This window comes from Rhizobium sp. CB3090 (assembly GCF_029714285.1).
GTDB lineage: Bacteria > Pseudomonadota > Alphaproteobacteria > Rhizobiales > Rhizobiaceae > Rhizobium.
In genome coordinates, this window is sequence record NZ_CP121664.1 from 287,488 (window position 1) to 518,173 (window position 230,686).

The 230,686-nt window shown below is 57.6% G+C and carries 174 protein-coding genes and 24 pseudogenes (2 of these 198 running past the window's edge); 115 read left to right on the forward strand and 83 right to left on the reverse strand.

The window, feature by feature from the left end; translation table 11 throughout:
* From QA646_RS28210 to QA646_RS28230, 5 genes are all read left to right on the forward strand, one after another.
* A protein-coding gene (locus QA646_RS28210; protein ID WP_283060581.1) for a LuxR family transcriptional regulator crosses the window boundary here: on the forward strand, window positions 1–669 show its 3' portion. The gene continues 318 nt to the left of window position 1, outside the view; the window shows 669 of its 987 coding nt (coding positions 319–987); its start codon lies off the left edge, out of view; the stop codon is at window positions 667–669.
* Between the two features lie 244 nt (window positions 670–913).
* A complete protein-coding gene (gene ectB / locus QA646_RS28215; protein ID WP_283060582.1) occupies window positions 914–2,188 on the forward strand; it encodes a diaminobutyrate--2-oxoglutarate transaminase in 1,275 nt (424 codons plus the stop codon).
* 790 nt (window positions 2,189–2,978) lie between these two features.
* A complete protein-coding gene (locus tag QA646_RS28220; protein WP_283060583.1) occupies window positions 2,979–3,872 on the forward strand; it encodes a MurR/RpiR family transcriptional regulator in 894 nt (297 codons plus the stop codon).
* Between the two features lie 611 nt (window positions 3,873–4,483).
* Window positions 4,484–5,608, forward strand: coding sequence for a lysine 2,3-aminomutase (locus QA646_RS28225; protein WP_283060584.1), 1,125 nt, complete (start codon window positions 4,484–4,486; stop codon window positions 5,606–5,608).
* A 468-nt stretch (window positions 5,609–6,076) separates the two neighbouring features.
* A complete protein-coding gene (locus tag QA646_RS28230) occupies window positions 6,077–7,333 on the forward strand; it encodes an acetyl-CoA carboxylase biotin carboxylase subunit family protein (RefSeq protein ID WP_283060585.1) in 1,257 nt (418 codons plus the stop codon).
* Between the two features lie 187 nt (window positions 7,334–7,520).
* Here QA646_RS28230 and QA646_RS28235 read toward each other — a convergent pair.
* The 4 genes and pseudogenes from QA646_RS28235 to QA646_RS28250 form a co-directional block, all read right to left on the reverse strand.
* Window positions 7,521–8,657 (reverse strand): annotated as a pseudogene (locus tag QA646_RS28235) (IS3 family transposase).
* Between the two features lie 268 nt (window positions 8,658–8,925).
* Entirely contained in the window at window positions 8,926–9,780 is an 855-nt protein-coding gene (gene proB / locus QA646_RS28240; RefSeq protein WP_283060586.1) for a glutamate 5-kinase, read from the reverse strand.
* A 154-nt stretch (window positions 9,781–9,934) separates the two neighbouring features.
* Window positions 9,935–11,224: an acetyl-CoA carboxylase biotin carboxylase subunit family protein gene (locus tag QA646_RS28245; protein ID WP_283060587.1), complete on the reverse strand. Its 1,290-nt coding sequence runs from the start codon at window positions 11,222–11,224 to the stop codon at window positions 9,935–9,937.
* A 296-nt stretch (window positions 11,225–11,520) separates the two neighbouring features.
* Window positions 11,521–12,060, reverse strand: coding sequence for a GNAT family N-acetyltransferase (locus QA646_RS28250; RefSeq protein WP_283060589.1), 540 nt, complete (start codon window positions 12,058–12,060; stop codon window positions 11,521–11,523).
* A gap of 891 nt (window positions 12,061–12,951) precedes the next feature.
* Here QA646_RS28250 and QA646_RS28255 point away from each other — a divergent pair.
* From QA646_RS28255 to QA646_RS28270, 4 genes are all read left to right on the forward strand, one after another.
* Window positions 12,952–14,082: a C45 family peptidase gene (locus tag QA646_RS28255; protein ID WP_283060590.1), complete on the forward strand. Its 1,131-nt coding sequence runs from the start codon at window positions 12,952–12,954 to the stop codon at window positions 14,080–14,082.
* A gap of 302 nt (window positions 14,083–14,384) precedes the next feature.
* A complete protein-coding gene (locus QA646_RS28260; protein WP_283060591.1) occupies window positions 14,385–14,867 on the forward strand; it encodes a hypothetical protein in 483 nt (160 codons plus the stop codon).
* A 304-nt stretch (window positions 14,868–15,171) separates the two neighbouring features.
* The gene (locus tag QA646_RS28265) at window positions 15,172–16,278 is read left to right on the forward strand and encodes an ABC transporter substrate-binding protein (protein ID WP_283060592.1); all 1,107 of its coding nucleotides are present in this window, start codon (window positions 15,172–15,174) and stop codon (window positions 16,276–16,278) included.
* A 236-nt stretch (window positions 16,279–16,514) separates the two neighbouring features.
* Entirely contained in the window at window positions 16,515–17,735 is a 1,221-nt protein-coding gene (locus tag QA646_RS28270; RefSeq protein WP_283060593.1) for a serine hydrolase, read from the forward strand.
* Between the two features lie 390 nt (window positions 17,736–18,125).
* Here the strand turns inward: QA646_RS28270 and QA646_RS28275 are convergent, their stop codons facing one another.
* Entirely contained in the window at window positions 18,126–19,316 is a 1,191-nt protein-coding gene (locus QA646_RS28275; protein ID WP_283060595.1) for a Xaa-Pro peptidase family protein, read from the reverse strand.
* 655 nt (window positions 19,317–19,971) lie between these two features.
* Between QA646_RS28275 and QA646_RS28280 the strand changes: the two genes are divergently transcribed.
* The 3 genes from QA646_RS28280 to QA646_RS28290 all read left to right on the forward strand — a co-directional run bounded on the left by QA646_RS28280 (window position 19,972) and on the right by QA646_RS28290 (window position 24,104).
* Window positions 19,972–21,075: an ABC transporter substrate-binding protein gene (locus QA646_RS28280; protein ID WP_283061030.1), complete on the forward strand. Its 1,104-nt coding sequence runs from the start codon at window positions 19,972–19,974 to the stop codon at window positions 21,073–21,075.
* 144 nt (window positions 21,076–21,219) lie between these two features.
* Window positions 21,220–22,314, forward strand: a complete 1,095-nt coding sequence (locus QA646_RS28285) for an ABC transporter ATP-binding protein (RefSeq protein WP_283060597.1) — start codon at window positions 21,220–21,222, stop codon at window positions 22,312–22,314.
* 17 nt (window positions 22,315–22,331) lie between these two features.
* Complete coding sequence (locus QA646_RS28290; protein ID WP_283060598.1) at window positions 22,332–24,104, forward strand: ABC transporter permease subunit; 1,773 nt, start codon at window positions 22,332–22,334, stop codon at window positions 24,102–24,104.
* Between the two features lie 368 nt (window positions 24,105–24,472).
* Here QA646_RS28290 and QA646_RS28295 read toward each other — a convergent pair whose 3' ends face one another.
* Window positions 24,473–25,357: a MurR/RpiR family transcriptional regulator gene (locus tag QA646_RS28295; protein WP_283060599.1), complete on the reverse strand. Its 885-nt coding sequence runs from the start codon at window positions 25,355–25,357 to the stop codon at window positions 24,473–24,475.
* Window positions 25,358–25,589: 232 nt separating this feature from the next.
* Here QA646_RS28295 and QA646_RS28300 point away from each other — a divergent pair, with 232 nt between their 5' ends.
* The 20 genes and pseudogenes from QA646_RS28300 to QA646_RS28395 all read left to right on the forward strand — a co-directional run bounded on the left by QA646_RS28300 (window position 25,590) and on the right by QA646_RS28395 (window position 46,566).
* Window positions 25,590–26,915 (forward strand): aspartate aminotransferase family protein, encoded by a 1,326-nt coding sequence (locus QA646_RS28300; RefSeq protein WP_283060600.1) that lies wholly within the window; start codon window positions 25,590–25,592, stop codon window positions 26,913–26,915.
* A gap of 14 nt (window positions 26,916–26,929) precedes the next feature.
* The gene (locus QA646_RS28305; RefSeq protein WP_283060601.1) at window positions 26,930–27,466 is read left to right on the forward strand and encodes a carboxymuconolactone decarboxylase family protein; all 537 of its coding nucleotides are present in this window, start codon (window positions 26,930–26,932) and stop codon (window positions 27,464–27,466) included.
* A gap of 254 nt (window positions 27,467–27,720) precedes the next feature.
* Window positions 27,721–28,560 (forward strand): transporter substrate-binding domain-containing protein, encoded by an 840-nt coding sequence (locus QA646_RS28310; protein ID WP_283060602.1) that lies wholly within the window; start codon window positions 27,721–27,723, stop codon window positions 28,558–28,560.
* Between the two features lie 59 nt (window positions 28,561–28,619).
* Window positions 28,620–29,594 carry an amino acid ABC transporter permease gene (locus tag QA646_RS28315; protein WP_283060603.1) on the forward strand — a complete coding sequence of 325 codons (975 nt, stop codon included), beginning with the start codon at window positions 28,620–28,622 and terminating at the stop codon, window positions 29,592–29,594.
* A gap of 68 nt (window positions 29,595–29,662) precedes the next feature.
* A complete protein-coding gene (locus tag QA646_RS28320; RefSeq protein WP_283060604.1) occupies window positions 29,663–30,406 on the forward strand; it encodes an amino acid ABC transporter ATP-binding protein in 744 nt (247 codons plus the stop codon).
* Between the two features lie 72 nt (window positions 30,407–30,478).
* The gene (locus QA646_RS28325; protein WP_283060605.1) at window positions 30,479–32,119 is read left to right on the forward strand and encodes a N,N-dimethylformamidase beta subunit family domain-containing protein; all 1,641 of its coding nucleotides are present in this window, start codon (window positions 30,479–30,481) and stop codon (window positions 32,117–32,119) included.
* Window positions 32,120–32,229: 110 nt separating this feature from the next.
* A complete protein-coding gene (locus QA646_RS28330) occupies window positions 32,230–33,408 on the forward strand; it encodes a Xaa-Pro peptidase family protein (protein WP_283060607.1) in 1,179 nt (392 codons plus the stop codon).
* 183 nt (window positions 33,409–33,591) lie between these two features.
* Window positions 33,592–34,059, forward strand: coding sequence for an Lrp/AsnC family transcriptional regulator (locus QA646_RS28335; protein WP_283060608.1), 468 nt, complete (start codon window positions 33,592–33,594; stop codon window positions 34,057–34,059).
* Between the two features lie 157 nt (window positions 34,060–34,216).
* Window positions 34,217–35,401 carry a M20 family metallopeptidase gene (locus tag QA646_RS28340; protein WP_283060609.1) on the forward strand — a complete coding sequence of 395 codons (1,185 nt, stop codon included), beginning with the start codon at window positions 34,217–34,219 and terminating at the stop codon, window positions 35,399–35,401.
* Between the two features lie 29 nt (window positions 35,402–35,430).
* Window positions 35,431–36,404, forward strand: a pseudogene (gene eutB / locus QA646_RS28345) (hydroxyectoine utilization dehydratase EutB).
* On the forward strand, window positions 36,401–37,240 hold the full coding sequence (locus QA646_RS28350) for an ornithine cyclodeaminase family protein (protein ID WP_283060610.1): 840 nt from the start codon (window positions 36,401–36,403) through the stop codon (window positions 37,238–37,240). Before eutB ends, QA646_RS28350 begins: the two are co-directional and overlap by 4 nt.
* Window positions 37,241–37,400: 160 nt before the next feature.
* Window positions 37,401–38,117 (forward strand): hypothetical protein, encoded by a 717-nt coding sequence (locus tag QA646_RS28355; protein ID WP_283060611.1) that lies wholly within the window; start codon window positions 37,401–37,403, stop codon window positions 38,115–38,117.
* Window positions 38,118–38,149: 32 nt separating this feature from the next.
* Entirely contained in the window at window positions 38,150–39,331 is a 1,182-nt protein-coding gene (locus QA646_RS28360) for a Xaa-Pro peptidase family protein (RefSeq protein ID WP_283060612.1), read from the forward strand.
* A gap of 523 nt (window positions 39,332–39,854) precedes the next feature.
* Window positions 39,855–41,258 carry an aspartate aminotransferase family protein gene (locus QA646_RS28365; protein WP_283060613.1) on the forward strand — a complete coding sequence of 468 codons (1,404 nt, stop codon included), beginning with the start codon at window positions 39,855–39,857 and terminating at the stop codon, window positions 41,256–41,258.
* 156 nt (window positions 41,259–41,414) lie between these two features.
* The gene (locus QA646_RS28370) at window positions 41,415–42,824 is read left to right on the forward strand and encodes an aldehyde dehydrogenase family protein (protein WP_283060615.1); all 1,410 of its coding nucleotides are present in this window, start codon (window positions 41,415–41,417) and stop codon (window positions 42,822–42,824) included.
* Window positions 42,825–42,929: 105 nt separating this feature from the next.
* A complete protein-coding gene (locus tag QA646_RS28375) occupies window positions 42,930–43,628 on the forward strand; it encodes a CoA transferase subunit A (protein WP_283060617.1) in 699 nt (232 codons plus the stop codon).
* Between the two features lie 17 nt (window positions 43,629–43,645).
* Window positions 43,646–44,275: a 3-oxoacid CoA-transferase subunit B gene (locus tag QA646_RS28380; protein WP_283060619.1), complete on the forward strand. Its 630-nt coding sequence runs from the start codon at window positions 43,646–43,648 to the stop codon at window positions 44,273–44,275.
* A 163-nt stretch (window positions 44,276–44,438) separates the two neighbouring features.
* A pseudogene (locus QA646_RS28385) lies at window positions 44,439–44,567 on the forward strand (acetyl-CoA C-acetyltransferase); the annotation flags it as partial.
* 14 nt (window positions 44,568–44,581) lie between these two features.
* Entirely contained in the window at window positions 44,582–45,079 is a 498-nt protein-coding gene (locus QA646_RS28390; RefSeq protein WP_283060621.1) for a UPF0262 family protein, read from the forward strand.
* Between the two features lie 131 nt (window positions 45,080–45,210).
* Window positions 45,211–46,566, forward strand: a complete 1,356-nt coding sequence (locus QA646_RS28395) for a Glu/Leu/Phe/Val dehydrogenase (RefSeq protein ID WP_283061031.1) — start codon at window positions 45,211–45,213, stop codon at window positions 46,564–46,566.
* Window positions 46,567–46,725: 159 nt separating this feature from the next.
* Here the strand turns inward: QA646_RS28395 and QA646_RS28400 are convergent.
* Together QA646_RS28400 and QA646_RS28405 are read right to left on the reverse strand one after the other, a co-directional pair.
* A pseudogene (locus QA646_RS28400) lies at window positions 46,726–48,200 on the reverse strand (NAD-dependent succinate-semialdehyde dehydrogenase).
* Window positions 48,201–48,612: 412 nt separating this feature from the next.
* Window positions 48,613–48,948, reverse strand: a pseudogene (locus tag QA646_RS28405) (citrate/2-methylcitrate synthase); the annotation flags it as partial.
* A 484-nt stretch (window positions 48,949–49,432) separates the two neighbouring features.
* On the opposite strand from QA646_RS28405, the gene QA646_RS28410 reads away from it, so the two are divergent.
* The 13 genes and pseudogenes from QA646_RS28410 (at window position 49,433) to QA646_RS28470 (ending at window position 63,888) form a co-directional block, all read left to right on the forward strand.
* A complete protein-coding gene (locus QA646_RS28410; protein ID WP_283060622.1) occupies window positions 49,433–51,076 on the forward strand; it encodes an MFS transporter in 1,644 nt (547 codons plus the stop codon).
* A 304-nt stretch (window positions 51,077–51,380) separates the two neighbouring features.
* Complete coding sequence (locus tag QA646_RS28415) at window positions 51,381–52,739, forward strand: DUF262 domain-containing protein (RefSeq protein ID WP_283060624.1); 1,359 nt, start codon at window positions 51,381–51,383, stop codon at window positions 52,737–52,739.
* Window positions 52,740–52,815: 76 nt separating this feature from the next.
* Window positions 52,816–53,286 (forward strand): transposase, encoded by a 471-nt coding sequence (locus QA646_RS28420; protein ID WP_283060625.1) that lies wholly within the window; start codon window positions 52,816–52,818, stop codon window positions 53,284–53,286.
* Window positions 53,283–53,639 (forward strand): IS66 family insertion sequence element accessory protein TnpB, encoded by a 357-nt coding sequence (gene tnpB / locus QA646_RS28425; RefSeq protein WP_283060626.1) that lies wholly within the window; start codon window positions 53,283–53,285, stop codon window positions 53,637–53,639. Before QA646_RS28420 ends, tnpB (QA646_RS28425) begins: the two co-directional genes overlap by 4 nt.
* A gap of 48 nt (window positions 53,640–53,687) precedes the next feature.
* A complete protein-coding gene (locus QA646_RS28430) occupies window positions 53,688–55,262 on the forward strand; it encodes an IS66 family transposase (protein WP_283060627.1) in 1,575 nt (524 codons plus the stop codon).
* On the forward strand, window positions 55,259–55,822 hold the full coding sequence (locus tag QA646_RS28435; protein WP_283060629.1) for a YecA family protein: 564 nt from the start codon (window positions 55,259–55,261) through the stop codon (window positions 55,820–55,822). The genes QA646_RS28430 and QA646_RS28435 overlap by 4 nt, the downstream gene beginning before the upstream one ends.
* 1,005 nt (window positions 55,823–56,827) lie before the next feature.
* Complete coding sequence (locus QA646_RS28440; RefSeq protein WP_283061032.1) at window positions 56,828–56,998, forward strand: entericidin; 171 nt, start codon at window positions 56,828–56,830, stop codon at window positions 56,996–56,998.
* A 1,214-nt stretch (window positions 56,999–58,212) separates the two neighbouring features.
* Window positions 58,213–59,619, forward strand: coding sequence for a His-Xaa-Ser system radical SAM maturase HxsB (gene hxsB / locus QA646_RS28445; RefSeq protein WP_283060630.1), 1,407 nt, complete (start codon window positions 58,213–58,215; stop codon window positions 59,617–59,619).
* Window positions 59,616–60,698: a His-Xaa-Ser system radical SAM maturase HxsC gene (gene hxsC / locus QA646_RS28450; protein ID WP_283060631.1), complete on the forward strand. Its 1,083-nt coding sequence runs from the start codon at window positions 59,616–59,618 to the stop codon at window positions 60,696–60,698. Before hxsB ends, hxsC begins: the two co-directional genes overlap by 4 nt.
* Window positions 60,695–61,321: a His-Xaa-Ser repeat protein HxsA gene (gene hxsA / locus QA646_RS28455; RefSeq protein ID WP_283060633.1), complete on the forward strand. Its 627-nt coding sequence runs from the start codon at window positions 60,695–60,697 to the stop codon at window positions 61,319–61,321. Before hxsC ends, hxsA begins: the two co-directional genes overlap by 4 nt.
* Before the next feature lie 12 nt (window positions 61,322–61,333).
* The gene (locus QA646_RS28460) at window positions 61,334–62,029 is read left to right on the forward strand and encodes a hypothetical protein (RefSeq protein WP_283060635.1); all 696 of its coding nucleotides are present in this window, start codon (window positions 61,334–61,336) and stop codon (window positions 62,027–62,029) included.
* Window positions 62,030–62,104: 75 nt separating this feature from the next.
* Window positions 62,105–63,305 (forward strand): annotated as a pseudogene (locus tag QA646_RS28465) (IS256 family transposase).
* Entirely contained in the window at window positions 63,268–63,888 is a 621-nt protein-coding gene (locus tag QA646_RS28470) for a hypothetical protein (RefSeq protein ID WP_283060636.1), read from the forward strand. Before QA646_RS28465 ends, QA646_RS28470 begins: the two are co-directional and overlap by 38 nt.
* 762 nt (window positions 63,889–64,650) lie before the next feature.
* Here QA646_RS28470 and QA646_RS28475 read toward each other — a convergent pair.
* Genes QA646_RS28475 through QA646_RS28485 form a run of 3 tightly spaced genes read right to left on the reverse strand, consistent with a single transcriptional unit; the run spans window position 64,651 to window position 68,005 of the window.
* Window positions 64,651–66,561, reverse strand: coding sequence for a protein kinase domain-containing protein (locus QA646_RS28475; protein ID WP_283060638.1), 1,911 nt, complete (start codon window positions 66,559–66,561; stop codon window positions 64,651–64,653).
* The gene (locus QA646_RS28480) at window positions 66,558–67,328 is read right to left on the reverse strand and encodes a PP2C family serine/threonine-protein phosphatase (RefSeq protein ID WP_283060639.1); all 771 of its coding nucleotides are present in this window, start codon (window positions 67,326–67,328) and stop codon (window positions 66,558–66,560) included. The genes QA646_RS28475 and QA646_RS28480 overlap by 4 nt, the downstream gene beginning before the upstream one ends.
* Window positions 67,325–68,005 (reverse strand): VWA domain-containing protein, encoded by a 681-nt coding sequence (locus QA646_RS28485; RefSeq protein WP_104825809.1) that lies wholly within the window; start codon window positions 68,003–68,005, stop codon window positions 67,325–67,327. Before QA646_RS28485 ends, QA646_RS28480 begins: the two co-directional genes overlap by 4 nt.
* A gap of 1,449 nt (window positions 68,006–69,454) precedes the next feature.
* Here QA646_RS28485 and QA646_RS28490 point away from each other — a divergent pair.
* A pseudogene (locus QA646_RS28490) lies at window positions 69,455–69,607 on the forward strand (helix-turn-helix domain-containing protein); the annotation flags it as partial.
* Between the two features lie 55 nt (window positions 69,608–69,662).
* Here QA646_RS28490 and istB read toward each other — a convergent pair.
* From istB to QA646_RS28505, 3 genes are all read right to left on the reverse strand, one after another.
* Complete coding sequence (gene istB, locus QA646_RS28495; RefSeq protein WP_283060640.1) at window positions 69,663–70,475, reverse strand: IS21-like element helper ATPase IstB; 813 nt, start codon at window positions 70,473–70,475, stop codon at window positions 69,663–69,665.
* Window positions 70,465–71,991 carry an IS21 family transposase gene (istA, locus tag QA646_RS28500; protein WP_260303847.1) on the reverse strand — a complete coding sequence of 509 codons (1,527 nt, stop codon included), beginning with the start codon at window positions 71,989–71,991 and terminating at the stop codon, window positions 70,465–70,467. Before istA ends, istB begins: the two co-directional genes overlap by 11 nt.
* 666 nt (window positions 71,992–72,657) lie before the next feature.
* Complete coding sequence (locus tag QA646_RS28505; protein ID WP_283060642.1) at window positions 72,658–73,629, reverse strand: 3'-5' exonuclease; 972 nt, start codon at window positions 73,627–73,629, stop codon at window positions 72,658–72,660.
* Window positions 73,630–74,422: 793 nt separating this feature from the next.
* On the opposite strand from QA646_RS28505, the gene QA646_RS28510 reads away from it, so the two are divergent.
* The 3 genes and pseudogenes from QA646_RS28510 to QA646_RS28520 all read left to right on the forward strand — a co-directional run bounded on the left by QA646_RS28510 (window position 74,423) and on the right by QA646_RS28520 (window position 76,839).
* The gene (locus QA646_RS28510; RefSeq protein WP_283060643.1) at window positions 74,423–75,691 is read left to right on the forward strand and encodes an MFS transporter; all 1,269 of its coding nucleotides are present in this window, start codon (window positions 74,423–74,425) and stop codon (window positions 75,689–75,691) included.
* 5 nt (window positions 75,692–75,696) lie between these two features.
* Window positions 75,697–76,478: pseudogene (locus tag QA646_RS28515) on the forward strand (isocitrate lyase/phosphoenolpyruvate mutase family protein); the annotation flags it as partial.
* A gap of 1 nt (window position 76,479) precedes the next feature.
* Window positions 76,480–76,839 (forward strand): hypothetical protein, encoded by a 360-nt coding sequence (locus QA646_RS28520; RefSeq protein ID WP_283060644.1) that lies wholly within the window; start codon window positions 76,480–76,482, stop codon window positions 76,837–76,839.
* A 32-nt stretch (window positions 76,840–76,871) separates the two neighbouring features.
* On the opposite strand, the gene QA646_RS28525 is transcribed toward QA646_RS28520, so the two are convergent.
* The 3 genes from QA646_RS28525 to QA646_RS28535 all read right to left on the reverse strand — a co-directional run bounded on the left by QA646_RS28525 (window position 76,872) and on the right by QA646_RS28535 (window position 78,832).
* Complete coding sequence (locus tag QA646_RS28525) at window positions 76,872–78,161, reverse strand: type II toxin-antitoxin system HipA family toxin (protein ID WP_283060645.1); 1,290 nt, start codon at window positions 78,159–78,161, stop codon at window positions 76,872–76,874.
* Window positions 78,161–78,508 carry a helix-turn-helix transcriptional regulator gene (locus tag QA646_RS28530; RefSeq protein WP_283060646.1) on the reverse strand — a complete coding sequence of 116 codons (348 nt, stop codon included), beginning with the start codon at window positions 78,506–78,508 and terminating at the stop codon, window positions 78,161–78,163. Before QA646_RS28530 ends, QA646_RS28525 begins: the two co-directional genes overlap by 1 nt.
* Before the next feature lie 171 nt (window positions 78,509–78,679).
* Window positions 78,680–78,832 (reverse strand): hypothetical protein, encoded by a 153-nt coding sequence (locus tag QA646_RS28535; RefSeq protein WP_283054409.1) that lies wholly within the window; start codon window positions 78,830–78,832, stop codon window positions 78,680–78,682.
* Window positions 78,833–79,253: 421 nt separating this feature from the next.
* Here QA646_RS28535 and QA646_RS28540 point away from each other — a divergent pair.
* Window positions 79,254–79,741, forward strand: a pseudogene (locus tag QA646_RS28540) (DDE-type integrase/transposase/recombinase); the annotation flags it as partial.
* Window positions 79,742–79,775: 34 nt separating this feature from the next.
* On the opposite strand, the gene QA646_RS28545 reads toward QA646_RS28540, so the two are convergent.
* A complete protein-coding gene (locus QA646_RS28545; RefSeq protein WP_283060647.1) occupies window positions 79,776–80,885 on the reverse strand; it encodes a radical SAM protein in 1,110 nt (369 codons plus the stop codon).
* Window positions 80,886–80,892: 7 nt separating this feature from the next.
* Window positions 80,893–81,153: a hypothetical protein gene (locus QA646_RS28550; RefSeq protein ID WP_283060649.1), complete on the reverse strand. Its 261-nt coding sequence runs from the start codon at window positions 81,151–81,153 to the stop codon at window positions 80,893–80,895.
* Between the two features lie 975 nt (window positions 81,154–82,128).
* Between QA646_RS28550 and QA646_RS28555 the strand changes: the two are divergent.
* A pseudogene (locus QA646_RS28555) lies at window positions 82,129–82,340 on the forward strand (ISL3 family transposase); the annotation flags it as partial.
* Between the two features lie 46 nt (window positions 82,341–82,386).
* Here QA646_RS28555 and QA646_RS28560 read toward each other — a convergent pair.
* Together QA646_RS28560 and QA646_RS28565 are read right to left on the reverse strand one after the other, a co-directional pair.
* A complete protein-coding gene (locus tag QA646_RS28560) occupies window positions 82,387–83,478 on the reverse strand; it encodes a sulfite exporter TauE/SafE family protein (protein WP_349254276.1) in 1,092 nt (363 codons plus the stop codon).
* 262 nt (window positions 83,479–83,740) lie between these two features.
* The gene (locus tag QA646_RS28565; RefSeq protein WP_283060650.1) at window positions 83,741–84,736 is read right to left on the reverse strand and encodes a helix-turn-helix transcriptional regulator; all 996 of its coding nucleotides are present in this window, start codon (window positions 84,734–84,736) and stop codon (window positions 83,741–83,743) included.
* A 460-nt stretch (window positions 84,737–85,196) separates the two neighbouring features.
* Between QA646_RS28565 and QA646_RS28570 the strand changes: the two are divergent.
* The 3 genes and pseudogenes from QA646_RS28570 to QA646_RS28580 all read left to right on the forward strand — a co-directional run.
* Window positions 85,197–85,344 (forward strand): annotated as a pseudogene (locus tag QA646_RS28570) (argininosuccinate synthase); the annotation flags it as partial.
* A gap of 825 nt (window positions 85,345–86,169) precedes the next feature.
* Window positions 86,170–86,424, forward strand: a complete 255-nt coding sequence (locus QA646_RS28575; protein ID WP_283060652.1) for a type II toxin-antitoxin system Phd/YefM family antitoxin — start codon at window positions 86,170–86,172, stop codon at window positions 86,422–86,424.
* Window positions 86,424–86,792 (forward strand): annotated as a pseudogene (locus tag QA646_RS28580) (type II toxin-antitoxin system VapC family toxin). Before QA646_RS28575 ends, QA646_RS28580 begins: the two are co-directional and overlap by 1 nt.
* A gap of 311 nt (window positions 86,793–87,103) precedes the next feature.
* Here QA646_RS28580 and QA646_RS28585 read toward each other — a convergent pair.
* Window positions 87,104–88,507, reverse strand: coding sequence for a PLP-dependent aminotransferase family protein (locus QA646_RS28585; protein ID WP_283060653.1), 1,404 nt, complete (start codon window positions 88,505–88,507; stop codon window positions 87,104–87,106).
* Here QA646_RS28585 and QA646_RS28590 point away from each other — a divergent pair.
* The 5 genes from QA646_RS28590 to QA646_RS28610 all read left to right on the forward strand — a co-directional run bounded on the left by QA646_RS28590 (window position 88,506) and on the right by QA646_RS28610 (window position 93,991).
* On the forward strand, window positions 88,506–89,765 hold the full coding sequence (locus tag QA646_RS28590; protein WP_283060654.1) for an MFS transporter: 1,260 nt from the start codon (window positions 88,506–88,508) through the stop codon (window positions 89,763–89,765). The genes QA646_RS28585 and QA646_RS28590 overlap by 2 nt on opposite strands.
* A gap of 84 nt (window positions 89,766–89,849) precedes the next feature.
* Window positions 89,850–91,094, forward strand: a complete 1,245-nt coding sequence (locus QA646_RS28595; RefSeq protein WP_283060656.1) for a SidA/IucD/PvdA family monooxygenase — start codon at window positions 89,850–89,852, stop codon at window positions 91,092–91,094.
* 175 nt (window positions 91,095–91,269) lie between these two features.
* Complete coding sequence (locus tag QA646_RS28600) at window positions 91,270–92,049, forward strand: phytanoyl-CoA dioxygenase family protein (protein WP_283060657.1); 780 nt, start codon at window positions 91,270–91,272, stop codon at window positions 92,047–92,049.
* A 21-nt stretch (window positions 92,050–92,070) separates the two neighbouring features.
* Window positions 92,071–92,400 (forward strand): cupin domain-containing protein, encoded by a 330-nt coding sequence (locus QA646_RS28605; RefSeq protein WP_283060659.1) that lies wholly within the window; start codon window positions 92,071–92,073, stop codon window positions 92,398–92,400.
* A 1-nt stretch (window position 92,401) separates the two neighbouring features.
* Complete coding sequence (locus QA646_RS28610; RefSeq protein WP_283060660.1) at window positions 92,402–93,991, forward strand: class I tRNA ligase family protein; 1,590 nt, start codon at window positions 92,402–92,404, stop codon at window positions 93,989–93,991.
* 367 nt (window positions 93,992–94,358) lie between these two features.
* Here the strand turns inward: QA646_RS28610 and QA646_RS28615 are convergent, their stop codons facing one another.
* Both QA646_RS28615 and QA646_RS28620 read right to left on the reverse strand, forming a co-directional pair.
* Window positions 94,359–94,781 carry a type II toxin-antitoxin system VapC family toxin gene (locus QA646_RS28615; protein ID WP_283060661.1) on the reverse strand — a complete coding sequence of 141 codons (423 nt, stop codon included), beginning with the start codon at window positions 94,779–94,781 and terminating at the stop codon, window positions 94,359–94,361.
* Window positions 94,778–95,032, reverse strand: coding sequence for a type II toxin-antitoxin system Phd/YefM family antitoxin (locus QA646_RS28620; protein WP_283060663.1), 255 nt, complete (start codon window positions 95,030–95,032; stop codon window positions 94,778–94,780). The genes QA646_RS28615 and QA646_RS28620 overlap by 4 nt, the downstream gene beginning before the upstream one ends.
* A 284-nt stretch (window positions 95,033–95,316) precedes the next feature.
* Between QA646_RS28620 and QA646_RS28625 the strand changes: the two genes are divergently transcribed.
* Window positions 95,317–95,925, forward strand: a complete 609-nt coding sequence (locus QA646_RS28625) for a DnaJ domain-containing protein (protein WP_283060664.1) — start codon at window positions 95,317–95,319, stop codon at window positions 95,923–95,925.
* 144 nt (window positions 95,926–96,069) lie between these two features.
* Here the strand turns inward: QA646_RS28625 and purU are convergent, their stop codons facing one another.
* The 8 genes from purU to QA646_RS28665 form a co-directional block, all read right to left on the reverse strand.
* A complete protein-coding gene (gene purU / locus QA646_RS28630) occupies window positions 96,070–96,954 on the reverse strand; it encodes a formyltetrahydrofolate deformylase (protein WP_283060666.1) in 885 nt (294 codons plus the stop codon).
* Window positions 96,955–97,047: 93 nt separating this feature from the next.
* Complete coding sequence (locus QA646_RS28635) at window positions 97,048–97,761, reverse strand: ABC transporter ATP-binding protein (RefSeq protein WP_283060668.1); 714 nt, start codon at window positions 97,759–97,761, stop codon at window positions 97,048–97,050.
* Window positions 97,754–98,503, reverse strand: a complete 750-nt coding sequence (locus QA646_RS28640; protein ID WP_283060670.1) for an ABC transporter ATP-binding protein — start codon at window positions 98,501–98,503, stop codon at window positions 97,754–97,756. Before QA646_RS28640 ends, QA646_RS28635 begins: the two co-directional genes overlap by 8 nt.
* Window positions 98,503–99,492, reverse strand: coding sequence for a branched-chain amino acid ABC transporter permease (locus QA646_RS28645; RefSeq protein ID WP_283060671.1), 990 nt, complete (start codon window positions 99,490–99,492; stop codon window positions 98,503–98,505). Before QA646_RS28645 ends, QA646_RS28640 begins: the two co-directional genes overlap by 1 nt.
* Entirely contained in the window at window positions 99,489–100,352 is an 864-nt protein-coding gene (locus tag QA646_RS28650; protein ID WP_283060672.1) for a branched-chain amino acid ABC transporter permease, read from the reverse strand. The genes QA646_RS28645 and QA646_RS28650 overlap by 4 nt, the downstream gene beginning before the upstream one ends.
* 65 nt (window positions 100,353–100,417) lie before the next feature.
* Entirely contained in the window at window positions 100,418–101,587 is a 1,170-nt protein-coding gene (locus QA646_RS28655; RefSeq protein ID WP_283060674.1) for an ABC transporter substrate-binding protein, read from the reverse strand.
* Between the two features lie 240 nt (window positions 101,588–101,827).
* Window positions 101,828–102,700, reverse strand: a complete 873-nt coding sequence (locus QA646_RS28660; protein WP_283060676.1) for a methylenetetrahydrofolate reductase — start codon at window positions 102,698–102,700, stop codon at window positions 101,828–101,830.
* A 107-nt stretch (window positions 102,701–102,807) separates the two neighbouring features.
* Window positions 102,808–104,223, reverse strand: coding sequence for an aminomethyl transferase family protein (locus QA646_RS28665; protein ID WP_283060677.1), 1,416 nt, complete (start codon window positions 104,221–104,223; stop codon window positions 102,808–102,810).
* A gap of 386 nt (window positions 104,224–104,609) precedes the next feature.
* Here QA646_RS28665 and QA646_RS28670 point away from each other — a divergent pair, with 386 nt between their 5' ends.
* Entirely contained in the window at window positions 104,610–105,023 is a 414-nt protein-coding gene (locus QA646_RS28670) for a MarR family transcriptional regulator (protein WP_283061034.1), read from the forward strand.
* 145 nt (window positions 105,024–105,168) lie between these two features.
* Here the strand turns inward: QA646_RS28670 and QA646_RS28675 are convergent, their stop codons facing one another.
* From QA646_RS28675 to QA646_RS28715, 9 genes are all read right to left on the reverse strand, one after another.
* Window positions 105,169–105,960, reverse strand: coding sequence for a YggS family pyridoxal phosphate-dependent enzyme (locus QA646_RS28675; protein ID WP_283060679.1), 792 nt, complete (start codon window positions 105,958–105,960; stop codon window positions 105,169–105,171).
* Between the two features lie 11 nt (window positions 105,961–105,971).
* Entirely contained in the window at window positions 105,972–106,628 is a 657-nt protein-coding gene (locus QA646_RS28680; protein WP_283061035.1) for a LysE family translocator, read from the reverse strand.
* A 147-nt stretch (window positions 106,629–106,775) separates the two neighbouring features.
* Entirely contained in the window at window positions 106,776–107,108 is a 333-nt protein-coding gene (locus tag QA646_RS28685) for a hypothetical protein (protein ID WP_283060680.1), read from the reverse strand.
* An 11-nt stretch (window positions 107,109–107,119) separates the two neighbouring features.
* Window positions 107,120–107,959: a dioxygenase gene (locus tag QA646_RS28690; RefSeq protein ID WP_283060682.1), complete on the reverse strand. Its 840-nt coding sequence runs from the start codon at window positions 107,957–107,959 to the stop codon at window positions 107,120–107,122.
* Between the two features lie 96 nt (window positions 107,960–108,055).
* Window positions 108,056–109,117 carry a maleylacetate reductase gene (locus QA646_RS28695; RefSeq protein ID WP_283060683.1) on the reverse strand — a complete coding sequence of 354 codons (1,062 nt, stop codon included), beginning with the start codon at window positions 109,115–109,117 and terminating at the stop codon, window positions 108,056–108,058.
* A 3-nt stretch (window positions 109,118–109,120) separates the two neighbouring features.
* A complete protein-coding gene (locus tag QA646_RS28700) occupies window positions 109,121–110,329 on the reverse strand; it encodes a flavin-dependent oxidoreductase (protein WP_283060684.1) in 1,209 nt (402 codons plus the stop codon).
* Entirely contained in the window at window positions 110,326–111,969 is a 1,644-nt protein-coding gene (gene mdlC, locus QA646_RS28705) for a benzoylformate decarboxylase (RefSeq protein ID WP_283060685.1), read from the reverse strand. The genes QA646_RS28700 and mdlC overlap by 4 nt, the downstream gene beginning before the upstream one ends.
* Window positions 111,970–112,006: 37 nt before the next feature.
* Complete coding sequence (locus QA646_RS28710) at window positions 112,007–113,455, reverse strand: aldehyde dehydrogenase (protein ID WP_283060686.1); 1,449 nt, start codon at window positions 113,453–113,455, stop codon at window positions 112,007–112,009.
* A 30-nt stretch (window positions 113,456–113,485) separates the two neighbouring features.
* The gene (locus QA646_RS28715) at window positions 113,486–114,820 is read right to left on the reverse strand and encodes an MFS transporter (RefSeq protein ID WP_283060687.1); all 1,335 of its coding nucleotides are present in this window, start codon (window positions 114,818–114,820) and stop codon (window positions 113,486–113,488) included.
* Window positions 114,821–115,239: 419 nt separating this feature from the next.
* Between QA646_RS28715 and QA646_RS28720 the strand changes: the two genes are divergently transcribed.
* Entirely contained in the window at window positions 115,240–116,127 is an 888-nt protein-coding gene (locus QA646_RS28720) for an AraC family transcriptional regulator (RefSeq protein ID WP_283060688.1), read from the forward strand.
* Between the two features lie 362 nt (window positions 116,128–116,489).
* On the opposite strand, the gene QA646_RS28725 is transcribed toward QA646_RS28720, so the two are convergent.
* From QA646_RS28725 to QA646_RS28745, 5 genes are all read right to left on the reverse strand, one after another.
* Complete coding sequence (locus QA646_RS28725; RefSeq protein ID WP_283060689.1) at window positions 116,490–118,688, reverse strand: glycoside hydrolase family 3 protein; 2,199 nt, start codon at window positions 118,686–118,688, stop codon at window positions 116,490–116,492.
* A 108-nt stretch (window positions 118,689–118,796) separates the two neighbouring features.
* Window positions 118,797–119,879, reverse strand: a complete 1,083-nt coding sequence (locus QA646_RS28730; protein ID WP_283060690.1) for an ABC transporter ATP-binding protein — start codon at window positions 119,877–119,879, stop codon at window positions 118,797–118,799.
* A 4-nt stretch (window positions 119,880–119,883) separates the two neighbouring features.
* Complete coding sequence (locus QA646_RS28735) at window positions 119,884–120,747, reverse strand: carbohydrate ABC transporter permease (protein ID WP_283060691.1); 864 nt, start codon at window positions 120,745–120,747, stop codon at window positions 119,884–119,886.
* Complete coding sequence (locus QA646_RS28740) at window positions 120,748–121,647, reverse strand: sugar ABC transporter permease (RefSeq protein WP_283060692.1); 900 nt, start codon at window positions 121,645–121,647, stop codon at window positions 120,748–120,750.
* A 51-nt stretch (window positions 121,648–121,698) separates the two neighbouring features.
* Complete coding sequence (locus QA646_RS28745; protein WP_283060693.1) at window positions 121,699–122,925, reverse strand: ABC transporter substrate-binding protein; 1,227 nt, start codon at window positions 122,923–122,925, stop codon at window positions 121,699–121,701.
* A 244-nt stretch (window positions 122,926–123,169) separates the two neighbouring features.
* On the opposite strand from QA646_RS28745, the gene QA646_RS28750 reads away from it, so the two are divergent.
* Window positions 123,170–124,147, forward strand: a complete 978-nt coding sequence (locus tag QA646_RS28750; protein ID WP_283060694.1) for a LacI family DNA-binding transcriptional regulator — start codon at window positions 123,170–123,172, stop codon at window positions 124,145–124,147.
* Window positions 124,148–124,664: 517 nt separating this feature from the next.
* On the opposite strand, the gene QA646_RS28755 is transcribed toward QA646_RS28750, so the two are convergent.
* Window positions 124,665–125,954, reverse strand: a complete 1,290-nt coding sequence (locus tag QA646_RS28755) for an MFS transporter (RefSeq protein WP_283061036.1) — start codon at window positions 125,952–125,954, stop codon at window positions 124,665–124,667.
* 136 nt (window positions 125,955–126,090) lie between these two features.
* Window positions 126,091–126,966 carry a dihydrodipicolinate synthase family protein gene (locus tag QA646_RS28760; protein ID WP_283060695.1) on the reverse strand — a complete coding sequence of 292 codons (876 nt, stop codon included), beginning with the start codon at window positions 126,964–126,966 and terminating at the stop codon, window positions 126,091–126,093.
* 213 nt (window positions 126,967–127,179) lie between these two features.
* Between QA646_RS28760 and QA646_RS28765 the strand changes: the two genes are divergently transcribed.
* The 6 genes from QA646_RS28765 (at window position 127,180) to moaA (ending at window position 134,841) form a co-directional block, all read left to right on the forward strand.
* Window positions 127,180–128,076, forward strand: a complete 897-nt coding sequence (locus tag QA646_RS28765; RefSeq protein ID WP_283060696.1) for a LysR family transcriptional regulator — start codon at window positions 127,180–127,182, stop codon at window positions 128,074–128,076.
* A 95-nt stretch (window positions 128,077–128,171) separates the two neighbouring features.
* Entirely contained in the window at window positions 128,172–129,707 is a 1,536-nt protein-coding gene (locus tag QA646_RS28770; RefSeq protein WP_283060697.1) for an aldehyde dehydrogenase family protein, read from the forward strand.
* 64 nt (window positions 129,708–129,771) lie between these two features.
* Complete coding sequence (locus QA646_RS28775) at window positions 129,772–130,077, forward strand: ferredoxin family protein (RefSeq protein ID WP_283060698.1); 306 nt, start codon at window positions 129,772–129,774, stop codon at window positions 130,075–130,077.
* A gap of 3 nt (window positions 130,078–130,080) precedes the next feature.
* Window positions 130,081–131,469, forward strand: coding sequence for an FAD/NAD(P)-binding protein (locus QA646_RS28780; RefSeq protein ID WP_283060699.1), 1,389 nt, complete (start codon window positions 130,081–130,083; stop codon window positions 131,467–131,469).
* Window positions 131,470–131,506: 37 nt separating this feature from the next.
* Window positions 131,507–133,687, forward strand: a complete 2,181-nt coding sequence (locus tag QA646_RS28785) for a molybdopterin-dependent oxidoreductase (RefSeq protein ID WP_283060700.1) — start codon at window positions 131,507–131,509, stop codon at window positions 133,685–133,687.
* A 98-nt stretch (window positions 133,688–133,785) separates the two neighbouring features.
* The gene (gene moaA / locus QA646_RS28790; protein ID WP_283060701.1) at window positions 133,786–134,841 is read left to right on the forward strand and encodes a GTP 3',8-cyclase MoaA; all 1,056 of its coding nucleotides are present in this window, start codon (window positions 133,786–133,788) and stop codon (window positions 134,839–134,841) included.
* A gap of 76 nt (window positions 134,842–134,917) precedes the next feature.
* Here moaA and QA646_RS28795 read toward each other — a convergent pair whose 3' ends face one another.
* Window positions 134,918–135,094, reverse strand: coding sequence for a hypothetical protein (locus tag QA646_RS28795; protein WP_283060703.1), 177 nt, complete (start codon window positions 135,092–135,094; stop codon window positions 134,918–134,920).
* 502 nt (window positions 135,095–135,596) lie between these two features.
* Between QA646_RS28795 and QA646_RS28800 the strand changes: the two genes are divergently transcribed.
* Complete coding sequence (locus tag QA646_RS28800; protein ID WP_283060704.1) at window positions 135,597–136,121, forward strand: DUF1097 domain-containing protein; 525 nt, start codon at window positions 135,597–135,599, stop codon at window positions 136,119–136,121.
* Between the two features lie 104 nt (window positions 136,122–136,225).
* On the opposite strand, the gene QA646_RS28805 is transcribed toward QA646_RS28800, so the two are convergent.
* Entirely contained in the window at window positions 136,226–136,753 is a 528-nt protein-coding gene (locus QA646_RS28805; protein ID WP_283060705.1) for an AAA family ATPase, read from the reverse strand.
* Between the two features lie 78 nt (window positions 136,754–136,831).
* Between QA646_RS28805 and QA646_RS28810 the strand changes: the two genes are divergently transcribed.
* The 6 genes and pseudogenes from QA646_RS28810 to QA646_RS28835 all read left to right on the forward strand — a co-directional run.
* Entirely contained in the window at window positions 136,832–136,987 is a 156-nt protein-coding gene (locus tag QA646_RS28810; RefSeq protein WP_283060706.1) for a hypothetical protein, read from the forward strand.
* 117 nt (window positions 136,988–137,104) lie between these two features.
* Window positions 137,105–138,835, forward strand: coding sequence for a GMC family oxidoreductase N-terminal domain-containing protein (locus tag QA646_RS28815; protein ID WP_283060707.1), 1,731 nt, complete (start codon window positions 137,105–137,107; stop codon window positions 138,833–138,835).
* 17 nt (window positions 138,836–138,852) lie between these two features.
* Window positions 138,853–140,325 (forward strand): aldehyde dehydrogenase family protein, encoded by a 1,473-nt coding sequence (locus QA646_RS28820; RefSeq protein WP_283060708.1) that lies wholly within the window; start codon window positions 138,853–138,855, stop codon window positions 140,323–140,325.
* A gap of 260 nt (window positions 140,326–140,585) precedes the next feature.
* Complete coding sequence (locus tag QA646_RS28825; RefSeq protein WP_283060709.1) at window positions 140,586–142,160, forward strand: Re/Si-specific NAD(P)(+) transhydrogenase subunit alpha; 1,575 nt, start codon at window positions 140,586–140,588, stop codon at window positions 142,158–142,160.
* 10 nt (window positions 142,161–142,170) lie between these two features.
* On the forward strand, window positions 142,171–143,610 hold the full coding sequence (locus QA646_RS28830) for an NAD(P)(+) transhydrogenase (Re/Si-specific) subunit beta (protein WP_283060710.1): 1,440 nt from the start codon (window positions 142,171–142,173) through the stop codon (window positions 143,608–143,610).
* Window positions 143,611–143,769: 159 nt separating this feature from the next.
* Window positions 143,770–144,177, forward strand: a pseudogene (locus QA646_RS28835) (ester cyclase); the annotation flags it as partial.
* 137 nt (window positions 144,178–144,314) lie between these two features.
* Here the strand turns inward: QA646_RS28835 and QA646_RS28840 are convergent.
* The 6 genes from QA646_RS28840 to QA646_RS28865 form a co-directional block, all read right to left on the reverse strand.
* Window positions 144,315–145,931, reverse strand: a complete 1,617-nt coding sequence (locus tag QA646_RS28840; RefSeq protein WP_283060711.1) for a GMC family oxidoreductase N-terminal domain-containing protein — start codon at window positions 145,929–145,931, stop codon at window positions 144,315–144,317.
* A gap of 135 nt (window positions 145,932–146,066) precedes the next feature.
* Entirely contained in the window at window positions 146,067–146,966 is a 900-nt protein-coding gene (locus QA646_RS28845) for a dihydrodipicolinate synthase family protein (RefSeq protein WP_283060712.1), read from the reverse strand.
* 17 nt (window positions 146,967–146,983) lie between these two features.
* Window positions 146,984–148,603, reverse strand: a complete 1,620-nt coding sequence (locus tag QA646_RS28850) for an ABC transporter ATP-binding protein (RefSeq protein WP_283060713.1) — start codon at window positions 148,601–148,603, stop codon at window positions 146,984–146,986.
* On the reverse strand, window positions 148,600–149,535 hold the full coding sequence (locus QA646_RS28855) for an ABC transporter permease (protein ID WP_283060714.1): 936 nt from the start codon (window positions 149,533–149,535) through the stop codon (window positions 148,600–148,602). The genes QA646_RS28850 and QA646_RS28855 overlap by 4 nt, the downstream gene beginning before the upstream one ends.
* A complete protein-coding gene (locus QA646_RS28860) occupies window positions 149,532–150,473 on the reverse strand; it encodes an ABC transporter permease (protein WP_283060715.1) in 942 nt (313 codons plus the stop codon). Before QA646_RS28860 ends, QA646_RS28855 begins: the two co-directional genes overlap by 4 nt.
* Before the next feature lie 48 nt (window positions 150,474–150,521).
* A complete protein-coding gene (locus QA646_RS28865; RefSeq protein WP_283060716.1) occupies window positions 150,522–152,135 on the reverse strand; it encodes an ABC transporter substrate-binding protein in 1,614 nt (537 codons plus the stop codon).
* A 545-nt stretch (window positions 152,136–152,680) separates the two neighbouring features.
* Here QA646_RS28865 and QA646_RS28870 point away from each other — a divergent pair.
* The 9 genes from QA646_RS28870 to QA646_RS28910 all read left to right on the forward strand — a co-directional run bounded on the left by QA646_RS28870 (window position 152,681) and on the right by QA646_RS28910 (window position 165,499).
* Window positions 152,681–154,117: an amidase gene (locus tag QA646_RS28870; protein WP_283060717.1), complete on the forward strand. Its 1,437-nt coding sequence runs from the start codon at window positions 152,681–152,683 to the stop codon at window positions 154,115–154,117.
* A gap of 36 nt (window positions 154,118–154,153) precedes the next feature.
* A complete protein-coding gene (locus QA646_RS28875) occupies window positions 154,154–155,377 on the forward strand; it encodes an FAD-dependent oxidoreductase (RefSeq protein WP_283060718.1) in 1,224 nt (407 codons plus the stop codon).
* Window positions 155,378–155,478: 101 nt separating this feature from the next.
* A complete protein-coding gene (locus QA646_RS28880; RefSeq protein WP_283060719.1) occupies window positions 155,479–157,008 on the forward strand; it encodes a PLP-dependent aminotransferase family protein in 1,530 nt (509 codons plus the stop codon).
* A 147-nt stretch (window positions 157,009–157,155) separates the two neighbouring features.
* Window positions 157,156–157,374: a rubredoxin gene (locus QA646_RS28885; RefSeq protein WP_283060720.1), complete on the forward strand. Its 219-nt coding sequence runs from the start codon at window positions 157,156–157,158 to the stop codon at window positions 157,372–157,374.
* Window positions 157,375–157,427: 53 nt separating this feature from the next.
* The gene (locus QA646_RS28890; RefSeq protein ID WP_283060721.1) at window positions 157,428–158,072 is read left to right on the forward strand and encodes an FMN-binding negative transcriptional regulator; all 645 of its coding nucleotides are present in this window, start codon (window positions 157,428–157,430) and stop codon (window positions 158,070–158,072) included.
* Between the two features lie 30 nt (window positions 158,073–158,102).
* Window positions 158,103–159,335, forward strand: a complete 1,233-nt coding sequence (locus QA646_RS28895) for an FAD-dependent oxidoreductase (protein ID WP_283060722.1) — start codon at window positions 158,103–158,105, stop codon at window positions 159,333–159,335.
* A gap of 182 nt (window positions 159,336–159,517) precedes the next feature.
* Window positions 159,518–160,489 (forward strand): AraC family transcriptional regulator, encoded by a 972-nt coding sequence (locus QA646_RS28900; protein WP_283060723.1) that lies wholly within the window; start codon window positions 159,518–159,520, stop codon window positions 160,487–160,489.
* Between the two features lie 910 nt (window positions 160,490–161,399).
* Window positions 161,400–163,409 carry a methyl-accepting chemotaxis protein gene (locus QA646_RS28905; protein ID WP_283060724.1) on the forward strand — a complete coding sequence of 670 codons (2,010 nt, stop codon included), beginning with the start codon at window positions 161,400–161,402 and terminating at the stop codon, window positions 163,407–163,409.
* Window positions 163,410–163,858: 449 nt separating this feature from the next.
* Window positions 163,859–165,499, forward strand: coding sequence for a diguanylate cyclase (locus QA646_RS28910; protein ID WP_283060726.1), 1,641 nt, complete (start codon window positions 163,859–163,861; stop codon window positions 165,497–165,499).
* A gap of 214 nt (window positions 165,500–165,713) precedes the next feature.
* Here QA646_RS28910 and QA646_RS28915 read toward each other — a convergent pair whose 3' ends face one another.
* Entirely contained in the window at window positions 165,714–167,174 is a 1,461-nt protein-coding gene (locus QA646_RS28915) for a methyl-accepting chemotaxis protein (RefSeq protein ID WP_283060727.1), read from the reverse strand.
* A gap of 780 nt (window positions 167,175–167,954) precedes the next feature.
* Here QA646_RS28915 and QA646_RS28920 point away from each other — a divergent pair.
* The gene (locus QA646_RS28920; protein WP_283060728.1) at window positions 167,955–169,217 is read left to right on the forward strand and encodes a TadE/TadG family type IV pilus assembly protein; all 1,263 of its coding nucleotides are present in this window, start codon (window positions 167,955–167,957) and stop codon (window positions 169,215–169,217) included.
* Window positions 169,218–169,603: 386 nt separating this feature from the next.
* A complete protein-coding gene (locus QA646_RS28925) occupies window positions 169,604–170,140 on the forward strand; it encodes a chemotaxis protein (protein WP_283060730.1) in 537 nt (178 codons plus the stop codon).
* Between the two features lie 70 nt (window positions 170,141–170,210).
* Here the strand turns inward: QA646_RS28925 and QA646_RS28930 are convergent, their stop codons facing one another.
* Window positions 170,211–172,334 carry an EAL domain-containing protein gene (locus QA646_RS28930; RefSeq protein ID WP_283060731.1) on the reverse strand — a complete coding sequence of 708 codons (2,124 nt, stop codon included), beginning with the start codon at window positions 172,332–172,334 and terminating at the stop codon, window positions 170,211–170,213.
* Window positions 172,335–173,308: 974 nt separating this feature from the next.
* Between QA646_RS28930 and QA646_RS28935 the strand changes: the two genes are divergently transcribed.
* The gene (locus QA646_RS28935) at window positions 173,309–175,333 is read left to right on the forward strand and encodes a methyl-accepting chemotaxis protein (protein ID WP_283060733.1); all 2,025 of its coding nucleotides are present in this window, start codon (window positions 173,309–173,311) and stop codon (window positions 175,331–175,333) included.
* A gap of 167 nt (window positions 175,334–175,500) precedes the next feature.
* On the opposite strand, the gene QA646_RS28940 is transcribed toward QA646_RS28935, so the two are convergent.
* Both QA646_RS28940 and QA646_RS28945 read right to left on the reverse strand, forming a co-directional pair.
* Window positions 175,501–176,136 (reverse strand): flavin reductase family protein, encoded by a 636-nt coding sequence (locus tag QA646_RS28940; protein ID WP_283060734.1) that lies wholly within the window; start codon window positions 176,134–176,136, stop codon window positions 175,501–175,503.
* Window positions 176,137–176,493: 357 nt separating this feature from the next.
* A pseudogene (locus tag QA646_RS28945) lies at window positions 176,494–177,242 on the reverse strand (sulfite exporter TauE/SafE family protein).
* 101 nt (window positions 177,243–177,343) lie between these two features.
* Here QA646_RS28945 and QA646_RS28950 point away from each other — a divergent pair.
* Window positions 177,344–177,691, forward strand: a pseudogene (locus QA646_RS28950) (transposase); the annotation flags it as partial.
* 223 nt (window positions 177,692–177,914) lie between these two features.
* Here the strand turns inward: QA646_RS28950 and QA646_RS28955 are convergent.
* Window positions 177,915–178,940, reverse strand: coding sequence for an IS110 family transposase (locus QA646_RS28955; protein WP_283061037.1), 1,026 nt, complete (start codon window positions 178,938–178,940; stop codon window positions 177,915–177,917).
* A gap of 438 nt (window positions 178,941–179,378) precedes the next feature.
* Window positions 179,379–180,414, reverse strand: a pseudogene (locus QA646_RS28960) (IS110 family transposase).
* Window positions 180,415–180,668: 254 nt separating this feature from the next.
* On the opposite strand from QA646_RS28960, the gene QA646_RS28965 reads away from it, so the two are divergent.
* From QA646_RS28965 to QA646_RS28975, 3 genes are read left to right on the forward strand one after another with little or no spacing between them, the layout of a single operon-like run.
* Window positions 180,669–180,959 (forward strand): hypothetical protein, encoded by a 291-nt coding sequence (locus QA646_RS28965; protein WP_283060735.1) that lies wholly within the window; start codon window positions 180,669–180,671, stop codon window positions 180,957–180,959.
* A gap of 30 nt (window positions 180,960–180,989) precedes the next feature.
* A complete protein-coding gene (locus QA646_RS28970; protein ID WP_283060736.1) occupies window positions 180,990–181,292 on the forward strand; it encodes a BrnT family toxin in 303 nt (100 codons plus the stop codon).
* A complete protein-coding gene (locus QA646_RS28975; protein WP_104826330.1) occupies window positions 181,276–181,554 on the forward strand; it encodes a BrnA antitoxin family protein in 279 nt (92 codons plus the stop codon). Before QA646_RS28970 ends, QA646_RS28975 begins: the two co-directional genes overlap by 17 nt.
* 247 nt (window positions 181,555–181,801) lie before the next feature.
* On the opposite strand, the pseudogene QA646_RS28980 reads toward QA646_RS28975, so the two are convergent.
* Window positions 181,802–182,117, reverse strand: a pseudogene (locus tag QA646_RS28980) (ISL3 family transposase); the annotation flags it as partial.
* 224 nt (window positions 182,118–182,341) lie between these two features.
* Between QA646_RS28980 and QA646_RS28985 the strand changes: the two are divergent.
* Window positions 182,342–183,075, forward strand: a pseudogene (locus tag QA646_RS28985) (IS6 family transposase); the annotation flags it as partial.
* Window positions 183,076–183,170: 95 nt separating this feature from the next.
* Here the strand turns inward: QA646_RS28985 and QA646_RS28990 are convergent.
* Entirely contained in the window at window positions 183,171–184,511 is a 1,341-nt protein-coding gene (locus QA646_RS28990) for a PLP-dependent aminotransferase family protein (protein ID WP_283060738.1), read from the reverse strand.
* Window positions 184,512–184,617: 106 nt separating this feature from the next.
* Between QA646_RS28990 and QA646_RS28995 the strand changes: the two genes are divergently transcribed.
* From QA646_RS28995 to QA646_RS29015, 5 genes are read left to right on the forward strand one after another with little or no spacing between them, the layout of a single operon-like run.
* Window positions 184,618–185,772, forward strand: coding sequence for a histidine decarboxylase (locus QA646_RS28995; RefSeq protein WP_283060739.1), 1,155 nt, complete (start codon window positions 184,618–184,620; stop codon window positions 185,770–185,772).
* A complete protein-coding gene (locus QA646_RS29000; RefSeq protein ID WP_283060741.1) occupies window positions 185,769–186,854 on the forward strand; it encodes a fatty acid desaturase in 1,086 nt (361 codons plus the stop codon). Before QA646_RS28995 ends, QA646_RS29000 begins: the two co-directional genes overlap by 4 nt.
* Window positions 186,855–186,896: 42 nt before the next feature.
* Window positions 186,897–188,243 (forward strand): O-acetylhomoserine aminocarboxypropyltransferase/cysteine synthase family protein, encoded by a 1,347-nt coding sequence (locus QA646_RS29005; protein ID WP_283060742.1) that lies wholly within the window; start codon window positions 186,897–186,899, stop codon window positions 188,241–188,243.
* Window positions 188,244–188,245: 2 nt separating this feature from the next.
* Entirely contained in the window at window positions 188,246–189,031 is a 786-nt protein-coding gene (locus tag QA646_RS29010; protein WP_283060743.1) for a gamma-glutamyl-gamma-aminobutyrate hydrolase family protein, read from the forward strand.
* Window positions 189,028–189,948 carry a DMT family transporter gene (locus QA646_RS29015; RefSeq protein ID WP_283060745.1) on the forward strand — a complete coding sequence of 307 codons (921 nt, stop codon included), beginning with the start codon at window positions 189,028–189,030 and terminating at the stop codon, window positions 189,946–189,948. The genes QA646_RS29010 and QA646_RS29015 overlap by 4 nt, the downstream gene beginning before the upstream one ends.
* Here QA646_RS29015 and QA646_RS29020 read toward each other — a convergent pair.
* The 3 genes from QA646_RS29020 to QA646_RS29030 all read right to left on the reverse strand — a co-directional run bounded on the left by QA646_RS29020 (window position 189,928) and on the right by QA646_RS29030 (window position 190,831).
* Window positions 189,928–190,419: a hypothetical protein gene (locus tag QA646_RS29020; RefSeq protein WP_283060746.1), complete on the reverse strand. Its 492-nt coding sequence runs from the start codon at window positions 190,417–190,419 to the stop codon at window positions 189,928–189,930. The genes QA646_RS29015 and QA646_RS29020 overlap by 21 nt on opposite strands.
* A 126-nt stretch (window positions 190,420–190,545) precedes the next feature.
* Complete coding sequence (locus QA646_RS29025) at window positions 190,546–190,704, reverse strand: hypothetical protein (protein ID WP_283060747.1); 159 nt, start codon at window positions 190,702–190,704, stop codon at window positions 190,546–190,548.
* On the reverse strand, window positions 190,697–190,831 hold the full coding sequence (locus QA646_RS29030; RefSeq protein ID WP_283060748.1) for a hypothetical protein: 135 nt from the start codon (window positions 190,829–190,831) through the stop codon (window positions 190,697–190,699). Before QA646_RS29030 ends, QA646_RS29025 begins: the two co-directional genes overlap by 8 nt.
* Before the next feature lie 602 nt (window positions 190,832–191,433).
* Between QA646_RS29030 and QA646_RS29035 the strand changes: the two are divergent.
* A pseudogene (locus QA646_RS29035) lies at window positions 191,434–191,623 on the forward strand (histidinol-phosphate aminotransferase); the annotation flags it as partial.
* Window positions 191,624–192,215: 592 nt separating this feature from the next.
* Window positions 192,216–193,244: an LLM class flavin-dependent oxidoreductase gene (locus QA646_RS29040; RefSeq protein ID WP_283060750.1), complete on the forward strand. Its 1,029-nt coding sequence runs from the start codon at window positions 192,216–192,218 to the stop codon at window positions 193,242–193,244.
* 167 nt (window positions 193,245–193,411) lie between these two features.
* Here the strand turns inward: QA646_RS29040 and QA646_RS29045 are convergent.
* Both QA646_RS29045 and QA646_RS29050 read right to left on the reverse strand, forming a co-directional pair.
* Window positions 193,412–193,636 (reverse strand): annotated as a pseudogene (locus tag QA646_RS29045) (IS1595 family transposase); the annotation flags it as partial.
* Between the two features lie 102 nt (window positions 193,637–193,738).
* Window positions 193,739–194,054 (reverse strand): annotated as a pseudogene (locus tag QA646_RS29050) (DDE-type integrase/transposase/recombinase); the annotation flags it as partial.
* A 115-nt stretch (window positions 194,055–194,169) separates the two neighbouring features.
* Here QA646_RS29050 and QA646_RS29055 point away from each other — a divergent pair.
* Window positions 194,170–194,460, forward strand: coding sequence for a transposase (locus tag QA646_RS29055; RefSeq protein WP_349254277.1), 291 nt, complete (start codon window positions 194,170–194,172; stop codon window positions 194,458–194,460).
* A 344-nt stretch (window positions 194,461–194,804) separates the two neighbouring features.
* Window positions 194,805–195,149, forward strand: a complete 345-nt coding sequence (locus QA646_RS29060) for a hypothetical protein (RefSeq protein WP_283060751.1) — start codon at window positions 194,805–194,807, stop codon at window positions 195,147–195,149.
* Between the two features lie 873 nt (window positions 195,150–196,022).
* On the opposite strand, the gene QA646_RS29065 is transcribed toward QA646_RS29060, so the two are convergent.
* The gene (locus QA646_RS29065) at window positions 196,023–196,313 is read right to left on the reverse strand and encodes a hypothetical protein (RefSeq protein ID WP_283060753.1); all 291 of its coding nucleotides are present in this window, start codon (window positions 196,311–196,313) and stop codon (window positions 196,023–196,025) included.
* Between the two features lie 540 nt (window positions 196,314–196,853).
* Complete coding sequence (locus tag QA646_RS29070) at window positions 196,854–197,453, reverse strand: phasin (RefSeq protein WP_283060754.1); 600 nt, start codon at window positions 197,451–197,453, stop codon at window positions 196,854–196,856.
* A 331-nt stretch (window positions 197,454–197,784) separates the two neighbouring features.
* Between QA646_RS29070 and QA646_RS29075 the strand changes: the two genes are divergently transcribed.
* Window positions 197,785–198,984 carry an IS256 family transposase gene (locus QA646_RS29075; RefSeq protein ID WP_283061027.1) on the forward strand — a complete coding sequence of 400 codons (1,200 nt, stop codon included), beginning with the start codon at window positions 197,785–197,787 and terminating at the stop codon, window positions 198,982–198,984.
* Window positions 198,985–199,175: 191 nt separating this feature from the next.
* On the opposite strand, the gene QA646_RS29080 is transcribed toward QA646_RS29075, so the two are convergent.
* Entirely contained in the window at window positions 199,176–199,580 is a 405-nt protein-coding gene (locus QA646_RS29080; RefSeq protein WP_283060756.1) for a DoxX family protein, read from the reverse strand.
* A gap of 537 nt (window positions 199,581–200,117) precedes the next feature.
* On the opposite strand from QA646_RS29080, the gene QA646_RS29085 reads away from it, so the two are divergent.
* The 4 genes and pseudogenes from QA646_RS29085 to QA646_RS29100 form a co-directional block, all read left to right on the forward strand.
* The gene (locus QA646_RS29085) at window positions 200,118–201,167 is read left to right on the forward strand and encodes a PHB depolymerase family esterase (protein ID WP_283060757.1); all 1,050 of its coding nucleotides are present in this window, start codon (window positions 200,118–200,120) and stop codon (window positions 201,165–201,167) included.
* A 281-nt stretch (window positions 201,168–201,448) separates the two neighbouring features.
* A complete protein-coding gene (locus QA646_RS29090) occupies window positions 201,449–201,892 on the forward strand; it encodes a transposase (protein WP_283054806.1) in 444 nt (147 codons plus the stop codon).
* On the forward strand, window positions 201,889–202,242 hold the full coding sequence (gene tnpB, locus QA646_RS29095) for an IS66 family insertion sequence element accessory protein TnpB (RefSeq protein ID WP_283054400.1): 354 nt from the start codon (window positions 201,889–201,891) through the stop codon (window positions 202,240–202,242). Before QA646_RS29090 ends, tnpB (QA646_RS29095) begins: the two co-directional genes overlap by 4 nt.
* Window positions 202,243–202,304: 62 nt before the next feature.
* A pseudogene (locus tag QA646_RS29100) lies at window positions 202,305–203,396 on the forward strand (IS66 family transposase); the annotation flags it as partial.
* A gap of 89 nt (window positions 203,397–203,485) precedes the next feature.
* On the opposite strand, the gene ltrA reads toward QA646_RS29100, so the two are convergent.
* Window positions 203,486–204,715, reverse strand: coding sequence for a group II intron reverse transcriptase/maturase (gene ltrA, locus QA646_RS29105; RefSeq protein WP_283060758.1), 1,230 nt, complete (start codon window positions 204,713–204,715; stop codon window positions 203,486–203,488).
* Between the two features lie 719 nt (window positions 204,716–205,434).
* Here ltrA and QA646_RS29110 point away from each other — a divergent pair.
* Both QA646_RS29110 and QA646_RS29115 read left to right on the forward strand, forming a co-directional pair.
* Window positions 205,435–205,994: pseudogene (locus tag QA646_RS29110) on the forward strand (transposase); the annotation flags it as partial.
* A gap of 417 nt (window positions 205,995–206,411) precedes the next feature.
* Entirely contained in the window at window positions 206,412–206,558 is a 147-nt protein-coding gene (locus tag QA646_RS29115) for a hypothetical protein (RefSeq protein ID WP_283060759.1), read from the forward strand.
* Between the two features lie 187 nt (window positions 206,559–206,745).
* Here the strand turns inward: QA646_RS29115 and QA646_RS29120 are convergent, their stop codons facing one another.
* Complete coding sequence (locus QA646_RS29120; RefSeq protein ID WP_283061038.1) at window positions 206,746–208,677, reverse strand: adenylate/guanylate cyclase domain-containing protein; 1,932 nt, start codon at window positions 208,675–208,677, stop codon at window positions 206,746–206,748.
* 340 nt (window positions 208,678–209,017) lie between these two features.
* On the opposite strand from QA646_RS29120, the gene QA646_RS29125 reads away from it, so the two are divergent.
* From QA646_RS29125 to QA646_RS29140, 4 genes are all read left to right on the forward strand, one after another.
* On the forward strand, window positions 209,018–209,893 hold the full coding sequence (locus tag QA646_RS29125) for a hypothetical protein (protein WP_283060760.1): 876 nt from the start codon (window positions 209,018–209,020) through the stop codon (window positions 209,891–209,893).
* A gap of 372 nt (window positions 209,894–210,265) precedes the next feature.
* Window positions 210,266–211,348 carry a helix-turn-helix domain-containing protein gene (locus tag QA646_RS29130; RefSeq protein ID WP_283060762.1) on the forward strand — a complete coding sequence of 361 codons (1,083 nt, stop codon included), beginning with the start codon at window positions 210,266–210,268 and terminating at the stop codon, window positions 211,346–211,348.
* A 948-nt stretch (window positions 211,349–212,296) separates the two neighbouring features.
* The gene (locus QA646_RS29135) at window positions 212,297–212,902 is read left to right on the forward strand and encodes a protein rhiA (protein WP_283060763.1); all 606 of its coding nucleotides are present in this window, start codon (window positions 212,297–212,299) and stop codon (window positions 212,900–212,902) included.
* A 286-nt stretch (window positions 212,903–213,188) separates the two neighbouring features.
* Window positions 213,189–213,728, forward strand: coding sequence for a hypothetical protein (locus QA646_RS29140; RefSeq protein WP_283060764.1), 540 nt, complete (start codon window positions 213,189–213,191; stop codon window positions 213,726–213,728).
* A gap of 94 nt (window positions 213,729–213,822) precedes the next feature.
* Here QA646_RS29140 and QA646_RS29145 read toward each other — a convergent pair whose 3' ends face one another.
* Window positions 213,823–215,169 carry a pitrilysin family protein gene (locus tag QA646_RS29145; RefSeq protein ID WP_283060766.1) on the reverse strand — a complete coding sequence of 449 codons (1,347 nt, stop codon included), beginning with the start codon at window positions 215,167–215,169 and terminating at the stop codon, window positions 213,823–213,825.
* A 7-nt stretch (window positions 215,170–215,176) separates the two neighbouring features.
* Window positions 215,177–216,546, reverse strand: a pseudogene (locus QA646_RS29150) (pitrilysin family protein).
* Window positions 216,547–217,892: 1,346 nt separating this feature from the next.
* Between QA646_RS29150 and QA646_RS29155 the strand changes: the two are divergent.
* Window positions 217,893–219,380: an efflux transporter outer membrane subunit gene (locus QA646_RS29155; RefSeq protein WP_283060768.1), complete on the forward strand. Its 1,488-nt coding sequence runs from the start codon at window positions 217,893–217,895 to the stop codon at window positions 219,378–219,380.
* A gap of 528 nt (window positions 219,381–219,908) precedes the next feature.
* Here the strand turns inward: QA646_RS29155 and QA646_RS29160 are convergent.
* From QA646_RS29160 to glmS, 4 genes are all read right to left on the reverse strand, one after another.
* Window positions 219,909–223,079, reverse strand: coding sequence for an efflux RND transporter permease subunit (locus QA646_RS29160; protein WP_283060769.1), 3,171 nt, complete (start codon window positions 223,077–223,079; stop codon window positions 219,909–219,911).
* Window positions 223,079–224,152 carry an efflux RND transporter periplasmic adaptor subunit gene (locus QA646_RS29165; protein ID WP_283060771.1) on the reverse strand — a complete coding sequence of 358 codons (1,074 nt, stop codon included), beginning with the start codon at window positions 224,150–224,152 and terminating at the stop codon, window positions 223,079–223,081. The genes QA646_RS29160 and QA646_RS29165 overlap by 1 nt, the downstream gene beginning before the upstream one ends.
* Window positions 224,153–224,579: 427 nt before the next feature.
* Complete coding sequence (msuE, locus tag QA646_RS29170) at window positions 224,580–225,110, reverse strand: FMN reductase (protein ID WP_283054493.1); 531 nt, start codon at window positions 225,108–225,110, stop codon at window positions 224,580–224,582.
* 71 nt (window positions 225,111–225,181) lie between these two features.
* Window positions 225,182–227,008 (reverse strand): glutamine--fructose-6-phosphate transaminase (isomerizing), encoded by a 1,827-nt coding sequence (gene glmS / locus QA646_RS29175; protein WP_283060772.1) that lies wholly within the window; start codon window positions 227,006–227,008, stop codon window positions 225,182–225,184.
* Between the two features lie 470 nt (window positions 227,009–227,478).
* On the opposite strand from glmS, the gene QA646_RS29180 reads away from it, so the two are divergent.
* Window positions 227,479–228,195, forward strand: a complete 717-nt coding sequence (locus QA646_RS29180) for a hypothetical protein (RefSeq protein ID WP_283060774.1) — start codon at window positions 227,479–227,481, stop codon at window positions 228,193–228,195.
* A 199-nt stretch (window positions 228,196–228,394) separates the two neighbouring features.
* Here the strand turns inward: QA646_RS29180 and QA646_RS29185 are convergent, their stop codons facing one another.
* The 3 genes from QA646_RS29185 to QA646_RS29195 form a co-directional block, all read right to left on the reverse strand.
* Entirely contained in the window at window positions 228,395–228,904 is a 510-nt protein-coding gene (locus tag QA646_RS29185; protein ID WP_283060775.1) for an Hsp20/alpha crystallin family protein, read from the reverse strand.
* 94 nt (window positions 228,905–228,998) lie between these two features.
* Window positions 228,999–229,460 carry an Hsp20 family protein gene (locus tag QA646_RS29190; protein ID WP_283060776.1) on the reverse strand — a complete coding sequence of 154 codons (462 nt, stop codon included), beginning with the start codon at window positions 229,458–229,460 and terminating at the stop codon, window positions 228,999–229,001.
* A 402-nt stretch (window positions 229,461–229,862) separates the two neighbouring features.
* On the reverse strand, window positions 229,863–230,686 hold the 3' portion of the coding sequence (locus tag QA646_RS29195; RefSeq protein ID WP_283060777.1) for a PHB depolymerase family esterase. It continues 262 nt past the right edge of the window; the window shows 824 of its 1,086 coding nt (coding positions 263–1,086); the start codon falls outside the window, past its right edge; the stop codon is at window positions 229,863–229,865.

Consider the following 230,686-nt stretch of genomic DNA (forward strand, 5'->3'; position numbering starts at 1 on the left):
TTTGAGCACTTATCAGCTTTCGCTCTGAATTTCGGCTGTACGTGGATAGCCTACGGTCCTCTTACAATCGAGCGCAAGGTTTTACAGCCGGTTCGACGCCCTTCACTTGAGATCCTGAACTATCCTGATGAATGGCAGAAGCGATGTCTCGAAATGGGTTATGATCGGAAAGCTCCCATTATCAAGGAAAGTCGAATGCGATCAGGCCCTATCCAGTGGAGAGAGGCATACGTTGGCCCTAGCACAACTCCAAACGAACGGCGTATCTTCGACGAGGCTGCAAGCTTTGGCGTAAGGTCAGGCATTACTATTCCCTTGCGCAGCTCGGCTGGAAGCTTCGCCATCATGAGCTTTGCCCAGCAAATTGAGCGTGAATACCACCACAGGGCAATCGCCTACTTACAACTTGCGGCGATACATTTCCATCTGAGACTTGCAAATGTCGCGGATTCGAATCCCATGGAGAAAGTGCCTGAGCTCTCGCTTAGGGAGAAAGAATGTATTCTCTGGGTAGCACGGGGAAAGTCGTCATGGGACATAGGAATTATTATGAATATATCCGAAAACACTGTTAATTTTCACATTAAAAACGTCATGCGAAAGTTGGACGCTGCCAGTAGAACGGTCGCGGCTATTAAGGCAATAAATCTGGGATTTATCGAGCTGTAGGAGGCGATTGTTCGTCTCTAGGCGGCAGTGCCGCCACTGCCGCAGCTCTGTTTTCCTGCGACAGGCCAATAATAAGCAAATAGGAACACTATCATTCTAGGTAGGAGCACAGTTAGCAATGGTCATATAGAGTTGCGGAAACTTTCCAAATTGACGCCGGATTTCGAGGCGTTGCTGAGATTTCGCGGTAATTGGCGTCAAGGGTACAGGCGCTGGGTCATGGCATCTGGTTGAGGAAATAATCGTGAGTAATGACCGCATTTCCAATTCCCTATTTGCTTTTGAAACCTTCGAATCGAACGTGCGATCCTATTCACGATCATTCCCCGTGGTGTTCACGAAAGCGGCAGGAGCCATCCTCGAAGACGAAAATGGTTGTGCGTTCATTGATTTTCTTTCCGGCGCGAGTGCCCTTAACTACGGTCACAACGATTCGTACATCCTAAGTGCTGCCGTGGAGTACCTGCAGTCAAATCGGGTTATCCATGCGTTAGACATGGCTACGTCGGCGAAAAGAGAGTTTATCGAGCTTTTTGACGAGCTGATTTTGCGCCCGCGTGGTCTTAGGTACAAATACCAGTTTGTGGGTCCCACTGGAGCCAACGCCGTCGAGGCAGCTTTGAAACTTGCACGCAAGGTCACTGGACGCCACAGCATCGTCTCATTCACCAACGGTTATCATGGGGTGAGCCTGGGCGCGCTTGCAGTAACTGGTAATCGATATTTCCGAGACGCGGCAGGTCTTCCTCCTTCCGGCGCGGTGTTCATGCCTTACGACGGCTATTGGGGCCCTGATCGGGATACTACGGAATATTTGGACAAAGTGCTTGCCGACCGTAGCAGTGGCGTCGATTTGCCCGCGGCCGTTATTCTTGAAACCGTTCAGGGTGAAGGCGGCATCAATCCTGCGAGCAGAAACTGGCTGCAGTCGCTCGAGCGGCTTTGCAGGAAGAATGGCATCCTGCTGATTATTGATGACATTCAGGCGGGCTGCGGACGAACTGGCGATTTTTTCAGCTTTGAGTTTGCGGACATTTCTCCAGACATCGTTCTTTTGTCGAAATCTCTCAGCGGTTGTGGGCTGCCGCTGTCACTCTTGCTGCTCAAACCCGAATTTGACGTCTGGCAACCAGGCGAACACAGCGGAACCTTTAGGGGCAACAATCTCGCACTCGTGACAGCGACCGCTGCTTTGCGAAAATACTGGACAAATGAAAACCTATCTAGAGAAGTTGTCGAAAAAGGATGCATTCTAAGAGAGCGCCTTCAGCAAGTCGCCCAAAGCAACCGAAATTCCAACATTGCCGTACGTGGAAGGGGCATGATGGTGGGGCTCGACTGCAGTACGGGCAAATTGGCGGCGCAAATCGTACGCAAAGCCTTTGAAGATGGGCTCGTAGTAGAGCGATGTGGCGCGGAAGATCACGTTATTAAGCTTCTTCCTCCATTGACAACTGAACGGCAGACCTTGGAGCGTGGCCTGGATATTCTGGAGAAATCCGTGCACTCAAGCGTGTAAAGCTATGCTTGGCTCTTGGAGGCATGGCAGAGCCAAAGCGATCAGGCGCCGGCATCGATTGTGGTTTGTGGGCACCGCGACTCGCGCGAACCGGCTCATCTACGGATCGCGCGGTCGCGGGCGTCTTGCAGGCGCTAACGCCTCGTAACCTGTTAGCGCTATAAAAAGTGCGACCCCCAAGCTTATTGGGTAACGAGGTCGCCTAAATGGGGCTAAGGCCCAGAACTATCTTTCTGAAAATCTGGCGATCACGTCGTTCCAATGGTCTCCGTCATCGCATTTGGAAATGCGGAGGTCTCCCAAGACGATGCTGAAAACCGGTCAATGGGAATTCAGATTTGTCGGATTCGCGACATGGAATGTTCGGCCCTGCGTGCGCCCCATCCTCACCTAAATAGTTGAACAGGGGAAATAGGCTCTTCTTTTGCCGATTCTGCGTAGATGGCACATCTTTTGCTTTCTCCATATTGCGAAGCAATGGATCGTCGATCTTAACGTCAACGACGAGTTTATGGTGGTGGGACGTAGAAGCCAGCATGTCGCACTCGAGTAACTCCATGTTCGGCGCCGTCTTGGTTCTCATGACGATATTGGTGCGCGCGGGTCGACACATGGCCTTATCTTCAAGAAAGATTCAATCAAACCGGCTTCCGGGAACGCTGCAGCGCGTGGATGAGCTAGCCAACACGGGCTGTTTGAGGCATCGGGAAAACGGAGACCTTAAAATCCATAGGCCAAGTAAAGGCTTTTGCCGCTTAAGCATTTGCCTAATAGACTTCAGGAAGTAAGAATGGATTTTCCCACCACAAGTCTCATAAAGAACCGCTATGAGCGATTTCCCCGGCAAATGAAGGTCGCTGCGCGTTGGTTGGTTGACCATCCGACAGAGGTCGCACTGCTGTCAATGAGGGAGCAGGCGCGCCGAGCAAGAGTGCCTCCGGCAACGTTAACGCGGCTTGCAAAACGCCTTGGCTTCGATGGCTTCGACAAATTGAAGGAGGTATTCGCGGATAGCGTTAGGGAACGGCCGGAATGCTTCGGTGGAAGTGGAGAGGAGTTGTTGGCACGAGGGAAGATCGGGGGAGATGGCGTCCTCATCTGCGATACAGTGAATGCTTTGCAGGGTCATCTAAGCAGGTTCGCGCAGCCGTCCGCGATTGCCGCGTTGGCGGCAGCAGCCGACCTCGTAGCGGAGGCGAAACAAATTTTTTGCATCGGCCGCCGTTCAAGCTTTCCCGTCGCTTATTTAATGCACCATGTTGGATCATTGCTTGGCTCTCCCACAACATTGATCGATGGGTTGGGCGGAGCCTCCGATGATGCGCTTAGGTCTGTCGGTCCAGAAGACATTTTGCTGGCGGTCACAGTCAGCCCTTACACCCGCTTCACAGTACAGGCAGCCGAGTTTGCCGTGTCGCGTGGTGCGAAACTCATCGCCCTGACGGACAGCGAACTGTCTCCAATCGCAAAAATTTCTCAAGTTGTGATCCGCGTTCGCACCGAAGTTCCTTCATTTATTCACACGATGACTCCGGCATTGGCCGCAGTAGAATGTCTCATGGAACTGGTCGCCGCGAGACGCGGGAGCTGCGCTCTTCAAGCTCTGGCTGACCATGAAGAACAACTTGTGGAATTCGACGCTTATGTCATGAAGAACGGCGTAGGCACGAATTCTCATGACTAATGAAGAGCCGGAAATTGATTGGTCGCTATCCGCTTGGCGCGACGTTTCGCCGGCGATTTCGACGAGCATCTCTCAGGAATCTGCACACCAAAAACAGTGTGTCGATGTTGGTCTTGCTAGCGTGAGGCGAGCCGATTGCCTTTGAGTGTCAATCCACTGCAAACATTGGCCCGTTTGTGGAAGGCGCCATTGAGTTGGACAGATCGTGATAAGGAATTGACCAACACTGCTGAGTTTTCAAAAGAGAGAGCCGGGCCAAGATGTCGCACCCAAAGGATCGAATTCACAAAAGAGCCCCATCCACGACGTTGCGAAGACCGACGACATCAACCAGGAGCACGAGGGTTGCCTAGCTGAACCTTTAGGCAAACATACCTTGAAGCTTCGAACGGCTCACATCATCGTTTACATTGCCCGTGTCAACTTAAGCGCATTTCTGTTCCGGCCCTGACAGACACTCTAAAGACGCAGATTCTGTCGACCCCTGCGTAACCACTTCACTTGGCGTCACTTTGCCGGCTTCATCTCATCGACGGTACGCGGATTGCATGGTCATAACAATGAAGCCGTTACGGCCATTGCGTCTCGCGTTCTTTAATTAGAGGCTCTAGATGAAGACCACCCGCACAATTCAAAGTAAGACGGATCCGCTCACCAGTTTGGGCCCACGGTTGTCGTCTAAGGTCATAAAGTTCGTTGAGGGCGCGCGTACAGTGACCCGGGGAGAGCTGGAAGCCAACAACATCACGCGTTATGGTGTTACAAGATTCTATCGTGAACAGATCATTAACAGTGATTATTACGATCAGCTGAAATTTATCGTGGAGCCCTCATTCAAAGAGTTCGACAATAATGGCAATTTGGATACCAGTGGTGAGCACGATAACACGGTTGTGCCCGGATTTCAGCACAAGTACTCTCAGACGGGACTGTTGTTGGCAACAGACCGTTGCGCTTCGTACTGCCGATATTGCTTTCGAAAACGCATTGTGGGTAAAGACTCAGATGAAATTGCAGCTGACTTAGGGCAAATTGCACAATACATTGAACGTCATCCTGAGATAACGAACGTACTGGTATCGGGAGGCGACCCATTCGTACTCAGCACCAGCAGGCTCCATGAGATTCTTGATCATCTCTTGCCGTTCCCGCATTTGAAGTCCATTCGTTTTGGCACAAAAGCGCTCGCGTACGCGCCCAAAAGGTTCGAGGATCCCACCTTGGTGACCTTATTCAAACGGATTCATGATGCAGGTAAGACTGCGCTCATCGTCACCCATTTTGATCACTTTGGTGAGATCTCAGCAGACGCTGAGCGCAACATCTGCCTCTTGCGTGCGCAAGGCGTTCAGTTTCTTAATCAGTCCGTGCTCCTGGCTAAGGTCAACGATGATCCCGCGATCTTGGCCGAGACCTTCGCCAGATGTCATCAGATTGGCGTCCGCCCCTACTATCTCTTCCAGGGTCGGCCGGTGAAAGGTGCGTCGCATTTTCAGGTTCCGCTGCGTCGGGGACTAGAGATTACGCGCGGGATTAACCAACGTCTCAGCGGCATCCAAAAGACATTCAAATATATCATGTCGCACTACACGGGAAAGATTGAGATTCTTGACGTTGGAGCCGATGGCCATGTGTACATGCGATATCATCAAAACAAGGCTCAGGAAAAGATTGGCAAGATATTTTCCCGCCGGTACCTTGAGGGCGCCTGTTGGCTGGACGATTTACCCGCTTAGATGGAAATGGCGCTGAATATTGATTTCATGCGCTGGACGAGCTAGGCCAAACGGCTGGCACTCACTGACCGTTCGGAAGGCAAAGTCAGACTTAGCATGAGCACGTGCTGCGTCTAGTGGCAGATCAGAGCGGATCGCACCGCTGAAAAGGACCGTCGCCATAGTTTCCACAGCCCGCGGCGACACGGTGCGGAGCGCGCAGATCTCTGTGCGTTGCGAAAGGGAGCGGCACCAGCAATGCTTGAGCTTCAAGCGCGATTTTGGAAATTTCAACCAAATCTGGCCTGCATTCGTTCCATCTTCCGAACTTCTCCCGTCCAAATAAGCGCTGCAGGTGCCCTTCCTAAAACTTTACACAATATTTGCAGAAGCAACTCCACCAACAATGATACGCTTGCCACCAAAGTTTATACATTGAAGGGAGGATCGTAATTGGCATTCGCCCTCGCACCGGTCGGAGTTACGCCAATGACAGAAAGAGCTCTCATTCTAATTGAAGGTAGCAGAGGTAATGGTCCTCTATATATGAAGGCAGCCGCGCGCCTTGGACTTTATCCCATTACGCTGTCGGCTGATCCAACTCAGTATAATTACCTTGCGGTGGAACACGGTGAGGCAATCCGTGCCGACACGGATAATCTAGACGCGATGATCGGCCAGTGTTCCCGATTGAGTGCGTCGTATGACATTGCTGGCATTACCGGCTTTGCAGGTCGCGATGAATCGGAATATTTGATAATAAGCAATCTTTGCCGCCATTTCGGTTTACCCGGCCCAAATCCTGTCTCCATTGAACAGTGCTACGACAAGTTCGCCCAACGGGAACTCCTCGCACAAGCCGGCGTTCCTGTACCTGCTTACCGCCTAGCGACAGGCGCGACTGACATTGAAAGCTCCGCTATAGAAATCGGTCTGCCAGTAATACTTAAGCCAGTTGTTGGCAGCGGCAGCAGCGGTGTTCGATTGTGCCGCAACCTCGCCGAGTTGACTGAACATACGGACTATCTGCTGGGCGGGAAACACGCCTGGCGGTCTTCGCCGAAGATATTGGTCGAAGAATTTGCACAAGGCCCATACTATAGCGTCGACACCATGGGAAATGAGATTATTGCAGTCGGTACCGCTGATTTTGGCCGCCCGCCCTATTTCATTGCTCGTGAGTACATTTTCCCGGCGCCCCTGACTGGCCGACAATATGATTGCGTCGCTGAGATTTCACTACGCTGCTTACGAGCGCTTGGGCTGGGCTGGGGGCCGGCGAACGTTGAATTGCGGTGGACAAAACGTGGCCCGGTCGCCATTGAAATCAATCCCCGTCTTCCGGGTTTGGCGACCCCTCGGCTGGTGCTACTCGCGTACGGCGTGGATCTTGTGACTGAGCACATCAAGCTTGTTATCGGCGAGAAATCGGATTTGCACATAACGCGTTCTCAGGTTGCCGGCGCGCGGTTCCTGGTACCTGACAGCAACGGCATTCTTGATTGGGTCGACGGTGATAAAAGGGCAGCGGCTGAACTGGGAGTCGCCGAAGTTGAATTGTACGTCAAGCCTAAGGCCGAAATCGTCAGAACGAGTGATTACCGAGACGCGATCGGGCATGTCATCGCCACCTCACCGCATCACACTCAGACCGAGACAATACTTGAGCGTGCCACAAGCTTAATAACTTGGTCTATTATTCCATTCGCGACCCCTGCCGAACAGGAACCTATCGGGAACCGATAACCTAATTATCCAGTTTTTGCCACCGGGCGTTGACAACGAGTGCAGAGAGAGATTGGCCTCGGTGGCCGCAGCTGGACATTCACAGAAGCTGGGGCGCAGGTCCGATCGCGCGGCCGTGATCTTCACAGAAGTGGCTCGGTTTGTCTGAACAGTTCCGGGCGTTTTGCTAAGTAGATTTCCGCCTCGATTATGCCGCCATCATCATTGGCGTCAGCGCGTTGAAGTAAGCCTGATCCGGTGTCTGCCGGTCAAGGGATGAATGTGGACGTCGGGTATTGTAAAAGGTCAGATAGCCGCCGATGCCAGCGCGGGCCTCGGACACAGTCTTGTAGGCATGGAGATAGACCTCCTCGTATTTGATCGACCGCCAGAGCCGCTCGACGAAGACGTTGTCGCAATGCACCCTTGCCATCCATCGAGACGGCGATCTCAGCCTTCTTCAGCACCGCCGTGAAGTCGATGGGGGTAAACTGCGATCCCTGGTCCGTGTTGAAGATGTCCGGCTTTCCGTACCGAGCAAGCGCTTTCTCGACTGCCTCTATACAGAAAGCCGTCTCCATCGTGATCGACAGCCGCCACGACAGAACCCGACGACTGAACCAATCGACGACAGCGCAGAGATAGACGAAGCCTCGCGCCATTGGGATGTAGCTGATGTCCATAGCCCAAACCTGATTGGGTCTGGTGACTGCCAGCTTGCGCAGAAGATACGGATAGACCTTGTGACCAGGTGCCGGTTTCGACGTGTTGGGACGACGGTAAATCGCCTCAATGCCCATCTTCTTCATCAGCGTCGCGACGTGAAGCCGCCCTGTCTGAAGCCCTTCCGCCTTCAAAAGCCCCTGCAACATCCGGCTTCCGGCAAACGGGTAATCGAGATGCAGTTCGTCGATCCGCCGCATCAGGGCCAGATCGCCGCCTGACACAGGACGCGGCGAATAATAGACGCTGCCACGACTGAAGCCGAGAAGCTTCGCCTGGCGGACGACCGACAGTTTGTGCTCGCGATTGATCATTTCTTTCCGCTCAGCAGTCCGGCTTTGCCGAGCGCACCGGATAAAAAATCATTCTCTAACGTCAGTTCACCAATCTTGGCATGCAGGGTTTTGACATCGACGGTCGGAGCCGCTGGTTCCGCTTTGGCGTCATCACCGAAAACGCCTGTCGCCCCCTCAAGGAGCTGGTCCTTCCACTGCTTGATCTGATTGCCATGCAGGTCGAACTGCTGGGACAATTCCACCAGCATCTGTTCGCCCCTAATGGCGGCAAGCGCCACCTTCGCCTTGAAAGCCGGGCTATGGTTCCGGCGCGGTCGTCTCGTCATGGTCTCTCCTGTTCCCGGCATCTAAGCCGAAGTCAGGCAGAAATCCACTTATCCGTGCTGTCCAAATTTCCCGAGCCAGCTCTTCACCCTCATTACGACATGCTGCCTCAAAGACGTCGAACCCGAAGGCATGGCCTTCTGTCGAAGCTGGCTGGACAGCTTGGCTCTTTCGAGCACAAAGGCGATCGCCGAACCTTCACGTTTTCGGAGAGCGCCCGCGCCTGAGAAGAGCTCGATAATGTCAATCATAAGCCACGGAGCACGAACGTTAAGCCTGCGACACATTGTCGGCACAGATGTCGCAATCAGCCCTATCGCTTGTGGATGGGACAAACCATGTTGATGGCCCTCCGTTCTCGATAGCGGAAAGCGGGTAGGACCTGGTGCCCTTCGCGATGATCATATTGCAACCGGCATTCATAGTGATCCTCGCTGCCATCAACTTCGTCAGCATGCCACCTGAACTATGGCGAGAGTGGGAATGAGTGGCCATGGCCTCTATCCGGGGAGTAATTCGTTGCACCTTTGTGATCAGACGGGCCGACGGGTTGTTGTGCGGATCTTCCGTGAAGAGGCCATCTATATTGGAAAGCAGGATAAGAATGTCGGCCTGCAACAACTCTGCGACATGTGCCGCTAGCTGATCATTGTCGCCAACACAGGTCTCGGTCGTTGCAGTCGTGTCGTTCTCATTGATGACGGGAAGGGCGCCAACTTGGAGGATTCGCCGAACCGTTGACCACATATTGATACGGCGATGTCGGTTGCGTAAATCTTCGCCGGTCAACAGCAACTGGCCGAGGCCAAACCCGAAACGTTTCAAGCTCCGTTCAAAGGCGAGCATGAGCCGAACCTGACCAATCGCAGCAGCCGCTTTTCGCTCCTCGTTTTTCAGTGGACTGTCCGAATCATTGAAGTGGTAAGATCCCGCTGCGACTGCACCCGACGTCACGATGATCACCTGCTGCCCACGCGCAAAAAATCGGACCACATCTTCTATCATCGTTTCCAGCCAAGGGCCACGAATGTGTCCGGTTTCTCCATCGGCAATCAGTGCAGAGCCAATCTTCACGACTATACGGTGAGCAGAAAGTAATTGCGCCGCGCTCGTCATTACCGTCATCAAATGTTGCTCCGTTCGAAATAAACCATATCTCTCCGATTTCTTCTGGCAAATTAACGACAAGCCGCTCGCAATTGCTCAAGATCGAAAATCGGCATCAGAGTCGATCAGCACCTTTCTTGCTCTTAATTGCATGAATATCGACAGTGACGATTTACCCCTTACCTCGAGATACTGAGCCTCTGGGGGAGTTTAACGACCCAGTTTGTTCATCTTGATCAAGGGTAGAAAATGGCGTGATCGACCAACCGATTTGCTCGACCGCGTGCTGAAGTATAGCCTTCGTCTGCGCAAAACTGGGTGAAATTGCGATCACATGTCCTATGCGGTCTCGGTAGTCACCTTTTCGAACGATCGGTGTCTTAGGTTTAACATACAATTTGACCTCTAAGACACCCGGCACGGCAGCCGCTCGACTGTCGCCATTGATCCAATCGAGGGTGCCATCACGATTAGGAAGTAGGAACCGCACGGCTGCAGTCTGCAGATAACTTCTGCGCAAGTCCGATTCCCCACCGGTAGCAAGTTTAATGTGCTCGGTGACAAGATCGACACCGTAAGCTAACTGAATCCGCCGAGGATACGTTCCACCCGCAATACGCGGATTGACTTCAATGACGACTGGGCCACGTTTTGTCCACCGCAATTCGATGTTCGTCGGCCCCCACCCAAGATGGAGAGCTTTCAGACAGCTTAGCGCCACATCGGAGATACGCTCGTGTTCGTCGTCAGTCAACGGGGCCGGAAAGATGCTCTCACGAAAGAGAAAATGTGGTGGAGGATCGAATTCAGCGGTACTAATCCCTATGACCTCATTTCCCATTGTGTCGGCTTCATAAAACGGGCCTTGTGCGAATTCTTCCACCAAGATCTTCGGTGAAGGCCGCCATGTGTGCTTGCCGCCCAACAGATTGGCCGTATGTTCGGCCAACTCATCGACGTTGCGGCACAGTCGGACACCGATGCTGCCGATTCCGCCGACCGCTGGCTTGACAACGACAGGCAGGCCAATTTCCGCGGCAGAGCTTTCAACCTCCGCCCCGTTCGTGGCCAAGCGATAAGCAGGTATCGGAACGCCGGCCTCTGCGAGGAGGCGACGTTGAGTGAATTTGTCGCAGCATCGTTCGATTGATACTGGGTTCGGTCCCGGCAAATTGAAATGCTTACAGAGCTTGCCGACCGTCGCATAGTCCTTCTCCTCGGCGCTGGTAATGCCAACAATTTCATAGGCCTCACGCAACCGGGAGCATTCGTGGATCAACGCATCAAGATTGTCTGTATCGACCTGGAGTGCTTCGACGCTTCCCATCGCAAGATAGTCGTACTGAGCTGGATCGGCCGACAGGGTAATTGGATGAAGGCCTACACTCTCGGCAGCTTGGACGTATTGCTGACCAGTACCGTGTCCGTTGCCTTCAACTAGGATGAGCGCTCTTCTTGCCATTGACTGCTGACCCTCCATTGCGTGATGTGCGGCGGCCCGAGTGTATCGGCATCAGGCTTGTCAGCCGCGTATGGCCTCAGACCTGCAGTGAACGTACCATTCTCAGCGAATTGGGGTCGTAAAGATCTTGTAAATTTTTAGCTGAATCTGGTGCCGTGTCTTGCAGCGTCCGCAAAAGGATGCAGCCGCTGAAGAGATGCGGACGGTTTCGATGCCAATCATACTATGGGAAACGCGTTACTCCGTTTTGGCGCGGGAAGCATTGTTCGGCTTAGTAATAGCGTTGCATGTTTCCTCTAGGCCTGATAATGAGCTTGAGAACAATAATCCTCTCGGGATACCTCATAGTATTGAAATAGTTTTCCATTGTCGAAACGATCGTCAACATAGTGCAGCCCAAACTTTTCTGCCGCCCGCTCTGCCCGGGTATTGCCGTGCGCAATGAAACCAATTACCTTTTCTTTAGTTGAATTTTGTAAGGCGTGCGTGATAGCAAAGCGCGCCGCCTCGGGTCCCAGGCCTCGTCCTGCGCCACTTTGGAAAAATGCATAAGCAAATTCAAGGTTAGCGGTATCCCCATACTCCAGCAGGCCACAGCGACCGATGAAAATCGGACTATCATTGACTTTTTCATAGACTATCCAGAAGCCGAAGCCGCTCTTGCTCCACTGAGCCAAGAACCGATCGATCCACTTGTGCACGTCCGCCCTGGTCTGTGGCACGTTGTTAAAGATGGCGTTTTGAACCAGGGGATCGTTGTGCAACTTGTACAATTCCGCCCCATGTTGCGATTTTAGAGGGGTTAGGATCAAACGTTTGGTCTGACATGCGGTCATCAACATTTTCCTGATCTGGCGAGGCTCCAGAGTGCTGCTTCAAATAGGATACCACGAACTACTCTTACCGGCCGAGAACGATGTTCGCCTCCGTAGAGGATCCCGCTCGCACCTGTTACCAGCCATCCTTTCGCCCACTCCAATCTGGAGCCCGATCGAGTCGATCAGCTGTCTTCCGCACTCTTACATATGGTGGTCGGCTAGGTTAAGTCGCAGAACATTCGATTCATGCACAGACGATGGAGACCAGCTTGTTGATCTACTGAATCTGCTTGTTTCACATTATTAGTCGGCACAGATGCACGCACCTGCCAAGATCGGTAGGGTTCGGCGGCTGCTTGTAACAAGGAGCTGTCAAAAGCTCACGCGAATATCAACAGGACTGGCATCGTACTCAACTTTTCGTGCGCATGAACGCCGTCCCTCGTATATAGGCTCCGTAAAAAGGAGAATGCCAGCCGAACCCGGTATAGCCGCGGAACAGCAGCGCGAAATTGCACGCGAAATCGTGTGCGGTTACAAACCAATGTCTTCCTATCAGCCAAAGTTCCTTTGTGACTGCTTTGCTAGCAAATGCGTGGGTGCAGGAGGATTCGCGCGGCGAAACGCGCTGGTCAACGATTTGTGCGTATGGCTGGGGGGAAATTGCGGCGGGCCGCGGAGGTGTTATTCGGCGATCGTGCAGACATCGTGTCTGAGGGCCGGCAGTGACTAAGAAGTTGCAACAAACTCTCTTTCCGAGGTAGCGGCCATCATCTCATCAAATTAGGTGGCGAGCAAGCGGACCGCGCGTCCGGCCATATACGTCGTCTGGATCTGAAATTGAAACAATTGACTCATATATGCTTCATATGTATCACATGATGCATATATGCGGCATAGAGCAGCGGCGTGGCAGCAAAAGTGGAGCCCACAAGTTCCGGGCGCGAGCGGTGTGCAGTCTACTCTGACAGTGACCAAAAATTAGAGGAACCAATGACGAAGAATCTCATTACTCGCGTGCGTGCAAAGGGCGACGCCTTCTCAATCGGTTGTGCGCTCGGAAAGGCCAATGCCACAAGCTTCCTTGAGTATCGGCTTGGCACGGAGCAATTTCGCGCTCTAGATGTTCGCTGGCGCGGATCGGAATATTTGAAGAATTTGGAAGCTGCAGCCCGCGCGGCATATCCACGCTACATGCGCGAAATCGAGGGGATTGCAGAAGGCGCCGGCAAGGATTTCGAGACCATCTTCCTATTGAATTGCCAGACCGACCTGCAAATTCCAGAAGCAACCTCTGCGGCAAAAGCTATTGCCGGAATGGGCTGCACGACTGTTCTAATACCAGCGGAAGGCAATGGGCCGGCGGTTATCGCCCACAACGAAGATGGGGAACCCGAATCTCTCGGTGCCAATTTCTGGGTGGAGATTGTGCCCAATGAGGGGCCGGCGTGGAGCAGCTTTATGACCGCGGGCATGCTCCCGGGCGGCACCTTCGGACTGAACGAGACCGGCCTCGTCCAGACGATCAACGAGATCACCCCGAACGACCAAAAACCTGGCGTGCCCCGGCAAATTCTTTGCCGCGCCATTCTTGATGCAAAAAGCCTGGAGGAAGCCGTCGGTATTTTGAAGCGCGGCGACCGCTCCTGCGGATTCCATCACACGCTCGGCGATGCCAAGGCCCGCAAGGTACTCTCTGTCGAAGCGCCGGCCTCCGGCTGCGTCGTTGTAGAGGTTGCTGTGCCACGAGCGCATGCCAACCATTTGCTATCCAGCGAGTTCAGTGAACTGAAGCAGACCATCGGTGCTTCCTCCCGCGACCGGCAAGCAGCGGCGGACCGTATGATTGCCGAAGGAGCGTTGGCGGGTGGAGCAGAAGCCGTGCTGTTCGATGAGACCACTCCAATTTTCAAAGATTGGAAAGACTCGCGGACGCTCGCAACGAGCATTTTCGAGCTTTTCCCAGACCGCATCGAGTGGCGGATTCATGCTGCTCGTGACGAGCGAGATGCACTAAGCGGAACGATGCGTGTCGTCTAATGCGGCCCTATGATCGCCGAGCGGAACTCTGGCTTCGTTCGGCGATCGGCGATTATGGGGAGTAAGAAAAGGCTGGGCATCTCTTACTGGCTTCGCTGCTACAGCCAACACCTCGGCATTGATTGTATCGGCTCTGCTCTGTTGGCTGGTCGCTAAAACTATCGGCGATGGAGGACGCGACGATCAAACCGCGCTCCTATCATTGGGCGTTCTCATCGAGGCCGACGGGCGAAAACTTGACAAATCAACCCGGCCGCCGGGGCGGATCATATGAAAATGCAAGGAACGATATGAGCTACCATGTGAGAGACGATCAATATAAACGGCTCGTCGCATTCCACGAGCAGGCAAGCCGCTTGTCGGATTCCGAAGCCCTAATGGCATTGGCAGAGAAGGCTTTCCAGGACGAATTTGGCCATAAGCTTTTTACCCTTCTCAAGGTTGATCGAGCCGCTGGCGTTTTGCGTCGCATATACTCGACCGACCTCAATTACAGTCCCGTCGGCGGAACGAAGCCCCTCGCAGATGACGAGTGGAGTAAGCGTGTCGGCACGGGTCGACACTTTCTGGGCAGAGACAGCGCGGACATGGAGCGCTACTTCCTCGATCATAAGACTTTGATTGAAATGGGCCTCCAAAGTGTGTTGAACACGGCCGTCATTTGGCGCAACGAGGTTATCGGCTGGATCAATCTATTGGATGCAGCTGAACATTATACAGTCGAAATGTGTGACCTTGCTGGTCTCTACAGCCAGTGCCTTGCACCCGCCTTTCTTAAGGAATGAATCAGGCGTCATTGTTGCGGAACGATGACTGGGCTTTTAAGCGATCGTCGAATGGCTCGGCCCCTAATCTCGAGCATGTTTCAATTGGACTTAACCTCGCAGGCGCAAGGTATGGCCGGCCAGAGCAAAGGCGTCGCGCCCTTTTCGTTTCGCTGCAATGCCGTAAGTAGGCCCCGCCGAGAAATATCCGGTTTCCTGCATCCCCGCTCAAAAACAGGCGGAAACCTGCATTGCATCAGCCATAGGCTGCATCAGGGGAGTCGCCTTGTGCCAATGAGCAAGGGCATCAACGGAGGGGAATGGAATGAGTTTTCTGATCAATCGCAGGCGCTTTATTCAGGCCACCTCGTCCGCGATCGTGGTTGGGGCACTGTCCTCGGCCTCCGGCGGTGCGCAGGCGAAGTCTGCAGGCGAACTGCGCATCACCATGAGCGGCGGGAGTTGGGCCGAAGCCATAATCAAGGCCTATGTGAAGCCGTTTGAGGAGGAAACTGGCGTCAAGGTCACGCCGATCATGCAAGATATTCCTGGTGCGCAGATTTCACTTATGGTGAAAACCAACAATGTGGCGGTTGACGTCCACAACGTCAGTGCGCCCGGAACCCTGAGTCTCGCCGCGGGCGGTTATTTAGAGAAGATTGACTACTCAAACTTCGATCAAAAGGAATTGAGCGCGGTCTTAGACTTTTGCAAAAATCCGTTCGGCTTCGGCAGCTATGTTTCTTCGCAACCGATGGTCTACAACACCAACAAGTTCCCATCCGGCAAGCCGCGGCCTACCAATTGGGCGGAATACTGGGATGTAAAGACTTTCCCCGGGAGCCGTTCGCTCAGAAGCGGCACTTATGGAACTGTAGGTCCTTGGGAGCAAGCTTTGCTCGCCGATGGCGTGGCCATGGACGCCCTTTACCCGATGGACATCGATCGAATTTTCGCCAGTCTGGACAAGATCAAACCTCACATCCGCAAGTGGTGGACGAACGGAGCAGAGATACTTCAGATCATGCGCGATGACGTGGCGGAGATAGTGCAAGCCCCTGATGCGCGAGCGATCTCCCTGATTGATAGTGGCGCGCCGTTCGAGATCAATCGAAACCAGGCAATGCTCGGCTGGGACTACTGGACGATCGTAAAGGGCAGCCCCAATCAGGAAGCAGCTCAGAAGTTCATCGCGTCGACTGTTCGCCCCGAGCGGCAGGTGGCTTTCGCGCAACTAGTCGCTCAATCGCCCAGCAACAGCAACGCCTATAAAATGATTCCGGAGCAAGCGGCGCGAAATCTCGCGACACACCCCGACTATAAAGCGACCAGCTTTCCCTTCAATGCGCAGTGGTACGCAGAGACGGGGTCGGACGGCATGACAAACATTCAGCGTTTGATCAACCGCTGGAACGAGTGGGTTCTTCGTTAAAATCTCCGAAAAGACGTCGTTACTTGATATCGCCAAGCAGGGCGTGGAGTTTTCTGCGGAACTCTGTCACTGACGGTGACCATTCGGGACTCGTTTCGCGCGTGCCAGAATGGTCCATCCGGCATCAACTGAGGCTGCTAAAACAGGCGCCGGCGACAAACGGTGACAAAGGTTCTTGCCGTTATTGTCGTGCGGCAATCCAGCACGCCCGCCGCAAAAAAATTGGAGCCTACAAAATGAACCAAGGTTGTAGCTCGACGAGCACTCCGCAAAATGACACCCTCTCAGCCTCACATAAATCCACCGCGGGGGAGCAGATCCTAGCCAACGGTGAGGTTGTCGCGGCAAATCTGTTTGATCCCTCGCCGGAAAACGAGGCAGCGACCCTTCGGAACATCGATAAACTGAAGGGGATCGGTACCCGAAGTATTCAAGCCGACTCTGGCAAGTCGAAGCCGCTTGAACGGAGCGCGAAGTCGCTCGGCGAAGTCCGCTTTACCGTCAAGCGCAAGGACCATGATCTCGACAGCTATTTTGCCGAGTATCCGATCGCGAGGATGTTGGTTCTCAAGGACGGAAGCGTTGCATATGAAAGATACGGCCTGGGGAACACCGAGGAAACCCGATGGACCTCAATGTCCATCGCCAAGTCGGTGACCTCCACGCTCATCGGTGCCGCAATAAAGGACGGGCTCATTCTGACCGTCCAGGATCCAGTGACGAAGTATCTCCCGGAGTTGAGGGACACTGTCTACAAGGAGAACACTCTCCAGCATCTCTTACAGATGAGCTCTGGTGTTAAGTGGGACGAATCGACCTACACCGTGAGCGGGGATTCCGAGATTTCCCGATATTTTGCACCATTCAATAGTGGGCGGAGCAACGCGATGATGGACCTCATGAAGTCCATAGTCCGGATCGCGGCGCCCGGTGTCAGAGGTAATTACAATACCGGTGACTACTTTTTGCTGGCGAAAATACTATCCCGAGTAACACATAAGACGACGAGTGATTACCTGTCTGAGAAGATCTGGAAACCGGCCGGGATGGAAAGAGACGGCTTCTGGCTCCTCGATGCGCCCGATGGGCAGGAACTTGGAGGGACAAGCGCAACGTTGCGCGATTTCGGGCGGCTCGGTCAATTTATTCTGGACGAAGCGCCCCGGATAGTGCCCGACGGCTGGTTCAACGAGGCGACTGCTCCTGCGTTCGCATTGGATGATGACCTCTACTATGGATATGGATGGAAGACGGGGCGTTCATCGGATTACAGTTCCCCGCACGCAATCCTGCCGTTTGGTCACGGCGGCCTCTACGGACAAAAGCTTCACATCGACCCGACAAGAAAAATGGTAATTGTTCAATGGGGTGCATTTCCGCCGGTAGCCCCCGATAATGATTCCACCACGCCCTGGAATGCCATCCGGGAGGCTATAACGCAGAAAATTGGCTGGTAGCATGCGCTCGTTCGCAATTGCCTCGCCGCGGTTGGCGCGTCAGCGCTCTCGCCTTGCGGTCCATCCAGCAGCTTGTTCGGGCGTAGGTCATCGTTTCCGAAGCACGGCGTCATTGATCGTTGGTTCCGGATGCCGCGCTAGACGCTGGAGGTTTTTTGCATCTTCAGCGGATCGGATATGAGCGGATCGGCGATTAACGACTACCTCAAGCGTCCGGTGCTGAGCGATCCAGCGAAAACGGCGACGCAAACATTCTTAATGGTCGCGTCACCGATCAGGTGGTACTTCAAAAGCCCGGAAGCCTTGACGGCCCATTTCCGTCCAAATGAGCCTTCGGCAGTTTGTTTCTCCTGGTTGTGTTACCGTTCACCTACCCATGAAAAATCGATGTTACAAAACGGTTTGGCTTTTTAGATCCTTGGGGGATCGTGTTAACACTTCGGGTGTCGCTCCGATAACCACCGTATCGTCCTGCCGGAAGCCGCCAAGTCCGTAAACATACAAACCAGGCTCGACAGAATAGACCTCGTTCTCGAGCAAGGGGCGGTGGTTAAACGACATGTCTTCAGGATATTCGTGACACATCAAGCCCATCCCGTGTCCGGTGCGGTGCATGATGTAGTCGCCAAAACCGGCTTTCTCGATCACGGCTTGTGCTGCCGAGTCGATCCCGGATACGGGCCTCCCGGCCACGGCCGCTTCAATCCCAGCTTCATTGGCAGCGAGGGCAACTTCGAAGAAGCGCTCCTGCTGGGAATCCGGCTTTCCGCAGAACCAAGTACGTTCATTCTCCACGACCACTCCGTTGATCCGGGGGATGATCAGATTGATCATCACGTGGCCTTTTTCGAGTGTCGCTCCCGATCGTTTTCCATCTCCATGCGGAGCCGCCGACGGTGGGCCAGAAATTGACCAGAGGTCGACCAATTGAACGTCCTGCGCTGGAAATCGTCGTGCTGCCTCCTGAGCAAACTCGACGCCCATCATCATATCCAATTCCATCAGAAGTCGTCCGGGGCGAATATTCTCCCGGTAGCGTTCCTGCAACCAATCGGTCAAGCCCGCTATTTCTCGCATGAGCGCGATTTCTTCCGGGTGCTTGACCAATCGACGCGCGCGAAGTTCTTGTGTCTTCGTCAGGAGGAGGACTTCGGGAAGCAGCGCAATTGCCTTCTGCAGCGGGCCACCACCTGCATCAGTACCAATACGAGCTTTTCCTAAGCCGGCAGCGCGCAGCTTCTCAGCGAGCATTTCCGGCCATTCGCGCACGAGGTACATCCGGTTGTTAAGACGCGGATGCTCCGCATAGAAACTTGCATCGGATACCCAAAGGCGCCCGCCTTCGTCTGCATATCGCCAATTGTTGGTCGATAGCTCGTTAAGGATCACGAAAGGCTCGCCGTTCCTCGGGATGACACACACAATGGGCCGCTCCCATGGGCTGATGTCCGTTTGAAAATTCGTCGTAAACTGGAAGAATTCCGTAGTAACGAATGCGAACGCATCCAGACGTTCGCGATCCATCAAGTCCAATAACATCTGGTGACGATATTGACGGACTTCAGTGCTCAAAAATGCCATCCAAAACCTCGTTTCATTGATTTAAGCCTTCCTCGGCGCGGTATTGCGCTGGGATCTGTTCAGACGCCAATCCTGATTAGAAATTTCTCACGCAGGAAGCGCCATCTACGACGATGAAACATATGAGTCACCCGGCTGTCAATGAATCATTTGGAGCAAATATCGCCCTGCGGCGCACCAGCGATTACAGCTCAACACAGGCTTTCCTTTGCAACTCATGACGTGAGCAAGCGCCCGAGAAAAGCCGGGTAAAAACCGTGGCATCAAAGTCCATCACGCATGCGGCTCAAGTGCGGCGCACTTAAGAACCGGTCTTTGGAAGGAACGATTAAATCGTTTAGGAGAGCACATCGGGCATAATACGCTTGGATCATATCTCTCAGTATAAAACATTTGTTGCAATAAAATTCGTATTGCGCTAGGCATTGCGGCCAGCCGGTAGGGTCCTTGTGGGCATGCCGCTGCCTGGGACTGGTCAGTCGGTTCTCGCCGCCTGGTTGGTGCAAGGGAGGAATAAAGTCAGCCGCATCGAACACAATCTCCGAGGGGTCAGACACAGGCTTCGGCAATGGAGGTTTGATCCCGGCGAGTGCATCACCATGAACCGAACAACCGAATCCCCTTGACGAGCAAGGGAATAACAGAGGGAACGAAAATGAGTTTTTTGATAAATCGCAGGCACTTCATGCAGGTCACATCCTCCGTGATCGCGATCGGTGCGATGTCTTCCGTTTCGGGTCGCGCCGGGGCGGCTTCCGCTGGTGAGTTGAAGGTCAACATGAGCGGCGGCAACTGGGGAAACGCAGTCATGAAGGCGTATGTCGAGCCTTTCGTGGCGGAGACAGGGGTTAAGGTTACCCCGGTTACGGCGGACTTCTCATCCACGCAGATCGCGATGATGGTCGACACGAAAAACGTTTCGGCTGACGTCGTGAACCTCGGTCAGACCAACGTCGACCCGCTGACTGCCAAAGGATATCTGGAGCCGGTCGACTATTCCTTGTGGAAGAAGGATGAACTGGAAGCAATTTCTGAATTCGCGAAACACACAAATGGATTTGCTTCCTACGTGTATTCCACAAACATGGTATACAACACCAAGAAGTTCCCAGCCGATAAGCCGCGACCTACCACTTGGGCGGAGTTCTGGGACGTGGAAAAATTCCCGGGCGTGCGCTCTCTCTTCACCGGCGAATATGGAAATGGCCCATGGGAGGAAGCGTTGCTGGCGGACGGCGTGCCTATGGACAAGCTATATCCGCTGGATGTCGACCGCGTCTTTGCCAGCCTCGACAAGATCAAGCCGCATATCCGTAAATGGTGGACCAGCGGTTCTGAAATTCTGCAGATCATGCGCGATAACGTCGCTGACGTTGTGCAGTCCTACGACGGTCGCGCACTTTCTCTGATCGACGAGGGTGCGCCCATCGAGATCAACCGCAATCAGGCGAAGCTGACGACGGACTTCTGGTGCATTCCCAAGGGCAGCCCAAACACCGAGAATGCCCAGAAATTCCTCGAGCTCACCGGCCGCGCCGATCGGCAGGCTGCGTTCGCGGAGTTGATCGGGCAAGGTCCGACGAACAAGAACGCCTACAAGACCATACCTGAAAAAATCGGACGAAAGCTTGCGTCGTATCCCGATTACACGGCCTCCAGCTTCGCTCTGAATGCAAAATGGTATGCGGAGACAGGCGCGGACGGCAAGTCGAACAAAGAGCTGATGGTCCAACGCTGGAACGAGTGGATCCTCCAGTAAGCCGTTCATCGAACTTCGATTGGTGGCGCCATCCAATCGCGGGAGCAGGACTATGCTCCACGTGAATAGCGCCACCTTATCTGACGACCTGACTTTTGAGAATGGTGCGCCCGACTGGCGCACTGTTCCTCCTGGAGTTTCGCAATGACCCTGAACCTGAAAAGTTATCTGCCTGCCGAGGATGAAGTATTGAAGAACCAGCCAGTCGCCACCCAGATAGAATTCTGTAATGTCACGAAAATGTATGGGGCCGTGGCTGCGGTTAAGGACATCTCGCTTTCCGTATCTCGCGGGGAGTTCCTGACCATTCTCGGCCCAAGCGGTTCGGGTAAAACCACAGCCTTGATGCTCCTTGCCGGCTTCACGGCGCCGACGAAAGGCGACATACTCATCGCCGGAAAATCAGTTTCTGAAGTCCCGTCTTACCGGCGCGACCAAGGCATCGTATTCCAGAGCTATGCCCTTTTCCCGCACCTCACGGTTCACCGCAATCTGGAGTTTCCGCTGGAGATGCGTGGCGTCAAGGCCGCTGACAGGGCGACGCGGGTCGGCCGAATGCTTGAACGTGTTCGCCTCGGCGAATTTGGCGGCCGTATGCCATCGCAATTGAGTGGTGGTCAGCAGCAGCGCGTGGCCGTTGCGCGCGCGCTGATTGCCGACCCGCCGATCCTGCTGCTCGACGAGCCGCTTGGCGCATTGGATCGAAATCTGCGCGAACAGATGCAGATTGAAATTAAGGAACTGCACCGGGAGTTTGGAAAGACGACAATTTGCGTGACCCATGATCAGGAAGAAGCCCTGACCTTGTCGGATCGCATTGTCGTTATGCGAGCCGGTCAAATCGAGCAGATCGATACGCCCGAGGCTCTCTACGATCGGCCGAAAACGCGCTTTGTTGCCAACTTCCTGGGCGAGGCAAATATTCTCGAAAACACCGAATTCAAAGTGGAATCCGACGCCGTGCCTTCTTCCGGCATGGTATCCATGTTGCGGCCCGAACGCATTTCGGTTGGCCGCCGTTCGGCGGCGAGACGCGCAGATGCGGATCAAAGGCAGGCAGTGTCCGGCACCGTTGAAGACATGATCTACGCCGGCCCCTTGAGAAAATACCGGGTACGTGTCGGAAACACTGTGCTGATCGCCCGCGAACATGTCGCCTCCGACCAGGAGGTCTTCCATCCCGGCGATGAGGTTCGTCTCGACTGGCTTCGCTCCGATATCCGCTTTGTCGCGGCGTAAGGTGGAGGGCCAGGCAAATGACGACGATTCAAAAACTGCGGTCAAAGCCGATTCTGCTTACGGTGCCGGCCTTCGGTCTGCTGTTTGCGGTATTCGGTATACCGATGATCCTTCTGTTCCTGACGAGCTTGAACGCGCCTGCGCTTTCTCTTGTGAATTATGAAGGATTCTTCGCCCAGCGATCCTTCGTCCTGATTCTGTTTCAAACGTTCAAGATCAGCTTTGTTGCCACGGCAATATGCCTGATCATTGGCTACCCGACTGCATTTCTCATTGCAAATGGGGGACGCGCACGGCCCATCCTGATGGTGCTGGTCTTCCTGCCTTGGCTGACAAGCGCTTTGGTGCGCACTTACGCATGGACGGTCGTCCTGGGCGACAGTGGATTGATCAATACCTTGTTGCTCAATGCGGGCATCATCGAGAGACCACTTTCGCTTATTTACAATCGTTTCGCTGTCTACGTCGGCATGGTGCACATCATGCTGCCGATGATGATCTTGCCGCTCATCAGCGTGATGATGGGGATAGACAAATCGTTGATGTCGGCTGCGCGCAGCATGGGTGCGAAGCCGCTCACAGCCTTCTTGCGCGTCTTCTTTCCGCTGAGTATCCCGGGCATTCGAAGTGGATGCATACTGGTGTTCGTCGTGTGCCTCGGCTTCTATATCACACCGCAAGCATTGGGCGGTCTAGGCGACACGATGTTGTCGACCCTCATCAACTCACAGCTTACAACCTCCTTAAACATCGGGCAGACAGCCGCCGCGGCTTTCATTCTGCTTGCGATGGCGGTCCTGGTTCTTTCGACGGCGGGCGTCAACCTCGCCGGCGCGCACGATCATTCAGGGCAAGCAGACAAGAAGCACCGTCCAAGCAGGCTGTCCTTTGCCGGCGCGGCGATCCGTCGTCTGAATGAACTTGCCATACCGTATCGAGCCCGCCGCTGGGCGGCCAAGCTCTACCAATCACAACGGGATACGTTTTGGTCGAAGATCCTCGGTGCAGTCTTCCTTACCCTCGTTATGATCTATCTGCTGGCACCGGGTCTGATCGTCATCGTGATATCCTTCAGTTCGGCAGAGTTTATCGAGTTTCCGCCAAGAGACGTTTCCCTGCGGTGGTACTACTCGTTCTTTGAAGATCCATCGTGGATCGGAGCTTTGTGGAACAGCTTCCAGTTCGGCGTGATCGTCGCCGCCGTGTCGACAGTCGTTGGTACATTGGCAGCTTTTGGGTTGAGCCGCTGCGCACCACGTCTTCGCTCGGGTCTGACCATGGTAATTCTGACGCCAATCACCTTCCCGATCATCGTAGTCGGCGTAGCCGTCTATCTCGGATTGGCGAGACTTGGCCTAGTGGGAACCAACACCGGAATTATCCTCGGCCAAACCATCGGCGCGATTGGTTATGTCGTTGTGGTCGTCTTGGCGACTCTGTCAGGGTTTGACCGAAGACTGGAGCAGGCGGCCATGAGCATGCGTGCCGGGCCTGTGCAGACCTTCCTACGAGTAACCTTGCCGTTGATCCGCTCCGGCATCATCGGCGGCGCGTTGTTCGCGTTTCTTGCGTCCTTCGATGAGGTCATCATTACGTCGTTTGTCAGCGGCTATTCGATCCCGACACTCCCTTTGAAGATGTTGGAGAACTTGAAGCAACAGATCGACCCAACGATTGCTGCAGTAGGGTCGTTGCTGACACTGCTACCAATCGTCTGGCTGGTCGCTCTCTACTTCACCCTTTGGCGGGGGCGGAGCAAATTGCAGACCGCGACCGTCGCCGCGACCTGAACTGTGGAACAGCGCCGGATCCCGAACAACCTCACTGCTTGCAATCGACTTGCCAATCCCAGACAGAACTGGGGCTGGCAATTTGATTCCGGTCAAATATGCGGTTGCGGCCAACCTCTTATGGGGAGAGGGATTTGGCGCCCCTGCTCGGACTTTCGAAACGTGGGTTGGCTGGGTGGAAGCCATTCGGAAGAACTGCTGCCGAACGATGTCGATCTCCATGCCTGGTTTTTCACCCGACAGGTGTAGCTCTGCAAGGCCGCTGGCTCTGGCCCGAACCCCCGGTGAACCTATTGTCGCGAGGGATCGCGATATCCCTATGCCTGCAGAGTCACTCTACCGTCCCGGCGGCCGGCGCGTCGGCGGACCTAGATCTTCCGTCGTGGAATGGAGGTGGCATAGGTGTTCATCGCCGAAAGATGGCGGTCGGCGCGCTTTAGTTCTTCCAGAGCCGCTGCGCGGTCATGACTGGCCAGCAAGCCGCACAGGACTTCTGACACTGCCAACGCCGGCGTCAGTGTATGAAAGAATGTTTGGCTCTCCGTCGGGAACAACACGATGTGCTCGGCGATCGTGACCAAAGGGGACACTTCGCTATCGGTAATCGCCAAAATGGGCATTCCTTTTTCGCGCGCAGCCTCTGCCAATTCAAGGGTTTGAAGGGAGTAGGGGTTTATAGAAATAGCCAAAAGGACGTCGTCGCTCGTCGCGCGAATGAGCGGATCGCCGCTTGTGCCAGCCGGACCATCCAAGTGAACCGTCTTTTCGCCAAGCAACGTCATGACGTAATGGAAATGCCAGGCGACGGAATGGCAGGAGCGCAGCCCAAGCACATAGATCCTTCGGGCCTTTGCCAGGTGTTCCGCCATTCTATTCAAATGTGCGATCGTATCGGGGTCGCACAGCCGATTAATCTGGGCCGAGAGACCCTGGAGCATTCGATAGGCCAGGCCCTCTCCGTTCATCGGTCCTTCGGTTCTCTGCAAAGCACGGGCGGCAAAACCGTCAGCGCTCACCCGAATGACGTCGGCATGATGCGCCCGGAAGTCTTCATAGCCTGAGAAGTCAAGAAACTTCGCCAACCGGGTCATCGTCGATGGCTGCACACCGGCATTGCGCGCGAGTTCGCGCATTGAAACGAGCGCTACTTCTTGAGGGTGCTCCAATATGTGCCGAGCCGCCTGCTGCAGCTGCTCGGACATTTCGTCGAATCGCTCGATAATTCGAGCGTGCAATGGGCCCTTTTGCAACATTTGCCTCACATTCGATATCATAATTCACCCGGACCATCCCTCTCGGGACTGAAAAAGTCAAACAATTGCAGGCCAACCCTCATCAAAGACGCTCACGAGTACGGATAAAGGGTTTGAAAACAAATGCGTCAAAACGTGATTTATAAAACAGTTGTTGCATATTTTGGCGAAACCTGCAAATCAATGGTTGGAAACGTCCGAGAGCCGGACGGATAAGCACCCGAGATCGCCAATGACCAAAATTCTCCATCGAACGATCGGAACAACTCTGCCAACCGCAGTAGCAGGGGAAGGCATCTACGTTATGGATAGCGACGGCCGGAGCTATCTGGATGGATCGGGTGGCGCAGCAGTCAGTTGCCTGGGGCACAACCATCCGGAAGTTCTTGACGCTATGAAGCTGCAGATGGGCCGCATCAGCTATGCTCACACGTCCTTTTTCACGACTGATGTCGCCGAGCGGCTTGCAGAGCAATTGATTGAACTCGCGCCGGACGGTCTCGATTATGTCTACCTCGTGTCTGGCGGTTCAGAAGCTGTCGAGGCCGCTCTCAAGATGGCGCGCCAGTATTTTGTAGAAATCGGCCAACCGCGACGACGCCACATCATCGCACGTCGGCAGAGTTATCACGGCAATACGATTGGTGCTTTGGCAACAGGCGGCAATGCTTGGCGCCGCGCCCAGTTCAAACCGATTTTGCCGGAAACACATCATGTTTCGCCTTGCTATGCCTACCGTGATCTACAAGTCGGCGAAACGCCCGAGGCCTATGCCGAGCGTCTTGCGGCAGAGTTGGAAGACAAGATTGTCGAGCTCGGACAGGATCAGGTCATGGCTTTCGTCGCCGAGCCGGTGGTCGGAGCGACGCTCGGCGCAGTCGGGCCGGTTGCCGACTATTTTAAGCGGGTTCGGCAGGTGTGCGACAAGTATGGCATCTTGCTGATCCTCGACGAAGTCATGTGCGGAATGGGGCGTACCGGCACAATCTTCGCAATGGAACAGGAAGGGATTGTCGCGGATCTTGTAACGATTGCCAAGGGCCTGGGCGGCGGCTTTCAACCGATCGGGGCGGTGTTGTTGTCCGAGAAGATCTACCGCGCGTTCGCCGATGGATCGGGTCTGTTCCAGCATGGGCATACCTATATCGGACATCCGATCGCGGCAGCGGCAGCCAGTAAGGTGGTTGAAATAATCACGCGTCCGGACATGATGGCAAACGTCATCAAGATGGGGGATCGTCTCCAAGCCGGGCTCGATGAGGCCCTTGGACAGTCGCCCTTTGTCGGCGACATCCGTGGTCGCGGTCTTTTCCGCGGCGTCGAGATCGTGGCGGACAAAGATACCAAGCAGCCGTTCGATCCAGCCCGCAAGATGCATTCCCGGATCAAGAAGGAAGCCATGCGCAGAGGCCTGATGTGCTACCCGATGGGAGGTACGATCGACGGCGCGCAGGGCGACCACGTGCTGCTGGCGCCGCCGTATATTATTCAACCCGATGAAATCGATTTGATTGTCGAACGGCTTTCCGACTCCATCCGCGCCGCTGTATCAGATTGAGGTTCCTTCCCGAAATGACGACACCGTCCTGTCCGCCCATCTCTGATGAAAACTGGCCCGCAGACATCGCCGATATGCAAACTGGTTTTGCCGGCGCGCTCAATGTCTATCGCACCATGGCTCATCATCCCGCCCTTCTGAGAGCATGGGCGCCGCTGCGGCAGCATATCGTCAAGGACAGCGCACTGGGCGCGGTCCGCTCCGAACTCGTGATCCTGCGCGCGGCGCATCGGATGGGTTCCGCATATGAGTGGGCCCATCATGTAAGCCGCGCTCGCGCTCTTGGCATTTCCGATGCGCGGATACGCGGTATGGCTGGAACCCCGGATGGAGACGATGGATTGATTGCCGGGGCCGTCGACGCGCTCTTTGACGAAGCACGCCTGCCTTCGCATATCGAGAGAGCGATTTCTGCTGCTTTCGGGCAGCAAGCCGTCTTCGACATCATGGCCACGGTCGGCTTCTATTCGGTGCTTGGCTACATTTTGATGACCTTCTACACCCCGATTGACCAAGGCGTTGCCGACGAGATGTCGAAGCACCCGCTTTAGAAAGCTCGCCCGCGACATTGCCGCTGTTTTCCGTCCTTTGGGCGGCAGGGAAGAAGCCTACGAAAGCGTGCAAATTGATGCGATACGTTTGTATCACGGATCATACTATAAAACATTTGTTGCAATGCGCGGGAGTTTGATGTACATGTGCTAATGGAATGCGAGCCGCCTAAAAGATGCGGTTTGCAAAGTTCCAATGATGAATCCGGACGCCAATAGCCGTGCTCATGACCAAAAAGAACGGGGAACATCGCATGAAAAAAACAATCGTAAACATCGCAACCAGTTTGTCGTTGGCTCTGGCCTCGGCCGCCTTTTCCGTCTCCGCCAATGCCGGCGAAGTCCTAGATCGGGTGCTTTCGAACAAGACCCTGACGGTCGCAGTCGGTACCGACTGGGGGCCGATCTCGCACTTGGACGAAAAGCACGAACTCGTTGGGTACGATATCGACGTCGCCAAGGGCATTGCAAAATACCTTGGCACGGGAACCACTTTCGTAACGCCCGGCTGGGATATCATTACAGGCGGCAAATGGCAGGGACGTTGGGACGTCGCCATGGGTCAAATGATACCGACAAAGGCACGGGCGGAAGTATTCGATTTCCCGGCACTCTATATCTGGGGGCCGAACGTCGCAGTCGTCCACAAGGACAGCAAGGCGACCAAGCTTTCCGACCTCGATGGGAAGGTGATCGGCGTTGCGTCCGGCACTGGCGCGGAGGCCTATGCCAATCAGAAGTTCCAGCCGGCCTGGGAAAACGCCAAGCCTGTCGAATATCCCTTCAAGGCGGGCCAGATAAAGACCTACACGAGTACCAATATTGCCTTCGATGATCTGCGTCTCGGCGACGGTGTGCGCATCGACGGAGTCCTCACTGACGAAACGATTGCGCGGGACGCGATCAAGGCTGGCTATCCCTTGAAAGTCCTGGAGCCTGCTCTGTTCTCCTCTCCGGCAGCCATCGCGATCCTACCTGGTGACAAGGACTTTCACGACAAGGTCGCGGCAGCCTTGAAAGAGATGAAGGCTGACGGCACGCTCTCGAAGCTTTCGATGAAGTGGTACGGCGTCGACTATACCGTCGAGAAGTAGGTCGGAAAAGCGTGAGCGGCCCAGGGATGCTTGGGCCGCAATAACGTGGAGGATTCCCCATGCTTTATCAGGATACTGTCGAATCCGAGGTGCTCGTCCATAAGCCTTGGTTTGTGGCGTCGATCTTCGCACTCGTACTCGCGTGTTTTTTCGCGTTCAATCTAACGGGCACCGCAATCGGCGATCTCATGCGGCCGGTCATTGGCGATCCAGCACAGAGCGGACTCTATGGCCGTTTTGCCATCGCCCTTGTGATCGCAGTTGTGTTCTGCCTGAACATCGTGCTGATCGGGTTTGCTTCGTTAGCCTTTCAGGTCGCAATCGTATGGTTTGAACTGCTGCTGCTGTTCCTCGCCTTCTTCAAGTCGTTTGGCCTGAGCATGCCGTTCATCTGGGAGAACTTGCCCTACCTGATCACGCAGGGCGTCGTGACGACGATTTATGTCTCGACGGTTTCGCTGATTTTTGCGTCGATTCTCGCGATCATCGCTGCAATTGCGAAGCTGTCGAGCAACGGATTCGCCTACGCTATTGCCAGTTTCTATACATCCTTCTTTCGCGGCCTGCCGCTCCTTATGCAGATCTATTTGATCTACCTCGGGCTGCCGCAGCTGGGCATCGTCCTCGATGCCGTTCCGTCCGGCATCCTGGCACTGTCGTTATGCGTTGGCGCCTATATGACGGAAATCTTCCGAGCGGGCATTCAAAGCATCGACCGTGGCCAATGGGAAGCATCCCGTTCGATCGGGTTCGGATTTGGCCTCACAATGCGCAGGATCATCTTGCCGCAGGCACTGCCCGTCATCATCCCACCGATGGGAAACACGTTCATCTCGATGCTGAAGGACAGCTCGCTCGTCTCTGTGCTCGGTGTGTGGGAGCTAACGTTCCTCGCCCGCACGATCGGTCAGCCTACCTTCCATCACATGGAAATGCTGATCACAGCGTCGCTGATCTATTGGATCATGTCGGCATGCCTCGAAGTCCTGCAAGCGCGCCTGGAGCGCCACTTTGCGAGGAGTAAAGTACGATGACCGCAAGCAACCTACTGCACGCGCAGCGACTTTTCCCTCAAGAATCCTCCAGTCAGAAGCAGGTGCCAATGAGTGCCGACAAGATCATCGAAGCGAAGAACGTCTCCAAGTGGTACGGCTCCTTCCAAGTCTTGTCCAATATCAACCTCATGGTCCGAAAGGGCGAGCGCATCGTCATCTGCGGCCCGTCAGGTTCCGGCAAATCGACGCTTATCCGCTGCTTCAACCGACTGGAGGCGCATCAGGAGGGCGAGATCACCGTCAACGGGATTCGGTTGCACAATAAAATGCGCAACGTGACCGAGGTTCGCAAGAATGTTGGCATGGTATTCCAACATTTCAACCTCTTCCCCCATATGACCGTCTTGATGAATTGCATGGCCGGCCCAATGTGGATCAAGGGTGTGCCGGAAGCCGAAGCCAGGAAGACCGCTCTAAAATTCCTTGAACGTGTGCGCATTCCCGAGCAGGCGAATAAATTCCCGGTACAGCTCTCCGGCGGGCAGCAGCAACGCGTCGCGATCGCTCGGTCATTGTGCATGGAGCCCGCCGTCATGCTGTTTGACGAACCCACCTCCGCGCTCGACCCTGAAATGGTGTCGGAGGTGCTTGAAACGATGACGGGCCTGGCGCGCGACGGCATGACGATGGTCTGCGTCACCCATGAAATGGGTTTTGCCCGGGCCGTGGCCGACCGCGTGATCTTCATGGATGCCGGTCGGATCGTCGAAGAAGCTGCACCGAACGACTTTTTCACGAACCCACAGCACGACAGAACCAAGCTGTTTCTCAGCCAGATCCTGAAACATTAAGGGCTCGGTTTATGCAACAACCAAGTGAGGCTGCTTCACGCTGGATTGGCCAAGGACACAGGACGTTTGTTGATGGCAAAATTACCGAATAGCTTTCCGGATTTCGGACTGACGCCCGAGGAGCGGCGTTTCGCGCAACGTCAGCATTTCTACGAGTTCGCGGGTATGGATGGCGCACGTGGCGAGATGTGGTGCTACAGCGACAAATTCTCCTACCGGCCGGGTGAAACGGTTCGCTTGCAGGTGAGTTCGACGGCGCCGTCATTCGCCGTCGAGGTCATGCGCGACGGCGGCTCCCGCGTAACATTTCTTGAACAGGCCGGCATCTCATCTCGATGGCAGGATACCCCCGAACAGTGCTCCGCCGAAGGCTGCGGATGGGAAACAGCCTATGAGTTCGAGATCGGCGTTGAGTGGCCGTCTGGCGGCTATCGCGTGAAGCTGACGGCCGAAGGGCGAGATGGCCGACCGATACATTGCTTTCACATCGTGATCGTGCTGCCGCAAACCGGCCGCAAACCCGGTCGAATCCTCCAGGTAGCGGCAACCGGGACATGGCTTGCCTACAATACGTGGGGCGGCTCGAACCATTATGACGGCATCACCGGTCCAAACGGCAACCTCTGGTCGCCCACCGTCTCCACTCAACGGCCGTGGGGACGCGGCTTCGTTGTTCTGCCGCCGAATGCGCCGCGCGTACCGCTGGAAATGATGATGCCTCCCAAGACAGTGCCGCGCCATCCTCACAAGGAATGGGCTTATGCGACCGGCCACTCGAAAAAATACGCCTCGGCCGGATGGGCGACCTACGACAGCCACTTCTTCCGTTTCGCCGAGCGTGCAGGATATGAGATTGATCTCGTCAGCCAGCACGAACTCCACTTCTCTCCCGATATTTTGTCCGACTATGCCTGTGTCGTCTTCGTCGGCCACGACGAATACTGGACCTGGGAAATGCGCGACGCTGTCGACGCCTATGTCGATCGGGGCGGTCGGGTGGCGCGTTTCGCAGGCAACTTCTGTTGGCAGACGAGGCTCGAGGACGACGGGCGGCGGCAGGTTTGCTACAAGGCGCGTGCCCGCGCAGAGGACCCGGTCTACAAGTCTGGCGACACCAGCCGGACGGCGACCCTGTGGGAGACGCCAGAGGTGGGCCGGCCGGAAGCGCATACCTTCGGCCTCAATTCCACCAAGGGTATCTATGCGGGATGGCTAGGCTGCGCACCGCGCGGGGCGAGGGGCTTCCCGATCTATCGGCCGGAGCATTGGGCCTTTGCCGACACCGGGCTTTTCTACGGCGATGTGCTTGGTGCCGAAAGCCACATCTTCGGCTACGAGGTGGACGGTCTCGACTATGAAATCCGTGACGGCCTGCCATACCCGACAGCGACGAGCAAAGCACCGGAAGGAACCGAGATTCTTGCGATCGGCATGGCGGCACAGATGGAATGGAGCGCCGATTTGGCGAGCGAAGACCTGCCGCTTGACGACCATGAGGTGCGCCAGACCGCGGAATTGCTGTTCGGCGAGGTAAACGCGAAAAATATCGAAAAGCTCAAGCGTGGCAATGGGATGATCGTCAATTTCAAGCGCGACAAGGGCGAGGTGTTCCATGCCGGGAGTTGCGAATGGGTTGCCGGGCTGCTGAGAAACGACCTTATGGTCGAGCAGGTGACCCGCAACGTGCTCGACCGGTACTTGGCGCCTCGATAGGTATGGCGCGGTGCTCCCTGAACTCCTTTCGAAAAGACCGCGCCTCGGCAGTTGCCGGAACGCTCCGACCAAACCCTCGCTATAGTCGAACGCCCTAAATGGAGAACAATGTGATCAAGGAATTGCACTTCGAGTCAGGCGAGTTTCAAGCTCGCCTGACAGCCGTCAAGGAGGAAATGGCAAAGAGAGGTATCGATGTCCTGCTCCTCTCGGAACCGCCGAACCAAAACTATCTTACCGGCTATAACGCGTATTCCTTTTATACCCCGCAGATGGTCATTGTTGCTCAGGACCACGCAGAGCCGATTTGGGTAGGGCGCTTCATGGACCGTGTTTCGGCCTCCATGACCACCTACCTGGCCGAGGATAACATTCGCGCCTATCCGGACACGTATGTGCAATCGGCAACGCTGTCGGCTTACGACTTTATGGCCGATATCGTAAAGGAACTTGGAGGCGAAAAGGCGCGTATCGGCGTCGAAATGGGGGGCTACTATTATCCTGCCCGCGGCCATGCCGATCTCACGCGCGCTTTGCCCAATGCCGAGTTCGTCGATGCCGACCTCCTTGTGGGCTGGATCCGGCTCGTCAAGAGCCCGGCAGAAGTGGCCATCATGCGGCAAGCCGGTCGGCTTGCGGACGTCGCCATGAAGCGGGTCATCGATACGGTGCAATCCGGCGTTCGTGAATGCGATATCGCGGCGGCGATCTACCACCAGCAGATTTCCGGGACGCCAGAGTTCGGCGGCGACTACCCTTGCTGCCCTCCCGATCTTTGCATTGGCGAGCGCTCCATCGCACCACATGCTGCCTGGACGGACGATCCCTTGCCGGAGTCCACCGTCGTCAACCTCGAGCTGAGCGGTTGCCGACATCGTTACCAGGTCAATCTGGCGCGCACGATTGTCGTCGGCCAGCCGTCAACTGCTTTCCTGAACCTCTCGGAAATTGCTGTCGAAGCCTTGAATGTCGGTCTCGAAGCCGTCCGACCTGGCCGCACCTGCTCGGAGGTCGACGCCGATTTCCGCAAGGCTCTCGCGCGTCACGGTATCGAGAAAGAGTCGCGCATCGGTTATCCGACCGGCATCGGGTTTCCGCCGGCCTCGGGTGAACGCACGGCAAGCATTCGCAAGGGCGACGAAACCGTGCTCAAGCCGGGCATGGTCTTCCACATGATGCCGGGCCTCTGGCTCGACAATGTCGGCATCACGATCACACAGAGCTTTGCGGTCTCGGACACTGGCTATGAGCTTCTGACGAAGACCTCGCGCAAACTATTCGTCAAGTAAAGATTGATTTCGGTGCATACTCATCTGTTTCCAACATGTCTTGTTCGCTTTCGAATTGGCAGGGCCAGTTCGGATGAGTTTCTGTGCCGGAGGTCAATGAACGACAGAAGCTTGCGGGGCGGTCTATGCCCCGCAGGCGTCAACGCGCTTTCCCAACACGGCGTCCACGTGGAGGGTTAGGCAATGGTGGAACTCGATCGCGCGGACATAGCGCTCCTCCAGGCAGTTCAAAAGAACAACCGACTGACCTCGGAGGAACTCGCGGCCGTCGTTCATCTCTCTCCAACGGCATGCCAACGACGCTTGAGGCGCTTGCGCAACGAGGGCGTCATTGAGGGCGACGTTTCGATCGTTTCACCCAAGGCAGTGGGGCGACATATCACCATGATCGTCATGGTGTCCCTCGAACGAGAAAGGGCCGACATCGTCGACCGTTTCAAAACGGCGATCCGCAATACCCGCGAAGTGATGATGGGTTTCTACGTCACTGGGGATGCCGACTTCATGCTCGTCGTTACCGCCAAAGACATGGAGGACTACGAACACTTCACGCGCCGGTTCTTCTATGAAAATGCGGATATCAAAGGCTTCAAGACGATGGTTGTGATGGATCGCCTCAAGGCGAGCTTCGCGATCCCTCTCGAGGCGTAGCAATGGTCGCTGCGACATATCTCGTTACGGAGCCAGGTCCGGTGCGGGTTCCGTGTTTTGCAGGAACCCTGCGCGATGTGCGTTCAAATCGACGAGTTCTGCCGCTCAGCCGCTGCTACCATTGACGCCAGACAACGATGAAAGACGTAAGATCACAATGAACACAACCACCAACAACTTGCTCTCCGAAGTCGAACGCAATGCCGTTGTCGAGATGAGACACGCCATGCATCGCGAGCCCGAGCTTTCCAACAACGAGTGGAAAACCCAGAAGCGGATTATCGAGACTTTGGCCGGCTTCGGCTTGACCGAGGTGACGACTTTCCACAAGACCGGTGTCTATCTCGATATCCAAGGTCTGGCACCCGGCGCAAATCGATCGATCGCGCTGCGTGGGGACATTGATGCCCTTCCCATTCAGGAAGCCCGTGACGACCTGCCTTACCGGTCGCAAGTTCCAGGCGTGATGCACGCGTGCGGCCACGACATGCACGGCTCAATTGCTCTAGGAATGGCCCTTGCTTTCCATCGCATGCGTGAAAATTTCTCCGGAAGACTGAGGGTCTTCTTTCAGCCGGCCGAAGAGGCAGAGCCGCTCGGCGGTAGGACCGTCGTCGACGAGAGGCTTCTCGACGGGTTTGATGCCGCAGTCGGATTTCATGTCCGCACCGACATTGCTGCGGGCTCATACGGCGCCCGTGCAGGCGCTGTGACGAAATCGGCAGATCAATTCTCGCTTGAATTTACCGGAACCATGGCACACGGCGCCAAACCGCATCTGGGCGTCGATGCAATTGCGATCGCCGGAGCCTTCATCAATGAAGTGCAGAAGGTCGTGTCTCGGGAAATGCCGGTCGACGATGGCGCTATCGTCACGATCGGGACCATTCGTGGTGGTGAAGCGACGAACATCATCTGCCCCTCGGTTACGATGACAGGCACGATCCGCACAAGCAGCCCCGAGCGAAGGAAGCTGTTGGTCCAGCGCGTTGGCGAAATCGCCGAAGGTGTCGCTGCGATGCACCGGGGGCGGGCGGAGTTCACCTCGCACGCAGGCGAGCCTCCTGTCGTCAACGACAGCGAAATGGTCGCGCTGTTTAAGCAGATCGTCGTGCAGACGGACGGTGAGGACCGATATGTCGAGGGCTCGGCGAGCTCCGGCAGCGACGACTTCGGTTTTTACTCGAGCCGCCTCCCATCCATCTATTTCTGGTTCGGCAGCAAGGAGCCCGGAAACGAGTCCGGCGTCCACACGCCGACCTTCGGTGTCTCTGACAATACGCTGATCCCGACAACGGAACTGGCCATCCGCTACTGCTGGGAGCTATTCCAAAGCGCGTGATGATTGATCTCGCGTAAGGGGTGACCGGAATGATCGATCTCAACGATATTGAAGATGCCCGAAAGCGCATCAAAAACCATATACTGACCACCCCGCTCACCCACTCGCCTTCGTTGTCGAGTATCTCCGGCGTTTCCGTTTATCTGAAACTGGAGCACCATCTGACCACGGGCAGTTTCAAGCTGCGCGGCGCCTTTAATGCGGTTCTCCAGCTATCTCAGGAAGAGCGGGCGCGGGGCGTTGTCGCCGCCTCGACCGGCAACCACGGACGCGCTCTTTCCTTCGCGGCGAAAGCTTGCGGGGTTAAGGCAACAATCTGCATGTCCAACCTTGCACCCGACAACAAGATCTCCGAAATCCGGCAGCTGGGTCCCGAGGTCCGCATTGTAGGAAAATCGCAAGACGATGCTCAGGAAGACGCCGAGAGATTGGTCGGCGAGGGAAGATGCCAGGTCCCACCGTTTTCATCCCGCAATCATCGCCGGCCAGGGAACGCCCGGACTGGATTGTCGAGGCGCTGCCAGAAGTGGCAACTGTGCTTATCCAACTGTCTGGTGGAGGATCAGCCTCGGGAGTTGCGGCAGCAGTCAAAAGCCTCCGACCTCAAGCTCGCGTCATTGGCCTTACAACGGATCGCGGCGGCGCGATGAAAGCCAGCCTTGATGCGGGACGTCCTGTCCAGGTTGAAGAAATCGAAAGTCTCGTGGACTCGCTCGGCGGGGGCATCTGGCTCTCCAACAAATGGACATTTTTTATGTGCCGCGAACTATTAGACGACGTTGTATTGTTGAGCGAACCCGAGATAGCGGCTGGCATTCGACATGCCTACGCGCAGGAGCGCGAGGTGGCGGAGGGCGCCGGGGCGATCGGGATCGCAGCCCTGCTGGCAAATAAAATCGACGGTCTGCATGGACCTGTTGTGACGGCACTGTCCGGCCGCAATATCGATATGAATTTGCATCACCGCATCGTCAGCAATGAGAATGACGGGTTGGCGTCATGAGATCGACGACTATTCTGACCGAACGGCAGCTAAGAAAGCTGGTGTCGTTGGATTTGGAAGCCATCGGTTGCGTGGACGAGGCATTTCAAACGCTAGCAACAAAAAAGGTCGTCATGCCGCCGATTCTGCTCTCCAGCAAAACGGGATTGGTTCAGGCGTTGTTGCTCGACAATGGCTATCTCACGGATATTCGCACCGCCGCAGCCGGCGCGGTAGCTGCAAGGCATCTCGCGCGCAAAGAGGCGACGGTGGCTGCCGTATTTGGTGCGGGGATGCAGGCGCGTCTGCAACTGCAGGCGCTCACGTTGGTTCGGTCGGTTCGCGAGGCCCGCGTTTGGGCGCGCGACAACTCCAGGGCCGAGAAGACGGCGGGACAATTGTCCCTGTTGGGTATCAGGGTGCCGGTCTGTCACAGCCGGGAAGAAGCCGTCGCCGGCGCACACGTGATCATCATCACAACGCCGGCCGATCACCCCATTCTTGAAGCCCATTGGCTCGAACCGGGACAGCACGTCACGGCCATGGGTTCGGATGCTGAATATAAGAACGAAATTGAGCCCCAGGCCATTGCCCGCGCCGACCTCTACGTCGCGGACAGCCTTTCTCAAACGCGTCTGCTGGGTGAGTTGCACCATGCAATAGCGGTTGGCGCGGTCGGTGAAGACCACTCTTTTCCAGAACTCGGCCAAATTGCTGCCGGTACGATCGCCGGACGGACCAACGATAACCAGATCACCATTGCCGATCTGACCGGAGCAGGGATCCAGGACACCGCCATTGCCAATCTCGCCTTTGCGAGGGCACTTGCCGCGAAAGCCGGAACCAGGATCGAGTGATCACGAGCGACAGGGGTTGGACATCACACGAGGGCGCCCACCGGAAGAGGCTTTGTAACGAGAATGCAAGGCGCAGCCCGCGTTCTCTTCATCAAGGTCAGAATTCAATTTGGGTTTATCTTAGAGCGGCGAATGCCGTTTAAACCAAGGAGCTTATTTCATGTCTTCGCAAAGCAGCCTCACTCTCGGAATTCTTGAGCTCGATGAAGGCCTGTCGCCCGACAGCCCAACTTTCCCTCCGCGCGAAGGATCGCTCTTGCACCCGGCGACTTTCAACCGGCCTGTGATTACAGACATGGTGGAAGGCGCTCTTGCGGAGATGATCATTCGCGGCTATGCCGCACTCGAAAGTGCCTGTGTAGGTGCCGCCAAGCGGCTCGTCGCCCGAGGTGCCGGCGTGATTACCGCTGACTGCGGTTTTTTCATCCGACACCAGCAAGCGATCGCAGCGGCAGTCAACGTGCCGGTCGTGACTTCCAGCCTGCTCCTCATTCCGGTTCTGCTGCGGCAACTGGCACCTCAGAAAAAACTTGCCGTTTTGACTGCCGACGCCCGACATTGCAGTGAAGACGTATTGGGTATCGAAAATCCTGCAGATCGCAAGCGCGTGGTCGTGGGAGGAATCGAAGGTGGAGTTTACGTGCGCAACGCTTTGGCTCGACCGTTCGTGCGCACGGACGTTGAGCAGATTGAGCGGGAGGTTGGTGAGCGCATTGCGCAACTTCGCGCAGACCATCCTGATATCGCAATAATACTCTTCGAGTGCACAGGCTTTCCTATCGTTGCAAATGCTCTTCGATCAAAGACAGGGCTGCCCATCTACGACATCACGGACCTATGCAGGCTGACGCTCGCCGCAGTTGCCGGCCGCGTGTGACATGTATTTCGACGTTCCGGGGAGGATCTGAGATGAACGACGAAATGTTACGGTTCGAATTGCCCGAATACAAAACGCGCCTCGAAAAGGCGCGTGGGGCCATGGAGAAGGCGGGCATCGACTTACTTGTCGTAACCGATCCAGCCAACATGGGCTGGCTGACGGGCTACGATGGCTGCTCCTATTACGTTCCCCAATGCGTCGTGGTGTCTAAGGATAGAGATCCGCTTTGGTTCGGCCGGCGCATGGACGCCAACGGTTGCCGCAGAACGGCTTATATCGGCGTAGATCGCATCAAATGGTACGGCGACGAATACGTTCAGTCCGACACTCTGCATGCAATGTCGGTCCTGGGACAGATCATTGTAGACGAGGGCCATGGCTCGGCGACGATCGGCGTCGAAAAGGATAGTAGCTGCCTGTCGGCTCGATCGTTTGAAGCGCTCTCCGCGTCGCTCCCCAATGCTAAATTCAAGATTGCAGACAGGCTGATCAACTGGCAGCGCCTGATCAAGTCGCCGCGAGAAATCGAGTACATGCGCGGCGCAGGCAAGATCGTCGAAGCGATGTATCAGCGTGTCGGTGAAGTACTGCGACCGGGCGTGAAGCAATCCGACGTGATCGCTGAACTCACTTATGTCGGCACCCGAGGCGTCGACGCCTACTGGGGTGATTATCCCGCCTGCGTCCCGAACCTTGGTGCAGGTGCAGATGCGTCCGCCCCGCACCTGACCTGGACTGACCGCCCGATACGGGCCGACGAAAGCATTTTCTTCGAGCTTGCCGGCGTTCACAAACGCTATCACTGCCCCCTGTCGCGGACCTACTACCTCGGGCGACCTACCCAGCAGATACTGGACGCTGAAAAAGCAGTTCTCGACGGCATGCAGGCGGGGCTCGAAAAAGCAGTGGCGGGGAATTGCTGCGAGGACATTGCGAAGGCTTATTCCGGAACTTTGGCGCGATGCGGTTTTGAGAAAACGAGTCGCTCGGGCTATCCGATCGGGATGGGGTACCCGCCGGCATGGGGCGAGAACTCGGCGAGCTTCCGGGAGGGGGACAAGACGGAGCTACGCCCGGGTATGACGTTCCATTTCATGTCCGGCCTTTGGTACGGCGACTGGGGCATCGAAATCACGGAAAGCATCCTGATTACCGATGCCCAAGTCGAATTTTTGTCCAACGTTCCCCGGAAATTGCTCGTCATCGAGTGACTAGCCCACCCAATTATTCGCAATCCCATTTCTCGAAAAACGGCGATGATCAGGAAACTCTTCGCCGACCGAGTCGAGGGGGCCCGACATGCGGCGCCTGACGAGCGCGACGTGCTAGCAGCAACGCTGTCTCGAGACCGTGATCGTTTTGACAAAGGTGGGCCGCGGTGCCCGAGATTGGAGTCCGATTTTACCTGAGGCAGGCCGGCAGGGACCCGGCTTCGCTCTACTCATGTTCCGGCAGTACGCGGTCGCTTCCACCCAGATTAGTCGGGCTGTACGAGGAAATCGGCAAAGCCCCTACAGATAACGAATTACTGCATAAAGCGGAAAAGATTGCAGAAACCCTGCGTCATCCGAAAGCGAAAGGGTGCGATTTAGCTCGCACTTGCAGGCAGTATCGTCTGAGCGGGTCGGCCAAGCGAAAGCTGACCTAAACTCGAGGTTTTGCAGCTCGCGCTCAATCTCACCAGTTCACAGATGGAAAATTCGCCGCCGAGAAGCGGCGGAGGAAGGGGTTAACATGACCATAAATATCAAAGACATAGCAGAGAAAGATCGCAACTCTGTCCTGCACCCTTTCACGCAGCTCAAGGATTTCGCCGCCGGCAAGCTTGGCGAGCCGACGATCGTCGAGACCGGCAAGGGGATCCGCATCCAGGATGTCCATGGCACCCAATTGATCGACGGTTTTGCCGGCCTCTATTGCGTCAATGTCGGCTATGGCCGTACCGAAATCGCCGAGGCGATTTCGCGCCAGGCGCATCGTCTGGCCTATTACCATTCCTACGCTGCGCACACGACCGATGAGCTTGCGGTCCTCTCCGATCGTCTCGTGAAGATGGCTCCGGGCAACATGAGCAAGGTGTTCTACGGTATGTCCGGCTCGGACGCCAACGAGACCCAGGCCAAGCTCGTCTGGTACTACAACAACCTGCGCGGCAAGCCGAAGAAGAAGAAGATCATCTCGCGCGAACGCGGCTATCACGGTTGCAGTGTTGTCTCTGGATCCATGACTGGGATGAGCTTCTATCACGACTATATGGATCTGCCGCTGCCGCAGATCGACCATACCGGTGTTCCGCACCACTATTGGGGCGCCAACCCAGGGGAGACCGAACGCGAATTCTCGGCCCGTCGTGCTGCTGAGCTCGACGAGATGATCGAGACGCTCGGTCCCGACAATGTCGGCGCCTTCATTGCTGAACCGGTGCTTGGTACCGGTGGCATCACGCCGCCCCCGGAAGGCTATTGGGAAGCGATCCAGGCGGTGCTCAAGAAGTACGACGTCCTTTTGATCGCAGACGAAGTGATAACCGGCTTCGGCCGCACCGGCTCGATGTTCGGCTCGCAGCACTACGGCATTGAACCCGACCTGATCACGGTCGCCAAGGGCCTGACCTCGGCCTACTTCCCGCTCTCTGCCTCAATCGTCGGTGAGAAGGTCTACAAGGTCATAGAAGAAGGGGCCGATAAGGTCGGCGCCTTCTCGCACGGATACACCTATTCCGGCCACCCGATTGGCGCGGCCGCCGCAAATGCGGTACTGGACATCGTCGAGAAGGAAAACCTGCCCGGCAACGCCCGCGAAGTCGGCGCCTATTTCCAGGCCCAGCTCAAGGAAAAGTTCGCACAGCTGCCGATCGTCGGTGAAGTGCGTGGCGTCGGCCTGATGGGCGCGATCGAATTCGTTGGCAACCGTGAGAACAAGACCCGTTTCGATCCATCGCTGAAGGTCGGTGCTCGCGTATCCAAGGCCGCCCGAGACCGCGGCCTGATCGCCCGAGCTATGCCGCATGGCGACATCCTCGGCTTTGCCCCGCCGCTCGTTACCACGAAGGCGGAGATCGACGAGATCGTCTCGATCGCCGAAAAGGCGGTGAGCTGCGTCATCGATGACCTCGTTCGCGACGGTCAGAAGATCTGACGGTAGGCGGTCGAAGGCTCGACCGCCATGCAAACTCCGTTCTCATTCGTCCGTCGTGCCGAGTGGACCACGGCGGCGGTCATGGGGTTGTGCATTGATCAACAAAGATAACCGCCGCACATGCCGGCGCATCATCAGGGAAGGGAAGCTGGCATCATGACCGCTGCCAAACTGCATATCACCTCCGGCTTGTCGCCTATATCGGTTTACAGTCCGTATGACGGGTCTCTTTTAGGGTCGATCGATCCGACGGACGCCAGCGAAATCGGCGAACTCGTCGCTCGCGCCAAACGCGGATCTGAGCTTTCTCGTGCCTTGCCGAGGCACCAGCGCGCGAGCATTCTTGAAGGTGTGGCTCAAATCGTCGAACGCCGTCGCGACACCTTCGCCGAAACCATCGTGCGCGAAGCCGGAAAGACGATCGTTCAGGCGCGCAAGGAAGTGCTTCGCTGCGTCAACACCTTGAAGCTGTCTGCCGAAGAGGCAAAGCGCAACGCCGGCGAAATCGTGCCGTTCGATGCCTATGTCGGATCGGAACAGCGCCAGGGCTGGTTCACGCGAGAGCCTCTAGGCATCATCACCGCCATTACCCCCTACAACGATCCGCTGAACCTGGTCGCCCATAAACTGGGTCCGGCGATCGCCGGCGGCAACGCGGTGTTGCTGAAGCCGTCGAACCTGACGCCATTTTCCGCGATCAACCTTGTCGAAGCCTTGGTGGAAGCGGGCTTGCCACGCGAGATCATTACCGTCGTTCACGGTGATAGAGAGATCGTGACGGCTCTCGTCTCTGCGCGGGATGCGCGTATGGTCTCTTTTACCGGCGGCTTTGCCACCGGAGAGGCAATCAGCCGCAAAGCTGGCCTCAAGAAACTGGCGATGGAGCTCGGCGGCAACGCCCCCGTCATCGTCATGAACGACTGCGACTTCGACAAGGCGGTTAAAGGATGCGTTTCCGGCGCCTTCTGGGCCGCGGGACAGAATTGCATCGGCGCGCAGCGTGTTCTTGTGCAGGCCGAGCTTTATGAGCGGTTCCGTGACGCGTTTATGGCCACGACGAAAAAGCTCCGGGCAGGCGATCCATCGCTCGAGGATACCGACGTCGGTCCGATGATCTCGAAGGAAGTGGCCGAGCGAACCGAAGCAGCGGTCAATGACGCCATTGCCGGTGGTGCAAAATTGCTCTGCGGGCACAAGCGCGAGGGGTCGCTTTATCACCCGACGGTGCTGGAAGGTACCCCGACAACCTGCCCCCTTTGGCACGAGGAAGTGTTCGCCCCTGTGGTCATGCTTGCACCGTTCGAGACGCTCGATGAGGCCATCGATCTGGCCAACGCGCCGGAATATAGCCTTCACGCCGGCATCTTCACCAGCAATCTGTCCGTGGCGCTGGAGGCGGCGAGCAGGATCGAGGCCGGTGGCGTGATGATCAATGACTCCTCGGACTATCGCTCCGACGCCATGCCGTTCGGTGGCTTCAAATACGGCGGCATGGGCCGAGAAGGCGTGCACTTCGCCTATGAAGAGATGACCCAGCCGAAGGTGGTTTGCATCAATCGAGGGTGATCGAGGTCGACCGCAGCGGTTCGGAACCGCTGCGGCGTTCGGAAACTAATGAACTGAATTTCGAGGCGCCTCGGCGTCGCGATCGACGAACCTGATGGGGGCAGTATGAACAAAATTTGCGAGAATCCGACGTTGGCGCTTGATGGCTTGCTGTTCGACGGCATGTTCATTGCGGCGGGTGGCTTCGGTCTTTGCGGTATTCCGGAACTGCTGATCGGTGCCATCCGTGAGGCGGGTACCAAGGATCTGACGATCGCCTCCAACAATTGCGGTGTTGACGACTTCGGTCTCGGCGTGCTGCTGAAGACGAAGCAGATCAAGAAGATGATCTCGTCCTATGTCGGCGAGAACGCCGAGTTCATGCGCCAGTACCTCAGCGGCGAACTGGACCTGGAGTTCAACCCGCAGGGAACGCTCGCCGAGCGGATGCGTGCCGGTGGCGCCGGCATTGCCGGGTTCTATACGAAGACCGGGGTCGGTACCGTCGTTGCCGAGGGCAAGGAGACGAAGTCCTTCAACGGCGAGGCATATGTTCTCGAGACCGGGATCGTCGCGGACCTCTCGATCGTCAAGGCATGGAAGTCGGACACATCGGGCAATCTCGTCTTCCGCAAGACCGCCCGCAACTTCAATCCGCCGGCCGCGACCTGCGGCAAGATCTGCGTCGCCGAAGTCGAGGAGATCGTACCGGTCGGCAGCCTCGATCCCGACCATATCCACGTGCCGGGAATCTACGTGCATCGTCTGATCCAGGGTCAGCATGAGAAACGCATCGAACAGCGCACAACGCGCGCGGTGGCTTGAAGGGCAGGGGAAGATACATGGCCTGGGACAGAAACCAAATGGCGGCTCGTGCGGCTCGCGAACTCGAAGATGGCACTTACGTCAATCTCGGCATCGGCATTCCGACGCTTGTCGCCAACTATATCCCCGAAGGCGTCCATGTGACGCTCCAGTCGGAGAACGGCCTGCTCGGCATCGGTCCCTTTCCGACCGAAAGCGAGATCGATGCCGATCTCATCAATGCAGGCAAGCAGACGGTGACGGCGCTGTCGCATTCGGCCTTCTTCGACTCCGCGCAGAGCTTTGCGATGATCCGCGGCGGCAAGATCGCTATGGCAATCCTCGGCGCCATGGAAGTGGCCGAGAACGGTGACCTCGCCAACTGGATGATCCCCGGCAAGCTCGTCAAGGGCATGGGCGGTGCGATGGATCTGGTTGCCGGCGTCAAGCGGGTGGTCGTCGTCATGGACCACACCAACAAGGCCGGCGAATCCAAGGTGCTGAATGCCTGCACCTTGCCGCTGACCGGAAAGAGCGTCGTCGATCGGATCATCACCAATCTTGGTGTGCTCGACGTCGTCGATGGCGGACTGAGGCTGGTCGAGCTTGCCGAGGGCGTGACAGACGGCGAGATCCGCAGCGCCACCGAGGCGACTATCGTCAACTAGGCCTGCGGCTTATTGCCGAGACGCTGGAGCCGGTCTCTGCCGGCTTCGCAAAACCATAGAGGAGACCACCATGAGCATCCCATCGATCGTCATCGCCAACGCGGCCCGCACGGCGGTCGGATCCTTCGACGGAGCTTTCGGTAATACGCCGGCGCGCGAACGCGGCGCTTCCGGTGTGCGCGTTCTCAATACGCTGCTCTTCGAGCTGAGGCGCCGCGGCGTTTCCAAGGGGCTGGCGACGCTCTGCATCGGCGGCGGCATTGATGTCGCCATGTGCGTGGAAGAGATGTGAGGGAGGACAGCGTCATGACCTCGGCCGAATACCGTCTCTGCGATGTATCGCTCGACCGATCGTTCCGTGGCCGGGATGCGAGAATTGAGCGGGAGCAGGCGCTCGCGGTCATCGACCTTTTGGAATGCAATACATTCATTCCGGTCGGTCACGACGGCGGCCCCTATCGTCTCAGGATCGAAGCCGTCGACGGGCGCCTGGCGTTTTATGTCGCTAATGATCAGGGCGAGCATGTCATCAGTCACTATCTGTCGCTCACGCCCTTCCGCCGGCTGCTTAGAGACTACGCCCGCATCTGCGAGAGCTACTACGACGCCATCCGCCACCCTGGACCTTCGCGGCTTGAGGCTATCGATATGGGCCGACGCGGCGTCCACAACGAGGCTGCCGAGCTGCTTCGAGCCCGGTTGTCAACGAAAGTGACCATCGACAACAACACCGCGCGCCGGCTGTTCACGCTGATTTACGCCCTGCTCGTGCGCAATGCCGACCATCGAGTTCTGTTGAGCTGAGACAGCTGTGGCCCCAACTGCCGACCAAGGAGGAACCCCAAGTGAATGCAATACCTCAACGCGAAGTACACCTCGGAGAAACGAGCTCCGCAGGCTTTCTGGATAGCGTTGACCAGAACTTCCGCCATGCGATGACGTTCCTTGATTTGCCGGAAGGGCTGTCGGAACGGATCATGCACTGCAACTCGACCTACACTGTTCGTTTCGGTGTTCGCCTGCGCGGCCGCATGTACAGTTTCATCGGCTGGCGATCGGTCCACAGCGAGCACTGCGAACCGGTGAAGGGCGGCATACGCTATGCATCGAATGCCGATGCTGAGGAGGTTGAAGCGCTGGCAGCGCTGATGACGCTCAAATGCTCGCTGGTCGATGTTCCATTCGGCGGCTCGAAGGGCGCCCTGAAGATCGACCCGCGCGAATGGACGCCCCAGGAGCTCGAGCGCATCACCCGCCGCTTCACCCAGGAGCTCAACAAACGCGGACTGATCGGTCCCGGCGTCAACGTGCCGGCGCCCGACATCGGCACGGGCGAGCGGGAAATGGCCTGGATGATGGATGAGTTTCGTCGCGCCAATCCGACCGATGTGATCGTTGCGCGCGCTTGCGTCACGGGCAAGCCGCTGTCGAAGGGCGGAATTGCCGGCCGGACGGAAGCAACGGGTAGGGGCGTTCAATTCGCCATCCAAAGCTATCTCCGCGATCCTCGAACCTCCGGATTGAACGGCAAGCGTGACCTGAAGGGTGCTGCGGTCATCGTTCAGGGGTTTGGCAACGTCGGTTACCATGCCGCAAAATTCCTGTCCGAAGAGGATGGTGCCCGGGTGACCGTCGTTGCAGAACGTGATGGTTATGTCGCCAGCGCCGACGGCCTGGTGATCGAGGCGCTGAAGCAGCATCAGATCAAAACGGGCAGCATCCTTGGCTTTGAAGGTGCCACATCGTTTCCCGGCAATATGGCGGGCATCGAGCAGCCATGCGCCGTTCTTATTCCAGCGGCGATGGAAAATGCCATCCATGCGGGGAATGCAGATTGCATCAAGGCAAATCTCGTCGTCGAAGCTGCCAACGGCCCGGTGACCTTCGAGGCTGACAAGGTTCTCCGCGCCCGTGGGATCACCATCCTTCCCGACCTTTACGTCAATGCCGGCGGCGTGGTCGTCAGCTACTTCGAGTGGGTGAAGAACCTGACGCATATTCCCTTCGGCCTGATGGAACGGCGCCGGCGCGAGCGGCGCAACCAGACGATCGCCACGGCACTCGAACGTATGACTGGCAAGGATTTTCCGGCGGACATGCTCGAGGAGTTTCTCGAAGGCGGGGGGGAAATCGATCTCGTCCGTTCTGGACTGGAAGACGTCATGCGCAGCACCTGGGGGCGCATCGCCGACCTGATGGAGCAGCAACCGGAACTCGGTGACTACCGAACCGCCGCCTATGTCGCATCTATCCGACAGATTGCCGACGCCTATGAAGCGATAGGTGTCTGACTACACGTAGGACAAGGGCTTCGCTTCCGCGATCAGTGGCTTGGGCTTTGAATTCGCTTCTTAAGCGACTTCGCTGCCGCCGAACATGTTCGACGGCAGCGTCTTTTTTCCGAGAGGCCGGTTTCAACATCGTCAAATCGCAGGAGGTCGTAACCCGCGTTAGAGGCCACCCAGGCAAAGGTACTTCATTTCAAGATAGTCCTCGAGGCCGTGGCGAGACCCTTCACGTCCAATGCCTGACTGCTTTATCCCTCCGAAGGGTGCAGCCTCCGACGACATGCGGCCGGTGTTGATGCCCACCATCCCGTATTCGAGCGCCTCGGCCACACGCCAGACCCGCTTGAGGTTCGAAGCGTAGAAATAGGCGGCGAGGCCGTAGATCGTATCATTGGCCTCTCGCACGACTTGCTCCGGGTCTTCGAAACGGATGATTGGCGCCAGAGGACCGAAAGTCTCTTCCTGGGCAATGCGCATTGAGCTGACGACATTTGTAATCACAGTCGGCTCGAAGAATGTTCCGGACGTGCCGATCCGGCGCCCACCACATCGCACTATTGCTCCTTTTTTTACAGCGTCATCGACATGCGCTTCGATCTTTGTCAGAGCATGATTGTCGATTAGAGGCCCGATCGCGGTGTCCAGTTCAAAACCGTCGCCAACGCGAAGTCTGCGCGCGTGCGCGGTGAACTTTTCAGCAAATTCGTCATAGACGCGTTTTTGGACGTACAGCCGATTGGCAGACACGCAGGTCTGGCCAGCATTGCGAAATTTGGCTTGGATCGCGCCATCGACGGCGGCGTCGATATCGGCGTCGTCGAAGACGATGAAAGGGGCATTCCCGCCGAGTTCGAAGCTGATGCGCTTGATCTGGTCGGAGCACTGGCGCATCAGCAACCGGCCGACTTCGGTCGATCCGGTGAAACTGATCTTTCGCACCTTGGAATTGGAACACAATTCACGACCGATAGCGTCACCCTCTGACGCATAGACCAGATTGAGAACGCCCTCCGGGAAACCAGCTGCACGCGCGAGGGCGAACATGGCCCCGGCAACGAGAGGCGTTTGCTCAGCTGGCTTCAAGACAACGGCGCAGCCAGCGGCAAGCGCCGGCGAAATCTTGCGCGCTACCATCGAGGCCGGGAAGTTCCAAGGGGTAATGGCGCCGACAACACCAATTGGTTGTTTGATCACCAGCATGCGTCTGTCATTGGAGGGGGCCGAAATAGTCTCGCCGTAAATGCGGTTAGCCTCTTCGGCGTACCATTGAAGATATGCCGCCGCGTGTAAGACTTCCGACTTCGCCTCTCCCAGTGGCTTTCCCATCTCGGCCGTCAAAATGACGGCAAGATCGTCGCTATGTTCAAGGATCAGCCGGTGCCAGTTCCACAGTATGTCCGAACGCTCCCGGGCGGTAAGTCCCGCCCAACGCGCTTGGGCAGCATGCGCCTTTCAATGGCGACGGAAACCTCTTCAGCGCTCATATCCGGCACTTCGGCCAGCAGATCACCGGTGGACGGGTTAAAGACCGCAAAGCGCTTCATGGATGCAGCCGCGTGCGTGCTGGGCTCGGAGGTTAGGTGGAGGAATTGCTCCGGATTTTTCAGATGCCTCGTTAATGCAGCAGTGAGCGTCATCCCCGTTTTTCCTCTTCCGATCGTCAACGTCTTTGGCCTTGTTCTTCTGAACGTTTATGCCGAACGGGTACGCCGGAGCAATGGTTGTTCATGATCGTTGCGGTGCAGGCGGCGGGCAGCTTGACTGAGGGCGATCAATGCCTTTGCACCTTTCGCCAACGCCTTCCACCGCCAGCAGGGGTAGGGGGTCTAGAGGGGGCAGCATAGATACGATTGACGTCCGCGAAGTCGCTGAGTTCAACGAGCAGAACGGTCGCTTTCAACGTCTTGGCATGCCGGCGCTAGGCGCCTTGGCAATTGAAGCAAGATTCGTCAGGCACATTGGGCCTGTTCGGCGGCTTTTGCATTCGGCACGCGCTAGATCGCGGCCCACCATTGGGCAGCCGGGCTTTCGTTGCGTCACGGATGTCGTTCAGCGCTTGGAAACCGGAACGTATTCGCGCTGCGGTTTGCCGGTATAGAGCTGGCGCGGGCGGCCGATACGCTGTTCCGGATCTTCGATCATCTGGTTCCACTGGGCGATCCAGCCGACGGTGCGGGCAAGCGCAAACTGCACCGTGAACATGGTCGTGGGGAAGCCGAGAGCCTTCAGCGTGATGCCGGAATAGAAGTCGACATTCGGGTAAAGCTTCTTCTCGATGAAATAGTCATCGGTCAGCGCGATACGCTCCAGTTCGATCGCGATGTCGAGCAGCGGATCGTCCTTGATGCCGAGTTCGCCGAGCACCTCGTGCGCCGTCTTCTGCAGTGTTGTACTGGCGCCAATTGAACGACTTCGGATTGGCGCCGCCGTTCAATCGGGGATCGTGGCATATCACTCCTAAATGACGCTCTCTTAGCCCAAGAGCTTCCCGCCAAGCAGCGTCGTCAAGCTATCGATTAATGCAGCTTTCCTGCATGGTGGTGCTTTGATACGCCGCCCTTTTACAAAACCGAACCGGTAATATGGCCCACACCATTGCCGGGTGAGCAACGGCAATACAAAGCAATCGCATAAAGAAAGATTTCGATGAAATGCTTCGAAAGGCTGCAGACTCTATTGTCGACGTCAGGCGAAGCCCTTTGTGCTGAAAAGGGGGCTGGATTCAGCAGTTCAACAGATAGATGCGGGGCTAAACTACAGCTGATGTGCAACCCGGATGCAACGGATAGACATCCTGAGCGCTGGGGTGAACCGCAACCAACTGGCCGACTATTGGTCGGCGTGATGGCTAACACGAGACAAATCGCGAATGTCGTCGAAAGATAGTACTGCATCATCAACGTTGTCGGCGCCGCTGACGAATCCTACGTTTCGCGCAATCTGGATCGCCAATCAGTTCTCCAGTCTCGGCTGGTTAATACAAGCGGTTGCGATCAGTTGGCTGATGGCAACTATCTCGACCTCGGATGTGATGGTTGCATTGGTCCAGGCCTCATCAACCTCACCTGCGTTCTTTCTGGCCATTTTCGTCGGTGCGATCGCTGACAACTTTAGTCGGCGTATGGTGATGATCATTGGCCGAAGCCTTATGATGGCCGCATCCGCCATGCTCACGCTTTCCATTTCTTTCGGCGTAACTGAGCCCTGGATCATTCTTGGTTTCAGCTTTCTGGCTGGCTGCGGCATTGCTCTCCACGATCCCGCCTGGCAGGCATCCGTCGGCGATATCGTCGAACGGCCCCACCTGCCGGCAGCGGTCACGCTTATTTCTGTCGGGTTCAATACCGTTCGCAGTGTCGGTCCCGCACTGGGAGGGATCGTCGTTGCCTCAGCGGGGCCTCTTTTTGCCTTTGGGATTGCGACATTTGGTTTTGCAGTTCCGCTGATCGCCCTGTGGCAAAATAAATGGAAAACGCTTTCCTCATCCTTGCCGCGTGAGGCGATGTTCACGGCTATCTATGATGGCTTGCGCTTCACCGCTATGTCGTCAGAAATCAAGGCTACCATCGCCCGAGGCGCGTTGTTCGGTTTGGCAAGCACGTCCGTCTTGGCGCTACTGCCACTGGTAGCCCGCGATCAGTTGCATACCGATGCAGTCGGATTTGGCGTTCTCATGGGTGGTTTCGGGGCAGGCGCCTTTCTTGGCGGGATCTCAAACCATTGGCTCAGGCAGATGCTCACGCAAGAGATGCTGATTACGCTTGCCTGCATAGCATTGGCAACGTGTTCGTTTTTGCTCACCTTGACCTCATCCCTTACCTTTGCAACGATCGCACTCGCCTTCGGCGGCGCCGGGTGGGTTACCGCCTGGTCGGGGCTTGGTGTAAACGTCCAACTGGCCAGTCCGCGCTGGATCACGGGCCGGACCATCTCCATTTACAGCGCGTTGACGAATGGAGGTATTGCAGCCGGCAGCTGGCTTTGGGGGACGGTTGCACAGAGCCACTCACTCTCGGTCGCATTTGGCTGCTCAACGGGCGCCATATTGATGGTGGCGGCGCTCGGATTGAAGTTGCCGATCAGCAACCGTTTTGAATCGGAGCTTGAACCATCTGGAAACTTCAACGCGCCGACGGTCGCGCTCGATCTAAAGCCGAGAAGCGGCCCCATCCTGATTATCACTGAATACTCCATACCCGAGCAGAACATCGATTTGTTCCTTGAGATCATGCGTGAACGGCGGCACGCCCAAAGCCGCGTTGGTGCTCGTCATTGGACACTCACCCGCGACGTTGAGCAGACATCGCGGTGGATAGAGACATATCGAACTCCGACGTGGACCGACTATCGCAGGCTTCATCATCGCTACACATCGGCTGACAAGCAGTTGGATCAGGAACTCCTAAGGCTGAGCACAGACGGATGTCCTTCGCGAACAACCATTCTGATTGAGCGACCGACGGGAGCGGTCCGCAAGTCTTATCCGACAGTTCCCTATGTCTCGCAGAAGTGAGCGTCCTCGGAAGAGAGGGTAAATTGATGGCATTCCGGAGAAAGCGGTACGAGAAATTTGAATATCTCTCTTCCCATAAAAGATTACCCAAGCGGCATGCTCATAAGGCTTAGCCGCCTGGCCGGAGCGACGCGACCTCGTCATTCGATATCGGTGTCACAGGCAATCGGACTCACATAACAACTGCCGATTTCAGACAGCAAAGCGCAATTTCCAATTATGTCGCGCATACTCGCGGGGGCGACCAGGCAAATATGGTTTAACCTTTAAGTTGCGAGAAAATACAACGTCAGGGAGATTCAACGTGCAACTCAGTCCAATGCATTTGAAGTCGGTTTCACTTTTTTCTGGTCGGCTATTCCGTATTCCTGAGTATCAACGCGCATATGCATGGGGGAGCCGTCAACGAGCGGACCTCTTTGGCGATGTGCTCGATATCAAGCGTTCTGGACGCGAGCATTTCATGGCCACGGTGGTGGCGCTGGGACGTGACACACGCAAGATCAATGCTGACGAATTTAAAACGGTCGATATAGTTGACGGCCAGCAGCGCCTCACCACGTTGGTTATCCTCTTAAAGGCAAGCGAAAAGGGCCTAGCACTTGAAAGCCGAACGCGCCGGGACATCGCTGAATTGCTGGTCAAGGACGACGAGCGCACCCTGTTGCTTTTGCAGACCAATCATGACAGCAGCAGCGTTTTCACTCATTATATTTTATCAGGGGAGATCAAAACCAGCGAGTCTCGCACGGCAGCCGACCTTAACATCCTGGAAGCTGCCAAGGAGTGTGAAGCTTTCGTCGAAAGATGGAGAGCTGAGGGCGACTTGATCGAGCTTGTGGATATCATCCGCAACAAGTTGTCGTTTGTCTATCATGAGATAGCGGATGAGGCGACTGTCTATAGGGTCTTCGAGGTTCTGAATAGTCGTGGTCTCGATGTCAAATGGATTGATAAGCTCAAAAGCCAACTCATGGCGCTGTTGTTTGAGCACGTTGAGACGGGTACCCGGGCTGAATCAGTTCGGGAAATGCAACGGTTATGGGGCGATATATATCGGACGCTCGGCCAGAGGGGAAACCTCGGCGACGAGGCTCTCAGGTTCGCAGGCACCTGGGCTCTGAAGGCGCAACCTAATCGTGTCATATCGCAAGAAGATGCGGCCGCTGTGCTAACAGAAACTGCAGGCACGAAGCTTAAGACGATAATGGCGAGCGGCGAAGCATTGAAGCGCGTTGTCGAGGCGGTTAAAGAACTCGACGACAACGTTCGCCTCCGGGCCGTGACGAAGATTGCTCACGCTCGTTTTGTAGCGACGGCGATACTTATACGTCAATTTGACGGTGCGTCCCGCGAACGGCTGTTGGCTGCTTGGGAGCGAGTGACTTTCCGAATTTTCGGGCTTGCTCAGGCGGATACTCGCTACAAGGTCGGCGAATATGTGCGACTTGGTTATTCGATTTTTGCCAGTGGCCTAGATGCGATGGAGATCGAGAAGCGGCTGATTGCTCTCGGGAAGGACTATGCTATCGCGGACGTACTGAACAGGCCCGACTATTGGGAAAATTCATATGAAGGTTGGGCGGAAGAGGTTCGCTATATTCTCTTTCGTTATGACGAGTACCTTGCTGCGTCAGCCGGCACGAACTTCAATCAATCGTGAGCGCGACGAACACCCCACCTTTTCTTTTGAGATTGAGGCCGCGAGATAGCTTCTTCATCGATAGGAGCGGAATGGAATGGTTGGAGATCGCGTTGATGCCATGCTTGAAGTCATGGATGAAGGCATGCATGAAGCCAGGCATCAGGAAAAGTATCGTCGGATCGAGGTGATCACTGGTCGGCGCCAGCGGCGGAATTGGACTGATGAGGAGAAGGCGCGGATCCTTGCGGAAAGCGCGGAACCCGACGTGAACGTCTCGGCCGTCGCCCGGCGCTGGGGCGTCAATCGCGGCTTGCTGAACGTTTGGCGTCGGGAAGCTGGGCTGACCTCTCAACGAACCGCGAAGGCCGGCGTGCAGCAGACGATGTTCGTGCCGGTGACGGTGGTTGGCGATCGAACGTCTCCCGAGAGCTCGCCGTCGGATTTTGCCCACTTCGCCGCAGGTCGGATTGAGATCGAGCTTGCTGGCGCGCGCATGACGGTTATCGGCTCGGTAGCGCCTGAGCTGGCACAAGCGATGGTGGCGGCGTTGCGAGGGCGCCGGTGATCGGAGTTTCGCCAAGTGGCGTGAAGATCATGGTTGCGACGCAACCTGTCGACTTCCGGCGCGGCATGAATGGGCTTGTGGCCTTGGTGGCGTCAGCTCTTGCGGCCGATCCCTATTGTGGCGACGTGTTCGTGTTCCGCGCCAAGCGTCTGGATCGACTTCGCTGCATTTACTGGGATGGATCAGGCATGATTTTGGCGACGAAGTGGCTGGAGGCTGGCAAGTTCGTTTGGCCACCGATCCGCGATGGCGCGATGCAGATGAGTGCCCAGGAGTTCTCGCTTTTGCTGGCCGGCATTGACTGGACGCGCGTCAAACGAAACGCGGTGAAGAGGCCCTCAAAAGCCGGCTGATCCTATTGGATTTGCTTGAAGATTCAGGCTCATATGGTAGGGTCTGTCATGCCGCTTCGACCCGATCCCTTGCCCCAGGATGCTGCGCAATTGACCCGGATCATTCTCTCGCTCGACGAAGAGAATGCCGACCTTAAGGCGCGCGTGGCCTTCCTTGAGCGCCAGCTCTTCGGGACGAAATCGGAGAAGATGACGATCATCGATCCAACGCAGGCAATGCTCGACCTTGGCGATGTGAGCGACATCCCCGTTGCTGCCAATGATGATGTCGCGCCGGTCGGTGAAGATATAACGCAGGCAGGGCGGTCGCCAGCCCGCAATATCGGCCGCTTGCCCAAGCACCTTCCGCGTTATGACGAGATCATCGAGCCGGAGAGCAAGACTTGTCCCTGCTGTTCGTTCGAACTGCATTGCATCGGCACTGATGTCAGCGAGGCGCTCGACATCGTGCCTGCGGTTATCCGGGTGAAACGGACGGTCAGGCCGCGCTATGCCTGCCGGGCCTGCGAAAGCGTCATTGTGCAAGCGCCCGCGCCGGCGCGTGTGATGGACGGCGGCATGGTAACCACGGCGTTTGCAGCCCATGTCGCCGTTTCGAAGTTTGCCTGGCATCTCCCGCTTCATCGCCAAGCCCAGATGTTTGGCTCCTGCGGCGTCATCATCGATCGCGGCACGCTCGGCGCCTGGGTCACTCGGATCGCCTGGTGGCTGGAGCTTCTCTATGATGCGCTCACCGCCTTCATCCGCTCGCAGCCGAGGGTGTTCTGTGACGAGACGCCACTTCCGCGGCTCGATCCGGGCCGTAAACGAACCAAGGTCTGCCAGTTATGGGCACAAGCGGTTGACGACCGCCCCTGGAATGGCCCGGCGCCGCCGGCCGTGGCCTACATTTTTGCCGAAAGCCGCAGCGCTCGCGAGATCGAGGGACAATTGTCATCATTCGCCGGCGTGCTGCAAGTCGATGGATACCAAGCCTATAAAACCATGGTCAAACGTCGGGGCAAGAGCAATATCGCCCCCATACGGCTGGCCTTCTGCCTTGCGCACGCGCGACGCAAGTTCGTCGATGTCGTCAAGCTGACCGGCTCTTCGGAGGCTTTGTCGATCCTTGCCAGGATTGCCGAAATCTATCGCATTGAAGCGAGACTGCGGGGCGAAAGTGCCGATACCCGGCTCGTAGTGAGGCGCCACGAGGCAGCTCCTGTCATGAGAGAACTGAAAGTCCATCTCACCGAATTGAGCGACGAGGTGTCGTCGAAATCAGCGCTTGGCAAAGCCGTCACTTACACGCTCAACCACTGGAGGGGGCTGGCAGCCTTCCTCGACGACGGCCGGGTTGAGGTAGACTCCAATGTCGTCGAGCGTTCAATGAAATCCGTGGCTCTGACGAGAAAGAACTCCTTATTCGTGGGCAACGAGCGGGGTGGAAAGTCTTTCGCTGTCCTCGCATCACTCGTCAACACGGCAAGACTTAACGGCGTGGACCCCGAGATCTGGCTTGCCGATGTGCTGGAGCGCATCATCTCCGGCAAAGTGAAAGCCAACGAAATGGAAAGTCTCCTGCCTTGGGCCTGGAAGGCTGAGCGTGAAGCAATGACACAGCAGGAGCGACGGGCGGCATGACACCGAACAGCCAGGGGACGACGGCACGGCCGAAGCTCGATGACGAGGTGTTCGAAGCCTTTATCAGAGGACGTCGTCCGGCATCGCCAATCTGGTCAATGAGCGGTCTCGATGGTTATCTTACGGCTCTCATCATTGGCCCGAAGTTCATCGACCCGCGCAAATGGATACCGGAACTGACTGGTCCGGATGCCCTCAACCTGCCGATGGAAACAATCGAACATCGGGCCGTGCAGACGATCGTTGCAGAGTATAACCGTATCTCGGCAAGTCTCTCCGAAACACCGAAAGACCACCGGCCGAAGTTCACCAAGATCGATGATCAGACCTTTGATCCATTCGATTGGGATCTCTGCTTTCTGCTGGGAACAGGATACGCGCCGAGGCTTTGGCAACCGGTCCTTCGAGGTCATGCCGTCACTGGCGATATCATCGCGCCCATCCGCAAGCTTGGCGAGACAAAACGGAAAGCCACCCGCCAGGATGTTGCTGACGTCGCCGAAGCAATCGTCAATATCCGAACCTACTTTATGCCGAAGCGGGCAAAGCAGAAGTTCTAAAAGAAAGCGCCATTGCAATCCAGTCAACGCCGAAAGCAGTGGGCTGTTCGTAGCGCTCACAATCAATCTCAGTGGAACAAGATTTGGCTTGAAGAGCCGTCGAAGTCCATCGAGCATATCTTGCCGCAGAGCAGTGGCGTGCCGTACGTTCACAATATCGGGAATCTAACGATGCTAACTCCTGGGCTAAATTCCTCGCTTAGAGACGCGCCGCCGCCGGTGAAGGCAGAGAAATATCTAACGTCGGGGTTAACGGCGACTACGCTTGTCGGCCAGGATATCGAGGCCAAAGAACGGTGGGACGAGAACATGATCAAGTTCAGGACGAAAGAGATCGACACCTTCGTGAGGCGAGAGTGGGGCTGAGTTGCCTCTCGCCCTGCTTTGTCGGGTGAGAAGATCATTCCAGAGGAGGCTTCCAAACGAACGGTTTCCATGAGCGTGCCTGCCTGGCACGGCGAGGGGTCCACTAGAAGCCATTTCCCAAGTCAGCTTAGCGATGCTTGCACAAAGCTTCATCGATCGTAACGGTTGGCGCTTGCCACACTACTTGATAAACCGGAAGTTCGTCGAAGGTGGGAACCATAAGCATGATGACCCAAGAGCAAGAGCTTGCCGCAGATCGCGTCGCCGAGGCTATGCGCGGCTTCAATTCGGCTGTGCGTGAGGCTCTCGCTTCAGGCCTGAAGGTGGAGATCGAGCTCATCGAGATGACTCGACGAGGTCACCGAAAGTTCCGATGCAATTGATAAGTCCACGTGTAGTAATTCTGCCAGAGTAGACCTGGAGACCGTGGTTTCCACGTTTGAGGTTCGAGAATGACTGGTGCAAACACCCATAACTTAGCAAAAAATCAAGATGACTTTCGATCGGTCTGCCGCCAGTGTAGCACAAAACCAATCGAACTATGCACGGTGGGTAAGTTTGGATTTTTCGGTGGTCATGCGTCGGGGAACTAAATTATCGCGCCGCCGTTATTGGGCGAATGTAAACAGGGGATTTCTGATGCTCAAAATCTCGCTCGCCACCGCAATCTCGGTGCTTCTCACCCTGTCGTCTTGCGCAAACACTGCAAAAGGAATGGCGAAGGACGCGAAAGAAACTGGACAGGCGATGGATTCAAGTATGCATAGGGTCCTGAAAGCGGGTGCCAGCGGAAACAAGGCTGCGCAATAACCGTGTGATGGTCCTTAACATGATCGTGCGTTACGCGGCGAAAACATCTTTGATGAGACAAAGCTAAAATGCTGGCTATGCTGGTCTCCTAACGGGGAAAGACAGGATGAGAGCAGCGAACGACAACGAACATCAACCGACTTCCGAACGCGAATGGATCAGTGCCGCGCTGGTGCTTGCATGGCCATTCGGAATTTTTACTGTTGCGCTTGGATGCTCATGTTTCATCCGATAGTTTTGCCGCAATCGCCGTGTGGCTGTCGGCGCAGCGCCGTTCCTCAATAGCGCCGAAGTCCCGATTGTCCGCGGCTCGACGTCAGCTGTCGGCAGGTATATCATTTCGCAGCAGCCAACACGCATGGTACAGTTCGGCACCGGATGATGCCCAACGCGAAGCGAGAGGGGAGCACTCATCCGCTGGTGAGAATGTCATAATGCAATTATTTAAAAGTGAGCGTTGCAGTATCAAAATTGAAATTCTACTATGGCTTAGGCGAATTTTCCTTTCATTCGCCAAAGTGGCTGCAGGCGCAGTCACCTTTGGGCCGCCATATCGCCCCTTTGAGGCGGCCCTTCCTTTGTGAGGCGTCAACGGCATTTCGAATATTGCGAACGAGAAGGATTCACATCGGCAAAGTGTTCGCCGTAATCGGCAAGCTCGTAATCAAACCACGCCTCCATGGCACCGCTCCTCTGCGATTCGGTGCCAGACAAGGAATCACGAGCGATTCCTGCTTCAGCAAGAGGGCAAATCATGAAAGCACTCACTGGAATGAAATGTGGTAATTGAAAGCCTGGTCGGGATGGACACGTTGGTTTGGGACGTAGTGAGCTAGGAGCTTGAAAGCGAAAGCTCAGCGCAATCCTATGGTGTTTAAATGCCAGCATTGCTACAATCTCAATCATACGGAATGGGGACGCTGCACTGACGTGAAACCGCAAAACTCTCGCACCTTGTCCCCAAAGAAGACTCGCCGCAGTGCGATCGAGCTCGATCCGACATTCCGTCCATATCTCGCAGTGGCTATTGTTCGGTTCAGTGCGTTGCATCCAGGTACAGAAATCGAAATATCTCAGACGATCAGCCTGTTGGACGACGGCGCAGTTTCGGTCGATCTGTTGGTTCGAGAATTTCACCATTGTCTGTATCGGGAGAAAATCTATGCCGAGACACTTCCGCTTAGGCGTGCTCTCCTCGACGGTGTCCTCGGGCGATGACCGTATTTCCCCTTAAATTCAAACCGTTCGGGGCCGGCTATCTTTTTGCGGATGATGCGGGCGGTTACTTCAAAGCCGATGCCCGCTTTCTCAATCGCTATGCGACCGGAAAGCTAATAGCCGTGGATAGGGATTTTCTTGAAGCGAATGGTCATGCGTTCAATGAGATAGGCGACTCGGCCTATATGGGATTTGCCTACCGATGGGCCCAACGATTGCATCGGCCTCAAGAGCTGAATTACGTCATTCTGGTTCCGACCCTCCGTTGCAATTTGGCGTGTGCCTACTGTCAGGTGTCTCGGGTGAACGAGAGCACTTTAGGCTTTGATTGGACGGATGAGACGCTTGAGCGCGTTCTCCGATTTCTCGACGCCATGACTTCCGCGAGCGTCAAAATCGAGTTCCAGGGTGGCGAGCCACTGCTCCGATTAGACTTATTGGAGAAGGTTCGCGCTTTCGCTCGCCGCAAGTTCCAAGAAGTTTCCTTTACGGTATGCACCAATTTGCAATCGGTCTCGGAAGAAGCTTGGGATTTTCTGGATGCCCCGGACGTCCTCGTGAGTACGTCACTCGACGGCGAACTCTCGACGCACGAGCGACAACGAACCGTAAATGCCCACGATACACAGCAATTTGTATCGAACCTCAGCTATGCCATCGAGCGCTTGGGCCAGGGAAAGGTCTCGGCTCTCCCGACGCTGGACATCAACAATTTGCCGAGCGCTCCCGAGATCATTGATACGTTTGGTCGGTTCGGATTTCGCTCCATTTTCCTTCGACCCGTGAACCATCAGGGATTTGCTCGAAAACGATTTCAGACCACCGGTCTCGAAGACGAATGGAACACTTATCATGCCGATTTTATCGACGCTCTGATCGAGCACAATTGGACGGCTGCGCAGCCGGTCGAGGAGTTCTATTTCACCCACTGTCTGCGCCGGGTTCTGCGTGGCGGCCACAATCAGCACGTCGACCTTCGTAATCCGAATATTCTCGGGCGAGACTACATCGTTATTGACTACGACGGCACCTTCTATCCGACGGATGAAGCCAGGATGGTCACGAGGGTCGGACAGGTCGATCTTAGCATTGGCAATCTTTGGGATGGCATCGATCAGTCCAAGCTAGACGTACTCAACGAAGAGTCTTCCAATTCATTCCATCCCGACTGCATCCATTGTCCATACCAAGCCGCATGTGGTGCGGACGTTGTTGACGATCTATCGCGTTACGGGCGCATCGATCTGCCGAAGGCGGACACAGCCTTCTGTCGGCGTCATACCGCAATCTTCGACAAGATCTTCGCGCTGCTCTATTCGGACGACGAGAAAGTCCAAAAGAGCCTCGCCGTGTGGGCCGGAATTCCAGAATTCGATCCGTCACTGGCGCCGGTACACACATGATCGATCTGCGGCTCAAGATCGATGACGTTCCAATCGACAATCCAATTATCGTTCGCTTGCGCACGGACGGGGTGGATGGTGAATATGATGCCCTCCTGATCGACAAAGATCAGGAAAGTCAAACCTTCGATCTCGCAGGCTACTCGCTTCGCGTCCACTGCGGTGCCGAAACTGATCTCAATGGTGACGTGCTGCTTCTAGTTCCTGGGCGAAAGTCAGCGCATCGATTGGTGCGATCACGGTCGAGACACAATACCTTCCTAGTCACCGAGCAATGCGATCAGCTCTGCGTCATGTGCTCGCAGCCTCCAAAGAAACATCACGCCGACCTCTTCGACCAGTTCACAGTCGCTGCCACCTTAGCGCCGGAAAACGCTCGGATCACGATATCTGGCGGCGAACCGCTGCTGCACAAACGAAGATTGTTTCAATTTCTTCTGGCCGCCGCAAAAGCCCGGCCGGATATCTCATTCCATGTTCTGACCAACGGCCAGTTTTTCGAACCAGGCGACAGCACGATGATTGATGAGATCGGAAGAGATCGCGTGTTGTGGGGCATTCCACTGTATGCGCCTTGCGCCGAACTTCACGACAGCATTGTTGGAAAGTCCGGTGCCTTTGAAACGCTGTCGCTGAACTTCGCGACACTGATGAGGATTGGGGCGGCCGTCGAGCTTCGCACAGTTGTCCTTCAGCAGAACTGGGGCGCGTTGCCTGAGCTTGCGAACTATGTCTCCACCAGGCTGCCATTCATCGATGTTTGGGCTATCATGCAGCTAGAGAATATCGGCTACGGCAAAATGAACTGGTCGCATTCGTTCAAGGATACGTCGCAGGATTTCGGCCAACTGCGCAGAGCCATCAACCTCGCGATGGGGCGCGGTATCCATACTCTTCTTTATAATTTCCCTCTTTGCACTGTCCCTCCGCAGTACCGGCATCTCGCGCCAAGCACGATTTCAGATTGGAAGAACAAATTTTTGGCAGAGTGCAGCGGATGCTCGCTGCGCTCTACTTGTGGTGGATTTTTTGAATGGTATAAAGCTGATCAGGGGTTTGGGGGACTCTCACCACAATGAAGAAGCGCAAGATCTACCTGGTGCCGTCGTTGATCGCGGCCGGATTCATGCCGTCGAAAAGTGATGCAGCGCCGATCACCGGCATTACCGAAAAGAAGCCCGTAACCACCCTGTTCGAGCGGCTGCGGGTTAAACAGGTCTACACCCTTGCGGGCCATAGCTCGCATTCGAGCCACGCAAGTCATGCCAGTCACGCGAGCCACGCATCCTCAGCTGGAGGTGGCTACATCCCACGGGGCGATTATGACACCGCTTATCCATTGCCCGACCCGACACCGCAGTATTCGCCCAACCCAGGTCCCGTCATCAGAAGTTCCCCGACCACTCCCAACATACCTGCCACGACTTCAACTGGCGGCGCCTATTCGCCGCAGTCCTCCCCGACGAACGCGCAGCCACAGCCGCTGAAAACGCTGCCAGGCAACTCGGACAAATTTCGCCGCATCGTCATACAGGTCCAGACCGCTCTGATTGCCTTTGGCTATTTCGGCGGCCCGATAACAGGGCAGGTCGATGCCGCGACGAGGGGCGGACTTAGTAAAATGCAGGATACGTACGGGCTCAAAGTCACCGGCACCATCACTCCGCAGGTCCTGTCGGCCCTGGGAATCGCGACAAACTAAGCCATCACGCAAATGAAACGGCGTCTCCTTTATACGGCTATGACAATTGCTTTGGCTGCTTCGGCTCCGGTGGGCGCAGCGACAGCCGCGATTTCCTATCGCCATCTCTCCACGACGAATGGGACGACGATCCTCCTTGTCGAGGGCAGCTTCGAGACCGGCGATGATACACAACGCGTCGCCTTGGAACTTACAGCGAGCCCGGCCAAATACATCGCATTTAATTCGGCGGGTGGCGATCGATCAATCGCGATGGCTTTCGGCAAAGCAATTCGCAAGACCGGCCTTCCAACGCTCCAGACCAAAGGCTCGCCTTGTCTCGAGACCTGCCTTTTGGCGTTTATGGGTGGCGCTAGTCGTTATGCCGAAGACGAGAGCGTCAGCATATCTGTAGAGACGTTTGCCACATCTGCGGAATCTGGGGGGCGTCTCGATCCCTCAGTTTCAGCCGCCATCAAAGACTACCTCAGCACGATGGGTGTCAGCGCTTCGCTTCTGGACGCAGCACTGTCGATGCAGCTTGGGCAATCGAAAGAATTGAACCTTGTAGATATGGCGGGTTATCAGCTGGTAACGGCTCAGCCCAGTGGTTCAGGCACCTGGACGGATATAGTGCAGGGCGCGCAGCCTACTGACCAAGCAGGGGCAGTGGAAGTGTTCAACGAGTTCCAACGGGTGTGGTCGATGATGTCCCAGGGAGTGGTGTAGCAGGGTAGCGGTGGCCATCAGTGTTTTTCCGGTAGGGTCGGTTTGTCGAAGACCAACCTGATGGAAAGACCACCGATGACCGACGAGATGATGAACCTGCGCTCGCTTGTTGAGAAGAGCGCCGACGCCGATTTGCTTCGCGAGATGATCGGGTTTGCCGCCGAGAAGCTTATGGAGCTGGAGGTCGGTGCGAAGACCGGCGCGAGCTACGGCGAGAAGAACGCCTTTCGGCTTACCCAGCGCAACGGCTACCGCGAGCGCGACTGGGAGACACGGGCCGGGACCGTGGAGCTGCGTATCCCGAAGCTTCGTACCGGCACCTATTTCCCGAGCTTTCTCGAGCCGCGTCGCATGGCCGAGAAGGCTCTGACCGCCGTAATTCAAGAGGCTTACATCCAAGGCGTTTCGACCCGCTCCGTCGACGATCTGGTCAAGGCGATGGGCATGAGCGGCATCTCCAAAAGCCAGGTTTCCCGCCTGTGTGAGGAGATCGACGACAAGGTAAAGGCCTTCCTTGAAAGGCCCATCGAGGGCGACTGGCCCTATCTGTGGATCGACGCCACGTATCTGAAGGTCCGCCGCGGTGGCCGCATCGTCTCGGTCGCCGTCATTATCGCCGTCGGCGTCAACACCGATGGGCGGCGCGAGGTCCTGGGTATGGAGATCGGCACCTCCGAGGCCGAGCCGATCTGGACGGAGTTCCTGCGCAAGCTGACACGGCGGGGTTTGCGCGGCGTCAAGCTGGTCGTCTCCGATGCGCATGAGGGCATCAAGGCCGCCGTTTCGAAGGTTCTCTCCGCGACCTGGCAGCGATGCCGGGTCCACTTCATGCGCAATGCGCTCGCCCATGCCGGAAAGAGCGGTCGACGGGTGGTCTCCGCCTTCATCGCCACGGCCTTTGCCCAGGACACACCAGAGGCCGCCAGCCAGCAATGGCGCAATGTCGCCGATCAGATCAGGCCGAAAGTACCGAAGCTTGCCACCCTCATGGACAGTGCCGAAGAAGACGTGCTGGCCTACATGACCTTTCCCCGTCAGCACTGGACGAAGCTGCACAGCACCAACCCTATCGAGCGACTGAACGGCGAGATCAAGCGCCGAACCGAGGTTGTCGGCATATTCCCAAACGAGGACGCCATCGTCAGGCTCGTCGGCGCGTTGCTCCTCGAACAGAATGACGAATGGGCCGTACAGCGCTCCCGATACATGACCCTTGAGACCATCGCCACAATGAGCTGATGATCCAATCATCAGCCTGCCTGCTGCGGCAAGCTGATCCAGTCCCGGCTCTGCCCGGAAGGCACGGCGAACGCCGAAGCTACACCACTCCCTGGGACATCATCGTGTGGTCGGGCTCAAGTAGCGAGGCGGCCGCCTTCCTTCGCAACGTCTATGCCGACCGCCTCCAGTACTACGGAAAAGATCTTTCGCGAGAGGATGTACTTAAAGAGAAAAGTGCTTTCGTGGACCGATGGCCGACACGAATCTACGCAGCGCGGCCAGATTCGGTTCATGCGCTCTGCGCAGACAGGTGTTCTGTCTTCGGCATTGTCGATTGGTACGCCTTCAGTGCAACCAGAAAAAAGGGAGCTTCTGGCGCAGTGAACTTCGCGCTGACTTGGGACCCGGTCGCTCGGAAAATAATCGGAGAAACGGGCAAGGTCATCGAGACCGACAAAGCGGTCGCCATCCCCGATCGGATCATTCGCCGTTGGATTCTCGACGCTACCGCCTGCTCGACTGCGAACGCTGTCGACGCTGAAGTATGCAAATCGCGCTCGATCCTGGAGACCGATTTGAATAATTCTGGGTGGTGCAATCGGCAGGGATTGGGCTGGAGGCAGTGCGGCGGCCCATGATCGATTAGCGGCCCCCCTCGCGACGTGGAGTTTCGACTGTCCGCATGTTGGGAACCGATTTCCGGGCAACATTGAGCACGGGACTGGAAGAAATCGTGCCAGAGGGTACCCATCCAATCGCGTCCGGACCACCGCTGACGTGGGTCCAACCCGCTTCTTGCTCCATGACAGAGACAAGAGCGTTTTGACCAAGGCTACCGACGACGATGTATTTGGGACTAGGTCCGTCTCTAAGTTCAAGAGGTACCCGCATGTAAGCGAATTTCGCAGCAGAGATCGGGCCGGCTGTTTTGGAAGGATCAACAGCGGCCACGGTGGTCGCCTGCGATTGCTCGATGGAGGCAACCAATCCATCGAAAACTTCGGGGTTTGGTTCTGAAGCGGTGCTCGTGATTGGCTCCGTGATCGTAATGGCGGAACTCGTCGCGGTGCTTTGAGGCGCGGCCATGGGAGCCGACGGAGCCGTTTCCGAAACGGATGTTGCATTCCCAGTGCTGGAAGACGTGGGCGACGGCGGGTCTGCACTCGCAGCAGTTGCGGTTGCCACCGAAGTCTGAGGCGCAGGAAGCACTTTCTCCTGAGTGAGGGTAGGACTACTTACCGGCGCGGTCACGATCTGATTGCGTGAGGCAGTAGGTAACGACGCCGGGACCGGAGATACGGTTCCAGGCTTCGACGTTGCATTCGCCGCGAAGACAGCGACCCCGATCATTATGAGCATTATCCAGAAGTCTCGGTATGGTCCCGCCACGCGCGCCACCGTTACCCTATGTCCATTTGAACTTGCTTAAGCCGTACATACGCTTCAACTAATTGCGGGGGCGGGTTCCTTCGTAGGTCGGAGGCAGTATCCAGAAGTTCCTTGAGCTCATCCGGAGCACGCCTCAGCTCTCCTTCCAAGTCAGCCCTCTGACGCGCTATGTCCGTTTTGACCTCATTTATAGCCTGCGGATTGGTGGCAATATGACTATTGAATACAAATTTCTTCTCAACGGACGACGACCAATTCGCAAGGGCGTCGGCTTTTTTCGGACCAATGCCAGGAACGGCCAAAACCGAGCGAGTCTTCACGTCCCACGCGCTGTCAAAACCAAACGACGAGAGCGTTACCGTCCTGCTCTGTCCAATCCCACCGATTTTTGCGCGGGAGATCAAGTGCCCCTGCATGTGGCTCCTGAATTGAAGGTCCCTTTTCTTCCGCTCGAGCTCGAGGAGCCGTTCGCGTTCCTGTTCCGGAAGTTTGGCATGAGCCGAGGCCAAGGACAGATAGTGGCTTTTTCGTTTCAGGAACACGGCAGGCCCGGCGTGCTCTTCCCAAATTTTCTTCTTCTCTTCCCATGCTGCAGTCGCCGCCTGCAGTTCGACCCGAAATTCTTCCGCAGGACGGCGGGCTCGGATCATCATTATGATTGATGCAATAACCAGAGCGGTACCCCAGAAGCCATTCAACTGATTGGCAAGGAAAAAGCCTATCAGCAGTCCGGCAACCGACGCAAAAAGCGTCAGTTGCTTTCCATGTGATGCGGCTGCCGCCGCAGGACTGCGGGTAAGAGACGGAACCGCGATGATGCTTTCAGGGGCAGGCGGTTGGCTTGGTGGAGCGGGACGGTTGATTAGAGCAATGAGGTCACCGATGTTCAGTGTGGAAACAGTGCTTGAAATCTTTGCGGCGAATAGGCTCCGGCCCATCGATTTCTCGAGGCGGCACCAGGGGCACGACGCGCCACCCCGAAAGTACGCATGTGATTTGTCTGCAGAGCACTCCACCAGACCCTGCTCGAGCTTGCCGAGGATTTGGACCCACGATGCCGCGTTGGGCCGACCGCCCGGACGATCACCATTCTTGCTGAAGGCTGACTCGAAGGCGTCAGAAACTTCATTGCCAAAGTCACTGAGCGCTGGTGTTAGCGGCGGGGGTTCCATGCGCGTCTCAGCCCTACGTGCGCTATAGGCGAAACGGTGGTCGCCGATAGCGGTCGGTATGTCTATGTCTCCAAGACCCAGATGCTTGCCGGCAAACGGATGTCTCCCAAGAAAAAGCAGCTGAAAGATGAGGACGGCCAAACCGAAGTTGTCGTGGTTTGCCGTTCGAACCATTTTTTCGAAGTCCGCACCTCTGAGCTCAGGTGGCGTATAATCCGGCACGCCTACCGTGCAGCGATAGACCTCTGGCCCCTTATTGAACTGAAAGGAGTCACTGTCGATGAGAGTTACCATAGCCTGGTTTGAAACGAGGATGCCGGAGTGGTTCACGTCGCCGACTACGCAGCCTGTATTGTGGATTGCAGCAAAAGCGTTCGCGAGATTGAACGCACTGCGCACCAGGAACCGGGCGTCGGCAGAAGGAAATTCCGTCCGCCTGCTGCCCGGCCCATAGAGCTCGTGGATGTTCTTAAAACCTGCGACCTTCTTCATGGAAAAACCCATGAACGTTCCGTTCTTGTCGCTTACAGTGTCGATTGGGAAGGCGACTATGTCGGTTGTCTTGTGGAGCGCCGCCGACGTCATGGCAAGGATTTTTGCTTTCCTCTCGGAGGCTTTGCCGGGATTGTAGATCTTCACCGCCAAATCGCCCGCCTCGTGGATGTGGTAGACCGTGCCCTCGCCACCCTTTCCCAGCATCATACCAAGCGTGAGCTTCTTTCCATCCGATCCGAATACGGTAGTGCTCATTTGCGCACACCGAGTACTAGCGTCTTGTCGTCATCTGTCCGTTCGCAAATGGAAGGGCTTTCAAGATAGTCTCGGAGGGCTATCGACAGAGAAACGTTCCTGCCGGCTTCCTCCGAAAAAGCTAGCGGCGTCACTATCCGATTGAAGAATGGCTCATGGGCCGAACGATCTACGCTATTGAGGACTAGGCGCTCAATGCCGTCGGAGAATACTGCAAATCGATCGACACGACGGTCATTTCGAACAAAAGTCAGACGCGGATAAGGATCATCGGTGATGAAGCTGGTTGTCGATGCATATTCGCCTTGATAGGGCCAAGACGGCACATCCCATGCGTCGTCTCCTTCGTAGCGTACGACGGCTGCGCCGTCGCCGATGTGGAAGATCACAGTGCCGTTTTCAGACATGAGAGCAGCAACGGTTGTGGCCGCGAAATCGCGACGCTGTGTTCCAGATCGACTAGCCTTTGCGCTGATGTATTCGCGGATATCATCTATCCAGTCCCAAACCATTTCTTCACGAAGCTGGGACAGGGAGTGATTTGCAAGATATCCACGGATGAGCCGAAGCAGACCAATGCAGACTGATTTTGAACCAATCTCCGCCAGTTTTGCGCTTCCCGCACCATCTGAAACGATCACTGTCATGACCGTTTCATCGAGGCTGGCTACAGCCTCACTGAGCGCAAAATCCTGACATGGCAAACCTGTCTTCACATGAGAGGTGCCACGCGCACGGGCCGCGGCCCAACGCCAGCCATCGGTCATGCGATTGAGGCCCATCCGTCTGGTGTTGCAGGATTGGAGAGAGGAACGGCGTCGCCGGGATTGGATTGCGAGACGGAGCTTAGAGAGCTGGAAAGCCACTGGAACAGATCGCGGAACCTGAGTTCCTTCAGAGCCAAAGGCTGGCGCACGCAGATCTGGGAAAGCGTTTCGAAATTCGCGCCGTCGACGCCGACGGCAAAAAAGCTGAAGGCCTTTTCAGCTTCACCAGCCTTGATCTGGGCGGCCGCATTTTGCCACGTGTCAGTCGGAGCTCCGTCCGTAATCAGGAAAACCCACGGGCGATAGTACGAGATTCCGTTTTGGCGATAGGAGCTCTTCCGGTCGCGCAGGAGCCGAAGGCCTTCCTCGATTGCGTGGCCCATTGGCGTATCTCCCTGCGCTGCCAGTTCGGGCACGATCCAATTATGCACGCTTGTAAAGTCGTTCACGATGCTGACTGGGCCGAAGGAGACGAGGCCTATCTCAACGCGCTTGGATGCGAGAGAGTCCGCATAGAGCTCATCCTTAAACTGAACAAGACCTTCATTGAGTTCTCTCAGTGGGCGTCCTCGCATTGAACCTGAGACGTCCAGCAACAGGAGGCAGGGGCAGCGCGGTTCGGGATTGTCCACGAACTCGGCGCCATCAAAGGGAATTTGCTCAAATGGATTCGGCATGCGGTTCTCCTCAAGCTTGTGAACAATGCATAGCAGCTCTCGCCGGCGCTGCATTTACAAAAGAGCGCTCAAAGATTTTTTTTGGCCGGGTGTGGCATTTTGGAAAGACACCGGAACGGCGACTCTGGGCTCGATATGGCAGCATGGAGGCGCAACGAATGCTACCTAAGTGCGCCGTGCAAAAGTGCAAACAGCCAGGCGACGACTAGGACCCAAAACACCGCCGAATACAATATTTCGCAAGTGCGGCTGCGGTAGCGGCGGCCAGTAGCAATGACATTGCCGAATTTAGGAAAGTGATACTGAAACCATAAGATGGCCTTCCCAGGAAATAGAAATACCATCCACCAGAGTCGCGGCCGAGTGCTCGAGCCGCTTTGTGGTGAGGGGACCTGGTGCATTGCCATCGCGATCTCGTTGCCTGCGGACTAAGATTCCTTAGGCAGCATATACGAGTCTCCGGGAGAAGCTACCCAGGGTTTTTCTCACGCAGACATTATACAATCACGTCATGATCTTCGACTTGGCTCGAGGGTGTTGCTGACAGCAATCTTCTTCCCACCTGGGTTCGTATTGGTCGTTGGCGACCGCAGGGCAGTGAATCAGACGGAGGACGCCATCGACACTTCCAAGCGTGTGCTGCTCCTTTTTGATCATGGCGTGGAAGTGCCGAACGAATGGGCGACGATCTCCGACATTTACGCTGATCTGGAGGCTCCGAACCTCAAGCTGGCAAGGGATGCATTACGCGCCTCGTGTATCGTCCAACGCCTCCAGAGGAGGATGTTGCGGAAGCCGTGGCCATTGCGCCTGGCCTATTTTGGAAGACCGTTCGAAAGGGTCGCAGTTTCGATGAGACATTGGGGCGTTTGCGTTGGCTGCGAATGCAGCCAACGTTAGCCGGGCGAAGTCTGGCGAGGTGGTACTGGACCGGAGTAGTGTAAGAGGCTACCGCGCAGCCCGCGATTGGGCGTCAACGCTCGTTGGTGAAGTTGCCGAGTAGCGTACAGGTAAGCTGAGATGGTCCAATATCGATAGCCGGTTGCTCTTGAGTGGGCAGCGGGAGGTGCGGAAAGACCGCATTCGCGCGCATTCTGGCAAAAACGCTCGATGCGCATTTCATCCCGACCTCGTTGGCTGCTTGGCAGAGCAAAGGAGCGTTGGACGCTCTCTCGTTTCGGCACTCTTGGAAATGATCGATGGCGGCGAGAAAAACGAGGGCTTCTTTATCATGGGCGCCTGTAATTTCTCTGAGCGTCTCGATCCCGCGCTCAAGTGGTCGGGGTGTCTTGCAAAACACATTGCGCGGCCTTCATCTGAGTAACAGCCGACAAACCGTCTATGAGTTCCATAATATAGATTACGCCACATTTTGTTGTAGCCGGGTACATTCTATTTTCAAGTGCGACATGCCAATGAATTCAATGGCTTCACTTTGGAGATTTTGGCATGTCCCGGTGCTATCAGCAACTCACCCTCGCCGATCGGCGGCGCCTTCATCACCTTGTCGAGCGCAAGGTTCCGGTCAACGAGATGGCCCGCCAACTCGGGCGTCACCGATCGACTATCTATCGTGAGATCAGACGCAATACGTTCCATGACTGTTGATTTGCACTGAGAAGTGACCCGGCATTTGCGCCGAGAATTGACCCGCCTCTTAGGTATGTTTCGGGTCGGTGGTGGTGGTCAAGTTCCTACTTTTCTCCTTTGCTGTTTTGGGTTCATGCGCTGAGCTGTTCTTGAACCGGAAGCTGTCGTTTCCGGTTTCGAGGATGTGGCAGTGATGGGTAAGCCGGTCGAGCAATGCGGTGGTCATCTTGGCGTCGCCGAAGACGCTGGCCCATTCGCTGAAGCTCAGGTTGGTGGTGATGATGACGCTGGTCCGCTCGTATAGTTTGCTCAGCAGATGGAAGAGCAATGCACCGCCTGATGCGCTGAACGGCAGGTATCCGAGTTCGTCAAGGATAACGAGATCGGAGTGTATGAGCCGGTTGGCGATCTGACCGGACCGTCCTTGAGCTTTCTCCTGCTCGAGAGCGTTGACCAGTTCGACGGTCGAGAAGAAGCGAACCCGCTTATGATGATGCTCGATGGCTTGAACACCGATTGCCGTGGCGACATGCGTTTTGCCTGTGCCGGGCCCGCCGACCAGGACGATGTTGTTGGCCTCGTCGAGGAAGTCGCAGCGATGAAGCTGACGCACGAGCGCCTCGTTGATCTCGCTGCTTGCGAAGTCGAAGCCGTTCAGATCACGGTAAGCGGGAAAGCGTGCCGTCTTGAGCTGATAGGCTGTCGATCGCACCTCCCGTTCCGCCGTCTCCGCTTTGAGGAGCTGCGACAGGATCGGAATGGCGGCCTCGAACGCCGGCGCTCCCTGTTCGGTCAGTTCACTGACGGCTTGGGCCATACCGTGCATCTTCAATTGCCGCAGCATGATCACGATCGCGCCGCTTGCTGGGTTATGACGCATGGCGAATCTCCGTCTTTCTCAGGGTGTCGTAGCGTTCGACGTTGGCCTTTGGTTCATTGGTGAGTGTCAGTGCCTGGGGCGCATCTATCGTCGGCGGAGTGAAGGATTTGCCATCGACGAGGCGATGCAGCAGGTTCAACACATGCGTCTTGGTCGGAACGCCGGACTTCAGCGCCATGTCGACGGCCGATAGCACGGCCTGTTCATCGTGCTGCAGGACGAGCGCCAGGATATCGACCATCTCGCGGTCTCCGCCAGGTTTCTTGAGCAGGTGTTGTTGCAAGGCTTTGAAGGCCTCGGGAAGCTCGGTGAATGGAGCACCGTTGCGGAGAGCGCCGGGTTTGCGTTGCACGACCGCGAGATAGTGCCGCCAGTCATAAACCGTCTGTCCCGGCCGATCATGGGAACGGTCGATAATGCGCTGGTGCTCGCAGATGATCAGGCCTTCGGCGGCGACAACGACACGATCCGGATAGACCCGCAGGCTCACCGGTCGATTGGCGAAGGATGCCGGAACGCTGTAGCGGTTGCGCTCCAGATGCACGAGGCAGGTGGGAGAGACCCGCTTGGTGTATTCGACAAAACCATCGAACGGACGGGAAACCGGCATAAGAGCCCGTGCTTCCTCCGCCCAGATATCGGCGATGGTGCCGCGCATCTGGCCGTGAGACGTCTGTGCCCAAAACTCTTTGCAGCGTTGCTCTAGCCACTCGTTGAGGGCCTCCAGAGATGGAAAGCGTGGCATGGGTTGCCATAGCCGATGACGAGCGTCCTGGACGTTCTTCTCGACCTGACCCTTTTCCCAACCGGACGCCGGATTGCAGAACTCCGGTTCGAACAGATAGTGGCTGGCCATCGCCAGGAAGCGAACATTCACGTCGCGCTCCTTACCGCGGCCGACCTTGTCGATCGCCGTCTTCATGTTGTCGTAGATGCCGCGCCGGGGAATGCCACCGAAGACGCGGAATGCGTGATTGTGGGCGTCGAACAACATCTCGTGTGTCTGGAGGAGATAGGCCCGAACGAAAAAGGCCCTGGAATAGCTCAGCTTCGTATGGGCAACCTGTAGCTTGGTGCGCTCATTGCCGATGATCGCCCAGTCTTCCGACCAGTCGAACTGGAATGCTTCACCGGGCTCGAATGCCAAAGGCACGAATGTTCCGCGTCCTGACGTCTGAAGCTCTCTCTGTCGATCGGCTCTCCACTCTCGAGCGAAAGCGGCGACACGGCAATAGGAACCCTCGTAGCCCAAGCTCAGCAGGTCGGCATGGAGTTGTTTAAGGGTCCGCTTCTGCTTGCGGGATTTGTTGGCCTCCGTCTTCAGCCAGGCCGATAGCCGGTCGGCAAAAGGGTCAAGCTTGCTCGGCCGCTCCGGAACCTTGAACTTCGGCTCGACGCCACCCAACCGCAGGTACTTGCGAATGGTATTCCGGGACAGGCCAGTCCTGCGGCATATCTCCCGGATCGATAAATGCTCTCTAAAATGCCAGCGTCGGATCACGCTCAATAACGCCATGTCGATCACTCCATAGCTCCCGCTGAAAACACGCGGAGCAAGGTTCAAAACATGGGTCAATTCTCGATGACAATATCCGGTAATGCCGGGTCACTTCTCAGTGCAAATCAACACGCTAATCTGGCGTATGCACGGCATCTCACTCTGCTGAAGCAATTGCTCGGTTAGCAAGTTCTTTGCGGGTGAGTTTTACATCCATCAAGGATTCCGGTTGATGTCGACGTTCTCGTTCGGCAGTAAGGCCGCGATGAGTTGCCCTGTCGTTACCCGTGGCAGGTAACGACAGGGCGCGGTCGCCGGCGCGGGTAGCATGGATACGACGGCGACAGGGCGATTGCTCTATATCAGACGATCTCCCAAACAGGAATTTTATGGTCAATTCACTCAGCGACAGGTGGATTGGATTCGCAGAACTCGGATATGCTGCCCGACGTTGCGATCGACAGGATGAGTTTTCGAAGCCGATCTCGAGTTCTTCTGCTCCCGGAACTGGTTTCCATGCCCGGCTCCCTCAACGTCTACAGCGACGATGATGGACGCTGCCGGTTCTTTTGGCTTCCATGACAGTGATATTAAATTCTCGACGTCGGATCGGTCGAGATGTCGATTGAGCTGCTTAAACGTGACTCCCGCCAGCCCTCACTCCAAAAGGAGGCATGTATGGATCTAGCCTTTGAATCGATCAAAGGCTGTAAGCCGCTGGATGGGTGGATCCGCGTCGTCCCACTGGTAGATCTCTGAGCGAAGATAGCAAAGCTCGTCTTCGAGGCCGTCTTCGGCAACCTCGATCCACCAGGACTTCGGCCGGCCGTCACTGCCGTCCGACCAGCGATATCCTCTTGCCTTCAGGACGTCCTTCATGTCGAAAGGGCTATGCTCCGCATAGATGCGGGCACGCGACCGCCTGCTTGACCGGAAAAGTTCGGCGAAGGGCGCCGCTCCCTCACCCTCGCCACGTCCGAGAACCTCAAGGAGTGCGAAGCAGTCGTCGACCGCCCGGTGTCCTGTGTGAAAATAGCCCGCCTGACCGATCAAGTATCCAAGCTTCGTTCCCTCGAAGCCTCTCGCGCTCCAGTCAATCTCCGAGACGGAGCAAGCCCAGGCCTTATTGGCGAAGACCGGGGAGAACGCCTCGCAGAACGGACGATCGAAACCGGCGTTATGGGCGATGATCAGATCAGCCGGGACGACGAGATCTTTCACGGCCTGCATGTCAATGATCTGGCCATCGACCATCTCGTCGGTGATGCCGGTGAGCCTGGTAACCTCCGCCGGAATGGGAGCTGTCGGCTGCTGCAGTCCGCCATAGGTGCCGATCACGTCGCCAATCTTCCCATCTTCATCGAAGGTGAAGGCGATAAGTCCGAGCTCGATGATTTCGCAAGTCCGGTGATCAAGACCAGTGGACTCCGTGTCGAGAACGATGCCGACATTCGGAAATCCTGCTCGCGGCACCGTCGCAATATCACGCTGCGGCAACTTTCTGAGGATCCGGTATTCTCCGCTGCCTTCAAGCGCGCGGATCATCTCATCCGCGCTTTGGTGGTAAGTCGTCTGGCGCCGCGATGCACGACGACGCACCTGCAAGCCGTCGCCCTCCGAATTGCCGGGCGTAAACATATCGAGTTGCGAATCCATGATCCCTTATCGCATCAATGATCGATTCGGGCGAGCCGCGAGGTTTCATCCGCTGCTCCAGCGCGCCGGAGCCAGATTATCTAGACAAAGCCAGTTTAAGCGAATTTTGCCCGTGGAAAGTCAGCGGTATCTTTCCATGGGGCGTGTTTCACTTAACGACGCTGATGTCTGTGACGCTGTCCTCGATCAGCCCAGGGCGGCGGGGGCAAGCCTATGGCATTTTACAGGCACGGTGTCGTTCGTTCGACCGATGCGTTGGAAAAAACACCGTACGATAGACGGTTCGGGCGCGGGCGCTATGAACTCAATATCGACTTCATCGTTGACCGCCTGCCGGCAACGGAGATCTCAAGATATCCGCGAAATGCGTAGTTAAGACGGCCGGACAGCATCTCATCTGACACGTCTTTATCGGGTTTGCGACACAGCTTTGTTGAGCAAGCTCGTTTTGTCTCAAATTAAACAACTGAAAAGCTGACGGGAAGTCCTTCTCTGCCGGCTGCTGATTTTTGGCACGGGCCTTGCAACCCTTGTAGCGAAACGGCGGGGGCGGCCGACGAGCATTCCTTTCTCGGCCAAATCCAGCGGACGGACCGAGGACGACGAGAGCAACATGTCAGATATCTATCAGAGTACACTCTACCGGAGACGGCATTGACCACATCGGCAATCCCTTCCCGCCAAATAACGAATTATCCCGCGACGGAGGAGGACTTCTGATCCATGACGTCTTTAGCAATCCTCGACGCACTCGGAAGCGAAGCAGTCGGCTCCAGGCCGGCATTGACACCGAATGTGTGCCCGAAATCCATATGCTCAGCAAGAAGGGCGATTCACAGTGCTCAACAGTGGAAATAGTCTTGCGAATGCGAGTTCGTATCTGAACGGCACCGCGCCCTATTGGAAGAAGAACCTTATCGTTTGTGCTGCCGGTTCGTTCACGACGACCGTCGCCATGACAATGTTACTCCCCTTCTTGCCCCTGTATATCCGGGAACTAGGCGTCATCGATCAAGCATCCATAGCACAGTTTTCGGGCGTGGCTTACGGCGTGACTTTCCTTGCGGCCGCACTGGTTGCCCCGCTCTGGGGAAGACTTGCCGACCGCTACGGTCGGAAGGCGATGATGGTTCGCGCAAGCTTGGGCGTGGTCGCAGCGATGGCCTTAATGGGTGTGGCTCAAGACGTATGGCAGTTCCTGGCTATAAGATTTTTGTCCGGTGTACTCGGAGGCTACTCGTCTGGTTCATATGCATTAGTAGCTACACAGGTTCCCAAAGACCGTAGTGGCGGGGCGTTGGGGTTGTTGGCCACGGGGATCATGGGGGGCTACCTCGTCGGCCCGCTGATCGGCGGATTTCTACCGGCATTAATCGGCATTCGAGAAACGTTCTTTCTGACCGCGGCCCTAGTCTTCCTCACTTTTCTTGCCAGCGCATTTTTGATCAGAGAGGATTTCAATGCTCGAACGACAGAGCGTGAATATTCCAACAGTTGGTCGACGATTCCAAGCAGGAGGCCTGTCTTGGCAATGCTGGCGACTGGCTTGCTTCTGATGATCGCCAATATGTCGATTGAACCGATAACAGCGATTTACATTTCGCAACTCGTCGAGCCTAACCGTCATATTACCCTTTGGGCCGGTCTGGTCATTTCGGGTACAGCGTTTGGGAGTGTTCTCTCCGCCTCGCACCTTGGAAGACTAGCCGATCGCGTCGGACACTGGAAAGTTATCGTTGTCGCGATGTGCACCGCTGCGGCACTCCTTCTGTCACAAGCTTTCGTTACGAACGTTTTGGAGTTGGTGGGCCTCCGAATATTGATGGGGCTCGCTTTAGGGGGATTGCTACCTTGTATCGGCAGCGTGATACGTCACAGTGTCCCCGAGCAAGCCGTCGGCGCGATACTCGGCTGGTCGACATCGGCGCAGCACGCGGGTCAGGTGCTGGGCCCGGCCATTGGCGGCGTATTAGCTGCTCATGCCGGTATACATTCAGTGTTCTTTTTTACCTCGTTCCTCATGCTCGTCGGAGGTTTTATCGCTTGGAGCAGTCGACCTTAAGCTACGCAGAGGAAGCCGGATTTGACGGCATCTGGGCATCTGGATTCGAACTATCGGCGCTCTTCGGCCTTGCCGACATAAGCCTGATTACGATGACCCAGCATCTCGACATGCTGCGCGCCATAGCCGGGAAATCGTCCCTGCCGATCGTCGCCGACATCGACACGGGCTATGGCAACGCGTTGAACGTCATTCACGCGGCACGCGAATACGAGAAGGCCGGCGCGGCAGCCGTGGTGATCGAGGACAAGACCTTCCCAAAGGTCACCAGTCTTGCAGTTGATGGTCGTCAGGAACTGCTGCGCATCGAAGAGTACCAGGGCAAGATTGAGGCCGCGGTGTCCTCGCGCACCAACCCGGATTTTATGGTCATCGCCCGCACCGAAGCGCTGATGGAAGGTTTGGGCGAAGAGGAAGCATTGACGCGCGGCATGGCCTATGCCGAGGCCGGCGCGGACATGGTCCTGGTCCACTCGAAGAAGAAGGACCCGGCTGCGATCGAAAGTTTCTCGCGGGCGTGGAAAGGGCCGGTCCCGCTGGTCATCGTTCCGAACGCCTATCCGGAACTCGATGCCTCGCGTATCCGCGCGCTCGGCAATATCCAGATGACCATCTATGGCAATTATGGCATTCGCGCTGCGACGACAGCAATGCAGAATGCCTTCCGGCGTTCATTGCCGATGGCGGCGTGCAAAACGTTCACAAGGACATTGTGCCCGTCGAGGAGATATTCCGACTGCAGAAAATGGATCAGGTCAAGGCCGACGAAAAGCGGTTCCTGAGATAGGTTGGTGCTCATCCCGTTCACGCCCGCCGCCAATTCAGACGAGGCAGAGTTTGGTGTGCTTGTCGTCGAAGAAGGAACTTCGCTTTCGCTGAGTTTCGACCTCGATCAGATCGCGGCGTTTCGTGAAGCTTTTGGTGACGACGCATTTGTCGAGGTAGGCACGGGCTATGTCGAAGAGAGAGCCAAAGCGCTGTCCGCGATAGACGAGTTCTGGCTCTGGAAAGAAGCCGTCCGAGCGCAGGTCCCGGATCCAAGCGATGCGGCAAGCGTCAGCGACGCACATAGCATTGATATTGATCTCGTTCGAGCGCATACGCGAAGGCTGCTGGATGTGGCCTGCCAACGGCTTGCGCACCATTGAAGCGGGCCGGCGATATCCAACACGGCCGAAGACTACGGTTGACGTAGAACTTCGTCCACCAGGGTCAGCGTGCCAAGGCGATCAAGAAGCTGATTTGCTTTCTTTTCTCCGAGCAATTCGGGCGCCAATGTTGGCCAATGCTCCAGTGCACGACTAACTGTCGCCACGACCTCGCGGGTGATCAGCTTCTCGTCCAAACGAAGAAAACTTGCGACCCTCTCAAAACGATGAAGGTTCACGTTTTCGAAGCTTTGGGTTTTGACGAACCTCAACGCCATAGTGTCGGATGGATTGTAAAGAACGGTCGGGACGATATCGTAGGCAGGCGACAATCGGATTTCGCCGGGTGCCGGGAATCGGAAGGACCAGTTCTTAAGATGGTTGTCGCCATTGCCCAAAAGCACGTCTGCAGCGACCCTTCGGATGGCTTCCAATATGTCATCGCGATGATCGGTACTGAAGCGGCGCACCATGTTGATGATGGTTTCAGTCGTCGCCATCGTGTATTTGCGATCGCCTATCGCTCCCAGAATTTGGGCTGCGTCTTCGATGTGAATGCGACGATCATCGTCGGCACGGTCGAAGCGATCGATGACGAGAACGCGTTTTCCGTGGGCCAAGAGTTCCGCGGGAACGCCGCTGATGACATCGCTGGAGACAAGCCGGCAATTTGCGGTTCGCACGCCAATCATTTTTGCCATATGCATGGCCGCGTATTCAGCCTCGGGCAAACCTGGGAATCGCTCGCTTGCGACCTTGATGATGCAACGGCCGGTGTCACCGCGACCGGGAACCGTCAGTCGCTCGCCCTCGACGTTGGCTGTGAACTTGAGCTGGACACCTGCGAGCGAGAATTTGACCGCGCCTTCAGGCAGCGCGACATCCACGCCATGTACCTTTTCGATGGTGATTGGGCCGGCTGACCCTGGGATCGCTGTTTCCGGTACGACGAGAATTGCGCCGGGGAGATCGCCACCCAGGCGGGTCAGAACGTCGAATTCGTCGTGATCGCCCGGCCCCATTTCGTTCAACACGAGATCCCTAAGGGCGCCCTCCGGAAGCAGCCCTGAAAACCATGGTGGCAATGTGCCGTGAAGCCCAATTTTGTCACCGCGCCGCGCCAGACGATTGCGTGTGCCCTCGTCATCGTCAGGATCGAACCAACCCAGGCTCAGAATTGGCCGCTTTGGATCCCGTAGGAATGTTTCCGCAACGACAAACGCGACTGCGCCGTCACTGTCGCGCGTCAGGGTGCCTACCCTAACCTTCCCTTGTGTCTGATCCAGAAGATGGACGCCGAGGATCGCCGAAGATTTCGCCATCACGGCTCCCCTTTGTCGTCTTCATCGAGATCGACAAAAAGTTCCTCGAATGCGCTGGCCGCCGCCCCTCTATTCTGCTGTTCCCCCTTTTCGCCAATCAGCGCCCTCACTTCCCCGACCCGGGACTTCGGCAGTAGGACGGGCATAAGGTCGAGTGCATCGCAGATTTCGGCAAACAGGGTCAGTCGGTCCCTACCCCGCCGATCCGTCGCAAGGTCCCGTTCGAGTTCCGATATTCGCGCCCGGTCCCGGCCGAGCCTTTTCGCAAGTGCTGGCTGACTGAGACCTCGCCGTTTACGGGCGGCCAAGAGTTGTTCGCCAAGAGCGTTGAAAATCGTAGCATTCATGCGGAATATCGCTCATCTAAAGGTCAATGTACGGAATATCGTGCGGCCAGAAAATAAACTAGAATGCGGAATTCTGCAACACTGATCCATAAGGAGCGGAATAGCGCATCCGGTTCGTCGCTGACCTCAGCGGTTGCGCCAAGCCTGCTCCCGCCTTTTCAGCAATTCGATCTAGCGTTGGCGCAGCGTGGCGATCTCGATCTCGCCTCTTGTCCATTCATCGACCCAGCGCTCAAACTCTTCGGACCTTTCGATGGGAAGCCCCCATCTTTTGGGCCCGGCCAAACGCCCTTTCGACAATCGCGCGCGAACTTCGATCGACATGACTAACTCCATCCATCCAATCGGCAGCCCGAACACCCGGGAACGCAGCCGCGCCAATGTCTTAAGCCTGAGTGCGGCTGTCCTCCGCTTCAATACTCAGGTTTGACTGACGAGGCGACCACCCAGCCACAAGAATATGCGCCCTTCCGAAGAAATCGACGCCGAGGACGACCTTGAAATCGTCTATGAGTACACGCCTTGGCATTGAGCCGAGGCATTGCCTTCGGCCTGCGGCTAGCGAGCGGCAGTCCGAAGGGAGGCTTCGCCGCGGCCGACATCGATCCGATGCGCGCGGTGACGAGGCGCACGTTGACACGCGTGAAAGTTCCTACCGTGTTTCCTTTGAGCGCATCTGCATATTCGATTGACCAGTGCGGGATGCGGGCAAGTCGCGATGAACGATTTCCAGAGCTTCGACCCAAGGGACAAGGGAGCAGCTCTGCGCCTGATGCGCAAGCTGCTCAGGGGCCAGGGCACCACCCCGCGGGTAGTGGTGACCGACAAACTGCGTTCCTACTCTGCCGCAAAGCGGAATTGATGCCCGGTGTCGAGCATCGCTCGCACAAAGGGCTCAACAATCGGGCCGAGAATTCGCACCTTTCCGTGCGACGACGGGAGCGACGTATGATGCGCTTCAAGTCGGCACGGCAATGCCAGCCCTTCGTCTCAGTCCATGGCCAGATCGCCAATCATTTTCTTCTTCACCGAAAAACCTGGCTGCCGCCGATCATAAATGCCGTTAAGGCGATGCTACCGATGGCGCTTCTGGCGGCGAATGCTGCCGAGAACGCCGCGCTGAAGGCTGAGAGAGACGCTCTTGCGCAGCGTGTCTTCAAGCTTGAGGAAGAACTGGCGCTTGCTGTCGATGGCGGTAAAGATGCTCGGATAGATGGCGCCGAGAGGAATTGATGCGGAATTCGGCTCGGCGTGGTGCTGAATTCCGCTAGTTCAAGAACGGACCGCCGCAAGACGGATCTTTGCCGAAGTAGCAGCCGGTCACGTTGAAAGAATCCACAAAACAGGACGTCCGGCAAAGGTGCAGCTTGCTGCAGATGGCACAGCCCGAATCAACAACCTCTGGATCTGTCGCTCGCTTACAAAGTAGCGCGAATGTATCACTGTTCCAAATCTCTTTGAGGCCAGCATCGAAAACATTGCCAAAAGTAAAAGCCTTCACCCCGTGCATCTTGTCGCATACGGACACGTCGCCGCTCGGAAATATCGACATGCCAGACTGCATGCCGCCACAGGGATGCCAGTCCGTCTCTGTCCACAATTTGGTGGTATCGTCGGGCGGTTCTATATTACAGAGATGTGAATACTGTTCACGTTTTTGTATGATCCGATCTCGGGCACGTGACAGCTCTTCCGCAGTAACGTTCGGAGCACCATTGGCGGCGGAGTTGATTGCCCCGCTCTCTATATAGGAAATGTCGATACCTTCAACTCCCAAATCGACCAGAAAGTCTATGGTTTCCTCCACCGCATGCTGGGTCATTGGCGTCAGCACGCTCTTGACACGCACTCGGATTCCGGCTGCGCGTAAAAAACGAATCGCATTGGCCACCTTGGGAAAATGCCCGCTGGTCCGGGTCACCTGATCATGCAGCTGCGGCGAGCAGGCGTCCAAACTGATCGTCACTTCTTTCATGCCTGCATCTTTCAAGCGGACGGCAATGTCAGGATCAGTCCCGATTACCGTTCCGTTGCTAGTGAAGACCGGGATCATACCCCGTGTGAGCGTTCGCTCTAGCAACTCGAGCCAACCATCAAAGATGGTAGGCTCGCCACCAGTGAATCCTGCAAACACCACGCCCCAGTCCGCAGCCTCATCCAGCAACGCAAGGCACTTGCTCGAGCTCCAGCGCGGGTCGCTCCTCTGGCGACTATCTTGATAACAGTAGGAACAGCTGAAGTTGCAATTGAACGTAAGAGTGATGCTGATACCCGCAGGAACGGGCCATTTGCCAAAAGTTGCGAGGTCAAGCGCGGAGGAATCAACCCGGTAGAGGAATTTTTGCGGACTAAATCGATCTCTTGGGTTTGCCGTCATGTCGAAATTAAAGAAAATGCTGATACTTGCTCAACAACTGATCAACTTGTGAGTGAGCATCAACACCCTCAAGGTCAAAAGTTTGGCCATAGATAAAGGCGATTTGTGAAGGGAGGAGACCTTTGTCACACAGCGACAGAAAGAACGCGTGAGAAGGGTCAAGCATTTGGATCTGGGAAGGATGGTGACCATGAGCCAAGGCGTACCCCGCCATCGGCTTTAGGCAAACCGTTTCCTTGAGCTGAGGGAACAACTTGGTATGGTCCATGGTCGTTAATCCGGATTTCCGATCAAGGTACGCCGACGAGCTGGATGCTGGCCACGACCGCAGCCAGCTCCATTGCTCTGAAGAGGGGGCCGGGCCTCTCCAAAAGCTCGCGCGGCGATAGCCGCACTCCTCAAACCCTCCACTCTGCCCCGCTCTGCACCCCAAAAGATGCCGACGCTGGTAAAGTGCCGCTCCGGATTTGAGCTATGTTGCCCGGTGGACGTCGATCGAGGATCAATGTTCAGTGCAGTTGATCGAGATAGGTTTGGTATTCCAGCAGCCCGGCCAGTCTGGCCGGCGGACTGCGATTTCGGCTGCCCCTTGCACGGGTAGCGCCCGTATCTCTGTTCGAATAGCCTCTTCACGGAGCTGCGCAGCCAGGATCTTTAGGGTATCTGCTGTGTGCACGTATCCCGAGGTTTGGTGGTCCGTCATTAGTCAGTCTCCTGAGTTGAAGTGTGCCAAAAAGTTTACAAAAAACGGGAAGCAAGCGTCATGCCGCGTCGGCCGCAAGTGCGGCTCCACGCCGTGAATGTCCGGCATTTGCTCACCTTTTTTCAAGTGGGTACACTGGCATCCTTATATGTCGGAGTTTCGGATTGTTCGACCGGGGTAGAATTTGTCGGATGGGCGACAGCTTTGTCTGATCGAGTCTTATCGAGATCTCGGGGACGTATGAGCAGGCCCCGGCGAGACGGGCCGGTACGATCATGGCCTGGAGAAGGCACCCCACCAAACAAAAGCTCACGCTGCCGCCCGATGACCTGTGATTAGGCATGGAATAAGGAGGCTGACTCAGTCTCGCTGATATTTTGGATTCGACTGGCCTTGTTCTCGAAGGAGAAACAGCACCATGCGAGCCCAGTTTCGGATTTCTGATCTCGTCCCTGCCGAGTTAAATGTGGGGGCAGTGCATGATGGTGCCGACGCGATCGCCATTAATCATCAGTTGCTCAAAATGCGAAGGAACGCGGGAATCGGTGGCAGTGTAGACACCGGAAATGCGCGCGACGAACCTTCACCGACTGGTTGCCCGAGGTTGCTTCACCTTACATGCGACGAACTGAACGGATGGCTGAGATGTAGGCTTGATTGGCCACAAGATAGGCGGTCGCCCGGGTGAATACTTGATGCATCGGCTCCGCATGCCGGTCAGCGACGACACGATCTTGCGGACATTGAAGCGCACCAAGTCCTGTTGGGAGGCCCTTTACCGCACGGTATTGCTTTCCCTCAGCTCAACAGCAGCTTGGTGCCGGACACCAATAGCACGGCCGCGAGGATGAACCTGAGGGTGCACTCGGAGAGGTACCGGCTACCTACAAGACCGCCAGCGACGCCACCTATGCCGACCGCGAGTAGCCACAGCGGGAGTGCCGAGGGAATAGACTTGATCGAGGCATAGGTGCCAGCGAGAGCTGCCGCCGAGTTCAGCAGATTGCATGCGGCGGTAATGGCGGCGGTACGCCGGGCGCTAACCCAGTTCAGTGCGAGGATGATCGGCGCGAGGAAGATGCCTCCACCTGTTCCTGTCGTTCCCGAGACGAAGCCGATCACCGCCCCCGTCAGCAGAGCGGGCAGGAAGGGAGGAGCCTCGGCGGCTTGGACTGCAACCTTTTTCGTTATTGCCGAGCAAATCATCTGTACGCCCGACAGGATCAGAATGATTCCGACGAGGGGATAATAGACATGTATCGGTAACTGCACCGATCCGCCGAGCAGCGAGAACGGAAATCCGAGCACGGCGAACGGATAGAAGGTCCGCCAGGAGAACAGCCCCGAACGACAGAACTGGACGGTCCCAATCGCGGCGACGAGCAGGTTCATGGCGAGTGCCGTGGGCTTCATCACCGTCGGCGCGAGCCCGTATAGTCCCATAGCCGCCAGATATCCCGACGCTCCGGCCTGGCCGACCACTGCATAGAGCGCCGCGACAATGAGGAATAGCACGGCGAGCGATGTGGCTTCGTCAAAGGCAGTCAAGTTCCATAGCCTCGTGATAGGTGAGGGAAGGATGGACCAGGTGCGTTGCAAGCGCAGGACCAATGCCTGCGACCTTGTCAGCGATGTTGGCTGCATCGAGATGATCTCGTTGATGTATCCCGGATCGCCGACACGCACTACGGTTTCTATGTTGCGAGTGATCACCGAGTGCATGGTGGGAGCCAGCAACTTCGAAGAGACGACAGGAATGAGCACTCGTTTGGATGCCCATCCCTGAGCCTTGTGCACGCTTCGCCCAGCCGTGAATGAGCTTCTCAAGGTCGGCGGTAGTGATCGCGTCTTCAGCGCCGTCGTCGAACCGCACCAAGGCACCTTTGGCATGAGGCTTCGTGACGATGCCCAGAGAGCCGTTCATGAACCCCGCGCAGATTGAATCCCCCCAACCTTGTCCGCCTCGACCATGGCGACGCGGAGAGCGATCTTGGAGCCGATGGATACCTGGGTGCGTGGGAATTCAGCCCGAGCGAAATAGCCGATGCAATTGCCCAGAGAGTTCAGTTTCTCTAGCCGGCAGATCCGTCGCCTTCAATTTGTCCATCATCAGAATCCGCGCGTCGATATGGAGTGGGTATCAACGCGTGCTTTATAGCGCCACACGCCGATTCTTCTCATAGCTGCGCCCGAGATCGTATTTCGGCAGGACGCCAAAAGCAGCACGGTATTCCTGAGAGAAGCGGCCCTGATGTATAAACCCCCAGCGGCGCGCGATTTCACTGACCATCGCAGACGGCGTCGCCGTCAACAAATCTTGGCGTGCGCCATCAAGACGGAGCTGCCTTAGGTAAGCCATTGGGGTGACATTCAAAAATCGTCGAAAATTGATCTGCAGCGCCCGCACGCTGACACCCGCTGCCGCTGCCATATCCGTGATCGTGATCGGCATTGCGATATGTGCTCTCGCAAACTCCAGCGCTCTTCGAAGCTGGCGAGGGGCTATTGTCTGCACCCGCGATCCGGTGTCAGAAAGCGTATGGGGCAGATTCTGCACCATCAGCAGACAGAACATCTCTTGGAAGCTGGTCAGGGCAATGGGAGAAATCTCTAGGTTTTGATCGGCGCAAATCTCATCTCGGAAGAACCGCATGAGCTTGAAAAGATGCGCCGCCGGTCCCGCCGTCAGGTCCTGCAGGGGAACGAATTCGAAATCGACAGGCGGCAGACGTTCGAAGGTGCTGGTCAGGGCCGCGTGTACCGCGCTCCTCGGGACGCAGAATCCTTCGGCAACGGAGCCTGCGTGAATATTCACCGCGGAATAGCGGTCGGCCGTCGTCAGCAGTCCCGTGCAGGGCGTGATAGCATGCCTTATGCCGCCTGTTGCCAGATCGTAGCAGGTTCCATGCTCGAGGAAAAACATGAAGTCATCATTCTCGATCGTGACGGAAAAGGCGCGGTCCGTTGAGCTTGCCCCCACCCAGCCCACCAGCTCGCCAGCGCCATGAACACCGAATGAGAAGAGACCGCGGCTGTCGGTACTGAGAGGCCGATAGAAATTGTCCTGCTTTTCACCGTTAAGCCATTCGGACACTTCGCCGGTTGTGAGTGCCGTCGCCTCGAGTTTAAGCGTCAAAATTTCGGTCAACTTGCCCTACCCAATCACTGTTTTTTGTCGCGCGCGCTCGCAGTGACGGCAAACAACTGGCCCCCTGTCAGCTACTAACGAAAAATTGATTGACCTCAAATAGCCTTTTCTGGCTATTTCGCTCATGTCTTCTTCATCGGACGAAGCGATTTGACCTTTGAGCAAATTCGCCGCTCATGGCGCTATCAAGACGCGTATCAGTGTTTCGATGCGGTCCGTCTTTGCTCGGGGATTAACAGCGAGGCATGGCAATGGATGTAGCTTCCACAATATGGCGCTCGATCCAAGTTCCTTGCCGAGCAATCGCCCCAGCCAAATATCAAGTCCGCTTCCTCAATCACCGCCGGCGGATAGAGCCTGCCTTATGCCGCTCACCTTTCTGGCGAGGGGCCGCAAAGTATGAGAACCAAGGCGATGTCTCTCCCAGTCGTATGGCGACACTTTCGCTCCTACGAACAGCGGTACGATCCTGCTCGCCGTTCATCGCGGGGATCGAACATCCATTGCGCTAGATCGCGCTGCTGCGCTTTTGAAGGATGATATCATGCCCTCTACATGCTGCACGGCTCTATAACGGCTTCTGGTGCACGCGCGACCGCAGCCTGCTAAGTCAGCCTAGCGCCGATGCCGCCAAAGTGCGGATGTATGAATTGTTTGGAAACGACTTGCAAAGCGTGGGGCCTTCTTTCGGATATAACCTCCCACTCTACGTGTGGTGCGCGGAAGTCTTAAAGGATTTTTTAGCTCGCCGTGCGCCCCTACCGAACCTTCAGTTGGATCGGAGCCGTTATCAGGGGGAGATGTTGCTTATCGCAGCAGGGAACGATGTCATATTCTCTCCGGCGATGGGCAAAGCTATCGTTTCAGCCTATCCCAAAGCACGATTCTTATTGGTTCGAGGTGGCCACCGGCTGGATCTGATCACGGGTACCACCGTTCCGTTCGCCGAGCGTACTTTTTGCATGGCCTCCGCGCGCATGACACAACCGTGCTCCTGGACTTCCCCCGTCAGCCAGCCGGCGTTCGCCGGAGTGAAAGAGCAACGGAGCCGAGCGCATGTCTGGCGTGACCCGTTTGCCGAGCCAGCCGAATTTTCCAGCACGCTGTCGGTTCGACGGTCCTCGCAACTCCCACCGCCTTCATGAAAGCGGAGCGCAAGGAGTGGGGCAGTCGGTCCCGCTTCCCCTTCGGGCCACTTTGTTGAAGCTCCTGCGGCTGCTCCCGGTTCCGCTCCTTGCGCGTCGAGAATTCCCGAAATCCCGGCCTGCGGCCGGCGCTGTGCTGATTTCTCTGATACTCTCCATTTTTGCAGTATTGTGCCTGCCGACCACAAGTCGGGGTAGGCTTGTGACTGCTGCCCGCAACTGCCACATCTTGATTCTGCTCCATGCGGATTGAATGTGGTTGCGTAACCACGAAATTGGAGGCTCGCCATGACCGTCACCACGCTTTCAGGACGAGAACTCAATCAGGATCTTGGCCGCGCAAAGCGCGCCACCAAGGATGGGCCTGTGATCATCACCGAGAGGGGACGGCCTGCGCATGTTCTCCTGTCGTTCGACGAGTATAAGCAGCTTACGGGCAAAATGCGGACGCTCGGCGACATGCTGGCGCCGGCGGGGGCCGAAGACATCGATTTGCCGCTCCCGCAACGCACGGAACACACCCAACCGGTCGACCTGTCCTGATGCTATTGCTCGATACCAATGTCGTATCCGAACTGCGCAAGGTTGCAAGCGGCAAGGGTGATCCCAATGTCGCGGTCTGGAACGAAACCGTCGATCCTGCCGAGAACCTTCATTTCATCTGTCGTCCTGCACGAGCGGGAAATTGGCGTTCGGCTGGTGGAGCATAATGATCCGGCCGCATCCTACCTCTGGACGAGGCGGCGGCCGTCCAGGCGGCCCAATGGCATGTGCCCGATCCCAAACCGGTCAACGACGCCTATATCGCAGCGACAGCCTTCATCCGTCGCATGACGCTGGTCACACGCAACGTCAAAGATTTCGAGGGCATGAGAGTTGCACTCGTCAATCCGTGGAAGCATTCAATATAATCTTCCTAAGAATCCCACGGCGATCGCTCGTATGATCTGCGAACAACAATCATTGCATCGCGCTTGAGGATGGAAGCGGCGCGCTCGCATGCGCAGTTGAACATGTGAAAATCGCCTCCCCGCGCGCGGATGCATGGGAAGAAGATCAGCCAGGGCGAGATCGGCACGTGCGTTCCGCCGAGATCAGTTCAGATCTGCCGAGATGCGAACGGAATCTCGGCATGACCGCGAGCTTCCGATGGCCAAAGGCGATCGGACCTGCTGCTTCCCGCACGGCGGCATGACTGCGCTATTCCTTCTGTTATCCGAGATTAAAGTTTATGTTTAATAGCCTGGCTGAGGCGCTTTGCGCCCTCAACAAGAGTGGTGGGGTGGCCTGCGAAAGTTAGCCGCAGGAACGAGCCTTCTGGGTCCGCGGGAAACCATGCGCGACCGGCGCTGATGAAAACACCGTTCCGGGCCATATCCGCAGCGAGCGCGACATCGCAGACGTGATCCGGCAAGCGCAGCCAAAGGTGCATGCCTCCGGTCGGCACCTGAAACGTCACGCAATCCCCCGCTTCCTCGCGCAGCGCGCCGACGAGTATATCGCGCCGCTCGATTAGGGCAGCGCAGGCGGCCTTGAGATGACGCTTCCATCCTGGCGCGGAGACAACGGCCAAAGCCGCCGCTTGCAAGGGGCCGGCCACAAAGAAGTCTTGACTAGCGCGAGCCACCTTCAGCCGTGCCAGGGCCGCTCCTCGTGCCATGACGGCTGCGACCCTCAAGCCGGGTGCAGCCGATTTGGCAAGGGACCTAATATAAACAACGTGTCCATGGCGATCACCCGTCGCAAGCGGAGCCGGTGCATTGCCTGTCAGGTCGAGATCGCGCGCCCAGTCGTCCTCGATGATGAAGGCGCGCGCCTCTGCCGCGATGTCGAGGACGGCAGCTCGCCGCTCAATCGACGTCACGACGCCCGACGGATTGGAGAAGGTTGGTTGGCTGTAAAAGACCCGGGCCCCCGTCTGTTGGAAGGCGTCCTCCAGCAGTTCCGGTCGCACTCCGTTTTCGTCCATAGCTACGGGAATGACTTCAAGACCCGCCGCCCGGGCAGCCGAAATGGCGCCAGTATAGGTCGGGGTCTCCACAAGGATCGGACGTCCAGGCGGCACGAGTGCCCGTAGGGTCGCAGTGATCGCCGCCTGCCCGCCGTTGCATATGATGACGTCATGGGGCGAAAATACGGCGCCGTTTCCGATCTCGCGCGAGAACCACGCTCGCAATGACTGAAGACCCTCAATCGGCAGTCGATCCCAAAGATCGACACCACCTGCGGCTCGACGGAGCGCATGTGCCAGAAGGCCAGACGCCTGTAGATCGGGCGGCAGGTAGCCCATGTTCAAGATCAGGCCGTCGGCTGGTGGAAGTGTCAATGAAGCTTCAAAAAAACCACCGTCTTCACGCGCAGCTCCAAGTGCGACAGATTGCCAAGATAAGTCGACAACTTCGGAGGGACCCGCGGGCGTTTCGCGAACGAAGGTTCCTTGGCCTGGACGGGGCTCGATCAGGCCTTCGCTGACGAGTTGGGCAAATGCTCGCTCCACCGTCGCGGGACTGACATGGAATTCCTTCATAAGAGAACGCACGGAAGGCAGTCGCAGCCCGGGCTTTGCCGAGGCTATCTCCCTGCGCAGCGATTGTGTAACGGCCAATAGTCTGTTATCTACTTTCATGAGCAAGATAGATAACGCTACTGATCAAAAAAGGGAAACGCTTTCGCTTGTGACGCCTGTTACAGCCGAGACGAACCAGAGGCTGCTTGATTGGTTGCCGGCGAGCGTTCTAGTGCCCTATCTCATTACCGCCATTGCACTCGCTCTCGCTTATGGTTCAAGCTTTCTGCTTGTGGACGTTATGCGATCCGCAGGCTTTCAGGCATCTGCCGCCGGAGGCGTCGTTAGTGCAGGAACCATCGCGACCCTGGTCGGTGCCATTTTCGCGGGGCGGCTGGCGGAATATACAGGTATTTTGCCGCTCGTTGCCGTCTCTTCTCTTGTCATGGCGGCCGCAATGACCAGCTTTGCCCTGGTCGGAACTGGCGGTCTGGCGTTTGCCTATACCGGTGGCGTCCTGCTCGGTTTTGGTTGGGCGGTCTGTTACACGCTCGCCCCAATCCAACTCATTGATCGCCTCAAACCTTCCGCTCGCTTGGAAGCTCTCACTCTCCTTTCAGGATCCCAAATGCTCGGCATCGGCGGATCAGCTCCGCTGGGTCACTTCATTGCTGACCAGATCGGTGATCCCGGTGCCGCTTACGCATTTTATGCCGTCTTCTGCGTGGTGGCTGCGGTATTCGCCATGTTCGTACAGACGCGTTTGAAGCGCCAGCCGCAACTTTCCGCACGCGCCGTTGCTCTCTCCGTCCCAACGAGCCTGTCCATTTTACGTGGTAAAACGGTGTTGCCGGTGATCATGATGGGAATTGGTGCTTGTACATTCGCTGGTCTGTCCACGTTTCAAAGCATATATGCCGCATCGCGAGGACTTTCACCCAATGTCTTCTTTCTGACATTCACTGTCACGACGGTCGCATTGCGGTTTTCGCTCGCGTCGATGATCGGAAAATTGCCGCTCGGTCGCCTGGCGCTCGCTCTCTTCGTAACAACACTGATTGGGATCGGACTTCTGGTTTTGAACTCGGGAAGCGCGCTGCTGTATGTCGTCGCCAGCGTTCTCTTTGCCGTAGGCTACGGCCTCACCTATTCCACCTTGAACGCCATGGTGGTGAACCTTGCTGGCGATCGTGGCCTGTCGATCGCCGTCGCCTCCCAAGTCTTCGCGCTCGCTTATTTTGCGGGATCGTTCGGCTTCCCGTATTTCGGCGGCATATTAATTGCAGCTCATGGCATCGACGTTGCAATGCTCGTAATGGCAGGGCTGGTCGCTATCAACATCGCTATCATCAGCCAGACAGTTTGGAGGCCGATGTAGGAAACCGATCTCGTTATGATTTTCCCCCAATGCTCGATCGGTTACCGCGCTTAAAGGAAATTTTTTGACCATAGGAAAGATTCTATGGAAATTCTGGATCTCATCGGCATAGGCATCGGGCCCTTCAATCTTAGTCTTGCTGCACTGGCACATCCGACGCGCCTGCGCACGATTTTTTTCGAAAAGGAATGCAGCTTCGTTTGGCATCCGGGACTGCTGCTGCCAAATAGTCGCCTGCAGGTATCTCCGCTGAAGGACTGCGTGACGCTTGCAGATCCCACCAGTCCGTTTTCTTTCCTCAACTATCTTGCAACGCACGGACGACTTTACAGTTTCCTGAACCGGCGCGACGCAACGACGTCACGTAGTGAGTTCACAGACTATTTCCAGTGGGTTGCGCATCACTTGCCCAGCCTTCGGTTTGGCGAGGAAGTCACCGACATCGCCAAATTCGACAAGGGTTACCGCGTGACGACGAGTCGAGATGACTATCACGCACGCGCGGTTGCGATCGGGGTGGGTGTCGTTCCGAAAATCCCCGAATGCGCCAAACCCTGGCTGGGCGATAAGGTCTATCATGTGGCGAGCTATCTCCATCAGTCACCAATCGGTGTGGGTGAACGCGTAATGGTTGTCGGCGGCGGCCAGAGCGGTGCGGAGGTCGTCGAACACCTGTTGGGCAATCCCGATGTGCGCAAGATCATATGGGTGACATCACGGGCGAACCTGTTCACGAGGGATGACAGCGCTTTTGTCAACGTGGCGTACACGCCGTCTTACAGCCAGCGCTTTCATTCGCTGCCACTTCAGGAGCGTCGGGCTATCGTCGATGAAGAGTTGCTCACCAGCGACGGCATTTCAGCGGAATTGTGCAATCGCATCTATGAAATTATCTATCATCGCAGCGCGAGCGGCTATAGCGACGATATCATTCAGCTGCTGCCCGCAGTCGTTATGAAGGAGTTGTCTCCTCATCCACATGGTTGGCAAGCGCTGTTGGCCTCGCGTGGCGCCCCTTTGCGAACAGTAGAGGCCGATCGTATCGTTCTCGCCACCGGTTTTCAGCCTCGCTCGCTTCCGTTCATCGATCGCCTATTGGCTTCCGCCGCCATCGAAGATGGCCTGCCGGTCGTAGATGAAGATTACGCCGTTCAATTCAACGACAGTTCCCCAGGCCACGTGTATCTGCAGAACCGGACGCGCGTCCAAAGTGGCTTGCAGAGTGTGAATTTGTCACTCGTAGCGTACCGAAATAGTCGCATCGTCAATAGCCTGCTTGGGCGTGATCACTATGCGAACGTCCCAGATCGGCAGATCTTCGGGGGCTAGATTGATTACCATGCAAGATACAAGAGGATCGATCATTCTCCGCAAGAGCAATGCAGCTCGCCGAACAGCAACGTGCACAAGGATAAACGGGCGACATTTCCATGATCCTGCAAACTGCCTGGCCCGACCGGTGCAGCTTTGTCAGGCAGATCAATTCTGATGAGGAGACTTACCCATGTTAACTGCAGCACAAAAAGCAACATGGCATAAAACTGGATACGTCAAGTTAGAGGAATTTTTCGACCAGGAAAATCGTGAACGTCTCTCAACTCTCGTCGAAGATATTTCGCGCTGGGACATAAGTGACGACAAATGGTTGATGTGGTTCGAGAAAACGACGGACAACAGAAAGATAATTTCCAAGGTCGAGAACTTCCTTGAATTTAATGCCCCTCTGCGTGATCTGATGCTGGCTGATCACCGGATCAAGTCCATCGTCGAGTCCTTGCTGGAGGAAGATGCCCGGATGCTCAAAGAGCTGTTGATCTTCAAATATCCCGACAGTGGCGGCTATCGCCCGCATCAGGACATCTACCATGTCCCACATAAGCTGCCGGACCGGATGGTGCATGCGATTGTTGCAATCGGCATCGACGATTCCGGCCCGGACAACGGAGGCCTTTTCTTCAGCCCTGCAAATCATAAGAAGGGTGTATTCCCGATGGATGCCGGCGGCGTGATTTACCCCGACATCGCGGAAACGTTCGCCTGGGAGCCGGTATCATGGAAGGCCGGCGACATTTTCATCTTTGACGATTATGCGCCTCATTATTCAAAACCTAATAAAAGTGAAAATTCGCGAAGGGTAATTTACCTGGTGTTCCAGCGCGCCTCCACCGGAGGGCCAACGCGGGCCGAGTACAACAAACTCAAACGCGCCTACAACCCTCCCGAGGGCAAGGTCTCCGACATCGACGAACTCAAGCCCCCGAACGGCATTTTCTATCGCGAGTGAAGCACCGGATGAGAGGCAGACATGTATACGAAACAGATCGACGGCTCAATCATGCGCCCGGAGTATGGCGTTCTGGTCTGCCGATTGCTTGAACATCTGCCGCAGACGGTCGCAACGGGCTTCGGCACATCGATTGTGGAGGTGGTGGCGAACGGTGCAGTCGATCTTCATTCGCACCCAGAGCATGAACTTTGGGTGTTGATCTCGGGCAGTGGCGTGTTCGAGGCCGACGGCGAAACCACGGAGGTCAGTGGGAACACGCTGCTCTACATAGGGCCACACCAAAGGCACGCTATCAAAAACAGCGACCCTGAAACCAGTCTAAAGTTCCTTTCGATATGGTGGGATTGACTTGAGCGCAAAGCAACAAACTTATTTTGCCTGCTCTGCGCCCCCATGCCCGAACGGAAAGCTGCATCTTGGGCATATTGGAGGGGTGTACCTGCTGACAGACGTGTTCGTACGCTACCAGCGTATGGTAGGCAATACTGCCTACCACGTAACAGGTGCGGATGAACATGGCACTTACACGCTGTTGAAAGCCCGCAAGCTTGGCAGGCCGGTTGATGACGTTGCACAAATGCACATTGACGAAATCCTGCATTGTCTGCGGGTAGTGGATATTGAGCCGGACGTATTTGTCAGGACTTCCAGCGAAGATCACAAAGAGCGGAGTCTCGCGATTTACGATCAACTAAGAGCCTCAGGTAACATCGAGCTGCGGGACGGAGAGCAGTTGTATTGCGAGACGTGCGGAGAGTTCGCAGCAGACTCACTTGCGATCGGACGGTGCCCGGCTTGCAATGCGGAAACAGATAGTAACCTTTGCGAAGTTTGTGGCCTCGCGCTGCAGCACAATCTACTACACAATCCTATCCACACCGCATGCGGCTGCAGCCTTATTTTGCGCCCGATCCGCCAGGTGCATTTTAACCTCAAGAAATTTGCTCCAGCGCTTGATGACGCCATTGAGACCAGCAGATGGCCGGAGACCATAAAATGCAAAGAACACGACTGGTTACGGACAAAATTGCGGTCATTGCCAATGTCGCGGCATTTCGATCGTGGTGTGACTTTGAGCTCCCCGCCAGATGTGGCAGGTCAAACTCTACTGACGTGGTTTGAAGGATTGTGGTGCTACGAGACTGGAATCGAACGCATCTGCAAGCAAAATGGTGCAGATCTTGACGGCATTATGCGTGAGCCGGATACGAAACTCGTATTTTTCATGGGTCAGGATAACCGATTTTATTATACGATCGGCGTCACTGCTGGTTTGTTCGCGCGTGGTTACGCAATTCCAGACAATCATGCGATCCAGGACTTTTATAAACTCGAAAGCGCAAAATTTTCGACTGGCCGCGACCATGCTTTGTGGGCTGACGAGGTGGTTGCAGACATCGATACGAACGTGCTGCGCTACTACCTAGCCAGCATTGCAAAGCCATTTGGCAGAAACGACAACAATTTTCTGATCGAGGGGCTGGTTCAGGCGGCGGTGCGCATTGATGCTTTCGAAACGGCTTTGCGCCGACACGCTGGATATAACGAGACGTTGGGGGTCGACAAACTCACGCGCGAGCAGAACCATAATGCTAAACGGTATTGCGAAGCCATGGAGGACACGCGCGTTTGGGATGCTCTAAATGCTTTAAACGCTTTTTTCGACGCTGCGAGTTTTTCAAGGACAGGTACCTTGGTCAGCGCAACGGAAATTTCGGTATTCCTGAGCCTTCTTTATCCTGTGACGCCTACACTTGCGGCTCGCTATGGTGCTTGCTTTTTCGGAACCGGATGGCGACCCGGGTTCTATGACGACCCTATCCAGCCAAGTTCAGGCTCACGGAAACCGATTGATTTTGCCCGATTTGCACACCCGGTTCCCGCCGCCTTTATTGCAGCTTACGAAAAACGATTCAGGCAACCACAGCCGGAGGCGTGACTTTGATCCTGTCTATCGCAGCGAGATCTGCACGGCGTTTTGACAGAGTCGAGTATTCAACTGCGCGCCGCGCACGGGGCATTAGGTAACCTTCTTATGCAGCGTTCGGCCGATCCTCCGGCAATTCCTCGATCACCGTACCCTCTTTGGACCGGATCTGGCGCCGCGGCGCGATCGGGTTGGGAACGTGCTCGTGCGATGAGTGCTTTGTTAACGAGATCGATTTGTCATCGTTCCATAGCCCAAGGTGGCGACTAAACTTCTCATTTGCTACCTTTTAGCCGCAATAGCGTGGCATCGGAAAATTGGCAATCTCAGCGATGACACCGAAAAAGACATCAGCTCGCGAGTATCCACGCGCCTGATGTCATTCGCACCATGGATCGACGACGACCACGCCGGTACCATCGAAATCTTGAACATTCCGTGTGACCACAGTTAAACCGTGAGCCAGCGCGGTCGCCGCTATCAAGGCATCGGCTTCGTTGCGGCGATCTGGGATATGTAAGTGGGCACAACGCGTTGCTATCGCGTCATCTATTGACAGAACTCGCTCTGCGAACTCAGGGCGGACACGGCTGTCCATCCATGCCCGCAGGCGAGAACCTTGGGAAACGTCTCGTCGCTGGATGCTTAATATCCCGCGCTCAAGTTCCAAAATCGTAATCGCGGAAATGAATAGGTCGTTGGAGTTTTGAGCACCGACCCACTTCGTCACATTCGGATCAGCTTTACCGTCTCCGACTTTACGCAGCTCGGAGACGACGTTTGTATCCAGCAGATACTTCAAGACAGATCGACTCCGCGAGGTGCAATTTCGGCTCGGGGTGGATCGAAATCGATGGCTGACAAACCGGGCATTGAAAGAGCATCGACAAGATTGCGGCGCTTGCCGGTCAAGCGCTCGAACTCGCTGTAGGTCATCAACACATGGGACGGCTTCCCGCGATCCGTGATAACCACGGGCCCTTTATTGGCAGCCTTCTTTGCCCTACTCACGTCGTGATTCAACTCCCGGCTAGATAAACTCGTGATGCCCATAGCAGCCTCCATGTAGGAACATGCCTACATATAGGATATTGTTTGCTGCGAGGCAATGCCCGCCTTGAACCACTTAGTTTGAACCGACCGGCCCAGATTTTAAATGCCCCAGTCTGCCTGGGAGTGTGTGATCATTTCCGCTTTCACTTGTCTCGGCGTCGGATTGGGAACATAAGGTTGTCGTAGTTCGGGATGCTGCCCCGTTAACTCAAATGAAAGTCAAAGGATCGGCGTTTGCGTCGAGCAATCTTGTCGTGTCCGGCAGTAGGGGCGTATAAGACGCTATGACGTCTGATTCAAAGATTTTTGTCGGCCTAAGACCGACGCGGAAGAAACCGGCTGAACATCGCGAAACAAGTGGCCCGAGATGCCAATGGGACGGGTGCGACAACCAAGGCATGCATCGCGCTCCCGTAGGAGCAGATGCTGAGGGGCTGTATTTGCTGTTTTGCCGTAGCCACGCAAAAGAGTACAGCGAGGGCTACAATTATGTGACGAAACTGTCGAACCCTGTCACCGCCCGCTACCAGAGAGAAGCGGCAAGTGGCAGCCGTCCTAGCTGGGGCGTTAGAGTCAATCACTCTTCTGAAACGCCCCTCCCCTCCTCAATTCGCTCCGGGACCGCGAAAACGATCAATGCAAGAAAAAACGCTATACAAAGGCAAGCGGCGAAAGCGGTCGTTCAATCCCGCAAACTTAAGGTGCTGGAAGCACAAGCATTCGAAACTCTCGGTCTTTCACCGAGCGCAACGCCGGATGAAATTAGAAGCCGTTACAAGCAGAGGCTCAAGATGCACCATCCCGACGCAAACGATGGAGACCGCACATCGGAGGAGGCACTTCGGGCGACGATTGACGCCCATAGAATCCTGAAGCTCAATGGCTTCTGTTAGGTGCGATACCCACTGGAGCGCCTTGAGGGGATATGAACCGGCAACGCCTAACTCAGACGGTTTAAGTACTTGAAAAGGCCGACTTCGGGGCATAACAGCTATTTATGGAACTTGCCCCTCGGTCGGGAATGCCGGAATGGCACATCAGCCCATGCGTTCGGAGGCGTGGCTTCCGGGGCTGGCGGGGAAGACGACGGTGCGGTTGGCGTCGAGGAAGGTGCGGAAGTGGATATGCGCATGGATGGCGCGGGCCAGCACCTGGCTTTCGACATCGCGGCCGATCGAGACATAATCCTCGGCCGACTGCGCATGCGTGATGCGGACCGTGTCCTGCTCGATGATCGGACCTTCGTCGAGATCGCCGGTGACGTAATGTGCCGTCGCCCCGATCAGCTTGACGCCGCGCTCATAGGCCTGCTTGTACGGGTTGGCGCCTTTGAAGCTCGGCAGGAAGGAATGGTGGATGTTGATGATCTTGCCCGACATCTTCTTGCACATGGCGTCCGACAGCACCTGCATGTAGCGGGCCAGCACGATCAGTTCGGTGCCTGTCTGCTCGACGAGGTCCAGCAGTTGCGCTTCGGCCTGCGGCTTGTTGTCCTTCGTCACCTTGATGTGGTGGAAGGGGATGTCGTGGTTGACGACCACCTTCTGGTAGTCGAAATGGTTGGAGACGACGCCGACGATGTCGATCGGCAGCGCGCCGATCTTCCAGCGGTACAGCAGGTCGTTGAGGCAATGGCCGAAGCGCGACACCATCAAGAGCACCTTCAGGCGCTCGCTGCCGTCATGCACTTCCGCATCCATGCCGAACCTCTCGTAGATCGGCTTGAAGCCTTCCTTGATCTCCGCAAGGGTGGCGCCCTCTTCGGAAATGAAGCTGACGCGCATGAAAAACTTACCGCTATCGAGGTCGTCGAACTGCGAACTGTCGATAATGTTGCAACCCTTTTCGGCGAGATAGGTCGAAATCGCCGCCACGACGCCGCGCGTCGACTTGCAGGTTACCGTCAGCGTATAATTTTTCATGTTTCACCAGTTGAGATGAAGGTTCGGCTTTGCAAAGACGAAGCCCCGAAGGGCAGGAAGAGACAGAGCAGCGTCGCGCCGGTTCGACGCCGGCTACGAAGATCCAACAGCAGGCAATCCCAGGTGACGCTCGAGCATAGTCTTGTCGGAGGCAAGCTCGGCAGATTGTTCATCGAGGACGATCTTTCCCTGGTCGAGAACGACGACACGCTCGGCAAAGGTTAGAGCAAGGGAAATGTGCTGTTCGACCAGCACGATCGTATGACCGCGCGCGGAAAGTTCTCGGAAAACCGCCATCAGCATTTCGCAAATGACCGGCGCCAATCCCTCGAGCGGCTCGTCAAGCAGAATTATCTCGGGCCTGCCAAGCAGTGCCCGAGCGATCGACAGCATCTGCTGCTCGCCGCCGGACAATTGCCGCCCGCCATTGTGTCGGCGCTCCTTCAACCGGGGAAAAAGGTCATAGGCCTCCTTCAGGCTTGCGCCGTTGCGGAGCCCGGCAATCAGGTTTTCCTCGACCGAAAGCGAAGGAAAAATGTCGCGTGTCTGCGGAACGATGCCGATGCCCAATCCGGCCCTTGCGTGAGCCGGTAGAGCGTTTAGCACCTGACCTTTGAAATGTACGGTCCCGGCATGTTGGCGCGTCTGACCCATGATCGTCGAAAGCGTCGTGGTCTTTCCAACGCCGTTTCGTCCGATGATCGCGAGGCGCTCGCCCTTGGAGACGCAAAGCGACATATCGCGGATGATGTGGGTCTCGCCATACCCGGCGACCACGCCCCTCAATTCCAGGAAAGGATCACGCATGGGCGCCACCCAGATACAGCTCCTGGACACGTCGATCCGCCGTCACCTCTTCCGGCCTTCCTTCCATCAAAACGGCTCCGTTCACAAGCACGATGATTCGATTGGCAACCTCGAAAACCAGTTGCATGTCGTGCTCGATGATTAGCACGGAGAGGTCCGGCGGCAGACGCTTGATAGCTTCGACGATCAGATGGCTTTCCGTGGAGGGAACGCCCGCAGCCGGTTCATCAAGGATGAGTATCTTCGGTTTGAGGGCCAATGTCAGCGCCAGTTCGACAAGCCGCTGTTGTCCGTAAGCCAGGCTTCGCACCTGGCGGTCAGCCAGCGGCGTCAGCCTGAAATCGATCAGAAGCTCACAGATCTCTGCCTCGATCTCCTGTCTGCGATCCGCGCTGCAGAAAATCCTGGACGTCAGCCGCTCCCGTTCGAGCATGGGCAAGCGCAGATTTTCCCGGACGGTTAGATCCTTGAAGAGATTGGTAATTTGAAAGGTCTTGGCGATGCCGGCGCGCACGCGCGCCGCCTCGGACATTCCGGCAATGTCATGACCGTCGAGCAAGATCGACCCCGAGCTGGGCTGGAGAACGCCGGTTATCAGATTTGCGAAAGTTGTCTTGCCGGCGCCGTTGGGACCAATGAGCGCCGTCCTCGACCCGGGCGGCAAAGTGACCGTAACGTCGCGGGCCACCTGCAGCCCGCCGAAACTTTTGCACAAGCCGCTGATTGCCAATCCTTGCGTCATCAGTCCCTCCTCCCGAAGGTGCGGATGAGGCGGTCAGGCAGCGAAATTAGTCCCTGTGGTAGCGCGAACACCACGATCAGGAGCATCGCACCGATGACGAACAACCAATTGAACGGATCAATGCTGGCTGCCACGTGATGGACGACCATGAATATCAAGGTGCCGATGATCGCGCCGTAAAGCCGCCCGGCGCCGCCGAGGATCAACATCACCATGACGTCGGCGGAAAGAGAGAAATTGAATACCTCGATACCAACAAGTCCTGTAACCTGAGCCGCAAGCGCCCCAGCCATTCCTGCGATCGCGCCTGCCAAGACATAGACCGTGACCTTGCGGCGATAGACAGGTGTGCCCATTGCGCGCATCCGGCTTGAGCTCCCCTTTATTCCCCGAAGCGCAAGCCCGAATGGGGAGCCGACAACGAGGCGACAAAACAGCAAGACGCCAAACAAAATACAGACGCTGTAGATGAAGGCGACCTGGCCGACGAAATCGAACTCGAACCGCCCGAAGATCGGAGAAACGGTTATCCCCGCCAAGCCATCTGCGCCGCCTGTCAGCCACCGAGCCTTCGAGGCGGCCTCCTGAAGAACCATGGCAACTGCGATCGAGATCATCAGGAGGGTCATGCCATTGGTGCGCATGAGAACAAGACCCGACAACCAGGCGATCAGCGCGCCGGCCAAAGCGCCGACGAGAAGCCCAACCAGCGGATCGGAAGAGATATGCAATGCGACGAGGCCGGCGGCATATGCGCCGCATCCGTACATCGCCGCGTGCCCCAGGGTCGCAACGCCCGCATATCCGAGGACGAGATCGAACGACAGGACGAACACCATCATGATCACGATGCGCGTCAACAGCGCGAGATCATAGGGAAACAAGAAGAAGGCTGCACAGGCTGCGAGAACGACGATGACCATCGGCCAGATCGAACCGACGGAAAACGCACGAATAAGGGCGGAAGGTCGGCGTGCTAGCTCGGTCATTGGGCCCTCCCCATCAGGCCGTTAGGGCGCAGAGCAAGCACTGCGATAATCGCGAGAAAGAAGAATATGGTGCCGACATCGGGCAGCATGTAGCGGCCGAACGTATCCAGGACGCCGAGCCCAAGAGCGGCGCAAAAGGATCCAAGCACGCTTCCAAGGCCGCCCACCGCTACGACGATGAGAAACAGGACCATGTAGCGCAGCGGGTAGTAAGCTTCGATCGGCAGTAATTCCGCACCCAAGATGCCGCCCAGCGCGGCAAGGCCGGCACCGAGACCGAAAGCGATCAGATAAATTCGCGAGGTATTGATCCCGAGCGAGCCTGCGGCGTTCTTGTTGTCGACGGCTGCGCGAAGGTAAATGCCGAACCGGGTTTTTTCAATCAGCAGCCAGAGACCCGCCAGGACGAAGATGCCGGCGGCAATGACGACGACACGATGGAATGGGAGAGTTCTGAAACCGAGGTCAACAGGTGCGGCGAACAGGTCGGGGCTGCGGATCGGAAGAATCGTCGAGCCAAGGAACACGTTTACGGTGGCAATTATCAGGAAGACGATCCCGACGGTTGCCAGCACCTGCCCCAACTCGTCAAATCCGTAGATATGGCGATAAAGCACCCGCTCCATCGGCGGGGCGATGATTACGACAACGAGCACCGCAGCCATCGAAGCTGAGAGGAAAGACATTCCAAATGACATCGTCAGCACATGCGCGAGCGCACCGCCCATCAGCGCAAATCCGCCATGTGCCAGATTGATGACACGCATCAGGCCCATCGTAATCGAAAGACCGACGGAAATCATGAACAGGATCATTCCATATGACACGCCGTCGACGAGGATGCTCAATAGGACCGACATTCACGAAGCCTTCGACAAAACAGGAGCGGCCTTGGCGTGGTGGCACCGCCTCCACGCCAATCACATCATTGATCGAATCCGAGATCCGGCACATTCGGGATCGTTTCGAACTCACGGTTCACCAAATGACCGTCCGGTGCGCGTTCGACGCGTCTGAGATAGACGTTCTGCACCACGTGCCGCGAGGCCGGATCGATCTTGACCGGTCCCCTGGGACTTTCCCACTGCATTCCCTTTGCGGCTTCAAGCGCCTTTGCCCCGTCAGAACCGGCGGCCTCGATCATTTTATAGATCAGATGGACCCCGTCATATGCGCCGACGGATGCCATGTTGGCGCGCGAACCCGGATGGAGTTCATTCAGTTTTGCAATGAAGCTTTTATTGAGGGGAGAGTCGTGGGCGTCGGAGTAATGATAGGATGTCACCAACCCGATCGCCTGATCGCCGAGGGCGTCGATTGTCGTTTCATCGGTTTCGCCAGTCCCATAGAAGGCGATCCCTGCGGCCTTGAGCCCATTTTCGTTGTACGCCTTTGTGAATGCGAAGGTCGCGGGTCCTGCCGGCAGGAACGTGAAGACCGCATCGGCGCCGGAATCCTTGATCCGCTGCATGAATGGCGCAAAATCCGTTGTCTGCAGCGGCATCCTGATGTGCTCGACGATCTTCCCGCCGTTCTTCTCAAACGCCTTGGAGAAGGCGGTCTCGGCATCAATGCCGGGGTTATAGTCGGAAACAGCGGTTACGACCTTCTTGGCACCGTTCTTGGCCGCCCATTCACCTTCCGGCTGCGAGATCTGCCACAAAGTGAAGCTCGTTCGTAGGAAGTATTCCGACTGCTTGTTGATCGAGGATGTGCCGGCGTTGAAGATCACGGCAGGCACCTTCGCCTGCTTGATCAGCGGCGCGACTGCGATCGCGTTGGGCGTGAAATCAAAGCCAGCGAGATATTTGACGCCGTCGCGGACCAGAAGCTCTTGGGCCGCGGCCTTGCTTGCATCGGCGTTCGGGCCGCCAACGTCCTTGTAGATGAACTCCACCTTGTGGCCCGCAATTTCGTCCCCGTGTTCTGCCACGTAAACATCGATAGCTTCCCGAAACTGCTTTCCCCAGATCGCATTCGGACCCGAAAAGGTCGCGATCACGCCCACTTTGATCGTGTCGGCGAACGCGGCATTGCTCCACACACCGGTTGCGGCGGTCAGCGCCGCAAAAAGCGTCCATTTGATGAACTTCATCGTTGCTCCTCCCCACCGGCAAAGCGGCCGGCACGCATCTTGGCGCGCGATGCGCCAAGGATCTCCTCCAACAAGATGTTAGTACGGAATCCGTACTATTTGTCAATCGCCGCCGACCAGTAGGTCTCAGTCGTTGCGACACAAAGCCTCCGAGTGATGCGCCCCGACGAGAAGCGCTGCATCCTCTCAGGGACATTCAAATATGGTCATACATCCTGACCAAAAGAGAGGATCTTGGACTTAACCGCCGTTGCGGTAGCGCAGGATCCAGTTCGCCGTCTTCGCTATCCCCCCGAACGGATAAAGATGAAGCCGCACGTCGCCGTAACCGGGACTAGCCAATGCTTCGGCATACTCGTCGACCAGACCGTCCGGCCCGGCGCTCGTCAGAAGTTGGGTGAGAGAAACGCCGTATTTCCGCAAGACCGTCGTCGAAGCCGAAACACCGCAGAGGGCGGCGAACCGCAAAAGCGTCTTCACGCTGGCCGGGCCCGGGATCCCCACCTGGATCGGGACGTCGATACCGCCGCGGCGAATTTTCGAAATCCAAGTTAGAATCGGTTCGCAGGAAAAGCTGAACTGGGTAGTAATAGACCACTCGAGCCGTGCCTTTTCCAGGATTGCGCGCTTTTCCGCCAGTGCGGCATCCAGCATGCGGCTGTCTTGGAGGCGGTGACCCTCCGGGTGACCGGCGACCGATACGTGCTTGATGCCAAACCGTTGCAGGACCCGGCTTCGAAGGATCGAAGCGCTGTCATGGTAAGGCCCCTTGGGTGGATCGGCGTCGCCCGCAAGAACGAGAACCCTCGTGACCCGCCCGTGCTCCGACCAGCCCGCCATCAGATTGTGCAACTCGGCCTCGGACCCCAATCGCCGGGCGGCGATATGCGGCATGGGTTCGTATCCGGCGTCGCGTATCGATTTCGCAGCAGCAATGCGAGCAGAGTGCTGCTCGGTCGCCAGAAACGGCAGGTACACGATCGTCCCCGTCGGGATTTCGCGCGCCATGCTCCCGAGCTGCGCGGCATCTTTTGTGGTGACCTCGAGTGAAAATCGATCGAGGACATCGATATTCCTGCCTTGGCACGACACTGCATTTGACGTCATCGACATGACCCCTGCCCGTTCACCAGCCGGTAGACGGGACTCGCCGTTGCATGAGGTTTGGATACGAAGGTGAGGCTGGGCAGACCAGCTCACCTCGCTTTGTGAAAACCGCCTTAAGCGATCGCCGCCCGTTTCAGCTTTTGAACGAAACTGGCATAGGGAACCGGCGCGACAGTCGCCCGCACCTGAAATTGCGCGTGTCGTTCGACGTGCGGTTTTCGCGATCCGCCGCCGGGCTCCCCCCAAAGCAGCACCACCTCGGTTCCAGGCGTGGTGCTTTGCGCATCGAGCATCGCAAGAGAAAGCATCGCCCCCTCGTTGTTGCTGTATCCGCAGTGGCACGAATGACCGACGAGCTGGCCATCCGCACCGCGCACTTCATCGAACTGCGGCCAGCCATAATAGGCAACCGGAAAATCAAGCGCCTTGTAGCGAGGACCTTCGCCAAACTGCGAGGCGAAGATTGCCGAGATATCGTCTGGATTCCAGACGAGCGTGACCTTGTTTCGGCGCTTCTCGGCCGGGAAACGCTCCAAGGCTTCGCGTCCGATGAAATTATGGTCGAACTTCAGGATGTGGCCGTAGCCGAGATCCCAGGGCGTGACATAATAGTCCTCGATGTTGCCGGAGAGGAAGCTGCCGCCCAGCTGCGCATTCGCCTCCCAGCCGTTCCCCGAGAGCCATTCTCGGTAATCCCGCAACTCCTCCCCGGTATAGATTCCCGGCAGGGGGTAAGGCATCCAGCCGAATTCGAAGATGGTGCTGAAATAGGTCTTCGTGCCGCCCTGCTTGAGACCGTACTTCTCGCCCGCAGCAAGAAAAGCCGACCGGACCTTGTCCATGTCCTCGTAGGGACCAGACAGCTCGGCGCCTAGATGACCTGCCATCCCGTGCCGAAGAACGAGAACGTCGCAACCGGCTATTTTGACCTTTGCCGTGCGAAAGAACGCGATTTCCGGCGCACCGCCCTCGACCACGTCGTGGAAAATCTGGCCGGCGCTGGGTCCTTCGAGCTGAAAGCGGTAAAACCACCTTTTGCCCTTCGGGTTGTAGGGGGTCGGATCGTCGCGCTCGATCGTGACATTGTAGTTGCCGCGTTCAGCATTGTACTGAACCCAATTCAAGACGGGCATGCCGCTGATGAGCTCGAAGGTTTCTTCCCCCAGACGGTAAACGACGCAATCGCCGATCACGTGACCGCGAGGCGTGCAAGCGACGAACTGCTTTGCCCGATCGGTCGTGAAATTGGCCAGGCTGTTGATACCGACCCGCTCGAGCAGCTTTAGCGCGTCCGGCCCCTTGAGCATCAATTCCGGCATGTGATGCGACTGATCGAACAGAATGGCGGTTTCACGCCAAGCCCGCTGCTCATCACGCCAGTTGGTGAACTCCGGAGGGATGAACGCAGCAGTCAGGCCGGTGCGAGCCCTATAGTGGGGCGCAAGAGTGTCGTTATGGAAATAATCGACGAGATCAGACTTTTCGTCGACAAGATTCTGCAGCGATTTGCCGCCATTCGCCTTCACCATGATGCGAGTTTCCTCCCCCGCCCGTTAAAAACTTCCGTAACAACAAATCTGCCGAACGTTCTTCGGCACGACCGTCACTCGGCACTCCACACCGCCGACAGCGCGCTAACGCCATGACTCGTACACTCTGTTGCTGTAGGTTTTAGCCAAACGCCGCCCGATTCCTCCTCCGCCGAAGGTGCTATCTTGCCAACACACTTTAGTTCGGATACCTGACCATATAATCGTGTTTTGACGGCTGTCAACAAGTTTGACGGAGGACTGGAAAAATGTGGCGACATCCCCTTATCGTTCCGCGAAATCGCCTTTTGCTAAGGGCGGGCGCGGGCTAGGAAGAGAACATGATTTTACGGAACGCATGGCGGCGCAACAATATCGGTCGCCGCATGAATGAAGCGGTCAGGCTCTTTGAGAGCCGCATCGTCGATCATCTAAGGGAAAACGGGCACAACGAACTTACCGCTGCCCACATCAACCTCACGAGAAATCTCGACGAGGATGGCACTCGCCTCACTGAACTTGCAAGACGAGCCTCGCTCACAAAGCAGTCGATGAGCGAGCTGGTCGACCAGGTCGAACAAACTGGACTTATCGAGAAGCGACGGGATCCGACCGATGGCCGGGCCAAGCTCGTCTGCTTTACGGAAACCGGCATGGAATGGCTCGAGGCCTTTCATCAGAGCCTCGAAGTAGCGGAAAAGGAGATGCGGCAACAATTGGGCCCGGCGCTGGTCGATCTGTTGATCGAGGCTCTCGGGAAATACGTCGATGGTCAGGAGCATGGCGAAGCGCAGGACTAGTCGAACCATTTAGTCTGGTTTCCATACTAAATCTTGGTGGCTACCCGCGGATCTGGAGGCTATTGCCAAAGCCGGTGACGCTCAGGTCGAATGCGGCAAGGCCTACAGCGAGGCCGCCAGGTGAAGGATGTTCAAGTTGATCAGTCTATTGCTGGGCGGCGCTCGCAAGACCCGGCCAATAATGGCCCTCCGGCGTCGGCCGCTTTCCGAAAATCGCCTGGCCGACGCGAATGATGGTCGCACCTTCTCCGATTGCCTCCTCGAAGTCGCCGGTCATGCCCATGGAAAGGCCGGCGATGCCGAGGTGGTATTTTGATGCCTCGTCCCGAAGACGCCGTAGCAAAGCGAAGCATGGCCGCACCCTGGCCATTTCGGAGCTGAACAATGCCAGGGTCATCAGACCTTTGGGCCTGAGACGAGAAAACTGCTCGAGGGCGTCCAGGAAGGGCAGGAGCGCGTGCGGCTCGAGGCCAAACTTGCTGTCCTCCCCGGAAGTGTTGATCTGCACATAGACATCGAGAAAACGGCCTTCACGCTCAAGTCGTCTATTGAGAAGATCGGCCAGCCGGAGGCTGTCAAGGGCATGGAACTCGCGAGCAAAAGTCGTGAGGTATTTGACTTTGTTGGTTTGTAGATGCCCTACGATCGTCCACTCGATGGCCAGATCGTCAAGCGCGTCCCGCTTTGCCATCGCTTCCTGAATTTTGTTTTCGCCGAACGAGCGGATGCCGGCTTCGAAAGCATATCGCAAGATATGAGCCGGGACCGTCTTTGTGATGGGGAGCAGTCGCACGGAGCCGCGATCGCGCCCGCTTCGGGCACACGCACGGGCAATCCGCTCCTCGACCGCCGCCAGATTGGTGGAGATGGTCGCGAGCGGATCGGGGCCGAAGCGTTCGACGTCCTCAACAGAAAGCGGCTCATGATTGCTACTCATTGTGCCGGCCTTTACCCTCCGGTCGTCATGTAGCCAGCAGCTTCGATGACTGCACCCCGAAGCAATGCGAGGCCAGCGCTCGCGAAAAACAGGGCAAGAACGCCGTCGATCCAGCGTTGCGCACCTGTGTAGAATCTCGATATCGGCGGGTAGGAAAAAACGATCGCGTATCCGCCGAAGATTGCAACCGACAGCACGGCGCATCCGAAGAGAATGACGAAAGGCATGTAGGAGGGTGCGCCCGGCTGAAGGCCCAGTGAGATTGTCGCGACCCATGCCATGATCGCCTTGGGGTTAGCTACATGGATCAGGACACCTCGGCGATAAAGCTTCCCGAGATCCGCGCGCGAGGATGGCGTTTCAGTGGGGCTCCCCAGATCCTTACCCGTAACGGCCGACCGAGCGGCACCGGCCGCTAGGTACAGGAGATAACACCCACCGATGAACTGAATGATCGTCAATGCTTGTGGATAGGCAAGCAGCAGTGCCGCCAACCCGGTCGATGCCAGAACGGCCCACGTCCATGAGATGGAAACGACCCCGGCAGCGAGCGCCAACGCCGCCGCGCGGCCGCCTCTCATCGCCGTATTCATGATCGCCAAGTTGCTCGGGCCGGGGCTTGATGCACCGAGGACGTAAGCCATATAGGCGATCATCACGGAATGCACAGGCGATATGTCCACGGGTCAAAACCTCAGTGTCATGGCGAAAGCGCCTTTGTCTGTCACCATTATCGCCAAACTGGACGATTGACGATGTCCAGATAGCAGAATTCCAACTGGGCCAGTTCGGATATGGCGAAGGCTTCCACGAGCCTATTTCAATGCAACGTAGGTTTCCGGGTCTAATGCGGAAGCACGCACTGCAACATGTGTCCCACTGACCTCAGCCACCATTCTCTGCAGTTCTCCGCATAGACCGAGAATGACCTCTCGCGACCGATCGGGCTTGGGAAGGATGCTCAATTCCACATTGATTGGCGGTTGACCGTTGATCGCGATGACCGGCAGGATTGCGAACTGGCAAGCGGATCTATCGACCTTCAACTGCCGGCACAGCATGTCGCGGATTGGCGAGAGCGCCTCACGCAAAGCGCTTCGGCATTCGTCAGGCAAACTATCGTCCAGGAAAATCTTTAAGTTGGGCATGTCTGTTCTCCTCAACCAGGTGTCAACACGAAATCGAAGGTGGATTGCCACTGAGTTCGGCCGTTTGTTGCCGGCTCAAACGGTGCGATTAGCGACGTCTTGACGCCAAAGACAGTGTCGGAGCCGAGGTAGGGATCATCGCCGACAAAGGTATGAGTGACGAGCTTCTGAAAGCCCGCTGCCGTGACCAGGTAGTGCATGTGAGCAGGACGATATGGGTGGCGGCCGAGACGATTGAGCATCTGCCCGACCGGCCCGTCATCAGGAATAGGATAGGAAACCGGCTTGATGCCGATGAAGCTGTAAGACCCGTCAGCGCCGGTGGCGAAGATGCCGCGGTTGTTCCACTTCGGCTGGAATTCCGGCTGCTGCACATCGTAAAAGCCGTCGGCATTGTCCGACCAAACGTCGATCCGCGCACCTTCGACCGGTCTGCCGTCGAGGTCGATAACCCGCCCTTGATAGAGGCAGCTTTCCCCCTTGCCGTCCAGACTGATCGTGTCGCCCATCGATCGGATAGGTGCGCCGTCCACATGAAAGGGCCCGAAGACCGTATTCTCGGTCGCCCCGGGTGGGCGGCGATTGTTGATTGCATCGACGAGCATGGAAAAGCCGAGCGTATCGGAAAGCAGAATGAACTCTTGCCGTTCGCCGCTGCAAATCTGACCGGTCTTGGTCAGGAAGTCGATGCCGACCTGCCATTCCGCCTGCGTCAGGTTAATTTCCTTGGCGAAGGCATGCAGGTGCTTGACGAGGCACGCCATCACCTCCCGGATACGCGGGTCGGTGGTCTCGCCCATGCACCCATTGACGGCTTCCGCCGACCGTTCTTCGGTAAAATACTGGGTCATCTCGTTCCTCCGTTGTTCTGAGGTTTGCAATCGGCGGTGTGGTTCCGATTGACGGAAACTCGCCGACCGTCGCAAGGCCATGCAATGCGAGAGGCACTACTCAGGACGCCTCCCCTCCCAAGCCTGCTGCAGAAGTTCCCGGATCCCTGCCCGTTCGATCGGACGCGGGTTCCAATAGGGGCTCTCCACGGCGAGATCGGCCGCCCTGTCGAGATCGTTTTCGGCAAGTCCGATATCTTTCAGTGCGAGCGGCGCACCCAGCGTTACGGCAAAGTCGTATAATCCTCCGCCGATCGATCCATCGAACATCTCTGCCACCGGAGCCAACGCCGAAGCAGCGGCTGCAGCGTTGTAGGCGGCCGAATGTGGCAGTATGATCGCATGCGTTTCGGCATGCGGAAGGTTGAAGCTACCTCCCAGAGTGTGGCAAAGCTTGTGGTGCAAGGCCATCCCGACCTGGGCCAACACCGTGCCGCAAAGCCACGAACCGAACTGCGTTTCCTCACGCGTCATGAGGTTGCCGGGTTCGGCAAACACGCGCGGCAAGCCGTCCTTGAAGATCCGGATACCTGCGAGTGCCAGTTGATCCGAAAGCGGATTGCGATCCTGGGCGTATAGCGCCTCCACGGCATGCGCCATGGCATTGAGCCCACTGGTGACCGTCAGCTTGGCCGGCAATGTCACAACCAGCTCGGGATCGTAGAGAACGACCTCCGGCTGAACCTTGAGCGAGCGGAGGGTCTCCTTTACTCCGGCTATGGTCTGCCCCAGCACCGGTGTCGCCTCGGACCCGGCATAGGTCGTCGGCAGCACGATCTGTGGCAGATCCGTACGTAGCGCGATCGCCTTGGCCAGCCCGATTGTCGATCCACCGCCGATCGCGACAAGGCAGTCGGCGCCAGCCGCGACGCTAAGAGCTGTCTCGGTGACCTCCAAGGGCGTATGCATGGCGGCGCGGCTGAAAAGGGCGTGGGCAAGCGGCCCCAGAGCCTCGAGCAACATCTCGCCCAGCGATATTTGCTCGGGTGTCGTCAGGACCAGCGCCCGCGAGAGGCCGAGCCTCCGTAATTCCTCGCCGACTGCGTGGCGAAGCCCGGCACCGAGGCATATCCTGACCGGCGGATGCAGGGGGTCGAATCCGGCATAGAACGCTCTCATCGACTACACCGCCTTTTTCACGAAACCGGCGATCTGGCGGTAGCTTGCGGCCACCTCCTCAAGCTCGGCCGCGGAAATCAAATCTTCGATCCGATCCTCTGGCCCCTTGACGCGAGCAGCAGCGATGTCGAGGACCCGTTCTGGTCCGGATTTGCGGTTGTTCAAGACCACGTTGGTGGTGATTGGCCGCCGCAGCGCCTCATAGGCCAATAGCCCCTGCGGTCCGGGCCGTTCGGCCAGAGCATCGGCAAGCGCCCTTCCGTCCAGGATTGCCTGCGAGGCGCCGTTTGCTCCCATCGGGTACATGGGATGGGCAGCATCGCCGAGAAGTGTCACCCGTTCCTTCGTCCACCAAGGCAAGGGATCGCGATCGATCATCGGGTACTGGGTGATCTTCTGCGTGTTTTTCAAAAGGGTGGGAATATCGATATCGGGCATACGGAAGCCGAAATATTCGGAGATGAAATCCCGCTCGGCCTCCCGGGTCCAGTCGGCTTCTTCGGCAGCGCGCGGGTTGTCGTGACGAATCTCGGCAACCCAGTTGATCAGGGCTTCGCCCTTTCGGGCCGCTCGCCCGCTGATCGGATAGCAAACGAATTTGACATCATGGTCGCCGGCAATGAACATGGTCCGTCCATCGGCAAAGGGCGCCTGCACGTTGGCACCGCGCCACATCATGGTGCCTTCGTAGTGCGCCGGCCCTTCGCCGGGATGAAGCTGTTCGCGCACCTTCGAGCGGAAACCATCTGCACCAATCAGCAAATCACCGTCGCAGGACGACCCGTCCGCAAAGCTTACATGGACGCGATCGTCGTCCTGCGTGAAGCCGGCAACGGCCTTCCCGGTGATGACGGCGTCCTCGCCGAGGCGGGTACGAACAGTATCGAGCAGAAGAAACTGCAATTCGCCCCGATGGATCGAATATTGTGGATATTCAAATCCTGCTTCGACGCAGCGGGGGTCCGACTGGATCAGATGCCCGAAGCGGGTGCGATATTCAATGGCGCGAGTGCGGATCGCCATCTCGTCGAGTGCATCGCCGAGACCAACGCCAAATAGCACGCCGGAGGCATGCGGCATCACGTTGATGCCGACTCCCAGCGGCTGCAATGTATTGACAGCTTCAAAGATCTGAACCTCGAAGCCTTTTTCATGGAGGCAGAGTGCCGCAGCCAATCCGCCGATACCTGCGCCCGCTATAATGATCTTCATTGCGAATTCTCCCTAGACGGCATGGGTTTTTCTCGTTTCCCTTCCTCGAAGAGAACAGCGACGGCTTCATCGACGGCGATATCGATCAGATTGGGTCCCTCGCTGGAAAAAGCCTTGATCAGCGCCCGATCAAGTTCCTCCGGACGGATGACGCGTTCGGCCTCGCAACCGAAGCCGCGTGCGAGCGCGACGAAATCGATCCCCGGCAGGTCGATGCCTGGCGGACGTTCGCACTGCATGATCCGGCTGAAGAAGCGCATGGCCCCGTAACCGGAATTGTTCATCACCGCAAAAGTAACCGGCAGCTTTTGCTGGACGGCTGTCCAAATACCCTGGATCGAGTACATGGACGACCCGTCGCCGATCAGACAAACGATCCGCTGGCCGGGGCGAGCCAGGGCAACGCCGACAGAAGCCGGCAGGCTATATCCAAGGCCGCCGCTTGCCATCGTGTAAAAGCTGTCGGCACCGCGCATGGGGAAAAAGGCCTGCATGGCCGGCCGATGCGACGGCGCCTCCTCGACGACAATCGCATCGGGGGGCAATAGGTCCGAAAGGCGGCTAAGGGCAAAGCCGGGCGGCATGGGCGTCGCGGGCATCGGTGTGGGCGGCTCTTTCCGGGGCGCCGGCGGCTCTCGATCGGCGATGTCGGGCAAGGCTAGCAGGAGCTCGGAAAGGGACTTCGCCATCGCCCCGATCACGCTCTCGCCGACCGGCGCCGAAGCAGCCTCGAGGGGATCGTCGGTCAGGTGCCAAATCAGGGTCCCGTTTGCGAAGAGATCGCAATGACCTGCCACATGAAAGGTGAACACCGGAGCACCGAAAACGACGATGAGGTCGGCTCCACGCAATGCCTCGGCAAGAGCGCCGGGCGCAGCATGAAGAAAGCCGGCAAAAAGCGAGTGACGTTCGGGGAAGCTCGCTCGGCTCGACATCGGGCTTGCCCATACCGCCGCCTGTGCCCGTTCGGCAACCGCCACCATTTGATCGACCGACCCGCTGCGATCGACATCGGGTCCGATGACGAAAACGGGACGCTTGGCCTTTTCTATAGCCACAGCCAAGCGCGCGATCGCCGCCGCGTCGGGTGCGAACTCACCCGCAACGGCGCGAGGCGCGGGTGCGAAAGTTCTTTCCGTCCAGTCATCCGACGGGATCGACACGAAGGTCGGACCACGCGGATGTTGCATTGCGATGTGGAACGCCTTTGCGATTGCCGCCGGGACGTCTTCTGCCCTGGCCGGCTCAACGCTCCACTTCACATAGGGCTTGGGAAATTGAGCGGCTTCCTCCGCGTAGAGATAGGGTCGAAGAGGGAGGATGCTGCGCGCCTGCTGTCCGGCCGTTATCACAAGCGGCGTCTTGTTGCGAAACGCCGTGAACACGTTGCCGAGAGCGTGCCCGAGGCCGGCTGCCGAGTGCAGATTGACAAATGCCGGCCGTCCTGTCGCCTGGGCATAGCCGTCTGCCATGCCGACGACGCACCCCTCCTGCAGACCGAGGACATAGTCGATATCGTCCGGCCAGTCGTGGAGGAAGGCGAGCTCGGTGGATCCCGGATTGCCGAAGACGCGATCCACGCCGAAGGAACGCAAAACATCCAGCGTCGCCTCCCGGACTGTCTGAGTATGAGTTGTCATGTTTTGGATCTCTTAATATCGCGAAATCGCGGTGCCCTTAGAAAGGGTAATGCTGGGGCGCGGTCTCAATGGTGATCCAGCGCAGATCGGTAAACTCAGCAATACCGGCCTGCCCGCCGAAATGACCGAAACCAGACCCCTTCACGCCGCCGAATGGCATTTGGGCCTCGTCGTGCACGGTCGGACCGTTGATATGGCAGATTCCGGACTCAATGCGCTTGGCAACGGCAAGCGCCCGAGCCACATCGCGCCCGAACACGGCCGCGGACAGCCCATATTCACTGTGGTTTGCAAGTCGCACCGCGTCTTCGAGATTTGCAGCCCGGATGACCGAAACAACGGGACCAAAACTTTCCTCGCCATAAAGCCTCATCTCGTCGGTGACGTGATCGATGACGGTCGCCGGAACGACCGTCCCCGTACGCTCACCGCCGGCAACACGTTTGGCGCCCTTCCCGATCGCGTCCTCGATCAGATCGACGACGCGCAGCGCCGGAGCCTCGTCGACGAGCGATCCGATGACGACCGGCCCCGATCTGGGGTCGCCGGCAGGCAATGCCGATACTTTGGCGGCGAGCTTTTCGACGAAGCTGTCGGCCACGGCGGAATCGACAATGACCCGTTCCGTCGACATGCAGACCTGTCCCTGGTTGATGAAGGCGCCGAAGGCGACAGCAGCAACGGCTGCATCGAGATCCGCGTCATCGAGGACGATAAGCGGCGCCTTGCCGCCAAGTTCGAGCACAGCCGGCTTCAGGTGTCTGCCAGCAAGTTCGCCAATGATCCGTCCGACGCGAGTGGAGCCGGTAAAGTTGATACGTTTCACGGCCGGATTCGCGATCATACGCTCGACGATGGCGGCGGCATCTTCCGGCGCATTCGTGACGACGTTGACGACGCCTGCCGGAAAACCGGCCTTGCGGAAGACGTCTCCGATCAGGCGGTGTGTACCCGGGCAGATTTCCGAGGCTTTCAGGACAACGGTGTTGCCGCAGGCAAGCGGCGTCGCAACCGCACGCACGCCAAGAATGATCGGAGCATTCCAGGGAGCGATCCCCAGGCACACGCCCGCCGGCTGGCGCACTGACATGGCAATGCAGCCGGGCTTGTCGGAAGGAATTACTTCGCCCGTGATCTGGGTGGTGAGCGAAGCCGCTTCGCGCAGCATTCCGCTGGCCAGCTTCACGTTGAAGGAAGCCCAAACCTCCGTCGTGCCGATCTCCTTGATCATCGTGCGTACGAATTCGTCGCGCATGCCTTCGAAGACGTCGGCTGCCTTCAGGAGATACCGGCGTCGTTCATTCGGCCCGAGTTCCGACCAGCTTGCGAAGGCGGCGCCGGCAGCGGCGATGGCTGCGTCCGAATCTTCCAGCGTGGCGGCAGGCGCCCTCGTTGCGATTTCCTTCGACAGCGGATCCATGCGGTCGAAGGTCTTCCCATTGCTCGCGGGGACTTCGCGGTCTCCGATCAGAAGATTTATATTCATGGGTATCTCTCTCAGTGGTGGTTCAGGTTGTCAGTTGGAAAGTGGCTCGTCCTTGGTCTCGCGAACGAAACGCAAGGCAATAACGGCCGCGGCGGCCATGACGAGGTAGTAACAGACGATTGAAAGCGTCGTGCCGGTTGCCGCATAAAGTGCAGTGGCGATCAGGGGTGCAAGGCCGCCGCCAAGTACGGTGCCGAGTTGTTTGCCGATCGAAACGCCGCTGAAACGGACGCGCGTTGGAAACAATTCCGGAAAATAGCTGCCCTCAGTGCTAAACATCAGCGGATGAAGCAGCCCGGCAGCCACGATCACCGCGCCCATGACCATCGCGCTATCGCGCGTGGCAAGCAGATCGTAGAAGAACATGATCGAAACAGCGGCAAGGATGAGACCTGCAAGAAAAAGCCGCTTGCGTCCTATGCGGTCCGACCACGCTCCGATGATGGGCATCGCAATCAGCGCCACGATATTTGCATAAAGGACGGCCTGCGTGACCACGTCCTTGGGCACGCCGAGTTGCCGGGTGGCGAAGGACAGCGTGAAAATGGCGGTCAGATAGAAGTACGACGTTTGGGCCATTTCCGCAAAGAGGATGGCCAGAATTGGCCGCGGATGGCTCCTGATCGCCTCGAGAGCGGGTACCGTCGGCGTGTGAGAGGATTGACGCACCGTTTGGCGAAAAGTCGCGCTCTCTTCGACGCGAAGCCGCATGTAGAGCCCGATTGCGACGAGGATCCCGCTGACGATGAAAGGAATCCTCCAGCCCCAGGACAACAGGGCCTCTTCAGGTAAGGTCGCCATCGCCATGGCTGCAAGCGACGCCAGCACGACGCCGAGTGGTCCCGCCGCCTGAATGATTGCCGCCGACAGACCGCGCTTGTCGCCGGGCGCCGTTTCGATTGCCATCAACCCGGCAGCAGTCGATTCGCCGCCGAGTGCGAAACCTTGAAGAAAGCGCAGGATAAGCAGAGCCGCGGTTGCGAGAATGCCGACGCTCTCGTAAGTCGGCAAAAGGCCGATGGCCATGGTCGCCAAACCCATGATCAGGAGCGTGCAAAGCAGGACAGATTTCCGGCCAATGCGATCGCCGAAATGCCCGAACACCAATCCGCCAAGCGGACGGGCGAGAAATCCGACGGCGAAGGTGGCGAATACCGCCATCGTGGCTGTCAACTGATCGAACTTTGGAAAAAACAGTCGGTCGAACACAAGCGGTGCGATCAGGCCGTAGATGAAGAAATCATACCACTCGATCGTCGTTCCAATGGTTCCGGCGACCAGGATGCGGTTGCGATCGCGAGCGCTCTGAGCACCTTCGGTCGCTGCGACTGCCTCTATAGAATAGTTCAAATTGTCTGTAGACACCGGTTCCTCCCGATTTGATTCCGACCGTCGCGATCGCAAGATTGCGGCCGCGACCAACCGAGCCGGCAGCGCGCCGCCGGTCTGGTCTTAAAGCTTAGAGGTGTTGGCTTCCTGCCGCTCCTAAGGCGTCCTATGGGACCGTCTCGAACGCTCTGCCCGATGCGATAATGCGTGCAGATTGTCGAAGCCGTCTCGCCGCCATGAGATTGACCGCCCGTCTTTTCGCAGCGCCTAAAGCCCGCCCGAAACACGCCTGTCAATGGATTGCATAGCTGGTTTCCTCCGCTTGATCAGAGGCTCACGGTCTGTGTCTCCCGTCTCGCCGTCAGCCCTTGATTTTTCTCAATTTGCTTTTGACTATTGTAATTCTCAATGCACTGAGCTGACTATAAATGTCACTTTTTCAAACAGGAGCCGCGATGGCTGAACCGCAACTGGACCGCGAGCGCTACGTACTCGGCGATGCATCGCAGCACGTGGGCTTCCTGAACTGCGAACGGATTTCCGAACGCAGCCACATTCATGGTTGGCACGTCGACTCCCACTATCACGAGGGCCTAGCGCAGCTTTTTTTCTTTGCGGACGGCGAGATACTCGGTCAGCTCGATTTCGAAGGAGTACGGATCAAGGCGCCGGCCCTAATCTGGATGCCGGCCCTCGTCAGTCACGGCTTCGACTATCCCGAGAATACGCTTGGATGGGTTATCACGCTGCCGAGTGTGAATCTGGCCCGCCTCGCACATGGAATGCCATGGATCGACACGTGGCTGTCCCGGCCTGCGGCGATATTCGGCGAGGACTCCCGAGATGGTCTCGCGCAGCTTCGCCCGGTTTTCGAGGAGATCGAGGCCGAGCATGGGCTATGGGGGGAGGAGAGAAGCGCGATCCTCGAGGCGTTGTTCCGCATCCTTCTTATTCGATTCCATCGCATGTTGCGCGACGCCCGGTCGCGTGAAACGCGTTCGCGTATTCCGCACCTTGCCCTCGTCAGCGAATTCGAGGCGCTTGTGGATCGCGATCATCTCAAAAACCGGACGGTCAGCGATTATGCCGCCGAATTGTCGGTGACTTCGACATATCTGACGCGATGCGTGAAGGCGGCAACCGGGCGCACCGCCGGGGAGATAATTCACGATCGACTGGTGCTTGAAGCGCGCAGGCTGATCGTCTTTACCGAGCTTTCAATCGCGGAAATTGCCTACAAGCTTCATTTTTCGACACCATCCTATTTTACCCGGTTCTTCACGCAGCTTACAGGTGAAAAGCCGACGACGTTCCGAAGTCGCATGAGGGCCAATAGAAGCTAGTAAGGGATTGGCGTGGAAGCGGGCGCTCGCACCCGCCGAATGAGAGCATGGGAATTGCCGCCGGCCATCCCCAAGTAAAAGCGCCAGCGATCCATACCGCCCCTCATTGCACGGGTGTGCAACGACCGTCAGCGATTGTCGCGCGATTTGTGGTTCGGATCGAGCCGCAGCGTGTGCTTAGGATGGATCCCGCCGTGGGAAACGCGCGCGGAGTGCCTTTGCTTCATCGATTTTGCAGTGTAGGCACTTCGGTTCCAGCGCTCCATAACGCTCACGTCAAAGAAAAAAACTGCGCGCTAAGGACCCGCCCCGCCGGTGGCGCCGGCGATGCCATCCGATGCAAAGGGGCTTAGCGTTGCCGATCAGGGGCGAAGGTTCTTTTCGTCGAGATCGATTGCAATCTCCCTTTCCGTCTCGGCGGCGTTCCGCCTAACGCTGAAATGGTAAGTTCCGGCTTCCAGCCGCCAGCACTTGGCATCCGTGTTAAATCGGCTGATCAACCGAGGATCGACGGTCATTTCCGTCGTGCCTGTTTCCCCGGGAGCAAGCTCCAGCTTTGCAAACCCGACAAGCCTCGAGACGAAACCGGTAGGCGCGTCGAAACGGGCATAGAGTTGCACGACCTCCGCGCCGACGCGCGGCCCCTCGTTCGTGACGGACACGATCGCCTGCAATTGGCCACCGGCCTCCCGCAGCACAAGATCGCCATATGAAAAGCGCGTGTAGGAAAGACCATAGCCGAACGGCAAGAGCGGTATCAGCTTTTCGCGCTCGAACCAACGATAGCCCACATCCGCTCCTTCGATATCGTAAGAAACGTGAACGATGTTGCCGTCGACAGGTACGCCGGGATTGGACACCACTGAAGCCGGATCGATTTGGCCCGGGCGCGGAAGCTGATCCAAGGAGGCGGGGAATGTAACGGGTAGCCGGCCGGAAGGATTGACATGGCCAAAGAGAACACGAGCGATGGCCTCGCCCCCGCCGTTTCCGGAGAAGAATGACAGCACGACCGCCGCCACACGGTCGAACCATGGCATTAAGACAGGGCCGCCCGTCTCGAGCACAACGATCGTGGCGGGGTTGGCCCCTGCCAGCGCGTCGATCAGCACGTCCTGACCGTCCGGCAGGTCCAGGTTAGGAGCATCCATTCCTTCCGTGCGCCAAGCACCGGCAAAAACGATCACCGCGTCGGCCCCGCGCGCCGCTTTCGCCGCCGCATCGATATCCTCGCCGTCGAGATACACGATGTCTTCAGCTGCCGCCGCCATTTTGATCGCGTGCAGGGGCGAAGATGGATGATAAACTTTCGGGATTTGCAGTCCGACAAAGGAAACCCCAGGGAGCTTGACGCTTCCTGTCGGGGTGACAGAGGAGGACCCCCCGCCAGAAAGCACCCCGAGATCGGCATGTCGGCCGACCACCAGCAGACGCCTCTTGCCCTTAGCAATAGGCAGGGCGGCGTTTTCGTTGCGCAAGAGGACGATCCCCGCCTCTGCGGCGCGCTGTGCGATTTTGCGATGGCCATCGTAATCAATGGACCCTCCCCGCACTGCCGGCCGATCGACAGCCCCGATCGCAAAAAGACTGCGAAGTTGGCGGCGCAAAGAATCGTTAATTCGCTCCCCCGGCACATCGCCCCGCTCGACTGCGGCCCGCAGCGCTGCGCCAAAGAAATTCTCAGTATCGAGATTGGCCCCTGATTGCACGTCAAGTCCGGCGCGAATGGCCTTTTCCGTCGAATGTGTCGCACCCCAGTCGGACATAACCCAGCCGGGGAAACCCCACTCGCCCTTGAGCACCGTGTTGAGAAGGAACCCGTTCTCGGATGCATATTCGCCGTTGACGAGGTTGTAACCGGGCATGACGGAGCCAGGGCTGCCGATTTCGATGGCAATCTGAAAGGCCAGCAGATCAGATTCACGAAGCGCCGCCTCCTCTATGTCGGCGCTCAGCATCACGCGGCCGGTTTCTTCGGCATTCAGCACGAAGTGCTTCACCGTAGAAACCACTGATTGCGACTGGATCCCTGCGATAGAGTTTCCGGCGATGACGCCGGTGAGCAGCGGATCCTCCGATACATTTTCGAAATTTCGCCCGGCTCGCGGTTCGCGCACGAGATTCGCACCGCCAGCCAGAATAACGTTGAAGCCCTTGGCATGTGCTTCACTGCCGATGAGCGCTCCTGTCTCGAAGGCGATCGCGGGATCGAAACTGGCCCCCAAAAGCAGCGAAGAGGGCAATGCCGTGGCCGTGTCTCCCGGCCGCACGTCATTGAGATTGCCAATGCCAAGCGTCGCATCCGTCTCCTGCCGCGCCGGAATGCCCAGCCGTTCGATGGCAGGAAAGAAGCCGGCCGACCCGAGGGCGCCCTCCGGTTTTTCGAATTTTCCGAAAGGGACGGCCATAGGACCGTACAACCAGGAGAACTTCTCGTCATCTGTCATCGTCTCCACTACCATCGCCGCACGGACATCTGGCGAAAGAGACGTATCCAGCCAGGACCACTTTGCATCCTCTTCCATGCTGTCGATTCCGCGTGGCGGATATGGCAACTTCATCGCAATTCCCTTCAAATGCAGACGCTCGGGCGACTTAGTATGCCGCCTAGGCGGCCGTAGGTCTGCCCTTCAATCCCTGACCGAATTCCGGCCCTGCTTTCGCAAGCCTCAATTCGGCATCTGTGTCGGCTTCCCAATCCTTGCGCCTGTCTCCTTGCAGAATAGCGACATGGCGCTGAGGTCAACTCCGATCTCGAGCTTCTGGCCTGGTCTTGGCAAGTCGGACATGCTGGAGCGAACTGACATTTTCTTTCCGCCGACCTCCAACCAGAAGAGCCCTTCTGGCCCCATTTCTTCCGTCATCGTCACCGTGCCCGCGACGCCGCTTCCATTGCGGAGAAACTGTTCAGGGCGTATGCCGAGAACCACTTCCCGCTGCGCGTAGCGCGCCGGAAGCGACAGGCTAAAACCGCCACCTACGAAATCCGATGTGCCTGAGGCATTGGTTCGCAGATCGCCCTCGATGAAGTTCATTGCCGGCGAGCCGACGAATCCTGCAACGAAGAGGTTTGCAGGACGTGCATAGATCTCGCTCGGCGTCGCCAATTGCTGGATCTTCCCGTCTTTCATCACCGCGATGCGGGTCGAAAGTGTCATTGCTTCGATCTGATCGTGGGTCACATAAACCATGGTCGTCCCAAGTTCGGAATGGAGACGCTTAATTTCGTAGCGAAGCTCGTTGCGTAGCTTGGCGTCGAGATTGGAGAGAGGCTCATCGAACAGGTAGATATCGGCGCTGCGGGCCAAGGCGCGGCCGATCGCGACGCGCTGGCGCTGACCGCCGGACAATTGCGAGGGCTTGCGGTCGAGGAGCTGCGTGATCTGCAGGAACGCCGCGACCTCATTGACTTTGCGCGCCTGTTCGGCCGCGTTCGCGCCGGCCATCTTAAGTCCAAAGCTGATGTTCTTGCGCACCGACATCGTTGGATAGAGGGCGTAGGACTGGAACACCATGCCGATACCCCGGCTCTTGGGCTCGGCTCGGGTCACGTCCCGCTCCCCGATATGGATCGTGCCGCCTGTGACTTTTGCAAGGCCAGCGATGGCAGAGAGGAGCGTCGACTTACCGCAGCCCGACGGACCGAGCAGGACGAGGAATTCGCCACGTTCAATTTCGATATCGAGATGCTCCACGATCTTGTGCGCGCCGTAGGAGATCTCCAGATCCTTCACTGAGACATTCTTTGTCATCGCTTCAGCCTTTCACGGCGCCGGCCGCAATGCCGCGCACAAAGTATTTGCCTGACATGAGATACACGACAAGTGGAACCAGTGAGGTCAGTATTGTCGCCGCCATGTTGACGTTGTATTCGCGCTCGCCGGTCGTGGAATTGACGATGTTGTTAAGCTGAACAGTCATCGGCACGCCCTCGCCGCTGCCGAAGACGAGACCGAACAGAAAGTCGTTCCAGATCCCCGTAACCTGCATGATGACCGCGACGATGATTATTGGCGTGCTCAGGGGCAGCATCACCTGGAAGAAGATCGCCAGGAACCCCGCCCCGTCGACGCGTGCGGCATTGAAGAGTTCGACCGGCAGTGAGCTGAAATAATTGCGGAAGAGCATCGTCATGATCGGCATCCCGAAGATCGTGTGCACGAAAACCAAACCACTCAACGTCTTGAACAAGCCGGTGGCCGCCAGCATCTTTGTCAGTGGATAGATGAAGACTTGGTAGGGGACAAAGGCACCCACCAGCAAGGCGCAGAACAGCCAAACGCCACCCCGAGGATTCCAGAAGACCAGGGCGTAGCCGTTCAGGGCGCCAACAAAGATCGAAACCAGCACGGATGGAAGCACGATGTTGACGGAATTCCGGAATCCGACCTGAATGCCGTCGCAGGCAAGGCCTGTGCAAGCCGTTGTCCAAGCTTTGCGCCAGGCATCGAGAGATGGTGCGTGCGGCAAGGCAAAGAGATTGCCGTCCCGGATTTCAGGCATTGTCTTCAGGGACGTGACCACCATTACATAAAGGGGCAGCAGATAGAACGCGGCGGCCGCAATGAGTACCGCATAGATTCCGAGACGCCCCCAGGAAAAGGTAGAGTCTTCGCTCATTCAGTGCCTCGATTCCTGTTTGAAATATTGGGAGTGGAGGTAAGGGATCAGCAGTATCAGCACGATGAGGAGCATGATCGTGGATCCCGCCATCGCCAGGCCGATGTTTTGCCGCTGGAATAGGAAGTCCATGATGAACTTCGCCGGGACGTCCGTGGCGATGCCCGGCCCGCCCTGGGTCATCGCGACCACGACATCATAAGCCTTGACCACGCCGATCGCGAGGAGGACTACGGCCGTCGCGATCGTCGGCCTCAGGATTGGAAGCACGATCGACCAGTAGACCCGCCATGTCGGAATTCCGTCAATTTTTGCTGCCTTCCACAATTCCGTGTCGACCCCTCGCAACCCGGCTAGCATGACCACCATAATAAGCCCGGAACCCTGCCAGAAAGCCGCGATGGCGACCGCGAAGATTGCCAGGCTCTGGTCCGTGATCCAGGAGAAAGTGAAATCGGACCATCCAAGCGAGCGCATTGCTTGCTGGATCCCGAAACCGGGGTTGAGGATCCATTGCCACACAAGGCCGGTGACGATGAAGGAGAGCGCGTAAGGGAACAGGAAGATCGAGCGAAGGACCCCCTCGCCACGCACTTTCTGGTCCAAGAAGACGGCAAGCAGAAAACCCGCGACCAGGCAGGAGACCATGAAGGCCGCCCCGAAAAAGGCGATGTTTCTGAGCGCGAACAGCCAACGTGCCTCAGAAAAGAGACGCTGGTACTGTGCAAACCCTACGAAATTAGCCACGGGCAGCATTTTTGAACCGGTGAACGAAATGCCAATCGACCATGCCATGGTGCCTAGATAAAAGACGACCACCACGACGAAGAGAGGCACGAGTGCTAGATAGGGGGCGAGAGCACTGCGCCAGTGCTCGTCAGATTGCTTGCTAGAAACCATGTCGATCCTCCAAACTGGATGGGCTGAGGCCGGCTTGCGCCGGCCTTCGAACTACCGGGCGAGTGCCGCCCGGAGAGCCGCAACGGCTTCGTCCACGGTTTGGTTGGTGTTCCAGAAATTAGAAATCACATCGTTCACCGAACCCTGGATATCCGGTGGCAAAAGCATTTCCGGATTCGGAACTTGGCGGTTCGGATCGGCGGCAATCTTCATCCCGATCTGGGCACATGAATCCATCGTCTTTCCGTCAACATCGGTTCGAGCCGGAATGGAGCCCTTGAGAGTGTTGAAATCGATCTGAACCTTGGGCGACAACATGAGCGTCGCGAGACGCTTCTGGGTTGCCGAACGCTGTTCGTCGTCGAGCTTCGGGAAAATGAAAACGTCGCCGGCGATCATATAGGATGGGTGGCTCCCGAAGCCGGGGATGCAGCCGAAATCAATCCCCGCGTGCTCGCCCGCAGCACTGAACTCGCCTTTGGCCCAATCTCCCATGATCTGCACGCCAGCGGTGGCGTTGATGACCATCGCTGTCGCTTCGTTCCAGTTGCGGTTCGGCGAACCAGCATCGATATAGTTCTTTAGACGCTTGAAATCCGCCAGCACCTGACGGAACTCCGGTGTATCGACAGTAGTCGCTCCCTCCGCACCAAGGAATTTCAGGTAAAGATCCTTGCCGCCGAAATGCAGCAGCACCGCGTCGAAGGTCAAACGTTCCTGCCACGGCTGGCCGCCCAACGCCAGCGGTGTGACGCCCGACGCCTTTAGCGCTTCGAGCGCGGCGAAGAATTCTTCCCTTGTCTTCGGCTCACCGGCGATTTTCGCCTTTTCGAATGCGGTCTTCGAATACCAGATCCATGCCGGATTATGGACGTTGACCGGGGCGGCGTAGTAATGTCCGTCAACCTTGATGACGTCGCGAATGGGCGCCGGCAGCACCTTGTCCCAGTCCTGCGCCGCGGCGACGCTGTCGAGATTAGCCAGCAACCCGCCGTCGATCAGTTCGCGAAACTGGTTGGAAGTGTTGAACTGAGCCATGTCCGGTGCCTGCCCGCCATTGATCGCATTGATCGCGTCAAGTCTCGCGGCCTCACCGCCTGCCACAGCCCGATCGACCCAGTCGCCGCCCTCGGCTTTGAAGGCATCCGCGATAACGGAAATCGCCTTGGACTCCCCGCCTGATGTCCACCAGTGAATTACCTCGGCCTTATCCTTCGCCAAAGCGGTGATAGGCGCCATGCATGCGATGAACGCAGTCGTCAGAAGCAGTTTTTTCATCCGATTTCCTCCCCCGATGGTTGGTCGATTTTCATAAGAACAATTGCGAGCGCCTCTTGCCATCCGCTCAGGCGTCGGTCGGCTCCAAGAGTCGTGCTCGCATGAAGGCTGGGTCACATTGGCTTTCCGCATCCGTGTATGGAACCGGTTCCATGATGATGAAGAAATCTGGCTTGTCAACCTTTAAATTGACCGCATGGCTGCCGACCTTTAGTATTGTAAAAGACATAAGGAATTTGAACTCATGGCCACGATCAGGGATGTAGCAAAACTCGCCGGAGTCGGGCTGGGAACCGCTTCCAGAGTGCTGAGCGGTTCGGGGTCCGTCTCGGAATCGGCGAAGCTGGCGGTGCAGGATGCCGTTAGGAAACTCAACTTTCGACCTTCCTCAACGGCAAGGGCACTGTCGAAAAGGCAGTCCGGCATCATTGGCGTCCTGGCGCCGCTCTTCCATGGGTACTATTATGCGACGGCGATTTCGCTGACGGAACGACAGATCAGAAGCGCCGGCAAACACATGGTTCTCATGTCCTCGCGCGGTGAAAAAGACAGCCGTTGGGATGACGCGCGGGGCCTCGCCTCACTGATGGAACGCAATTGCGACGGAATACTTATCCTCGGCACCGCGCTCAGCGAACGAGAGCTGCTTGCTGCAGCCATTCAGGGTCCAGCCATTGCCATCCTCAACCGGCGTATCAACGCACTCGACGAAGCGTGCTTTTCTATCGATCACTTTGCCGCGGGCCGCGCTGTGGGCCAGCATATGCTGGCCCAAGGGCATCGGCAGTTCGCGACCATCACCGGACCAATGGACATCGAGGATGCGCGTTTGCGGCATGAGGGTTTCGTAGGCGCGCTGAGCGAACGCGGCGTGGCGTTGGACCCGGCTCTTATCGTAGAGGGCAACTACGAGATGGAGGGAGGCGAGCTAGGCGCGGCTGTGCTACTTTCCGCAGGCAGGCCTTTTACTGGACTGTTTTGCGGAAACGACGAAACTGCGATATCAGCCAAAAACAGCCTCAAACGAGCGGGAATTAATCCCTACATCGTCGGGTATGACAACATGTCTCTGCTCGACTATGCGGGTATAGAGATCAGTTCGGTGGAAGTTCCGATCGCCGATCTCGTTTCGAATGCATGCGCGTATCTGCTCAATCGCTGTTACGGCGTCGAGGGAGCCGTCAGCCGCGCGTTTTCCGCCCGTCTGATCGTTCGCGGGTAGCAATGGAAGCGTTTCCACCCGCCATCTTCCTGCGCTTTCTATCCTGCAAGAGATTGAAGCAGGGATGTCAATGTCAAACTGTATGCCGGTGCCGTCAGGTGCTCGGCTTACTGAAGGGTATCAACTAGGTCGCCGGACAGGGCATGACCCAGTGGAACAGGCGCTGGGCCGCGTGGAACTGCCGAGGCACACCCACCTGAAACGGCCGCGATGGCTGATATTATTCCGATGCCTCCTTTCGGATTAGACGATGCACGCGAATTCAAGACTCACTTTGCCGGCAGTCTGCCAAAAACCTCTCTCCTGGCAGCATCAAAAACGACAGCACATCGGCGGTTCTGAGGCTGCCGACCTGCTCCGAAAGCAAAAGCGGGGGATACTTCGCGCGCAGAACTCAATCGGTGTCCGTTCAAACCCATTCGCTGGATTGCTTCTTGTCTCATCAGCGAAAGCCTGTTGAAAGCTTCCGCTGATGCGAGGGCCGCTCCCTTGTTCCTCGACAAGAGAGCTTCGTCTACTACTCAAATTTGCCTTTTGTCTCGGGGACGATGAACGCCCCGATCAGGTAGATCACGAAGACACCGACGGTAAAAAACGCAAGCGAGGTTGGAATGTCGCTTGGGGTTTTACTCACCAGCGAGGCGAAGGTTGGCGTCATGCCACCCAGCGCAAAGCCGATATTCCAGGACAAGCCGGTGCCGCTGGCGCGTACAGCAGTTGGAAACCGTTCGTTCAGGAAGATCAGGACAGGTGCATAGCCTGCGTTTCCGATGAAGGCGATTGCAAGCGCGTAGAGCACGATATGGGTCAGGTCCGTCGTGCCGGCCAGTCCGAGATAGCAGAGCGGCAAAAGAACCACCGCTGCCGTGCCGACAAGCAGAAACGTCCGCTTTCTGCCGATCTGATCGCTCAGCATGCCGACGAGGACCGATGAGATAAAAGCAGCGACACTGGCGCCCATGAGGATGAGAGCGGCGGTGTAGTTCGAGACGCTGTTGATGACCTTCAGAAATGTCGGCATGTATCCCGAGCTGAGATAGTATCCCGCACCGCTGCCGAACGTGATGAGGACGTTTACCAAGAGCACGTTGCGGTACCCGCCCGAAAACAGCGTCTTCAACGGGGCGGCGGGTTTTGTAACCTTCCTGGCCGCCTTTTCCTCCTGCAGTTTTTTGAAGAACGGTGATTCGTCCAGGTTGCGGGAAATATAAAGGCCAAGGACGCTGCTCAGCAGACCGGCAAAGAACATGAAGCGCCAGCCCCATTGAGCGAACGCATCACCCGGAAAGATGGCAGACGTAACAAGGTAGACGACGGAGGCAAGCAGCGCGCCGATGGCTGCGCCGCCGCCGCCGACCAGACCCGACATGAAGCCCCGCCAGTTCGCCGGGACAGCCTCCGTGCCGACCGTGTGAGTGGACGCGACGACGCCGCCGACAAACACGCCCTGAACCAATCTCAGGGCGAGAAAAAGGATCGGAGCGACTAGGCCGGCTTGCTGGATCGTCGGTAGCGCGCCGAAGGCGGCGGTGCTGACGCCGACGCCGATCATCGCGACGGTCATCGCACCCTTGCGTCCATGTGCATCGGCGAAATGACCGAAGATCGCCGAGCCGACTGGACGCATGAAGAGCGTGACCGCGAATGACGCGTAGACGGCTGCAAGCGAAAGGGTCGGATACTCGGACGGGAAGAAAAGTGCCCCGATGACTGGCGCCACATACAAGAGGATGAAGAGGTCGAACAGGTCGAGCGACCAGCCAAGGCAGGAAACGACAATCGCCCTGCGCCTTTGCTTGGCCTCCATCGCATCGGTGATCAGTTCTGTGGTTTCAATGCTGGAAATAGCCATCTGAGTCTCCTCCCCTTTTGGCTGTTTGTGCGGGCGGGTTGCCCGCGGTCATAACTGCAGGTCTCTGCGGCCCTTGTCGGTCGACCAGACGTCAGCCAAGTTCGCTCAGCAGATGCTCGAGCTCTCGGCGGTCTTCGACCGACAACGGGGACTGTGGTGCGATCGGCGAGCCGACATCGAAGCCTTGGATCAAAAGACCCGCCTTGATGCAGGCCGCCAGATTGAAGCGGGCGAATGCTTCGTTGAGCTTCCACAATCGGCGCTGCACCGCCATCGCCTCGTCCCAGCGACCGCTTGCACAATGTTCGAAGAGCGCGACGCTCTGTCGGGGTGCGATGCATGCAGGGCCGGCCATCCAGCCCTTGCCCCCGATCATCATGACGGCCGCGGGAATATGCGACGAGGCGGCAAAGACGCTGATGTCGTCCCCGCAGCGCTGCATGATCGACAACAGGCGCCCGGTATTGGTCGAAGCGTCCTTGATGCCGACGATGCGCCGGTGAAGCGAGAGCCGCTCGATCACCGATAGCGTCAAGTCGGATCTCTGGAAGTTCGGGTTCGTGTAGATAACAACCGGAATGTCGACGGCATCGGCAATCGCGGTGAAATATGTTTCCACCTGCTGTTCCGACAGCGGGAAATAGGCTTCCAGCACTGCCAGAATGCCATCGGCGCCCATGCGCTCGTAGCTCCTTGCCTGGGCGACGGCATCCGCCGTCGTGGTCGAGGCGACGCCGGCAATGACGGGCACACGGCCTGCGGTGGCTTCGACCGTCGCTTTGACGACAGTGGCGCGCGCACTGTGCGAGAGGTAGGCGAATTCGCCGGTCGATCCGAGCGGCGCCAGTCCGTGGACCCCCGCGCGGATCAGATGATCGCAAACTCGACCAAGCATTTCCGAATTCACGCTCTCGTCGCTGTGAACCGGAGTGGCCAGGTACGGAAACACGCCTCTAAAGCTGGACATTTCGTTCTCTTCCTACATGGCGGTGGCACATCTCATTAACTGAATTATAAGGGAGGGGTCGAATGCTGTATGTTCGATTGTCGGCAACGCCGCGTGCAGATAAAAGGCATGTCGGGAGGCTGGCGCCCCCCGGTAGCCGGCAAATAAAAGAACCGCTGCCGGGGCACGGGAAATGGGAGTGCCAGGCCAACAAAAAGAGGAGGTGGATTGGGCGTGATCCAGAGTCAGGCAGTCGTGTATTTTTCGGAAGTCGTCAGCACGGGGTCTTTGAGAAAGGCTGCCGAAAACCTGCTCATCACGCCGAGCGCCATCAGCAGGCAGATCGCCCAGCTCGAAGATGAACTGGGAGCGCCACTCTTCTATCGCTCGTCTCGCGGCATGGTGCTGACCGATGCTGGAAACGCTCTTTTACGCTTCGCAGAGGAAAACAGCTCCAGCATCCTTAAACTGCGAACGACGATCGACGGGCTCGGCAACCTTACCCGCGGCAGCGTGCGTCTGGCGGTCGTGGAAGCGACGACGAGCGATTTTCTTCCCACCCTGCTTGCAGAATTTTCACGCGAGCACCCGAATATCCATTTCGAGGTCCGCGTTTGCGGAACACAGGAAATTGCCGACCATGTCTCGGCCGATCGCGCCGACGTCGGCCTCGCCTTCAATGTGCTGAGCCGTGACGATCTGGTTTTGCAAGGCCGCATGGTCCAACCCCTTCATATCATATGCCGGCCAGGTCATCCGTTGGCGACGAACCACGCAATGTCGATACGGGACCTCGGGGAAACGGCGGTGGCCTTGCCTGACCGTTCGTTTGGAATTCGCTATCTTGTCGATCAGGCGGCCGAGCGGGAGAAGGTGGGCCTGAACGTGCGCTATGAGGCGGATTCGCTTCAGTTGATCAAGAAGATCGTCTCACGCTCGGATGTCGTCGGGTTCATGCCGCCACTCACATTCGAAAACGAGCGATCGGCAGGGGCTTTAAGCGCCGTGCAGTTGCTGGATGTGCCGTCGGAACGCTCCACGCTGGATATCGTTACCTCAAGGTATCGAAACCCGTCGGCGGCAGCCCGGGCGTTCCTGAGCGGAATCCTCATGAGGATCAAAGAGTTATAGAGCGTTCGAATTTGGACAACGCCGCGGTGACTTCTTGAAACTTCCTGTCGCGGACCTCCGGCTGCAAGATGCGGTCAACCAAGGAGGTCTGCACTATGCCACATTCGACAGCGTCACTCATTTCCACGGAAGTCGCCGAGCTTCCTCGCCAGGAGGTTCTGAAGCAAACCACTGCCGCCCAAACCGACAAGATCCTGTCGCCGTTCGATGGCAGTGTCGTGGGCGAGATGCCGATCTCGAATTCCGAGGACGTCCAGGCGGCGATCCATCGGTCGATGGCCGCGTACGAGGTTATGCGCAAGCTTCCGCGTTTCGTCAGGGCCGATATCCTCCAGCGCGCCGCCGAAATCCTCAAGCGCGACCGGGACGAGTTCGTTCGAACCATCGCAGCCGAATCGGGAAAGCCGCTTTATGATGCGCGTGGCGAAGTCTCGCGGGGCATTTTCAATCTGACGAATGCCGCAAACGAGGCGCGCCGGTTCGGTGGCGAGGAAGTCCCGCTCGACGTCGATGCGGCTGTGTTCGAATACCAGACAACCGACAGCGAAGGACGTGCGATCGAGCTCGCGCGGCTCGATCATGAGAGCCTCGCAAAAATGCGTCGGCGCATCGGTATTTCGCGCCGTTTTCCGATCGGTCCGATCCTCGCGATCTCGCCGTTCAATTTCCCCCTCAATCTCGTCCTGCACAAGGTCGCACCGGCGATTGCGGTCGGCAACAGCGTCGTGCTGAAGCCCGCACCTCAGACGCCGCTGACCTCGCTTCTCCTGAAACGGGTATTCGACGAGGCGGGCCTGCCCGAAGGCGCCTTGGAAATCTGCCACTGCGCAATCCCCGACGCCGAGGCGATGGTCCGTGACGATCGTTTTGCCATGGTATCATTCACCGGAAGCGCGAAAGTCGGCTGGCACATCAAGGATATTGCCGGTCGTAAGAAAGTGGCGCTCGAGCTTGGTGGAAACGGCATGTGCATCGTTGCGGAAGATGCCGATCTCGACTTGGCAGCCCAGCGCTGCGTTCGTGGCGGAGTGGTTTACGGCGGACAATATTGCATCGGCGTCCAGCGCATTCTAGTCCACGAGTCGGTGAAGGAAGCATTCGAGCGCAAGCTGCTCGACCATGTGCATCGCTGCAAGGTCGGCAATCCGTTGATTGAAGGTGTCGATGTCGGCCCGGTCATCGATGAAGGTTCGGCGATCCGGATCCAGAGCTGGGTCGATGAAGCGATCGCTGAAGGCGCGCAGTTGCTAACGGGCGGCTACCGCGACGGTGCAGTCGTGCAGCCGACCGTGCTTGCTCATACCCGCCCCGGGATGAAGGTGGAAGACGAGGAGGTCTTCGGACCGGTGCTGACACTCAACAGTTTCAAGACGTTCGAGGAGGCTATCCAGCGTGCCGCCGATTCCCGGTACGGCCTGCAGGGTGGTATATTCACGAACGATCTGCGTCGCGCTTTCCAGGCGCTGGAGGATTGGGATGTCGGTGGTTTGATGATCAACGACGTTTCGATCTACCGTATCGACAACATGCCGTTCGGTGGCTGGAAACAGTCCGGCTTTGGCCGCGAAGGCACCCGATACGCGATGGAAGAGATGAGCGACATCAAGTTCCTGGTCGTCAACTACGCATGACCTCGATGGGATAACGCCGGCTGCCGCGCTCGCGAGCGCGGCAGCCTTCAAAGGAGGAATTGCAATGCCCGCTATCGTCACAGACAACTGCAACAACTGTCGCTTTACCGAATGCGTTTCGGTGTGCCCCGTCGAGTGCTTCCACGCCGACGAAACCATGGTTTACGTCGATCGCGACACGTGCATCGACTGTTGCGCCTGCATTCCGGTATGCCCGGTCCAGGCGATTTACATGGAAGCTGAACTGCCAGCCGACAAATCGGACTGGATTTCGATCAACACTGAGAAAGCGTCTCAATATCCCGTCATCACCGGTCGGCATGATGCCCTGCCGGGGGCCGACGAGAAGCGTGCTTCGCTGGGGTTTTAAGAGATGACAACGGCTGCTCAATCCCGTGGGCCACTTCGTGTGGCAATTGTCGGAGCTGGCCCAAGTGGCTTTTTCGCCGCCGAGGCCCTGCTGCGTTCCAATACGCCTGTCGAAGTAACCATGATCGACCGGCTCCCTTCTCCCCACGGTTTGGTGCGAGCCGGTGTGGCGCCCGATCACCCGAAACTGAAGCAAGCCACGCTCGTCTTCGAAAAGATCGCCCAGCTGGAAGGGTTTCGCTTTTTCGGCAACGTCGAGATCGGACGGACGATCGGAATCGACGATCTGCGGCAAACGCACCACGCCGTCATCCTTTCCTATGGTGCAAGCGAGGACCAGCGGATCGGTGTTGCCGGTGAAGATCTTGCCAACAGCCATTCCGCCAGGGAATTCGTTGGTTGGTACAACGGCCATCCCGACTATCGGGACCGCCGCTTCGATCTGAGCGGCGAGGTCGCGGTCATTATCGGCCAGGGAAATGTCGCCCTGGATGTTGCCCGCATCCTGTCCAAGCCGGTCGATGAATTGCGCAAGACCGATATTGCCAGTCACGCGATGGAGGTCCTTGCCGAAAGTCGTCTGCGCGAGATCTACATTGTCGGCCGACGTGGTCCCGCCCAGGCGAAATTCACTTCTCCGGAGCTGCGCGAATTCGGCACGCTTGCCGGCTGCAGTGCAACGGTGGTGAGCGAAGAGCTGGAGCTCAACGAGGCAAGCCGGGTCGAGGCGACCGACCGCATGAGCCGGACGATCGCGACCAATCTCGAAATCCTTTCGACCTTCGACAACGCCGGTGACAACGCCAAAGCAAAGCGCTGCCACTTCCGGTTCTTCCTTGCCCCGCAAGTGATCCTCGGAGACACGCAGGTCCGCGCTATCCAGTTTGCAAGGACCGCACTTTCGGGACCTGCCTTCGATCAGAAAGCGACAGTGACCGACGAGAGCTGGACGCTGCCGTGTCAGTTCGTTCTGCGGTCTGTCGGCTATCGCGGTGTCGCCGTTGAAGGTGTACCATTCGAGCCGCGCCGGGGCCTCGTTCCGCATGCCGAGGGTCGCGTGGTCGACCTGGACGGAAAGGTGGTGCCAGGCCTTTACGCAGCCGGCTGGATCAAGCGTGGACCGACCGGTATCATCGGAACGAACCGGGCTTGTGGCGTTGCGACCGTTGAGACGCTTCTGTCCGATGCAGACCGCCTCGGGACCGACGCGAAGCCCGGCGCGGAGGGTCTGCAGCAACTGCTTGAAAAGCGCGGCGCACATCCGACGACCTTTGGCGATTGGCGACAGATCGATCGGGTGGAAATCGAACGCGGCGAGCGGCTAGGTAAGCCGAGAGAAAAGTTTACGCGGGTCGAGGAGATGCTGGATTTGTGCAAGGCAGCCGCCGAATAGGCGTTTTTCCAGAAATGATACGGTCAGGAGACCAGCAATGACAGCGACAGTGATACCGAGCACCTGCAAGGAATGCTACATCGGATGCGGATCGCTGATCCACGTCGACAACGGCAAGATCGTGCGGATATCCGGCAATGCCGAAAACCCCCACTCCAAGGGGGCGTTTTGCGTGAAGGGGATGAATGCCGCGACGACGGCGCTCGATCATCCCGACCGGTTGCTTTATCCGCTCAAGCGCGTCGGCGAGCGTGGCGAGGGTCGCTTCGAGCGCGTGACATGGGATGAAGCTTTCGCAGGAATTGCCGAAAAGCTCGGTCATGTCATCAATACCTACGGCAGCAAATCGGTGGCCGGAGCGGTATCGAACCAGTTCTACGACCGCGGCGTTGCGATGGCGCTTCTTTTGCGCAGCATCGGGTCGCCGAACTACATGATCAACCAGGATCTCTGTCAGGGCTGCCGGTCGACGGCAGCGACCCTTTCCGGCGTGCCCGGGCTGCCCGGCCACGAATTGAAGGCGTCACGTTGCATCCTTTCGGTCGGCAAAAGCCCGTCGGATTCCAATATCGTCGAGTGGATGAACATCAAGGCTGCCAAACAGGCGGGCGCCAAACTGATTGTCATCGACCCTAGGCGGTCGACCATTGCGCAACAGGCCGACATCTGGCTTGCGCCCAAGCCCGGAACCGACGTGGCGCTCGCCCTTGCGATGATCCAAGTCATCTTCGAGGAAAAACTTTGCGACGATGAATTCGTCAGCCAATGGTGCACCGGCGTGGACGAGCTCAGAGAACGCGCCGCGAAGTTCAGTCCGGCTGTCGCACAAGAGATAACCGGGGTGCCGTCGGAAGATATCGTGGCGGCCGCACGTGAGTTCGCAACGACTCGCCCGGGATCGCTGCTCATGGGCCACGGCATCGATGCGCAGGCAAATGGCGTCTACACCGCCCTCGCATTCAGCAGTCTTCTGGCGCTGACCGGCAATATCGACAGGCCCGGCACGAACCGCCTCCCGAAGGGGGTTCCCGGTTTTCGCGAATACCAGAGCTTCATCCACGATCCGGCGTTCCGGATGCCGGTTGAGCGGGAAGCGGACATCATCGGCGCGAAAACCTATCCGTTCTGGTCCGGACCGGACAGTTGGGGCCGGGCATGCCATAACCCTTCCGTCATCGAGGCAATGCTCACCGGCGAACCCTATCCGGTGCGCGCCCTCTACGCGAGCGGCGTCAACATCGTCTGCACCTATCCCGGCATGCAGAACACCATCAAAGCGCTTCGCGGTCTCGACCTCTTCGTCGCCGCAAGTGACCAGATGACGCCGACGGCGGAACTGGCGGATTACGTGCTTCCCAAGACGACGCAGCTTGAGGAGGAAGCCGTCTTTGTCGAGGGAAATTGCCTGGCTGCCATCCAGGCGGCCACGCCTCGGCGCGGGGACGTGAAGACCGATTTCGAAATTGCCATCGGCCTGCGCGATGCGCTTGCCAAGCGCGGTCTTGTGGAGTTCGACGTTCTTCCCTTTAACAGCCGGCGCGACTTCATCGATTTCCAGCTGAAGGACAGCGGAATTTCGTTCGACCAGGTCTGCGAGAAGGGCTTTATCGACATACCGAGCGTCTACGAAAGCTACCAGACGACTGGTTTCAAGACGGCAAGCGGCAAGATCGAGCTGGCCTCGAGCAAGCTCAAGAATGCCGGATATGACCCGCTCCCCGACTTCCGTGCGCCGAGCTATGCCAATGTCGATCCCGCCTTCGACATGATCCTGGTGACCGGCATCAGGACGATGGCCTTGCATCATTCGCGCTTCCGAAACCATGCCTGGTCGCGACGTGTCGCGAACGCTCCTGAGCTTCGCATACACCCGCAAGCGGCAGAGCAGCGCGGATTGGCGGCCGGCGATTGGGCGTGGATCGAGACACCGCAAGGTACGGCGCGCGTGCTGCTCAAGGTACGCATCACCGACGAGGTGCCGCCCGACATGGTGGCGACCGGGATGGGCTGGTGGTACCCGGAGCTTGCCGGGCCTGATCGCGGTGCCCTGACATTCAATGTCGAGGCAGCGATACCCTACGGGCCGTACTGGGATCCGATCTCCGGATCCTCGGAATCGCGCAATTGCGCCTGCAGAGTCGAGAAAGCCGATCCGGCCGACGTTCCGGCGATCAATGGCGAGGATCACAGCCCGGTCGCGCAGCCGGCCGGCGCCTGAACCTCGCTTGCATCGTCTATTGAGGGTTTGCCGGGATACGAGCACACGGCTCTGCCGGCTGAGACCGTCGGGGCTCCGTTGGAAGCAGGAAGAAAGCGATGGAAGCGCTCAGATCAGATTTAAGCTTGGCCAACGCTGAGGTGACGAGATCGGCCACCGCACCACTCGTCGATCCATTCGACCGTGCGATCAGTTATCTTCGAGTGTCGGTGACGGATCGCTGCGATTTTCGTTGCACCTATTGCATGGCCGAGCACATGGAGTTCCTGCCAAAGCGGGACCTGCTGACGTTGGAGGAACTCGATCGGCTTTGCTCCGCCTTCATCGACTTGGGGGTTCGCAAATTACGGGTCACGGGCGGCGAGCCGTTGGTTCGGCGTGGCATCATGGACTTCTTCCGGGCGATGTCGCGCCATCTCGGCCGCGGCCTGGAAGAACTGACCCTGACCACGAACGGCAGTCAGCTTGCACGGTTCGCGCGGGAGCTTGGCGACTGCGGCGTGCGGCGCGTGAACGTATCGCTGGATACGCTGGACCCGGATCGCTTCACGCAGATAACGCGCTGGGGGCGCCTGCCGCAGGTGATGGAAGGGATTGCGGCCGCCAAAGCTGCGGGCATCAGGGTCAAGATCAATACCGTTGCCTTGAAGGGCTTCAACGAAGACGAGTTGTTTCGTCTGATCGACTGGAGCGCCGGCGAAGACCAGGACCTCACCTTCATCGAGGTCATGCCGATGGGCGATATGGGCGAACAAGAGCGCCTTGGCCAGTATTGGCCGCTCTCGGATCTGCGTCGGCGAATTGAAGAGCGTTTGACCCTTGTGGCTTTGAGCGAAACAAGCGGTGGGCCCGCCCGGTATTTTCGGGTGAGCGAAACCGGCCAAAAAATCGGGTTCATCACGCCGCTCACCCATAATTTCTGCGAAAGCTGCAACCGTGTGCGCCTGACATGCACGGGAGAGCTATTTATGTGTCTCGGGCAGCAAAACCGCGCCGACCTGCGTTCGCCGCTGCGCACAAGCCCCGACGATTCGGTGCTTCGCGGCGCAATCCGAGAGGCAATAGCTCACAAACCCAGAGGTCACGATTTCGATTATTCTCGCCGCCGGGTCGCCGGGAAGATGGATCGCTTCATGAGCCATACCGGCGGATGATGCCTACGGGCCGCAGGCACACGACGGACACGGCGAACTGATTTCCCATGCGGATCAGGGCCTGTAGGGCGAATGGCTAGAATTCAGCCAGATCGCCGTTTAAGTCGGCTTCCTTCACATCGCTCGATATCGCCCGCCCAGCCATGGTCACCGTTGAGCGGCATTGGTTAGCTCGGATCGTCAGCCAGCACTGTTCCTGGATAATTGGATGGTTTTCACCGGCCTCTGCGGTATCGGCCGGGCTCGAACTCAATCAGCGATCCCTGATCGCCGCCGTGCTCAAACGGCGTTCCGGCGTTGTCACAAAGGCAACGCTGCGACCTGATTTTGGCAATTCCCTTGTCGCTTCAGCTACGGTCTAATCCTAAAAAAGGGGAGCACCTCGAGCTCAAGAAGTTGAAAAGAATCCAGCTCAACTCAGTCGCCGGATAGGCGATTGAGGCCGCAAAGACATGATTTCCAGGACTGCGCGGACATGGCGCACCATAGCGATCTGACAGACCAAAGCCTGGTCGGCCGGTCCGCGTTGCGGAGTGCGCGGCCATGCCGAAGGGACCTCGACCGAGACCGGTAGCGCATGCGTGACAAGCATGAACGCCAGAAATCGTGATCTCGCAATGAGCTCTACGAAATCCCGGAGCGGTCGGTCGCGGCCAGCGCTCCTTGGGTGCGCCTCGGCGCGGGAAAACCGCGCGCACGACGACGCGATCAGTCGAAGCTTTCGCTTCGCCAAAACGAAAAAGGGAGGAACTTTGATGAAGTGGCGTTTCGGAATCAATGTAGGTTTATGGATAGGTGCAACAGTCGGCCTCTATTCCTTTCTCTATGCGCTAACCCCGCTTGGAGCCGCAGGCGTGCTACCGTGCACCTTCGTGGCGCTGCCCATCTTCCTCAACGGCGGGGCGAAAAAGGAGGAGTTTCTCGGCTACTGCTCGAGCGCGCTTCTTGGGGTCGGTTGGGCTGCCGTTTTCATCCACGGAATAGGCTTTGGCATTTCCGAGGGTTTGCCGCCTGCCGTGAGCACCGGCTTGGTCCTCTTCGTGGTCACCGCCATCATCTGCGCATTGCACCTTATCTTCACGCCGAAGGGCCTGTTCAGCAGCATACCGATGATCTTCGGTGCGGTCGCGAGTACGTTCCTGATCGGCCTCGACAAGTGGTACCTGATCATGCCGACACTGCTGGGCGGCATCTTGATGGGCTATATCAACAGCCTCGGCTTCAAGCTCGTTGACGCCGACGGACGCTGGCTTTTCCTGACGCGTTCCAACGTCGCGTAAAACACTGCAGCTTCATCAGGGTCCGCCCGTCGGCATTCCGATGCCGATGGGCGGACCCCTACATGTCGGCCGCACACTCGCTGCCGGATGCCGCAATAACCGGACTATGCCGTCGAAATCCGGCTGTTCTGTGCGAATGCGCTGATCTCGGCCCGGTTCGTCAGCAGCACTTTCAGACCCGAATAGGCTTTAAACAGCCTCGCATGCCCCGAATAACAGGTCGAAGAGTTCTCCCGCCGGCGATAATCTCGCACCCATTCGATCAATTCCTTGAGATCTGCCTCGTTGCCGCCGCCTTGAACGCCTCGGCCCCTCACATTGGCAACACACTCTTCCTCCGGCAGATCGATCCAGATCAAAGCTGTCACACGATCCAAAACGGCGTTCGCCAGCCAGCCATAGACCCCTTCCATCAACCAGGTGTCTGCTCTTCCCGCCTCAACGACATCGTCGAATACGCGGCTATTGTCTCTCGCAACACCGTATTGGCCGGGCTGCCAGCGTAGATCATCGAGATGAATGACGGAGCGTTTGAGGATTGTACCGACCTCGCAGGCAAACCGCGTCTTTCCGGTTCCTCCGTTTCCAAAGATCAGGATCCGCTGAAGATGATCTCGTTCATTGGTCAGCACGCTCTTCTGCCTTCGCCGTAATCCTTTGGAACTCACTACAGAACCGGGACGCGACTTCGTCGAGGCGATCGAGCCCCCATGGCCGGTGCTATGATCCCGAACGCAGCCAAGCCCGGTGGCAATCGCAGCCACCAAGTGCACAGCGCCACCCGGCTGCTGACATTCGGTGTTGTCACAAAGGCAACGCAGCGGCCTCATTTCGACAATTCCTTTCGCGCCTCGGGCGCGCTCTAATCCTCGCGAGGGAGGACCTCGAGCCAAGACATAGATTTCAGAATGAACCAGTTCGACCCAATCGCTGACCGGCGTTTTGGGACCGCAAAGACATGACCTCTAGGAGGAGGGAGCAACATGACGACAGGCTATCAAAGTAATTCCAACGAGAACGGCGCGCATGAGGATATTGCGCTTTATTCCGGCGCCATCGACCGGGCGGCATATGTTCGCCAGAAGATCGAGAGCGGCTTGACGCTTGCTGAAGCGAACGCCGAGGCCGATAACGTCATATCGTCCGCCATCAATCAGAGATACAACAGGAACGCGGTTCGTTCTTCATACGATTATATCGTCGTCGGCTCGGGTTCGGCAGGTTCGGTCATTGCCAGACGACTGATCGACAGCGGGAAAGGGACAGTCCTTCTCCTGGAAGCGGGCGGTTCCGACCAGGTGACCCCCGTGATGCGCCCGGAACTCTGGTACACCAATCCGGGAAGCACGCTCGAATGGGGCCATGTCGCAATGCCCCAGACGCACGTCAACGGTCGCGCGGTGCCTCTGACGATGGGCAAGGTCATCGGCGGCGGCAGCAGCATCAACGTCATGGCGTGGGTGCGCGGACATAAAACCGATTTCGACAACTGGGCAGCCGCGGCAGACGATCCCAAATGGGGATACAAGCATGTGCTCGAGATCTACAAGCGCATCGAAAACTGGCAAGGAAAGCCCGATCCGGAATATCGCGGCGTCGGCGGCCCTGTGTGGGTCGAAACCGCAAAGGACCCAATTCCCCTCGCCCATGCCATGGTCCAAGCCTGCGACCAGGTTGGCATTCCGGCCTACGAAGACCATAACGGCGTAATGAACGAACGTGATGCGGGTGCTGCCATCTGCAACGTTCTCATCCGGGATGGCAGAAGACACAGCATTCCCTCCGCCTACCTGCATCCGGTTCTTCATGATCCGAAGCTGACGGTGCTCACCGGGGCCGAAGTCCACCGCGTCACCATGGAAGGCAAGCAGGTAACCGGTGTCCAGTTCTTCTGGAACGGCCAGCTCCACATGGTCTCGTCGACGTGCGAAACCATCCTGTCGGCAGGCGCGCTGAATACGCCGCGAATTCTCATGTGCTCGGGCATCGGCGATCCTTCGAAACTGAACCCCCATGGGATCCTGGTTCGACATGCATTGCCGGGTGTCGGCGAGAACTTCCAGGACCACCCGATCCTTGCCGGCATCAACTGGGAATATAAGGAAGGCAGTGCCACCCCGCCCCGCAACAATCTCGCGGAAGCAATGTTCGCATACAAGACGGACCCGTCACTCGATCAGCCTGACATCCTGCCCTGGCTGTTCGAGGTCCCCTATGCAAGCGAAGTCAATTCGCAGATCTATCCGTTGCCGGCGGCCGGCTGGGGGATCCATCCGGGCTTGATGCATGCCAAGAGCCGGGGACGTATCCACCTGTCGTCCAACGACCCGCGGGACCGCCTGCGCATCGAATCGAACTTCCTCGAGGACCCCGAGGACATTCAGACCTTTGTTCGCGCCTTCGACATCTGCCGTCAGGTCGCCAACGCACCGGCAATGGACGATTTCCGCGGTCGCGAAATCACGCCCAATCTCAAGGGTGATGAGCTCGTCAACTTCATCCGCAACGGCGTCATCACCTATCGCCACCAGACCTGCACCTGCAAGATGGGGACCGACGAGATGTCGGTCGTCGACAACAATCTCAAGGTCTACGGCCTCGAGGGTCTTCGCATCGCGGACGGCTCGATCATGCCGGAAGTCACCGGATCAAACACAATGGCTCCATGCGTGATCATCGGCGAACGCATGTCCGAAATTCTCATCTCGCAATAATCTCGGAGGAATTTTCAATGAATACTCATGTTCAGACGCAATCCAGCTCCACACCCTTAGAGAGCCCGTTCTCCAAGCACACCACGTCGCATCTCAGCGCCGAGATGGACGTGTTCGAACCGGCGACGGGGGCTGTGCTGCTGCGTGCCCCATGCGCCACCACTGCCGATGCCGCCCAGGCGATTGAGCTCGCAAGCGCGAGCCAGAGAGCATGGGCCGGCACCTCATTCGAGGCTCGCGCTGCGATCATGCGTCGCGCCGCTCAAATCTATCAGGAGCGGCAGGCCGATTTCGTCAACTGGACGGTGCGCGAAAGCGGATCCACGGCAATCAAGACAGGCTGGGAGATCGACGCGGCTGGCGAGCACATTTCCATGGCCGCCGCATTGCCCATGCAGCCGCTTGGCGAACTGTTTCCGTCCTCGATGCCCGGTCGCACCAACATCTGGCGCCGCGTTCCCGTCGGCGTGGTCGGTGTCATCACCCCGTGGAATTTTCCAGTCCTTCTGGCACTGCGGTCGGTGGCGCCGGCCCTTGCGCTCGGCAACAGCGTCCTCCTGAAGCCGGACGCCCAAACCAGCGTTTCGGGCGGGTTGATGCTGGCCGAGGTGTTCCGCGACGCCGGCCTGCCCGACGGCGTTTTCCAGGTCCTGCCCGGCGGTGCTGATATCGGCTCCCTGCTCGTGGAGGATCCCCGCGTTAACATGGTCTCCTTCACTGGCTCCACGGCGGTCGGCAAGCGCATCGGCGAGACCTGCGGGCGCCTTCTGAAAAAGTTCTCACTGGAGCTGGGCGGCAACAACGCACTTGTCATCCTGGACGATGCCGACGTGGAAAAGGCTGCGTCGAGCGGCGCCTGGGGAGCCTATCTCCACCAGGGGCAGATATGCATGCAGACGGGCCGTCATCTCGTCCACCGTTCGATCGCTCAAAAATACATCGAACTCCTGTCTTCGCGCGCAAAGAAGCTTCGCATAGGCGATCCAACCAAGGAGGGTGTGGAAATCGGCCCGCTGATCAATCAGAAGCAGCTCGACCGGCTGAGCGGGATCGTCGACCGTTCCGTCGCCCAAGGTGCGAAGATCGTCACCGGCGGCGAGCGGAAGGGGCTGTTTTTTGAACCGACCGTATTGGCGGATGTCCAACCCAGTTCGGAGGCCTTCGTTGAAGAGCTGTTCGGACCCGTCGCCCCGGTGACGATATTCGATACGGACGAGGAAGCCGCGGCCCTCGTCAACCTTTCGCCGTACGGCCTTTCAACGGCGATCCATACCAAGTCGATCGGTCGCGGCATGCGAATGGCCGAATTGATCAAGGTCGGCATGGTCCATATCAACGACCAGACCGTCAACAATGAGTTCCAGGTGCCGTTCGGCGGCCGGGGTTGCTCGGGTAACGGCGGACGCACCGGCGGACCTATCAATCTCGAGGAATTCACCGAGACGCAATGGGTCAGTTTTACGGACTCGCCTATCGAGTATCCGTTCTGACGTCTCAAAACGGGCGTCTTCAATCGAAGATCTGATCGGCGAATAACCCTTGGCCTGGCGCGTCATCCGCTCTCGGATATGCGCCAGGCCAAGGGTGCACGCCGATGCCCATCAGACTTGCGTGCACGACGCGCAGGTCGAGATCCCACGGACATTTTGGCCTGCCGGCTTTGTGCCCTCCGCACGCTGGCGCCCCTTGTCCAATGAGCCCGCGCCAGCGGCCGGGCGCTTACAAACGAATTTGACGTGGAGGCAGAAATTTGAAAATCGGCGCTTTAAAGGAAAGCCTTCAGGGAGAGACGCGCGTTGCGATCACGCCGTCCTCGGCCGCCCATCTGAAAAAGCTCGGTCATGACGTCCTGGTCGAATCCGGCGCCGGCGCCGACGCGGGCTTTTCCGATGCGGCCTATCAGGCGGCCGGCGTTACTGTCAAATCGAGTGCGGCAGAGCTCGTCAATTACGTGGACGTGGTGGTCAAGGTTCGCCCGCCGAGCCATGCCGAGATCCAACAGATGCGCCCTGGCCAGACGCTGATTTCGCATTTCTGGCCGGCACAGAACGCCGAATTGCTGGAGACGGCGCGCAACCAGGGCATCACCGCGATCGCCATGGACATGGTGCCGCGCATTTCGCGGGCGCAGAAGATGGATGCGTTGTCGTCGATGGCGAATATCGCCGGCTACCGTGCGGTCATCGAGGCGGCGAACAACTTCGGCCGGTTCTTTACCGGCCAGGTGACGGCCGCGGGCAAGGTGCCGCCTGCCAAGGTGCTGATCGTCGGCGCGGGCGTGGCCGGTCTTGCGGCGATCGGCGCCGCGACCTCGCTTGGCGCGCAGGTCTACGCCTTCGACGTTCGCCCGGAGGTCGCCGAGCAGATCAACTCGATGGGGGCACAATTCGTTTATCTCGACTTTGCGGACGCGCAGACCGACGGCGCTGCGACGGGCGGTTATGCAGCACCCTCGAGCCCGGAATTCCGCCAAGCACAGCTCACGAAGTTTCGCGAACTCGCTCCGGACATGGATATCGTAGTTACCACGGCATTGATCCCCGGACGCCCGGCGCCAAAGCTCTGGACCGAGGATATGGTCGTTGCGATGAAAACCGGGTCGGTCATTGTCGACCTCGCCGCCGAGCGGGGCGGCAATTGCGACCTGACCGTTGCCGATGAACGCATCGTCACCGAAAACGGCGTCGTCGTCATTGGCTATACCGACTTTCCCTCGCGCATGGGCGCGCAGGCCTCGGAGCTTTACGGCAACAACATCCGCCACATGCTTGCCGACCTGACCCCCGGCAAGGACGGTGTCCTGGTCCAGAATATGGAAGATGACGTCATCCGCGGCGCCACGATCACTCATGACGGCGATGTGACGTGGCCGCCACCGCCACCCAAGGTCGCGGCCATTGCGGCGCAGAAGCCCAAGGAGAAGCCGAGGGAGCTGACCGCCGAGGAGAAGCGCCTGAGGGACGCCGCCGCATTCAGGGCCCAGACCCGATTGCAGCTTTCGCTCCTGGCGCTTGGAGCGGTCCTGATGTTGCTTGTCGGCTGGGTCGCGCCGCCGAGTTTCCTGGCGCATTTCATTGTCTTCGTGTTGGCCTGCTTCGTGGGCTTCCAGGTCATCTGGAGCGTCAGTCACTCGCTGCACACGCCCTTGATGGCGATCACCAACGCGATCTCGTCGATCATCGTCGTTGGCGCGCTCCTTCAGATCGGATCGGGCGCGTGGCTCGGCGTGATCCTCGGCGCGCTGTCGGTCCTGATGGCCGGCGTCAACATTTTTGGCGGCTTCCTGGTTACGCGCCGGATGCTCGCCATGTTCCAGAAGTCGTAAGGAGGACATGATGGAATTCGGAGTAAGCACCGCCGCCTATGTGGTCGCGGCCGTCCTGTTCATCCTGTCGCTGGGTGGACTGTCTGGGCAGGAAAGCGCCAAACGCGCTGTCTGGTATGGGATCATTGCAATGGCCCTGGCCGTTGCCGCAACGCTGTTTGGTCCCGGGGCGGGTAACTGGCGGTTGTCATTGGTCATGCTCCTCGTCGGCGGCGCGGCGGGCTGGTTCGTAGCCAAGCGCGTCCGAATGACCGAGATGCCGCAGCTGGTCGCCGCCATGCATAGCCTCGTCGGCCTTGCCGCGGTGCTGATCGGCTTCAACGCAGAACTGGAACTCGGTCGCGTGATCGCCGCCCGTGCCGCTGATGCGGCAGCCGAGTTCCACGGTTTTGCCGCGGTGCTTGCCCATAAAACGCCGGCAGAGATCGCCATGCTGAAGGTCGAGGTCGCGCTGGGCATCTTCATCGGCGCCGTGACTTTCACCGGTTCGATCGTGGCATTCGCAAAGCTTGCCGGCAGGATCGACGGCAAGCCGAAGAAACTGCCTGGCGGGCATTTTCTGAACGCCATCGCCGCCATCCTGACCCTTGCCGCAGTCATCCTCTATTGCTCGGTCGGCAACCCGGTGCTGTCGTTGCTGATCATCACCGTGCTTGCGATGTTCATCGGCTATCACCTGATCATGGGTATCGGGGGCGCCGACATGCCCGTCGTGGTATCGATGCTCAACAGTTATTCGGGCTGGGCTGCGGCGGCCATCGGCTTCACGCTCGGCAACGATCTGCTGATTGTCGTGGGTGCTCTCGTGGGCGCCTCCGGCGCGATCCTCAGCTATATCATGTGCAAGGCCATGAACCGCAACTTCCTCAGCGTCATCCTTGGCGGCTTCGGCAGCGAGGCCGGCCCGGCGATGGCGATCGAGGGCGAACAGGTGGCGATCGACGCCGATGGGGTCGCGGCGGCTTTGAAGGAAGCGGAAAAGATCATCATCGTCCCGGGCTACGGCATGGCGGTGGCGCAGGCGCAGCAGTCGGTCAGCGAGTTGACGCGCAAGCTGCGCGCCAAGGGGAATAACGTCCGCTTCGCGATCCACCCGGTCGCGGGCCGTCTGCCGGGCCACATGAACGTGCTTCTGGCCGAAGCCAAGGTACCCTACGACATCGTTCTGGAGATGGACGAGATCAACGAGGAATTTCCCTCCACCGATGTGGTGATCATCATCGGCTCGAACGACATCGTCAACCCCGCAGCGCAAGAGGATCCGAACAGCCCGATTGCCGGAATGCCAGTGCTGGAAGTCTGGAAGGCCAAACAGGTCTTCGTCAGCAAACGCGGACAGGGCACCGGCTATTCTGGAATAGAGAACCCGCTTTTTTACAAGGAAAACACCAGGATGTTTTATGGCGATGCCAAGAAATCGATCGACGCCCTATTGCCGATGATAGACTGATCTCCGGCACCGCCACGATGGATTTGTCCATCCGCTCCGCGCGGATGGACCCTCGCATTTTTAATGGAGCGTGGAATGAACAGATATACCGAACACCTTGAGCCCGCGATGGCGATTGATTGAGCCTCGCTCAGCCCGCAGAAGGAAGTCGTCCGCACATTCTACAAGGACATGTGGGATCACGCTGACATCTCGCTGATCCCGGAAATTTTTCATAAGGATTTTACGTTCAGAGGATCGCTCGGCCCAGCTCTCGTCGGACACGATCAGTTTGCAGATTACGTCCGTTGGGTGGCGGGCTCGCTTGACGCCTACACCTCCGACATACTCGCGATGGTGGAAGAGGGAAACCTGGTGTCCGGAAAGCTCCGTTTTCACGGATTTCATCGCAAACCGCTCTTCGGCCAGGCTCCGACGGGGCGACATGTCTGGTGGTATGGCGCACCTATCTTCACATTCGACGGACCCAAGGTCCGCGATCTTTGGGTGCTTGGCGATATTCACGGGCTGATTGGCCGGCTGACTGACGGCGAAGCCAAGGGACCCGAATTCGCAATCAGCGCCTGAACCGCATCGGGACGCAAGCGAGCCTCGGCACTTTGCTCAAGGTCTGCGGTTCAAACTTCGTCAACCTCGCTGCCCGCAAAGCCGGCCGCGATCAACGCCTTGATCCACATCCTCATCATCACCTGCTGCGCGCAGTATCAGGCATCTTCGAGGACCATGGCTGCTCCTTTCGAAGCGATCATGGCCGTCGGCGTGTTCGTATTGCCTGATGTGATGGTCGGCATCACCGACGCGTCGATCACACGCAGCCGATCGATTCCACGGAAGCGAAGTCGATCGTCCACCACGGACATTGGATCGCTCGAAAGCCCCATCTTGGCGGTTCCGACCGGATGGAAAATCGTGGTGCCGATATCGCCGGCAGCCTTGGCAAGCGAGACCGCGTCATCGCCGACCGTGGGGCCTGGCAAATATTCCTCGGGACGGTAAGGCTTGAGCGTTCCCTGCGCCATTAGCCTGCGCGTGACACGGATGGCATCGGCCGCCACCTGCCTGTCTTCGTCGGTGGCGAGATAGTTGGGCCGGATCTCCGGCGCCTCCAGGACGGCTTTCGACTTCAATCGCACCGTTCCCCGCGACGTCGGACGAAGGTTGCATGCCGCAACCGTGATGGCCGGAAAGCGATGCAGGGGATCGCCGAATTTGTCGAGCGACAGCGGCTGAACGTGGAACTGGATGTTGGCGCGTTCCTGGCTCGCATCCGAGCGGGTGAATATGCCGAGTTGCGATGGCGCCATGGTGAGAGGTCCGCGGCGGCGCAGCGCGTAGTCGGCTCCCATCCAGGCGCGATGGGCCAGCGAATAGTAGCTTTCGTTGAGCGTGCGGATCCCGTGAACCTTATAGATCGCCCTTTGCTGGAGATGGTCCTGCAGGTTTCGCCCGACGCCCTGCTTGTCGAGCACGACGTCGATGCCGAGCGGTGCCAGCCATTCGCCAGGCCCTATTCCGGAGCGGTGCAGGATCTGCGTCGATCCGATCGATCCCGACGACAGGATGACCTCGCCCTTCGCCCGCGCTTGCAAGGTTTCCCCGCCACGGGAGAATTGAACGCCGATCGCCCGGCCGTTTTCGACCATCAGGCGATCGACCGTGACCTGGGTTTCAAGGCGCAGGTTCGGACGTGACAGCGCGGGTTTGAGAAAGCCGCGCGCCGACGACCAGCGACGTCCGCGTTTCTGGTTGACGTGAAAATAGCCGACACCCTCGTTGTCGCCAGTGTTGAAGTCCGGCACCTTTCGGATCCCCATTTCGGCGGCTGCAGCCGCGACCGCATCGAGAACGTTCCAAGAGATGCGCGGCGCTTCGATCCGCCATCCGCCGCCGGTACCGTGGTGCTCGCTGTCGCCCAGGAAGTGGTCCTCCAGCCGCCTGAACGCCGGCAGGACGTCATCCCATCCCCAGCCGGAGAGACCGAGCTGCCGCCAATGATCGTAATCGGCGGCCTGGCCACGCATCGAGATCATCGCATTGATCGCGGATGAGCCGCCAATCACCTTTCCGCGCGGATAGGCAAGTGCGCGTCCATTGAGGCCCGGCTCCGCCTCCGTCTTGAACAGCCAGTCGGCGCGGGGATTGCCGATCGCAAACAGGTAACCGACGGGAATGTGAAACCAGATCCAGTTGTCCTTTCCGCCTGCTTCCAGCAAAAGCACGCGCTTGCGGGGGTCTTCCGAAAGCCGGTTGGCGACGATACAGCCGGCCGTTCCGGCCCCCACGACGATGTAGTCATATTCGCCGTCGAGCTGCTTCACCATATTTGTCCTCCCCGCCGGATCATTTGCTTTGCCGAAGAACGAGCTTGTCTATCGCTCATTTGTCTTCGCCCGGCGTAACCTGCTCATGTTGTTGATTGCCCGCCTTGAGGGCGAGCATGTTTTGATAGTCCGCAATCAGCGAAGGAGGTCAGCCGGAAGGGTGGCGAGCACCGCCTCGACTTTTGCTCTTGCCAGCTGGGCGAGAGGCAGGATCGGCCTTGGCGGCTTGGCGCGTATAGCGCGACGCTGCTCGGCGATTGCATAGACCACCCGCAGGCTGGAGAACTCCTTGAACAGCGACCAGATCGGCTCGAGCGCTGCGTTGAGGCGGCGTGCCTCGCCGGCGTCATTTCGTTGCGCCGCCCGAACGATTGCAAGGCATGCGTTCGGAAAAAGCCCGCCGAGGACGCTGTACCAGCTCGACGCTCCGGAAAGGAGACCCTCGGTGGAATTCCAGTCGCCGCTATAGCCGAGCGAAAAACCGTCGCGGACGACCGCTTTCAAGGTGGCGTGGTGCGCTCCAATCTCGGTCGGCCCTGGCGCCGGGCTCTTTACCGCGACGATGCCCTCGATGCGGCTCAATCGCCCGATGAGCTCGGGGCTGAATGTGAAATGCGTGGTTCCCGGATTGTCGTAGATGCAGATCGGCAATCCGCTCTCGCGCGCAACGCTTGAGAAATGCTCGAACACTTCCCCTTCGGTGAGAGGCGTATAGGACACGGGTGCCAGAAGTCCGGCACTCGCCCCCGCAGTCTTCGCATCCTGAGCGAGCCGGACGGCATCGTCGGTCCTCAGCGCGCCAATGCCAGCGATGATCGGCACGTCGCCGGAGACCACGACCGCCGCCTCGGTGGCGCGTCGCCGCTCTTCCCGCGACAGATACATATAAGATCCGGTGCTGCCGAGAAGCCCGATCGAGTCGACCTTGGCCTCGACGAGCGGCAGTACCAACTCACGAAGGGCGCCAAGGTCGATGCTGCCGTCTTCATTGGCGGGGGTGATCGGAAAAGCGGAGAGACCGTCGGGATATGACATCGTCTGTACCCTTTCTGTTAGGCCGTAAGAGCGTTGGCGAATTCGAAGGCCTGGCCGGGGGCTGCCTCGAACAAAGCCTTCGTATAGGGATCCTTGGGAGATGCGAAGAGTTCAGCGGTCGGGCCTTGCTCCACCACCTTGCCGCTCTTCATGACGAGGATACGATCGCAGATCTGCGCTGCGACCCTGAGATCGTGCGTGATGAACAGCATGGCAAGGTTGAACTTCTGGCGCACGTCCTCCAGGAGCTTAAGAACCTGCGCCTGCACTGAGACATCGAGCGCGGAGACGGCTTCGTCGGCGATCAGGATTTCCGGTTTCATGGCCAACGCGCGGGCAATGCAGATACGCTGGCGCTGACCGCCGGAGAACTGGTGCGGATAGCGATCGAGCGCGTCGGGAGACAGGCCGACCAGAGACATCAGCTCGCGTGCGTTGGCGCGCGCCGCTTCCGGTCTCGTTCCGAAGTTGACCGGACCCTCGACGATCGAGGCGCCGACAGTGCGTCGCGGATTGAGCGAGCGATACGGATCCTGGAAGACGATCTGACAGCGCTGACGGTGATCGCGCAATCGCTTCTCCGGCAGCTTTGCGATGTCGTTTTGCCCGGTGATGATCGCGCCCGACGTCGGATCGATGAGCCTTGCGATGCACCGCGCGACGGTCGACTTTCCGGAGCCCGACTCCCCGACGATGCCAAGCGTCTCGCCCGAGCGGATGCGCAGATCGACCGCATTGACGGCATGGACACCTGCACCTTTCTTGATCAGATGCGCGGCGCCGTAAACTTTCGAGAGCTTCGACGTTTCGAGACGAACCGGGCCGGTATTTTCGCGCCGCTCCGGTGGATCGATTTTCGGCACAGCATCGATCAGCAACTTCGTATAGGGCTGTTCCGGCGATCTGAGCACCCGGGCGGCGGTGCCTTGTTCTATCAGTTTTCCTCGCTGCATGACGATGACACGATCGGCAATGTCGGCCACGACGCCAAAGTCGTGCGTGATGAACAGAACACCGGTTCCACGGCGCTGCTGCACCTCGGCGATGAGTTTCAGGATCTGCGCCTGCGTCGTCACGTCAAGCGCGGTCGTCGGCTCGTCTGCGATCAACAATGCCGGATCGAGAATGAGTGCCTGGGCGATCATGATGCGCTGGCGCTGGCCGCCCGAGAGCTGGTGCGGATAGGATGCGTAGATGCGCGGCGGGTCGGGAAGGTGGACCGCCTCCATGATCGACAGGACTTTTTCCTTGCGCTCAGCCGGCTTGAGGTCGGTATGGATGCGAAGTACCTCATCGATCTGCTCGCCGCAGGTGACGACCGGATTGAGAGCCGTCATCGGCTCTTGAAAGATCATCGCCATGCGTGTACCGCGAAGTGCCCGCAGTCGCGCCGGCGATGCCTTGAGCACATCTTCGCCCTCAAGCAGTATCTGGCCGCCTGTTGCCGTCAATCCTTTGGGCAGAAGCCCCATGACGGCATGCGACGACACTGACTTACCGGATCCCGATTCGCCGACGATGCAAACGATCTCGCCTGCATTGACGGCGAAGGAAATATCGCTGACCGCGTCGGGGCGATCGGCGCCTTGTGGCAAACGGACGGTGAGGTTGTTGATCTGAAGGAGTGGCTCGCTCATGCGCGTTTCTCCATTTTCGGATCGAGCGTGTCGCGCAGCCCGTCACCCAGGATATTGATGGCAAGCACCGTCAGCCCAAGGAGGATACCCGGGAACAGAATGTTGTGCGGGTAAAGCCGGAAGAGCTGCCTCCCCTCAGCCATGATGTTGCCCCAGGTCGGAATCTCCGGCGGAACGCCGATCCCGAGGAAGGACAAGATCGCTTCGACGAGGATCGCCGACGCACAGATGAAGGTGCCTTGAACGATCAAAGGCGCGATGGTGTTTGGCAGAATGTGGCGGATCAGAAGCGGCAAGGTACGCGTGCCGACGGTGATGGCTGCCTCCACATAGGGCTCATGTCGCGCTGAAAGCACGACCGAACGAACAAGGCGAACCACGCGGGGAATTTCCGGAATGATGATCGCCACGACGACGGTGCCTATCCCCGCACTCGAGAGCGAGACCAGCGCGATGGCAAGCAGGATGGCGGGGATGGCCATCAGCCCGTCCATGATGCGCATGACGATCTTGTCCAGCCAGGGGAAGAAGCCAGCCGCCATCCCAATTGCGAGGCCCAGCCCCACCGAGGCGATCGCCACCGTGGCCCCGACGAAGAGTGAAACGCGGGCGCCGTAGACCACCCGGCTATAAACGTCGCGGCCGAGCGAATCCGTGCCCATCAGATGGACGACGGTCGAACGGGTTCCGTCGTCCAGCCGCTGGCTGGTTTCGCTCATCGGCAGACGGTTTCGCGCAGCGGGATCGATTGCGACGGGATCGCTGGTTGCGATCAGCGGTGCGGCAAGACCGATTACGATCATAATGAGGACGATGAGGGAGCCGATAACGACCGACGGGTTGCGTAGAAGTTTGCGGACGAGCGTCGATCGCCCGCTCTTGGGTAAAGGCGTCGTGTCCGGCACGACATGAACGGAGGTTGGAGCGGTCAATGAACTATCCTCGGGTCAAAGATCGTGTAGGAAAGGTCGACGATCAGGTTGATCAGGACGTAGACGAAGGCAAACAACAGGATGATTGCCTGAATCACCGGGAAGTCGCGGGCAAGTACCGCGTCAACGGTGAGGCGCCCAAGGCCCGGTATGGAGAAGACGCTTTCGGTGACGACGACGCCTCCGATAAGCAGCGCGACGCCGATCCCGACGACGGTGACGATTGGAACGGCGGCGTTCTTCAGCGCATGGCCGAAGAGAACCTTTGTTTCGGTTTGACCTTTTGCGCGCGCGGTACGGATAAAGTCCTCCGAAAGCACCTCCAGCATGCTGGTGCGTGTCATGCGGGCAATGAGCGCGATGTAGATCACCGAAAGCGTGGTCGCCGGCAGCACCAGGCTGTTGAGCCAGGGTCCGATCCCACCGGCGATCCTCTGGTAACCCTGGACGGGAAACCATTTGAGTTGGATCGCAAAGACGTAGACCAGAAGATAGCCGATCACGAATACCGGGATCGAGAAGCCGAGTACCGAAAAACCCATGACGAGCCGATCGAGGACGGTGCCCTGCCGGTAGGCCGCGATTGCACCAAGCGGGATGGCCACCACGACCGCAATCAGGATGGTAACGAGCGAGAGCGAGAGTGTCGGTTCGATCCGGTCGGAGATCAGATCCCAGACCGATTTTTTGAAGAAGAAGCTGTCGCCGAAGTTGCCGGTCAGGATGTTGCCGAGCCACACGAAGAACTGCGTGACGATCGGCTGTTCGAGGCCGAGCTTTTCGCGAATTTCCAGGATCTGCTGCTGCGTGGCATTGTCGCCGGCGATGATCGCCGCCGGATCGCTCGGTGTCAGTCGCAGCATCAGAAACACCAATGCTGCGACGATGAGCATTACCGGGATTGTCGCGACGAGCCGTCGAAGGATGTAGGAAGCCATGACATCACCTTTCTGGTACCCGTGCCATAAACAGGAAAACCCGGGGGATTAGTTGCTCACCTTGCCCTTCTCGATATTCCAGAAGACCGGTGTGGAGGTCGGTATGAACCCGCTGACGTCCGACCGCGCCGCAGAAGGTATCTTGAACTCGCCGAGAACGACGTGCGTCGGGCTTTCTGCCTCATGCATCTGGATGGATTGCGCAATGGCCTTCTGCTCTTCCAATGTCGCGGCACGCGCGAACTTGTAGCGAAGCTCCTCAAGCTGCGGGTCGTTCGGCCATCCGAACGCCGCCTTGTCGCCGGAGGCATTGAAGAACGCTCCCATGACGGGGTTCAGTACGTCGGCCGTCGACCAGAAGGTCGCCATGGCGCTCCAGCCGCCCTGTGCGGGAGGATCCTTGCGCACCCGACGCGACAGCACCGTCTGCCAGTCCATGGATTGCATGTCGACGACGAAGCCGCCCCGCTCGAGCAGCGACTTTGCGACAGGCGCGATGTTGACGAGTGCCGGCAGATCGGTCGAGTGGAGAAGAACGACCGGCTCGCCCTTGTAGCCGGCCTCGGCCAGCAGTTCCTTCGACTTGACGAAGTTCGATTCCAGCTTGTCGTCCATGCCGGCATTCGTTTCCAGCGCCGTACCGCAGACGAACATCGCCTTGCAGACGCGGTAGTAGGCGGGATTGCCGATAGCGGCCTGCAGGAAATCTTGCTGGTTGAGCGCGTAGAGGGCAGCCTGCCTGACCTTCGGATTGTCGAATGGCTTGACGATCGAATTGAAGCGCAGATTGTACTGGTAGCCATCCGGGACCCAGTCGACCAGTTTCACGGCGGCGTCGCCTTCAAGCAGCGGCAACAGATCGGTGGAGGGTTGCTGAATGATATCGATCTCGCCATTGATCAGCGCGTTGATCGCCTGCTGCTGGTCGGCGATCGTTCGCCATTCGACGGTTCCGATCTTGGCGACCTTGCCGCCGGCATGACCGGACGGAGCTTCCGCCCGGGGCTTGTATCCCTCGAACTTCTTGAAGATCGCCCGGTCGCCCGGCTTCCATTGGTCACGCATAAAAACGTAGGGGCCAGAGCCCGTGGTATCCGAAATCTGCGTGTTGGGATCCGTTTCCGCCACGCGCTTCGGCATCATGAAGGGAACGTTGGACGACGGCTTGCCGAGCGCCGCGATCAACTGCCCAGTCGGCTCCTTAAGCTTGATGACGAAGGTCTTGTCGTCCTTCGCCTCGATGCTGGCGATGAAGGTCATCATCGTCTGGCCGAAGGAGTCCCTCGCGGCCCAGCGTTTGATCGAGGGGATGATGTCGGCCGTCGTCACCGGCTGATTGTCATGCCATAGGAGGCCGTCTCGGAGCGTGAAGGTGTACGTCAGCTTGTCGTCGCTGACTGTGTAGCTGTCGACCATCTGCGGCTGGATCTTGCCGTCGGCATCCATTGCAAATAGCGTGTCGTAGACCATGTAGCCGTAGTCGCGCACGACGTTCGACGTCGTCCAGATCGGGTCGATAATCCTGAGGTCCGCCTGCATGACGACGCGCAGCGTGTCCTTGTCCGCCTCCTGAGCGAGGACGAAGGACGGCATCGCCATCATGCTCCCGGTTGCCGCGAGCGCGGCGATGAACGATCTGCGAAGAATTTTCAGTGACGGCATAGCTGGTTCCCCTTTATTGTCTATGCGGCGTGAAGATTGCGCATTGAGGCGCGGTGGATTGGTCGTGATCGGACCTCGCGTCGGCCGGTTTCCTGAGGTGAAAGATTTCGACGACGGTGTTAGGCGACGCTCCGACCCGAAACGGCGCCGGTCTTCGGGGATGCCGCACGACCGGCCGCCTTGCTCATCGGCTGTGGACGGGCCGGACATCGAACACCCTGGTTCATGAGCATCTCCGAATTTCAGTTCGTGAGATCATCACGTCCAGTTGCGTCTCGGAGTAGGTCCAGAATCCAGCGGTTTTCACTCGGCTCGGATAAAACTGGTCCATCGGCTGAATACCAGTTGCCGAACGCAGAAAGACCACTAGAAGCAGCGCGTCAGCTGGGCGCGTGGCACCAACACCCCGGCTCTTCGATAATTCTGGACCGGTCGATTTGCAGCTATCTGGCGCTTCAAAAGCGCATCGGGCGTCAGTCAGATCGGAAGCGATTTATCCACTCATCGTCCCCTCGAAGCCCGCGCGTCTCGCCTAAGGATATTCTATGACCGATCTGGCATCCTTCTCCGCTCAGGCATTGACGAGGGGCTATCGTTCCGGGGAATTCTCCCCGGTCGAGGTCTTGAGCGCCTGTCTCGAACGCATCGAACGATTCGAGCCGAAGGTGAACGCCTTCGTTTTCGTCGACCGTGAAGGTGCGTTGAACGCCGCGCAAGTCTCCGAGCGGCGCTGGCGGCGCGGTGATCAATTGGGACCTGCGGACGGCGTGCCTGCCACGATCAAGGACAACATCGCGTGGAGCGGTTTTCCAAATCGCCAAGGATCCCTGCTGACTGCGGATCTCCCGACGGCCTTCGACGCGCCGGCGGTCGCGCGCCTGAAGGAGGCTGGCTCCATCCTACTCGGCAAAACGACGATGCCGGAATTCGGATGGAAGGGTGCGGGCGACAGCCCTTTGACGGGGATCACTCGCAATCCCTGGAACTTGTCGCGCACGAGCGGCGGATCGTCGGCCGGCGCCGCAGTCGCGGCCCTGCTCGGGATGGGCGCCTTTCATCTGGGAACCGACGGCGCCGGCTCGATCCGCATTCCGGCGAGTTTCTGCGGCGTCGTCGGATTCAAGCCCTCCTACGGCAGGGTGCCGTCCTACCCGCTGTCGGCCATGGGCGGGCTTGCCCATATCGGTCCGATCGCAAGGAGTGTTTCGGATGTCGCGGCGATGCTGTCCATCATCAGCCGGCCGGACCATCGCGATCCGACGGCTTGGAATACACTGCCGCCGAACTACCAAGAGATCTCCGATCAGGAGCTGAAGGGCTTGCGCATCGGGTGCTCGATCGACTTAGGCTTCGCGAACCATGTCGATCCTGTGGTCGCATCCGCGGTCAAACATGCCGCCGCTGAATTTGCGCGGCTCGGCGCTTCAGTCGACGAGATAGACCTGGCCATTGAGGATCCCAAAGACATTCTCGCGACGCTTTGGGAAGCGGGCGCGGCCCTCATTTTGCGCAGCTACGCGCGGGAAGACTGGTCGCGCTGCGACCCCGGAATGGCACGCGCGGCAGAGCGGGGCCGAGCGATCAGCGGCGCCAACGTGATCGAGGCATTGACGCGCAAGCGTGTGGAGCTGTCGGCTCGTCTCAATCGGGTTTTTGAGAGCTATGATCTGATCATCACGCCGCAGATGCCGACGGCGGCTCTGCCTGCGGGCATGGATATCCCGCCGGCGGGTTTTGCTGGCGTCGACGAATGGGGGAACGATTGGACCAACTGGAGCCCCTTCACCTACCCGTTCAATATTACGCAGTTGCCGGCAATCTCCGTTCCCTGCGCCCTCGACGGCGAGCGAATGCCGATCGGCCTTCAGATCGTCGGTCCGATGCGGGCCGATGAGTTAGTGCTGTTCGCCGCTCGGGCGTTCGAGGCCGCCGTGCCACCGGCTGTTCTCGACACCGCCCGATCAGGACTGGAGGCGGCGTAGGCTAAGAATACCTCCAAGGGGGGTGGGAGGACCGCCGTGCCAAGAGGATTGATCATCGTCGGTGCGTCGCACGCGGGCGTTCAGCTCGCGGCAAAGTGCCGTGAGATGGGCTACCAGGAGCCGATTACGCTCATCAATGGGGAGCATGATCTTCCATATCAACGACCGCCGCTTTCGAAAAACTATCTGACGCAGGATCTCGCGCCGTACGACATCCTGCTGCGTCCGGAGCGCTTTTTCAGCGACTCCCATATCCAACTGCTTTCAGGCAAGAAATGCGTCAGGATCGACAGGCAGGACCGTACTGTCGAGCTCGACGGCGGCCGGCGGCTCCATTACGATTCCCTCGTGCTTGCGACAGGGGCGCATGCAAGAGGCTTGCCGAAAAGCTTCGGTACGGTGCCGCGTGGGGTCATCAACCTGCGTGACCTCGACGACGCCCGGCTCGTTCGCGATGCAGTTTGGTCGCCCAAGAAAGTCGTGATCGTCGGCGGGGGCCTGATCGGCCTTGAACTGGCCTCGACATTTTCAAGCGTCGGCTGCGATGTTTCGCTGGTCGAGTTTCATGGGCGCCTCTTGGCGCGTTCGTGCTCCCCTGACATTGCCCAGGCGATCGAGGAGCTTCATCGCACCGCCGGTGTCGACGTCCACCTCGAGGCCGGCATTGCGGAAATCCACGCAAGGGCCGCCCGCCTTCACGCAGTGACCCTGACCAATGGACGCCGGCTGGACACGGACATGTGCCTTTTTGCCATCGGTGCTTCACCGAACATCGATCTCGCGCTTGATGCCGGTCTTGCCTGTGCGAACGGCGTCGTTGTCGATCAATTCATGCGGACCTCGGATCCCGCCATTCTGGCCGTCGGTGACTGCACGATTTTCCCAAGTGTGCAACTCGGCAGGATGATACGCCTCGAATGTATTCAGAACGCCCACGGACAGGCCGCCACGGCGGCGGCGACGCTTACCGGATCCCCTGCCCCATACATTGCTCCGCCCGTCTTTTGGTCCGATCAGCGCCTCTGCAAGTTTCAAAGGGTAGGCTTCCTGGACGGTGTCGATTTGACGGTCAGGCGTGACGGCGAAGCGGGTGCATTTTCCCTGTGGCACTTCGTAGATCGCCGGCTACGCGCCGTCGAAAGCCTCAACAGTGTTCATGATCAGGCTCTTGCCCGTCAGCTTCTTGCCAAACAAGCGCCCATGACACCGGAACAGGTTGCCAATCCTCGTTTTCAGCTTCGGGCGGCATTGGGAAACTAGCCAATATTCTCTCGGACCGTTGCCTGAAGGATCTTCATCTTCCGGCGTCGTTGGTCTATCATCCTCGCCCATATTTTCAACAGGAAGTGGTCCAGAAAATCATGGCGCGGCGGCAAGACCTCATCACAATCGCTTCGCTGCGATCTTTCGATCGGACGAGCGGCCGCATCGGCCAGCAGTTTGCCCAGGCCCTGCGTGATGCGATTGCGAAGGGCGAGTTGAAGCCCGGGGAACGCCTGCCATCGACCAGAGCCTTGTCGGCAACGCTTGGTATCGCGCGTGGCACCATTGTCGAAGCTTTCGACCAGCTTTATGCGGAAGGTTACCTCCAGACGCGGGCGCGCAGCGGCACCGTTGTCGCAAATGTCCATGAGGACGCGTCCGATCCAATTTCACCGGACATGGTGCTCGAGGCGCCGGCGAGCGAGCTCCCGCTGCCCGAAAATGTGGCCCGGCTTGCGGCCGTTGCAAAGGCGCTGCGCCCGCAACGCGCCCTGCCATTTGCAATCGCACATCCGGCCGGCGACGTCGCTCCCGACGATAAGTGGCGGCGCTTGGGAAACCGTGTCCGGGCAACGAGACCCGCAGCCCCCTCAGGATATATCGATCCAAGAGGGCTGCCGGAATTGCGCGCGTCGATCGCCGAATACGTCCGAAAGGCGCGGGCGGTGAAATGCACTGCCGATCAGGTCATCATCACCGCCGGAACGCAGCAGGGTCTGTTTCTGGCCGCAACCGTGCTCCTGACCGGCGGCGATTCCGTCTGGGCAGAAGATCCGGCTTATCCGGGTATCGAGGCGGTGCTCGGCAATTTCAACATCACGACCTGTCGGATCCCCGTCGATGGGCAGGGCATCGACGTCAGGGAGGGAGTCGTTCGATGTCCCGGCGCGCGTGTCGCTTTCGTCACGCCCTCCCACCAATATCCGCTTGGCATGCCGCTCAGCATGCCACGGCGCACGTCGCTGCTTTCCTGGGCTCGCAACAACAATGCCTGGGTCGTGGAAGACGACTACGACAGTGAACTGAGATATGCGGGTTACCCATTCCCGTCCCTGCAAGGCCTCGATCCCTCCCGCGTGGTCTATCTGGGTACGCTGAGCAAGATGCTGTTCTCATCGCTGCGCCTCGGCTACGCGATCGTGCCTGAACCGTTGATCGATGCTTTCGCCGGGGCGCGTGCGATGATCGACCGCCATTCTCCGACGCCGGATCAGCATGTTCTCGCAAGCTACATGCGCGAGGGCCTCTTTGAGGCGCACGTGCGCCGGATCCGCGGCGCCTATTCGGAACGGCGCGACGCCCTGATCAAGGCGATCGAGCGGGACCTTCCTTCGTGGGCGACCCTGCAGCCGTCGGATCAGGGCATGCATGTCGTGCTCTGGCTGCCTCTCGGCATCGACGATGTGAAAATCGCCGAAGACGCGGCCAAGGCCGGTCTGGTCGTACGGCCGATTTCGCCGATGTTCGCCAATCCTCCGGCCCGCTTCGGGTTGATGCTGGGATTTGGAGGGTTCACCCCTGGCGAACTCCAAGCCGCCGTCCGGCGGCTGAAAGACGTCCTCGATGCCTGCGTCGGCGCGATCCGCGGCCCGCTGTCGAAGCCCGAACATCTGGCCGTCGAAGTCTGAAACCGTCCCGACCCGGGGCTTCCATAACGGTTCGTGTGGTTCACCGAAAATGACGGATACTGGTCCTATGAAATGGGCCAATTTGGATCAAGGATACTCCAGACATCGAGTGAGCCCCGTTTGGCTTCAGGGAAATGGAGTATTGCCATGAGCGACGACACCGTTCCGACGCTTGAAAGCGGCGTCGATGAAAACCCGCCTTTCAAGACGTGGCTGTGCGTCCTGTGCGGTTTTATTTACAGCGAGAAGGATGGCTGTCCCGAGGACGGCATTCCAGCCGGCACGCGCTGGGCCGACGTGCCCGAAGAGTGGGCTTGCCCCGACTGTGGCGCCACCAAAGCCGAATTCCAAATGACCGAGATCTGACACCAGTCCTAGCCCGCCATGAGCGTGCCAGCCAATTGCGCCCAGGAGTTATCATGTACGTACCCCCGCACTTTGCCGAAAACCGTCCGGAAGCGCTTTTCGACCTCGTCGAGAAGAACCCGCTCGGCATCCTCGTCACCAACGGCAAGGCTGGCCTCGACGCCAACCACCTTCCCTTTGAGCTGAACCGGTCGGAGGGAGAACACGGCACCCTTCACTCCCATGTGGCGCGCGCAAACCCCGTCTGGCAGGACGTATCGACCGGCGACGAAGTGCTGGTCGTCTTCCGCGCCGCCGACGCCTACATCGCGCCCAACTGGTATCCGAGCAAGCGCGAGTTCAAGAAGCAGGTCCCGACCTGGAATTACCTCGTGGTCCATGCTCATGGGCGCGTCACAATCCGCGACGACGAGCGCTATGTGCGTGGACTGGTCGCCCGCCTCACCCGGACGCACGAGGCCGCGCAGGCCGATCCGTGGAAGATGACTGATAGTCCCAAGGACTATATCGACATGATGTTGAAAGCCATCGTCGGGGTTGAAATCGAGATCACCCGCCTGACGGGCAAGTTCAAACTCAGCCAAAACCGCGAGGCGCGGGATATCCTCGAAGCAGGCGAAATGCTGCAGAAGCAGGGCGACGAATTGATCAGCAGCAGCATGATCGCCTTCGGCACCGAAAAGGCACGCCAGTCCTGAGGTTCGACCTGATTTTTGGGGTACTCCGTCGTGAACACGCAACCCGCAGTCATCGTCGGCGCCGGCCACAGCGGTGCGAAGGCGGCAGCCGCCCTTCGCAAGCATGGCTGGACCGGAGACATCACCTTGGTCGGCGACGAGCCTCATGCACCGTATGACCGCCCGCCACTGTCCAAGGCCGTCCTTCTCGGTAAGAAGAGCAGCGATCAGTGTGCGTTTTTTCCCAATAGCTGGTTCGACGATAACAACATCGGCTTGCGGCTTGGAACCTCGGTCGCAAGAATCGATCGCCAGAACAAGCGCGTCGTGCTCGCAGACGGCGAGGACGTCCCATACGGAAAACTACTTCTGGCGACCGGGTCCGCCTTCAATCGGTTGACGCTGCCGGGCGCGGAGTTGGACGGCGTCTGGCCGCTGCGAACGCCTCAGCACGCCGATGCAATCGCGCGCTCGCTTAAAACCGGGTTAAGGGTCGTCGTGATCGGAGCTGGCGTGATCGGGCTCGAAGTCGCAGCCGCCGCAGTAGAACTCGGCTGCGACGTCCATGTCCTCGAAATAGCACCATACGCCATGGGCCGCAGTCTACCGCTTGCCGTGTCCGAGGCACTGGTTGCCGAGCATCGAAGCCGTGGCGTGGACGTTCGCTTCGGCGTCCGCTTGGCTTCCCTGGAAGGCAAAGAGGCAGTCTCGGCCGTTCACTTCGAAGGCGGCGAAACCATCGCTTGCGATGTCGTCGTCTATGGCGTCGGCGTCCGGCCGCGGACAGAACTTGCTGAGGCGGCGGGTCTCGCGGTCGACAACGGCATCGTCGTTAATCCCCTTCTGCAGACGGAAGATCCCGACATTTTCGCGTGCGGAGACGTCTGCAGATACAAAAGCAGGATTTTCGGCAGCGCATTGAGGCTCGAAAACTGGCGCAATGCGGAAGATCAGGCCGACACGGTGGCGCGCAACATGCTGGGGCAGGAAAAGGCATTCGACGAGGTGCCGTGGTTCTGGAGCAACCAGTATGATTTTGCGCTTCAGGTTGCCGGCCTGCCGACGCTTGGCGAAATTACCATCCCCGCGACATCGGGTGCCGCGCGTCTCTTTTTGTCGGTCACGGCCGACGGCGCGCTTCGTGGCGCAAGCGCCATTGGGCCGGTGCGCGACGTCGCAAGCCCGATCAGGAAGCTTAAGGCAGCGATCGCCAGGGATGAAACGCTCGACATCAGGACAACCGGAAGCTCGTCGGCAAATGTAGATGCCCTATTGCAGAATTAGCCAATCCGACGTCGCCGTTAGAGGGATGCCGGCGGAAGCATCTGTAAACGGCGGTGTTGATCAGTTGATATTTCCGACAGAGAGGCACCGATTAAGAGCGCAGTCGCTAACTGCTCTTGGCGATTTGCAAACATGACGACGCGATGACTTGCCACAAATCGACACGGGGAGTGATTGGCAGCATGGACCAGACGACAGTCTCGGACGGTAATTCATTTCAGGGAACAGACCCCGATGAGTTGTCTGCATTGCTGTCAACATCGGCTTCTCTGATCCGGACGGAGCCTCGCGGAAAGATCAGGTATTCCTGCAAGTTTGGCAGCATCGACAGGCTTTCGCTTGTCGACTGTAGCTATGAAGGTCAAATTCAATTTGAGCGGAAAGGTGCAAGCGACAAGCTGCTGATTTTCTTCCCCGTCGTCGGAGACGCCCACATCGGTCATACCAAAATGGGTTCTTTCTCTACTCCAGGGATCGGAACCATTGCCGATGGCAAAATGGAAGGTCGCGTGGAAATAGCAGGGCGGCGGCGGCATCTGCTTCTTCTCTTGGAAAAGGCGGACCTGAAGCAAAGACTCGCCAATATGCTGGAGCGTCCGATCCGCAGAGACGTAGAGTTCTATCCAGACATCAACTTGGAAGAAGGGCCCGGAAGATTGTTGCAAATGCTGTCGGAGGCAGCATTTTCCGGGCTGACGGGCGAAAAAAACCTGCAAAAGGCTCCGCTTGCCCTGACAAACTTAACAGAAACCATCGGAAATCTGGTCCTCGAAGCCCTGCCCCACAACTTCTCCTCGGCGGTCGCGAGGCCCGTCAGTGCAACCACTCCAAAACAACTGAGGAGGGCCATTGATTATATGCACGCTCACCTCTCCGAGCCCATCAGATTAGAGCAGATCGCTGCCGAAGCCTCGACGAGCACGCGAAGCCTGCAAAACATGTTTCAACGGTTCCGTAACACAACACCAATGGCGTTTCTTCAAGAGCTCCGCCTGTTTGCTGTCCGGCAAGAGCTGCTGGAGGCGCCGCCGGGTATTTCAGTCATGGAACTTGCGCAAAAATGGGGCTTTATGCACGCAGGCCGGTTCGCGATCAGCTATAGGAAGAAGTTTGGCGAACTGCCTTCCCAAACAATCCGCGTTAGAATTTCATGATGTGCAACGTTCTGCCGGCACGACCGAAACGGCTATTGGTGGAGCTCGCCCCCCCCAGCCCATGAGCGTGAGCTGGCGGCAAAATGCAGTCTGGTCCTCAACACACTCGGTTCGAATCGTGCGGAACGGGAATGCCTTACCGGGTCAGGATACGCTATCCTAATCGTGCTAAGACAAGCAATTCTCGCAACATACCAACGCTGTCGCCGACCACCTGTGCCGCTCAGGCGACCCATCTGACATCGATAGACCGGTAAGGAACGGCGCTCGCCGCAGGGTCTGCTGTTAGTTTCAGATGGTTCTCGACGCGACGCGGGCTGTGATCACCAGCTCGTACGAGCGCCTCTCGGCGTAGATTGTCGCCGGCAATATCATGGTGGTTTTGTGCGGGGGCGATTGGAGATGCTCCCTTTTTGAACCGTATGCGTCGATTCGCGCCAAGAGGTCTCCTGCATTGCGGATGCGTTGATCTGGTCGGGTTGCTCGGACGATGCGGTCCGGGCATCCGCGATACGCTGGAAAAGCCGGTTTGCGCAGACAATATCATTCCCGCCGCCGAAAGCAAAAAAGCGTTAACCACCGCAGCCGCTTAAAGGAGTGAGTAGCCGCTCGCATTGAGAGCCAGCGCGACTTTGCCGAAGTCGGTTCGTCGTCGGGTAGTCAGCCCTGCGCCGCCGCAGAATGGATCGTAGCGCTCCTCGTTCCCAAAGTGAGATCGGGCTCATGAATGCGCGTATCACAAGGGTTTTTGCATGGACGTCACAGGTATCGGCCAATCCTCTCAGTCTCAGTTCGCCACTGTCCGAAGCCGGGTAGGGCGCAGCACCTGTCGATACTTTCAGTAGCAGTATTTGTCGCTGCCGCCACTCCAATCTCCCATCCAACTAATCAAGTCCAAAGGATCCCCATCATGGCTCTTAACTCAATGAAGATCGCGCCCAAGCTCCTGGTTCTCACTCTCGTGACGGTCGCGATTGGTGCCGGTGTCAGCATCTATGAGGCAATGAAACTTCGCAGCATAGATAAAACTTTCAGCGCAGTGTTGGATAATGATGCGAGCGGTACGATCAAGCTCGCGGAAGTCACAGGCAATTCGGATTCGATCGGTCGAGTGCTTTACCGCCTGATTGCCGAGTCCGATCGGACGAGCATGGAGAAGTCCGTAGCGGAGTTGAACCAGGTCTTTGATGAAACCGATAAGTTCGTCGAAACCGCTTCGGCGTTCTACCCAGAACGAAAGGAAGAATTCAATACGATCAAGGCGGACTTGGATGCAGTGCGCGCCTCCACGCAGCCGATCATCAAAGCCGCATTGGTCGACGACAACGAAACAGCACTCAAGCTCACCGCCAGCAGTTTCGCTCCGGCGCGCAGTAAATTCGATGCTGATGCGACAAAACAATACGAATGGGCGAAGTCCGAGTTGAAGCGCAAGAACGAAGCGGCAAATGTCGTGACAAACACGACTATCGCAACGAGCTACACGGTACTTGCCCTTGGCTCTTTGCTTGCGGTTTTGCTGGGAGCTTTTGCTGGTATAGTGCAGGTCGTGAAGCCGGTGCGGCGTCTGACCGAGGCAATGCATATTCTCGCCAGTGGCGACCTGACCATCGAAGTCCCAGGCGCCACACGGGGCGACGAATTGGGCGCCATGGCAAAAGCCGTCGAAGTGTTCAAGCAGAACGGCATTAAAGTCGCCAATATGAGTGTTCAGGAAACTATCTTCCAGAAAAAGAGTTCAGACCTGCAGTCAGATATCCGAACGGTGGTAGCGGCGGCCGTTGCCGGTGATTTTAGCCAACGTATCGACAGGGAATATGGCAATCCTGACCTCGACCGCTTTGCGGCGAGCGTCAACGAGCTCGTGTCCTCGGTGGAAATAGGGATTGTCGAGACGCGTCGAGTGATTACCTCCCTAGCAGAAGGTGATCTGACCGACGCTATGAAGGGGCATTTCCAGGGCGCTTTTGGTGAACTGCAGCAGAATGTCAACACCACGATGACCAATCTACGCTCCGTGATTGGCGAGGTTAGTGCGGCCATCGATACTATCAATAGTGGCGCCGGTGAGATGCGAGTTGCTTCAGGGGACCTTTCGAAGCGAACGGAACAGCAGGCTGCCTCGCTGGAGGAGACCTCCTCTGCCCTCGAGGAAATCACAGTTGTTGTTAGGAATTCAACAGAACGAGCGCAGGAAGCGACCCACATGGTCGATGAAGCGCGCCGCAGCACGGAGCAGTCGAGCGCTGTGGTCAAGGATGCCGTATCGGCAATGGAACGCATCGACCAGGCCTCGGGCGAGATCAGCCAGATTATCAACGTAATCGATGAAATCGCGTTTCAGACCAACCTTCTGGCGCTGAATGCCGGGGTGGAAGCCGCTCGAGCCGGTGATGCTGGTAAGGGCTTTGCGGTTGTCGCTCAAGAGGTGCGCGAGTTGGCCCAGCGTTCAGCCGTCGCCGCAAAGGACATCAAAACATTGATCTCCCGTTCGAGCGGGGAGGTTCAGTCAGGCGTCAAGTTGGTAACCGCCACGGGCGAAGCGCTCGGCTTGATCCAGGAGCACGTGGTGAAAATCAATGAACATGTTCATTCGATCGCGACGGCCGCCCGCGAACAGTCGTCCGGCCTTTCTGAGGTCAGCACCGCGGTGCATCAGATGGACCAGGTAACGCAGCAGAATGCTGCGATGGTCGAGGAGTCTACCGCGGCCACCAACCGACTAGCGGAGGAAGCTTCTAATCTGGCCCGCCTGATCGCCCGCTTCAAGCTCGATGATAGCCGGCCCAACATCCGAATGGCCGATCGGACGAACAAACCGATGAGTTCTCCGGCACGCGCCCTGGGCCAGAAACTGACCAGTGCTTTCGGTGCAAGGGTTGCAACAGCAGCAGTATCGAAGGAATGGGAGGAATTTTGATGTCCAGCTTGAGCGAAGGCCACCGAAATAACTGCCGTATTCCGAGAGGTAATTTTCCCTGACTCCCATCATATCTTTGCGCTCCGCGAAATGTGAACGGGTTACACGAACGCCTTTCCTGCAGAGCCTCTTTGTAAAAACTGGTATAATCTCGAAAGAAAACGATGACCCAGATCGTCCGATTCCCGTCCCGCGAACTTACGCAACAAGGTGGTGGCCGGCTAATCGTTGTGGAGCAAGAACCTTGTCATCACGCTATCGGAGAGGTGTTGGCGCGAGCACGCGAAAGCATGATCTCGGCAACTAACAATATGGAGGCGCTCAACGCTCAGCTGTTGACCCTGCGCAAAGGAGCGCCACCCGTCACCTCAGTCGGCGACACTTAGTAACCAGTTGGCTCGTGTCAGTGAGTGCCTCCTCCCCATTTCAAATGCTTCTTGGCGTTTAACATGCAAATCATCGATATCGAGCCAAGCACTCAAAACGCGGACTTCAGCCTACAGCACGCGTGGCACCTTGCATGCACAGGCCGGTCGGATGAGGCACTGACACTTGCCGGCCGACTTCTGGCCGAGGCCAGGTCGCAGGGCGACGATCGGCTCGCCGCTCAATGCGATACCGATATTGCCTGGTACTGCTTTCAGATCGGCAAGGCCGAACTCGGGCTAACGCATGTCCGCCAAGCGGTGGATTACTGGAAATTGACCGGGGAGCCGACCCAGGAAGCCTACGCCCGGGCGTATTTCGGATGGCTGCTCCTGGAATTGGGTTTGCCAGAAGAAGCGATCGAGGAGGCGACCCGCGCATTGGAGCTGGCTGATAGGAACGGCGATCTGAAAGCGCAAAGTCTAGCGACCAACGTTATTGGAATTATCTTCTGGTACAACAAGCAACCCGACCGGGCCATCCTGATGAGCGAGAGGTCCGTCGAACTCGCCAGATCGATCGGCGACAGGACCTATGAATGCTGGTGGCTCATCAATCTCGGCGGCGCCCATTCGGAGAGCGGATATATTGCCCAAGCCCTCGGCAAACCGGAGGAAGGACACCGGCTGCTGCTGCGCGCGCTTGAGCTGACCGACCAGGCGCTCGACATCGCAATCGAAACCGGCGACAGCTGGGCAGCCCGCATTTGTCTCGGCAACAACGCCGATTACTACAGCCATATCGGTGAGCACGAAAAGGCGCTCCAGTGCATGGAGCGCTACCAGCTGTTTCAAGAAAACAGCTATGTCAGGGACAGGCAGCAATATCTCTACACCCTGGGTCAGATCTACATCAATTATGGAAAATTCGCGGACGCCCGAGCGCTGCTGCTCGAGGCGATGGAATCGATCGGCGAGGGCGGCAGTTTTGATTCCTATATCCAGATCTATTATTATCTGTCTCAGGCGCATGAAGGGCTGGGGCAGTTCGATCTGGCGCTGGAGGCCCACAAGAAATACCACCAAGCATATCTGCAGAACAGCGCCGAGAGAACCCAGCAGCGCGCACGCCTGGCCGAAATCTATTATGAAACCAAGCGGCTCAAGGAAGTCGCGGAGACAGAGTCGAAGCGCGCCGAAACGCTGGAAGCCTCCTATCAGAAATTGCAGGAGGAAACCGATATCCTTGCCAGCGCCGTTTATCTTGACGGGCTGACTGGGCTCTATAACCGCAAATATCTTGACAGCCGCTTCAAGGAGCTGGCGTCCGAGACGCGTCCATATTCCATCGCGATGCTGGATGTCGATCACTTCAAGTCGATCAACGACAACTTCTCCCATATGATCGGCGACCAGGTGCTTAGCGCCATTGGAACCATATTGCGCAACCAGTTGCGGATTACCGATCAGGCGATCCGCTTTGGCGGCGAGGAGTTTGTCGTCCTGCTGGCGGGCCCTCCCGGAGGGGCGGCCGATGTCTGCGAGAGGCTGCGTTCGACGATTGAACGCTGGGACTGGGCGCAGATCTGCAACGGGCTGCTCGTCACGATCAGCATAGGCGTCGCCGGTAGCCTGTCCGCCAATTCTCCGAGCGAGATTTTGGCGATCGCCGATCAGAATCTCTATGCGGCGAAAAAGAGCGGCCGCAACCGGGTTGTTTCGTAAGAGGCAATCCATACAAGCGCCTTTTCATACCTCCTATAGCTGTTGGTAGCAGGTCGCACCGACTCTACCCCTCCACGCGATCAATGCCGCGCTCCAGTCGGACGGTGCGGGAAGCAGCCAGACGCTTGATCAGGCTTCGAACGAAAGCCGTTGCGTGGGCGCGTCCCGCCATCTGGACGCGCCCGCGCCGCTTCGTGAGCTGCACGTTCACAAATTACGCTGCAATATCGACGCTTCTGGCAGAATGCGAACGAACGGCCCTACGATCGGAAAGTCTAAATTGGTTGACCAAATCAGTGAGGTGTCTCGACTTCGCTCGGAGTTCGGACGCAGCACCTGTTGTTTCTTCAACCATTGCCGCGTTCTGTTGTGTGACTTGATCCATTTGCACTATGGCGGCATTCACGTCAGTAAGGCCGCTAGCCTGCTCTTGTGCTGAGGCGGATATTGCCCCTATCAGTCTATCGATCTCGTTGACCTTGCTTACAATAATCCCCAGCGTCCGGCTCGTATTTTCCACAAGCTCAACCCCTTGCTGCACCTGCTCTGAACTCGTGGCGATAAGTCCCCGGATTTCCTTGGCGGCTTCAGCCGAGCGCTGCGCCAGAGCACGCACTTCGGACGCGACGACTGCGAAGCCCTTGCCCGCATCGCCAGCACGCGCGGCCTCGACGCCCGCATTCAGCGCAAGCAGATTGGTCTGGAAGGCTATTTCATCGATGACCCCAACGATCTGGTTGATTTGCCTGGAACTTTTGGCGATTTCACTCATCGCTTGTTCCGCTTGGTTCATGATCTCGCCTGAGCGATTGACATCGGCTTTGGCGCCGGATGCCACTTGAGTCGCCCGTTTGGCATCCTCGGAAGTGCGTTGCACGGTGGTTGTGATTTCCTCGATGACCGCGGCGGTCCTTTCAAGCGAATTTGCTTGCCGTTCCGTGCGATGGGAAAGGTCGTCGGATGCTGTCGCAATCTCGTCGGTGCCAGTGCGAATGGCCTCCGCTGTCGCACTGATATGAAGCATTGCATCCAACAAAGCTTCAGTTGCGCCGTTGAAGTTGTGCTTAGCGGCCTCGCTCTTTCCAGGAAACGCCGCCTCAATTCGGTAGGTAAGGTCTCCGTTTGCAAGGGAAGTGAGCGCTTCGCTGAGCTTGGTCATGGAGACCCGGTCAGCTTCTGCTTCACTTTCTTTGAGCCGGCGATCGAAGTCGGCGCGCTCTTTTTCAGCGGTAGCCGAGATTTCTGCAAAAAAGTGATACATCGCAACCGATACATCAATGAAGATCGAGTTCAAAAGACTGCGAATGAGCTCTCGACGTTTAGCGGCCGTTCTCCACTTAGCGCCGTCGACAAGGGTGATCACCAATTCCGCCGCATAGCTGGCGTAGCCCGGCGAAAGATAGACCGAGTATTCCACCATCTGAGCAATGTTGCTGGCAATCTCGGCCTGTTCGGCAAAATATGCCTCCGAAAAATCGCCTGTAGAGATCCGATTGAACTTGCGTAGCTCTTGTTGATAAAGCGCCTCCGGAAGCTCTTTGAAATCCGGGTTGACCGTACGGTAAGCGCAACTCAGCACATGACGCAGGTTTTTTTGAACGAGGTCTCTGACCTCCTTTCCAAGCTGTTTTTGCGCCTCACTCCACGGCTTGATCTGCTCTTCAATTTTTTTCATTTTCATCTCGTTAAGTTGGATCTGAGGCGAGCTTTGCTCTGCCTGAGAAAGAAATCCCGATCGCTGTCTCGGTTTTTGACGATTAGAATAGCCAGAGAAGATCTGTTAGGATAAACAATCGGCTACCAACGGCACGTTCGACGAAATTGCTTGCGCAATCCGGATGAAGCGGCGCGGAGCGGACAGAATTTTCGGCTACGCCGCCAAGCCCCTCCGTCCGCTGAGTGCGGCAATCAAATGAGTTGAAGAAAACAAAAGCGTCTGTGTGCGCTGGATATTGCTCCGCGCGTGCGCCAGGCAACGATTTGAGCCGCGGACGTCAATCCGACAAACTTCGATGAAGAGACGAACCGCGTGACGCCCAACGCAAAAGGTTTGCCGAGTTCTGCCGCAATGGAGCATTCCGTCCTGATGTTCTGCAGCCCGCTTACCGCGTCTGATCGTGCGTCGCGCTTCAGGCGTCGCAAGTCAACAAATGCTTGAGGTTCCAAGCGCCTCGCGCCTGTTTGCGATCTTATCTTCGAATTCCGCTTGGGAGCAGAGCGAACCGACCCCAGAAAGACGCATGCAAGCATAATCGCCTTCGTCGTGAACTCCAAAACCAGCTTCCGATCTCGATCGCTGGCCGATGTGCACTTTACCGGTTATCCGGTTTATGGGGCCGCCAGCCGCTTAGCGCAGCTAAGATTGGCACTCAGAAAATTTTCCAAAGGAAATCAATAGCTCGTTCACCGTCTGGGTGTTTCCACAGCACTTTCTGAACGTTGATTGAGCACGCCAATGACCTTCCTGATGATTTTGCTGCGGATATACCGGGACCTTTATTCTAACATCCAGCGCCTTGCCGCGGACATACACGGAAACTTCGCCGTTCTAACAGCCTTGATCGCCGTCGTCCTTGTGGGAGCAGCAGGAGGAGCTATCGATTTGGGACGAGCATTGAATGTCCGCGCCGACTTGCAGGAATCATTGGATGCAGCTGTCCTGGCGGCAGCAAGGGAGCCGCAAGCACAAAGGCTTGCCGAAGCACAGACGTTTTTCCGGGCTGGCGTATCATCGCTTGGCGAATATGCGCCGACGGCTACGTTCGTGATCGGTGCGGATGGGACGGTCTCCGGAGAGGCTACGGCGTCCCTTAAGACGTCGCTACTGGCAGTCTTGAACTTCGATCAACTGCCTGTATCTGTCCAGTCCGCGGCTGTCGGTTCAGCCGGAAACCCGGCGACTGACGGCACACCTTGCATCCTCCTCTTGAACGGGGATCAGAATGCCCTCTACGTCAATTCCGGAGCTGGAATTCACAAGACCGATTGTGAAATTCATGTTCACTCGACGGCCTCACCGTCCGCTACTTTTACCGACGGCGGCAACGGACTGCAGGTGGCAAGAATTTGCATCAAAGGACCACAAGTCGCTTACAACAATCAACTCAATCCCAAAGTCGAGCGAGGCTGCAATGTCTCGCCGGACACGCTCGGGAGCGCCATGCCTTCCGTCAGTAGCCTGGGTTGCGATTCTCAAATGGGCGGCCATCTGCCTGACAACAAGATCGTGCACAAGCTGTCGCCGGGCATCTATTGCAATGGATTGAGTGCGAACGGATCGCCCACGATCGAATTCTCGCCCGGCCTTTATATCATCAAGAGTGGGGATTGGTTCTTCAATTCAGGCACGACACTCATTGGCACCGACGTTACGCTCTATTTTGCAGACACGTCCAGCATGCATTTCAACGGCAATGTGAACATCGATCTGTCGGCACCAAGGGCAGGCACTTACAAGGATATCCTCATCTTCGAACAGCATGGCCTCGCCAAAACCGACTGGCTGTTCGATGGGAACCAGAACGCCACCCTCAACGGAATAATCTATCTCCCAAGCCGCAACATTCATTTCAATTCGACGTTTGCCATGAATAATGACCGTGCCGCTATCGTCCTGGATAAGATGAGTCTCGATGGAACCAACTGGGATATAAAGCCCCTCAATGGCGCCGGTGGGACGCAGACCAGCGTCGCCCGTGGATTGAGGCTGACGCGTTGATTTCGTCGATCGCCGGTCCACCAGATCGAGAGGAGCGTCTGGCGCTGCTTGGATCGACACCCATGACCAATGAAGGAACCGCTGCCGCTGCCCGCTCGCGTTCGAGCGAAACGATATATGCGAACGTTGACGGCGACGATTGCCCAGGAATCAAGGCAGATTGACGTGAAGCCCGACGATATTTTGGCCCAAGACCAGAAACACCGAACGTCGTGCTATCGCCCGCCGTCGCCACGGCTCCGGCCGACTGCAATTGTCAATGTGATATGCGCCGAGGCCATGCGCACGAACACGTAGGCGTCGCAGATCACCCGGAAACGATCGCTTTTTTGAGCGAGGTTGAAACCGTCGTGAGCGCCGCGACTGAAGGGGACTTTCGGTTACGAATGACGACAGATCACGTTCATCCTAACTTCTGTCGCGTCGCTATGCTTTTCAACGCCATGCTATCCTCGACGGACAAAAACATCGCTCAATATTGCCAAGCCGTGAGCGCGTTGGCCGCCGGAGACCTGATCATAGTGATACGCGGTGAACACCGGGGGGCCTTTAAGCGCCTCCAAAAAAACTTCAACCTCGCCATGGCGACGATGCGAGCGGTGCTCGGTCGACAAGGCATATATCTGTTTGCCGAAACCGCTGGCAAATTCTCCGGTGCGATTGCCCGATTTCGGGCTCGCCGCGTGCTATACAGGACGAGCGGTGTCGAGGAGTTCAAGCCCGTCATTTCGCCGGCGCGAGTGCTCCGACTGAGGCTCGCGCGAGCCTTGGGGATCGAAATACCCACGAGTCAGATCGACACCAATCCGACGGCGCCGAACTCCCTGCTTACACCGCTGCCATGCAGGGTGCCCGGCAGTTCAGCTGGTTGTCCAATCGGTCTGAACGACATTGGTGCTAATCTGCGAGACGCCGTGGTCTGAAGTCTCGCAATAGCCGGCTCCTGGATCCGGTTGATCGATTCTTGCAGTGGGCCCTGCGTTGTGCCGTTCCTCATGCGGCGCGATTTTCCAGGCTTAGTTTACTGGAAATCTCGTCGGCCGACATTGGCTTGCCGAGGAGATAGCCCTGGAACTGATCGCAGCCAGTTTCCCGCAATAATTCTGCCTGTTGTATGTTTTCGACCCCTTCGGCTGTTACGGGAATATCGAGGGCTGATGCAAGGGCAACCGTCGCGCGGAGAACGTCAACGCCTCTGGGGTTTTCCCCGAGTCCCGACACCAGAGAGCGGTCGATCTTCATGCGGTCGAAGCCGAACAACCGCAACGCACCGATGCTGGCAAAACCGCAACCGAAATCATCGAGTGCAAATTTAATGCCGACGTGTCGGAGTTGGTCTATCGACCGGCGCGCTTGTTCCGGATTGGAGATCAACACACCTTCCGTGATCTCAAGACTCAGGCGTTTCGCATCGAAACCGGCCTCTTCAAGAACCGCAATCACCTGGCCGGCAAAGTCCGGATTACACAGCTGGACCGGCGACACATTGACCGACAGGGACAGGTTCGACCAGTTCTGAGCGTGAACGATAGAAGTTCGCAACATGTGGATACCGAGAGCATCGATGAGACCTGACTTCTCGGCGAGCGGAATGAAGATCTCCGGACTGATGTTCCCAGCCGGGCTGCGCCAGCGGGCCAGGGCTTCAACCCCGATGATCGCCTCTGTCGATGCGCAAACGAGCGGTTGGAAAACCGGCTCGATTGCGCCGCCGTCTATGGCTTTTCGCAACTCATCTTCCAGGTCAGCGATGCGCTGGCGTTCTCGGTCGAGCTCCAGCTCGTATACGATCGCCTGCCCCTTGCCATTCTCCTTGGCACGGTAAAGAGCCATGTCCGCTCTGCGAAGCAGCTCCAGCGGCGGTATGCTTCCCGTTTGGGGGGCGACTCCAATGCTCGCGCCCACTTCGATCGTCCGCCCATTGATTCTGAACGGCTCGATGAAAATTGCCAGGATCGAGGACTGAATTGCGTGGCGGCCAACCGACCCGACATGCACCAGCGCAAACTCGTCACCACCCAGCCGCGCAACAGCCCGGATTTCCGGATGACAATCTCGCAGGGCGGTAGCGACAATTCGGATCAGCTCGTCTCCGACGGCGTGTCCCCAAGCATCGTTGACGGCCTTGAATCTATCGAGATCGATCAGGTAAAGCGACGCCGAGGCCGCGCCATCAGATTGCTCAAGTTCTTTGAGCAGCCCGTGTCTGTTGAGAAGGCCGCTCAAACTATCATGATCTGCCTCAAAACGCGCTGTTTCCGCCGACCGTCGAAGACGCTTCGCCTCGGCGGCGCCGGCGAGAAGGACGGCCGCCAAGAAGAGCGCAAGGATGCCGCCTGCTGCAATAACATCAGGATAAACTTTTCTAAAGAGAGCATCTCCCGGAGCCCTGCTCGGCCAGACGAAATAGGCGATCTCGGCGCCGTCCATATCCTTGACGGGTGCACTCAAAAGCCCCGGTTCTGGCATTGCCTGAAGCCGTAGGCCGTCCAGTTCGTGCTCGTCTGCCAATGCGTCGAGCATCTCCGGCCTGAGCTCCTTGTAGAAGCTCAGAGTGCTAAGCTTGGGAAGCGTCGAACTTATTTCTGACGGTTGGATCGCCTGCGAGGAGACCAATGAGACGCCGTCCTTAGTCTTGAAAAAATTGACCAGTGGGCGTTGCCCTGGCTTTGCCGCGGCCTCGACCTGGCGTCTAAAACCATAACCGAAATATGTGTCCGGTTGGAACGATTGTCCTTTGAGATAAGCGGACACGATGCTGCCATCTGGAGCGGACACGACGACGCCATCATACACCGGAGTGTCCTTGCTCGTCTTTCCCCACATCTTGTAGGCGAACTCGGCGGCTGCATGCGACCCGATCGCTGCATAGGCATCGTTCGAGAGAGCGTTGTTGGCCGTCGTCCCTTCTAAATGCTCCGAAAGCTCTGCGACGACCGTACGGGTCAGATGGTTGGCTCGTGCGTCGTCTAGTTCGGTTGCCGAGTGAGTCATCGTTGCAACGACGCGCGTGACGAGGCCGGTAAGGATAAGAGCGACGGCCACGAACGAGATCGTCACAGCGATGACGGAGTAGGTCTGGACTGAAACGTGTTTTGCGGTGACGTTGATCGACATGAAGAGTTCCAGAATTGCAATGGATATCGGCCGGCGTCGACCTCGTGGTATCGATGCGATCGCGAGGTCGACCAGTGCTCTCAGTCCTGGCTTGAGGATAAACCGTTCGATTCATTCGAATGGCAGAGGTCATCCCGGCTGCATGACGCAGCAGATAATTGTCTCGGTGACCGACGCTCACTCACGCCGATAGTCGGTGAAGTATCCGAGCACTGCCGCAGTTATTCAGCCGTAAAGTTAACAATAACTGACCTCTTCTACCTGATCCGCTTATGATTGCGCCAAACGCATATTTCTTCCGAAAACGGATATCGGGTCGGTGTTATTGCTTCTAGTCCACACCCTTCTCAGTGGATTTCCCGCTGTTCCGATAGCCGTCATCCGCAAGAAACGCCGATAAACGCACACATAATCATAGCAAAACGCCAATACACGGATTCGTTAACCTTCACCCCGTTTAAATAGGCACTTGAATCGAAGTAATCGTGCAACCGCCGAAAGACGCTCCATGACCCAGATCATACCTTTCCCTTACTGCGAAGCGTCGCCGCGCAATGAAGACCACCTCATTGCTCTGGAGGAAACAGCCCGCGATGCCGCTATTCGGGAGGTTTTGACGCGAACGAAAGACAAATGCTGAGCACGGCGGATTATATGGAATCGCTCTTCGCCGAGTTGCTGACGCTCAGGGATTAATACTGTCTCGCGCGCCGTTTCAAAAACCTGAAGTCGGAACGCCACAGATCGCGTCCGTCCGCAATCCGTAGCCCTTCGCAAAGCGTCCGCACAAAGTCGGTTTCGCATGTTCAACGCAGAAACCGATCTTATTCGCTGCTGTAGACAGTTTGCGTCCCCACCAAGCTCAATCGCAAACGCGTCCGATTGCGTCCAAGATGATCGAATGATGTCGATCCCAGTTTCGAACAGGCTGCAGGGCCATGAAGCGTTCCCGGTTGCTCCATAGGATATAAGTCATGACTACAAGCACGTTTTGGCGCATCAGCACAAAGTTGACGCTGCTTTCCGCCGTCGGAGTTTTTCTGGTGGTGATTATGCTTCTCACAAACTGGCTCGGCGGTCGGTTTGCCGATGAACGCGCTCATGATCAAATGGATCAATCAGTTATCGCCCGCGATTTGGTCGACGCCAAAGCCTCCTTGCGCGGCATGCAAGTCGGAGTGCGTGACATCCGGCTTGCTGGCTCTGCGGAGGAAATAAGCAAAGCCAACGATTATGTCGCCGCACGCCACCAGTCCACGATCAAATACCTGGACGAGGCCAGGCTCCGCCTGAAATTGCAGGTCAACAAGGACCGGGTCTCGAAAGTCATCGCCTTGGCCGACACATACTTCGCGACGGTCTCCGAGATGAAGGACATCGTAGCCGCAGAACTGCAGAGTAGCGGTGAGGATCCGACTCTTGAGGTCAAAGAGAGGGTAGTCCAGGCGAAACTCTTGAGCATTGCAGGCGAAGTGGGCAGCTTGCTGGATGAAGGCGTGGACACAGCGAAAACGATGGCCGCGAAGGCCGAAGAAGACGCGACTGCCGCATCTGATCTGGCACTTGAGCTCAATCTTGGTGTGGGCTTGTTCACGGTCATGACGCTAATTGCGGCTGCTGTGTTCGGCTCCCGCTCGATCGCGTCGCCCATCGCCCGGATCACTGACAGCATGAGCACTCTCGCCCAGGGGAATCTTGACGTGAATATTCCCTTCGCCGAGCGTCGCGACGAGATCGGGTCGATGGCGCGTGCGGTCGAGGTCTTCAAGGAGAATGGGGTCAAGGTCCGGGCGATGAACGCTCAGGAGGCTGCATTGCAAGCCAAGAGCGCCGACTTGCAATTGAGCATTGGCGAAGTAGTCACGGCCGCGGTTGCCGGCGACTTTACCCGACGCATCACGAAACGATATGATGATGCCGACCTCGATCGTTTTGCTGTGAGCGTCAATGAGCTTGTCGCCTCCATCGATCGTGGTATTGCCGAGACACAGAGGGTTGTTTCGGCACTCGCCGAGGGCGATTTGATGCAAACCATGCAGGGCGAGTTCCAGGGCGCCTTTGGTGCGCTGAAGAGCAACGTCAACATGACTATGTCAAACCTGCGTTCAGTTCTCGACGAGGTGCGATCAGCAATCGATACCATCAACGGAGGAGCCGGCGAGATGCGCTCTGCCTCTAGCGATCTATCGAAACGCACAGAGCAGCAGGCGGCCGCGCTCGAGGAAACTTCCTCGGCACTCGAAGAGATCACCGTGGCGGTTAAGAGCTCGACCGATCGTGCGCTCGAAGCCAGTCGCATGGTCGTGGAAGCGCGCCTTAGCACCGAACAATCGAGCGCGGTCGTAAAGGACGCAGTGGCAGCCATGGGGCGGATCGAGCAGGCGTCAGGCGAAATCAGTCAGATCATCAACGTCATCGATGAAATCGCGTTCCAGACCAATCTGCTCGCCCTGAACGCCGGCGTTGAGGCAGCCCGCGCCGGTGATGCGGGGAAAGGTTTCGCCGTCGTTGCCCAGGAAGTCCGTGAACTGGCCCAGCGCTCCGCGAATGCAGCCAAGGACATCAAGGGCCTCATTAATCGCTCCAGCGACGAGGTCGGCGCCGGTGTGAAGTTGGTGACGGCGACGGGCGATGCTCTTGGCCAGATCCAAGGCCATGTCGTTAAGATCGACGAGCATGTGCACTCGATCGCGACGGCTGCGAGAGAACAATCGACAGGCCTGAATGAGGTCAGCACCGCCGTCAACGAAATGGATCATGTGACGCAGCAAAACGCAGCGATGGTCGAAGAATCGACGGCAGCGACCAGCCGGCTGGCTGACGAAGCTTCAAGGCTCGCGGGCCTGATTTCTCGTTTCAAATTCGACGGCTCCAGTCCCGCGCCGCGCGCCGTACGCCACGACAGCAGGCCCGTCGCATCGCCAGCTCGGGCACTCGGTCGCAAGGTTGCAGGAGCGCTCGGTGGGCGCGCGGCTGCCAGCGAATGGGAGGAGTTCTGATCGAGACTGAACATCGCTTCGACTGCCGCGGCCGATGCTGAGAGGACATTGAACGCTTCGAAGTGACTTCTCTATGACACCAGCGCGATACTCAACCCCGTCGGTGGCGCCACACGACGGGGTAAAACTTTTCTTGCGGCCGGCAGTGCAACCGGCTTTGAATTACTTCAAGCGGTAACGGGATTCCGGCGGAACTCTGCCGGCTTGAACAGTTCCTCAGGAAACTCGCTGAGGCGTGAGTGATGCAAATTGCCTCCCAATCCGTAGAATTCGCGGAAGCTCATGATCAGGGGGCGCCATTTCTCCGGATCAATCCGATCCTTGTTATCATCCCGCAAAATGCTCTCGACGGCGTGCACGCGGACGATTCGCACTTCAATCGCCTTCATGGGCGAGCGAATTCTCGGGTTGCCCACGCCAAAATCATGAACCGCAGCCAGTTCAGCTTCCAACTGAACGGGGCACTCGAATACGCGTGGCGGCGCCACCGCCTCGGACTGCACGGGCGTCAGGCCAGCGAGGCCGAACTTGTCCTCGACATAGCGAAAACCCATCGGTGTCTTGTTGCTCGGAACAGGATTGCTGCCGGTCGTCAACGCGAGGCGATCGACGGAACCGACCTGCTTTTCGGAAGGCAGGTTGAGCACGCACTGCCCGGTGCGAAGTATGTTCTCGACGGTCTTGGAGGTGCTGTTCAATCCCAGCATGCAACCCCAGCCAAGCCACCACGCTGAAGACATGGGCGCCAGGTTTGCAGTACCGTTTTCATTCAATGATGAAATCAGAACAACAGGCGTGCCCATGTAGAGGATCGCAGGGTCGACGGCTATCGCGCCAGGGGTCGAGCTGTCGGTGGTAACGAGTTGGGAACTACTTAACATAGTCGGTTCCTTTATCTTTTCTATTTTCACGAACGCGTAAGGAAATCGCAGTTGGCGTAAGTCGGCAGCGGAATCCGCGTCCAAACCGCGATATGGCGACTTCCTCATCGCGCTCAGGCAGGATTAGAAGCAAGCTGGATCGCAACGGAGGTCCAGTTTCGGACTGATGATTTGGTCCAGATAATAAAAGTACGCTTGATGAGATCCTGCGTCTTCGACCGCGACGGAGCAGTCCGAATTGCGGATTAAAATCGTGGAAGCAGCGACACCTTGCCTCACTCAAAGATAAGCTCGCGAAAAGAACACCGCCGTCGTCAGCAATCCGACCGCAATCGTTAGCACCCGCACGACCGATGCCGGCAGACTCCGTCCGACATGCGCTCCGATCCACCCGCCGATAACGGCTCCGATCGTCATCGGAATGCACTCTTGCCACATGATTGCGCCGGCCAATACGAAGACGACGACGGCGACCGCGTTTGCGGCGGTTACCATCACCATTCTTGTCGGGTTCAGGCTCTTGATCTCCCCGCCCCCGAGCACGCTCCATGCCGCCAGCATCATAAGGCCCACCGCGCCGCCAAAATAGCCGCCATAAAGACCGAGAAAGGCTTGAACCGTCGCGAAGGCGAGAAAATTCGGACGTGGCTGCGTCCGGAGCTTTGCGCTGAGCCTCGGACCTGCAGCCAGCATCAATGTCGCCACCAGCAAAAGCCATGGCAGGATGCCATCGAAAATCCTGGAGGGGGTTAGAAGCAACAGAACGCTTCCGGCCACACCACCCATCACTGTCACGATAGCAATGGGCATGACATTGAGGCCGCACACACTCCTGACCCCGAAACGGTAGACCGATGAGCTCGTCATACCACCTGGAAAAAGGCCAAGGTGCTCGTCGCGTTTGCGGCAACCGACGGCACTCCGACTGATATCAGGGCTGGCAGGGATACGAACGACCCGCCGCCGGCCAACGCATTCATGTTGCCCGCTAATAGACCAGCGAAGAAAAGAAGAATGATATTGTACATGTTCCGGTTGCCTTAGAGCGTTTCTGATTTTGTTTGAATCGCAGATTCCCTTTTGATGTCGAATGTGATTCAAGATGCTGGCTGAGAGGTGGTCAGCATTGATGGTCGCACCTCTTTCGAATGATCTGCGTGAACGTGTCGTGGGCGCTGTTGCGGCGGGAGAGAGCTGCCGCTCGGTGGCGGCGCGGTTTGGTGTCTCGGTTTCATCTGTTGTGAAGTGGTCGCAGCGGTATCGCCGCAGCGGCTCCGTCGCGCCCGGTCAGATGGGCGGGCATCGCAAACGCCTTTTGGAACCGCATCGCGCATTCATAGCCGAGCGGATTGCGCAGAGCCCGCAAATCAGCCTGCACGGTCTCAAGGCCGAACTGGCGGTGAGAGGGGTCATCGTCTCGCATGACGCCGTTTGGCGCTTCTTGCGCCGCGAGGGGCTGCGCTTCAAAAAACGTATGGCTCGCCCGTCTGCAAGTGGTCTGAAAGAGCCTGATCAATCTGCACCAACGTATCCGGTCTCAAGGCACACCTTGGCCAAGATGGAGCTCCGCACGCCCTGATCCTCATAAACGCTTCGGCGAGGTTCGCCATCTTTTTGATCGGGTTTTCAAGGCGTCGTCTAACTGTCAGGCCATCTTCCTCATTCCACCCGCAGATACTCACGGGGCAGCAACGCCTCGATTACGACACGGTGGCTGTGTGTTCGAACGTCACACGTTTCTGCAAAACCGCCCAAATGATCCGGGCTATCTTTGCTGCCAATGCGACGACAACGACATTCGGATGGGCGCGCGCGATCAGTCGGCGCAACCACGATCCCGTTGCGGTCTGGGTTCGCGCCAGGTGCGGCATAGCAGCCCTGGCACCATGGATCAGCATTCGGCGAAGGTAACCATTGCCACGTTTGGTGATGCCCAAAAGCTTGGGTCTGCCTCCGGTCGTCATCTGTCGCGGTACCAGCCCGAGCCAGGCCGCAAGATCTCGGCCACGAGCAAAGGCTTGCGCCTGGTCGATCGCAGCAACAAAGGCTGTTGCGTTCAATGATCCTATACCGGGAATCGATTCCAGTCTCTGACACGAGGCATCATTGTGGGAAAAGGCAGTGAACTCATCATCAAATGATATGATGCGCTCGGAGAGATCACGAAGATCCTGCCACATTTCTTCGAGCAAACGGCGGATCCGATCGGTCAACAGATCGCCGCTACTTTCGATCACCTGCGGCAGGACGCTCTCAAGTTTCTTGCGTCCCTGAGGAAAGGTGATGCCGCGCTCCAGAAGAATTGCACGCAGTTGATTGATGAGGGCGGTCCGCTCACCGACCAAACGATCTCTGGCGCGATGAAGGCTCTGCAGGTCGAGTTGCTCCTCAGTCTTGAGCTCGACGAACCGCATTGTTGGTCGGGTCGCTGCTTCGGCAATTGCCTCAGCGTCACGGTCGTCATTCTTCTGCGCCTTCACGTAGGGGCGAACGTATTCCGGCGACATAAGACGAACGACATGCCCTTGCTTTCGCAGCACGCGGCCGAGATGATGAGCGCCGCAGCACGCTTCCATGGCGATGATGCACCCAGGAAACTTTGCGGTCAGTTTCGGAATGCTGTCGCGGTGAAGTCGCCGGCGCAGAAGGACCTGACCAGCCGCGTCAATCCCCGCCACACTGCAGCTATTCTTGCCAAGGTCGATTCCCAATAATGCGATCTGCATGACCCGTCCCTTTCTCGATTGATCCTGCGCCATTGTGCAGGAGGTTGGGTGGGCGAGCCATTCCATAAACGATGTTTGCCCTTTACGTCCTTCGCAGGACGATGGATGAGGCAAGTTCGAACCCATGTCTGTGCCGTCGCATCACGCGGTAATCACGCTCCGGAGATTGAACCGCCTTCTGTAACGGGCTGTCCCGAGTCAATCCCTTTTGAGCTTAATCCCTCGCCGAGTGCTTGCTTCTGTCCGCAGTCGACGCCGGGGTCGCTGCTTTATGGGGTCTGCTGAGGACCGGCTGGCCAATCTAAGGACGCGCAGTCACCTCAGTGCTGCTTGCGGTTCATCGGCCTATCCGCTCCATCGTCCCGGCGAAGGGACCTTGCTCCGGTGGGCTGATGGTGGTGCCCGCCCGAAACCTTGTCTTGTTGTCTCGCTTCCTGCTCAGGCGGTCATGGCTGACGCCGCCTTGTAGGGAATGAAGTTGGTTTTATCCCTGAGCATGTGGTGCAACACCACCGCCAGCTTACGGGCCAGCGCAACACGCGCCTTTCTGGGTCCCGCACGTCTTGCAACCGCCAGCGCCCAGCTTTTGAGATCCGAACCCTTCACGGGGCGCGTCAGGATGACATTGGCCGCCTCGTAGAGCGCGGTTCGTACGCCCGCATCACCGATCTTCGAGATGCGGCCGCCATAATCGGTTTCGCCCGATTGATACTTCTTGGGCGTCAATCCGAAATGCGGCCCCACCGCTCGTGATGATCGGAAGCGCTCAGGCGCGTCAACAGCCGACACGAATGTCAGCGCCACCAGCACGCCAACGCCGGGCGTCGTCATCAGCCGACGTGCATTATCGTCCTGACGGGCCATGACACGCAGCTTTCGTTCAAAAACTGCAAATTCGTCCATAAGCGCGTCGCGCACCTTCAACAGTGAAACGGTGATCGCCTCCAAGGTCGGATGACCTTCAATCAGCTCGCGGATCCGTGCCGCATAGGTGCGCCGCGTGGTCGGCCCTACCTTGAGGCCGAAACCGCGCAGAATGCCCCGGAGGCTCATCTCGATGTCGTGAAGTTCCCTGGATGAGCTTGCGTGCGGTCAGCAGCGCTCGCACCTCCTGGGCCGGAAGAGATTTGCAGTGGACCGGCCTGAACCAGCCAAGCCGCATTAACTGCGCAATGCCCCGTGCGTCCTTCTTGTCGGTCTTCACGGGCATCGTCTTGAAAGCCGTCCGCACGTGGCGCGTCTCGATCAGTTCGACCGCCAGATCCGCCTTCGCCATTTCCGCGTAAAGCCATTGCGACAAGGGGCCAGCCTCAAGACCAATTCGTTCCATCGCCGCGCCCTGCTCGCCAAACCAGGCGATCAGCGCATCGGGTTCACTGTGGACCTTTGCCTCGCGCACGATGCGGCCATCCGCATCCACCACGCACACACTCGAGTATTTCAACGAGACATCGATTCCGGCATACTGCTTCATGGTCGTCTCTCCGTGATGCTATGGAGCAGGCCACTCCTGACTCCGCGACACCATCATTGTGAGGGACGACCACCAAGCCTTCAAACTCGCCTGGCTGGGATCCGCCCGTTACACCATCTCATTCTCCTAACCCCATGCTGGGAGGGCGAAACGCCGATCCCGAAGAGAAGCGAGGACCTGCGGAAGATGTCGCCCGGAAGAGGCGGAGACGCTCGTAAGCGCTTGACCTCAACACGCCGAATAGAGAAGAAGACATGGGTCCCACGCTTTTGCTTTTACCGGAGGACATGCAATATGCTGGGCAACGCCATTGCCGCAGCGAGCCCGAAGGCGCCGCCCCGACCGCGGTCGACGATGTGAATTTGCTGCTGCCTGAACATTGCATGCCGATGCGATTTCGGCTGGATCGGCGACGATTGCCATGCGACGCATCGATGATGCGACTGCAGATGCTAATGGCCTTGATGGCCGTCTGCATCGACGCCTCGGCCTGCGGAGTGGACGGGTATATCCCTCGCCTTTCCCTTTCTCTGTCGTGCCCTTGAAATCGATGTATATTATGGCAATATACATCAATGATTAATTGGGACCAGATCACCGGCTTCGACTGGGACGCGGGAAACGCCCGCAAAAGCGCTGAAAAGCATGACGTCGGCCAGGGCGAAGCGGAGCAGGTGTTTTTTAACGAGCCGCTCCTGATGGTTCCCGACGCAAGGCATAGCGCCGAAGAGCGACGCATCCACGCTCTCGGGCGCACCGACGATGGAAGGCTGTTGCATATCACCTTCACGCTTCGGCATAACCAATCGAAGATACGAGTGATCTCGGCCCGGGATATGAGCCGCAAGGAACGGAGCTATTATGAGCAAGACGTTTAAGCCAGTACCGGAATTCAAGACGGAAGCGGAAGAACGCGCCTTTTGGGAAAGCCAGGATTCCGACGATCATGTCGACTGGAGCAAGGCTGAACGTGTGCGCATGCCGAACCTGAAACCATCCTCGACATCAATCTCGCTGCGGCTGCCGAACGCGCTGCTTGAACGGATCAAGATCGCGGCGGGCAAACGAGACGTACCCTACCAATCGCTCATCAAGATCTGGCTCGCGGAAAAGGTCGACGCTTCTGGCGCGCAACGATGACGTTTGCGGGATTGACGAGAACATGGTGGAGCGCACGGCGGCGAAGTGATCCATGGTCACCTTCCTTTCATTTCAGACCCGGCACAGATGGCCGGTAAAAGCGACTAGAAATTATCACTTAGAAAGTCAGCCTTCAGTCGTATAAATTTACAAGCGCACCTGTCACCCCGCACCTGGGTGCTGATGAACGCTCTTTTCGGTCACCCGGCTCTGCCTTGCCCCACGAGGCGGAGCCGGTGGTTCTTTCTTACTTTGTGCGGCGCGGTGGCAGCATTCGTGCCCTGAGCAGTTCAGGACCTGCCCTACCAAAAATTGCCCGCCCGAGGGTCTAGAGGCAGTTGATCTGACCTTCGGCCTGCCGTTGCTCCACGGCAGTTCGATGGCATTGCTCACCGGGTGGATGTCTCTGCGCCGGACGTGGGGGAACCGCATAATAGGAATGAGTTCGGTGTCGATTGCATCATCGATCTATGCAGCCAGTGGTCCCGATCTCTTGCGCGGAGAATGCAGTTGAAACGCATAGCCAGGCGTCGCATCTCGGTAAAGGCCACACATCCTTGCTTTGTGCAGGCTGGATGCGCCAGCAATTGGGCGACGAAGAAAAACGATTCGATCAATCACAGCATCATTCGGCTCACAATTGAGTGCCTTCCAGAATGCGTTGGGCACCAGGCGCCAAGCCGAAGTCCGCGATCTAGCACTCCCGGAAGCGCACCCTCTCGGGCTCTGTTGCAAAAATTTCGGTTGATGCCCGAAAGAGCGGCGAAGATTTTGAGCGAGATTTTTGATGAGCGATTTCAAGCGGCGTCATTTTCAGGGCGAGATTATCCTTTGGGCAGTGCGATGGTATGCCGTTATGGCGTCAGCTACCGCGACCTTGAACAGATGATGGGTGAACGGGGCGTCGTCGTCGATCATTCCACGATCTATCGTTGGGTCCAGAAGTACACGCCGGAGATCGAAAAACGGCTGCGCTGGCACTGGCGTCGTCCGCAATCAACGAGTTGGCGTGTCGACGAAACCTAAGTGAAGGTTCGTGGCCAATGGACTTGCCTTTACCGGGCCGTCGACAAGCACGGTAACACGATCGATTTCTATTTGTCCTCGACCCGCAACGCCAAAGCCGCCAAGCGCTTTCCCGGCAAGGCCCTGAACGGTCTGAAGGATTGGGAAAAGCCAACCGTGATCAACACCGACAAAGCTCCGACTTATGGCATCGCCATCGCGCACTTGAAAGCGGAAGGTAAATGCCCCAGCGAGCTTGTGCACCGGCAGGTCAAATATCTGAACAATCGTCGAGGCTGATCACGGCAAGCTGAAACAGCTGATCAGGCCGGTGAGAGGTTCAAGACGCTGAAAACGGCCTATGCGACGATCAAAGGTTTCGAGGTCATGCGAGCCTTGCGCAAGGGCCAGGCTGCGATTTTCAATCTGACGGGTGACGTTCGTGGCGAAGCCCGTATCGTTGAACGGGCTTTTGGCATCGGACCGAGCGCCCTGACGGAAGCTGCGGCATTGCTCGCACCGCCAGGTTGCCAGGTAATCAACGTCCTAACCTCCCGCCGTCTTGACCAAAATGGAAATTTGCAACAGAGCCATGCTGCGACCGTTCTACCTCAAACAAGCAGAGTCGCAATCTTTCTCAGCGCCGCACTAAGTTCAACACGAGTAGGCGCACCGAGGCAAAGGCGAATCCCACTTTGATCGCTTTTCGTTAATAGGGAAAGTGCAGGCTCGGTTACTAATATACGGTTTTCGCGTGCAGCGTAAGCAAGGGCGACCGCCGCAGAGTGGCGCATCGGTAGGAACATGTGGAATCCGTTTCCAATCCAAGCATCCGTTATGGACGCAAAGACTGAAGCAGCTAGCTCGTTGCGAGCAACCGCTTCTGAATATGTCATCGACGCGATATGGGATGCGACGCCGTCCACGACCCATCGATGCATGACAACGCTTGCAATCGGAGAGGCGCCGGACCCTTGCGCACGGATCACGTGCGCGAGCTCATCTAGTTGGTTGGATGGCGCGATTAGAATGCCGATACGCAACCCAGGCGTGAGTATCTTGGCTAAGCTGCTGATATAGTAAGTTCTTTCAGGCGCTAGATCGAGAAAACAGAGATGATCGGGAGCGGAGAAGGCTGAGTATACGTCATCTTCGATGATCAATATATCTCGGTGTTTGCAGATGCCCGCAATATCCGTCAGCCGCGAGCGCGACATTGTCTTGCCGGTTGGATTCTGTGCAGTCGGGTTCGTGAATAACACCAGACGTTTCCCTTTCGCCGCGACCTCGCACGCGGTCCTGTCGAGCGCCGATGGCAGGATGCCCTCATGATCAGTTCCTAGCCCGAGTAATTCAAGGCCCAATAGACCAGCGATCCTCCGGAGACCGGGAAACGGAAGATCGTCGGTCACTATGCAAACATCCGGCGCGACCATCGTCGCGAGCACAACACAAAGTGCTTGCTGGCCCCCGTTACAGAGGATCATCCGCTCAGCATCCACGGAGGCGCTGTAGCGTTGCAGCCACCCCGCGAGTGCTAGACGATGCTGAAGGTCTCCCTGCGGAGGGGCATAGGCTCCGAAGGTCTTGGCGTCTATCGCCGACGCAAGCGTAGCCAATGTCCCACTCAGCAATCGGTCCGACAGAATGTTTGGAGGCACGTTCACGCTTAGGTCGATTGTCTCGGTGATCGCGAGGTTTTGGCCGGTCGCGAACATGCCGCAGCCGTGGACCGATGAGGCTAGGCCCTGGCGCTCCAGCAGTGCGTAGGCCTTCGTTACCGTTCCCAAACCAACGCCTAGTCGGTAGCTCAAGTCCCTTTGGGCCGGCAACCGCGCGCCAGGGGGGATCTTTCCACTTATCAGATCCTCCGCGATCGCAGCGGCGAGGCGATGATAAATCGGCTCATTGCCTTTGGCGAGTCGTGGCTCCCAAGGCGATTTCAGCAGCATACTACCTCCAAAAAGTGTCACGCTACACAATAGTTATAGCATAAAAGTGTCTCGTGCTATAGCTTATACATAGTCGAAATCAACGCGGGTATTGGGCGTAAAGCTTATGTTTGACGATATCGATGTGACTCTGGACAGCCTTGCTAAGAAATTCGCTGACAGGCGCGACAAGCACTTAGGTTACCCTTATAATCTAGACTTTGACGCCCGACCAATATCTCAATTTACTAACTTTCTAATAAATAATTTGGGTGATCCATACGTCGGTTCACACTATGCGACAGAGGTCTGCGACGTTGAGCGCGAAGTGGTCGACTGGATGATGCGGGTCTGGGAGTGTCCCGATCCCGAAGAATACTGGGGGGTAGTAGGCGCGAGCGGAACTGAAGGTAATCTCTGGGCGATATACATTGCCCGCGAGACCCTTGATAACCCTATCCTGATACACTCCACTGAGGCGCACTACTCGCTTCCCAAGGCGGCCAAAATCTTACGGATCGAGGCTGTGACCTGCGAGGCCGACCATTCCGGCGCCATTTGTCAGGATGCTCTCCGAGAGGTTATTCACGCAAATCGTCATCGAAGCGTCATTCTCGCATTGACCTGTGGAACAACCATGAAAGGGGCGCACGACGATATCGGGTGCTCCATTGGTGCCCTGGACCAAGTCGGGATCGATCCGAGCCGGCGATTTATCCACGTCGACGGTGCCCTGAATGCAATGGTACTTCCGTTTGTCGATGAGTCACCAAGCGGTATCCGCCCTTCCTTCCAGCACAGGGTCGACAGCATCTCAACCTCGGGGCACAAAATGATCGGCACGCCGATGCCCTGCGGCGTCCTCGTTGCACGTCGTGAACATGTCCGTCGAGTGGCCTCCGTTGTGAGCTACTTGCGTTCCGATGATACGACCCTCATGGGATCGCGAAACGGCCATGCCGTTCTCGCCATCTGGAACCGCCTGACGCGCCTTGGCGTTGCCGGTTTTCGCCAGACTGCCCAAATATGCATCGAGCGGGCGGGTGACTTAGCGGGAGCGCTCCGCTCGGCCGGTGTCCCGGTACTGCTCAATCCATGGTCCTTGACGGTTGTGTTTCCGAAACCGTCCGAGAGGCTGGTCAAAGAATACCAGCTCGCATGCCACGGGGACTCTGCCCATGCGATTGTTATGCCAAACGTCAAAGCTGATCTCATTGACCGGTTTGTCGGCGACTATACCGCCGAATCGCGCTGCTATTCTCGGCAAAAGGTGCATTCATGAACGCTCGTGCTCAACCGCTCTACAACGGAATCGAAGCGCCCGACCGCTACGCCCACTACCGCTTCGATCGGTCCGTCATTTCTGACATCAAGACTCTTGAAACTGATAATTGGCATGGCCCGCTTTATATCGTGAAGGATTATGCCGTGATCGCCGCCTCCATGTGGCTGGTTATTGGGGTGAGCTGGTGGTTCTACCCCCTTGCGCTGATAATCATCGGGGCCCATCAGCGAGGTATCTCAACCATTTTGCACGATTCCGCGCACGGAGTGCTGACAAAAAATCGTCTGCTGAACCTCCTCCTCGGCACGCTGCCGACAGCTTGGCCCATCTTTCAACGCTACTTCGCTTATAAGGAATCGCACGTCCACACGCATCATCCCTTCCTCGGGAGGGCCGATGCCGATCCTGACCTGGAATTCTTCATCGCCGAAGGCGTCTTTACACCTCAGACGGATCGCTCTTTCGTTTGGAAGGTCATCATCCTGCCCCTGCTTGGATCGAAAACCTACGCGTATCTGAAGTATCTAGTCCGCAATAGATACCAGATGATCCTCGACAGCCTCTCTGGCAAGGAAAGCTCAGTGCGGGTGAAGCGCGGAGAAAAATGGCGCTACGAGTTTGATCGTTGGGGTTTCTACGCGTTCTGGGCTTGTAACGCCATGCTGGCTCTAACATACGGCTACTTGTCTGAACTAGTCCTTCTCTGGGTCGTTCCCTACCTCACGTCATTTCATATCATCGGCTGGTTTATCGAGATGTCTGAGCATTGCAGCTCCATCGATAACCAGACCGTCAACCTGAATATGGCCCGGAACCGCCGCAGCCGCCATTTAGAGAAGTGGCTGACCGCGATCAATAACGACAACTATCATCTCGATCATCACCTCGATCCGACAACTCCATTCTGGCGCTTGCCCGAAGCACATGCCATCCGCATGAGGGACCCCGTCTATGCGGCGCATTGTTCCGAAACGGGCGGGATCTTCCAGTCTGGTCCAAATGGTGAGCCTTCGATCCTGAAACTAATTCGCGATCAGAACCGAAGGCGCTTCGCCGAAAGTGCGGGATTACCGGCTTGAACGCTACGCATACACAAAGATTGTATCTCCCGGAGTGACCTAATGTTGACGAATCCCCAAAAGAATGACCCTGCAACACAATTGGGTCCAACGCCACCCATGCATGCGGAGACGATAGTTCTGCATGGCGGTTACCGATGCGACCCGGCGACTCTGGCCACGACTGTACCGATTTATCTCTCCAATGCCTATGCGTTCGAATCCATTGATCACGCATCAGACGTCTTCGACCTCCGCCGCGAGGGGCGCACTTATTCGCGGTTGATGAATCCGACAACGGATATATTCGAGCAACGCGTTGCGGCTCTGGAGGGTGGCGTCGCCGCTTTAGCGACCTCGTCAGGGCAAGCCGCGATTATGCTTGCGATCCTGAACATTGCCGCTACTGGAGATAATATCGTAAGCTCTGCTCACTTATATGGCGGAACAATCAATCTGCTCACCAGCACGTTTCAGCGGCTTGGGATCGAAACCCGCTTCGTCGATCCGAGCGATCCCGAACGTTTCCGCGAAGCCTCGGACCACCGCACGCGCTGTTGGTTTGCCGAAGCGCTTCCCAATCCGAAGCTCAGTCCCTTCCCGATCGTCGAGGTCGGGGCGATCGCGCGTGACCTCGGGATTCCACTGATCATCGACAACACGTTGACGCCCCTCATCTCGCGCCCACTGGAGCTAGGCGCCCATGTAATCGTGCACTCCACTTCTAAATATATTTGCGGCCACGGCACCACGATTGGCGGCGTCATCGTTGATGGCGGCACGTTCGATTGGACTGCTCATTCCGACCGTTTTCCGTTGATGACACGACCTGACGGCTCCCATGGTAACATCCTCTGGCTTGATGCAGCGCGCGACCTGTCAGGTCCCTATGCGGCCAGCCCGTTTCTGCTCAAGATGCGGAACACGCTCATGCGCGACTTTGGGCCCTGCCCGTCGCCATTCGCATCTTTTCTCTGCATCCAAGGACTGGAAACGCTAGCCTTGCGAATGCCACGACATTGCTCTAACGCCCGCCACCTCGCCGAGTATCTGAATGCACATCCTGGCGTTGTGGAGGTGACGTATCCAGCTTTTGGCGGGACGGTCGAACGGCATCGCGCCGAGCAAAACATGGGCGACTCTGGTGGCCCCATGATCGTGTTCGAGATCGCTGGAGGCATCCAGGCCGGGCGCCGTTTTATCGAGCGCCTGCGACTTGCCTACCATGTTTCAAATATTGGCGACGCTAGAACGCTCGCCACGCATCCAGCCTCGACGACACATGCTTCAGTCCCGCGCGAAGCGCGTCTTGCTGCTGGCGTTCGTGACGGAACAATCCGGATCTCCGTCGGGCTTGAGCACATCGAGGATATCATCGCCGATATCGGGCAAGCGCTAGAGGACTCCTAATCGTGGCCGCAATAGTAGACAACCGCCCTGCGATCGTTGGTGTCGTTTCCGATGGCCGCACCATGGACAGCGTCGGCTATGAGACCGTGCGCGTTCGTTATCTTGAAGCTCTGCGTTCGACCGCGGGTGTCTTACCGCTCACGATCCCAGGGGGACTTGCTGAAGAGGATTTGCAGGCGTGCCTTTCGGTCCTCAATGGGGTGTTGCTGACTGGGGCGGAGTCGAATGTATCGCCTTCACTCTATGGGGGGCCAGAAGCTTGTTCAGAGACGCTCGATCTCAATCGGGACAGAACAAGCATTGCTGCGATCAAGATTGCTCTATCATCGGGTATTCCGCTGTTCGGAATCTGCCGTGGCTTGCAGGAACTCAACGTCGCGCTCGGCGGCACTCTCTCAAGCGACATTTCTAAAGGCGAAGGACGGATCCCCCATATGGAAAACCTCGCACTCCCGCGCGACCTTCAATACGCGCCCTCTCATGCAATCCTAGCCGAAGGAAACGGCTGCATCGCCGAATGTATCCGCCGCTCGCAAAAGGGTGCAGTCCTGGTCAACACTCTGCATCGCCAGGGGATCGCTCGTTTGGCGGACGGCCTTGCGGTTGATGCGCGATGCGTGGATGGCGTCATCGAAGCTGTATCTGTAAAAGATGCCACAACGTTTGCCGCCGCCGTGCAGTGGCATCCTGAATGGTTTCATGCTGAGGATTGGCTCAGCGTCGAAGTCTTCCGTGCATTCGGCGAAGCCTGCCGCTCACACATGATAGCAACAAAGTTACGCCCATGAGAAACGCTTATCGTTCGTCAATCGCGGGGGCCGGTTTTGCCCTGCTTGCAGCTCTGTCCAACGGAACCGTCGGGGTGTTTTCCCGATCTGCCTTTAATAACGGCCTTGATCACACTGCGGTAGCATTTTGGCGCTGCGGCATCGCACTTTGGCTAGTCTCGATCGCCATCCTTTTACGGTCGGGGGGCTTGGCACGATTGGTTTCCGCATTCAAGGGGTCATGGAAGATCGCCGTCTGTTCCGCACTTGGCATCTTCACGCTTTATCATTTCGAAACTCAAGCTTTTGCCTACGCCCCAATCCCACTGGTCGCCATCCTTGTTTTCGCTGGCGGTCTGGGTGCAATCGCGCTCGACATCCTCATCCTTAGGGAAAGGATAAGCACGCGAAAGGCGTTCGCCATGATCATGGTTTTTCTTGGAGGTTACTTCCTGATTGCCGGTGATGGCCTAACGACCGGAAGTACAATGGGTGTTAGCCTTGCGCTTGTCGCGGGGCTAGGATACGCCAGCTTTATATTCAGCTGGAAGTTCTTCAAGCTTCGCTCGTCCCTGGAAACCTTCTGGTGGTTCCTGGCTTATGGCTTTGTTATGCTCGCTGTTCCCTACGTTTGGAGTGGAGCGCCAATCCCGTCAGCAAACGCACTTCCAAGCTTGCTGTCGTTGGGGATTATCCCATCACTCTGCGGGTTCTACTGCACGATACTCGCGCTTCAGCATATTGAGGCATACAAGACGCAGGTCATCGAATCGAGTGAGCCCTTCTTTTCAGCGCTCCTCGCAGCGTTGTTCTTCGGAGAATGGCTGACAGGGCCGGGCATGCTTGCAGCAGCGACCATCGTCGTCGGCGCCTTCATAACGTCCATTCCTGAGCGTGCCGTCTCCATGCAAGTGCGATCAGTTGGCGAACGGGAGTAAGGGGCTGTGCTGATTGTTGAGGACCAATGTGCACATGAAAGCGCGGGCGAGCTGTGGCGTGGTTGGATGATGTCCTGCTTCGATAAGCCAGACCGGCCGTATCGAATACTCGCGGGCCTTCGTGCCGCCGTTTTTGAACGGATCCAGGCGTCGAAGCCGATTGCGACCAGCGCTCTGATGACCGTACATGAGCCGGCCGTCGTCCAATCTCTCGAGACGGCTGGAACCGCTGGTGTGTAGAGGGAAGACAAGGTGATGCCTTGCCTTCGCCATCCGCCTGCTGTCTGGGTCAGTCAGCGATATCTGCTCGTCGCCTGTCCTGTTTAACTTTTCTAAAAGTGCCTTATACCAGTCGCGCTTATCCCGGATCGTCACGATCTTCTCTGCCAATTTGTTGTCGCTGCCGCCAGAGTTGCCTCGATCGCTTCCGCACTTATCGTCCTCGGCATCGCTTTCATCGAGCCGCTTCATGTAATCGGAGACCTCGAAATTCCACTGAATTGGTGATGAGCGGGGCGGCCTGATGGCTGTTGGGGGCTTTCGCCGCCGATTTCATGCTGGATTTCATGGTGTCGCCGCCCTTTGGGGCAGCCAGCGTCATGCGGCAGCACGGCGTTCTTCGTGGAAGACGTAACGGAGCATGTTGTAGGCGGTATTGGTCATGCCGATCTTTACCGTCGCCCGTTTGCCCGCGACATCGTTTCCGGCATTGGTTTGCCCTTGGGCTTTCGCTGATGGATGTCCGACTTCAGGCATTGTCCTTCAGCCATTCCTCGGTGGTCTTCGAGCGATAGGCACTGTCGGCCCAGACCGTCGAAGCCGTATTGTCCTTGGTCCCGACGTTCCTGAGTTGGGCTCCGTCATGGGCGCTCGCACTCGTCACCGTCCAGCCCCGGATGAAGCCGTGCGCCCGGTCGATGCCAGCATGGTTTTGTAACCGAACATCGCAATGGCGATGTCATGCTGCTTGGTCGCGGCTGATGTCGGCGTTGCTGTCGGCTGCTTTGCCTTGGGGACCCACCGGAATTGACGAGCGCCCCATCAATTTCGCGAAATTGAGATCACAAGCCGCCGCACAAATCGCGCAGGGACCGTTCAGGCATAGCGAACGTGATGGGGTCACGCGCCACGACGCTCACAGTAATTTAAGCGCTATGAACTCGCTTCGCCGAGAGTGTACACAACGTCCGTCAGGCTCTAAGTCGCGCCCGCGCAGTGCCCCGTTGTCATCGTTGAGACGAGAAGTCCCAGCTCAAGGGAGCCGCGGCAGGCGCGAGAAATAGGCTAAGATCGAATTTCAATAAGCATCTTTTTATATTCATAGCATCGATGGATGCCATCCAAAGAAAGAATTTTACTGTCTCGGAGAAAATCCGCTAGAAGTACTTTCATAAAGTTGTAGCCAGTTAAATGTAATTAGTACCTGGCCGCATGGATTGTCGCGGCAAGGAGACTTGCCTCTACGATTAACAAGGGAGAAGAAGTATATCTGATAGAAAATTGCAAACAATGCTTTCGTATCTGCGTACGTATACAGATAGATCAACTGCATGCCCACAGTCCGGCGCCTAATGCTAGATGTGTCAAACTAAACACAAATAAGAACCCATTTGCATTGCCGGCTGCGGTAATGCAAAGCGCTGTTGCTGCTCTTGAACGGCAGTATCTGTATCCAGCGATGCAAACTTCTGGCGGGCCCCTTTTGCCAGCGGGATGAGACGGCACTTGGTGGCAAACCCGCTTCAGACACAAAAATATTCGCCGTCATTCCTGATCAAGGTCCGGAAGAATGCATTCGCGTAAGGCACGGTACACAACCACAAATGGATAGCTTCTCGCAGCTGTCGATGACATCTTGGAGGCTGAGAGCTCTCGAAGATCGGTCGTATAGCAGCTTCAGTCTCGGCTCTTTTGCGCGTGCATTAGGGATCGCAGAGAGGATAACGGCTGCAAGAATTATTCTCACATCAGCGTGGACCGGCGCTACCCTGTGGCAGGGAGCTAAGGTTCATACCTGCGCTTTCGTGGTCTGCCTAAAAGGCCCCGCCATTCAAACGGTAGAACATGGGCAAGCTTTTCGTCGGCAGAAGCAGTGCGCAACTGCTCGACAGCCGAACATACAAGGACGGGCGCACGTAACGCCACCGCTCCCATCAACGCAACAATGCAGATTCAACCTGAGTAGTGATGTTCAGCAAAAAAACACCCCCAAGCCGCAGTTCGCTTGAGCCAAGGTCCGGCTCCCCGTCAAAGTTGGAGACAATTGAATGAGAAAGGCCCTTCCTTCGAAGCTAGCCCTCGGCATATTCGATCATTTGGACGACGACGGCAGCGCCATCGAGCGGCAGTACGCAGACCGCCTAAGGCTAGCAGAAACTTGTGATCGGCTCGGATTCTATGCTTACCACTTAGCGGAGTACCATTTTTCCCCGCATGGGAGAAGCCCATCGCCGAATCTGTTCTTATCGAGCGTCGCGCAGCGTACCCGACAACTTCGTATTGGCCCACTGGTCATGCTGCTTAGCCTTCATCATCCGCTACGTGCGTTTGAGGAGATCTGCATGCTTGACCAATTGAGCGGAGGCAGGGTCGAGTTAGGCATAGGGCGAGGCTCTCTTCCGATCGAGCTAGGTTACTTCGGGATTGATGCGGACGCGGTGCCGGGACGCTATTTCGAAGCCAGCGAAATCTTGGTGGAAGCGATGAGGGGCGGTATTCTTTCTTACCAGGGCCGGCATTTTGAGCTAAACAATGTCCCTTTGACGCTGAGGCCGCATCAACGTCCGCGTCCACCGATGTGGATCGCCACTAACCGACCCGAGTCGGCGCGCTGGGCCGCTGCAAACGACGCAAATATCGCGTGTGTTGGACCTGCCTCATTTGTTCGCAAGATTACCGACGCCTTCCGTTCTGATGGAGGACACAAGACTGACACGGACGACCATACGTCATTCCTCGGATTACTTCGCATGATCGTAGTCGGGCAGTCTGCAACCCATGCATATTCGCTCGCGGCTCCTGCTTTCGAACGATGGCTTAAAAGTTTCAAATTCCTGTACGACATCAATGCGATCCCATTTCCACCTAATCTGCCCCTCAACTTCGACGCGGCAATGGAAAGTGAATTGTGTGTGGTCGGAACGGCGGCTTTCGTGCGACGGGCTCTGCTTGATCAGCTAGAAGAAGCGGGTGCCAACTATCTGCTTTGTCAAGTCGCGTTTGGGGATCTGCCTTTGGATGCTTCGCTGTACACCGCCATGACCATTCAATCCGAATTCATGGAACGAGTTGCCTGAGTGCGATAGTCTCTGGCGAGATCAGGTATGCGGGACTTCTTTGCTACCGATGCGTGCCGCGGCCGTGAGCTAAATCCCTTGAGGTGCATCTTGAACGGATAAACAACGCTATCAATTTGTTTACTTTTCCCGAAGGCCGCTTTTAAGGAGCGAAACTGAGCACACGAGGGGTTTAGGGTGGAGGGTTGTTGCCGCGCAGAACTGAGCGCAGACGCAATGAAGGGCCGGTAACGACAGCGGCACGGGCATCGCCCGCACTGGAACCTGGGGTGAGGTCTGCCGGTCGTTGCACAATCGCCATGACCGGCCTCTTCTCCGTTTTACTTTCCCTTGCGGCCTCTCCCAGGAGGCGGATCATCGGGATGCATTCTGGGTCTGCCGCCGAGATAGAATGGTCGACTTCCACCGTACCGTCGAGGGCTCTGTTGCAAATTTCCATTTTGGTCAAGACGGCGGGAGGTTAGGACGTTGATTACCTGGCAACTTGGCGGTGCGAGCAATGCCGCAGCTTCCGTCAGGGCGCTCGGTCCGATGCCAAAAGCCCGTTCGGGCTTCGCCACGAACGTCACCCGTCAGATTGAAAATCGCAGCCTGGCCCTTGCGCAAGGCTCGCATGACCTCGAAACCTTTGATCGTCGCATAGGCCGTTTTCAGCGTCTTGAACCTCTCACCGGCCTGATCAGCTGTTTCAGCTTGCCGTGATCAGCCTCGACGATTGTTCAGATATTTGACCTGCCGGTGCACAAGCTCGCTGGGGCATTTACCTTCCGCTTTCAAGTGCGCGATGGCGATGCCATAAGTCGGAGCTTTGTAAGCGCGAAAATAGCTGCACTTGTTCATTGACTGAGCGTTGAGCGAATCTGTGTCCAAAACGGAGACTGTGGACATGAGATTGGATGGCGCGGGGATTTAAGGAGAGCTTCGGGTGGTCAAGGTTCTTCGCAATGGCAAACGGGGGTTTGATCCGGTCGAGAAGGAGCGCTTGATCGACGCATGCCTTGAGCCGGGGGTATTGGTCGCAGGGCTTGCGCTGAAGTACGGGGTGAACGCCAATCAGTTGCGCAATTGGATCAAGCTGCGTCAGCGCCGGCAGGCGGAGAAAGCGTTGACGGTTATGCCTTACGCACTGTCGGCCTTCGTTCGGTGGTTGAGGCAGCGCCGACTGCGAGGCCGCCGGCCGCGGCGGCTCGTCCGACATCGACAGGGGTGCGGTTGAAGGCGAGGCTACCGAACGGTGTGCGGCTTGAGCTTGAAGATGCGGATGCTCAGGTTCTATCGGCAATGATCGAAGCGTTGGGGCGTCGCTATGTTCCGGCTGGCTGATGATCTGCGCGTCTAACTTCACTGGGAACCGATCGACTTTAGGGCCGGGATCAACAGCCTCGCGATTTTGGTCGAGCAGTCCATGGGCCTCAATCCGTTCGAGCGGGCGGTGTTTGCCTTCTGCAACCGTCGCAGAACCCGGATGAAATTGCTGTTTTTGATCGATCGGGCTTTGTGCTCCTTTTGAAAGCGCTGACCGAAGACAAGTTCCGCTGGCCTCGGCGACAGGAGGCTGTGGTGTCGCTTGATGCCGAGCAATTGCACTGGTTGCTCGACGGCATTGATCTCGACGCGATGGTGCGCCATCCGGTGCGGCAATATGAATTTGTCGGGTCAATTCTCGGCGCAAATGCCGGGTCACTTCTCAGTGCAAATCAACAGTCCTCGATTATTATTTCCAAATGCGAAAGGACTTCGCGAAGGAGGGCTTCGGCGACCGGGGCTTGGTTTGGTGGACAGACAGAGCCCCAGACTAGGGGCAATATTCCGGTAAAAATTGCCGCTCACCGCATGATGGTGCGGATGTCCGCCTTGAACGGATGCGAACCTTTGGCACGTTCATCGCGGGCCCCTTTACATTGATGCTCTCCCGACTTGTCGCTCCGCGTTGCGCGGCGCGGCTGGGTGGATTTTTGGTTACTTCACGCGCCATTGTGGCGTTCCCCAAATTCCCGGTATTTCCAGGCTTTTCAGGGTGTTGCCGGCAAGTCCATGCCGCATGCAGGGCGCATGGAACACAAAAGAAAAAGCCGAACGCCCCATTCGCTCGTCCGGCTTCTCCCCGCGACTACCTACCACAACCAAGGGCAAACGGTCGGGTAGCGGTCGCTAGTCGAGCGCTCTAGCGCCGGCTGCCAAGGCAGCTTGCTGTCAAACGGCCCACCCGCTGTAAGCGGCAGCAATTAGCGTTCGGGCGGCCCCCATGGTGCCTTCCATCCATAACGGGTAACGCTCGTGCCTTCCCTCTGCAGCACCTTGTCATTTACGAGCCTCTCTAGGGCACGAGCAAAATCAGCGTTTGATAAATCAGTGTTTGCAACCAGAAATTCCGGTAGCATGTCCCAACTGTTCACATGACCGTTGCTGTCCTTCAGCTTGTGGTAAGCGGCCATCACTGCTTGGGCTGATTTAATCGTTCGGTATGGCATCTCCCTTCCTTCCCTCACCCTGGAAATAAGATGCGCGCTGCATTTGGCGTGCCATGGAGGCGGGGCACCTCATTAGGGAGCAGTAGAAAGAATTCTCCACCTCCTCACCATAGGTCCGCGACAAGTGTCCCGTCCCATGCTACGGCGCGATTCTCGCGATCGCATTTGATACCAAAACCATGGATCCTTTGCGATCAAAGCGACACGCTCGAGGGCCAAAAACAGTCTTGCTGACGATTACATTCTCATGATCGCAGCCGATTGCGAGGATCAGCCACTGCGCGCGATCCTTCCCTATATTGCCACGCTAGATACAAGCGACGACATCGCGCGCCAACATTTCCTCATAGGCAGGAAGCAGGGCGGCAAGCGCAGCCCTCTCAATAGCCGAGTTCACCGGCCACCAAACGGCATAGCGACTTTCGACCTTGGCACTCGGCGCGTAGACCCCTAGAATCCCTTCTGCGTGCTTAACCAAATGGACACCGCTGACCCTCAATCCAAGGTCGGGCAACCATATGTCACCCACGGCCAGGATTTCATAGCTGTGGCTACCATTGTCTCTCCATTTTCGAATGTACAAAACGTCAGCTCTCATGCGGGCGATCCCATCTGCGATAATACGGGATCGCTGCGGGTAATGTGCATGCTTGTTTTCTGAAACTCCCACATGGACAGCCTCCACCGCGCGGATCTGACATGCTGCTCGCCATCCGCCGTCGGCTTTCACAGCAGCTCGCGCTCACATTCACATCGCCAGAGCTGAAAGCTTTGGACCCTGCTCTGATTTCCACGAGAGCGATGTTCGTGGGTCCGTTCTTGCCTTGGTGGCTCGACAAGGCCTTACACTGACAGGACGGACTCACTCACTCGAAACAACCCGCCGTTAGCTCACCGTTTCCACGATTTCATAGCTTCTGAGAAGGCCCATGCCGATATTGAGCGCGATCACCAGACTGGCTTTGGTGTGATCGCCGCCGTAATCGCAATCCGTCAAGATAATTTAAATCGTGCTTAAACTTCGTCAGAAGAAGCTTGGATCACGATCCGTCGATCGGCGCCGCCGATCTCAATAGACCTGATTGAGCACGGTATACACCAACAGCTCCCACCGTCGGTGTTTTAGTACGGCGCCGCTCTACCTCGCCTGGAGGTCCGTCAAAACTTTGTCAGACGCATCCCTGATCGGCTTTGAAATCTCCGCCGCCGCCTTGGTAGCCAGCGCCCCGAATTCCTTGGCGTTCTCAATACTTGCTTCTACGCGTTTGTGCAGGAAGCTCGACTGCAGTTCGAGGACCTGCGATGGCGAAGTTGCGCTCAGCAATGCTTGTAAATGCGAGAAGCCGGCCTCGGTATTGGCCTTCAGTGCGGCGACCGTCTTTCGTGAAAATTCGTACCCGACCTGTTTCGTAGTTTCGAAGACCGGGGTGAGTATTTTCTGGCTCTCTTCAGTGCTCGAGGCAAATTTCAAAAAGACCTCGGCCAACTGTTTGTTCCCCTTTTCTACGGCGTCGCCGATCTGATCGGCCATCTTGAGAGGCGACGATGCTAAGTTTTCGATAGTTTCAAAGGATCTTTCTGAAACCTTGGTCATTGCGTTTTTCTCCTTCTTGACGTTGGTGTCACCGACGATGTCGACAGGAACCGCGACGATCTTGGCGAAGTCGGGGTTTGTACTGCCGCCCGTCGGCCATGCGTGACTATTTCGTGGGATGCGGATTTGAAATAGATCTGGCATTTGCCCGCCGTTCCACTCGTTTCATGACCCGACATCACATGGTTTTGTTGCTTCTGGTCGCCAACGAGGATACGCAAACTTCATGCCAACTGTGAGTACGCCTCAAAGCGGGTTTCTGCTTGCGGTCCCGGTGGCTTAGCAGCTGCGTGGAGGAGAGAGGGCCGAACCACTCGTCGCGATCTCGACAAATGCGACAAAGGGCGGTGGCTGCCCGACATTTGCGAAAATAGCGATGATGTCCCAGGGAGTGGTGTAGCAGGGTAGCGGTGGCCATCAGTGTTTTTCCGGTAGGGTCGGTTTGTCGAAGACCAACCTGATGGAAAGACCACCGATGACCGACGAGATGATGAACCTGCGCTCGCTTGTTGAGAAGAGCGCCGACGCCGATTTGCTTCGCGAGATGATCGGGTTTGCCGCCGAGAAGCTTATGGAGCTGGAGGTCGGTGCGAAGACCGGCGCGAGCTACGGCGAGAAGAACGCCTTTCGGCTTACCCAGCGCAACGGCTACCGCGAGCGCGACTGGGAGACACGGGCCGGGACCGTGGAGCTGCGTATCCCGAAGCTTCGTACCGGCACCTATTTCCCGAGCTTTCTCGAGCCGCGTCGCATGGCCGAGAAGGCTCTGACCGCCGTAATTCAAGAGGCTTACATCCAAGGCGTTTCGACCCGCTCCGTCGACGATCTGGTCAAGGCGATGGGCATGAGCGGCATCTCCAAAAGCCAGGTTTCCCGCCTGTGTGAGGAGATCGACGACAAGGTAAAGGCCTTCCTTGAAAGGCCCATCGAGGGCGACTGGCCCTATCTGTGGATCGACGCCACGTATCTGAAGGTCCGCCGCGGTGGCCGCATCGTCTCGGTCGCCGTCATTATCGCCGTCGGCGTCAACACCGATGGGCGGCGCGAGGTCCTGGGTATGGAGATCGGCACCTCCGAGGCCGAGCCGATCTGGACGGAGTTCCTGCGCAAGCTGACACGGCGGGGTTTGCGCGGCGTCAAGCTGGTCGTCTCCGATGCGCATGAGGGCATCAAGGCCGCCGTTTCGAAGGTTCTCTCCGCGACCTGGCAGCGATGCCGGGTCCACTTCATGCGCAATGCGCTCGCCCATGCCGGAAAGAGCGGTCGACGGGTGGTCTCCGCCTTCATCGCCACGGCCTTTGCCCAGGACACACCAGAGGCCGCCAGCCAGCAATGGCGCAATGTCGCCGATCAGATCAGGCCGAAAGTACCGAAGCTTGCCACCCTCATGGACAGTGCCGAAGAAGACGTGCTGGCCTACATGACCTTTCCCCGTCAGCACTGGACGAAGCTGCACAGCACCAACCCTATCGAGCGACTGAACGGCGAGATCAAGCGCCGAACCGAGGTTGTCGGCATATTCCCAAACGAGGACGCCATCGTCAGGCTCGTCGGCGCGTTGCTCCTCGAACAGAATGACGAATGGGCCGTACAGCGCTCCCGATACATGACCCTTGAGACCATCGCCACAATGAGCGATGATCCAATCATCAGCCTGCCTGCTGCGGCAAGCTGATCCAGTCCCGGCTCTGCCCGGAAGGCACGGCGAACGCCGAAGCTACACCACTCCCTGGGACATCATCAAAATAGCGGCAAGATCTCTGCGCAGCAACCACGGGTTCACCCATAGTCTCCACGCAATTTGGATCGCTTTGTGCCCAGTCATTTAAGGTTATTGTCGGACCCCTTGAGGTCACGAAGCCCCGATCATATCACTTTGATCTTGGCGTCAAGGCTCCACGCTCCCGGACCGGCCAAAGCCAGGTAGAGGAACACGAAGCAAAATAGGATCGCGGCATCGCCGCCATTAAGCACGGGAAAGATGCTATTGCCCGGCAAATGTATCATCCAATAGGCGACGGCCATTTGACCTGACAAAAGAATGGCGACCGGTCTCGTCAGAACGCCCACCAGAACAGCCAGGCCGCCGATCACCTCCAGAAGACCCGCAGTCAACATGAAGGGTGATAAACCACCTAAACCTTCTGTTCCGGCCACGCCGTCTGAAGGGAAGCTAAATAGCTTCATGGTGCCATGTTCGATGAATAGTAGCGCGGTAACGATCCTCAGCACGGCAAGTGCCGTCTGCGCGTGTTTCGAAACATCCTTCAAAGCAGTCTCCACTTATTGTTTGTCTCGTCGTAAATGCCTGGTCGATTGTCATTCGAATTAGATTGCGCTGGGGCCGTTAACACGGACCACAGCGGATCTTTCTCGCAAATATCGTGCCAGAGGAACGGCCGGAAAACGTATGATGGTGCTATGCAGGAGGGATAGGGCTTCTGGGTGCGAAATCGTGGCAAACGATTTTGAAGCTTTGCAGAGTCAATATTCATAGGGCATCCGCGGCATCGACAAGGTCGCCGTATCTGTCAATCATCTGCTGACCTTATTCGGACGAACGCGCACCGCTTGATGGGTAAGCATCCTGCGCCGATTTCGATTAGCCAGCGTAGCGCGCGCGGCCCCGAGGTTAAGGACAAAATCTACTCACAAAGCTTTATCAAAGTCGGCGTGCGTTCCGTTGAGTTTAGGCGGATACGTCATATTAGTAGGACAAAGCGGCCGAACTAGCGTATTGTGCAATGCAGCACGAAGAGCATCTTGCTACGTGTCCATGATCGCCTCCGGCGACAACAAGGGGGCGATATGCGATTCCTTTTAGACGGATTTAAACGAGTTGTTAGATCTCATAAAAGGAGCGCCGCCGCTCCGGGGCCGGCGACGCTGTCCCGGCTGCAAAGCTTCGGTTCAAACCCCGGAGCGTTGCAAGCGTGGTACTATGTTCCCGAAGGCCTGACGAAGGCGCCGGCGTTGGTGGTGGTTCTCCATGGATGTGGGCAGAATGCTGCTGGCTATGATCAAGCCGCGGGGTGGTCGAAAGTCGCAGAGGATTTCGGATTCGCCGTGCTTTACCCGGAACAGATTCCCCCGAACAATCCCAAGCTATGTTTTAACTGGTTCAACTTAGGCGATATTCGCCGAGGCCAGGGAGAGGTGCACTCCATATGGCAGATGGTGGAGACCATGACCACCGAGCATGGCATCAACCGTGATCGAATTTATATCACCGGACTGTCGGCGGGCGGCGCGATGGCGAACGCCGCCCTTTGTGCCTATCCCGAGACCTTTGCCGGTGGCGCAATCATCGCTGGCCTTCCTTATGCCGTTGCTACATCAGTACCGGCAGCCTTCGATCGCATGCGTGGGCACGGCATCCCCAATGAGGAATGGCTGCAAGAACGGTTGGCCGAAGCCTCGCCTCATATAGGTCCCTGGCCGACGATTTCGGTGTGGCACGGCACAAGTGACGGGACGGTCGCACAAGCGAACGCCAGTGCGATCATAACTCAGTGGAGCGGCGTCCATGACGTCCCGCTCAATCCCTCGTCGCTGAAAACCGTCGACGGGCACAAAAGGCTTGCCTGGCGAGATCGGTTCGGCAGGGACGCAATCGAGCTTTACCTCATAGAGCGCATGGACCATGGGACGCCACTCGACGTCGCATCGGGTTACGGACAAATCGCGCCGTATATGCTGGACGCGGGAATCTCCTCCACCCTCCACACTGCGCGATCGTGGGGCCTGACGCCCGCATTTCGACGACGGCCGAAAGGGATTGGCTACGTCCGGCCAACAAGGCCACCTCAGGTGACCGGCGATCTCAGCCGCACTGGGCGGAAGACATTCAAGTGGTGATGAAAAGCAGGATTAATTCGCTGACATCGCCAGCTCGGGACGCGGGAAAGCCTGCTCTGCCGACAGGTGCTAAATCATTGATTTGGATTTCTACCATCCTCCAGGTTCGATGAGGAGCCCTCACGGCAGGTCCAGACGGAACCCATTGCCCATTACAAGAGCCTGAAGCACGGACGATCGCTCGAGTTTATCGTAAGCGCCGTCTCCGCCCCATTGAATTGGCTGTATTTTGAGGCTTGCCGCGTGTGCGAGAAGGTTTCCAGGACTATCTGGAGATTTGCATGGCAGATGATGGATTTGTTGGGCGCTACGAAGTTGTCGAGCCGCGCCGCGGAAACCGGCGTTGGCCGGATGATGTGAAGGCGCGGATCGTGGCGGAAAGCCTTGAGCCTGGTGTTCGTGTTGTTGATGTCGCGCGCCGTCATGACGTTGTTGCGCACCAGCTTTCCTTGTGGCGCCGGCAAGTGCGCGAGGGCATTCTGGCGTTGCCTTTTGAGACTATGTCGGGCCAGTCGGAGAGCGGCGATGCCGAGCCTGCATTTGTGCCTTTGGCGATTGCGGCAGAGCCGAGCGCGGCTGTGAATGTTTTGGCGCCGCCGCTGCCGGCGGCGGTTTCGTCGGTCTTGACGTTGGAGATCGGCCCGGATGTTGTGATGCGGGTTCCCGGCGATGTGCCGGTTGAACGTGTGGCGGCTCTGGTGCGAGCCATGCGAGGGACGGCATGATCGTCGCGGGCCAACGACTGCCGATCCTGATTGCAACGCGGCCGGTGGACTTCCGCTGTGGGCATCAGGCGCTGGCTCTGATGGTGCAGACCGAGTTGAAGCTCGATCCGCATTCCGGGGTGACGGTGATCTTCCGGTCGAAGCGCGGTGATCGCCTGAAAATCCTGGTATGGGATGGCACCGGAATGGTGCTAACCTACAAAATTCTTGAACATGGAAACTTTGCCTGGCCCAAGGTTCAGGATGGGACGATGCGTCTTTCCAGGGCTCAATATGAGGCTTTGTTCGAAGGTCTTGACTGGCGACGGGTCATGGCGCAACGGGTGATCGCGCCGTCGGCGGCAGGGTGAATATCCGGCCGTCTTTGCATTGTTTTATTTGGCTTTTTTGTGCTGCCTTGCTATAAGGCCGCATGTCGTCGCCCCTTGATCTCAGCCTGTTTCCGGACCTTCCGCCCGAGGTGGTCAAAGCCTTTGCGGCGATGCAGTTCGAACTGTCGGTCGAGCGTGCTGCACGTCAGCATGAGCAGGCTGTGGTGGCCGAAAAGGACGCCTTCATCGCCGAGTTGAAGGAACTGATCGAGAAGCTTGAGTGTCAGGTTCACGACTATCGGCGCACCAAGTTCGGGCCGAAATCGGAAAAGCTCGATCCGGCGCAGATGGAACTGGCGCTGGAAGACCTTGAAACGGCGATTGCCGAAACACAGGCGCGGATCGCCGCCGTCGAGAAAAAGATCGAAGCCAGCGCATCCGATCCGGACAAGGCCGCCCCTCGCAAGGAGCGTAAGGCCCGTGCACTGCCCGAACACCTGCCGCGGGTCGAGAGAGTGATCGAGCCCGAGAGCATCGTTTGCCCCTGCGGTTGCGGCAACATGGTCCGGATCGGCGAAGACCGGACGGAACGGCTCGACCGGATTCCGGCACGCTACGAGGTGATCGTCACGATCCGCCCGAAATACGCCTGCCCCAAGGGTCGAACGGGCGTCGTCCAGGCCAGAGCGCCGGCGCATCTCTTGGAAGGGAGCTGGCCGACGGAAGCCCTTCTGGCTGAGATTGCCGTCTCCAAGCATTCCGAACATATGCCGCTCAACCGGCAGGCCGAGGTCATGGCGCGACACGGGGTGCCGATCGACCGCACGGTCCTTTCCGATTGGCTTGGGCGCACGGGCAGCGAAATCGCACCGGTGGTCGACCACATGGCCGAAAGGCTGCTGTTTGAAAGCACGCGGCTCTATGTCGACGAGACAACAGCTCCGGTTCTTGATCCGGGGCGAGGCAAGACGAAGACCGGCTATCTCTGGGCCGTGTTGCGTGACGACCGCGGCTGGAACGGTTCTGCGCCGCCGGGCGTGGTGTTCCATTATCGGCCCGGGCGTAAAGGCGAATATGCCGCTGAAATCCTCGACGGGTTCAACGGGACAATCCAGGTGGATGCCTACGGTGGTTACTCTCACCTCGCCACGTCGGACCGGATGGGTGGCGATCCATTGAAGCTGGCTTTCTGCCGAGTAGGCGGGGTCGTTACCGAGCCCCGCCCCTCACAGATCCGGACGTGCAGATTTCCCGCATCCGGTTCCTCACAGTCCAGTTTCGCTCAGGGACGGCTCCACTGATGTACGATCCGGGTTGAAGGCAAGGGAAACCGGTCAAGGACCTGCGCCATCCGATTCCAGTTCGGCTTTCCAGATCGGCTGCGGCGTGAGAGCCCGCTTTTCCAGATGCGCTCGACCTGATGGTGATACCACCTCAGACGCCGTCCATTGCCCGTGATCCCATAGTAGGCGTAGTGGCCTCGCATCATCCGGGTCAGATGTCGGTGCTGAACCGTGAGCGACAGGTGCAGGTGTTTGAGGCACCATTCCCTGACTGCCCGTAAGGCTCGCGCAAACCGATCCTTGGCCGTGACCTGCCGCACCACCGGCTTCCCCTTCCGCGACTGCCCCCAGACATGGGTGAAGCCGAGAAAGTTGAAACTGGTGGCACTCGTTGCCGGGTGCCGCCCATGCGGGCGCCGGAAACGGAAGTCCACATAGCGCGTCTTGTCGGGATGGAGCCGGAGCCCATACCGCTCGAAACGCCTGCCCAGCACGGCCAGCATACGCCGGCCGTCCAGGTAATCCTCGAAGCTCATGACGAAGTCGTCAGCATACCGCACCATCTGGCACCTCCGTTTTAGGCGAGGCTTCGCCACCTCCACGTACCACCTGTCCAGCACATGGTGGAGGAAGATGTTCGCGAGAAGCGGACTGATCACTCCGCCTTGTGGAGTTCCAGCTACCGATCGGCTCAGGGTGCCCTGGTCCAGCACCCCCGCGTTCAACCACTTGTCAATCATGCGTCTGATGACGCCGTCTCTGATCCTCAGGTCGAGAAAGCTGCGTAGATGCCCGTGGTCGATGCTATCGAAATACTTCGAGATATCCGCGTCGATCACCCATCGCTGACCGGTGTCCATGATGCCATCGCGCAAGGTGCGGATGGCGTCATGCGCCGACCGTTCCGGCCGGAACCCGAACGAGCAGTCCAGAAAGTCCTCCTCGTAGATCGGCTCCAGCAGCATCACGATTGCCCGTTGCGCCACTTTATCTTCGACGGTCGGGATGCCCAGAGGTCGCCGGGACCCATCGGCCTTGGGGATGTAGTGGCGTCGCACCGGGGGTGCGCGGTAACTGCCCGACATCATCCGGATCCGGAGGCTTTCAAGATTCGCCCCGAGATCCTTCTCATAGTCGTCAGCCGTGCGACCGTCGATGCCCGCCGCGCCATCCTTGCGCGTCAGAGCCCACGCCTCGAACATCCAGTCGAGATCAATCAGATGGTGCAAGGATGTGAACACCCTCTCCGGGTGCTCCCTCGCCTGTTCGGCTATCCACTGCCGTTTCGTGTACACGTTTGTAGGGCTCAGGGTCCCCTCCGATGTTTCCTGTCAGTGGTTCTGGTTCCGTGACACCCCCCTTTCCTCCTTCGGGTCCCGCCGGACACGGTTCCCCGCGCTCATTGGTAATATGAGGGTGCTACGACTTCCCGCTCACGCTTGCCCGTCGGCTTATTGCTTCGCCTTCCGGGTCCATGCGGCCCTGCATATTTGTGTCCGCCGAGGCGCTCCCTCCGACATGCAGGGCTGTCGTAGGGCCGGGAGTCTTTTATGTCAGCCGGCACCCCGTTTCCGGCATTGCTTCCTTGGGCGTGAGTGGGATCTCTCAGGTTCCCCGGCGATCCATCCCATGACTTTGCGGTGGCCCAAGACCCCGGACGACCCCGCCTGCCTCGCCAATACCGGCAAGTCGGATGCTGCCCCCGGTCCCAACACTCCGAAGGCGTCGTCACAAACCATGATATCGGGGCTTACCCCGCCGCTTCATCATCCGCTGTCTACGCTTCACGAATGACGTTGCCGCCATCCATGCAAGACTCGCTTCCGGCTGGCGGGCTGCGCCTTTGCCGGACGGGCGTTGAACCCGCTGGATCGCTGCGAACGGTTTCTGTTCGGCTCTCACCTCCTTTCGTATTCATCCCCCGTTCCGGGACTTGCCTGACGCAAGTTGGGCGCACGGGCGCAGAAAGCTGATCAAGGCCACGCCAAAGAGTGGATCGCCGATCGTCGACGAGGCGCTGGTGCGGATCGCCGCGCTCTACAAGATCGAAGGCCGTATCCGGGGTTGCGATCACGAGCATCGCCGGGCAGTTCGACAGGACCTGTCCCTCCCGCTGGTGGACGAGTTCTTCACCTGGCTGGCAGCGCAAGCCAAGCGCGTCTCACGCAAGTCTGACCTCGGAAAAGCCCTGGCCTATATGCTGACGCGACAGGCCGGATTCCGGCTGTTCCTGGACGACGGCCACGTCGATATCGACTCCAACCTGGTGGAAAACGCGATCCGCCGACCCGCCATGAATCGCCGCAATGCGCTCTTTGCGGGGCACGATGAAGGGGCCGCAACTGGGCCCGGTTTGCCAGCCTGATCGGCACTTGTAAAATGAACAGCGTTGAACCCTACGCCTATCTGTGCGACCTCTTCACCCGCCTCGCAAACGGCCACCTCGCCGAAGACATCGATGCCCTGATGCCATGGGCCCATGCCGCCCGCACCAAGCCCTCACAATGAGCTCGTCAGGTACTCTTCGGTGAGCTCATTTGACGGCCGAAAATCGGCCTCAGGTTGCCGCAACTGAAAAATCGATGGGGCGTGGACGCCGCATACAGTTTATCACCAAGATCCACCCGCGTGGTGGCGATGGCAAGCAGTGTGGGAGATCGGTAAAACGGTCGTGAGGTCAAACTAATCGATCAGCCTTCCTGTTGAAAGCCGTTCGTCGCCAAGAGAACGATTCTACCGCGCCGAGGCCATTGCAGAAGCCGCGTAACCACCAACGGTGCGATTTGTGAGTGCCAACAGCGGGGACAAGCAAGCCGATGCGGTCCAAGTGCGCGGGCCGTCCGCAACGCAGGCAGTCAATACATACGTGAACATCTGACGAAGTGCGGAGGCATCATTCTTCCTTCTAGCGACCGAACACACATCATGAATGAGCTTATCGCGACCTTTCCCGATCTGGCGGAGGTTGCCCCCAGGTCTTCTGCGGCGGCCTGCTGGCAGCAAATTGAATTTATCTCCGAAAAGATACCGGCGCTGGACAAGGCACTTCATATGGGTGTCAAACAAGGATGATCTCACCACACGACTTACGACGACCCCTGTCTCCTCGTTCGCGGAGAACCTCATTTCCTTTTCCACCCAAACCCGCAATCGACCAGACTGCCAAGCGTCGAATGCCTCTCACCGCTATTTCAGTGACCCGAATTTGCGGTCTTATGCAGCAACAGCCACCAGCGGCTCGCAAGCGTGTTGCACTGTTCTATGGCTGCCCGAGAGGGTTCGCCTTCTCCGCCGCGCATTCCGGCAGTCGCATAGGTTTGGCGAGTTTCGCCAGCGCCTCGGGCTTGCCGCATGCCGGGAAGCCGGCGAGTGGCATCGTCTCTATGAATCGGTTGCGTTCGATTGTGCTGAGGCCGGGTTCATTGATCATGCTCTCGATGGTTAATTCAGGGTGCTGCTTGAGAGCTTCCATGGCTGAAGCTTTCGCCTCATCGGTTCGCCCCAGTGCCGCAAGCGAGCTGCTGCGGACGACCCAGGTCCATCTTTGGTAGTTGTTGGGCGTCATGCGCTCCAGCATCGTCACCGCCTCGTCATACCGCCCCGCCATGAAATAGGCGGGTGCGAAGAAGTTGGAGGCCCACATCGGATAGTTCGGGTCGAGCCGCATGACCTTGTCGACCATTTGAGCGCCGCGTTCGGGTTCGTTGAAGCGTGCGGCAAAGCCGCTATAGAACGTCAGGATTTCGGACGAGCCCGGAGCCAGGCGAAGGGCGGTGTCGAATTCGGACTTGGCGCGGCCCATGTCGCCTCTATTGGCAAGGCTCATCGCAAACACTGCGTGGGCTTCGGCGTCGCGTGGATCAAGGCGCACCGCGCGTTCGGCCACCTCGGCGGCCACCTTGCGGTTGCCCTCGGGATCGACGCCGAACACACCCATCAGATCATGCGCGTGGTAAAGTTCTACCCAGGCCCGCGCCAGCCCCGGGTCCAGCTCGACGGCGCGGTTGAGAAAGGTGATGGCCTCCTCATCATCGGCCTTGGTGAGCTTTTCGATCTTCTCTGATCCGAGCAGGTAGTAATCATAGGCGTTAAGGTTGTCGGGCCGTTTGCGTTTGGCTGCGGCCCGCCCGGCCTCTTGAATCAGCCCGACGCCGCCGCCGAGGCGGTTGGCGACCTGCTCTGCGATTTCGGTCTGAACGGCGAACACGTCCTCGGCGGGCCGGTCCCAGTTTTCCGACCAAAGATGGCGGCCGGTTTTGGCATCGATCAACTGCGCCGTGATCCGCACCCGGCCACTCTGCCGCTGGATCGAGCCTTCCATGACAAAGCCGACATGGAGCGCAGTTGCGACCTGGAGGGGATCCACCGGCTTGCCCTTATAGGCTTCCGTCGAATTTCGCGCCACCACCTCGAATTCGGGAAACCGCGCGAGGTCGGTGATGACGTCCTCGGTCAGGCCATCGGCGAGACGGCCGCTCGCTTCGTCGCCACCGTAATTTTCAAAGGGCAGCACCGCCACCGACGGCTTGCCGATCAGAGGCTCCGGCTGCAGGAACCACCAGGCGGCCCCGCCGCCTGCCAGAGCCAAAACGACGATCGCCGCTGCAGTTGTCCCAATCCAGCGCGGCATCATTGCGAGAAGCGGGCGACGCACCCGTTTGCCGTCGAGCCTCAACCGATACATCCGCACCGGGCGGCTGATGTTTTTGACCTGCTGCTCGCCGGCGAAATCGAGCGGCCAATCGAGTTTGCCCTGAAGATGATCATATGCCGTGCCCGACACCACCACGCCGCCCGGTTCGGCCAGATGCTCCAGCCGCGCGGCGACATTCACCCCGTCCCCATAGACATCGCCATCGACCAAGGCGACATCGCCGAGATTGATCCCGACGCGGAATATGATGCGCTCGGGCTCCGGCAGGCCGGCATTGCGCGCCGCCACGGCATTTTGAAACGCCGCAGCACAGGCAACCGCATCCACCACGCTGTCGAATGCGACGAGTGCGCCATCGCCCATCAGCTTGATGACGGTGCCATGGCGCTCGGAAATGGCGGGATTGATCAGCTCGACGCGGATCGCCTTCAGCCGCTTGATGGTGCCGGCCTCGTCGGCCTCCATCGCCTTCGAGTAGCCGACCATATCCGCTGCGAGGATCGCGAGCAGCTTTCGGTCGAGCGCGGGGGTGCCCATCATCGTTGCCTTGCATGAACATGCAACAGTGTCGACAGTCTACACCCACGGAAGCGCCGCAACCAGCACACCGCCAAAACGGCATGTCTGCTTGCGGGCGAAGCGGCCACGAACTCGCTTCGGCCGGTGGCATCTGCTACCGAACTCCGCGAATTTGCTGGCGCGCGAATGTGAAATGCTGAGCAGATGCGCCTGAGGTGCCGCACCTTTCAAATAGCACTGACACACAAAGGACGCATGAAAAGTCACGGCTTCTTTTTCTTAATTCAGCCGCGTGACGATTGTAGAAGGAAAGTATTGCCCGTCTGACGATTCTGAAGGTTTTAAGGTAACAACATTCATGCACGATGCTGTCGCTATTCGTTCCGGTATTGCACAGGCAGTTATCAACCGAAAAGGAGCAGAGCTAATTGGGTGGCAGGTCGGTGCAAACGACCTCCTCTGGTCGCGGCGCCCCCCAGGTTGGAACCAAGCTTGCCCCCTGATGTTTCCTTCATGCGGATGGAGTGAGTCTTCACTTGTCGAAATAAAAGGGCAACCTTATCCGATGCCCGTTCACGGCTTCATCAGCATGCAGGAATTTGACGTGGTTTCCATCTCAGAAAGCGAGGTGACTTTAGAAACATCTGACGATGAATTCACGAAAACAATGTATCCATTTGGTTTTATTTTCAGAATTGCGTATAAGATTGTAGATAGTCGACTGAACATCGATATTTCCGTAAAAAACACCTCCAGCTCGTTCTTGCCTTATTCGATCGGAATACATCCAGGATTTAGATGGCCGTTATCGTCTGCGCGCAAAGATACCTGGCGGCTGCAATTCGAGAAATTGGAATCCCCTCTCGTCCCATGCATATCTTCCGAAGGTCTCATTCAAGGTAGTCAACGGAAAATTTCCCTCAACGGACGGTACCTTCATCTAAACGAAAGCCTTTTCCAAAATGAAGCCCTTTGTTTTTTGAATGCAAACAGTAAATGGCTGTCGCTTGTTGGGGAAAAGGCCACCATTAGAATTGACGCGCCAGATGCACGTCACTGGGTTGTATGGTCTCTCCCACAGCAAGACTTCCTCGCGTTGGAACCATGTACGGGTCACGGTGACATGGAGGGCAGACGCATCCCATTTGACGAGCGGGACTATAATGTCAACCTCGCCCCAGGAGAAGAGCAGCTATTCCGAGTACGATTTGAGTTTGCGCAGCATGCAAGTTAGTCTTCAAAAGACTCGCACTATAGGGCATATCAGCGGCGTTGCGTTCACTCCTCTATTTGACCAGCTTGTCCGCTGAAGACCCACGCCCTCTTCGATAAGTGTTGAAACAAAGGACATGCCAATGCCTTATCGCATGCTGTCGATGCTGCGGAAGGCTTCGCGTTTGAACAAAGTTCCCAGGAGCAGACGTATAGACGTATTTCCATGACGGTTTGTCACTGTCTCCCGGAGACGGTCTGCGGCGCAACAGTCCTGCAGATCACCGCGCCATTAATAAAGAAATATCTAAAATGTATAAACTGAATATGTTTATACGTTTGCAAAATCAAATCGTTAGCTGCAACTATGCCTCTTCCGTTTGGGGAGGGACCTGTGCATACATCGGACGAACTCACCTCTGCGACGAGCGGAGAAAGTGCAGTCCCGAGCTTTCATTTTGCCACGGCGGGTAATCGCTTTCCCTTTGAGGCATGGCGTTCTCTTCTCATTGTACTGTTCGACAGTTTCCTGCCGGATAAATCGCCATCCGGCGGGTTCGAGGCCAGTCTCATAGTCCATCACTTCGGCACGTTTCTGCTTTGCCGGAGCGTTGTCGACGGCGGGCGATATCGGCGGACGCCGGCCCGCCTTGCACATGATGACATCGACCACATTGTCATTTCCTGCCTGCTGCGTGGCGCTGTCACGCTGGCCCCCCCTGCTGCCCGGAGGCTATGTCCGGGCGACGTGGCCGTGCTGGATCTCTCGGCGCCAATGGCTTTTGCCATGAAAGCGGCAGAGACGATGCACTTAATCCTTCCGCGCACCTTGCTTCCATCGGCAGTCGCGCCGGTGCAGCCGATTCCCGGCCGGATCCTTACCAAGGACGCCGCGATGGGCATAATTCTGCGCACGTTTCTGGAAGCGTTGTGCGGGGCCGCACGCAGCCTGTCCGCCGGCGAGTTGCTCGCTCTCGGGGCCTCCGTACCTGATCTGCTCGCGTCATCGCTGGGACCGGGTGCTGCGGTTACACCAAGGGACGCAAGGGGCAACCTCTCGCGCCGCCTACGCCGCCACATCGAGGAAAACCTGCATCGCCGTGACTTGAGCCCGGCCGGGTTGACCCGGGAGCTGGGTGTTTCCCGCAGCCAACTCTATCGCCAATTTGGGACAGAAGGCGGTGTCGAGACCTATATCCGCCGCCGCCGTCTCAGACGCTGCCTACTCATTCTTTGCGATCCGCGCCATGCTGACCGCCGCATCGCCGACATCGCCTATGAAATGGGTTTCGCAGACGAGGCCCATTTCAGCCGTCTGTTTCGCCGAGCCTTTGGACTTTCTCCGAGAGCTGCCCGGACCGCCGCCCGGCTGGGCGAAGGACCAGGGGTGGGCGAGGGATTAGGGCTGGGCACATTGTTGCCGCCGCCGGGTGGCGCCTCGTTCGCACGTTGGCTGACCGGACTGGGCAGCAGATGACGTCTTGCTGCGAACGTCGGGACGCTGGTCCAAGTTTTTGGAACGCCAGCCCACAGACACCCCCGGATGGGCCACGTAGGATCATCTCAACTCAAAAGGACAACCGAGCGACAGCCTTCTAAAAGGAAGCGGATCAATGTCTAAACCGATTGCAATCACCCACGCGGGCAACGCACCCGTGGCAAGCGAAATCAACTTAAGCCTGACTGTCATCAACAGGTCGAGCGCGCCGGCCACACGGTATTTCAGCGTCTTTCCGCCGAAACTGAAAAGCCTCGCACTTAAGACAGACGCAGATCATCGCGCCCCTCGTGTCCGGCCCGGGCAGCCTCAGATCCTCAACCGATCGGCGGAAGCGGGGCGCTGACCCTGCTGGCTTTTCGTGGCAAGGCGCACGTCGGTGCGCAGAAGACAAAGGTTTCGCTGGGCGATAGCGTGAGAGCGCCCTTGAGCAACGGCACCGTCTTCTTTGTCCGGAAAAACGAAACCTCGAAGAAAAACACGCATGTGACTTTCGCTTCCGGAACCTCGACGTACGGTTTATCGGCCTGATCGCCGGACCTGCGCCGATCCTTAGGCGATCCAGAAAGCCTGGGTTCGCTCAGCCTTGAACCTGACCTGTCGCCAACGGCTGCTTTTGATTTTTGGCAGACCCTTCCGGTTCCAAAGTCCGATCAATCGGACATGAGCCGCGCAACGAACATCTGTTTCATAAAGGGTCCGGAAAGCGGCGATCCCGCGGCCAGCACACAAATCACCGTGGGCCGGACGACCTGATCGTCCAAACCGCCTGAACCGATCGACCTTCCCGGCCCCACGTCGCGAGCCGGGTAGCCCTCGCCGCTTTTCCTTCACTCGCGGCGAGGGATAGACCGGCACCGTTCCAGCCCCGGGTGGTGCCGGTCACACCCTAGGTACCGGGCAATACTCAAACGAAAGGAAGTGCAAATGAAATATTCCCTGACCTGCATCAACAACTCGCAGCTTCATGGCAGCTTCGCGGTCTTCCAGAAAGCCCCGCCGACCACGATTCCCGGCGACGTGTTTTCGCTCGCCTGGTTCGCCCGTGCGACCGCACCGGGAAGTCGCATAGCGTTTACATGGGAGATCGAATACAGCTTCGTCTGGTCGGAAACCGGGCTATTGCAGCCTGGCATCAATTTTTCGGCTACGCAGACCGTGCCTGCCGATCCGGATCGCCAGAACCTGATCCAACTGACGAAGGATCAGTATAGTGCGACAACCTTCGGCAAGCAAAGCGGCGGTGGCGCGCTCGGTTCGCTCACCATCCACCAGCTGTCCAATGTCGAACCCGACAAAACTTCCGTCGGTATCGGCATGTCCGGCTCGGGCACCTTTGCTGTCCAGGCGGCTCCCAACATGACGGCCGTCTTTACCCCACACCCGAATTACTGGGTTGTCTTCGGCAATTATGAGACCGGCGACGTGATGGACATCCAAGATGTGACCAACGCCGTCGAGGTCACCTATGGTGGATCGCTCACGTCCCGGACGGCGGTCCTCGACATCGAAAATCTGATCAGAATTTCCTGATCTTGGACCGACGGCGGCTGGCAAGCCGCCGTCACCCTCGGGCAGGTCGCAACGCAGTCTGGAGCACAGCCCTCGAACTGCAACAGCTTGAGAGCACCCTCCCCTCACCAGCGGCATCGACCGCGGCCTGATCCAGTTCTGGAGGCGACCAGCATTGGTCTCTCACAACACCTCAAAGGGCGAAAGCGGGGCTTTCGCTCCAACGCCTACCGGATCCGGCAGAACGCGCCGCTCTGCGTCTTCATTAAGAGCGGAGCGTTTGCCAATTATCGCGAAAGGAACCGTTATGAACAGCAACAAGCAACGCCGTGGCGTCATCTCAATCATATTTGCAATGCTGGCAGCCTTGGCTGTAGAAAGTCCCGCCAGCGCCTATTCCGTCTACCGCGGAGTGGTGGCCAATCCGCTCCGTCATGTGATCTGGGACGAAAAGAATTTTGGAGTGAGTGGCGCTACTCCAAGCTTGTCTTTCTTCCATTATGCAGATGACGCGGCCGCAAGAGCCGCACTGCCTACCTTCCAGTGCATTATCAAGATCGATCTAGGCAACATCACCCCACCGCCGGCACCAGGTCACCACCTTCTCGTCGGGAATGCGGACATAGCGGTCGGTGCCTTCACTGTCGATCAACCCCGCGTGTTTCCCTGGCAGATCGATTTCGACAACAACCCAGCCGGTCACTGGAGCATTGCAAGAGGCGCAATCTCAAATGGCAACAACAACGCAGCCTCAAGGGTGGCCGCGGCCGGTATCGCTAATCTTGTCTTCTTCAACAATCCGAATATTGCCGTCATCAACGGGAACACGATTGGTTGTTCCCGATAGTTCGACCATAAGATGACCTTCGCCAATCAATGAAGTGGCCCTGCTGCCGGATGCGCACCCGGCAGCATCTACCTCGATCTTTCTCCATAGACCATCATCTTTTGCGCCCTTCTTGCGGCGGTCCGACGATCATGACGGCAGGGTCGGCGGAGAGAAGCCGTCTCGCGGCGGAGCGGACGTCGTCAATGGTTACTGCCTGGATCAGCTGTTCCCGCCGCTCGATATAGTCTATCCCGAGATCTTCCAACTGGATCTCGACCAAAGTGCCGGCAATAGCCCTGGATGAGTTGAGGTTGCTGATCGCAAAACTGCCGATCGTATTTTTCTTTGCAGTTTCGAGTTCTCTTTCGCTGACGCCGTCCTTTACCATCTGGCTCACCTCGGCTTGAATGAGGGAAAGCGTCTCTGCGGCCCGATCTGGGCGGACCCTGGTATAGATTGCGAGCGTCGCGGAATGGGCATTTGTCACGAGGGTAGATCCGATGCCATAGGCGAACCCTCGCTTCTCGCGCATTTCGTTCCAGAGCCTGGACGTGAAGGCCCCACCCCCCAAGGTCTGGTTCATAAGATAGGCTGCGAAAAACTGTGGATCCTCGCGGCTGATCCCCGGGTAGGCTAGCCGTAGCTGGACCTGAGGCAAGTCAAAGGCGATCCGAATTTCCTGCCCTAGCTTTGGTGCGGTTTCGATGACTGGCGTTAGGTGCGGTTCGGCCGGCAACTCGCCGAATATCTGATCCAGATCGCGCTTGAGGGCGTCGGCATCGATTGCTCCCGCCACGGCGATGACGAGGTTGCCGCGGGTGAAAAGCCGCTTATGAAAAGCCTTCAGATCTGAGATCGTGATAGCGGCCAAAGATTGCTCTGTGCCCTCTTCCGGGTTGGAATATGGATGATCGCCGTAGATCGCCTTCGCCCATGCGACCTGCGCAGCCTTTTGTGGATCCTTGGATTCCGCAAGGATGCCGGAGATGATCTGAGCACGGATGCGATCGACGGGCGATTGATCGAAGCGCGGCTGTTCGATGGCCAGACGAAGAAGATTGAACGCACTATCCTTCCTGTCGGCAAGCGCACGCATGGAGCCGTAGATTGTATCGCGGCTGGCGCTGAAGCGCATCTTAGCGCCAGCATCGTCCAGTCGTTCCTGAAATGTATTGCTGTCAAGGTCGCCGGCCCCCTCGTCGAACAATCCGGTCGTGAGGTTGACGAGGCCTTCCTTGCCAGGAGGATCTTGGGTGCTGCCACTTTCTCGGAACGCGAAACGAATGGTGACAATCGGAACTGAATAATCTTCCACCAGCCACGCTTTGATCCCACTCGCTGTCCTGACTTCCTGGATGGCGATCGTCGCGCACGCGGGCGCAGCCGCAAAGCCCAGCAAGACAAGAGCGACCAGTAGCGGTTTGGCCACCCCGAGCCGCAGTCCGTTGAACATCACCATCGACTTTTCAATCTCCTGAAGACGTGTTTTCCCGCGGCAGCAGATATGCCGCCACCGATTGATCCGGGTTAAGATATTTCTCGGCAACTGCCTGCAGCTGCGCCGTCGTTACCGCACGAATTCTCTCCTGCCATTCCTGCACATCCTCCACAGTACCGCCGGTGGCGACCGCAGCCCCGTAGACAATGGCCATCTTCGCGGGATTGTCGCGTGCGAAGATCATCGAGCGCACGAGGCGATCTTTGGCCTTGTCGAGCTCCAAATCCGTAACTCCGGCCCGTATGATTTTCCGAACTTCGGCGTCCATCGCGTCTGTCACCGCCTCGATCTTCGCCTCGCCCCGCGAGAGCCGTAAATTGTGAAAGTGGATGGATCGACCGAAGTTCCCTGGAAGTGGGCACCGGCTGAGGAGGCTGTTCCTTGTTTCACCACGAGTTCCCGATAGACCCGGCTGCGCATTCCTCTGCCGAGAATTTCTGACAGAAGATCAAGGGCCTCCGCTTCGCCCGGCTTGGCCGTTCTGTAGGACGGCACCACCCAGCACTCTTCGAAGCTCGGCACAGTCACCCGAGAGTCGGTGAGCACGACTGTCCGCTTGGTGTTCTGCTCCGGTTCTTGCGGCCTAATGCGCGAAGGAAGGTCCGAGCCGCGCGGTATAGCCCCGTATGTTTCCTCCGCCAGCTTGCGCACAGTCGCAGCGCTCACGTCGCCTGCCACGACCAATACCGCGTTATTTGGCGCATAGTAGCGATCGTAGAACCCTACTGCGTCTGCGCGATTGAGCCCTTCCATCTCGTGCATCCAGCCGATCACCGGGCGCCCGTAAGGATGGTTCTGATAGAGGGTCGCTCGCATCTCCTCCTCGAGCAGTTCCTCGGGATCGGTTTCGACGCGGGAGCGCCGCTCCTCGAGTATGACATCGCGCTCGGGCGAGATCACCGCATCGCTAAGCACGAGATTACGCATCCGGTCAGCCTCGAATTCCATCATCGTCCCGAGCGCCGCTGGCGTGACAGTTTGAAAGTAGGCGGTGTAGTCCGACCAAGTGGAGGCGTTCTCCTCACCGCCGATCTCCGCCACCTTTGTATCGAAGGTGCCGGTCGGGTGCTCTTTCGTACCCTTGAACATCAGATGCTCCAGGAAATGAGCGATGCCGGATTTGCCGGGTGGCTCATCGGCACTTCCGGCCTTGTAAAGGACGATCTGCGTGACGACCGGCGCCCGGTGGTCAGGTATGACAACCACTTCCAAGCCATTGTTCAGCACGAAGTCGCTGATCTCGGCTTGGCCCGGCGGAGCCCCGACCGCCGCTTCCGCGGTTATCAGACACAGCAACGCAGCCAAGCTTAGGGCAAATGCACGAATATACGATTCCATTCTAGTACGAGTCATTGGGCATCCCCGATGTTGCTTGGTGGAGAAGCGTCTTCCCAGAACTGGAACGCCGTGCGTTAGAATGGACTGGCGACATAGTGTCTTCTACTGGCATCTAGATATTTCCGCGTGATTATCTTTGGTTGTACCCGTCAGCAGAGGATTAGAAGCAATATGCGTGCCGGACGAAAAATTCCTTTGATTTTAACAAAACAGGTCGAATCTAGCTGGATGACGGCATTCCAGCATTGTCTGATGTCGGACAAGGCTAAGTGCAATTGCCGACTGCGTTGTTGGCATTTCGTCAGTCTTCACCAACTTGCTTGGCGATGGGATGTAGGTCGTGAGGCCGGTTTCTTAAAAATACGCTGTTGAAGTAGACAGCATTGGACCCTTAGTTGGGATGACGTTTGAGCGCACGTGCAACTGATAAACGGCGGCGGGTGCGGGAGTGTTTTCGATTGGGGTTTTCATCCCTAATCGATCGCGTGTCGCATGCCCGACCCCGAGCGAGGCGTTTCGCTCGACTTTTTATGTCCATATCCGTTGCCGGAGGTCATCGCGCCTACTCTCAGTCTTGCGTTCGCGCGGGAAGATTTCTGCTTTGGCACGAATAATGCTTGGCTCACCCGGAAGTCGCCTAGACGGAGGAAGATCGATGAGCCGCGCCATTTCATCCGCAACCATCCCAGTTACGGCTTCCGCCTCGCCGTTTGGATTCTACGCAATCCATCTGGAAGATTTCTCAAGTACTGGTGGCGCGACTTGGAGCCTTTGGCAAAATCAACATGCATCGTGAGGATCAACATTGGCTCGTCCTCGGATGTCGAATTCCCATGCGCGAATTCCAAACGTGAGTGCAACGCCACGGGAGCTGTAATCCATGGCGCAGATGAGGGGGATCTGAACAATCAATTTTTCCCATCAGTCGCATGCCATTATCAAGCGCAGAAGAAGAATGAAGCCGAAGAAAGGGCGTCGCATGCGTATGCAGATGAGGTGACATTCGGTGTGGCAAGTCGTTATCGCTTAACGATCTCATCCTCGCCCAGAGGTGAGTACTTGCGAGAGATTTGCAAGTTGAGGAAGAGTCATATGCTTGCTGGCGTGCGCGTAGCGCGAGGCTCTCATGGACGCCGGCGTGCCGATCGTTGCCTTGTCCGTCGAGCAGCTCCGCTCGTCGATGTCCTGTTACAACCGACCCCCTCCAATTTTTGTCTGAACCTCAACGGCCTACAGTTCATCAGGATGACTAAAGGATGACTAAAGGCGGAAGAGATCAGCGCCGACACACATGGTGTCACGTTTCCCTAAGACAGTGATCATGTAATTCAATTGTAGGTAATGTGATGGTATCCATTCGTACTGCCGCCCCCGCCCTGCTGCTTCTTCTGGCAGGTTGCGTCAGCGGCCCCGATCATAACCCACCGGAAATGCCGCTCGCGGCCAAGTTCTCGGAGGGCGGTACGAAGATCAACGGCGACGTCTCGAGTTCACAATGGTGGACCGCCTTCGGCGATAGGAAGCTGAACGGCTTGGTTGAGCAGGGACTTGCAGAAAACCTCAATATCCAGCAGGCGCTGGAACGCATCAATCAAGCGCAGGCGCAGGTCGTCTCGTCCGCAGCCGGCGGAATGCCGAGCCTCCTCGTTTCAGGCGGTCATAAGACCAGAGGCGAAAAGGGCAGCCAGCGCAACAAGAGGGAAACGGAAAATACCACCGGCGGCGACGTCACGGCTTCGTGGCTGCTTGACCTGTGGGGCCAATACCGCCGCGCCAAGGAAAGCGACAATGCATCGCTGGATGCGGCCTATTCCAACGTCGACGTGGCTCGCCTGACCTATCTGCAGGATCTGGCAAACAGCTACGTCAATGTCCGCTACTACCAGGCCCGCGTCTCGATCGCACGGGACAACCTGAAATCTCGCCGCGAAACGCTTGAACTCACCAAGTTCCAGCTCGATGCCGGCGCCGTTTCCCGCCTCGACGTCGTCCAGGCCGAAGGTCTCGTCAACTCGACGCTGTCTGAAATTCCGGGCCTCGAAATCAACTATCGTCAGGCGGTGCATCATATCGCGACCCTGCTGAACGTACCGTCGCAGACCATCATCGCCCAGTTGCAGGGCGGCGGTAACCAGCCGGTATTCCGCGGTCGCGTCGATACGGGCGTCCCGGCTGACCTCATCCGCAACCGACCCGACATCCGTGTCGCCGAGCGTAACCTTGCTGCTGCGACCGCTCAGATCGGCGTGGCGGAAGCCCAGCTCTTTCCGACGATCACGCTCGGCGGTTCGATTTCGCCGTCCTATGTCCATACGAAGTCGAACAACGGCAGCCTGACGACGTGGTCGTTCGGCCCAAGCCTGTCGTTGCCGATCTTTGATGGCGGCGCGTTGCGCGCCAACGTGAAGAGTGCCGAATCCACCAGCCGCGAAGAGTACATCGTCTGGAAGCAGACCGTGCTGTCTGGTGTCGAACAGGTCGAAAACGCCCTGTCGGCCGTCAGCCGCGATGCCCAGACGGTTGCCGCACTGCGGGCGCAGGTGAAGTCCTATCAGGAGGCTCTCGACCTCTCGACGGTAAGCTACAAGGACGGCGCCTCCTCGCTGCTCGACGTTCTCGATGCGCAACGTTCGGTTTCCGATGCACAGGAAAGCCTCGCCCAGGCCGTTCAGCAGAGCGCGCTCGACTATATCTCTCTGAACGTCGCGATCGGCGCCGGTTATGTTCCTGCCGAAAAGCCGACTGTTGCTGCAAGGCCGGCCACGGTCGTCAAGGTCGCTGCCGAGAATACACGGAACTTACCCGACAAATTGGCCTTGCGCATGGTCGACTGAATTTAGAAGCTATAGCCCCTTACTCAGCTCCAGCGCATCTGTCGCTTTTCACCATTCCCTCGACGACCAGAATTGCCTGCGGGTTCGGCAACGTTGGCTGCAGCGCGCGGTCGGTGCGACAGGGTCCACGTACTTGGTAAAACTACCGCGGTTCGGGGGCTTTCATGGCCCCCCATGGCCCCCCATGGGCTGCGGTTCCTGAGCGTCGCGGCGGCCTGGGCTTAATTAGCGTCGTGCAACAATGAAGAGACGAGGCGACGGCAGAAGGACCGTGCCGTCATCCATGACTGGGTAATGCTTCTTTGCGGACTCTGAAAATGCTGGCGCTGTCTCCTTCCCGTAGACGTTTGTCAAACGATAGCGGCCTAGCCTAGCTTGGGCTTGACCGCGTGAAGCAAAATATCAACTCACCGACAGCGATAAGCCGGCCGATTGGCTCAGCCACAGAGTCGATGAGTCGCGTAAAGGCCGATGGCGAGATTTGATCGACAACGAAAAGCGTATGTCAAAAAACGCCTGCAGTCCCGATCAAGGTATGGGTTCGGTGATTTTATGCTGAGATGAGATCATCTCGATGGATTTCCCCGTGTCGCCGCCGAGATCGCCCGGCAAATTACTGAACTCCGACTCTCGCCAGCAGGTCGCGTGGCGTCGAAGCGCCAGGCGACTGAACGATTTGAGCAAATTTTGCAGGTCGTCGACGAAGGTGAAGATGACCGGGATAATGATGAGGCTGAGCAGCGTCGATATCATCACGCCGCCTATCACCACAATCGCCATCGGCTGCCGGAAGCTCGAATCTCCGCCCATCAGGCTGAGCGCAGCCGGCAGCATGCCCGAGGCCATGGCAATGGTGGTCATGACGATCGGCCGCGCCCGCTTGTGGCAGGCATCGACGAGCGCATCGAACCGGGACATGCCTTGGCGACGCGACATGATCGCGTATTCGATGAGCAGAATGGAGTTCTTCGTCACCACGCCCATGAGCATGAGAAGGCCGATGACGGCGGGCATCGAGAAACTGGTGCCGGTTACCACAAGCGGCACCAGCGCACCGCCGAGCGAGAGCGGCAGGGCCATCAGAAGCGTCAACGGCTGGAGGAAGTCGTGGAACAGCAGGACGAGCACGGCATAGATGCAGAACACGCCGATCGCCATCGCGAGGGCAAAGCTCTGGAACAGCTCGGAGCTGCGCTGAAGTTCACCGTGTTCCACCAGGGTAACGCCCGGCGGCAGATGCTGGAGCGCCGGCAGCGCTTTCGCCTCGCGGTTGACGTCGCCCAGAATGCGGCCGTTGAGTTCGACGGAAACGGTGACATTGCGCATGCGGTCGATGCGGTCGATCTCCGAAGGGCTGCCGCCGATGCGGATATCGGCGATCGATCCGAGATCGACATTGCCGTTGGTGCCGGCGACGCGCATGTTCTTGATGTCATCGAGATTGGTGCGCGTCTCAGGCGAGAAGCGGACGACGATCGGGATTTGCCGCTGCGGCAGGTTGAGCTTCGGCAGATCGGAAGAATATTCTCCGTTCGTCGCCACGCGCACGGCGCTGGCGATCGCATTCGACGTCACGCCGAGCGCTGCGGCGCGGGCAAAATCGGGCGTGATCTGAATTTCCGGCGCCTGCCTGGCTGCCGTCGATGTCACCGCGCCGATGCCCTGCAGCGTGCGCAGTTGCTCCTCCAGCGCCGTGCTTGCGCTGTCGAGCGCATTGGCGTCGTCGCTGGCAAGGGTGATATCGAGCTTGGTGCCGTTGCCGATACCGACGGCGACTCGCACGCCGGGGAGGACGGAGAGCGCCTGCCGGATATCGTTTTCGATTTCCGACTGCTTGCGGTCGCGCTCATCAATGGGCGTCAGCGTGGCGACGATCGCGGCAGACCCGACACTGCTCGAGGAGGCCTTCCGACCACCGCCAGAGGATGCCGAGCCGACAGCCGCATACACATGCGTCACGTCGGGAACCTTGCTGACGATATCTGCGGCCTTCCTGGTTGCGACGTCGGTCTGCTCGACAGTGGCGCCGGGCTGCAGGGTGAGTGTGATCTGCGTCCTTGCGTCGTCGGCGGCCGGCAAGTATCCCGTTCTTAAGAGGGGGATGGTGGCAAGCGAAAGTGCGACGACAGCGGCGGTCGTCGCCACCGTGGTCTTCCTGTGATTAAGAGCTGCCTGCGCGATCGCCATATAGGCGCGCATGATGCGGCCATCCTTCTGCTCTGACGGATGGGCCTTCAGGAAATAGGCCGCCATCATGGGGGTGAGCAGACGGGCAACCACAAGCGAGGCAACGACGGCGACTGCCGCTGTAATGCCGAATTGACGGAACAGGAGGCCCGGTATGCCACTCATGAATGCCGTCGGCAAGAAGACGGCGACCAGCGTGAAGGTGGTCGCGATGACCGCAAGGCCGATTTCGTTGGCCGCTTCCATCGCGGCATCGATCGGCCGCTTGCCCATTTGCAGGTGGCGGGCAATGTTTTCGATCTCGACGATGGCATCGTCGACGAGGATTCCGACCACCAGCGACAATGCCAGCAAGGTGACGACGTTCAGGCTGAAGCCTGCCAGGTACATGACCAGGAAGGTCGGGATGACCGACAAGGGCAGCGCCACGGCCGAGAGGATCGTTGCGCGCCAGTCCCGAAGGAAGAACCAGACGACGATGATTGCGAGGATCGCGCCCTCATACAGCATGTGCATCGAACCATCATAATTGTCGAGAATTGACCCGATCATGCTGTAGACTGCATGGATCTGCACATTTGGATGCGCCGCTGCGAACTTTTTCATTGCCGTGTCAATGTCGGCCGAAACACTGCTGTCGGAAAAGCCGTTCGAGCGCTTGATCTCGACCGCAATCACCGGCTTGCCGTCAAGATGGGCCATCGAAGAGCGCTCCGCGAAGCTGTCGGTAACGGATGCGACATCGTCGAGCCGGACCTGCTGCCCATTGGCGAGAGGTATAGTGAGCTCCCTCAGAGCCTCGACCGACTCTACGGCGCCGAGCGTGCGCAATGTCTGACGAGAGCCGCCGACTTCGCCGAGGCCGCCGGACGTGTCGGCTTGGACGGCCTTCAACTGCGCCGATACGGTCGCTGCCGTCACTCCGAACGATGCCATCGTCGCCGGATCGAGATCGACATGAACCTCGCGGTCGATCCCGCCGATGCGGTTGACCTGCCCGACGCCCGGCACCGACAGCAGCGCCTTGGTCAGATCGTTGTCGACAAACCAGGACAATTCAGTCTCGTTGAGAGCGGCCGAGCGGACGGCATAGGTGACAAGCGCGGAGCTTTGGACGGTGGCCTTCGTAACGATAGGCGTTCCCATCTGTGCCGGCAGGTCGGCCTTGACGCTGTCGACGGCATTGCGGACCTCATTGAGGGCGGCTTCGCTGTCTTTCTCCAGCTTGAAGGAAACCTTGATCGAGACGGTGCCGTCGGTGATCGTCGTGAGAATATGATCGAGATGGCTCACGGAGGTGAGACTGTCCTCGATGGTGCGGGCAACCTCCGTCTCAAGCTGCGTCGGCGCAGCGCCATCGAGCGTGGCGGTGACGCTAATGGTCGGAAGGTCCATGTCCGGAAAGTACTGGACCGCCAGCTGTTTGAATGCCCAAAGCCCGCCAAATCCAAACATCACAAACAGCAATATCGCTGGTATCGGATTGCGGATCGAGAAGGCGGAGAAATTCATCAGTTTTTCTCCGCAATCTTCACGAGGTCATTGTCCGACAGAAAGGCTCCGCCCGAGGTCACGACCTTCGACGAGGCATCTATGCCGGAGATGATTTCCACCTCGCCATTGTTGCGACGGCCGGTTTCCACGCGAACCCTGCGCACCCGGTTGTCCTCGCCTGCCGCGAAGACGTAGCTGATGCCATCCCGGAACACGATCGCCGTTTCGGGCACGGTCAGAGCCGGCGTGGTCTGCAATTCGATGTTGCCCGTGACGTAAAGGCCGGTGCGCGGACGGGCATCGGCTGGAAGCGCGACATAGACGATTGTCCGGCTCGTGTCGGTGCTGACCGAAGGCCCGACAAGCCTCACCTTGCCTTCGATGGCATGCCCGTCCGGCCCGTTGATCGCAACGCTCAAGCCTTCCGAGATGCGCGGCAGATAGCGCGCCGATACTTCGGCCTGCCATTCGACACGCTGCTGACGGACCATGCGGAACAGCTCGGTGCCGGTTGAGACAACCGCGCCGAGGTTGGCGGAACGCGAGGTTATGAGGCCATCATCGACGGCGGTGATGGTCGTCTGCCCGAGCTTGATCTTTTCGCTGTCGAGCGCGGCTTCCTCGGATGCCAAGCTTGCCGTCGCCGTCTGCTCGTCGGCGAAATATTCAGTGATTTTCTCGTCGGAGAGAGCCCCGGAAGAGCTGAGCTGCCGCGCCCGATCCGCATTCGCCTTGGCCTTCGTCAGATTTGCCTTGGCGGTCACGACAGCCGCCTCCTGCTTGCGAAGGTCTGCCAGCACACTCTCCTGCGAAAGCCGGGCCAGCGTCTGCCCCTTCGTAACCACGGAGCCGACATCGACCAGGACGTCGGTTATGCGCAGGCCGCTCGTCTCGGAGGCGATGATCGCTTCCTGCCACGGTTTCAGCCAGCCGCTCGCGGGAACGGTTTCCGGCCAGTCCCGTTGTGACGGTGTCGTCAGAGAGACGGTGAGAGCGGGTGCTGCGGCCTGTTCGGCCATGCTATTGGTGGAGGGAAGCTGGAGTGCTGCACAGGCAAGAACGGCGGCGAATAGGATAGACGGCTTTCTCAAATGGCAATTCCTCGCAGTTCACGGGTATCCGCGCCTAACTGTGGCGTCAAAAAGCTGGAATGTCGGCCATGGTGCAAAGTTGAAATGTCTGACGATCTCAAAGGTGACAAAACTGAACTGTTCGAAACATATTTCGGGCACCAGTGATTTCGGGCTTTCCGCCATCCAAGGCAGCATGTTTTTGTCTGCGACACCGTCACAGATCGCCAATCAGTTGCTGGATACAGCCAGGAGCGGACACGCTCGCCAACTATAAAAGGACCACCTACGGCCGCGGAGAGCCTAGCCTTTTGAGGCCACTGGCACGCGATTGGATCAGCGAAAGAGAGAGCCAAAGTTGTCTGCGAGGCGTTGAGTATCCCTGAATTGCCTCGCAAGGTTCGCTTGGGACAAGAAAGCCTGTTTCGCCGACGTTTGCCGCGTCTGGTCATCCTATTGCGCAGGCTGCTTCCTCGACAGCCCGACCGACGCGCATGCGGACGGCCTCGGAGATCACCTCCCCGTGGGCGAAGTCCTTACGGGTGGCATAGATTGCGGTCGGCATCGCAAGTGCCTCAAAGAACCCGAACAGAGGGCGCAACTGATGTTCGACGACAAGCGAATGACGCTCGCCACCGCCCGTCGCAGCGATGATGATAGGCTTGCCCCTCAGCGATGTTGGGTCGAGCAAATCGAAATAGTGCTTGAATAGGCCCGTGTAACTGCCCTTGTAGGTGGGTGAGCCTACGACCAGGGCGTCTGCCTCCAGCATCTGGTCTACGACGCCGCGTGCTTGAGCGTTGAGGTCGTCCAGCCGTTTGGCTTTCAACAGGGAAAGTCCAAGGTCATCGACATCGAAGGACTGTGCCACAGCTCGCGTTTTGAGTGCCAGTTGCCCGACGATATGGTCGACGAATGTGCGCGTCGTGGACGGCCGTGTTATGTTCCCGGAGAAGCCAAATATCTTCGTTTGCGGCATGTCGATCTCCAAATGCTCAGCAGTGATAAGTCATCTAAACTCTGTCATTCGTCCCTTACGGAAACGCCGGCCTATTCGACGGTGACTGATTTCGCCAGGTTGCGCGGCTGATCGACGTCAGTGCCCACAAACACGGCCGTATGATAGGCGAGCAATTGGACCGGCAGCGAAAAGATCATCGGCGAAATGATCTCGTCCACATTTGGAAGAACGATTGTTTGCATCGTGTCGAGCTTCAAGGCGCAAGCGCCCCTCTCGTCGGTGATCAAGATGATCCGTCCTCCGCGGGCCGCAACCTCCTGCATATTGGAAACGGTCTTATCGAAAAAGCGGTCGTGCGGTGCGATCACGATAACCGGCATGTTCTTGTCGATGAGGGCTATCGGACCGTGTTTCAGTTCGCCGGCAGCATACCCTTGCGCGTGAATATAGGAAATCTCCTTTAGTTTCAGGGCGCCTTCCATGGCCAGAGGGAAGCTGGTGCCGCGGCCAAGATAGAGCACGGCGCGGCACTTTGCCAATTCGCGCGACAGAAGCTCGATCCTTCGTTGGATGCTGTTCAGCACCTGCCCCATGACGCGCGGGATCTCGGCAAGGCGGCCGACCAGTCTCTGTTCCTCCTTCTCCGTAAGGGTGCCACGCGCCCTGCCGGCAGCAACCGCGAGCGCAGCCAGAACGGCGAGTTGGCAGGTAAAGGCCTTTGTGGACGCAACGCCGATCTCCGGTCCAGCGAAGATCGGGAACACAGTGCCGGACTCCCGTGCTATCGTCGATTCAGGCGTGTTGACGACTGCACCGGTCTTCAGGCCGTGCTCCTTGCAATAGCGTAGGCAAGCAAGTGTATCGGCCGTCTCGCCCGATTGTGAGATGAAGAGAGCTGCCGCCCGTGGCGAGAACGGAATCTCGCGGTACCGGAATTCTGACGCGACATCGATTTCGACCGGCAGACGTGCATAGCGCTCGAACCAGTACTTGCCGATCAGCCCGGCCAAGTACGCAGTGCCACAGGCGGAGATCGCCAGGCTTTGCACGTTGGCGAAGACAGTGTCGCGCCAAACCGCGACCACCCGATTGTCGCTGAAGTTGATGTAATGGCTGAGGGTCTCGGAGATGGCCTCCGGCTGGTCGTAAATTTCCTTCTCCATGAAATGGCGATAGTTGCCCTTGTCGATCATATGGGCCGCCACCAGCGAGACCTGCCGCGGTCGCGTGACGACTTTGCCGTCGATATCGAAGATACGGACGCCGGTCTTGTCGATGATCGCCCAATCGCCGTCGATCAGGTAGGTGATCTCGTTGGTGAAAGGCGCGAGCGCAATCGCGTCCGACCCGAGGAACATCTCGCCGCTTCCGTGACCGATCGCGAGCGGCGGACCATTACGGGCAGCCATGATCGTCGAAGGGTCCTCCTCGAAGAGCAGAGCCAGCGAGTAAGCGCCTCGGACGCGCTTCAGCATCGCATGCATAGCTTCGCGCCGGCCCATGCCGTCCCGGCGAAGTCTTGCCACGAGATGCGCGATGACCTCCGTGTCGGTGTCGGTTTCGAACTCGGCGCCGGCCGCGGTCAGCTCATCCTTCAATTCGGCGAAATTCTCGATTATCCCATTGTGGACGACCGCGATGCCGTCGGTTAAATGCGGGTGGGCGTTGCGTTCCGTCGGCGCGCCATGGGTTGCCCAGCGCGTATGGGCAATGCCGATTGTGCCCGACAGAGGCAGTTCTTTCAGCTTTGCCTCGAGATTGACAAGCTTGCCCTCGCAGCGCCGGCGATGGAGCGCTCCACCGTCGATCGTCGCGACGCCTGCCGAATCGTAGCCGCGATATTCAAGGCGTTTCAACGCGTCTATTAGCCGGTCCGAAACCGGATGACGGCCGACAATACCCACAATCCCGCACATACATTCTCCGCGTTTCTTCGCATGTCGGCCACAACGCACCCATGTAGTCCATCAGCCTGGAGTGAGCGAAGCTACATCTTGGATCGCCATGACAGTCGTCAGAGCTCCGTGGCAACATCGTCGTGCTGTCGCGCTAGATTTCGGTCATATTCAGCGCTTTCTAACGGCACTCGACGGATTGGAAAAATTGATTCTTTGGATCGCACCCATTTGCGTCATGGATCGTCGGATGGGTTTTTTACGCTGGGATGATTGGGGCAGCCTCAGACATAAACCGGCCGGTTTCTTGAGGCAGGAGTAACATCCATCATGATGCTCTCAGCAGCCATCATGGGTGTCAGAAATCTAGGCAAACCTCGACGTGGAATGCGGGACGGTCTAGGACCGCTCACACAGTCTACTAGAAAAGTCCCCTATCAATAAATATCGAGACCTGCTCACATTAACGTCGTCACAAAGGATAACTTTTCGTGTCAATTTGCTGTTGGAAGTTCATACGGGTCATCGCATTTGCACCTGCAGCTGCGATCATTCTGGCCGCGAATACCATATTGGCGCAGGAATCATTCACCGCTGTCCAATGGCCAGACACGCCAACGGCCCGGATTGAGGCACTTGCGATTCTCCAGACTTTGAATGCAAATCTCCTGAGTAACGCTAGCGCCACCTTGACGCTCGATCGCTGGTGTGCCGGGCACAATCTCGCACCGCAAGGTTCTAAGATCGTTGCCGAGCGTATACGCGGGCAAGACAAGCCCACCGACAGCCGTATCCGAGAACTGCTGGCGGTCGGCCCTAACGAACCCATCGCGTACCGACATGTCCGCCTCGTTTGCGGCAATCGCGTCCTGTCTGAGGCCGACAATTGGTATGTTCCGGGAAGGCTGACAATGGACATGAATAAAGCGTTGAATACGAGCGACGTCGCCTTTGGCAGAGCCGTCCAATCTCTCAATTTCACCCGCACAAATCTATCTTCCAACTTACTATGGTCTCCTCTTCCAGAAGGATGGGACGTAAAAAAGGAACTACCGGCACCCACAACGGGATCTCTTACACTGCCGCCCTTTCTTCTCGAACATCATGCCGTGCTGAAGCTCCAGGATGGCACTCCGTTCAGTGCGCTGGTCGAAAGCTATACGAACAATGTATTGGACTTTCCCGCTCCACCTCTGCTTTCCCACTAAGTGCCCATTGGCGCCACGACTACAAGCGCAGCGCACGGGACGGGGTTTCGTAAGACGGCCTCGCAGTTGCCGAAGTTCGTTGCGGGCGACCGGCTGGAACTTCATGTGCGGCATGAATTGCTCGGTCAGGCACGGTACCTGGTCCGCGTCGTTAGCTCGCCGGGTACGTTTGTACCCAGCGAGCTTGCAGCGGTCGGTACTATTCGGTGTTGTCGATGACGATCCGCTTGACGTTGACTCGCTCCTTCTCGGACTTCGGCAGCGTCACGGCAAGAAGACCGTTCTTGAACGTTGCGGCGACCTTACTCTCATCAACCTGGCGACCTAAAGCCAGCCGCCGTTCGAAGCGTCCGTAATAGCGCTCACTGAACCGGCGGTCCTTGTCCTCGGTTTCCGACTTGTTTTCACCGCGAAGCGTAAGCACGCCGTCTTCGAGCAGCACCTCGATATCCTCTGGATCGACGCCCGGAATTTCCGCTATCACTCGGATTTCGTCATCATTCTCCTTGATCTCCAGGTGCGGCCACGAGCCGCCAGTCGGCGATGTGCCAGCAAACAACGATGGCGGACCAAAACCGCGGAAGACTTCATCGAATAGACGGTTGACATTGCGGTGGAGCGACAGGAACTGGTCCATGTCGTCACCACGATACGCGTTCAGAACCTGGCTATTGCCACGGCTCCATGGGATCAGGTCACGTACACTCATGACTATCATCCTTTCTTCGGTTTTTTCCTCCTGTTCGTGCGATGCGTCCTCGGCTGTTCGGCAACAGCCGAGGAGTGAACAGGTGCGCATCACGCTAACCCGCTTTGGCGCCTTCAATCTGCTTTGAAGCGGCTTTCGCCGTCTCGGCTTGGATGGCAATCAGACGCGGCTTCATCTCCTCAGGTATTTCCTTCTTGAGATTGATGAGGAGTAGTCCGTTTTCGAGCTTTGCGCCTTCGACGATCACGTGATCAGCCAGCTCAAATCGGCGCACAAACGACCTTACGGGAAGGCCCTGATGCAGATAGAGTGCTTCGTCATTCTCCGACTTCGCGCCGTTCACCACGAGCATGTTCGCCTCGCGGGTGATCGTCAGTTCGTTTTCGGCAAAACCGGCCACCGCAATGGCAATGCGATACGCGTCTTCGCCGAGTTTTAGGATGTTGTAAGGCGGCCAGTTGTCAGCGTTAAGGCTGGCATTTTCGAGAAGATCGAACATGCGGTCGAAGCCGATGCTTGACCTATAGAAAGGGGTAAGGTCGAGTTTTGTTCTCATAGCTACATCCTCCACGGAGCAATATAGATACGCGGGAGCGCCAAGAAGCTCGGCACCCTCTGACTCAGCCGACCCATTTTGGCGTCGGCTACAGATAAAATGGGTATCTAGTGAGGTGGCGTCAAGAGGGCTTTTCGAGCGGGAGTGACTCAAATAATAATCATAAATTCATATAGTTAGCAATTTTCATGTTCGAGTGCTTAAGAAGCTCACCATCTTTTTGAAACTGCAAAAATCAAAACCGAGATATGTTGACGTAATGCCGCATGGACTGCAATTAGCGCGCCATTTCGATAGTCAAGTTTACACTGGGCCCAGGACGCAACGCAGTTATGCTCGCCCCACCCCAAGGAGAACGGATGTCGCCATAGCGACAACTGCATGTGTCTTGGTGCGTCGCCGTCAGGAAGCACCCAGAGCAGCGATCATCTTCATAATGGCGTCCATTTGGACGGCGCCCTTGATCGCGTAGTTGCTACCTGTAAAGCCCCACCAGTCCCAACAACCCTGGGGATTATACGGCCTCCGGAGTGACTTATCGACTTGCGGATACAGCACTACGATACCGTTGGTATCCGCCCAGTTATTCAGATAGAGCTTGGTATACCAATCGTCCCCGATCGATTGCTGCGATTGGCTGCAGCCATGGATGGACACATGCAGTTTGCAGTTGGCCCCAGGCTTGGCACAGCTGTCGGGGATAAAGACATGCCCCACATCCGCCATGCTCGACACCGGGTTGGCGGCACCGTAGAGTTTCTGGTCGAATGCCTTCAACTTCCCAGTTGGTTTGGCCGCCGGTTGGTTAAGTTTGCCATAGATGAACTGCAAAATCCCGCCAGCCTGATCGTAATTGTTGTCGTTGGCAGTATTGGGTGAATCGGTCACACATTCGTTGATGTACGGCGTTGCATTGGTCGGGCACAAATTCCCGAAGACCTTCGAAACAAACGAGTGACCGGCAGGGTAATTGCTGACATAGACGAGGTTTGAATCGGGAACTCGGGCCAATTTGAAAAACTGGACGCTGGCATCGACGGCACTTTGCGTGACGATCGTATCGGCCGTACCGCTGAAAATGTAAATCTTCTTCGATTCAAGGTTGGAAAGTGGGTCGATGGCGCCGATACTCGAAGACATTTCCGCCGCAGCGTACAACATCGCAGGATTGGGAGGAACGCGCGGAACTTGGCCCATGCAGATACCCGTATAGGTGAGATTGCCCA

Coding starts and splice junctions, on each gene's coding strand:
- QA646_RS28220 (WP_283060583.1), top strand. CDS start 2,979: ATGGATTTTCCCACCACAAGTCTCATAAAGAACCGCTATGAGCGATTT.
- QA646_RS28225 (WP_283060584.1), top strand. CDS start 4,484: ATGAAGACCACCCGCACAATTCAAAGTAAGACGGATCCGCTCACCAGT.
- QA646_RS28230 (WP_283060585.1), top strand. CDS start 6,077: ATGACAGAAAGAGCTCTCATTCTAATTGAAGGTAGCAGAGGTAATGGT.
- proB (WP_283060586.1), bottom strand. CDS start 9,780: ATGACGGTAATGACGAGCGCGGCGCAATTACTTTCTGCTCACCGTATA.
- QA646_RS28245 (WP_283060587.1), bottom strand. CDS start 11,224: ATGGCAAGAAGAGCGCTCATCCTAGTTGAAGGCAACGGACACGGTACT.
- QA646_RS28250 (WP_283060589.1), bottom strand. CDS start 12,060: ATGACCGCATGTCAGACCAAACGTTTGATCCTAACCCCTCTAAAATCG.
- QA646_RS28265 (WP_283060592.1), top strand. CDS start 15,172: ATGAGTTTTCTGATCAATCGCAGGCGCTTTATTCAGGCCACCTCGTCC.
- QA646_RS28270 (WP_283060593.1), top strand. CDS start 16,515: ATGAACCAAGGTTGTAGCTCGACGAGCACTCCGCAAAATGACACCCTC.
- QA646_RS28275 (WP_283060595.1), bottom strand. CDS start 19,316: ATGGCATTTTTGAGCACTGAAGTCCGTCAATATCGTCACCAGATGTTA.
- QA646_RS28280 (WP_283061030.1), top strand. CDS start 19,972: ATGAGTTTTTTGATAAATCGCAGGCACTTCATGCAGGTCACATCCTCC.
- QA646_RS28285 (WP_283060597.1), top strand. CDS start 21,220: ATGACCCTGAACCTGAAAAGTTATCTGCCTGCCGAGGATGAAGTATTG.
- QA646_RS28290 (WP_283060598.1), top strand. CDS start 22,332: ATGACGACGATTCAAAAACTGCGGTCAAAGCCGATTCTGCTTACGGTG.
- QA646_RS28295 (WP_283060599.1), bottom strand. CDS start 25,357: ATGTTGCAAAAGGGCCCATTGCACGCTCGAATTATCGAGCGATTCGAC.
- QA646_RS28300 (WP_283060600.1), top strand. CDS start 25,590: ATGACCAAAATTCTCCATCGAACGATCGGAACAACTCTGCCAACCGCA.
- QA646_RS28305 (WP_283060601.1), top strand. CDS start 26,930: ATGACGACACCGTCCTGTCCGCCCATCTCTGATGAAAACTGGCCCGCA.
- QA646_RS28310 (WP_283060602.1), top strand. CDS start 27,721: ATGAAAAAAACAATCGTAAACATCGCAACCAGTTTGTCGTTGGCTCTG.
- QA646_RS28315 (WP_283060603.1), top strand. CDS start 28,620: ATGCTTTATCAGGATACTGTCGAATCCGAGGTGCTCGTCCATAAGCCT.
- QA646_RS28320 (WP_283060604.1), top strand. CDS start 29,663: ATGAGTGCCGACAAGATCATCGAAGCGAAGAACGTCTCCAAGTGGTAC.
- QA646_RS28325 (WP_283060605.1), top strand. CDS start 30,479: ATGGCAAAATTACCGAATAGCTTTCCGGATTTCGGACTGACGCCCGAG.
- QA646_RS28335 (WP_283060608.1), top strand. CDS start 33,592: ATGGTGGAACTCGATCGCGCGGACATAGCGCTCCTCCAGGCAGTTCAA.
- QA646_RS28340 (WP_283060609.1), top strand. CDS start 34,217: ATGAACACAACCACCAACAACTTGCTCTCCGAAGTCGAACGCAATGCC.
- QA646_RS28350 (WP_283060610.1), top strand. CDS start 36,401: ATGAGATCGACGACTATTCTGACCGAACGGCAGCTAAGAAAGCTGGTG.
- QA646_RS28355 (WP_283060611.1), top strand. CDS start 37,401: ATGTCTTCGCAAAGCAGCCTCACTCTCGGAATTCTTGAGCTCGATGAA.
- QA646_RS28360 (WP_283060612.1), top strand. CDS start 38,150: ATGAACGACGAAATGTTACGGTTCGAATTGCCCGAATACAAAACGCGC.
- QA646_RS28365 (WP_283060613.1), top strand. CDS start 39,855: ATGACCATAAATATCAAAGACATAGCAGAGAAAGATCGCAACTCTGTC.
- QA646_RS28370 (WP_283060615.1), top strand. CDS start 41,415: ATGACCGCTGCCAAACTGCATATCACCTCCGGCTTGTCGCCTATATCG.
- QA646_RS28375 (WP_283060617.1), top strand. CDS start 42,930: ATGAACAAAATTTGCGAGAATCCGACGTTGGCGCTTGATGGCTTGCTG.
- QA646_RS28380 (WP_283060619.1), top strand. CDS start 43,646: ATGGCCTGGGACAGAAACCAAATGGCGGCTCGTGCGGCTCGCGAACTC.
- QA646_RS28390 (WP_283060621.1), top strand. CDS start 44,582: ATGACCTCGGCCGAATACCGTCTCTGCGATGTATCGCTCGACCGATCG.
- QA646_RS28395 (WP_283061031.1), top strand. CDS start 45,211: ATGACGTTCCTTGATTTGCCGGAAGGGCTGTCGGAACGGATCATGCAC.
- QA646_RS28410 (WP_283060622.1), top strand. CDS start 49,433: ATGTCGTCGAAAGATAGTACTGCATCATCAACGTTGTCGGCGCCGCTG.
- QA646_RS28420 (WP_283060625.1), top strand. CDS start 52,816: ATGGTTGGAGATCGCGTTGATGCCATGCTTGAAGTCATGGATGAAGGC.
- QA646_RS28430 (WP_283060627.1), top strand. CDS start 53,688: ATGCCGCTTCGACCCGATCCCTTGCCCCAGGATGCTGCGCAATTGACC.
- QA646_RS28435 (WP_283060629.1), top strand. CDS start 55,259: ATGACACCGAACAGCCAGGGGACGACGGCACGGCCGAAGCTCGATGAC.
- QA646_RS28440 (WP_283061032.1), top strand. CDS start 56,828: ATGCTCAAAATCTCGCTCGCCACCGCAATCTCGGTGCTTCTCACCCTG.
- hxsB (WP_283060630.1), top strand. CDS start 58,213: ATGACCGTATTTCCCCTTAAATTCAAACCGTTCGGGGCCGGCTATCTT.
- hxsC (WP_283060631.1), top strand. CDS start 59,616: ATGATCGATCTGCGGCTCAAGATCGATGACGTTCCAATCGACAATCCA.
- hxsA (WP_283060633.1), top strand. CDS start 60,695: ATGAAGAAGCGCAAGATCTACCTGGTGCCGTCGTTGATCGCGGCCGGA.
- QA646_RS28460 (WP_283060635.1), top strand. CDS start 61,334: ATGAAACGGCGTCTCCTTTATACGGCTATGACAATTGCTTTGGCTGCT.
- QA646_RS28470 (WP_283060636.1), top strand. CDS start 63,268: ATGATCCAATCATCAGCCTGCCTGCTGCGGCAAGCTGATCCAGTCCCG.
- QA646_RS28475 (WP_283060638.1), bottom strand. CDS start 66,561: ATGAGCACTACCGTATTCGGATCGGATGGAAAGAAGCTCACGCTTGGT.
- QA646_RS28480 (WP_283060639.1), bottom strand. CDS start 67,328: ATGACCGATGGCTGGCGTTGGGCCGCGGCCCGTGCGCGTGGCACCTCT.
- QA646_RS28485 (WP_104825809.1), bottom strand. CDS start 68,005: ATGCCGAATCCATTTGAGCAAATTCCCTTTGATGGCGCCGAGTTCGTG.
- istB (WP_283060640.1), bottom strand. CDS start 70,475: ATGCGTCATAACCCAGCAAGCGGCGCGATCGTGATCATGCTGCGGCAA.
- istA (WP_260303847.1), bottom strand. CDS start 71,991: ATGGCGTTATTGAGCGTGATCCGACGCTGGCATTTTAGAGAGCATTTA.
- QA646_RS28505 (WP_283060642.1), bottom strand. CDS start 73,629: ATGGATTCGCAACTCGATATGTTTACGCCCGGCAATTCGGAGGGCGAC.
- QA646_RS28510 (WP_283060643.1), top strand. CDS start 74,423: ATGTGTGCCCGAAATCCATATGCTCAGCAAGAAGGGCGATTCACAGTG.
- QA646_RS28525 (WP_283060645.1), bottom strand. CDS start 78,161: ATGGCGAAATCTTCGGCGATCCTCGGCGTCCATCTTCTGGATCAGACA.
- QA646_RS28530 (WP_283060646.1), bottom strand. CDS start 78,508: ATGAATGCTACGATTTTCAACGCTCTTGGCGAACAACTCTTGGCCGCC.
- QA646_RS28535 (WP_283054409.1), bottom strand. CDS start 78,832: ATGTCGATCGAAGTTCGCGCGCGATTGTCGAAAGGGCGTTTGGCCGGG.
- QA646_RS28545 (WP_283060647.1), bottom strand. CDS start 80,885: ATGACGGCAAACCCAAGAGATCGATTTAGTCCGCAAAAATTCCTCTAC.
- QA646_RS28550 (WP_283060649.1), bottom strand. CDS start 81,153: ATGGACCATACCAAGTTGTTCCCTCAGCTCAAGGAAACGGTTTGCCTA.
- QA646_RS28560 (WP_349254276.1), bottom strand. CDS start 83,478: ATGCCAAAGGTGCCTTGGTGCGGTTCGACGACGGCGCTGAAGACGCGA.
- QA646_RS28575 (WP_283060652.1), top strand. CDS start 86,170: ATGACCGTCACCACGCTTTCAGGACGAGAACTCAATCAGGATCTTGGC.
- QA646_RS28590 (WP_283060654.1), top strand. CDS start 88,506: ATGAGCAAGATAGATAACGCTACTGATCAAAAAAGGGAAACGCTTTCG.
- QA646_RS28585 (WP_283060653.1), bottom strand. CDS start 88,507: ATGAAAGTAGATAACAGACTATTGGCCGTTACACAATCGCTGCGCAGG.
- QA646_RS28595 (WP_283060656.1), top strand. CDS start 89,850: ATGGAAATTCTGGATCTCATCGGCATAGGCATCGGGCCCTTCAATCTT.
- QA646_RS28600 (WP_283060657.1), top strand. CDS start 91,270: ATGTTAACTGCAGCACAAAAAGCAACATGGCATAAAACTGGATACGTC.
- QA646_RS28605 (WP_283060659.1), top strand. CDS start 92,071: ATGTATACGAAACAGATCGACGGCTCAATCATGCGCCCGGAGTATGGC.
- QA646_RS28620 (WP_283060663.1), bottom strand. CDS start 95,032: ATGGGCATCACGAGTTTATCTAGCCGGGAGTTGAATCACGACGTGAGT.
- QA646_RS28625 (WP_283060664.1), top strand. CDS start 95,317: ATGACGTCTGATTCAAAGATTTTTGTCGGCCTAAGACCGACGCGGAAG.
- purU (WP_283060666.1), bottom strand. CDS start 96,954: ATGAAAAATTATACGCTGACGGTAACCTGCAAGTCGACGCGCGGCGTC.
- QA646_RS28635 (WP_283060668.1), bottom strand. CDS start 97,761: ATGCGTGATCCTTTCCTGGAATTGAGGGGCGTGGTCGCCGGGTATGGC.
- QA646_RS28640 (WP_283060670.1), bottom strand. CDS start 98,503: ATGACGCAAGGATTGGCAATCAGCGGCTTGTGCAAAAGTTTCGGCGGG.
- QA646_RS28645 (WP_283060671.1), bottom strand. CDS start 99,492: ATGACCGAGCTAGCACGCCGACCTTCCGCCCTTATTCGTGCGTTTTCC.
- QA646_RS28650 (WP_283060672.1), bottom strand. CDS start 100,352: ATGTCGGTCCTATTGAGCATCCTCGTCGACGGCGTGTCATATGGAATG.
- QA646_RS28655 (WP_283060674.1), bottom strand. CDS start 101,587: ATGAAGTTCATCAAATGGACGCTTTTTGCGGCGCTGACCGCCGCAACC.
- QA646_RS28660 (WP_283060676.1), bottom strand. CDS start 102,700: ATGTCGATGACGTCAAATGCAGTGTCGTGCCAAGGCAGGAATATCGAT.
- QA646_RS28665 (WP_283060677.1), bottom strand. CDS start 104,223: ATGGTGAAGGCGAATGGCGGCAAATCGCTGCAGAATCTTGTCGACGAA.
- QA646_RS28670 (WP_283061034.1), top strand. CDS start 104,610: ATGAATGAAGCGGTCAGGCTCTTTGAGAGCCGCATCGTCGATCATCTA.
- QA646_RS28675 (WP_283060679.1), bottom strand. CDS start 105,960: ATGAGTAGCAATCATGAGCCGCTTTCTGTTGAGGACGTCGAACGCTTC.
- QA646_RS28685 (WP_283060680.1), bottom strand. CDS start 107,108: ATGCCCAACTTAAAGATTTTCCTGGACGATAGTTTGCCTGACGAATGC.
- QA646_RS28690 (WP_283060682.1), bottom strand. CDS start 107,959: ATGACCCAGTATTTTACCGAAGAACGGTCGGCGGAAGCCGTCAATGGG.
- QA646_RS28695 (WP_283060683.1), bottom strand. CDS start 109,117: ATGAGAGCGTTCTATGCCGGATTCGACCCCCTGCATCCGCCGGTCAGG.
- QA646_RS28700 (WP_283060684.1), bottom strand. CDS start 110,329: ATGAAGATCATTATAGCGGGCGCAGGTATCGGCGGATTGGCTGCGGCA.
- mdlC (WP_283060685.1), bottom strand. CDS start 111,969: ATGACAACTCATACTCAGACAGTCCGGGAGGCGACGCTGGATGTTTTG.
- QA646_RS28710 (WP_283060686.1), bottom strand. CDS start 113,455: ATGAATATAAATCTTCTGATCGGAGACCGCGAAGTCCCCGCGAGCAAT.
- QA646_RS28720 (WP_283060688.1), top strand. CDS start 115,240: ATGGCTGAACCGCAACTGGACCGCGAGCGCTACGTACTCGGCGATGCA.
- QA646_RS28725 (WP_283060689.1), bottom strand. CDS start 118,688: ATGAAGTTGCCATATCCGCCACGCGGAATCGACAGCATGGAAGAGGAT.
- QA646_RS28730 (WP_283060690.1), bottom strand. CDS start 119,879: ATGACAAAGAATGTCTCAGTGAAGGATCTGGAGATCTCCTACGGCGCG.
- QA646_RS28735 (WP_283060691.1), bottom strand. CDS start 120,747: ATGAGCGAAGACTCTACCTTTTCCTGGGGGCGTCTCGGAATCTATGCG.
- QA646_RS28740 (WP_283060692.1), bottom strand. CDS start 121,647: ATGGTTTCTAGCAAGCAATCTGACGAGCACTGGCGCAGTGCTCTCGCC.
- QA646_RS28745 (WP_283060693.1), bottom strand. CDS start 122,925: ATGAAAAAACTGCTTCTGACGACTGCGTTCATCGCATGCATGGCGCCT.
- QA646_RS28750 (WP_283060694.1), top strand. CDS start 123,170: ATGGCCACGATCAGGGATGTAGCAAAACTCGCCGGAGTCGGGCTGGGA.
- QA646_RS28755 (WP_283061036.1), bottom strand. CDS start 125,954: ATGGAGGCCAAGCAAAGGCGCAGGGCGATTGTCGTTTCCTGCCTTGGC.
- QA646_RS28760 (WP_283060695.1), bottom strand. CDS start 126,966: ATGTCCAGCTTTAGAGGCGTGTTTCCGTACCTGGCCACTCCGGTTCAC.
- QA646_RS28770 (WP_283060697.1), top strand. CDS start 128,172: ATGCCACATTCGACAGCGTCACTCATTTCCACGGAAGTCGCCGAGCTT.
- QA646_RS28775 (WP_283060698.1), top strand. CDS start 129,772: ATGCCCGCTATCGTCACAGACAACTGCAACAACTGTCGCTTTACCGAA.
- QA646_RS28780 (WP_283060699.1), top strand. CDS start 130,081: ATGACAACGGCTGCTCAATCCCGTGGGCCACTTCGTGTGGCAATTGTC.
- QA646_RS28785 (WP_283060700.1), top strand. CDS start 131,507: ATGACAGCGACAGTGATACCGAGCACCTGCAAGGAATGCTACATCGGA.
- moaA (WP_283060701.1), top strand. CDS start 133,786: ATGGAAGCGCTCAGATCAGATTTAAGCTTGGCCAACGCTGAGGTGACG.
- QA646_RS28800 (WP_283060704.1), top strand. CDS start 135,597: ATGAAGTGGCGTTTCGGAATCAATGTAGGTTTATGGATAGGTGCAACA.
- QA646_RS28810 (WP_283060706.1), top strand. CDS start 136,832: ATGGCCGGTGCTATGATCCCGAACGCAGCCAAGCCCGGTGGCAATCGC.
- QA646_RS28815 (WP_283060707.1), top strand. CDS start 137,105: ATGACGACAGGCTATCAAAGTAATTCCAACGAGAACGGCGCGCATGAG.
- QA646_RS28820 (WP_283060708.1), top strand. CDS start 138,853: ATGAATACTCATGTTCAGACGCAATCCAGCTCCACACCCTTAGAGAGC.
- QA646_RS28830 (WP_283060710.1), top strand. CDS start 142,171: ATGGAATTCGGAGTAAGCACCGCCGCCTATGTGGTCGCGGCCGTCCTG.
- QA646_RS28840 (WP_283060711.1), bottom strand. CDS start 145,931: ATGGTGAAGCAGCTCGACGGCGAATATGACTACATCGTCGTGGGGGCC.
- QA646_RS28845 (WP_283060712.1), bottom strand. CDS start 146,966: ATGTCATATCCCGACGGTCTCTCCGCTTTTCCGATCACCCCCGCCAAT.
- QA646_RS28850 (WP_283060713.1), bottom strand. CDS start 148,603: ATGAGCGAGCCACTCCTTCAGATCAACAACCTCACCGTCCGTTTGCCA.
- QA646_RS28860 (WP_283060715.1), bottom strand. CDS start 150,473: ATGGCTTCCTACATCCTTCGACGGCTCGTCGCGACAATCCCGGTAATG.
- QA646_RS28865 (WP_283060716.1), bottom strand. CDS start 152,135: ATGCCGTCACTGAAAATTCTTCGCAGATCGTTCATCGCCGCGCTCGCG.
- QA646_RS28870 (WP_283060717.1), top strand. CDS start 152,681: ATGACCGATCTGGCATCCTTCTCCGCTCAGGCATTGACGAGGGGCTAT.
- QA646_RS28880 (WP_283060719.1), top strand. CDS start 155,479: ATGGCGCGGCGGCAAGACCTCATCACAATCGCTTCGCTGCGATCTTTC.
- QA646_RS28885 (WP_283060720.1), top strand. CDS start 157,156: ATGAGCGACGACACCGTTCCGACGCTTGAAAGCGGCGTCGATGAAAAC.
- QA646_RS28890 (WP_283060721.1), top strand. CDS start 157,428: ATGTACGTACCCCCGCACTTTGCCGAAAACCGTCCGGAAGCGCTTTTC.
- QA646_RS28900 (WP_283060723.1), top strand. CDS start 159,518: ATGGACCAGACGACAGTCTCGGACGGTAATTCATTTCAGGGAACAGAC.
- QA646_RS28905 (WP_283060724.1), top strand. CDS start 161,400: ATGGCTCTTAACTCAATGAAGATCGCGCCCAAGCTCCTGGTTCTCACT.
- QA646_RS28910 (WP_283060726.1), top strand. CDS start 163,859: ATGCAAATCATCGATATCGAGCCAAGCACTCAAAACGCGGACTTCAGC.
- QA646_RS28915 (WP_283060727.1), bottom strand. CDS start 167,174: ATGAAAAAAATTGAAGAGCAGATCAAGCCGTGGAGTGAGGCGCAAAAA.
- QA646_RS28920 (WP_283060728.1), top strand. CDS start 167,955: ATGACCTTCCTGATGATTTTGCTGCGGATATACCGGGACCTTTATTCT.
- QA646_RS28925 (WP_283060730.1), top strand. CDS start 169,604: ATGACGACAGATCACGTTCATCCTAACTTCTGTCGCGTCGCTATGCTT.
- QA646_RS28930 (WP_283060731.1), bottom strand. CDS start 172,334: ATGTCGATCAACGTCACCGCAAAACACGTTTCAGTCCAGACCTACTCC.
- QA646_RS28935 (WP_283060733.1), top strand. CDS start 173,309: ATGACTACAAGCACGTTTTGGCGCATCAGCACAAAGTTGACGCTGCTT.
- QA646_RS28940 (WP_283060734.1), bottom strand. CDS start 176,136: ATGGGCACGCCTGTTGTTCTGATTTCATCATTGAATGAAAACGGTACT.
- QA646_RS28955 (WP_283061037.1), bottom strand. CDS start 178,940: ATGCAGATCGCATTATTGGGAATCGACCTTGGCAAGAATAGCTGCAGT.
- QA646_RS28965 (WP_283060735.1), top strand. CDS start 180,669: ATGGGTCCCACGCTTTTGCTTTTACCGGAGGACATGCAATATGCTGGG.
- QA646_RS28970 (WP_283060736.1), top strand. CDS start 180,990: ATGATTAATTGGGACCAGATCACCGGCTTCGACTGGGACGCGGGAAAC.
- QA646_RS28975 (WP_104826330.1), top strand. CDS start 181,276: ATGAGCAAGACGTTTAAGCCAGTACCGGAATTCAAGACGGAAGCGGAA.
- QA646_RS28990 (WP_283060738.1), bottom strand. CDS start 184,511: ATGCTGCTGAAATCGCCTTGGGAGCCACGACTCGCCAAAGGCAATGAG.
- QA646_RS28995 (WP_283060739.1), top strand. CDS start 184,618: ATGTTTGACGATATCGATGTGACTCTGGACAGCCTTGCTAAGAAATTC.
- QA646_RS29000 (WP_283060741.1), top strand. CDS start 185,769: ATGAACGCTCGTGCTCAACCGCTCTACAACGGAATCGAAGCGCCCGAC.
- QA646_RS29005 (WP_283060742.1), top strand. CDS start 186,897: ATGTTGACGAATCCCCAAAAGAATGACCCTGCAACACAATTGGGTCCA.
- QA646_RS29015 (WP_283060745.1), top strand. CDS start 189,028: ATGAGAAACGCTTATCGTTCGTCAATCGCGGGGGCCGGTTTTGCCCTG.
- QA646_RS29020 (WP_283060746.1), bottom strand. CDS start 190,419: ATGAAGCGGCTCGATGAAAGCGATGCCGAGGACGATAAGTGCGGAAGC.
- QA646_RS29025 (WP_283060747.1), bottom strand. CDS start 190,704: ATGCCTGAAGTCGGACATCCATCAGCGAAAGCCCAAGGGCAAACCAAT.
- QA646_RS29040 (WP_283060750.1), top strand. CDS start 192,216: ATGAGAAAGGCCCTTCCTTCGAAGCTAGCCCTCGGCATATTCGATCAT.
- QA646_RS29065 (WP_283060753.1), bottom strand. CDS start 196,313: ATGAGAGCTGACGTTTTGTACATTCGAAAATGGAGAGACAATGGTAGC.
- QA646_RS29070 (WP_283060754.1), bottom strand. CDS start 197,453: ATGCCAGATCTATTTCAAATCCGCATCCCACGAAATAGTCACGCATGG.
- QA646_RS29075 (WP_283061027.1), top strand. CDS start 197,785: ATGACCGACGAGATGATGAACCTGCGCTCGCTTGTTGAGAAGAGCGCC.
- QA646_RS29085 (WP_283060757.1), top strand. CDS start 200,118: ATGCGATTCCTTTTAGACGGATTTAAACGAGTTGTTAGATCTCATAAA.
- QA646_RS29090 (WP_283054806.1), top strand. CDS start 201,449: ATGGCAGATGATGGATTTGTTGGGCGCTACGAAGTTGTCGAGCCGCGC.
- tnpB (WP_283054400.1), top strand. CDS start 201,889: ATGATCGTCGCGGGCCAACGACTGCCGATCCTGATTGCAACGCGGCCG.
- QA646_RS29115 (WP_283060759.1), top strand. CDS start 206,412: ATGAATGAGCTTATCGCGACCTTTCCCGATCTGGCGGAGGTTGCCCCC.
- QA646_RS29120 (WP_283061038.1), bottom strand. CDS start 208,677: ATGGGCACCCCCGCGCTCGACCGAAAGCTGCTCGCGATCCTCGCAGCG.
- QA646_RS29125 (WP_283060760.1), top strand. CDS start 209,018: ATGCACGATGCTGTCGCTATTCGTTCCGGTATTGCACAGGCAGTTATC.
- QA646_RS29135 (WP_283060763.1), top strand. CDS start 212,297: ATGAAATATTCCCTGACCTGCATCAACAACTCGCAGCTTCATGGCAGC.
- QA646_RS29140 (WP_283060764.1), top strand. CDS start 213,189: ATGAACAGCAACAAGCAACGCCGTGGCGTCATCTCAATCATATTTGCA.
- QA646_RS29145 (WP_283060766.1), bottom strand. CDS start 215,169: ATGGTGATGTTCAACGGACTGCGGCTCGGGGTGGCCAAACCGCTACTG.
- QA646_RS29155 (WP_283060768.1), top strand. CDS start 217,893: ATGGTATCCATTCGTACTGCCGCCCCCGCCCTGCTGCTTCTTCTGGCA.
- QA646_RS29160 (WP_283060769.1), bottom strand. CDS start 223,079: ATGAATTTCTCCGCCTTCTCGATCCGCAATCCGATACCAGCGATATTG.
- msuE (WP_283054493.1), bottom strand. CDS start 225,110: ATGCCGCAAACGAAGATATTTGGCTTCTCCGGGAACATAACACGGCCG.
- glmS (WP_283060772.1), bottom strand. CDS start 227,008: ATGTGCGGGATTGTGGGTATTGTCGGCCGTCATCCGGTTTCGGACCGG.
- QA646_RS29185 (WP_283060775.1), bottom strand. CDS start 228,904: ATGAGTGTACGTGACCTGATCCCATGGAGCCGTGGCAATAGCCAGGTT.
- QA646_RS29190 (WP_283060776.1), bottom strand. CDS start 229,460: ATGAGAACAAAACTCGACCTTACCCCTTTCTATAGGTCAAGCATCGGC.